At 55.2% G+C, this 220377-nt stretch carries 236 protein-coding genes, 2 tRNA genes and 2 pseudogenes (2 of these 240 only partly in view); 111 read left to right on the top strand and 129 right to left on the bottom strand.

From position 1 onward, the window contains the following. A protein-coding gene (gene murA / locus AC6EI9_RS06715) for a UDP-N-acetylglucosamine 1-carboxyvinyltransferase (RefSeq protein WP_498469713.1) crosses the window boundary here: on the bottom strand, window positions 1–606 show its start. 693 nt of this gene lie to the left of the window's left edge; only the first 606 of its 1299 coding nucleotides appear in the window; its start codon is at window positions 604–606; its stop codon lies beyond the left edge, outside the window. 144 nt (window positions 607–750) lie between these two features. On the opposite strand from murA, the gene AC6EI9_RS06710 reads away from it, so the two are divergent. The 5 genes from AC6EI9_RS06710 (at window position 751) to trpC (ending at window position 4754) form a co-directional block, all read left to right on the top strand. Then, window positions 751–834: transfer RNA gene (locus tag AC6EI9_RS06710), tRNA-Leu, on the top strand. A 443-nt stretch (window positions 835–1277) separates the two neighbouring features. Beyond that, on the top strand, window positions 1278–1526 hold the full coding sequence (locus tag AC6EI9_RS06705) for a DUF8653 family protein (protein ID WP_413403647.1): 249 nt from the start codon (window positions 1278–1280) through the stop codon (window positions 1524–1526). Between the two features lies 1 nt (window position 1527). After that, a complete protein-coding gene (locus tag AC6EI9_RS06700; RefSeq protein WP_498469712.1) occupies window positions 1528–2403 on the top strand; it encodes a TrmH family RNA methyltransferase in 876 nt (291 codons plus the stop codon). Beyond that, the gene (gene lpdA / locus AC6EI9_RS06695) at window positions 2400–3848 is read left to right on the top strand and encodes a dihydrolipoyl dehydrogenase (RefSeq protein ID WP_498469711.1); all 1449 of its coding nucleotides are present in this window, start codon (window positions 2400–2402) and stop codon (window positions 3846–3848) included. Before AC6EI9_RS06700 ends, lpdA begins: the two co-directional genes overlap by 4 nt. Before the next feature lie 21 nt (window positions 3849–3869). After that, a complete protein-coding gene (trpC, locus tag AC6EI9_RS06690; protein WP_498469710.1) occupies window positions 3870–4754 on the top strand; it encodes an indole-3-glycerol phosphate synthase TrpC in 885 nt (294 codons plus the stop codon). A 1-nt stretch (window position 4755) separates the two neighbouring features. Here trpC and sodX read toward each other — a convergent pair whose 3' ends face one another. The 4 genes from sodX to AC6EI9_RS06670 are packed head-to-tail and all read right to left on the bottom strand — an operon-like array spanning window position 4756 to window position 6644. Continuing rightward, window positions 4756–5133 carry a nickel-type superoxide dismutase maturation protease gene (gene sodX / locus AC6EI9_RS06685; RefSeq protein WP_498469709.1) on the bottom strand — a complete coding sequence of 126 codons (378 nt, stop codon included), beginning with the start codon at window positions 5131–5133 and terminating at the stop codon, window positions 4756–4758. A gap of 26 nt (window positions 5134–5159) precedes the next feature. Beyond that, complete coding sequence (sodN, locus tag AC6EI9_RS06680; RefSeq protein WP_498469708.1) at window positions 5160–5633, bottom strand: superoxide dismutase, Ni; 474 nt, start codon at window positions 5631–5633, stop codon at window positions 5160–5162. Window positions 5634–5676: 43 nt separating this feature from the next. After that, window positions 5677–6279 (bottom strand): FKBP-type peptidyl-prolyl cis-trans isomerase, encoded by a 603-nt coding sequence (locus tag AC6EI9_RS06675; protein ID WP_498469954.1) that lies wholly within the window; start codon window positions 6277–6279, stop codon window positions 5677–5679. A 35-nt stretch (window positions 6280–6314) separates the two neighbouring features. Then, on the bottom strand, window positions 6315–6644 hold the full coding sequence (locus tag AC6EI9_RS06670; RefSeq protein ID WP_498469707.1) for a phasin family protein: 330 nt from the start codon (window positions 6642–6644) through the stop codon (window positions 6315–6317). Window positions 6645–6698: 54 nt separating this feature from the next. On the opposite strand from AC6EI9_RS06670, the gene AC6EI9_RS06665 reads away from it, so the two are divergent. Next, window positions 6699–8213 (top strand): apolipoprotein N-acyltransferase, encoded by a 1515-nt coding sequence (locus AC6EI9_RS06665; RefSeq protein ID WP_498469953.1) that lies wholly within the window; start codon window positions 6699–6701, stop codon window positions 8211–8213. Here the strand turns inward: AC6EI9_RS06665 and mnmA are convergent. After that, window positions 8137–9306, bottom strand: a complete 1170-nt coding sequence (gene mnmA, locus AC6EI9_RS06660; protein WP_498469706.1) for a tRNA 2-thiouridine(34) synthase MnmA — start codon at window positions 9304–9306, stop codon at window positions 8137–8139. The genes AC6EI9_RS06665 and mnmA overlap by 77 nt on opposite strands. 40 nt (window positions 9307–9346) lie before the next feature. On the opposite strand from mnmA, the gene AC6EI9_RS06655 reads away from it, so the two are divergent. From AC6EI9_RS06655 to AC6EI9_RS06645, 3 genes are all read left to right on the top strand, one after another. Then, a complete protein-coding gene (locus tag AC6EI9_RS06655; RefSeq protein ID WP_498469705.1) occupies window positions 9347–10918 on the top strand; it encodes an NAD(P)H-hydrate dehydratase in 1572 nt (523 codons plus the stop codon). Between the two features lie 153 nt (window positions 10919–11071). Then, a complete protein-coding gene (locus AC6EI9_RS06650; protein ID WP_498469704.1) occupies window positions 11072–12013 on the top strand; it encodes an RpoD/SigA family RNA polymerase sigma factor in 942 nt (313 codons plus the stop codon). A gap of 30 nt (window positions 12014–12043) precedes the next feature. After that, entirely contained in the window at window positions 12044–12958 is a 915-nt protein-coding gene (locus AC6EI9_RS06645) for a histone deacetylase family protein (protein WP_498469703.1), read from the top strand. A gap of 11 nt (window positions 12959–12969) precedes the next feature. Here AC6EI9_RS06645 and pdhA read toward each other — a convergent pair whose 3' ends face one another. Continuing rightward, window positions 12970–14073, bottom strand: a complete 1104-nt coding sequence (gene pdhA / locus AC6EI9_RS06640) for a pyruvate dehydrogenase (acetyl-transferring) E1 component subunit alpha (protein ID WP_498469702.1) — start codon at window positions 14071–14073, stop codon at window positions 12970–12972. A 46-nt stretch (window positions 14074–14119) separates the two neighbouring features. Between pdhA and AC6EI9_RS06635 the strand changes: the two genes are divergently transcribed. The 6 genes from AC6EI9_RS06635 (at window position 14120) to AC6EI9_RS06610 (ending at window position 21726) form a co-directional block, all read left to right on the top strand. Next, a complete protein-coding gene (locus AC6EI9_RS06635) occupies window positions 14120–16264 on the top strand; it encodes an IMS domain-containing protein (protein ID WP_498469701.1) in 2145 nt (714 codons plus the stop codon). Between the two features lie 87 nt (window positions 16265–16351). Continuing rightward, window positions 16352–17812: a signal recognition particle protein gene (gene ffh, locus AC6EI9_RS06630; protein ID WP_498469700.1), complete on the top strand. Its 1461-nt coding sequence runs from the start codon at window positions 16352–16354 to the stop codon at window positions 17810–17812. A gap of 76 nt (window positions 17813–17888) precedes the next feature. Then, window positions 17889–18296, top strand: a complete 408-nt coding sequence (rpsP, locus tag AC6EI9_RS06625; protein ID WP_498469699.1) for a 30S ribosomal protein S16 — start codon at window positions 17889–17891, stop codon at window positions 18294–18296. Between the two features lie 8 nt (window positions 18297–18304). Further along, the gene (locus AC6EI9_RS06620; protein WP_498469698.1) at window positions 18305–19336 is read left to right on the top strand and encodes a PhoH family protein; all 1032 of its coding nucleotides are present in this window, start codon (window positions 18305–18307) and stop codon (window positions 19334–19336) included. Window positions 19337–19388: 52 nt separating this feature from the next. Next, window positions 19389–20159, top strand: a complete 771-nt coding sequence (locus tag AC6EI9_RS06615) for a Bax inhibitor-1/YccA family protein (protein ID WP_498469697.1) — start codon at window positions 19389–19391, stop codon at window positions 20157–20159. A 160-nt stretch (window positions 20160–20319) separates the two neighbouring features. Then, window positions 20320–21726 (top strand): sugar porter family MFS transporter, encoded by a 1407-nt coding sequence (locus AC6EI9_RS06610; RefSeq protein WP_498469696.1) that lies wholly within the window; start codon window positions 20320–20322, stop codon window positions 21724–21726. A 234-nt stretch (window positions 21727–21960) separates the two neighbouring features. Here AC6EI9_RS06610 and AC6EI9_RS06605 read toward each other — a convergent pair whose 3' ends face one another. Further along, the gene (locus AC6EI9_RS06605; protein WP_498469695.1) at window positions 21961–22479 is read right to left on the bottom strand and encodes a sll1618 family protein; all 519 of its coding nucleotides are present in this window, start codon (window positions 22477–22479) and stop codon (window positions 21961–21963) included. A 65-nt stretch (window positions 22480–22544) separates the two neighbouring features. Between AC6EI9_RS06605 and era the strand changes: the two genes are divergently transcribed. After that, window positions 22545–23489, top strand: a complete 945-nt coding sequence (gene era, locus AC6EI9_RS06600; RefSeq protein ID WP_498469694.1) for a GTPase Era — start codon at window positions 22545–22547, stop codon at window positions 23487–23489. Window positions 23490–23561: 72 nt separating this feature from the next. Here the strand turns inward: era and AC6EI9_RS06595 are convergent, their stop codons facing one another. Continuing rightward, complete coding sequence (locus tag AC6EI9_RS06595) at window positions 23562–24035, bottom strand: Csp1 family four helix bundle copper storage protein (protein WP_498469952.1); 474 nt, start codon at window positions 24033–24035, stop codon at window positions 23562–23564. 136 nt (window positions 24036–24171) lie between these two features. Further along, complete coding sequence (locus tag AC6EI9_RS06590; RefSeq protein ID WP_498469693.1) at window positions 24172–24726, bottom strand: hypothetical protein; 555 nt, start codon at window positions 24724–24726, stop codon at window positions 24172–24174. A 326-nt stretch (window positions 24727–25052) separates the two neighbouring features. On the opposite strand from AC6EI9_RS06590, the gene AC6EI9_RS06585 reads away from it, so the two are divergent. From AC6EI9_RS06585 to larB, 5 genes are read left to right on the top strand one after another with little or no spacing between them, the layout of a single operon-like run. Beyond that, window positions 25053–25550: a phycobiliprotein lyase gene (locus AC6EI9_RS06585; RefSeq protein ID WP_498469692.1), complete on the top strand. Its 498-nt coding sequence runs from the start codon at window positions 25053–25055 to the stop codon at window positions 25548–25550. A 3-nt stretch (window positions 25551–25553) separates the two neighbouring features. Then, window positions 25554–26282, top strand: a complete 729-nt coding sequence (trmD, locus tag AC6EI9_RS06580; protein WP_498469691.1) for a tRNA (guanosine(37)-N1)-methyltransferase TrmD — start codon at window positions 25554–25556, stop codon at window positions 26280–26282. Window positions 26283–26294: 12 nt separating this feature from the next. Continuing rightward, on the top strand, window positions 26295–26780 hold the full coding sequence (gene ispF / locus AC6EI9_RS06575; protein WP_498469690.1) for a 2-C-methyl-D-erythritol 2,4-cyclodiphosphate synthase: 486 nt from the start codon (window positions 26295–26297) through the stop codon (window positions 26778–26780). After that, a complete protein-coding gene (locus tag AC6EI9_RS06570) occupies window positions 26777–27223 on the top strand; it encodes a TIGR03792 family protein (RefSeq protein WP_498469689.1) in 447 nt (148 codons plus the stop codon). The genes ispF and AC6EI9_RS06570 overlap by 4 nt, the downstream gene beginning before the upstream one ends. Then, window positions 27220–27879: a nickel pincer cofactor biosynthesis protein LarB gene (gene larB / locus AC6EI9_RS06565; protein ID WP_498469688.1), complete on the top strand. Its 660-nt coding sequence runs from the start codon at window positions 27220–27222 to the stop codon at window positions 27877–27879. The genes AC6EI9_RS06570 and larB overlap by 4 nt, the downstream gene beginning before the upstream one ends. On the opposite strand, the gene AC6EI9_RS06560 is transcribed toward larB, so the two are convergent. From AC6EI9_RS06560 to AC6EI9_RS06545, 4 genes are all read right to left on the bottom strand, one after another. Next, entirely contained in the window at window positions 27860–28030 is a 171-nt protein-coding gene (locus AC6EI9_RS06560) for a hypothetical protein (RefSeq protein ID WP_498469687.1), read from the bottom strand. The genes larB and AC6EI9_RS06560 overlap by 20 nt on opposite strands. Before the next feature lie 105 nt (window positions 28031–28135). After that, window positions 28136–29110 carry a DUF1517 domain-containing protein gene (locus tag AC6EI9_RS06555; protein WP_498469686.1) on the bottom strand — a complete coding sequence of 325 codons (975 nt, stop codon included), beginning with the start codon at window positions 29108–29110 and terminating at the stop codon, window positions 28136–28138. Window positions 29111–29135: 25 nt separating this feature from the next. Beyond that, window positions 29136–29342: a sulfur carrier protein ThiS gene (thiS, locus tag AC6EI9_RS06550; protein ID WP_498469685.1), complete on the bottom strand. Its 207-nt coding sequence runs from the start codon at window positions 29340–29342 to the stop codon at window positions 29136–29138. A 44-nt stretch (window positions 29343–29386) separates the two neighbouring features. After that, window positions 29387–30448: a thiamine phosphate synthase gene (locus AC6EI9_RS06545; protein WP_498469684.1), complete on the bottom strand. Its 1062-nt coding sequence runs from the start codon at window positions 30446–30448 to the stop codon at window positions 29387–29389. 20 nt (window positions 30449–30468) lie between these two features. On the opposite strand from AC6EI9_RS06545, the gene AC6EI9_RS06540 reads away from it, so the two are divergent. Beyond that, the gene (locus tag AC6EI9_RS06540) at window positions 30469–30603 is read left to right on the top strand and encodes a hypothetical protein (RefSeq protein ID WP_255355638.1); all 135 of its coding nucleotides are present in this window, start codon (window positions 30469–30471) and stop codon (window positions 30601–30603) included. Here the strand turns inward: AC6EI9_RS06540 and AC6EI9_RS06535 are convergent. Beyond that, window positions 30585–31511, bottom strand: a complete 927-nt coding sequence (locus tag AC6EI9_RS06535; protein ID WP_498469951.1) for a bifunctional riboflavin kinase/FAD synthetase — start codon at window positions 31509–31511, stop codon at window positions 30585–30587. The two genes, AC6EI9_RS06540 and AC6EI9_RS06535, sit on opposite strands and share 19 nt — an antisense overlap. A 59-nt stretch (window positions 31512–31570) precedes the next feature. On the opposite strand from AC6EI9_RS06535, the gene AC6EI9_RS06530 reads away from it, so the two are divergent. After that, window positions 31571–32131, top strand: a complete 561-nt coding sequence (locus tag AC6EI9_RS06530) for a DUF3611 family protein (protein ID WP_498469683.1) — start codon at window positions 31571–31573, stop codon at window positions 32129–32131. Here AC6EI9_RS06530 and surE read toward each other — a convergent pair. Next, window positions 32116–32925 (bottom strand): 5'/3'-nucleotidase SurE, encoded by an 810-nt coding sequence (gene surE, locus AC6EI9_RS06525; protein WP_498469682.1) that lies wholly within the window; start codon window positions 32923–32925, stop codon window positions 32116–32118. The genes AC6EI9_RS06530 and surE overlap by 16 nt on opposite strands. A 71-nt stretch (window positions 32926–32996) precedes the next feature. Here surE and pheS point away from each other — a divergent pair, with 71 nt between their 5' ends. Then, the gene (pheS, locus tag AC6EI9_RS06520; RefSeq protein WP_498469681.1) at window positions 32997–34004 is read left to right on the top strand and encodes a phenylalanine--tRNA ligase subunit alpha; all 1008 of its coding nucleotides are present in this window, start codon (window positions 32997–32999) and stop codon (window positions 34002–34004) included. Between the two features lie 52 nt (window positions 34005–34056). Here the strand turns inward: pheS and AC6EI9_RS06515 are convergent, their stop codons facing one another. After that, window positions 34057–36060, bottom strand: a complete 2004-nt coding sequence (locus AC6EI9_RS06515) for a hypothetical protein (RefSeq protein ID WP_498469680.1) — start codon at window positions 36058–36060, stop codon at window positions 34057–34059. Window positions 36061–36220: 160 nt separating this feature from the next. On the opposite strand from AC6EI9_RS06515, the gene AC6EI9_RS06510 reads away from it, so the two are divergent. From AC6EI9_RS06510 to AC6EI9_RS06485, 6 genes are all read left to right on the top strand, one after another. After that, window positions 36221–37129, top strand: a complete 909-nt coding sequence (locus tag AC6EI9_RS06510; RefSeq protein WP_498469679.1) for an NAD(+) kinase — start codon at window positions 36221–36223, stop codon at window positions 37127–37129. Next, window positions 37126–37845: a winged helix-turn-helix domain-containing protein gene (locus AC6EI9_RS06505; protein WP_498469678.1), complete on the top strand. Its 720-nt coding sequence runs from the start codon at window positions 37126–37128 to the stop codon at window positions 37843–37845. Before AC6EI9_RS06510 ends, AC6EI9_RS06505 begins: the two co-directional genes overlap by 4 nt. Continuing rightward, window positions 37845–38285: a DUF192 domain-containing protein gene (locus AC6EI9_RS06500; protein WP_498469677.1), complete on the top strand. Its 441-nt coding sequence runs from the start codon at window positions 37845–37847 to the stop codon at window positions 38283–38285. Before AC6EI9_RS06505 ends, AC6EI9_RS06500 begins: the two co-directional genes overlap by 1 nt. A gap of 137 nt (window positions 38286–38422) precedes the next feature. Continuing rightward, the gene (locus tag AC6EI9_RS06495; protein WP_498469676.1) at window positions 38423–39142 is read left to right on the top strand and encodes a rubrerythrin family protein; all 720 of its coding nucleotides are present in this window, start codon (window positions 38423–38425) and stop codon (window positions 39140–39142) included. Between the two features lie 146 nt (window positions 39143–39288). Then, the gene (locus AC6EI9_RS06490) at window positions 39289–39636 is read left to right on the top strand and encodes a hypothetical protein (RefSeq protein WP_498469675.1); all 348 of its coding nucleotides are present in this window, start codon (window positions 39289–39291) and stop codon (window positions 39634–39636) included. An 87-nt stretch (window positions 39637–39723) separates the two neighbouring features. Further along, window positions 39724–39969, top strand: a complete 246-nt coding sequence (locus AC6EI9_RS06485) for a hypothetical protein (protein ID WP_498469674.1) — start codon at window positions 39724–39726, stop codon at window positions 39967–39969. 38 nt (window positions 39970–40007) lie between these two features. Here the strand turns inward: AC6EI9_RS06485 and AC6EI9_RS06480 are convergent, their stop codons facing one another. From AC6EI9_RS06480 to cbiE, 6 genes are all read right to left on the bottom strand, one after another. Next, the gene (locus tag AC6EI9_RS06480; protein WP_498469673.1) at window positions 40008–40271 is read right to left on the bottom strand and encodes a hypothetical protein; all 264 of its coding nucleotides are present in this window, start codon (window positions 40269–40271) and stop codon (window positions 40008–40010) included. A gap of 53 nt (window positions 40272–40324) precedes the next feature. After that, the gene (locus AC6EI9_RS06475) at window positions 40325–40552 is read right to left on the bottom strand and encodes a DUF1651 domain-containing protein (RefSeq protein ID WP_498469672.1); all 228 of its coding nucleotides are present in this window, start codon (window positions 40550–40552) and stop codon (window positions 40325–40327) included. Window positions 40553–40600: 48 nt separating this feature from the next. Then, window positions 40601–40876: a hypothetical protein gene (locus tag AC6EI9_RS06470; protein ID WP_498469671.1), complete on the bottom strand. Its 276-nt coding sequence runs from the start codon at window positions 40874–40876 to the stop codon at window positions 40601–40603. A gap of 243 nt (window positions 40877–41119) precedes the next feature. Then, window positions 41120–41254, bottom strand: a complete 135-nt coding sequence (locus AC6EI9_RS06465) for a hypothetical protein (RefSeq protein ID WP_498469670.1) — start codon at window positions 41252–41254, stop codon at window positions 41120–41122. A 303-nt stretch (window positions 41255–41557) separates the two neighbouring features. Further along, complete coding sequence (locus tag AC6EI9_RS06460) at window positions 41558–41680, bottom strand: hypothetical protein (protein WP_498469669.1); 123 nt, start codon at window positions 41678–41680, stop codon at window positions 41558–41560. 33 nt (window positions 41681–41713) lie between these two features. Further along, window positions 41714–42964, bottom strand: a complete 1251-nt coding sequence (cbiE, locus tag AC6EI9_RS06455; protein ID WP_498469668.1) for a precorrin-6y C5,15-methyltransferase (decarboxylating) subunit CbiE — start codon at window positions 42962–42964, stop codon at window positions 41714–41716. Between the two features lie 164 nt (window positions 42965–43128). Between cbiE and AC6EI9_RS06450 the strand changes: the two genes are divergently transcribed. The 6 genes from AC6EI9_RS06450 (at window position 43129) to AC6EI9_RS06425 (ending at window position 50248) form a co-directional block, all read left to right on the top strand. Continuing rightward, window positions 43129–43455, top strand: a complete 327-nt coding sequence (locus AC6EI9_RS06450; protein ID WP_498469667.1) for a hypothetical protein — start codon at window positions 43129–43131, stop codon at window positions 43453–43455. Between the two features lie 173 nt (window positions 43456–43628). Then, entirely contained in the window at window positions 43629–43850 is a 222-nt protein-coding gene (locus AC6EI9_RS06445; RefSeq protein WP_498469666.1) for a hypothetical protein, read from the top strand. Window positions 43851–44210: 360 nt separating this feature from the next. Then, a complete protein-coding gene (locus AC6EI9_RS06440; RefSeq protein WP_498469665.1) occupies window positions 44211–45104 on the top strand; it encodes a DUF1254 domain-containing protein in 894 nt (297 codons plus the stop codon). Between the two features lie 583 nt (window positions 45105–45687). Next, complete coding sequence (locus AC6EI9_RS06435) at window positions 45688–47253, top strand: DUF1254 domain-containing protein (protein ID WP_498469950.1); 1566 nt, start codon at window positions 45688–45690, stop codon at window positions 47251–47253. Window positions 47254–47294: 41 nt separating this feature from the next. Then, a complete protein-coding gene (locus AC6EI9_RS06430; RefSeq protein ID WP_498469664.1) occupies window positions 47295–48848 on the top strand; it encodes a DUF1254 domain-containing protein in 1554 nt (517 codons plus the stop codon). A gap of 101 nt (window positions 48849–48949) precedes the next feature. After that, window positions 48950–50248: a flavin monoamine oxidase family protein gene (locus tag AC6EI9_RS06425; protein WP_498469663.1), complete on the top strand. Its 1299-nt coding sequence runs from the start codon at window positions 48950–48952 to the stop codon at window positions 50246–50248. Between the two features lie 27 nt (window positions 50249–50275). On the opposite strand, the gene AC6EI9_RS06420 is transcribed toward AC6EI9_RS06425, so the two are convergent. Further along, window positions 50276–51478 (bottom strand): outer membrane protein, encoded by a 1203-nt coding sequence (locus tag AC6EI9_RS06420; RefSeq protein ID WP_498469662.1) that lies wholly within the window; start codon window positions 51476–51478, stop codon window positions 50276–50278. A gap of 93 nt (window positions 51479–51571) precedes the next feature. On the opposite strand from AC6EI9_RS06420, the gene AC6EI9_RS06415 reads away from it, so the two are divergent. Both AC6EI9_RS06415 and AC6EI9_RS06410 read left to right on the top strand, forming a co-directional pair. Beyond that, window positions 51572–52612 (top strand): neuromedin U, encoded by a 1041-nt coding sequence (locus tag AC6EI9_RS06415; protein WP_498469661.1) that lies wholly within the window; start codon window positions 51572–51574, stop codon window positions 52610–52612. A gap of 182 nt (window positions 52613–52794) precedes the next feature. After that, a complete protein-coding gene (locus AC6EI9_RS06410; RefSeq protein ID WP_498469660.1) occupies window positions 52795–53643 on the top strand; it encodes a formylglycine-generating enzyme family protein in 849 nt (282 codons plus the stop codon). On the opposite strand, the gene AC6EI9_RS06405 is transcribed toward AC6EI9_RS06410, so the two are convergent. Further along, window positions 53635–54003 (bottom strand): hypothetical protein, encoded by a 369-nt coding sequence (locus tag AC6EI9_RS06405; protein WP_498469659.1) that lies wholly within the window; start codon window positions 54001–54003, stop codon window positions 53635–53637. The two genes, AC6EI9_RS06410 and AC6EI9_RS06405, sit on opposite strands and share 9 nt — an antisense overlap. 305 nt (window positions 54004–54308) lie before the next feature. On the opposite strand from AC6EI9_RS06405, the gene AC6EI9_RS06400 reads away from it, so the two are divergent. Beyond that, window positions 54309–56732, top strand: a complete 2424-nt coding sequence (locus AC6EI9_RS06400) for an arylsulfatase (RefSeq protein ID WP_498469658.1) — start codon at window positions 54309–54311, stop codon at window positions 56730–56732. Window positions 56733–56808: 76 nt separating this feature from the next. Here AC6EI9_RS06400 and AC6EI9_RS06395 read toward each other — a convergent pair whose 3' ends face one another. Genes AC6EI9_RS06395 through AC6EI9_RS06385 form a run of 3 tightly spaced genes read right to left on the bottom strand, consistent with a single transcriptional unit; the run spans window position 56809 to window position 58725 of the window. After that, window positions 56809–57417 (bottom strand): hypothetical protein, encoded by a 609-nt coding sequence (locus AC6EI9_RS06395; protein ID WP_498469657.1) that lies wholly within the window; start codon window positions 57415–57417, stop codon window positions 56809–56811. Window positions 57418–57426: 9 nt separating this feature from the next. Beyond that, entirely contained in the window at window positions 57427–58299 is an 873-nt protein-coding gene (locus AC6EI9_RS06390; protein WP_498469656.1) for a bile acid:sodium symporter family protein, read from the bottom strand. 45 nt (window positions 58300–58344) lie between these two features. Beyond that, on the bottom strand, window positions 58345–58725 hold the full coding sequence (locus AC6EI9_RS06385) for a YidH family protein (protein ID WP_498469655.1): 381 nt from the start codon (window positions 58723–58725) through the stop codon (window positions 58345–58347). A 4-nt stretch (window positions 58726–58729) separates the two neighbouring features. Here AC6EI9_RS06385 and AC6EI9_RS06380 point away from each other — a divergent pair, with 4 nt between their 5' ends. Next, window positions 58730–58900 (top strand): hypothetical protein, encoded by a 171-nt coding sequence (locus AC6EI9_RS06380; protein WP_498469654.1) that lies wholly within the window; start codon window positions 58730–58732, stop codon window positions 58898–58900. Further along, window positions 58887–59246, top strand: coding sequence for a DUF1622 domain-containing protein (locus AC6EI9_RS06375; protein ID WP_498469653.1), 360 nt, complete (start codon window positions 58887–58889; stop codon window positions 59244–59246). The genes AC6EI9_RS06380 and AC6EI9_RS06375 overlap by 14 nt, the downstream gene beginning before the upstream one ends. Before the next feature lie 42 nt (window positions 59247–59288). On the opposite strand, the gene AC6EI9_RS06370 is transcribed toward AC6EI9_RS06375, so the two are convergent. Then, window positions 59289–61616, bottom strand: coding sequence for a sulfatase family protein (locus tag AC6EI9_RS06370; RefSeq protein ID WP_498469652.1), 2328 nt, complete (start codon window positions 61614–61616; stop codon window positions 59289–59291). An 88-nt stretch (window positions 61617–61704) separates the two neighbouring features. Between AC6EI9_RS06370 and AC6EI9_RS06365 the strand changes: the two genes are divergently transcribed. Further along, complete coding sequence (locus tag AC6EI9_RS06365) at window positions 61705–61776, top strand: hypothetical protein (protein WP_498469949.1); 72 nt, start codon at window positions 61705–61707, stop codon at window positions 61774–61776. Between the two features lie 50 nt (window positions 61777–61826). Here AC6EI9_RS06365 and AC6EI9_RS06360 read toward each other — a convergent pair whose 3' ends face one another. From AC6EI9_RS06360 to AC6EI9_RS06350, 3 genes are all read right to left on the bottom strand, one after another. After that, on the bottom strand, window positions 61827–64067 hold the full coding sequence (locus AC6EI9_RS06360) for a sulfatase family protein (protein ID WP_498469651.1): 2241 nt from the start codon (window positions 64065–64067) through the stop codon (window positions 61827–61829). Window positions 64068–64254: 187 nt separating this feature from the next. Next, window positions 64255–65274: an AraC family transcriptional regulator gene (locus AC6EI9_RS06355; RefSeq protein WP_498469650.1), complete on the bottom strand. Its 1020-nt coding sequence runs from the start codon at window positions 65272–65274 to the stop codon at window positions 64255–64257. A gap of 202 nt (window positions 65275–65476) precedes the next feature. Beyond that, entirely contained in the window at window positions 65477–66538 is a 1062-nt protein-coding gene (locus AC6EI9_RS06350) for an AraC family transcriptional regulator (RefSeq protein WP_498469649.1), read from the bottom strand. Window positions 66539–66668: 130 nt separating this feature from the next. Here AC6EI9_RS06350 and AC6EI9_RS06345 point away from each other — a divergent pair, with 130 nt between their 5' ends. Continuing rightward, on the top strand, window positions 66669–67733 hold the full coding sequence (locus AC6EI9_RS06345) for a sulfotransferase family protein (protein ID WP_498469648.1): 1065 nt from the start codon (window positions 66669–66671) through the stop codon (window positions 67731–67733). 14 nt (window positions 67734–67747) lie between these two features. Here AC6EI9_RS06345 and AC6EI9_RS06340 read toward each other — a convergent pair whose 3' ends face one another. Together AC6EI9_RS06340 and AC6EI9_RS06335 are read right to left on the bottom strand one after the other, a co-directional pair. Continuing rightward, window positions 67748–68818: a hypothetical protein gene (locus AC6EI9_RS06340; RefSeq protein ID WP_498469647.1), complete on the bottom strand. Its 1071-nt coding sequence runs from the start codon at window positions 68816–68818 to the stop codon at window positions 67748–67750. Further along, window positions 68815–69312, bottom strand: coding sequence for a hypothetical protein (locus AC6EI9_RS06335; protein WP_498469646.1), 498 nt, complete (start codon window positions 69310–69312; stop codon window positions 68815–68817). Before AC6EI9_RS06335 ends, AC6EI9_RS06340 begins: the two co-directional genes overlap by 4 nt. Window positions 69313–69435: 123 nt before the next feature. On the opposite strand from AC6EI9_RS06335, the gene AC6EI9_RS06330 reads away from it, so the two are divergent. The 4 genes from AC6EI9_RS06330 (at window position 69436) to AC6EI9_RS06315 (ending at window position 72869) form a co-directional block, all read left to right on the top strand. Then, entirely contained in the window at window positions 69436–69726 is a 291-nt protein-coding gene (locus tag AC6EI9_RS06330) for a hypothetical protein (RefSeq protein ID WP_498469645.1), read from the top strand. Beyond that, the gene (locus AC6EI9_RS06325) at window positions 69713–69985 is read left to right on the top strand and encodes a DUF8678 family protein (protein WP_413328113.1); all 273 of its coding nucleotides are present in this window, start codon (window positions 69713–69715) and stop codon (window positions 69983–69985) included. Before AC6EI9_RS06330 ends, AC6EI9_RS06325 begins: the two co-directional genes overlap by 14 nt. A 217-nt stretch (window positions 69986–70202) precedes the next feature. After that, window positions 70203–70325 carry a hypothetical protein gene (locus AC6EI9_RS06320; RefSeq protein WP_498469644.1) on the top strand — a complete coding sequence of 41 codons (123 nt, stop codon included), beginning with the start codon at window positions 70203–70205 and terminating at the stop codon, window positions 70323–70325. 48 nt (window positions 70326–70373) lie between these two features. Further along, window positions 70374–72869, top strand: a complete 2496-nt coding sequence (locus AC6EI9_RS06315; protein WP_498469643.1) for a GH116 family glycosyl hydrolase — start codon at window positions 70374–70376, stop codon at window positions 72867–72869. A 105-nt stretch (window positions 72870–72974) separates the two neighbouring features. On the opposite strand, the gene AC6EI9_RS06310 is transcribed toward AC6EI9_RS06315, so the two are convergent. The 4 genes from AC6EI9_RS06310 to AC6EI9_RS06295 are packed head-to-tail and all read right to left on the bottom strand — an operon-like array spanning window position 72975 to window position 79163. Further along, window positions 72975–74054 (bottom strand): phytanoyl-CoA dioxygenase family protein, encoded by a 1080-nt coding sequence (locus tag AC6EI9_RS06310; protein ID WP_498469642.1) that lies wholly within the window; start codon window positions 74052–74054, stop codon window positions 72975–72977. 50 nt (window positions 74055–74104) lie between these two features. Beyond that, window positions 74105–75007 (bottom strand): hypothetical protein, encoded by a 903-nt coding sequence (locus AC6EI9_RS06305; RefSeq protein ID WP_498469641.1) that lies wholly within the window; start codon window positions 75005–75007, stop codon window positions 74105–74107. Further along, window positions 75004–75882, bottom strand: coding sequence for a sulfotransferase family 2 domain-containing protein (locus AC6EI9_RS06300; protein ID WP_498469640.1), 879 nt, complete (start codon window positions 75880–75882; stop codon window positions 75004–75006). Before AC6EI9_RS06300 ends, AC6EI9_RS06305 begins: the two co-directional genes overlap by 4 nt. Continuing rightward, window positions 75879–79163, bottom strand: a complete 3285-nt coding sequence (locus AC6EI9_RS06295; RefSeq protein ID WP_498469639.1) for a tetratricopeptide repeat protein — start codon at window positions 79161–79163, stop codon at window positions 75879–75881. The genes AC6EI9_RS06300 and AC6EI9_RS06295 overlap by 4 nt, the downstream gene beginning before the upstream one ends. Before the next feature lie 304 nt (window positions 79164–79467). Here AC6EI9_RS06295 and AC6EI9_RS06290 point away from each other — a divergent pair, with 304 nt between their 5' ends. Together AC6EI9_RS06290 and AC6EI9_RS06285 are read left to right on the top strand one after the other, a co-directional pair. Then, window positions 79468–90741, top strand: a complete 11274-nt coding sequence (locus AC6EI9_RS06290) for a YadA-like family protein (RefSeq protein ID WP_498469948.1) — start codon at window positions 79468–79470, stop codon at window positions 90739–90741. A gap of 53 nt (window positions 90742–90794) precedes the next feature. Beyond that, window positions 90795–91151 carry a hypothetical protein gene (locus AC6EI9_RS06285; RefSeq protein ID WP_498469638.1) on the top strand — a complete coding sequence of 119 codons (357 nt, stop codon included), beginning with the start codon at window positions 90795–90797 and terminating at the stop codon, window positions 91149–91151. Between the two features lie 48 nt (window positions 91152–91199). Here the strand turns inward: AC6EI9_RS06285 and AC6EI9_RS06280 are convergent, their stop codons facing one another. Continuing rightward, window positions 91200–91679 (bottom strand): ureidoglycolate lyase, encoded by a 480-nt coding sequence (locus AC6EI9_RS06280; protein WP_498469637.1) that lies wholly within the window; start codon window positions 91677–91679, stop codon window positions 91200–91202. Window positions 91680–91703: 24 nt separating this feature from the next. Here AC6EI9_RS06280 and AC6EI9_RS06275 point away from each other — a divergent pair, with 24 nt between their 5' ends. Both AC6EI9_RS06275 and ribD read left to right on the top strand, forming a co-directional pair. Then, window positions 91704–92201, top strand: a complete 498-nt coding sequence (locus AC6EI9_RS06275; protein WP_498469947.1) for a DUF3122 domain-containing protein — start codon at window positions 91704–91706, stop codon at window positions 92199–92201. After that, entirely contained in the window at window positions 92201–93331 is a 1131-nt protein-coding gene (ribD, locus tag AC6EI9_RS06270) for a bifunctional diaminohydroxyphosphoribosylaminopyrimidine deaminase/5-amino-6-(5-phosphoribosylamino)uracil reductase RibD (protein WP_498469636.1), read from the top strand. The genes AC6EI9_RS06275 and ribD overlap by 1 nt, the downstream gene beginning before the upstream one ends. Here the strand turns inward: ribD and AC6EI9_RS06265 are convergent. Next, window positions 93306–94028: a potassium channel family protein gene (locus AC6EI9_RS06265; protein WP_498469635.1), complete on the bottom strand. Its 723-nt coding sequence runs from the start codon at window positions 94026–94028 to the stop codon at window positions 93306–93308. The genes ribD and AC6EI9_RS06265 overlap by 26 nt on opposite strands. A gap of 137 nt (window positions 94029–94165) precedes the next feature. On the opposite strand from AC6EI9_RS06265, the gene ftsH reads away from it, so the two are divergent. The 5 genes and pseudogenes from ftsH (at window position 94166) to AC6EI9_RS06240 (ending at window position 100018) form a co-directional block, all read left to right on the top strand. Beyond that, window positions 94166–96043, top strand: coding sequence for an ATP-dependent zinc metalloprotease FtsH (ftsH, locus tag AC6EI9_RS06260; RefSeq protein ID WP_498469634.1), 1878 nt, complete (start codon window positions 94166–94168; stop codon window positions 96041–96043). Between the two features lie 52 nt (window positions 96044–96095). Next, entirely contained in the window at window positions 96096–97052 is a 957-nt protein-coding gene (gene argF / locus AC6EI9_RS06255) for an ornithine carbamoyltransferase (protein ID WP_498469633.1), read from the top strand. Between the two features lie 201 nt (window positions 97053–97253). Next, window positions 97254–98201 (top strand): hypothetical protein, encoded by a 948-nt coding sequence (locus AC6EI9_RS06250; protein WP_498469632.1) that lies wholly within the window; start codon window positions 97254–97256, stop codon window positions 98199–98201. Between the two features lie 345 nt (window positions 98202–98546). Then, window positions 98547–98651, top strand: a pseudogene (locus AC6EI9_RS06245) (ornithine carbamoyltransferase); the annotation flags it as partial. A gap of 254 nt (window positions 98652–98905) precedes the next feature. After that, a complete protein-coding gene (locus AC6EI9_RS06240) occupies window positions 98906–100018 on the top strand; it encodes a DUF1254 domain-containing protein (protein ID WP_498469631.1) in 1113 nt (370 codons plus the stop codon). A 225-nt stretch (window positions 100019–100243) separates the two neighbouring features. Here the strand turns inward: AC6EI9_RS06240 and AC6EI9_RS06235 are convergent, their stop codons facing one another. Further along, window positions 100244–100444, bottom strand: coding sequence for a hypothetical protein (locus AC6EI9_RS06235; protein WP_498469630.1), 201 nt, complete (start codon window positions 100442–100444; stop codon window positions 100244–100246). Window positions 100445–100694: 250 nt separating this feature from the next. On the opposite strand from AC6EI9_RS06235, the gene AC6EI9_RS06230 reads away from it, so the two are divergent. Beyond that, a complete protein-coding gene (locus AC6EI9_RS06230) occupies window positions 100695–100907 on the top strand; it encodes a hypothetical protein (RefSeq protein WP_498469629.1) in 213 nt (70 codons plus the stop codon). Window positions 100908–100934: 27 nt separating this feature from the next. Here the strand turns inward: AC6EI9_RS06230 and AC6EI9_RS06225 are convergent, their stop codons facing one another. Next, entirely contained in the window at window positions 100935–101096 is a 162-nt protein-coding gene (locus tag AC6EI9_RS06225; protein WP_498469628.1) for a hypothetical protein, read from the bottom strand. A gap of 467 nt (window positions 101097–101563) precedes the next feature. Next, window positions 101564–102190 (bottom strand): cyclic nucleotide-binding domain-containing protein, encoded by a 627-nt coding sequence (locus AC6EI9_RS06220; RefSeq protein ID WP_498469627.1) that lies wholly within the window; start codon window positions 102188–102190, stop codon window positions 101564–101566. Between the two features lie 310 nt (window positions 102191–102500). Here AC6EI9_RS06220 and AC6EI9_RS06215 point away from each other — a divergent pair, with 310 nt between their 5' ends. After that, window positions 102501–102731, top strand: coding sequence for a DUF1651 domain-containing protein (locus AC6EI9_RS06215; protein ID WP_498469946.1), 231 nt, complete (start codon window positions 102501–102503; stop codon window positions 102729–102731). A gap of 64 nt (window positions 102732–102795) precedes the next feature. On the opposite strand, the gene AC6EI9_RS06210 is transcribed toward AC6EI9_RS06215, so the two are convergent. Both AC6EI9_RS06210 and AC6EI9_RS06205 read right to left on the bottom strand, forming a co-directional pair. After that, window positions 102796–103059, bottom strand: a complete 264-nt coding sequence (locus AC6EI9_RS06210) for a hypothetical protein (protein ID WP_498469626.1) — start codon at window positions 103057–103059, stop codon at window positions 102796–102798. Window positions 103060–103197: 138 nt separating this feature from the next. Beyond that, entirely contained in the window at window positions 103198–103629 is a 432-nt protein-coding gene (locus AC6EI9_RS06205) for a septal ring lytic transglycosylase RlpA family protein (RefSeq protein ID WP_498469625.1), read from the bottom strand. A 111-nt stretch (window positions 103630–103740) separates the two neighbouring features. Here AC6EI9_RS06205 and AC6EI9_RS06200 point away from each other — a divergent pair, with 111 nt between their 5' ends. The 7 genes from AC6EI9_RS06200 to AC6EI9_RS06170 all read left to right on the top strand — a co-directional run bounded on the left by AC6EI9_RS06200 (window position 103741) and on the right by AC6EI9_RS06170 (window position 106641). After that, window positions 103741–104523 (top strand): alpha/beta hydrolase, encoded by a 783-nt coding sequence (locus AC6EI9_RS06200; RefSeq protein ID WP_498469624.1) that lies wholly within the window; start codon window positions 103741–103743, stop codon window positions 104521–104523. Window positions 104524–104548: 25 nt separating this feature from the next. Further along, complete coding sequence (locus AC6EI9_RS06195; protein ID WP_498469623.1) at window positions 104549–104695, top strand: hypothetical protein; 147 nt, start codon at window positions 104549–104551, stop codon at window positions 104693–104695. Beyond that, complete coding sequence (locus AC6EI9_RS06190) at window positions 104692–104949, top strand: hypothetical protein (RefSeq protein WP_498469622.1); 258 nt, start codon at window positions 104692–104694, stop codon at window positions 104947–104949. Before AC6EI9_RS06195 ends, AC6EI9_RS06190 begins: the two co-directional genes overlap by 4 nt. Beyond that, on the top strand, window positions 104946–105380 hold the full coding sequence (locus AC6EI9_RS06185) for a hypothetical protein (RefSeq protein ID WP_498469621.1): 435 nt from the start codon (window positions 104946–104948) through the stop codon (window positions 105378–105380). The genes AC6EI9_RS06190 and AC6EI9_RS06185 overlap by 4 nt, the downstream gene beginning before the upstream one ends. Before the next feature lie 53 nt (window positions 105381–105433). Continuing rightward, entirely contained in the window at window positions 105434–106057 is a 624-nt protein-coding gene (gene lexA, locus AC6EI9_RS06180) for a transcriptional repressor LexA (protein WP_067094414.1), read from the top strand. An 89-nt stretch (window positions 106058–106146) separates the two neighbouring features. Next, window positions 106147–106219, top strand: a tRNA-Ala gene (locus AC6EI9_RS06175). Between the two features lie 158 nt (window positions 106220–106377). Then, window positions 106378–106641, top strand: a complete 264-nt coding sequence (locus AC6EI9_RS06170; protein WP_498469620.1) for a DUF1651 domain-containing protein — start codon at window positions 106378–106380, stop codon at window positions 106639–106641. 29 nt (window positions 106642–106670) lie between these two features. Here AC6EI9_RS06170 and AC6EI9_RS06165 read toward each other — a convergent pair whose 3' ends face one another. Both AC6EI9_RS06165 and AC6EI9_RS06160 read right to left on the bottom strand, forming a co-directional pair. Next, complete coding sequence (locus tag AC6EI9_RS06165; RefSeq protein WP_498469619.1) at window positions 106671–106877, bottom strand: hypothetical protein; 207 nt, start codon at window positions 106875–106877, stop codon at window positions 106671–106673. A gap of 663 nt (window positions 106878–107540) precedes the next feature. Then, window positions 107541–107897, bottom strand: coding sequence for a hypothetical protein (locus tag AC6EI9_RS06160; RefSeq protein ID WP_498469618.1), 357 nt, complete (start codon window positions 107895–107897; stop codon window positions 107541–107543). A gap of 75 nt (window positions 107898–107972) precedes the next feature. Between AC6EI9_RS06160 and AC6EI9_RS06155 the strand changes: the two genes are divergently transcribed. Next, window positions 107973–108425, top strand: a complete 453-nt coding sequence (locus AC6EI9_RS06155) for a hypothetical protein (RefSeq protein WP_498469617.1) — start codon at window positions 107973–107975, stop codon at window positions 108423–108425. A gap of 12 nt (window positions 108426–108437) precedes the next feature. On the opposite strand, the gene AC6EI9_RS06150 is transcribed toward AC6EI9_RS06155, so the two are convergent. The 7 genes from AC6EI9_RS06150 to AC6EI9_RS06120 form a co-directional block, all read right to left on the bottom strand. Next, a complete protein-coding gene (locus tag AC6EI9_RS06150) occupies window positions 108438–108491 on the bottom strand; it encodes a hypothetical protein (RefSeq protein ID WP_498469945.1) in 54 nt (17 codons plus the stop codon). Between the two features lie 130 nt (window positions 108492–108621). Next, on the bottom strand, window positions 108622–108909 hold the full coding sequence (locus AC6EI9_RS06145; protein WP_498469616.1) for a Nif11-like leader peptide family natural product precursor: 288 nt from the start codon (window positions 108907–108909) through the stop codon (window positions 108622–108624). Between the two features lie 79 nt (window positions 108910–108988). After that, window positions 108989–109258, bottom strand: coding sequence for a Nif11-like leader peptide family natural product precursor (locus AC6EI9_RS06140; protein ID WP_498469615.1), 270 nt, complete (start codon window positions 109256–109258; stop codon window positions 108989–108991). 157 nt (window positions 109259–109415) lie between these two features. Further along, window positions 109416–109673, bottom strand: a complete 258-nt coding sequence (locus tag AC6EI9_RS06135) for a Nif11-like leader peptide family natural product precursor (RefSeq protein ID WP_498469614.1) — start codon at window positions 109671–109673, stop codon at window positions 109416–109418. A 213-nt stretch (window positions 109674–109886) separates the two neighbouring features. Next, entirely contained in the window at window positions 109887–110144 is a 258-nt protein-coding gene (locus AC6EI9_RS06130; protein WP_498469613.1) for a Nif11-like leader peptide family natural product precursor, read from the bottom strand. A 120-nt stretch (window positions 110145–110264) separates the two neighbouring features. After that, window positions 110265–111341, bottom strand: coding sequence for a calcium-binding protein (locus AC6EI9_RS06125; protein ID WP_498469612.1), 1077 nt, complete (start codon window positions 111339–111341; stop codon window positions 110265–110267). Between the two features lie 288 nt (window positions 111342–111629). Further along, window positions 111630–112061, bottom strand: a complete 432-nt coding sequence (locus AC6EI9_RS06120; protein WP_498469611.1) for a hypothetical protein — start codon at window positions 112059–112061, stop codon at window positions 111630–111632. Window positions 112062–112141: 80 nt separating this feature from the next. On the opposite strand from AC6EI9_RS06120, the gene AC6EI9_RS06115 reads away from it, so the two are divergent. Then, window positions 112142–112561, top strand: a complete 420-nt coding sequence (locus tag AC6EI9_RS06115) for a hypothetical protein (RefSeq protein ID WP_498469610.1) — start codon at window positions 112142–112144, stop codon at window positions 112559–112561. Window positions 112562–112695: 134 nt separating this feature from the next. On the opposite strand, the gene AC6EI9_RS06110 is transcribed toward AC6EI9_RS06115, so the two are convergent. Further along, the gene (locus tag AC6EI9_RS06110) at window positions 112696–112932 is read right to left on the bottom strand and encodes a hypothetical protein (protein ID WP_498469609.1); all 237 of its coding nucleotides are present in this window, start codon (window positions 112930–112932) and stop codon (window positions 112696–112698) included. A gap of 68 nt (window positions 112933–113000) precedes the next feature. On the opposite strand from AC6EI9_RS06110, the gene AC6EI9_RS06105 reads away from it, so the two are divergent. Both AC6EI9_RS06105 and AC6EI9_RS06100 read left to right on the top strand, forming a co-directional pair. Then, window positions 113001–113240, top strand: a complete 240-nt coding sequence (locus AC6EI9_RS06105) for a hypothetical protein (protein ID WP_498469608.1) — start codon at window positions 113001–113003, stop codon at window positions 113238–113240. Window positions 113241–113453: 213 nt separating this feature from the next. Beyond that, the gene (locus AC6EI9_RS06100; protein ID WP_498469607.1) at window positions 113454–113654 is read left to right on the top strand and encodes a hypothetical protein; all 201 of its coding nucleotides are present in this window, start codon (window positions 113454–113456) and stop codon (window positions 113652–113654) included. A gap of 29 nt (window positions 113655–113683) precedes the next feature. On the opposite strand, the gene AC6EI9_RS06095 is transcribed toward AC6EI9_RS06100, so the two are convergent. Both AC6EI9_RS06095 and AC6EI9_RS06090 read right to left on the bottom strand, forming a co-directional pair. Then, the gene (locus AC6EI9_RS06095) at window positions 113684–113947 is read right to left on the bottom strand and encodes a DUF1651 domain-containing protein (RefSeq protein ID WP_498469606.1); all 264 of its coding nucleotides are present in this window, start codon (window positions 113945–113947) and stop codon (window positions 113684–113686) included. Window positions 113948–114379: 432 nt separating this feature from the next. After that, on the bottom strand, window positions 114380–114610 hold the full coding sequence (locus AC6EI9_RS06090) for a hypothetical protein (RefSeq protein WP_498469605.1): 231 nt from the start codon (window positions 114608–114610) through the stop codon (window positions 114380–114382). Between the two features lie 262 nt (window positions 114611–114872). Between AC6EI9_RS06090 and AC6EI9_RS06085 the strand changes: the two genes are divergently transcribed. After that, window positions 114873–115160, top strand: coding sequence for a hypothetical protein (locus AC6EI9_RS06085; protein WP_498469604.1), 288 nt, complete (start codon window positions 114873–114875; stop codon window positions 115158–115160). Window positions 115161–115291: 131 nt separating this feature from the next. Here the strand turns inward: AC6EI9_RS06085 and AC6EI9_RS06080 are convergent, their stop codons facing one another. Next, window positions 115292–116236 (bottom strand): PhnD/SsuA/transferrin family substrate-binding protein, encoded by a 945-nt coding sequence (locus AC6EI9_RS06080; protein WP_498469603.1) that lies wholly within the window; start codon window positions 116234–116236, stop codon window positions 115292–115294. A gap of 353 nt (window positions 116237–116589) precedes the next feature. Beyond that, the gene (locus tag AC6EI9_RS06075) at window positions 116590–116940 is read right to left on the bottom strand and encodes a hypothetical protein (RefSeq protein WP_498469602.1); all 351 of its coding nucleotides are present in this window, start codon (window positions 116938–116940) and stop codon (window positions 116590–116592) included. A gap of 335 nt (window positions 116941–117275) precedes the next feature. Here AC6EI9_RS06075 and AC6EI9_RS06070 point away from each other — a divergent pair, with 335 nt between their 5' ends. From AC6EI9_RS06070 to AC6EI9_RS06045, 6 genes are all read left to right on the top strand, one after another. After that, a complete protein-coding gene (locus AC6EI9_RS06070) occupies window positions 117276–117410 on the top strand; it encodes a hypothetical protein (RefSeq protein ID WP_498469601.1) in 135 nt (44 codons plus the stop codon). Between the two features lie 771 nt (window positions 117411–118181). Beyond that, window positions 118182–118385, top strand: coding sequence for a metallothionein (locus tag AC6EI9_RS06065; RefSeq protein ID WP_498469600.1), 204 nt, complete (start codon window positions 118182–118184; stop codon window positions 118383–118385). A 1263-nt stretch (window positions 118386–119648) separates the two neighbouring features. Beyond that, on the top strand, window positions 119649–119870 hold the full coding sequence (locus AC6EI9_RS06060; protein ID WP_498469599.1) for a hypothetical protein: 222 nt from the start codon (window positions 119649–119651) through the stop codon (window positions 119868–119870). Between the two features lie 582 nt (window positions 119871–120452). Further along, complete coding sequence (locus AC6EI9_RS06055) at window positions 120453–120740, top strand: hypothetical protein (protein WP_498469598.1); 288 nt, start codon at window positions 120453–120455, stop codon at window positions 120738–120740. 84 nt (window positions 120741–120824) lie between these two features. Next, window positions 120825–121244, top strand: a complete 420-nt coding sequence (locus AC6EI9_RS06050; protein ID WP_498469597.1) for a hypothetical protein — start codon at window positions 120825–120827, stop codon at window positions 121242–121244. A gap of 184 nt (window positions 121245–121428) precedes the next feature. Then, a complete protein-coding gene (locus AC6EI9_RS06045) occupies window positions 121429–121875 on the top strand; it encodes a hypothetical protein (protein ID WP_498469596.1) in 447 nt (148 codons plus the stop codon). 659 nt (window positions 121876–122534) lie between these two features. Here AC6EI9_RS06045 and AC6EI9_RS06040 read toward each other — a convergent pair. From AC6EI9_RS06040 to AC6EI9_RS06025, 4 genes are all read right to left on the bottom strand, one after another. Beyond that, window positions 122535–122693 (bottom strand): hypothetical protein, encoded by a 159-nt coding sequence (locus AC6EI9_RS06040; protein ID WP_498469595.1) that lies wholly within the window; start codon window positions 122691–122693, stop codon window positions 122535–122537. A 224-nt stretch (window positions 122694–122917) separates the two neighbouring features. Beyond that, entirely contained in the window at window positions 122918–123511 is a 594-nt protein-coding gene (locus AC6EI9_RS06035; RefSeq protein WP_498469594.1) for a hypothetical protein, read from the bottom strand. A gap of 728 nt (window positions 123512–124239) precedes the next feature. After that, on the bottom strand, window positions 124240–124434 hold the full coding sequence (locus AC6EI9_RS06030) for a hypothetical protein (RefSeq protein WP_498469593.1): 195 nt from the start codon (window positions 124432–124434) through the stop codon (window positions 124240–124242). Window positions 124435–124483: 49 nt separating this feature from the next. After that, a complete protein-coding gene (locus AC6EI9_RS06025; RefSeq protein WP_498469592.1) occupies window positions 124484–124756 on the bottom strand; it encodes a DUF1651 domain-containing protein in 273 nt (90 codons plus the stop codon). Between the two features lie 460 nt (window positions 124757–125216). On the opposite strand from AC6EI9_RS06025, the gene AC6EI9_RS06020 reads away from it, so the two are divergent. Further along, the gene (locus tag AC6EI9_RS06020) at window positions 125217–126203 is read left to right on the top strand and encodes a DUF1214 domain-containing protein (protein WP_498469591.1); all 987 of its coding nucleotides are present in this window, start codon (window positions 125217–125219) and stop codon (window positions 126201–126203) included. Between the two features lie 1208 nt (window positions 126204–127411). Next, entirely contained in the window at window positions 127412–128659 is a 1248-nt protein-coding gene (locus AC6EI9_RS06015) for a patatin-like phospholipase family protein (RefSeq protein ID WP_498469590.1), read from the top strand. A 403-nt stretch (window positions 128660–129062) separates the two neighbouring features. On the opposite strand, the gene AC6EI9_RS06010 is transcribed toward AC6EI9_RS06015, so the two are convergent. The 6 genes from AC6EI9_RS06010 to AC6EI9_RS05985 form a co-directional block, all read right to left on the bottom strand. Continuing rightward, on the bottom strand, window positions 129063–129380 hold the full coding sequence (locus AC6EI9_RS06010) for a DUF3303 domain-containing protein (RefSeq protein ID WP_498469589.1): 318 nt from the start codon (window positions 129378–129380) through the stop codon (window positions 129063–129065). Between the two features lie 165 nt (window positions 129381–129545). After that, a complete protein-coding gene (locus tag AC6EI9_RS06005) occupies window positions 129546–130754 on the bottom strand; it encodes a YbfB/YjiJ family MFS transporter (RefSeq protein ID WP_498469588.1) in 1209 nt (402 codons plus the stop codon). Between the two features lie 166 nt (window positions 130755–130920). Beyond that, on the bottom strand, window positions 130921–132180 hold the full coding sequence (locus AC6EI9_RS06000; RefSeq protein ID WP_498469587.1) for a flotillin family protein: 1260 nt from the start codon (window positions 132178–132180) through the stop codon (window positions 130921–130923). Then, window positions 132180–133502, bottom strand: a complete 1323-nt coding sequence (locus AC6EI9_RS05995; RefSeq protein ID WP_498469586.1) for a flotillin family protein — start codon at window positions 133500–133502, stop codon at window positions 132180–132182. The genes AC6EI9_RS06000 and AC6EI9_RS05995 overlap by 1 nt, the downstream gene beginning before the upstream one ends. Window positions 133503–133541: 39 nt before the next feature. Further along, a complete protein-coding gene (locus AC6EI9_RS05990) occupies window positions 133542–134075 on the bottom strand; it encodes an NfeD family protein (protein WP_498469585.1) in 534 nt (177 codons plus the stop codon). Between the two features lie 182 nt (window positions 134076–134257). Further along, window positions 134258–134842, bottom strand: coding sequence for a ferritin (locus AC6EI9_RS05985; RefSeq protein WP_498469584.1), 585 nt, complete (start codon window positions 134840–134842; stop codon window positions 134258–134260). Between the two features lie 693 nt (window positions 134843–135535). On the opposite strand from AC6EI9_RS05985, the gene AC6EI9_RS05980 reads away from it, so the two are divergent. Together AC6EI9_RS05980 and AC6EI9_RS05975 are read left to right on the top strand one after the other, a co-directional pair. Further along, the gene (locus tag AC6EI9_RS05980; protein ID WP_498469583.1) at window positions 135536–135682 is read left to right on the top strand and encodes a hypothetical protein; all 147 of its coding nucleotides are present in this window, start codon (window positions 135536–135538) and stop codon (window positions 135680–135682) included. Window positions 135683–135717: 35 nt separating this feature from the next. After that, on the top strand, window positions 135718–135921 hold the full coding sequence (locus AC6EI9_RS05975) for a hypothetical protein (protein WP_498469582.1): 204 nt from the start codon (window positions 135718–135720) through the stop codon (window positions 135919–135921). A 21-nt stretch (window positions 135922–135942) separates the two neighbouring features. Here the strand turns inward: AC6EI9_RS05975 and AC6EI9_RS05970 are convergent, their stop codons facing one another. Next, the gene (locus AC6EI9_RS05970) at window positions 135943–136215 is read right to left on the bottom strand and encodes a DUF1651 domain-containing protein (RefSeq protein WP_498469944.1); all 273 of its coding nucleotides are present in this window, start codon (window positions 136213–136215) and stop codon (window positions 135943–135945) included. Window positions 136216–136379: 164 nt separating this feature from the next. Between AC6EI9_RS05970 and AC6EI9_RS05965 the strand changes: the two genes are divergently transcribed. Further along, window positions 136380–136598 carry a hypothetical protein gene (locus AC6EI9_RS05965; RefSeq protein ID WP_498469581.1) on the top strand — a complete coding sequence of 73 codons (219 nt, stop codon included), beginning with the start codon at window positions 136380–136382 and terminating at the stop codon, window positions 136596–136598. A gap of 138 nt (window positions 136599–136736) precedes the next feature. Here AC6EI9_RS05965 and AC6EI9_RS05960 read toward each other — a convergent pair whose 3' ends face one another. Together AC6EI9_RS05960 and AC6EI9_RS05955 are read right to left on the bottom strand one after the other, a co-directional pair. Beyond that, a complete protein-coding gene (locus AC6EI9_RS05960) occupies window positions 136737–138077 on the bottom strand; it encodes a mechanosensitive ion channel family protein (protein ID WP_498469580.1) in 1341 nt (446 codons plus the stop codon). Then, the gene (locus AC6EI9_RS05955; RefSeq protein ID WP_498469579.1) at window positions 138074–139378 is read right to left on the bottom strand and encodes a sugar ABC transporter substrate-binding protein; all 1305 of its coding nucleotides are present in this window, start codon (window positions 139376–139378) and stop codon (window positions 138074–138076) included. Before AC6EI9_RS05955 ends, AC6EI9_RS05960 begins: the two co-directional genes overlap by 4 nt. Before the next feature lie 350 nt (window positions 139379–139728). Between AC6EI9_RS05955 and AC6EI9_RS05950 the strand changes: the two genes are divergently transcribed. Together AC6EI9_RS05950 and AC6EI9_RS05945 are read left to right on the top strand one after the other, a co-directional pair. Further along, window positions 139729–140085: a YnfA family protein gene (locus AC6EI9_RS05950; RefSeq protein WP_498469578.1), complete on the top strand. Its 357-nt coding sequence runs from the start codon at window positions 139729–139731 to the stop codon at window positions 140083–140085. A gap of 100 nt (window positions 140086–140185) precedes the next feature. Continuing rightward, a complete protein-coding gene (locus tag AC6EI9_RS05945) occupies window positions 140186–142339 on the top strand; it encodes a heavy metal translocating P-type ATPase (protein ID WP_498469577.1) in 2154 nt (717 codons plus the stop codon). A gap of 297 nt (window positions 142340–142636) precedes the next feature. Here AC6EI9_RS05945 and AC6EI9_RS05940 read toward each other — a convergent pair whose 3' ends face one another. The 15 genes from AC6EI9_RS05940 to AC6EI9_RS05870 all read right to left on the bottom strand — a co-directional run bounded on the left by AC6EI9_RS05940 (window position 142637) and on the right by AC6EI9_RS05870 (window position 153455). Further along, window positions 142637–143089 (bottom strand): cupin domain-containing protein, encoded by a 453-nt coding sequence (locus tag AC6EI9_RS05940; RefSeq protein WP_498469576.1) that lies wholly within the window; start codon window positions 143087–143089, stop codon window positions 142637–142639. Then, window positions 143086–143988, bottom strand: a complete 903-nt coding sequence (locus AC6EI9_RS05935) for a hypothetical protein (protein ID WP_498469575.1) — start codon at window positions 143986–143988, stop codon at window positions 143086–143088. The genes AC6EI9_RS05940 and AC6EI9_RS05935 overlap by 4 nt, the downstream gene beginning before the upstream one ends. 63 nt (window positions 143989–144051) lie before the next feature. Next, on the bottom strand, window positions 144052–144252 hold the full coding sequence (locus AC6EI9_RS05930) for a hypothetical protein (RefSeq protein WP_498469574.1): 201 nt from the start codon (window positions 144250–144252) through the stop codon (window positions 144052–144054). Between the two features lie 397 nt (window positions 144253–144649). Then, the gene (locus AC6EI9_RS05925) at window positions 144650–144817 is read right to left on the bottom strand and encodes a high light inducible protein (protein ID WP_498469573.1); all 168 of its coding nucleotides are present in this window, start codon (window positions 144815–144817) and stop codon (window positions 144650–144652) included. Between the two features lie 118 nt (window positions 144818–144935). Beyond that, on the bottom strand, window positions 144936–145154 hold the full coding sequence (locus AC6EI9_RS05920) for a hypothetical protein (RefSeq protein ID WP_498469572.1): 219 nt from the start codon (window positions 145152–145154) through the stop codon (window positions 144936–144938). Between the two features lie 63 nt (window positions 145155–145217). Beyond that, window positions 145218–145460, bottom strand: a complete 243-nt coding sequence (locus tag AC6EI9_RS05915) for a hypothetical protein (protein WP_498469571.1) — start codon at window positions 145458–145460, stop codon at window positions 145218–145220. Window positions 145461–145840: 380 nt separating this feature from the next. After that, window positions 145841–146128 (bottom strand): hypothetical protein, encoded by a 288-nt coding sequence (locus AC6EI9_RS05910; protein WP_498469570.1) that lies wholly within the window; start codon window positions 146126–146128, stop codon window positions 145841–145843. Window positions 146129–146284: 156 nt separating this feature from the next. Next, a complete protein-coding gene (locus AC6EI9_RS05905) occupies window positions 146285–147559 on the bottom strand; it encodes an MFS transporter (RefSeq protein ID WP_498469569.1) in 1275 nt (424 codons plus the stop codon). Window positions 147560–147597: 38 nt separating this feature from the next. Next, complete coding sequence (locus AC6EI9_RS05900; protein ID WP_498469568.1) at window positions 147598–148260, bottom strand: secondary thiamine-phosphate synthase enzyme YjbQ; 663 nt, start codon at window positions 148258–148260, stop codon at window positions 147598–147600. Between the two features lie 24 nt (window positions 148261–148284). Then, window positions 148285–149028: an MBL fold metallo-hydrolase gene (locus AC6EI9_RS05895; RefSeq protein ID WP_498469567.1), complete on the bottom strand. Its 744-nt coding sequence runs from the start codon at window positions 149026–149028 to the stop codon at window positions 148285–148287. Between the two features lie 63 nt (window positions 149029–149091). Further along, entirely contained in the window at window positions 149092–149964 is an 873-nt protein-coding gene (locus tag AC6EI9_RS05890; protein WP_498469566.1) for an EamA family transporter, read from the bottom strand. Further along, complete coding sequence (locus AC6EI9_RS05885) at window positions 149965–151167, bottom strand: chloride channel protein (RefSeq protein ID WP_498469565.1); 1203 nt, start codon at window positions 151165–151167, stop codon at window positions 149965–149967. After that, a complete protein-coding gene (locus AC6EI9_RS05880) occupies window positions 151164–151415 on the bottom strand; it encodes a 2Fe-2S iron-sulfur cluster-binding protein (protein ID WP_067099100.1) in 252 nt (83 codons plus the stop codon). The genes AC6EI9_RS05885 and AC6EI9_RS05880 overlap by 4 nt, the downstream gene beginning before the upstream one ends. Continuing rightward, complete coding sequence (locus AC6EI9_RS05875; RefSeq protein ID WP_498469943.1) at window positions 151412–152893, bottom strand: cobyric acid synthase; 1482 nt, start codon at window positions 152891–152893, stop codon at window positions 151412–151414. The genes AC6EI9_RS05880 and AC6EI9_RS05875 overlap by 4 nt, the downstream gene beginning before the upstream one ends. A gap of 124 nt (window positions 152894–153017) precedes the next feature. Then, a complete protein-coding gene (locus AC6EI9_RS05870; protein ID WP_498469564.1) occupies window positions 153018–153455 on the bottom strand; it encodes an Npun_F0494 family protein in 438 nt (145 codons plus the stop codon). On the opposite strand from AC6EI9_RS05870, the gene AC6EI9_RS05865 reads away from it, so the two are divergent. From AC6EI9_RS05865 to AC6EI9_RS05850, 4 genes are all read left to right on the top strand, one after another. Next, window positions 153454–154026, top strand: coding sequence for a nucleoside triphosphate pyrophosphatase (locus AC6EI9_RS05865; RefSeq protein ID WP_498469563.1), 573 nt, complete (start codon window positions 153454–153456; stop codon window positions 154024–154026). The genes AC6EI9_RS05870 and AC6EI9_RS05865 overlap by 2 nt on opposite strands. 73 nt (window positions 154027–154099) lie before the next feature. Further along, on the top strand, window positions 154100–154369 hold the full coding sequence (locus AC6EI9_RS05860) for a hypothetical protein (RefSeq protein ID WP_498469562.1): 270 nt from the start codon (window positions 154100–154102) through the stop codon (window positions 154367–154369). Window positions 154370–154671: 302 nt separating this feature from the next. Then, window positions 154672–155088: a DUF8650 domain-containing protein gene (locus AC6EI9_RS05855; RefSeq protein WP_498469942.1), complete on the top strand. Its 417-nt coding sequence runs from the start codon at window positions 154672–154674 to the stop codon at window positions 155086–155088. An 854-nt stretch (window positions 155089–155942) separates the two neighbouring features. Beyond that, the gene (locus AC6EI9_RS05850; protein WP_498469561.1) at window positions 155943–166124 is read left to right on the top strand and encodes a YadA-like family protein; all 10182 of its coding nucleotides are present in this window, start codon (window positions 155943–155945) and stop codon (window positions 166122–166124) included. 248 nt (window positions 166125–166372) lie between these two features. Here AC6EI9_RS05850 and psbC read toward each other — a convergent pair whose 3' ends face one another. Beyond that, window positions 166373–167761, bottom strand: a complete 1389-nt coding sequence (psbC, locus tag AC6EI9_RS05845) for a photosystem II reaction center protein CP43 (RefSeq protein WP_498469560.1) — start codon at window positions 167759–167761, stop codon at window positions 166373–166375. Continuing rightward, window positions 167745–168800: a photosystem II D2 protein (photosystem q(a) protein) gene (psbD, locus tag AC6EI9_RS05840; protein ID WP_006041823.1), complete on the bottom strand. Its 1056-nt coding sequence runs from the start codon at window positions 168798–168800 to the stop codon at window positions 167745–167747. The genes psbC and psbD overlap by 17 nt, the downstream gene beginning before the upstream one ends. Window positions 168801–169021: 221 nt before the next feature. On the opposite strand from psbD, the gene AC6EI9_RS05835 reads away from it, so the two are divergent. Together AC6EI9_RS05835 and AC6EI9_RS05830 are read left to right on the top strand one after the other, a co-directional pair. Continuing rightward, window positions 169022–169558, top strand: a complete 537-nt coding sequence (locus AC6EI9_RS05835; RefSeq protein ID WP_498469559.1) for a photosystem I assembly protein Ycf4 — start codon at window positions 169022–169024, stop codon at window positions 169556–169558. A gap of 6 nt (window positions 169559–169564) precedes the next feature. Continuing rightward, a complete protein-coding gene (locus tag AC6EI9_RS05830; protein ID WP_498469558.1) occupies window positions 169565–170254 on the top strand; it encodes a peptidylprolyl isomerase in 690 nt (229 codons plus the stop codon). 12 nt (window positions 170255–170266) lie between these two features. Here AC6EI9_RS05830 and ilvN read toward each other — a convergent pair whose 3' ends face one another. Beyond that, window positions 170267–170797 carry an acetolactate synthase small subunit gene (gene ilvN, locus AC6EI9_RS05825; protein ID WP_498469557.1) on the bottom strand — a complete coding sequence of 177 codons (531 nt, stop codon included), beginning with the start codon at window positions 170795–170797 and terminating at the stop codon, window positions 170267–170269. Further along, window positions 170794–171774, bottom strand: coding sequence for an alpha/beta fold hydrolase (locus AC6EI9_RS05820; RefSeq protein WP_498469556.1), 981 nt, complete (start codon window positions 171772–171774; stop codon window positions 170794–170796). Before AC6EI9_RS05820 ends, ilvN begins: the two co-directional genes overlap by 4 nt. Here AC6EI9_RS05820 and AC6EI9_RS05815 point away from each other — a divergent pair. The 5 genes from AC6EI9_RS05815 to AC6EI9_RS05795 all read left to right on the top strand — a co-directional run bounded on the left by AC6EI9_RS05815 (window position 171743) and on the right by AC6EI9_RS05795 (window position 175167). Continuing rightward, the gene (locus tag AC6EI9_RS05815) at window positions 171743–172951 is read left to right on the top strand and encodes a N2,N2-dimethylguanosine tRNA methyltransferase (protein WP_498469555.1); all 1209 of its coding nucleotides are present in this window, start codon (window positions 171743–171745) and stop codon (window positions 172949–172951) included. The genes AC6EI9_RS05820 and AC6EI9_RS05815 overlap by 32 nt on opposite strands. 27 nt (window positions 172952–172978) lie before the next feature. Continuing rightward, a complete protein-coding gene (gene petM, locus AC6EI9_RS05810) occupies window positions 172979–173077 on the top strand; it encodes a cytochrome b6-f complex subunit PetM (RefSeq protein ID WP_011933540.1) in 99 nt (32 codons plus the stop codon). Window positions 173078–173132: 55 nt separating this feature from the next. Next, complete coding sequence (locus AC6EI9_RS05805) at window positions 173133–174095, top strand: NAD(P)H-binding protein (RefSeq protein WP_498469554.1); 963 nt, start codon at window positions 173133–173135, stop codon at window positions 174093–174095. A gap of 77 nt (window positions 174096–174172) precedes the next feature. Next, window positions 174173–174388: a DUF8669 family protein gene (locus AC6EI9_RS05800; RefSeq protein ID WP_067097622.1), complete on the top strand. Its 216-nt coding sequence runs from the start codon at window positions 174173–174175 to the stop codon at window positions 174386–174388. Further along, the gene (locus AC6EI9_RS05795; protein WP_498469553.1) at window positions 174388–175167 is read left to right on the top strand and encodes a methyltransferase domain-containing protein; all 780 of its coding nucleotides are present in this window, start codon (window positions 174388–174390) and stop codon (window positions 175165–175167) included. The genes AC6EI9_RS05800 and AC6EI9_RS05795 overlap by 1 nt, the downstream gene beginning before the upstream one ends. Here AC6EI9_RS05795 and AC6EI9_RS05790 read toward each other — a convergent pair. Together AC6EI9_RS05790 and AC6EI9_RS05785 are read right to left on the bottom strand one after the other, a co-directional pair. Next, on the bottom strand, window positions 175142–175777 hold the full coding sequence (locus AC6EI9_RS05790; RefSeq protein WP_498469941.1) for a pseudouridine synthase: 636 nt from the start codon (window positions 175775–175777) through the stop codon (window positions 175142–175144). The two genes, AC6EI9_RS05795 and AC6EI9_RS05790, sit on opposite strands and share 26 nt — an antisense overlap. Beyond that, the gene (locus tag AC6EI9_RS05785) at window positions 175756–176004 is read right to left on the bottom strand and encodes a Nif11-like leader peptide family natural product precursor (protein WP_498469940.1); all 249 of its coding nucleotides are present in this window, start codon (window positions 176002–176004) and stop codon (window positions 175756–175758) included. The genes AC6EI9_RS05790 and AC6EI9_RS05785 overlap by 22 nt, the downstream gene beginning before the upstream one ends. Before the next feature lie 228 nt (window positions 176005–176232). Here AC6EI9_RS05785 and infA point away from each other — a divergent pair, with 228 nt between their 5' ends. Then, on the top strand, window positions 176233–176502 hold the full coding sequence (infA, locus tag AC6EI9_RS05780; RefSeq protein ID WP_006041809.1) for a translation initiation factor IF-1: 270 nt from the start codon (window positions 176233–176235) through the stop codon (window positions 176500–176502). Window positions 176503–176505: 3 nt separating this feature from the next. On the opposite strand, the gene trxB is transcribed toward infA, so the two are convergent. From trxB to AC6EI9_RS05765, 3 genes are all read right to left on the bottom strand, one after another. Further along, a complete protein-coding gene (gene trxB / locus AC6EI9_RS05775; RefSeq protein WP_498469552.1) occupies window positions 176506–177867 on the bottom strand; it encodes a thioredoxin-disulfide reductase in 1362 nt (453 codons plus the stop codon). A 162-nt stretch (window positions 177868–178029) separates the two neighbouring features. Then, entirely contained in the window at window positions 178030–178278 is a 249-nt protein-coding gene (locus tag AC6EI9_RS05770) for a DUF8673 family protein (RefSeq protein WP_498469551.1), read from the bottom strand. A gap of 96 nt (window positions 178279–178374) precedes the next feature. Then, window positions 178375–179730, bottom strand: coding sequence for a DEAD/DEAH box helicase (locus AC6EI9_RS05765; RefSeq protein WP_498469939.1), 1356 nt, complete (start codon window positions 179728–179730; stop codon window positions 178375–178377). On the opposite strand from AC6EI9_RS05765, the gene AC6EI9_RS05760 reads away from it, so the two are divergent. Next, window positions 179674–179832: a hypothetical protein gene (locus tag AC6EI9_RS05760; RefSeq protein ID WP_498469550.1), complete on the top strand. Its 159-nt coding sequence runs from the start codon at window positions 179674–179676 to the stop codon at window positions 179830–179832. The two genes, AC6EI9_RS05765 and AC6EI9_RS05760, sit on opposite strands and share 57 nt — an antisense overlap. 78 nt (window positions 179833–179910) lie before the next feature. Further along, entirely contained in the window at window positions 179911–180087 is a 177-nt protein-coding gene (locus AC6EI9_RS05755; RefSeq protein WP_498469549.1) for a hypothetical protein, read from the top strand. A 29-nt stretch (window positions 180088–180116) separates the two neighbouring features. Here AC6EI9_RS05755 and AC6EI9_RS05750 read toward each other — a convergent pair whose 3' ends face one another. Beyond that, window positions 180117–180695 carry an EF-1 guanine nucleotide exchange domain-containing protein gene (locus tag AC6EI9_RS05750; protein ID WP_498469548.1) on the bottom strand — a complete coding sequence of 193 codons (579 nt, stop codon included), beginning with the start codon at window positions 180693–180695 and terminating at the stop codon, window positions 180117–180119. Window positions 180696–180841: 146 nt separating this feature from the next. Here AC6EI9_RS05750 and AC6EI9_RS05745 point away from each other — a divergent pair, with 146 nt between their 5' ends. The 4 genes from AC6EI9_RS05745 to AC6EI9_RS05730 are packed head-to-tail and all read left to right on the top strand — an operon-like array spanning window position 180842 to window position 184907. Next, entirely contained in the window at window positions 180842–181960 is a 1119-nt protein-coding gene (locus AC6EI9_RS05745) for a Re/Si-specific NAD(P)(+) transhydrogenase subunit alpha (protein ID WP_498469547.1), read from the top strand. After that, on the top strand, window positions 181960–182304 hold the full coding sequence (locus AC6EI9_RS05740) for an NAD(P) transhydrogenase subunit alpha part 2 (protein ID WP_369813443.1): 345 nt from the start codon (window positions 181960–181962) through the stop codon (window positions 182302–182304). The genes AC6EI9_RS05745 and AC6EI9_RS05740 overlap by 1 nt, the downstream gene beginning before the upstream one ends. Continuing rightward, entirely contained in the window at window positions 182304–183725 is a 1422-nt protein-coding gene (locus AC6EI9_RS05735; RefSeq protein ID WP_498469546.1) for an NAD(P)(+) transhydrogenase (Re/Si-specific) subunit beta, read from the top strand. Before AC6EI9_RS05740 ends, AC6EI9_RS05735 begins: the two co-directional genes overlap by 1 nt. Before the next feature lie 24 nt (window positions 183726–183749). Beyond that, on the top strand, window positions 183750–184907 hold the full coding sequence (locus AC6EI9_RS05730) for a YheT family hydrolase (protein WP_498469545.1): 1158 nt from the start codon (window positions 183750–183752) through the stop codon (window positions 184905–184907). Here AC6EI9_RS05730 and AC6EI9_RS05725 read toward each other — a convergent pair. After that, window positions 184885–185226, bottom strand: a complete 342-nt coding sequence (locus AC6EI9_RS05725) for a (2Fe-2S) ferredoxin domain-containing protein (protein ID WP_498469544.1) — start codon at window positions 185224–185226, stop codon at window positions 184885–184887. The genes AC6EI9_RS05730 and AC6EI9_RS05725 overlap by 23 nt on opposite strands. Further along, entirely contained in the window at window positions 185223–186476 is a 1254-nt protein-coding gene (locus tag AC6EI9_RS05720) for a 1-deoxy-D-xylulose-5-phosphate reductoisomerase (protein ID WP_498469938.1), read from the bottom strand. Before AC6EI9_RS05720 ends, AC6EI9_RS05725 begins: the two co-directional genes overlap by 4 nt. 82 nt (window positions 186477–186558) lie before the next feature. On the opposite strand from AC6EI9_RS05720, the gene AC6EI9_RS05715 reads away from it, so the two are divergent. After that, the gene (locus tag AC6EI9_RS05715) at window positions 186559–187905 is read left to right on the top strand and encodes a sodium-dependent transporter (protein ID WP_498469543.1); all 1347 of its coding nucleotides are present in this window, start codon (window positions 186559–186561) and stop codon (window positions 187903–187905) included. Between the two features lie 62 nt (window positions 187906–187967). On the opposite strand, the gene AC6EI9_RS05710 is transcribed toward AC6EI9_RS05715, so the two are convergent. Continuing rightward, the gene (locus tag AC6EI9_RS05710; protein WP_498469937.1) at window positions 187968–188381 is read right to left on the bottom strand and encodes a DUF2721 domain-containing protein; all 414 of its coding nucleotides are present in this window, start codon (window positions 188379–188381) and stop codon (window positions 187968–187970) included. Between the two features lie 83 nt (window positions 188382–188464). On the opposite strand from AC6EI9_RS05710, the gene AC6EI9_RS05705 reads away from it, so the two are divergent. Continuing rightward, complete coding sequence (locus AC6EI9_RS05705) at window positions 188465–188704, top strand: hypothetical protein (protein ID WP_498469936.1); 240 nt, start codon at window positions 188465–188467, stop codon at window positions 188702–188704. Here AC6EI9_RS05705 and cysS read toward each other — a convergent pair whose 3' ends face one another. From cysS to AC6EI9_RS05685, 4 genes are all read right to left on the bottom strand, one after another. Next, window positions 188705–190201, bottom strand: a complete 1497-nt coding sequence (gene cysS, locus AC6EI9_RS05700; protein WP_498469935.1) for a cysteine--tRNA ligase — start codon at window positions 190199–190201, stop codon at window positions 188705–188707. A gap of 214 nt (window positions 190202–190415) precedes the next feature. Next, entirely contained in the window at window positions 190416–190802 is a 387-nt protein-coding gene (locus AC6EI9_RS05695) for a hypothetical protein (RefSeq protein ID WP_498469542.1), read from the bottom strand. Window positions 190803–191174: 372 nt separating this feature from the next. After that, window positions 191175–194189, bottom strand: coding sequence for a DNA polymerase I (gene polA, locus AC6EI9_RS05690; RefSeq protein ID WP_498469541.1), 3015 nt, complete (start codon window positions 194187–194189; stop codon window positions 191175–191177). Between the two features lie 24 nt (window positions 194190–194213). Next, window positions 194214–195389 (bottom strand): efflux RND transporter periplasmic adaptor subunit, encoded by a 1176-nt coding sequence (locus tag AC6EI9_RS05685; protein WP_498469934.1) that lies wholly within the window; start codon window positions 195387–195389, stop codon window positions 194214–194216. A gap of 99 nt (window positions 195390–195488) precedes the next feature. On the opposite strand from AC6EI9_RS05685, the gene ychF reads away from it, so the two are divergent. After that, window positions 195489–196580 (top strand): redox-regulated ATPase YchF, encoded by a 1092-nt coding sequence (gene ychF / locus AC6EI9_RS05680; RefSeq protein ID WP_498469540.1) that lies wholly within the window; start codon window positions 195489–195491, stop codon window positions 196578–196580. Between the two features lie 548 nt (window positions 196581–197128). Here the strand turns inward: ychF and AC6EI9_RS05675 are convergent. The 3 genes from AC6EI9_RS05675 to AC6EI9_RS05665 all read right to left on the bottom strand — a co-directional run bounded on the left by AC6EI9_RS05675 (window position 197129) and on the right by AC6EI9_RS05665 (window position 198798). Then, window positions 197129–197662 carry a hypothetical protein gene (locus tag AC6EI9_RS05675; protein WP_498469539.1) on the bottom strand — a complete coding sequence of 178 codons (534 nt, stop codon included), beginning with the start codon at window positions 197660–197662 and terminating at the stop codon, window positions 197129–197131. Window positions 197663–197785: 123 nt separating this feature from the next. Continuing rightward, window positions 197786–198355: a peroxiredoxin gene (locus AC6EI9_RS05670; RefSeq protein ID WP_498469538.1), complete on the bottom strand. Its 570-nt coding sequence runs from the start codon at window positions 198353–198355 to the stop codon at window positions 197786–197788. Window positions 198356–198480: 125 nt separating this feature from the next. Then, window positions 198481–198798, bottom strand: a complete 318-nt coding sequence (locus AC6EI9_RS05665) for a hypothetical protein (RefSeq protein WP_498469537.1) — start codon at window positions 198796–198798, stop codon at window positions 198481–198483. A gap of 36 nt (window positions 198799–198834) precedes the next feature. Here AC6EI9_RS05665 and AC6EI9_RS05660 point away from each other — a divergent pair, with 36 nt between their 5' ends. Next, on the top strand, window positions 198835–199206 hold the full coding sequence (locus AC6EI9_RS05660) for a SemiSWEET transporter (protein WP_498469536.1): 372 nt from the start codon (window positions 198835–198837) through the stop codon (window positions 199204–199206). Here AC6EI9_RS05660 and AC6EI9_RS05655 read toward each other — a convergent pair. Together AC6EI9_RS05655 and AC6EI9_RS05650 are read right to left on the bottom strand one after the other, a co-directional pair. Continuing rightward, complete coding sequence (locus AC6EI9_RS05655) at window positions 199203–199880, bottom strand: Coq4 family protein (RefSeq protein ID WP_498469535.1); 678 nt, start codon at window positions 199878–199880, stop codon at window positions 199203–199205. The genes AC6EI9_RS05660 and AC6EI9_RS05655 overlap by 4 nt on opposite strands. Further along, on the bottom strand, window positions 199846–201048 hold the full coding sequence (locus tag AC6EI9_RS05650; protein WP_498469933.1) for an MFS transporter: 1203 nt from the start codon (window positions 201046–201048) through the stop codon (window positions 199846–199848). The genes AC6EI9_RS05655 and AC6EI9_RS05650 overlap by 35 nt, the downstream gene beginning before the upstream one ends. A 155-nt stretch (window positions 201049–201203) precedes the next feature. Here AC6EI9_RS05650 and AC6EI9_RS05645 point away from each other — a divergent pair, with 155 nt between their 5' ends. Then, window positions 201204–202754 (top strand): alpha/beta hydrolase, encoded by a 1551-nt coding sequence (locus AC6EI9_RS05645; protein WP_498469534.1) that lies wholly within the window; start codon window positions 201204–201206, stop codon window positions 202752–202754. Between the two features lie 31 nt (window positions 202755–202785). Here the strand turns inward: AC6EI9_RS05645 and AC6EI9_RS05640 are convergent, their stop codons facing one another. The 9 genes from AC6EI9_RS05640 to AC6EI9_RS05600 form a co-directional block, all read right to left on the bottom strand. Beyond that, a complete protein-coding gene (locus AC6EI9_RS05640; RefSeq protein ID WP_498469533.1) occupies window positions 202786–203805 on the bottom strand; it encodes an ABC transporter permease in 1020 nt (339 codons plus the stop codon). After that, window positions 203805–205460, bottom strand: a complete 1656-nt coding sequence (locus tag AC6EI9_RS05635; protein ID WP_498469532.1) for an ABC transporter substrate-binding protein — start codon at window positions 205458–205460, stop codon at window positions 203805–203807. Before AC6EI9_RS05635 ends, AC6EI9_RS05640 begins: the two co-directional genes overlap by 1 nt. Window positions 205461–205476: 16 nt before the next feature. Then, window positions 205477–205719, bottom strand: a complete 243-nt coding sequence (locus AC6EI9_RS05630; protein ID WP_498469932.1) for a DUF8657 domain-containing function — start codon at window positions 205717–205719, stop codon at window positions 205477–205479. A gap of 130 nt (window positions 205720–205849) precedes the next feature. Further along, window positions 205850–207166 (bottom strand): homoserine dehydrogenase, encoded by a 1317-nt coding sequence (locus AC6EI9_RS05625; RefSeq protein ID WP_498469531.1) that lies wholly within the window; start codon window positions 207164–207166, stop codon window positions 205850–205852. A gap of 64 nt (window positions 207167–207230) precedes the next feature. Next, entirely contained in the window at window positions 207231–207677 is a 447-nt protein-coding gene (locus tag AC6EI9_RS05620) for a SufE family protein (protein WP_498469530.1), read from the bottom strand. Between the two features lie 7 nt (window positions 207678–207684). Further along, window positions 207685–208149 (bottom strand): hypothetical protein, encoded by a 465-nt coding sequence (locus AC6EI9_RS05615; protein ID WP_498469529.1) that lies wholly within the window; start codon window positions 208147–208149, stop codon window positions 207685–207687. A 143-nt stretch (window positions 208150–208292) separates the two neighbouring features. Then, window positions 208293–208829, bottom strand: a complete 537-nt coding sequence (locus tag AC6EI9_RS05610) for a 5-formyltetrahydrofolate cyclo-ligase (RefSeq protein WP_498469528.1) — start codon at window positions 208827–208829, stop codon at window positions 208293–208295. Window positions 208830–208891: 62 nt separating this feature from the next. After that, window positions 208892–209665, bottom strand: coding sequence for a class I SAM-dependent methyltransferase (locus AC6EI9_RS05605; RefSeq protein WP_498469527.1), 774 nt, complete (start codon window positions 209663–209665; stop codon window positions 208892–208894). Window positions 209666–209790: 125 nt separating this feature from the next. Further along, the gene (locus AC6EI9_RS05600) at window positions 209791–209976 is read right to left on the bottom strand and encodes a hypothetical protein (protein WP_498469526.1); all 186 of its coding nucleotides are present in this window, start codon (window positions 209974–209976) and stop codon (window positions 209791–209793) included. Between the two features lie 877 nt (window positions 209977–210853). Between AC6EI9_RS05600 and AC6EI9_RS05595 the strand changes: the two genes are divergently transcribed. The 4 genes from AC6EI9_RS05595 (at window position 210854) to AC6EI9_RS05580 (ending at window position 212539) form a co-directional block, all read left to right on the top strand. Continuing rightward, entirely contained in the window at window positions 210854–211000 is a 147-nt protein-coding gene (locus tag AC6EI9_RS05595) for a DUF2973 domain-containing protein (RefSeq protein WP_498469930.1), read from the top strand. 118 nt (window positions 211001–211118) lie between these two features. After that, complete coding sequence (locus AC6EI9_RS05590) at window positions 211119–211259, top strand: hypothetical protein (RefSeq protein ID WP_498469525.1); 141 nt, start codon at window positions 211119–211121, stop codon at window positions 211257–211259. 567 nt (window positions 211260–211826) lie between these two features. Beyond that, window positions 211827–211985 (top strand): hypothetical protein, encoded by a 159-nt coding sequence (locus AC6EI9_RS05585; RefSeq protein ID WP_498469524.1) that lies wholly within the window; start codon window positions 211827–211829, stop codon window positions 211983–211985. A 164-nt stretch (window positions 211986–212149) separates the two neighbouring features. Beyond that, on the top strand, window positions 212150–212539 hold the full coding sequence (locus AC6EI9_RS05580) for a lipopolysaccharide assembly protein LapA domain-containing protein (RefSeq protein ID WP_498469523.1): 390 nt from the start codon (window positions 212150–212152) through the stop codon (window positions 212537–212539). Here the strand turns inward: AC6EI9_RS05580 and AC6EI9_RS05575 are convergent. From AC6EI9_RS05575 to AC6EI9_RS05545, 7 genes are all read right to left on the bottom strand, one after another. Beyond that, window positions 212531–212668, bottom strand: a complete 138-nt coding sequence (locus AC6EI9_RS05575; RefSeq protein WP_498469522.1) for a hypothetical protein — start codon at window positions 212666–212668, stop codon at window positions 212531–212533. The two genes, AC6EI9_RS05580 and AC6EI9_RS05575, sit on opposite strands and share 9 nt — an antisense overlap. A 325-nt stretch (window positions 212669–212993) precedes the next feature. Further along, window positions 212994–213458 carry a crossover junction endodeoxyribonuclease RuvC gene (ruvC, locus tag AC6EI9_RS05570; RefSeq protein ID WP_498469521.1) on the bottom strand — a complete coding sequence of 155 codons (465 nt, stop codon included), beginning with the start codon at window positions 213456–213458 and terminating at the stop codon, window positions 212994–212996. A gap of 19 nt (window positions 213459–213477) precedes the next feature. Then, window positions 213478–214566, bottom strand: a complete 1089-nt coding sequence (bchI, locus tag AC6EI9_RS05565; RefSeq protein ID WP_498469520.1) for a magnesium chelatase ATPase subunit I — start codon at window positions 214564–214566, stop codon at window positions 213478–213480. Next, entirely contained in the window at window positions 214563–215936 is a 1374-nt protein-coding gene (locus AC6EI9_RS05560) for a DUF3370 domain-containing protein (protein WP_498469929.1), read from the bottom strand. Before AC6EI9_RS05560 ends, bchI begins: the two co-directional genes overlap by 4 nt. 38 nt (window positions 215937–215974) lie before the next feature. Further along, window positions 215975–217129 (bottom strand): serine hydrolase, encoded by a 1155-nt coding sequence (locus AC6EI9_RS05555; protein WP_498469519.1) that lies wholly within the window; start codon window positions 217127–217129, stop codon window positions 215975–215977. 24 nt (window positions 217130–217153) lie between these two features. Next, entirely contained in the window at window positions 217154–217888 is a 735-nt protein-coding gene (locus AC6EI9_RS05550; RefSeq protein WP_498469518.1) for an RNA methyltransferase, read from the bottom strand. A gap of 7 nt (window positions 217889–217895) precedes the next feature. Further along, the gene (locus AC6EI9_RS05545) at window positions 217896–218282 is read right to left on the bottom strand and encodes a c-type cytochrome (RefSeq protein ID WP_498469517.1); all 387 of its coding nucleotides are present in this window, start codon (window positions 218280–218282) and stop codon (window positions 217896–217898) included. Window positions 218283–218338: 56 nt separating this feature from the next. Between AC6EI9_RS05545 and petG the strand changes: the two genes are divergently transcribed. Beyond that, window positions 218339–218452, top strand: coding sequence for a cytochrome b6-f complex subunit V (gene petG, locus AC6EI9_RS05540; RefSeq protein WP_006041770.1), 114 nt, complete (start codon window positions 218339–218341; stop codon window positions 218450–218452). Window positions 218453–218507: 55 nt separating this feature from the next. On the opposite strand, the pseudogene rsmD reads toward petG, so the two are convergent. From rsmD to AC6EI9_RS05520, 4 genes and pseudogenes are all read right to left on the bottom strand, one after another. Continuing rightward, window positions 218508–219035: pseudogene (gene rsmD / locus AC6EI9_RS05535) on the bottom strand (16S rRNA (guanine(966)-N(2))-methyltransferase RsmD); the annotation flags it as partial. Then, entirely contained in the window at window positions 219002–219610 is a 609-nt protein-coding gene (hisH, locus tag AC6EI9_RS05530) for an imidazole glycerol phosphate synthase subunit HisH (protein ID WP_498469928.1), read from the bottom strand. The pseudogene rsmD and the gene hisH, both read right to left, overlap by 34 nt. Window positions 219611–219693: 83 nt before the next feature. After that, complete coding sequence (gene trxA / locus AC6EI9_RS05525; RefSeq protein ID WP_066909933.1) at window positions 219694–220017, bottom strand: thioredoxin; 324 nt, start codon at window positions 220015–220017, stop codon at window positions 219694–219696. 216 nt (window positions 220018–220233) lie between these two features. Then, window positions 220234–220377 carry the 3' end of a GuaB3 family IMP dehydrogenase-related protein gene (locus tag AC6EI9_RS05520; protein ID WP_498469516.1) on the bottom strand. The gene runs 1020 nt beyond the window's last position, so only the last 144 of its 1164 coding nucleotides appear in the window; its start codon lies off the right edge, out of view; its stop codon occupies window positions 220234–220236.

Below are 220377 nucleotides of genomic sequence, written 5' to 3'. Positions count from 1 at the left end.
TGCTGCGTTTTCAATCACGCTGGTGCCTTCCGCCAGGCTTGCAGCCATCAGAATCGTTTCAGTAGCGCCGACGCTCGGGCAATCGAGAACAATCGAGGCAGCTTTCAGGCGCTTGCGATCGCCCGGAACCGTGGCCGAGACCACGCCATGTTCAACAGTCACCACCGCGCCAAGCGCTTTCAGTCCGCGGATGTGCTCCACAACAGGTCGAGCACCAATGCGACAGCCACCAGGCAGGGGAACCTTGGCGTGACCCATGCGAGCGAGAATTGAACCAATGGCGAAGAAGCTTGCTCTGAGCCCGTTGACGAGTTCGTAGGGAGGTTCCGCGCTGGTGAGGTCGGAGGCCTGGAGGTGAATGGTTTCACTGCTGCGCCGAACCTTCACCCCCATCGAAACCAGGATGCTCTCCATCCCATCGATGTCGGTCAGAGGCGGCACGTTGCTGAGGGACAACGTCTCATCCGTCAGCAGGGCAGCTGTCATCAGCACCAAGGCGGAATTCTTGGCGCCGCTCACACGCAGCTCACCATGCAGTCTGTTGCCGCCGTGGATCTCAAGATGGGGCTTGAGAATGTCTTGAGACGCGGGCGCCGCGGCTGTCATCCCTGTTATTTCCTGCCGAGTGCTTATCTTGGCGGCTATGCCTGAGACCGTCTAGACGGCCGGCCCCCAAACTGTCTTGGCGTTCGACGCAACAGTCGAGTGCCGATGTCGTATGTTTCACGGGTTGCTTTGCGACACACGCCAGCGGATGTGGCGGAATTGGTAGACGCGCTAGTTTCAGGTACTAGTGGCAGCAATGTCGTGGGAGTTCAAGTCTCCCCATCCGCATCGATCGAAACGAACTCTCGATGAGACTCCAGTCAGGTCTTGAGTTCGTCCTCAATTCTGAAAATATTTTTTGTATCACTGATTGATCATTAAGGTTGTTTTTGATTGATCTCAGTGTGGCTTAGTGGATTGCATGCATGAGGGCTGAATTGGGCGCGTTAAATCATGATTCGCATTGGCTTCGAGCAAGCGAATTCAGCCTCGAAGGGGTTTGATCGCACTGCTTCAAGGAGACTTCTGGAGTTGAGACTCTGCACTTACGGGATCACCTGCAGTTGACCCCTCTTGGCGGAGTGAGCTCAGGTGTTGCCTGAAGTCAGCTAGGCGTTGTGTTGATGCCCCAGATCACTGCATTGACAGCTGCATCGACAGCCGCAATGCGGCCAGAGTTCAACCTTCGCCATCCGAACTATCTTGTTTTGAGAAGGCTTCAACCACCGCCCATGATTGTTCTGAAGATCTCCAACTCATCAGAGGTTGTGGCGTCAAAAGTTGGAAAGTTTCTTGAAGCCCTCACCCCCGACAAGGTCGATCAGGCCGCAGTTGAAGACCAGGTCATCAAGAAGCTGGTGGAGAACCTCTCTGCTGAGGGCATCAAGGGCGAGATTGCCTCGGTGAACGGCGTCGATATCGAGGGCAGCGAACTCAGTCTTCACGATGGTCTGAAGGTGCGGAAGCACACCAGCTTCTGAGGTGAATCAGCATCCAGGATCCGGCGTCGATCTGATCACCAGTCGTCGCAATCCGCTTGTTCGGCGTCTTCGCTCTTTGGCGACGTCCTCAGGGCGTCAGCAGGACGGACACCTTCTGCTTGAAGGCACGCATCAACTGCAAGAGCTGCTGTCTTTGCCGCGTCGGCAGACCATGCCGATCAAAGTGATGGCGACTCCGGCCTGGTTGGACTCTCATGCGGATCTGATCGATCGCTTGGCGCCTGGCATCGATCTGCAGCCGATGGCCGATGAAGCCCTCAGAGCGGCCCTCTCCACGGTCAACCCCGATGGGGTGGCCTGTCTCTGGCCTGTGGACCAGCTGCCGAAGTCTGCTGAAGCTCCATCGTTTGTATTGGCCCTTGATCGTGTGCAGGATCCCGGCAACGTCGGGACTCTGCTGCGCACATCCCTGGCTGCCGATGTGGAGGAGGTCTGGCTCGCTGCAGGCGCTGACCCTCTGGCTCCGAAAGTCGTGCGCTCAGCGGTTGGAGCAGTGCTGCGGCTACCGCTCAGACGGTTGGGTCCCACGGATGCGCTTGGTGTCGAGCAGTTGTCTGACGAGCTCAGCGCAGCCCGTGATCGTGGTCTTCAGGTGGTGGCGGCGCTGGTGCCTGATTCAGGAGCTGGGATGCCGGTGGTTCCCTACTGGCAGCTGGACTGGTGCCGTCCCACCGTGTTGGTGCTCGGCAATGAGGCAGCAGGTCTTCATCCAGCGCTGCAGGCCTGCTGCAGCCATGGAGTCACGCTTCCTCACAGCGGTCAGGTTGAGTCTCTCAATGTCGCCTCAGCAGCTGTTCCTCTCCTTTTGGAACGCCGACGGGCGACAATGACGGCCTCCATGCAGCTGTCCGGGTGAGCGACGCCAGTTTCGACTTCGATGTGATCGTGATCGGTGCCGGTTATGGCGGTTTCGATGCGGCCAAACATGCCGCTGATCACGGTCTGAAGGTGGCGATCATCGAGTCTCGCGACATGGGCGGGACCTGCGTCAATCGCGGCTGTGTTCCGTCGAAAGCGCTGCTGGCAGCCTCCGGCCGGGTGCGAGAGCTGGCCGATGCCAAGCATCTCTCCAGCTTTGGCATCCATGCGGCACCCGTTCGCTTTGAGCGCCAAAAGATCGCTGATCACGCCAATGAACTGGTGGCCACGATCCGCAGCAACCTCACCAAGACGCTGGAGAGAGCTGGTGTCACGATCATCCGTGGTCAGGGACGCCTGGATGCTCCACAGAGAGTGGGAGTTCGTGAAATCAGCGGTGTCGACAGGGTTCTCTCGGCTCGTGATGTGATCCTCGCCACTGGCTCTGATCCCTTTGTTCCGCCTGGTATCGAGACGGATGGACGCAGTGTGTTCACCAGTGATGAGGCCGTGAATCTGGAATGGCTTCCACGCTGGATCGCGATTATCGGCAGTGGATACATCGGCCTGGAGTTCGCCGATGTTTACACCGCGCTCGGATGTGAGGTGACCATGATCGAGGCTCTGGATCGGGTGATGCCCACCTTCGATCCAGACATCGCCAAGCTGGCTGCGCGCAAGCTGATCGACGGTCGTGACATCGATGCCCGTTCTGGCGTGCTGGCCAAGTCGATCAAGCCCGGTTCCCCCGCCCTGATCGAACTGGTTGACATGCAGACCCGTGAACCCGTTGAGACCCTGGAGGTCGATGCGGTGCTGGTGGCCACGGGCCGGGTGCCCAGCAGCAAAGGGCTCAACCTTGAGGCCTTGGGTGTCGAAACCAACCGCGGATTTGTGCCCATCGACGACGGCATGCGAGTTCTGGCTGGCGGTCAGCCCGTTTCCCACCTCTGGGCTGTCGGAGATGTGACCGGCAAGCTGATGCTGGCCCACACCGCTGCTGCTCAGGGCACGGTGGCTGTCGACAACATCCTCGGTCACACCCGTGAGATCGACTACCGCAGTATCCCTGCAGCCACCTTCACGCACCCCGAAATCAGCTCAGTGGGGCTGAGCGAAGCCGATGCCAAGCAGCAGTCTGCTGATCAGGGGTTCGAACTCGGAGTGGTGCGCAGCTATTTCAAGGCCAATTCCAAGGCTCTGGCTGAACTGGAGAGTGATGGCCTGATGAAATTGCTCTTCAACAAGCTCACCGGTGAGGTGCTCGGTGCCCACATCTATGGACTTCATGCCGCTGACCTGATTCAGGAGGTCTCCAATGCGGTGGCCCGTCGTCAGAGTGTTCGTCAGCTGGCCACCGAAGTGCATACTCATCCGACCCTCAGCGAAGTGGTTGAAGTGGCCTACAAGCAGGCTGCCGCCTCTCTCACCGCCGCTGCCTGATCACCTCCCACGATTGCCGCCATGGAGTTTCGTCGCCGTCCACCCAATCCCAAGGTTCAGGTGGCTCATCTTGAATATGCCATCCCGCATGAGGAGAGCGAGCCCCGCAACATTCTCGAAAAGATCGTCTGGGAGAAGGACAAGGAAATTGAAGTCGCGCGTCAGCGCATGCCGCTGGCGCAGCTGAAAGCACGTGTTGCTGAACTACCCAAGGCAAGGGATTTTCTGGCTGCGTTGCGATCGGCACCTGTTCTGCCGGCTGTGATCGCTGAGGTCAAAAAGGCCAGTCCCAGTAAAGGTGTGATCCGAGAGGATTTCGACCCCGTTGCGATTGCGCGTTCCTATGTGGCCGGTGGTGCCAGTTGCCTGTCCGTGTTGACGGACAAGACTTTTTTTCAGGGTGGCTTTGATGTGCTGGTCGCCGTGCGCGAAGCCGTGGATGTGCCACTGCTCTGCAAAGACTTCATCCTCAGCCCGCATCAGCTTTATCAGGCACGTGCCGCCGGTGCTGATGCAGCACTGTTGATTGCCGGCATTCTTTCGGATCAGGATCTGTCTTATCTGCGCAAAGTGGCCGCTGCGATTGGACTCACGGTGCTGGTGGAAGTGCATGATCGCGATGAACTGCAACGGGTTCTGGCCCTCGGTGGCTTTCCTTTGATCGGAGTGAACAACAGGGATCTCACCAGTTTTGAGACCGATCTCGCCACCACTCAGCAGCTGGCCGACACGTTCGCCGCAGACTTGCAGGCTCAGGGCACACTGCTGGTGAGTGAGTCGGGTCTGTTCGCTCGAGCTGATCTCGATCGCGTTCAGGCTGCAGGTGCTGCAGCGGTGTTGGTGGGTGAAGCCTTGATGCGTCAGCAGGATGTTGAGCAGGGTCTCCGCACGTTGATTTCCGGTTGAGTCAGGTCCCGTCGCCGGGCCGACCTGTCGGTGGGATCACAGCAGTCACTTCACCGATCACTCGCTCCAAGGAAACCTTTCCAAACTGGCGGCTGTCTGTGCTTGCTGCTGGGTTGTCGCCTCTGAGCTCCAGCCAACCATCCTTCGACTGCCAGACGCGCTTTGTGATCACCAGATTGATGTCGCTTGGGTGATGGCACACCACAACTGTCCCAGGTGATGGTGATCGGCTGCCCTTGGGGAGCAGCTTCACCAGCAGCCGTTGCTTGGGTTGAAGAGCGGGGAGCATCGAGTCTCCCTCCACCTGGAACAGCCTGCGTCGTCCTAAAAAAAACAGCAGCAGGTCCTTGAGACCTGCTGCTGGAAGTGGAGTGTTCACAGTGGTTCACCCAGACGGTGATGCGCTCAGGATGCGGTCACCCAGGCGTCGTTGCGACCTTTGGACTGCCAGAACATGCCATGGATTTTTTCAACGGCTGCCATCAGCTCCTCTGCCTTGCCCTGATCGATGTTGACCTTGCAGGCGCTGCAAAGTTTGGCTGCTTTCCAGAACGTGTCGTGCAGGTCGGGGAATGTGGCCAGGTGATCGGGCTTGAAGTAATCCGTCCAGAGGATCATCAGCTCTTTCTTGGCCTTGGTTGCTTCCTCTTCCTTGATCGCCACGTAGCGCGAGAAAGTGTTGTTGTAGGTGGCGAGAGCTGCTGCATCGCCAGCTGCAGGGGCTTCGATGGCCTTGATCTTCTTGGTCATTGAGAGAACAGCTTCCGCTGCAACCCGTGCTGAAGCAGGGTCGTAGACCCCACAAGGACCATCGCAGTGGGCTTGTGCTGCTTCAGCAGGTAGTGCGCGAAAGATGGCTGAGAGTGCCGAGCGGAACATGTGGGTTGATGGTCAACTGCCGTCCGCTCAGCCTAACTGGCGCTCATGACTTGATGTCGAGCAGCTCGACATCAAAAATCAGCGTTGCGTTCGGCGGAATGACACCGCCGGCTCCGCGAGTGCCATAACCGAGCTCAGGTGGAATCACCAGCTTGCGCTTGCCGCCGACCTTCATGCCCTGGACACCTTCATCCCAACCTTTGATCACCTGGCCGCGTCCCAGGGGGAACGTGAAGGGCTTGCCGCGGTCATAGCTTGCATCGAACTGCTTTCCGTTTTCCAGCGTTCCGCGGTAGTGCACCACTACGGTCTGACCTGCCACGGCTTCAGGGCCGCTGCCGACCTCAATGTCGGTGATGCGCAGTCCGCTGGCGAGAATCTGAGCTTTTTCGGCGCTCATGGGGCCTCCGAGTGCCGAGGCATCGGCTTGGTTGGAGTCGGGGGCCATGGCGAAAAGGGTGGGATTGGTTTCATCGGGATCCAGTTCCATCGGACTGGATGCGGTGTTCAGACCAGCGGTCTGAACGATGGCAGGTTGCGCTGCCGGAGCTGCGGCGATCACGGTGGATGGAGCCACGATCTGACTCACGAGAGCCACGATCAGGCAGGCCACGCAGACGGCGGAACTAATCAGAATGTCGCGCACGAGAGGACCATTCGTTCTTGTCGATTCTGGCAGGCTCACTCCTGTCGATCGCGTTGGCGCAGTTGTTGCTCGAGTCGGTCGATCCGACCGCGCAGTTCATCCAGTTCCTTTTGGCTGGCGAGACCGAGATCCTGAAGCAAGTTGTCGCGGTTGCGTTCAAGGTTGCGCCCCATCTGCTGCTCCAGCTCGGGTGTTTCACCGCGCAGAGCCCTCAGCACGTCATCCACCAGTGCGGAGGCATGGGTTGCATCGAGGCGTCCACTGCTGACCCATTCCTGGGTCACGTAACGGAGACGGTCAGCCACCAGGGTGGTGGTTCCGAGACCACGGAGCAGCAGCTGCTGAAGAGGGTTGGCGGTCTCCATCGAGAATCGCAGTTCAGTCTGAATTCAGGATGACGGCATCCAATGGTGCTGACCATGGGCAATGACCGATCCCTGCGCTTGCTCAGGGGATTGAGCGGTGGCGTTCTGGCAGGACTCGGCCTGTGTTTTTCAGGCCCGTGGTGGATGGTTCCTGCCCTGGCATTGCTGTGGTCGGTCGTCCGATCTCCTCTGGCAGCGGCGCTCTGGGCCGCTGTGGCGATTGCCATCAGCCATCGCTGGTTGATTGCCCTGCATCCGTTGACATGGCTTGGAGTGCCGGCACCCCTGAGTCTTCCCCTTGCCTTGCTGGTCTGGTTGGCCTGCGTTGTGTCGGCAGCACTGCTTGTGGCGGGATGGAGTCTGCTGGCGCGCTGGCTGCCCGGTCGAGGCGGAGTGCTGCAGGCCTTGGTTCTGTCGCTGGTCTGGGGCCTGAGCGAGACGCTTCTCGCCAGGGGGCCGCTCTTTTGGATCGGAGTTGGCGGCAGCGTTCTTCCCGCTGATCGCTGGCTTGCAGGCCTGGCTGGTTGGTTCGGTGCCGGTGGGCTGGCCGCTGTTCAGCTGCTGCTCGGCTGGTGGTTCTGGCAGTTGTGGTGCGAGGTTCGCGTTGAAGGAGAGCAGCGCTGGCGGATTCTGCGCTGGGGTCTTCTTGGCCTGGTGGTTGCCCATGGTCTTGGAGCCGTGGCCATCACGGGAGTTGCTCCGGGAACAAAGGACGCTGAAGTGTTGCCCATGGCCCTCTGGCAAACAGCGATCCCCACCCGTGAGAAGTTCAGCGTTAATCGACAGACAGAGCTGCCTCGGCGATTGCGTGAGGCCATGGACAGCGCCGAACGAGACGGGTCCCAACTGCTGCTTGCTCCCGAAGGCACGCTGCCTGTGAAGTTTGCGCTTGAACAGGGCGGTGGGATCCCCCTGATCAGTGGTGGCTTCCGTTTCGTGGCGGGCCAGCAGCGCAGCTCGCTCCTGCTGATGCCATCGCCGACAACAGGGCCTTCCAGCAGCGTCGACAAGCATCGGCTGGTGCCGCTGGGGGAATGGACTCCCTCCTTGCCTGGTCTTGCTGGCTTGTCGGCAGTTGGAGGCCTGCAGTCCGGTGAGCCTTCGAGGCTCTGGCGCTGGGGCGGTCCACCCGCGGCGGTGGCCATCTGTTACGAGATCAGCAATGGAACCGCCCTGGCCGAGGCGGTGGCGAATGGCGCGCAATGGATCCTGGCAGCAGCCAATCTCGATCCTTATCCGCTGCTCCTGCAGCGGCAGTTCCTGGCACTGGCACAACTGCGCAGCCTGGAGACCGCCAGGCCACTCGTCTCGGTTGCCAACACAGGCCCCACGGCTCTGATTGCCGATAGTGGACTGGTTGAGGCAGAACTGCCCGCCATGGTCGCGGGGCTGCTGCCGGTTCGGCTGGAACCACTGCAGGGCATGACGCCCTATGCGGTCTGGCGTGAGTGGCCGCTCTGGCTGATTCTCTTGGTCGCGGTCGCTGTTCTGCTTAAGACGAGGTCTGGATCAGGCCCCCTCCCAGCACGGACTCGCCTTCGTAGAACACCGCCGCCTGGCCAGGGGTGATCGAGAACTGAGGCTCGTCGAATCGGAGTCGACAGCGATGGGGACGTTGTCCAGCGATGTCGGCATCTGTGGCTTCGATGCAGGTGAGATCGGCCATCACCGGGCCACTGCGGTAACGAACCTGCACCTCCACTCTGCGGCTGAAGCCTGGAGCCGGCGGTGCGATCGAGACCCAGTTGATCGCACCCACCTCACAGCAAGCGCGGCCTGCCTCGGCCCGGGGTGCCACCACCACACGATTCATCGCCGCATCCAGGCGCACGACATGCAGAGGTTCCTTCCACGCCACACCCAGACCCTTGCGCTGGCCAATCGTGAAGTGCTCGATGCCATCGTGATTGCCCACAATCGTGCCGTCTTGCAGCACAATTTCCCCCTGTCGCGGTGGCAGATAGGCGTCGAGGAACGCACGCATCGAGCCGTGATGATCCGCAAGGCAGAGGTCCTGACTCTCCGGCTTCTCAGCAGTCCGCAGTCCATGGCGGCCCGCTTCCAGCCGGGTGTCGGGTTTGGTGAGTTCGCCCAGTGGGAACACCACACGGGAGAGCACATCCTGATTGAGGTCGTAGAGGAAGTAGCTCTGATCCTTGCGGGTGTCCAGACCCCTTAAAAGTTTCCAGCGTCCTGTGGATTCATCCAGGCGTATGCGCGCGTAATGGCCTGTGGCAACCCGTTCGAGTCCGCGTTCCTGCCTTGCCCAGTCGAGCATCGGGCCGAATTTGACCGACCGGTTGCAGCGCGAACAGGGCAGCGGCGTGATTCCAGCCTGATAGCCCTCGATCAAACCTTCCACGATTTCGCGCGCGAAGTTGTCGCGCGAATCGACGATGTGATGGGGAACGCCCAGTTGCTCGCAGATTCCTGCCGCATCCACCAGTCCTTCGGCGCAACAGGCGCCTTTGCCGCTCATCAGCCAGAGCGTGAGCCCTTCAACCTCCCAGCCTGCCTCCACCATCAAGGCAGCGGTGAGAGAGCTGTCGACTCCCCCGGACAGACCCACCGCCACGCGGTGCTCACCAGGCCAGGTCTGCAGGCGCTCCAGGGCCTGGGCACCGGCTGAGGTGGCGGCAATGCTGGGCGTCGTTGCCGACATGGGTGGGCGGGCATGAACGGGATTCCCTTTCCATAGTGAGGTGCCATGGGCCCCGGCAGTGATCTGGCCACCCGCTGATGCCGACCATCTTTTGGTCTCCGCTGATCAGATGCTCACGCTGGAGCGGGAGTGGTTGGCCAGCGGCCTGCCGGTTGCGGCTCTGATGGAAACGGTGGGCGAGCGCATGGCCGACTGGTTTCTGGCGCGTCGGCAACGACTGGATTCCGGCGTGCTGGTGCTGGTGGGACCAGGCCACAACGGTGGGGATGGGTTGGTGGTGGGTCGCAAGTTGCTGGAGGCAAATGTGGATGTGCGGGTTTGGGCGCCCTTGCCTCTGCGTCAGCCCCTCACTCAGGAGCATTGGCGCCATTTGCTCTGGCTTGGCGCTGCTCCCCTGCAGTCGTCTCCTGATCCTGCTGAACAGGGGCTGTGGATTGAGGCGCTCTTTGGTCTCGGTCAGAAACGTCCATTGCCTGGCGATCTGGCTGATCTGCTCCAGCGCAGACAGTGTGAGTCGCCTGGACGTTTGGTGAGTCTGGATCTTCCCGCTGGCCTGAACTCCGATACCGGCTGCCCCTTGCGAGGTGGCGCCGCGATCGCGGCGGACACTCTCTGCGTGGGATTGATCAAGCGTGGGCTCATTCAGGACGCTGCTTTGGAGCATGTGGGACGCCTGCACCGCATTGATCCGGCTGTGCCTGTGTCACTCACTCAGTCGCATGCATCAGCGGCCAAGCTGCGCCTGCGGGCCGATGACCTTGCTGGACTTCCGCGTCCTCCGGAGTTGCCGGCGACGATGAAATATCAGCGAGGGCGTTTGCTGGTCATTGCTGGCAGTGAGCGTTATCGAGGTGCAGCCCATCTGGCGCTGCGTGGGGCCCTGGCCTCTGGTGCCGGCAGTGTTGAGGCGTGTGTTCCGGAGTGCGTTGCAGAGCATCTCTGGCAGCAGGCTCCTGAGGTGGTTCTGAGGGCAGGGCTCTCGTCGGATCATCAGGGATCGCTGGAGTGGGGAGAGGCCATAGCGCGGCGTGATCTGGCTCGCCTGGATGCTGTGTTGCTCGGGCCTGGTCTGGGCATGGTGCAGGGATGTTGGCAGCAATGGGCGGAGCCCCTGCTGGAGTTCAGCGGCCTGCTGGTGATGGATGCCGATGGTCTCAATCAACTGGCCGCTGCTGATGGCGGTTGGCGCTGGTTGTTGAAACGCTCCGGACCGACCTGGATCACTCCCCACGGCAGTGAATTTGAGCGCCTGTTCCCCGATTGTCTGCAGGACTCTCCTCTGGAGAAAGCCGCAGCAGCGGCGGATTGTTCAGGGGCCGTGGTGTTGTTGAAGGGTGCCCACAGCGTGATTGCTTCTTCTGGCGGCGAGGTAAGGCAGCTGACAGACACTGATCCTCAGGTGGCCCGCACCGGACTGGGTGATCTTCTGGCTGGCCATGCCACTGGCTGGGGGGCCCGCTGTCTGGCAGCCAAGGGAAACCTCACTCTCGAAGACCTTGCCGCATCTGCCTTGTTGCACGCTGTTGCAGCTCAGCAATGCGAACAAGGCAGTGGCGCATTCGCAATTTCAGATCAATTAGCGAGTCTCACGCGTTTCACGTTGCGATCTTGACTTAATTTGCAATTGAGTTTGATATTTCTACATTTTTTACACGATTCACCGGGTTTTGTGTCGTTTTCCACGCACGAATCTGAAGGGTTGCTGAAAACACAGCGCTGATTCTGAAATTCATAGGAAAGTCACTCATCGAAAATAATCTTCCCCATGGTCTCAGCGGCAGCAGGGGTTTCAGAAACCCAAAAGCGACGAAGTAGTGATCCGATCAGTTGGTACCTCGCCACGATCGGCAGGATTCCTCTGCTCACTCCAGCGGAGGAGATTGAGTTGGGAAATCAGGTGCAACAACTGATGCAACTCACAGAGGATGGATCGATTCCATCTGACAGTGAAACGTTTTCAGGCAAGCAGAAGCGAATGATTCGCGTTGGCCTGCGTGCCAAACAGCGCATGATGAAAGCGAATCTGCGCTTGGTTGTCAGTGTTGCCAAGAAATATCAGGGAAAAGGTCTTGAACTCCTCGATCTGATTCAGGAGGGTTCCCTCGGACTGGAGCGAGCTGTTGAGAAGTTTGATCCAACCCGTGGTTATAAGTTTTCGACCTACGCCTTCTGGTGGATTCGCCAGAGCATGACGCGCGCCATTGCCTGTCAATCGCGCACCATCCGCTTACCGGTGCATCTGAGTGAGCGCCTCACCACGATTCGCAAGGTGAGCCTGGATCTTGCTCACAAGCTTGGTGCGATGCCCAGTCGTCTCGAAATCGCCGAGGCGATGGACATGCCTGTGCAAGAGCTGGATTCGCTGCTGAGGCAGGCCCTCACCACCAGCAGCCTGGATGCACCTGTCAACGGAGAGGAAGGTCGCAGCTTCCTTGGCGATCTGATCGCTGACGCATCACTGGGCGAGCCGCTCGACAAGGTGGAGCAGCGGATTCATCACGAACAGCTCGGACGTTGGATGAGCCATCTCAGTGACCAGGAACAGCACGTTCTCACCCTGCGTTTCGGTTTGAACGGCCATGAGCGACACACACTGGCCGAAATCGGACGTCTGCTTGAGGTCTCGCGTGAGCGTGTCCGTCAGGTGGAACTCAAGGCCTTGCGCAAACTGCGTAACTTGACCCGCCGCGTTGCCCCCAGCTTCTGATCGTTCAGTGGTTAGTGGCCCTTTGAATCGTTGAAACCACCACTCGTTTATCACGAGGTTTACAGCGCTCCGCTGCCCAGTAGTCATCGGTTTCCGATGGCGAAGTTTCGTCATCTCGACAGTTGTCTCAGGGAGACAGGGCTGGCCAGTGATGTTCAGATGCATCGCCCACTTCCAGTTTCCCGTCGTTTGCTGGAACTGGTTCATGACCGCGATTATCACGAAGCGTTTGCCCGAGACCGGCTGGATCGTCAGGCACAGCGGCGCATCGGACTCCCTGTCACCACTCCTTTGGTGCAGCGTACGTTTCTTGCCGTTGGCGGTTCGTTGCTGACAGCCCAGCTGGCTTTGAAGCATGGTCTGGCCTGCCACCTCGCGGGTGGAACGCATCATGCCTTTCCTGGTTACGGCAGTGGGTTCTGCATCTTCAATGATCTGGCGATCTGTGCTCGAGCGTTGCTGGAGCAGGAGGGCCTCTCTCAGATCATGGTGGTGGATCTAGACGTGCACCAGGGCGACGCCACTGCGCTGATCTTTCAACACGAGCCAAGGGTTTTCACCTTTTCAGCGCATGCTGCATCCAATTTCCCTGCCCGTAAGCAGACCAGTGATCTCGACCTACCGATCAGCGATGGTGTGGAGGATCAGGAGTACCTCAGCTTGATTGGCGACCATCTGCCCGATCTGCTGGACCGGGTGAATCCGCAGATCGTGCTTTACAACGCCGGTGTTGATCCCCATCGCGACGATCGACTGGGACGACTGGCCTTGACGGATGTCGGCCTGCTGCAAAGGGATCATCTGGTGCTGGATGCCTGTCTGCGACGCAAGATTCCTGTGGCCACAGTGATCGGCGGTGGTTATGACGCCATGACGCCCTTGGTCAAGCGGCACGCACTGGTCTTCAGGGCAGCAGCTGATCAGGCCCGTTTGCATGGGCTTTGATCAGCCTGATCTCAGTCTTCAGCCCAGATGTAACGAGTCAGCTCAGATCCATCAGGCTCGGGTGCGCTGAGGGCGAAGTCGACACAGTCCTGCACGATGGCATCGATCTCCTTTTCGATCGCCCGCAGATCCTCGCTGCTGGTCAGGCCTGAGCCGACAAGGTCGCGTTCAAGCGCTTTGAGTGGATCGCGTTTGGCCCAGAACTGTTTTTCCTCTTCGGCTCGCAGCTCATCAGGGTCAGCCAGTGAATGGCCGCGGAAGCGGTAGGTCAGGCACTCCAACACCGTTGGCCCTTCTCCAGCCCGGGCCCGTTCAACGGCCCTCTGGGCTGCGGCTCGAACGGCCAGAACGTCCATTCCATCGACCTCTTCCCCGGCCATGCCGAAAGCACCGGCCTTACGCCAGATCTCTGGATCGCTGGTGGCACGGTCGTGGGCCATGCCGATGGCCCATTTGTTGTTTTCGACCACAAAGATGATCGGCAGCTTCCAGAGCTGCGCCATGTTCAGGCATTCGAAGAACTGCCCGTTGTTACAGGTGCCATCTCCGAAGAAGGCTGCTGTCACGGAATTGCTGCTGGGGTCACCGAGGGCATCCCGCTTGTAGCGGCTTGTGAATGCCGCACCGAGGGCCACTGGAATGCCTTCGCCGATGAAGGCAAAACCGCCCAGCAGGTGGTGTTCTCTGGAGAACAGGTGCATCGAGCCACCGCGCCCCTTGCTGCAACCGGTTTCCTTCCCGAACAGTTCGCTCATCACCTCACGGGCTGGAACGCCAGCACTCAGGGCATGAACGTGATCGCGATAGGTGCTGCAGAACCAGTCGTGTTGTCGCTTCATGGCACCGATCACACCGGTGCTCACAGCTTCCTGACCGTTGTAGAGGTGCACGAAGCCAAACATCTTGCCGCGGTAGTACATCTCCGCGCACTTGTCTTCAAAGCGACGGCCGAGGGTCATGTCGCGAAACAGAGCCAGGCCGGTTTCCTTGTCAACGGTGGCTCTCTGGGCTGTCACCAGGGTCGAGAGACGTTCCGCATGGGCCCCAAGCAGGGACTGTCCGTCGGCGGAAGAGGCGCTTCGTGACTCTGTGCCGATTGCGATGTCCTGACCCATGGCACCACCTGTTTGACCACCGACTTTAAGGGTCCATGGCGGATCGATGGGCAAAACCCCAGACACTGCCTACAGTCTGCAGCCAATAGCTGCAACGCTGGTGGACCTGCCCATCGACCATTTCCGTCTGCTGGGGGTTAGTCCGACGGCGGAACCTGAGGCCGTGTTACGCACACTTCAGTTGCGCCTGGATCGCTGTCCCGATCAAGGTTTCACCCATGAGTCGCTCAATCAAAGAGCTGAGCTGCTCCGCTTGTCAGCAGACCTGCTCACTGACCCTGAACGGCGCGGCCAGTACGAAGCCATGTTGCTGGAGCTCGGTCAGGATCATCCGGGCGACACGGCAGGTCTGGAACTGTCTTCCCATTTAGAGGTGGCCGGACTGATGCTTCTGTGGGAAGCGCACGCTCCCCATGAGGCATTTCAGTTAGCCCGCCAAGCCTTGCAGCCACCTCAAGCTCCTGCCCTAGGCAGTGGCCGAGAGTCAGATCTGGCCTTGCTGGCGGCTCTGGCAGCACGCGACGCTGCCGATCAGGACCAGGAGCAGCGCCGCTACGAGTCAGCGGCCAACCTGCTGCAGGAGGGGATGCAACTGCTTCAGCGGATGGGCAAGCTTCCCGACCAGAGGCAGGTGCTGGAAACCGATCTCTCCAGGCTTCGTCCATTCCGAATCCTGGATCTGCTCAGTCGTGATCTGGCTGAGCAATCGGCGCGTCATGAAGGATTGACGATGCTGGAAAGCTTTATCAGCGATCGAGGTGGACTTGAAGGCAGTGCCCTTGAGGGGCTGGAGAGGGCTGATCTGCCTGCCGGCATGGATCAGGGAGCCTTTGAATTGTTTTTTCAGCAGATTCGCCGCTTCCTGACCGTGCAGGAACAGGTGGATCTGTATGGACGCCTGCAGGAAGCAGGCTCAGCGGATGCGTCCTTCCTGGTGGTGATGGCCCTTGCTGCGGCCGGCTTTTCCCAGCGCAAGCCTGAACGGGTTCAGGACGCTCGCACCCGTCTGGAGGAACTGGATCTTGATGGCCTTGACACCCAGCCGCTCCTGGGATGTCTCGATCTGCTGCTTGGTGATGTGGATCGGGCCGAGCGGCATTTTGCTAGCAGTCCTGATCCGGCCCTCAAGACCTGGTTGTCAGCGCATCCCGGAGATGCCTTGGCTGCGCTCTGCGACTACTGCCGCACCTGGCTCGGACGCGATGTGCTGCCGGGGTATCGGGATGTGGATGCCGAAGCCATTGATTTGGAGGCCTGGTTTGCTGATCGGGATGTGCAGGCTTACGTCGAGCGGTTGGAGCGTCAGTCGCAGCCCAGGGACTGGTCGTTCCAGGACTTGTCTCCTCTGAAGGTGGATCCGGATGGGACTCTGCCGCTGCCTTTGCTGGATCCCGACGCTCCAGTCGATGCCCCAGAAGACAGCGACGATGCGCCTCGAGGCGGCTTTGCCTGGCCGGCATTGCCTCGCCCAACGCTTCCGTCCATGCCGCAGCTGCAATGGCCTGAGTTGCAATGGCCGGAGCTGCCACAGCCCAGTCGTTCGACCTGGATCGGATCCGGGGTGTTCCTGGCTGTGGTGCTGGTGATCGGGGTTTTCAGCGTGGTTGGTCTTCGCCGTGACGCTGAGCAGCCCCAGTTGGCGGGTGACAGATCAATTGATGCACCTGTGGATCAGCTGGCATCAGAGGCGGAACAGCAGGGCTCTGATGAAGACCCCACTGAGAATGCAATGCCTGCACCCACGGAGGCGTCCGTGCTGGAGCCTGCCTCTTCTGTCGAGTCTGAAGCTGATCCCGTGCTTCGTTCCGAGCGTCCCTCCGATGCCCAGCTGGAGGCCCTGCTTCAGGCCTGGCTGGATCGCAAAGCGTCCGTCTTGCGCGGTGATGGCTCAGCGGATGAACGTCTTCAACCCATTGCCAGATCCAGGCTGATCAACCAGGTGCGCCAGCAGAGATCTGCTGATCAGTCAGCTGGACTGACTCAGCAGGTTGAGGCCTCCATCGACTTCATGAGGGTCATCAGCCGCACTCCCCAGCGCATCGAGCTGCGTGCTGATGTGGACTACAGCGATCAAACGCTGAACGCAGCTGGAACGGTGGTGAACAGCACCGCGCCGAGATCGCTCAAGGTGACCTACATCCTGGGCCGAGATGAGGATGGCTGGCGCCTGCAGGCCTATGCACCGGTCTGATCGAGCGATCAGCGTTGCGGACGAGGAGATTGCCCCGCCAGTCCCTGCCACTTTTACGATCAGGGAACTGAAACCGATGTCCGGCCGATGTTCGATGAGCTCTCAGCCCGCTTTGAAGATGCAGTCAAAGGGCTGAGAGGCCAGGATCAGATCAGTGAAACCAATGTGGAGGGCGCGCTCAAGGATGTGCGCCGCGCTCTGCTTGAGGCGGATGTGAGTCTGCCGGTTGTCAAAGATTTCGTCGCGGAGGTGCGGGACAAGGCCGTGGGTGCCGAGGTGGTGCGCGGGGTCTCTCCCGACCAGAAGTTCATTCAGGTGGTGCACGACCAGCTGGTGGAGGTGATGGGCGGTGACAACGCCCCTCTGGCCAAGGCTGAGCAGGCTCCCACGGTGGTGCTGATGGCCGGCCTGCAGGGGGCTGGTAAGACCACGGCAACAGCGAAGCTTGGACTCCACCTCAAGGATCAGGGCCGACGTGCGCTGATGGTGGGTGCTGATGTGTACCGACCTGCCGCCATTGAGCAGCTGAAGACGCTGGGTGCACAGATCGGTGTCGAGGTGTTCAGTCTCGGTGCTGACGCCAAACCGGAAGACATTGCAGCGGCAGGTCTGGCCAAGGCCAGGCAGGAGGGTTTCGACACGCTTCTGGTCGATACCGCCGGTCGCCTGCAGATCGACACCGACATGATGGAGGAGATGGTTCGGATCCGAACCGCTGTGCAGCCGGATGAGGTGCTGCTGGTGGTGGATTCGATGATCGGTCAGGAAGCGGCCGATCTCACCCGGGCCTTTCACGACCAGGTGGGAATCACCGGAGCCGTTCTCACCAAGCTTGATGGCGATTCCCGTGGTGGTGCCGCTCTGTCGATCCGCAAGGTGAGCGGCCAACCGATCAAGTTCATCGGCACGGGAGAGAAGGTGGAGGCTTTGCAGCCGTTTCACCCCGAGCGGATGGCGAGCCGCATCCTCGGCATGGGCGATGTGCTCACCCTTGTGGAGAAGGCTCAGAAAGAGGTGGAGCTCGCCGATGTCGAGCAGATGCAGAAGAAGCTGCAGGAAGCCACCTTCGACTTCTCGGATTTTGTGAAGCAAATGCGCCTGATCAAGCGCATGGGATCGCTGGGGGGATTGATGAAAATGATCCCGGGCATGAACAAGATCGATGACGGCATGCTCAAGCAGGGGGAGCAGCAGCTCAAGAAGATCGAAGCGATGATCGGCTCGATGACGCAGCAGGAAAGAGAGAACCCCGACCTGCTTGCCAGCGAGCCCTCCCGTCGTCGGCGCATTGCACGTGGCAGTGGCCACCAGCCCCCCGATGTCGACAAGGTGCTGGCTGATTTTCAGAAGATGCGCGGTTTCATGCAGCAGATGTCCCAGGGTCAGATGCCAGGCATGCCTGGAATGGGTGGCATGCCTGGCATGGGCGGAATGCCGGGGATGGGTGGAATGCCGGGAATGCCAGGTGGGATGCCGGCCGGTCGTGGCGGTGGTCCCCCGCGGCGGCAGCGACCTGTCAAGAAGAAAAAGGGCTTCGGAGACCTCTGACCGGCGGCAGGTTAAGTTGGTTGTTTGGCGCTCCTTTCAGCTGCGCCGAACTGTCCCCACCTAAGCCAGCGCCACGATGATCAAGCTCCGCCTGAAGCGGTTCGGTAAGAAGCGGGAAGCAAGCTTCCGCCTCGTGGCCTGCAACAGCACTTCGCGCCGTGATGGTCGTCCTCTTCAGGAGCTGGGGTATTACAACCCCCGCACCAAAGAGACCCGTCTCGATGCTGAAGCACTGCGTGAGCGTCTGAGCCAGGGCGCTCAGCCCACCGATGTTGTGCGCACCCTGCTTGAGAAGGGTGGTCTGATTGAGAAGAAAGTTCGTCCTGCAGAAGTGGTCGGTAAGGCCAAGCAGGCTCTCAAGCGTGAAGCTGATGCCAAGCAGGCGTCCAAGGATGCTGCCGAAGCCAAGGCGGCAGCTGAAGCTGAAGCCAAAGCTGCCGCTGAGGAATCTGCCGGCGATGCTGATGCCAGTGCTGAAGGCTGATTGACAGGATGTCCGAAGCAACCTCACCTGGTCGCTTCGTCTTTGATCTGCCGCACACGGAGGCCGCACTTGCGCTTGCAGGTGGACCTTCTTCTCAAACGCTGCATCAACTTGAGGCTCTAACGGGGACCACTCTGGTTCTGCGTGGTCTGCAACTCGAGATCAATGGCCGGCCCAGTCAGCTTGAGCGCACAACCGCTGTCATTGAGCTGCTGCGCAAGTTCTGGGAGGAGGGTGAATCCATTTCGCCTGTTGATCTTCAGGCGGCGCTTCAGGCGTTAGACACCGGCCGAAACCATGAGCATGAAGCCATGGGCCAGCAGGTACTGGCGCGCAATCAGCGCGGCAGTCTGCTGCGCCCGCGCACCCTGCGTCAGAAGGCGTATGTGGAGTCGATGGAGCGTCACGATCTCACTTTTGCGCTCGGTCCTGCCGGCACAGGCAAAACGTTTCTGGCCACCGTTCTGGCCGTCCGCATGCTCACCGAGCGCAAGGTGGAGCGCCTGGTGCTGACCAGGCCTGCTGTTGAGGCGGGAGAACGACTGGGGTTTTTGCCTGGTGATCTTCAGCAGAAAGTGGATCCCTATCTGCGGCCGCTCTATGACGCCCTGCACATGTTGCTGGGGCAGGAGAAAACAGCAGCACTCCTGGAGAAGGGGGTGATTGAGGTGGCACCACTCGCTTATATGCGGGGCCGAACCCTGGCGGAATCCTTCGTGATCCTTGATGAGGCTCAGAACACCACGCCGGCACAGATGCGCATGGTGCTGACCCGTCTGGGAGAGCGTTCCCGCATGGTGGTCACTGGAGATATCACCCAGGTGGATCTGCCACCAGGCCAGCTCAGCGGTTTGGTGGAAGCGTCGGAGGTACTGGATGGGGTTGAAGGTGTGGCTGTCTGCCGTTTGACATCGGCTGATGTGGTCCGTCATCCATTGGTGCAGCGGGTGGTTGATGCCTATGCACGGCGCGATAAGAGCCATCCCCGTCGCGATGCAAAACCGATGCGGCGTTCGATGGGGAGATCCGCACCGGGCTGAAAGCCACAACCTTGTTGTTGCTGGCAAGATGTAGCAAGTGATCTGGGGCAACATGCCAGCCAGCAGCAACTTTCAAAACGCCATCCGCGAGGCGCAATCCAGCGCTCTGGTAGGCCCCAATGTGGTGAACAAGGCACTCCCTTATGTGGGCGGTGGCATGGTTCTGACCGCTGCTGGGGTGCTTGGAGGAATCTCCACTTATGCCTCGATAGGCGGGCAGGCTTTTCAGACCCTGTCTTTGATTGCGATCATTCCTTGGTTCATTCTTTTCTTCGTTGCTCAGAATGCGGCACAGAAAGCTAATAATTCCACTGCTCTACCTTTACTAGCTACTTTCAGTCTCGTAACAGGTTTCACTCTTACGGGAGTTGTTCTACAAGCTGTTGCAGTTGTTGGCGCAGCTAATCCTGATAATCCACTTGCTGGTGTTTCAGCGGTTGGTAGTGCTGCATTAGCCACTGGTATCACCTTCGTGATTGCCTCAGTGGTCGGCCGTCGCATGAGCGACAGCGTTGGTCAGGCTCTGTCCGGGGTGGTTGGCCTCGGTTTGATCGGTCTCATCATCGCGATGGTGGTTCAGCTCGTCGGCGGTCTTTTCACGGGTGGTGGATTTGGAGGCTCTGGATTTGAGCTGATTATCTCTGGTTTCGGGACTGTTCTTTTTGTAGGCATGTCATTCGTTGACTTTTACACCATGCCTCGCACCTATCGGGATGATCAGTATTTGGCCGGTGCGCTGGGGATGTATCTCACGTATATCAACCTATTCGTTTTTATTTTACGGCTTGTGATTGCACTTCAGGGCGGCGGCCGCCGTGACTGACTGCTTTCACTGAATTCTGGAAGGATGGGATTCTTTGGGGACCAACCCCGGCAGTCGCCGGGGTTTTTTGATGGGCGTGATCAGGTCTCAGGGTGTGACATTGATCGGACAATTGCAGAATCTCTCGCTGAATTGAGATCACTGCTGCTGTCCTTCAGGCATGCAACAACATCGCACTGCAGACGACCAACATCGGGTCTTCACAATCCTGAGTCTTGCGATCACCGCCGCATTGGGTGGTTTTCTGTTCGGCTATGACACCGCGGTGATCAATGGTGCGGTGACCGCCATTGAGGCCACGTTTCAGACATCTCCCTCTTTGCTGGGACTGACGGTGTCTTCGGCCCTGCTGGGGTCTGCAGCTGGAGCCTTGGGGGCCGGATGGCTGGCTGACCGTTTCGGACGTCGACCCAGCATGGTGCTCGCAGCCGTGCTGTTCATCCTCAGTGCCGTCGGTTCGGCTCTGGCGCCACGGCTGGTGGACCTGGTGGTCTGGCGAGTGGTTGGTGGAGTTGCCGTGGGCTTCGCCAGTGTGCTCGCTCCGGCCTACATCGCTGAGGTCTCTCCAGCGGCGATGCGCGGACGCACTGGATCTCTCCAGCAGCTGGCAATTGTGCTCGGCATCTTCATCTCGCTGCTGTTCAACTATCTGATCGTGTTGGTCACAGCAGACCAGGAGCCCACATCGCTTGTGGGCCCGATGGCGGCCTGGCGTTGGATGTTGATGGCGGAGGTGGTTCCGGCTCTGTTGTACGGCTTTTTGGTGTTGAGGATTCCTGAAAGCCCACGCTATTTGGTGCAGATCGGCGATCTGGATCAGGCCAGAGCAGTGATTCGCCGCACGATCGGTGAACCCACCCAAGCGGTGGTTGATCGCATTCAGGCCAGCCAAATCAAGGGTGGCGGCGGCTCGATCACGGATCTGTTCAGCCGTCGATCCGGACTGCTGCCGATTGTGTGGACCGGCGTTCTGTTAGCGGTCTTCCAGCAGTTGGTGGGCATCAATGTGATCTTCTACTACTCCAGTGAGCTTTGGCAGTCGGTTGGCTTCAGCACGACCGACAGCCTCAGCGTCACCGTGATCACCGCTGTGACCAATGTGGTGACAACGTTCCTGGCGATCGCCACGATTGATCGCCTCGGTCGACGGCCGCTGCTGCTGCTGGGGTCGGTGGTGATCACGCTCAGCTTGGGGTTGATGAGCTGGACGTTCTCGGGAGCCCCTCTCGTGGATGGAATGCCTCAGCTCACGGGAGTTCCAGCGCTGGTCGCGCTGATTTCAGCCAATGTATTTGTGTTTGCCTTTGGATTCTCCTGGGGACCTGTGATGTGGGTCCTGCTGGGTGAGATGTTCAACAACCGCATCAGAGCCATTGCACTGGGGTTGTCGGCCACGGTGAACTGGCTGACCAACTTCCTGATCTCCATGACGTTCCCGATGCTGTTGAAGTCTTCGGGTCCAGCGCTCGCCTACGGGCTTTATGCCACAGCTGGAGCCATCTCGTTCTTCTTCGTGCTGTTTCTGGTGAAGGAAACCCGTGGCAAGGAGCTGGAGGAGATGGCCTGAACCGACAGCGTCCAGCCTGCGCGATCTCCAATAAAAAACCCCGGATCAAGTCCGAGGCACCGACATCGGTTGATCCCCATCACCCGGCCGATGGCGTTAACGGTAATCAGGATGCGACGAAAGTTGTCTCAACTTCAGATTGCCCTAATAGTGTTGCAAGCAGATGCTTCATGGTTCGTCACACCAGATCTGGTGCGGGCTGCAGTCCAGCGGGCTGTGTGAGTTGGTCTGGGATCACTCGGCAACGGCTTGTACGGCATCGCCGATGGCCCGCCTTTGATGATCGTCGTACCCCCAGCGTTCCAGAAAGGCCAGATCATCGCCTCGACTGTGGTTTGCGGCTTCCAGCAGAACCTCCAGTCGGTCTTTGACGCGTTGGGAATCCAGCTGGCGCAGCAGTTCGGAGCAGCGTTGATTCACGCGCTCTGACCCGGCGGCTTGCTCGTCATCGTTGTTGTTGCGGTGATGCACGGCCATGGCTGCGCTCATGGCCAGATTGCGGGCCGTGAGATCCACCACGCCGTCGCCCGCTTCGCGCAGCTTGATCAGCAGGGCGTCTGGAAGTCTGTCCATCAGGGCGCTGTCGCCAGCAAGACTCACCACGAAGAAGCCCCTGGCACCGTCACGGCTGGCCACGAGTGCTCCGACCCGGTCGGCCATCACTTCATCGCTGATTTCGTCCTGGTCCCATTGCTTCATCCAGCCGGCGGCGATCTCCATGGCTTCCTGGAAGCTCGGTTCTCGCTGGGTCATGAACAGCAACTGATTGGCATCCCAAGCCTATGGGCAGGGTGCAGCCTTCAGGCGATGCTGAAGGGATGGATGCAGCTTCAACCTCGTTGTCTGACGGCTACCGCTCGGGCTTCGTCGCCCTGATCGGACGCCCCAATGTGGGCAAGTCAACGCTGGTGAATCAGCTGGTGGGCGACAAGGTGGCGATCACCTCTCCGGTGGCCCAGACCACACGCAATCGCCTCAGAGCGATTCTCACCACGCCGGATGCTCAGCTGATCCTTGTCGATACTCCAGGGATTCACAAGCCGCATCACCTGCTGGGGGAGCGTCTGGTTCAGAGCGCGCGCGCTGCGATCGGGGAGGTGGATCAGGTGTTGCTGCTGCTCGAGGGCTGCGAACCGCCCGGCCGTGGTGACGCTTTCATCGTCAACCTTCTGCGTCAGCAGCGCCTGCCGGTGCAGGTGGTGCTCAATAAATGGGACATGGTCCCGGTCGATCGCAAGCCCGAGGCTGATGCGGCCTATCGCGAACTGCTGGGGGAGAGCGAGTGGCCTGTGCACCATTGCTCAGCCTTGAACGGTGCCGGCTGTCCGGAGCTTGTGGGTGCTGTGAGTGCTCTGATGCCCGAAGGACCTCAGCTGTATCCACCCGAGATGGTGAGTGATCAGCCCGAAAAGCTGCTGATGGCTGAGTTGATCCGCGAGCAGGTGCTGATGCATACCCGCGAAGAAGTCCCCCACAGCGTGGCGGTGAGCATCGATCGGGTGGAAGACATGCCGGCGAGGGGAAAAGGGAAAGCTCGCACCGCCGTTTTGGCCACCGTGCTGGTGGAGCGCAAGAGCCAGAAGGGCATCCTGATCGGCAAAGGCGGCGCCATGCTCAAGACCATCGGTCAAGGTGCTCGCCTGCAGATGCAGAACCTGATCGACGGTCCCGTCTATCTGGAGCTGTTTGTGAAGGTGGTGCCGGATTGGCGCAGTAAGCCAGCCCGCCTTAGTGAGCTTGGGTACAGCGGTGATGGGTTCTGATGTTGGCTCATTTAGCGAGAACACCCGCAGAACTTATTCTCTGTGTCAATTCAGTGGGCTGTTATTAATGGGCTAAGTAATTGCTTTGCAGCTTTGAATGCACTCCATGCATGATGAATAGCAGTCTTGGCATTCTGAGTGGTGGTCAACATGTGGCTTGCAAGCGGCGGCACATATGGAGCAACTTTTGATGGAGAGCCTCGCAATTTCTATGGTTAACGATGATTCTTGGGCTGAAAGGCTCAGTAAGGCCTCGCAGACCGGAAGCATTTGCCTTGTTGTCACAGCGCATTCAAGCATTGTTTTCTCTCCCGCCGCTAAAAGAGCCATCATTTTTGTGAGACAGATCTCCGCAGAGGCCACGCAATCTTTAGCGGTTTTGATGCAGTTGGCGTAGGGGTTTTGCGCTGACGCGATGCTGGAAGAAGCTATTGCCGGAGTGCTTATTTGGCTTGAAGCTGTTCCTCTTTTGATTTGTTGAGTGAGTGCGCTTGCTGCAGTCGGTACAACCGCTCCTGCTGCGGTAAGACCGAGTGCACTGACCATTTCTCTACGATTCATTGTTGATAAAATTTCGTGGTTGGTTTGAAGTAAGATCTTGAATATGTTGTCTCAAAGTCGAACAAATGCCTAATCTTGGTCTTTCTTAATCCTTCAATAGCTGGTTGGAGATAGGGCTGGTCTATGGGCGAAGCTCTAGAAGTTGCAATGAGTTTTTGGAGCCAATGTTTTTTGCGAGATGCCCGTAGTCTTGGTAAGAAGAATATTCTGAAATCATGCCCTTGTCGTCGTAAGAAACCTTGAATATGCTCGTTAAATCCAGTGTGTTGTTTGAGGCCGAAGTGCCCCTGAAGTCGCCAGTATTGAGAATATTTTGATCGTAGACAATGAGAACTGATCCGTCTTCAAGGTTGGTCGCCACAACAGGTTCCACTGCATTTCGGCGGAATCCGTTGTTCCACTGCGCAATTCGTTCGATCAACTGAGGTTGATTGAATTGCTGCCCAGATGTTGAGACATAGATCAAATCAGGTGAGGCATAAGTCTCTACTGCCTTGGCCGGATCTTTGAATGCCAACTCACGATAAGCGGAGAAACGCTTTACCCGTTGGTCTTGAAGGGAGAGGCATTGGCCGTTGCTGCTTGAGGAAAAAGCCTTGCGTGGATTGGATGCAACAGCGCTAATTCCTAGGGAGCCAGCAAGAAGCATGAAGGCACGACGTCCAAAGAAACTCATTGACTCAGTTCAGAAAACACTTGAAGCTTCATATTGGCTTGGGCCTCGTAGTCAGAGTCTTCGCGCAATTTTTCTTGACTTTTTAAGGCCTCTGTTCACGGCGTCATCCATGGGGTGAAACTGAAAAATTTGATACTTAGCGAGCATCTTCTGTCCTGGTCCTGTTGTCGATCCAGCGTTGGAGGGAATGAAATATTTCCTCGCTCAGTGCTCTCTGAGTCAATCTCAATCAGCTGTTGATTCGGCATCTTGTTGCACTGACCAATGACGTCAAATCGAAGATCAGATTGTGACGTCTCGATGGGGACGGTTGAGGCGGCTCCCGCGTGAGCGCCCTGCCCTGCGAAGATGGCCGGATGGATGAGACCGCTTTCCCTCCGGCTGATCTGAAGGCGTTCCTCGCACTGTGCGTGGGGTCCTGGATGAGCCTGCGCAGCCGCTTTGACCTCGGTGGCTCAGAGGATGACTGGCATACCAGTGACCGCGGCGAGGTGACTGTGAGCCTCAGTGATCGGGTCGCTGACTCGGTGCTGTCGGTGCAGTCTGCGGATGGAGCCGCCAGTGAACTTCGCTTCACCAGCGATGGTGATCTCGTGGTGATGGCTCAAGGGGAAGAGCGCTGCGGCCACTGGCAACTGCGTGACGATGCCAGCCTCGAACTCGAACTCAAAGATGGCGACTCGGCGGCCACCGTGCTGGAGCGCATCTGGTTCATCAAGCCAAATCTGCGCCTGCGCAGCACCACGGCCATCTCCGCGGACGGGACCCCTCTTCAGGCACGCTTCTGCTCCGAGATCCGGCGCGTGTCATCTCCTCAGGCCTGAGCTGTGGCGCCCTATCGCCTGGATGTGATCAGCCTCGCGCCCCAGGCGTTTGCGCCGCTCGAGGAGCTTGGCGTGATCGGCCGAGCCTTCGCGGCTGGACGGGCCGAGCTGTATCTGCATAATCCTCGCGATCACGCCAGCGATCGCTACCGCAAGGTTGACGATGAGCCCTACGGCGGTGGTGCGGGCATGGTGCTCAAGCCTGAGCCGGTGTTCGCTGCCTTCGAATCGATTCCGCTCAGCCCTCGGTGCAGGGTGCTGTTGATGACGCCACAGGGCCGGCCTTTGGTCCAGGCTGATCTTCAACGCTGGGCTGAGAACCATGACCAGTTGGTGCTGCTATGCGGGCACTACGAAGGCTTTGACGAACGCATTCGCTCACTGGCTGATGAGGAGGTGTCGCTTGGCGATTTCGTGCTCACCGGTGGGGAGCTGCCGGCCATGACGATCATTAATGGCGTGGTGCGTCTGTTACCCGGCACTGTGGGAACAGCCGACTCGTTGGTGGAGGAAAGCCACAGCGACCTCCTGCTGGAACATCCGCATTACACCCGTCCTGCCGACTTTCGGGGGATGACCGTGCCTGAAGTGCTGCGCAGCGGAGACCATGGCGCCATTGCCCGATGGCGCCAGCAGCAACGTGAACAGCGCACCGCTGATCGACGCCCTGATCTGCTGGATCGCTGGAACCGACGCTCCAACGCCGAGAATGACAGCGACGGCACGACCTGACCGCCTGCACCCATGAACCTCCGCATTGGCAATGGCTACGACACGCACCGGTTGGTGGAGGGGCGTCCATTGATCCTGGGTGGTCAGCTCCTGGAGCATCCGGATGGCCTAGGGCTGGATGGTCATAGCGATGCCGATGTACTTGCCCATGCGGTGATGGATGCCTTGCTTGGGGCGCTGTCACTCGGAGATATCGGTAAGTATTTTCCGCCCACCGACCCACGCTGGAAGGGCGCGGACAGCCTGATGCTGCTGGAGCAGGTCGTCGCTTTGGTGAACGATCGCGGTTGGCAGATCGTGAATGTGGATTCCGTGGTGATTGCTGAACGTCCCAAGCTCAAACCGCATATCGATGCCATGCGCGGAGCCCTTGCGATGCGCATGGGTCTGGACCCCGATCAGGTGGGTGTGAAGGCGACCACGAACGAGCGGCTTGGACCCGAGGGTCGGGAAGAGGGGATGTCATGCCATGCCGTCGCGCTGCTGACCAGGCCATGACCCTGCGGCAACTCAGCAGAGATCTCCTTACTGTGGTTGCCTCCTGTCTGGCGGCGCTGCTCCTGCTTTCCGGTCATCCCGATGTCAGCCTGGCCGCCTTTTCAGATCCCGATGGCAGCTACGACGTTGCTGTGATTGAGCATCTGCGCATTCAGGTTCCCAGTCAGGGACGCAAGGCCTGGCTGGAAGCTGAGCGCGGCAGCTGGGAACCCTGGCTGGCTGATCAGGATGGGTTCATTGGTCGTGATCTGCTCTGGGATCCAGAGACCGAAGAAGGCACATTGCTGATTCGCTGGAGCAGTCGTGACGCCTGGAAAGCGATCCCGGAGCATGAAGTGGAAGCCGTTCAGGAGCGTTTTGAGCAGCTTGCCCGCCAAGCCACCGGTCAGAAAGAGGGCAATCCTTTCCCGCTGGTCTATGAAGGCGAGTTGTTGCCGCCGTGACTGCTCAGGAGTCACGCCTCGACCTGGAGCGCCGTCAGCGGCTTGGGATGGTCGAAGCCGTGTGGGGTGAACACAAGAGTGTTGATCAAATCGTGGCGATCCTGCTGGCCATGCAGGCCGCCGATGAGCTCGCTCTGGTGACCAGGGTGGATGCAGACAAAGCGGCTGCGGTTCAGCAACGCTGTTCTGCTGTTCAGGTTCACGGTCAGGCGGCCTGTCTCACCCTCGGTGACCTTCCCGCGATTCGGCAAGCCGCTCAGGTGGCTGTGTTGAGCGGCGGGACCAGTGATCGACGTGTGGCCGAGGAAGCATCTCTGGCTCTGAGCGTTCATGGGGTTGCCACCGTATGTTTCCTGGATGTGGGGGTTGCCGGTCTGCACCGTCTCCTGGATGTGCTGCCAGAGCTCACATCGATGTCGGTGCTGATTGCCTGTGCCGGCATGGAGGGTGCTTTGCCAACGGTGCTGGCCGGTCTGGTTCCTCAGCCCGTCATCGGTGTACCGGTGTCTGTAGGCTATGGGGTCAGCTCCGGAGGCCGGGCTGCACTCGATGGCATGCTCGCCAGCTGCGCTCCGGGTCTCAGCGTGGTGAACATCGACAACGGTTACGGCGCTGCAATGGCAGCCCTGCGCATCCTCAAGGGTGCGGCTGTCTAGGCAGCAACGGTTGCACCGGTTCACTGGGGTCGAGGTCCAGCATCGTCTCCACCCAGAGACGCATCGATCGCGGCAGCCGGTTTTGCTCGTAGCGCTGCAGCGCTTCAATCAACACGGTTGAGTTGACCCAATGAGGTGACCGAGCGCGCATCGTTGCTGAGCGACACGCGAACGTTGGATGAAGCTCACCCTCTCAGCAAGAGGGGACAATTCAGGTTCCGGATTGTTGTCGGTTGAGTGCGGGCAGCAGCTTCGATCAGAGGTGCTGGAGATTCGGATAAGCCGTGACCAGCTCATCAGCGCTGAGAACATCACCAACGCCGTCCGGCTGCCAGATCACTTCAAGAGCCATCAGGTCGCTGGAGGCCGTGGAACCAAGGATGCGCAACGATTCCCTCAACTGTTCACCGTTGTCGGCCTGTTTGAGCTTGACCACGCTGCGACTGGCCACCAAAACGGTGACCACGATGAATTCACTGGTGGCGTCGGCATCACCGCGTGCCGTGAGGTCGCCGCCAGCGGATTGAACACCACCCACATTGGTGGTCAGTTCTTCGCGCAGTTTGCTGCGCTCTGTCATCGACAGTCGGTTGAAGGTCGATTCAGCTGCGTTGAACGGCACGCTGCCTGATTCCACGTTGGCGTAGACCCACAAATCGGGCTGACGCAGCAGTGCCAGGGTGGTGTCCTGCAGCACCCGCTGGAGACCACTTGAATTGCTGGTGTCGGCGCTGCTGGCCAGTTGACGCAGGTCGCTCTGCAGATCCTTGGCGCTGGCCAGCAGACCGATCTGGAGCTGCAGCAGAGACACCGGGCCCATCGCCATCTCACGAGGACGCTCGTAGCCGCCCATTGCCGGACGCCCAGCACCTGCCCCAGCGCCACGGAAAGCATTCACGAGCACTCCGACAAACGCCATCAGCACCATGAAGCCCAGCAGGCCGCCGCCACCGAATCCAAAGAACGGAATGATGAAAGGAAATCCAATGCCACCGCCGTAGCCGCGGTTGTAGCCACCTCGCATCCCACCTCCCATGCCGCCGCCGCGGTAGCCACCGGTGCGAGGCATGGAAGGTGCTCGGAAACTGCCGCCGCCGATTCGCCCGCCTCGTGCTGCGTCACTCGGCAGCGGATGGAAGACCAGCAGCCCGATCATCAGCACCGGCACCATCAGGCCAGAAAGCCAGCGTCGCAGCTGAATCAGGGCGGAACGATTCGGCAATTGGGCCAAAACGGCGTTGGAAACTGAGCGGATCCTAGGAACCCCCGCCAACGATGGTGACGATCTCAAGGCTGTCACCATCGTTGACCTGCTGCTCGGCCCAGCGGTCTGGGGTGAGGATCAGTCCGTTGAATTCCACCACCACCAACTTGGGGTGATGGCCGAGCGCTTCAACCACCTGGTCCAACCGGTTGAGCCCCGTTTTGAGCTGATGTTGTTCGCCGTTCACCGTGAGCTTCATGGGCTGAACCGAAGGAATGAAACGAGAGCGTCAATAACAGGAACTCAGCTGAGCAGTCGCAGCAGTTGGCGACTGGCAGCAGCTGGGTCATCGGCTCCCATGATCGCGCTCACCACAGCCACACGCGCTGCGCCCGCAGCCACAACATCCGACACGTTGGTGCTGTTGATGCCGCCGATGGCGAACCAGGGCACCTTGGCTGAATGCTCGGCTTGTCGCACCCAATCCAGACCTGCTGGAGTCCGATCCGCCTTGGTGGCGGTGGCATAGACCGGCCCCACCCCCAGATAGTCCGCACCGTCCTGCTGTGCTTCCAGAAGTTGTTCGAGCTGATGGGTGCTGCGGCCGATCAGCTTGTCGGGCCCGACCAGCTGCCGTGCCTCTGCATGGGGGAGGTCCTCCTGGCCGAGATGAACCCCATCAGCATTCACGAGCAAGGCCAGATCAATCCGGTCGTTGATGATCAGCAGTGCCTGGTGTGCTTCACACAGTTCGGCAAGCTGTCGTGCTTCCTGCAGTCGCACTGCATCAGCTCCCTGCTTGCGCCGGTACTGCACCAGTGAGACGCCTGCCTGCAGCGCCAGCTTCACCTGTTGCACCATCACACCGCTTGCGTCGTTGTCTCCCGGATCGGTGATCAGGCAGAGGCTTGAGCGTTCCAGGCGCTGCTGTCGTTGGTTGTGCCCGCACGCCTCCAGGATGCGCACCTCATGGTCGTAAAGCGCATAACGAACGTTTGCAGCTGTCTGGGCCAGCTCGGAATCACCGGTGCGTGCGAATTCTTCGATGACCCGAAGGGCTTCTTGCACTCTGCTGGCATTGGCTTTCAACACCTGGGTACTGCCGGTGCGGGTCTGCTGAGCGGGATGACCGAGCCCCGCAGCGGTATCGGTCGCCGTGGAACGGGCTTGTCTATAACAGTCTGCGTGCAGCTGTCCCAGCTGCTGTCGCCAGTCTTTAAGAGGAACCACCAGGTCCTGTCGGTCCAGTCCGAAGCGACACCAGTCCTCGATCACCCGCAGCCCCTCACGGGCTCGGTCGAGGTTGGCATCGATCAGCCTGGCAATACGCGTGTCAGTGCAAGGGGCTACGGGCATCCATTCCATGGCACTGTGGGCAGGATCTCATGTCTGGTGTGGCGATGGAGAACGGTGGATCAGAAAGCACGATGCACGTTTTGGTGTGGGGCATCGGTCTTCTCGGTGGCATCGGCGTTTTCATCGTGTGGGGCCTGACCAACGCCTATCCGGCGGTGTCCTGAAGCCGCGCTCTGGCCTGCTGAGCATCACGATTGATCTGGGCACTGAGTTCCTCCAGTCCTGAGAAGCGCTGTTGGCCGCGCAGGCGTTCCACCGGCTCCACCCTCAGGATTCGGCCCACCAGTTCGCGGCGTGCGTCAAGCAGATGCACCTCCACCGCTGAGGGCGAGTCCGGGTCCACGGTGGGCTGAGGCCCGAGATTCATCACGGCCGGAAGGGCAAGCGTCTCATCGTCGACCCAGGCCCGCGCGGCATACACCCCCAGGCCCGGCAGGAACTTCCTGCCATCCACCTGCAGGTTGGCGGTCGGCCATCCCAGTTGCCTGCCAAGGCCGCGGCCTTGGACCACCTCGCCCTGGAAGCGGTAAGGCCGTTGCAGAAGGTCACTGGCTGTCGTGAGGTCGCCCTCTGAGAGTGCTTCACGGATGCGACTGCTGCTCATGCGGCCCACTGGGTCTTCCAGAATCGGCAGCACGCTCACCTTCACGCCAGCGGCTTCCGCCAAGCTGCGCAGCGTCTCGGCGCCACCTTCGCGACCGCGCCCGAAGCGGAAGTTGGCTCCGATGGCGATGTGACGTGCCTGCAAGGTGCCAATCAGAATCTGATCAACGAATTCGGCCGCACTGAACCGGGCCAGCTGGCGGTCGAAGGGCACCAGCACCAACTGCTGGATGCCGAGTGGTTCGAGCAAATGCAGCTTTTCGTCGGGGAGATCCAGGCGAAGTCTTGGCTCACCATGCAACACCTCGCGCGGGTGTGGCCAGAAGCTCACCACCGTGGGGATGCCTCCGGTCGGCTGCTGGCACACGGCTTCGATCACCCGCCGGTGGCCGGCATGCAGCCCATCAAAGCTGCCCAGCGCCAGAGCGGTGGGCATACGGGCCTCCTCAGGGGAGCAGAGAGGAATCAACGGGCCGTGCACGGTGCAGTGGTTGATGGCAAGTTTGGACGACAGACCTCCTCGCCCGCATGGCTGATCGGCTCGACTTCCAGCTGCTGGCTCTTGGCCTGCGGCGCACTGCCTGGATCCGCTTCTGGATTCAGACCGCTCTCGGCGTGGTGGTGGTGGGGGTGCTGATGTTCAACAACATCGGCGGCAGCCTGTCCCGCAATGCTGATCGGGCCGTTGGACTCAGCCCGGGCCTCTCGCTGACCACGCTCTCGTTTTTCGTGCTGTTGTTCAGCCTCTGGCAGGGATGGTTGGTCGTGCGTCTCGGCCGTGCGCTCGACAGTGGCGCTCGCCCCAGTCGCGGTGAAGCCAGCCGTTTGCTCAAGCGCGGAATCCTTGCCGACCTGCTGGGGTTGGTGTTTGCGTCGATCGGGTATCAGTCACTGGCCGGAGCCCTGTTTGTGCAGGCGTCTTCACAGACGCCTGGTATCGCCATCGGCGGCGCGGGTGCTGCTGAAAACCTGGCGATCACGTCACTGGAAATGCTCTCAGTGCTGAGCAACACCCAGGTGCTGTTTGCCCATCTGATCGGTTTGCTGTTCTCGCTCTGGATGCTGCAGCGGATCTACCGGACCCGTTGACCATCAAGTTCAACCTGGGGCAGCCCACTCAGTGATCCACGCCAGAACAGTTCCGGTTGAATCGGTGTGAGCGAGGGGGAATTGGTTCCGATCTGGGCCACATCCGTTGGCCAGTCGCGGGGACCATCTCCACCTGATTCCAGGTCTTCGACCACTTTCCCCGCCAGCCAGTAGTAGGAACGACCCTGAGGATCGGTTCGAGGACTGAACTGTTCCCGGTAACGACGCACCGACAGCCGTGTCCAGCGCATGGGTCCCATGGCTTCGGGTTTGCAGGGGGGCAGGTTCAGGTTGAGCAGCAGATTGTCAGGCCATCCCTGTCTCAGTGCGGATTCGGCCGTATCCATGGCGATCACGGCGGCCCCCTCGAATTCCCGCCACTTGAAGCAAGCACTGCTCACGGCCATGGCCGGACGGCATTCAAGGGTGCCTTCCATCGCCGCTGCCACGGTGCCGGAGCAGAACACATCGGTGCCGAGATTCGGGCCGTGGTTGATTCCTGAAAGCACCAGGTCTGGTGGAGTGTCCAGCAGTTCACAGATGGCCAGTTTCACGCAATCGGCAGGGGTCCCACTGCAGGCCCAGGCGGTGATGCCCTGGCCGAACAGCTGGTCGGCCCGCTCAGCTCGGATCGGTTGCTGAAGGGTGAGGCCATGGCCTGTTGCCGAGCGCTCCTTGTCGGGGCAGACCACGGCCACCTGATGGCCGCGGGCGGCGGCGGCCAGGGCCAGGGCCTTGATTCCATCGGCGAAGATGCCGTCGTCATTGCTGATCAGAATCCGCAGCGGGGCCATGGGGTTGTGTACCTGTGGGGCGAACCTAGTCGTGATCACTGCTTACAGTCAGCTGTCGTGATGTCAAACCCTTGAGCGCCACCGTGTCCCTGCAGCAGCTCACCGACCAGCTGGAAGCGCTTGAAGCTGAGGCTGCTGAAGCGATCTCTGCGGCGGCTGATGCCGATGCGCTGGAGCAGCTTCGGATCGGATTGCTCGGCAAAAAGGGGCGACTCTCCGGCGTGCTTGGGGCGATGGGCAAGCTGCCTGGTGATGAACGGCCGCTGGTGGGTCAGCGCGCCAACGTGCTCAAAACCCAGGTTCAGACCCTGTTGAGCGACCGCCTGCAGGCGGTGAAGCAGGCGGCGATGCAAGCCCGAATCGCCTCTGAGACCTTGGATGTCACGGCCCCTGCCCAGGGGATTCTCATGGGCCATCGTCATCCCCTCATCACCACCACCGAGGAGATCGTTGATCTCTTCTGCGGTCTTGGTTACCAGGTGGAAGAGGGCCCTGAAGTGGAAACCGATCACCACAATTTCACTGCCTTGAACATCCCACCGGACCATCCGGCTCGGGATATGCAGGACACCTTCTATCTCAAAGACAATCTGCTGCTGCGCACCCACACCTCTCCGGTGCAGATCCGCCATCTCGAGACCCATGCACCACCGGTGAGGATCGTTGCTCCAGGCCGTGTTTACCGCCGCGATGCGGTGGATGCCACCCATTCGCCGGTGTTTCATCAGGTGGAGGTGCTGGCCATCGATGAAGGGCTCGATTTCAGCCATCTGCGCGGCACGGTGATGGCGTTTCTCAAGGCATTTTTCGGGGATCTGCCCGTGCGCTTCCGCGCCAGTTACTTCCCGTTCACCGAGCCGTCAGCCGAAGTGGATGTGCAATGGCGCGGCCGCTGGCTGGAAGTGATGGGCTGCGGCATGGTCGACCCCGCTGTGCTGGAGGGTCTGGGTTTGGATCCCGAGCGTTACAGCGGTTTTGCAGCCGGTTTGGGTGTGGAGCGGTTCTGCATGGTGCGTCACGGAATTGACGACATCCGCCGTCTGTACACCAGTGATCTGCGGTTCCTCGAGCAGTTCTGATTGGGAACCAGCCTCGGTGTTTGGCGCTCTGGACGTTGATTGAAAGCAGTCCTTAGTCGGCTCGACGCACCGGACCCATGAGTGGGCTCTGCACAGGTGCAGCAACCCCGTAAGTGACGACAACACCCTGGCCGCCAGGGAATGTTGAAGTTCTGCCGGTATAGGTTTCGTTGATGACGGTGTCACCTTCGAACCAATTGTTGGCACTCCAGAGATTGCCAGCGTCGTCGACAACCACATCAGTTGTGATCTGAATAACACCACTCTGGTAGTTGTGGATTACATCCCCGGTTGTTTTTCCAGCAGGGCAATTTTCCGGTTTCATTCCGCAGATGTGAATCAGGCTTTGTCCGTAGAGATTGCCCACCCAGACATTATCTTTTCCGTCAATTGAGACTCCCCATGGAATGTAGGCGACGCCTTCCGCGACATTATTTTGCACAACCTTAATGTCAGGTGAAATAACAGCCAAAGAGCCTGTTTGAGTCAGTTTGGGATTGTCGATGTAATACTCTGCACCTGCAGTGAACTCCTGCATGATGGTTTTGGGCTGGGGTGGATTAGCAGGAATTCCTGGTGGAACTTTCCCTCCGGGGCCAGGGGCTCCCTGCGCTGAATTTGTCTGCTGCGCAACCCAAACATGGCCTGTCGAATCCACGGCGATTCCGCGTGTACCGAGATAGACCTCAACGTTGTCGGCTTGATCGGGCTCATTGGCAGGAAAAACAGTGATCTTGTTGTTAAAACTGCTGCTCACCCACACACGGTTGTCATCATCCACGGCGACTCCAAAAGGTCCCTGGAGGCCCGGTATTGAAAGCCTTTTGCCGTTGGTGTAGTCGCCATCGGGGAAGTGAATCATGTGATTGCTTGTGTTATCGGCAATCCACACATCGCCATTCCTGGCAGTAGCGATCCCTTGTAATTCTCCAACAGGTTGGTCAATCGTGGCTGGGCCCAAGGCCTCACCATCTTCAAGCGAGAACACACCAACACGATTGTTGAATGTGCCGACCCAAGCGTATTTTTCGGAAATGCCTGTTCCCCAGCCGGTGCCATTCAGGCCTTGCCCGTTGTAGCCGGTGATCGCTGGAGAAATCGCTGTGCCGTCCGGCCCGAAACGGGTGACCCCGCCTCCAATGCTGTTGATCACTCCCGATTGCGAACCTGGCATCCAGTTGGCTCCACTCCAGGCATTCCCTTTGTGATCGATCATCACTTTTCCGAGCGCTAGAGCTCCGCCGCCTTCAAATCGAAGTGATAGCGAGAAACTTTCAGGTTTGAAAAGAAGATAGGGCTTGGTTGCTGAAGTTCGGAGTTGCGTGTTGGGGTCAATCGGATAGCTCCTCACAAAGAGCTGATAGAGGTCTTTGACATTTCTCCAGGGTTCACGTGCGATTGACGTCATCGCCGCCAATGTGTTGTCCGAACCGGTCAGTTTCAGCAGCTGATCACAACCATTGGTCTGTGCTTTGCTTCCGCACAATGCCAACAGATTTGAAAGCACATTGATTCTAGATGCGGTCTCGGAGTTCAGCAGATTGCTGCCGTTCAAGAGGGTTTCACCGAAGCTTCCTGTGCTTTGGTTCACCAGATTTTTCACCTGTGATGAGCCAATGCTCAACGCCGTGGCACTGCCTTTCAAGCGATCGCCCTGCAGTTGCTGGGCATTGGGCCAGACCGATCCAATCGTTGTCAGCTCATTGACCTTGATGGTGTCGCTTGTCTGGTCATCCAACACGGTGAGCATGGAAAGCCTGTCGGACTCCATTCCATTCACACGTCCTCCTCGTGCAACCAGGTAATGAACCCGGCCCGGTTCTTGCTTGAGAGCAATGCGAAACAAGCCCTTGTTATCGGTCTTGACGGTTCGCAGTCGTTTCGGCTTTTCGCCACCCCGGCTTTCCCACAGGCTCACCGAGGCCTGCTGCAGAGGTTGCCCCATCAACGAGGCCTGGCCCTTGAGACTCGGACCGCCCACGAAGGAACAGGATGCGACACCTAAACCGATCGCAGGCAGCAGCAGTGTCAGCTTGGTGATGTGCTGAGAATCCATGGCTGCTGAGCGACCGGGCTAATGAGTACGCGGAGTATGGGCCTTTCGAAAGGGCTCTTCAAGCGGTGTCAGAGAGTCTTCGCAGATCAATATCCGCAAATCTGAAGGCCGGAGCAGGATCCTTCTCATAAAATGAGCGTGATGTTGCCTGCTGCGATCGGTGCCCCGAGTCGGACTGATCGTCAATGACGGCAAGCCGCTGGCGGTTGACACCGCAAGCACCATTCAGTCACGTCTGGAGCGGGGCGGTCACGATGTGATCCGCGTCAGCAGCTCAGGTGGGATGGTGGGTTTCGCCAATCCTGATCAGCACCTGCGCATGCTCGGGTACAACGCCTGCGTGCCCGAGGGGTTTGATCAAACGATGGTGCTGGCCATCGTGCTGGGCGGCGACGGCACGGTGTTGTCGGCAGCGCGTCAAACCGCTCCTGTAGGAGTGCCGATTCTCACCATCAACACAGGACATCTCGGCTTCCTTGCAGAGGCTTATCTCGACGATCTGGATCGTGCACTGGAGCAGGTGCTCACTCAGCAGTGGACGATCGAGGAGCGGGCCAATCTGGTGGTGAGTGTGATGCGCGGCGACCAGCGCCGCTGGGAAGCGTTGTCACTCAATGAGATGGCGTTGCACCGGGAACCGCTGACAAGCATGTGTCATTTCGAGATCGCCATCGGACGCCATGCTCCGGTGGATATTTCCGCCGACGGAGTGATTCTGTCCACCCCAACGGGTTCCACCGCTTATGCCCTCAGTGCCGGTGGACCGGTGATCACGCCGGACTGTCCGGTGCTGCAGCTCACGCCGATCGCTCCCCATTCCCTCGCTTCCAGGGCGCTGGTGTTCAGTGATGCTGAGCCAGTCACCGTCTTTCCGGCCACACCGGAACGCCTGATGATGGTGGTGGACGGCTGTGCGGGTTGTTATGTGTGGCCGGAGGATCGCGTGTTGATTCGCCGCAGTGATCATCCCGTTCGCTTTGTGCGTCTCAGGGACCATGAGTTTTTCCAGGTACTGCGCAACAAACTGGGCTGGGGGCTGCCCCATGTGGCCAAACCCGACCGGCCATGACTGTTGTGCAAAACTCCATGGCAGGCAGCGATGACGATGCTGTTGTGCTGCTGGTTGGCCGCGAGGCAGCAGCACTGGCGGAACGCCTGAGGGCTTCGGGCTATGCCCCGATCGACTGGAACGGTGGTGATGACAGCAGGCTGGCTGCCGGCTCCAATCCAGCCCCGGTTGCAGCGATCCTGGCCAGCGATCAGGAATCAAGAGTTCTCGAGCTGCGCTCTTGTTTTGGTTCTCTGCCGGTTCTGATCGGAGTGAGCGACGACAGCATTGCCGCCAGGGAGTTGGTGTTGGCCTGTGGTGCGGATGATTTCTGGTTCACTTGCAGTGCACCAAGCGATTTGCTGCAGCGGTTGCGCTTGCATCTCTCGATTCACTCCCGCAGTGCATTGAGACCGCCGCTTCTGCAGCTCGCTGATCTCAGTGTGGATCTCAGTTGCAGGCAGGTGCGTCGTGGCGCTCGCTCGCTGCTCCTCACGGCCAGGGAATATGCGTTGTTGGTGCTGTTGCTCGAGGAGCGGGGCAGGGTTGTGAGCCGAGATCGCATCCTGCGAGATGTCTGGAAGGATGACCAGGGTTCCTCCAGCAACGTGATCGAGGTGTATGTGCGTTATCTGCGCCAGAAACTCGAGGAAGGTGGCGAGCCTCGCCTGATTCATACGATTCGCGGTCGTGGCTACTGCCTCAATGACGGGGCACCGAGCTTGCGGCCGATTTGATGGACCTGCCACCACTGCCTCCTCAGATCCTGCCGATCGAAGCGCGTTGGTGTCTGGACCAGCATCCCGAGCGTTGTATCGCTCTTGAGGTGGCTGATCAGCCTGAAGAGCAGCAGCGGGGCTTGATGCAGCGCCCAGCCCTGCCGCCGCTCCAAGGGATGTGGTTTCCGGTCCGACCCTCTCAGCCGATGCGTTTCTGGATGCGTCACACGCTCGCGCCTTTGGACATGGTGTTTATCCGTGACGGCAGGGTGCTCGATATCGCAGCCAATGTGCCGGTGTGCGCGGCGTTGCCCTGTCCCTCCTACTGGGCTGACGCTGATGGCAATGGCCGAGCTGACTTTGTTGATGGCGTGATTGAAATTCGTGCGGGTGAAACTCTGCGCCTAGAGATTCAACCCGGCGATGCAGTCATGATTGAATCAATCGGGTTTCATTGACGCTGTTAGTGAAGACTTTGACGCTTGAAAAGCAGTGAAACCAATGTTCTTTAAACCGAACCTTAGATGACGGTTATCCTCCCTTTAGGGACGGATAACAGAGCAATAGACCAAAAGAGTTCTCATAAGAGGCGGTGATGAACACACTCAAAATTCAATCCTGTACACAGACCAACCTGGAGGCAGCTTTCGGCGGTGAGAGTATGGCGAACCGTAAGTATCTGTTTTTTGCAGATGTTGCCAAAAAGCTCGGCAATCAGGAACTTGCCCGTTTATTCCGAGAGACTGCTGCACAGGAAACAGAACATGCATTTGCACACTTTCGCCTTTTGCATCCAGAACTGGTGTTTGAGAATCCTGATGACCTGAGTGAAGACTTCAAACAGATGTTACTGGCCCGATGTCTTGATCTGGCGATCGAAGGTGAGGTGTATGAATTCACCACAATGTATCCAGCATTTGCTGCTGAGGCTGATCAAGATGAGGATGATGCTGCAGCTGATGAATTTAAGGAGCAGGGCGAAGAATCGAAAGAGCATGCAACGATGTTTCACTCAGCTGCCAAGAACTTTGGACTTCTGACTGCGATTGAGAAGCATCATGCTGAGCGCTATGGAGTTGCTCTTGCTGCACTGAAGGGGAACGGAGAGCAAGGCGAGTCTGAACGACCAGTCGCCGACCAATGGATTTGTAAAAAATGTTCGATGATTTATGATCCTGTGGCTGGAGATCCTGATTCAGGTATTGCTCCAGGTACACCTTTTGAAGCCATTCCAGATGATTGGAGTTGTCCGATCTGCGGTGTCACAAAAGCAAGTTTTGTTCCTTATCGGACCGCTCAATTGAAGGCTGCTTGAGCAGTGTTGATGTTGAACAATGCTGACGATCCTGCTGATGGCCTTTTGGCTTCAGCAGGGCTTTATGAATAAGCTGTGATTTTGCCATTGAATGATGCTGCTTTGGCTAAGCGCAGCTATGTTGAACTTCTGAGGAATCGTATCAAATGATCTCCTGTTATTTGCAGAAACTTGTTGGTCAAATCAGGTCAAAGCCCAATGAAGAGTGGCTTCGTCTCAAGGATGTGATCGAGTTTGGTGGTGACGCGGAGTTAGAGGTCTGGCTCAAGGAAGTCGCGTCTCTCGCCTCAGATCTTGAAAGCAATTTTGAATCTGCCTCCAAAGGGAAGAAGACAAAGTATTGCCTTAAAAAAGTTCAAGCCCTTGAAGATCGCTATCGAAGACAGGCCGCTGCTTATAAAAAGGCAATCGATGTTGGCCTGATTCGTGACAATAAGTTGCCAAGGCTTTACAGCTCAAATATGACCTGGCTGATCAATCGTTACGCGCGCTAGCGATGGTGTGCATTGTCGATCGACACCTCGGCTGATAGCAATTAAAGGTAGGACTGCTTCATGTGATGTTGGATGTTGTGATAAATCATGCCAGAGAGGCTTGCTGTCCGAGCAAGTATCTGCCAAAGCGACAAAGTTATGACATCTCCTATGTCATCCTTTTTCTACGAAGCAGATGATCGATATTGTCGTGAAGTTGAGCAATGGTGGCAAGAAAGGATTCGATATTTGATCAGTAATGGTCAGGCTTATGACGCTGCAGCTCTCTTTGAGGATTTTGAGCTTGAGCGGAAATTGACCATCGTGAAGCCTGAGAGTGATGAAGTCAGGTGACCTCCCGTTGAATTGTTGATGCTGTTGATTGAGATCGGTTATGGGTCGAGGGATGTCACGCCTTGATGAGCCTCGGTTGGATTCACGTTGGGGCTCTCTTCTGCGCCTCCAAAGCAGAAGTTGACTGATTGGCTCCTCAGTTCTGCAGGGCTCTTGGCCTCGAGCCGGTGTTTGAGCTGCTGGAAGCGATCGCCCACACAGTGATTCCACGTTCTGGCTTGTTGGCTGATTGAGCCCATCTGAAACAGGAACACAGCGCCACCCAAAGCCGCCAGGGTCTTGAAGACGGGCAGTTGGGGCATCGTCCCGGTCACGATCCCAATCTCCTTGCGTTCCACAGGCGTCCATCACTGGTTCACCAGGCTGGCTCAGTGACGGTCCAGCCGTACTCCTTGAGCTGAAACCACAGAGCGACAGCATCCTCGTATCGCATGCTTCGCCGGGTTTTCAGCAGTGCAGCCTGGTCGCCCGGCATGGGTCTGCCGTTGTCAACAACCACTCCTGCATTCAGTGCCCAGGCCTTGGGATCTCTGTGAAACCTTGCATACCAGCATCCCTTGGGGTCCTTCAGCCATCCATCCATCGCTCTGCGCCGTCAGCCGTAAGCATCAAGACTAAGAGTACACGCGTACTATGTCGAGCTCTTGTCTGTCTGGCAGAACGCTTCGATTCTTTCCGCGCCATCGATGTCGTTGTCTGGGACCTCGGCACTGATGCCAAGTCGTTCCCAGTAATCAGAGACGTGCTCCAAGCCCTCGTCGCCATCAGGGCGGGGGTTGGCCAGGTACTCCGCGCAGATGTCTCGCTTCGACTGGCAGCCCATCAGCAGCAGAGAGGCAGTGGCCACTGCTGTGATGGTGGTGAGGCGTTTCATGGTTGTGATGCTGAGATCAGCGCTGCTGACCATCTCTCAATGCAGCGTTTTTAGGGCTTTGCCCCATTGACCGATGATGACAGCGCTCAAGTCAGTGCTCACGCCAAGGCAGTGCTCACACCAAGACAGTGCTCACGCCAAGGCAGTGTTCATGCCATGGCAGTGCTTCCCTGACGGAGAGACGTGCAGGGTCAAGGAATGAATGAAGAGGGCTCAGATCTCAGGTCGAGGACCCTCTGTTTGGATCCAGCGTCGATGTCAGAGCCTGACCTGCGGTTATTCGGGTGTGTAGGAGCGCCCGAGCAGGATCCTGGAGGCCAATCTCACTCGAAAAGAATCAGTCCAGTGACCCTTTTCAGCCATCGAGATGACCTCCTTGATGAAATAGGTGTTGGCCTCTCTCTTTGTCATCTCCAGTGCTCCTGGTCACATTCTTGTTACACGAAGTTCTGCCGAGGAATCAAGGGCTGAATCTCAATGTTGTTCTTGTTGTGCTTTAAGGGGTCTTGCACGGCCACATAGCAATCGTCCAAGGTCGCGAAAAGATCCTTTTCGAAGTTAAACAGAGTTCAGGCGACAAAGAACTTCATCAAGTCATGGCCTCTCTCTCTCTCTCTCTCATGCATTCATGGCAGTCCTAGGGAGCTCGCAAGGGAATCACTGAGGCCTGGGTTGCTTCGTTAATCCTTGGCTGGCACTGCCGTTCAGCGGATTTCATTCAAAGAATCCCTTGGATTGCAAAAACAGCCCGATGGCCAGCAATGGACCGAATCCAGCGATGAGCAGCGTGATTTTCAGCCGCAGGGGTGACACCTGCTTCTCCTTCTGCACCGGCATGGATCGGGATCGGAATGGTCTTGATTCTGCAGGTCAGCCCTGGGCTTTGGTGCCACTGAGAATGAAGACTGGGTTCATCGGTGCCAACCGGGTGCCATCAGCAAGAGGTTGGCCTCGATAAGCCTGTTGCTGACTGATCTGGATCGACCAGCTGGCGTTGTCCAGAAGTGGTCGCAGCTCTGCCAGTGCTTCCACATTGGCCATGGGAATCACCACCGCCCCGCCGGGGTTCATGCGATCGATCACAGCCTCGAGCAGCTGAGCTCGTTGGCGACCACCTCCGCCAAGAAGCACGCGATCAGGTGTTGGCATCTGATCAAGAACCGTCAGGGCATTGGCTTCGATCACCTTTGCTGGCGTCACACCCAAACGCTTGGCATTGGCTTGAATCAGCGTTCCGCCGCCGCTGCGTTGTTCCACGGCAAACAGTTGCAGTTGCGGTCTCAGCCGCAAGGCTTCCAGCCCCACGCTGCCGGTTCCGGCTCCCAGATCCCAGAGAACTCCTTGTTGCGGCAGCCGGAGATCAGCCAGCAGCTGGATTCTCACTTCCCGCTTGGTCATCAGCCCAGGCCGGTCCTGATGTTGCAGAAACATGCCGTCGTCCAGTCCGAACAGGGGCAGGGAGTCTGGAATGGTGTCGCTGGGTGGTTCCGCCAGCAACACAACCAGGTGCAATGGATTGAGATCAGTGGGGATCGGCTCGGCTGAACTCAGGCACTGGACGCGCTCATCAGCATGGCCCAGTGCTTCAAGCAGCCAGAGTGCATAGCTGGTCTGCAGCCCGCTGCTGCTGAGGATGCGTCGAACGTCGTCGACGCCGCCACGGCTGGGATCCGTGAGTACAGCCAGGGCCGACGGGCGTTGCTGCAGCCGTTGGATCAGTGGAGCTGAATCGCGACCATGCAGGCTGATCCATTCCGCGTTCTGCCAGGGTCTGCCAAGCCGTGCAAAAGCCAGTTGCAGGGATGAGGGGCCTGGATGAAAGCGCAGATGCTCTCGCCCCAGGCGTGCGATCAAGACACGGCCAATGCCGAACCAGAGGGGATCGCCACTGGCCAGCACCACAGCCCGTTGGTTGCAGTTGAGAGCGGCCAGGCTCTTGCAGAGGCTGATCGGATCGTCGCTGTTGATGCACCTTGTTGAGCACTGACCCTCCAGCCACTGCTCCAGTGCTTGTTGCATCCTTTGCGGTGCGGCAATCAGATCGGCTTGTCGCACCAAAGCCTGGAGTGCTTCAGGGAGCGAGGCAGGGGCACCGGCGTCGGTACCGATCACATCAATCATGGTGTCATTCTCACGTCAGCACCAGGCGCTGACGCACAGCAGTGGTCTAAGTCCCGGTCCTGGATGCCATCGCGCTGAGATCAGTTCGGTCTGTGTGCTCAGTTGATCTCGCTCTGTTGTCTTGTGGTTGCCAAAACAACCAATCCCATCCTTAAAGCAGCGCATTGCTGCTGGATTTTATGGTTTTGGGGAGAAAATACTCAATCACTTCTCCCGGACACATTTTGGGCTTCCAGACAGCAACAATTGATCGGGGTTGTCTGAAAGATGCCTGCAACATTCTCCCAGATTTTTGTAGCGCAATGGATCTGAGATTAATTCAATTCCTTTCTGAATGCCGCGATGAAGAGCACGAAGCGATTGATCGTTGGTTGTCTCATGCTTTTCAGCCAGTCTCAACGACAATGGCAGGAGTGATCAGTGTTGCAAGGGGTATGACACGGCTGGCTGAGTTTCTGGGGACGACCGAATCAGCGGCACGTCATGCTTGATCTGTGATCATTTGATGAATGAAAGTTGATAACTTGATAGTTGTTTGCTGAGCGACGTCTCGAGTGGTTAATTGTGGCTCGAGTCGCCGCATCAATCATTACTCGCTACCGATTCATTGAACTTTAGGTTGTCGTCCTGAATTCTTATGATGTTCATTTGCGATTGATCTCGAATGGCCGCGAGTCGGGTCGATCGGATATCCAGCGTTCACTGGTGGTTGCCTCACAAAGATATTGGAGTGATGTTGAGACAAGCCCACTCCACTTTTAGTGATGATTTTCAGGGCGAAGAAATTCAAGAAATGATGGAACAATGGGTTGAAAACGTCTGCCGGTTGTCAGAAGGAGATATGCGTGATCTTCTTAGCCTGGTGAAAGAATTCTCTCTGGATTAAAAAGTAAAGGGATCTGTTGTGATTCAGTCTTGACGTTCAATCACAGGGAACAAAACGTTCGATGATTTCCTGAGTCAGGCCTTGCATGGCCGGGTATTCAAGGCATTGCTATTAAGTCTTTAGTTCATACAACGATGGTCTGTGAGCATGTCATTGCACCGTGGAGCCTCTCTTCTTTTTGCCTCTGCGATGGGATGCGCTGCCTTAACGGGTCTCAACGGCAGAGCCGACACTGTCAGGCTGGCATCGAGTGGTCAGAGCTGCCCGCAAGCGGCGATTGAGCAGACCGCCACGGCGGTGACACCAGTTACCAAGGCCAACTATGCCTTTGCGGAAACTGAAGTGATTCTTGCTGACTACGTGCGCAAGATCGCCAAAGGCACCTGTAGTGATGGCGTGGGCGTGTTCTTCCATCAGAAGACGGCCCAGGATCCCAAAGAGCGTTCCATCCTGCGCCCGAATTTCGACACGCTGTATTCCTTCGCGGTACTGGATCTCAACAGTCCGGCCACTGTGGTGTTACCCGACACCGATCGTTATCAGATTCTCGAGGTCGTGGACGATGAGCACTGGATCCCGCTGATCAGTGACAAGCCCGGGAGTTACACCCTCACTCAAGACTCCATGGGGAGCCGTTATGTGTTTGCTTTCGTGAGGACTCAAGTGAACATGCAGGATCCTGAGGATCTCAAGCAGGCAGCTGCCGTGCAGGACCAGATCAAGCTTGAGCAGAGCGAGAAGGGGTCTTTTGTTGTGGGGCACAAGTACGACATGAAGCAAATTCTGGCGTTGCGTGCTGACTACAACGCGCGACGGCAGCCGGAGGGGATCACCTCGGAAATGGCTTTTGGTAAGAGAGGTCAAATCAGCTCTGAGATGCGCAACTTCGGGGTTGCCATTGGCTGGGGTGGTCTTCCTAAGGAAGGCGCTGTTTATCCATTCCCCAAGGTTGTTGACTCGACAGAGCCTCAGACGCTGACTCTCAAAAATGTTCCGATTGATCCGCGGGCCTTTTGGTCAGTCACTGTTTACGATAAAGATGGATTCTCTGTCGGAGAGAGCTATAATATTAACAGCGCTTTTGCCAAGAAAAATGAGCAAGGTGACTATGTAATCCATCTCGGTGGCGATAAAAGCCAGGACAATTATCTCGATATTTATCCAGGCTGGAATGCCGCTATTCGCATCTACTCGCCAACGAAGGCTTACTTTGATGGTTCCTGGACTTCTCCTCAGTTTCAACCGGCTCAATGAGCTGGACGCCCGGGTTTTATGCCCGGGCTTTTGATGATTGGCTTGATTTAAGAGCGTGCTGCAAACTGATCGGTCGCGCAGACTTGCAATGAAAGCTGCCATGCAGATTTCATAGATAATTCCTTTCAAGATGATGCCGCTGACCTCTTCAATAGGATGGTCGGGCCTAAAGTTAGCTCCTCTTAATAGGCCTCTAAGTGTGCAAAAAAAGGCACGAACATTCCACTAGCCCTCTAGCCCCAAGCGCCAGCTGGATAGATCGTCGACGATCCCAGCTTTGCCGCGCAGACGATGGCTGCACGGATGGAAAGAATTCCTGAGCCGTAGTCTTCCAGCTTGTTATTGCATTCATTGAAAACTAGCCAATTCCTCGTCGTGCCGTTTCTCCGATGATGACGATTGTGCTCACGCCATAGGCCAAGGCTTGTGTACATTCCGTGATAAATAGCAGCCTCCTTCTTCGTTGTGATTAGGAGGGTCTCAAAATTGTGATCCTGATCGGGCATATCTTGATTATTTTTGTTTTGTGCGTGTTGTGCTGTGGCTATGACAAGGATCGACATCATCTTTATGTTATTTGGGCATGTCAGGCATTTCTAATCAATTGCGCAGACGCTCTTCTGTCTTGTTGCTTTCAACGTTGGCATTGACTGCTGTTAGTGCAACAGGACGTGTTGTGAAGGCTCAGGTTCCTGAGGGCTATACCACGCCGATCCCTGAAGAAATTTTTACACCGGATCAAGTGACCACGAGCGTGGGCACTTTTCGTTTCTTTGACGGCATGCCCGATGCCGCCACGGTTGAGGCCAGTTTCGACAACCTGAAGTTTATCCGTGCCTATGAAACTTTCCTCACCATGATGCCTGCTGCCAGCATTGAAATGTTGCGGCATGGCCATGCTCAAATCGGTGTGGATGATCACACCAAGGTGAATTTGATGTCACCATTGAATTCAAATCCGCTGTTTCTTACAGGCAATACAGATACCGTCTATGGATCTGCTTTCTTTAATCTTAATGACACTGGTCCATTGGTGATTGAGGTTCCTGCTGGTCTGGGCCCTGGAACAATCAATGATGCATACTTCCGTTTTGTTGCCGATACAGGTGGGCCTGGTCCAGATAAAGGCATGGGTGGCAAGTATTTGATTCTGGGCCCCGACGATGAACAACCGGCGAACACGGATGGTTATTTTGTTTTTCGTTCTCCCACATACTCCAATTGGCTGATTCTAAGGGCTTTTCTGGATGAGGAGGGCAAGCCAGATAAAGCAGTCTCTAATTATGAGAATGGTTTGCGTATGTACCCGCTTTCCGAGAAGAATAATCCTCCTCAGATGACCTTCATTAAAGGAGGAGATAAAGTCTATAACACTGTTCATGCCAACAATTTTGAGTTTTTTGTTGAGCTGAATCGTGTGATCCAGCGAGAGCCGATTGATTTCCTCGACCCTGAAATTCGTGGACTTGCCTCGGCCATTGGCTTGGAAAAAGGAAAGCCATTCAATCCATCACCAGCTGATAAAGCCTTGTTGGAGGAGGCCGTTCAGGTTGGCGTTGCCTATGTGCGTTCTGATATGGCTACGCCACGTGCTGCAGACGCATACCTTTATGAGGGAAGCAAGCAGTGGTTCCTTGCTTTTGCTGGTGGAAGTTATGAATGGCTGAAGGATGGAGGTCAGGGTGGCCGTTATCTTGATGCCCGTAATAATTTCTTCTGGGCTTACACAGTGAATACTCCCGCCATGGTGCTGGAGATGATTGGTGCTGGCTCTCAATACGCAATTGCTGGTACGGATGTTGAAGGGAATTACCTCGATGGTGGTAAGACTTATAAGCTGACAATTGATGCCAATCCTCCGGCTAAAAACTTCTGGTCGATAGTTGCCTATGACCCACAAACTCGTTCTCAGCTTCAGACTAACCAACCTTTTCCGGCAAAGAATAGTCAGCGCGATCAAGACATGATTGCGAATGCTGATGGATCAGTAGACGTCTACTTTGGTCCTGAAGCGCCTAAGGGGAAAGAAGCAAATTGGATTGAAACTGTTCCAGGGAAAGGCTGGTTTATGGCATTTCGTTTGTATGGGCCGTTGAAGCCCTGGTTTGATCAGACTTGGAAACTCAACAATATTGAGCCCATTCGCTGAAGTTTCTTCTTTGACACCATTAGCCCCATTTTTTTATTCTCATGAATCGCTTTTCTTTGCCTTCAGCTGTCCTTGCTGCTTCAGTTGCTTTGGGCTCCTCAGCCACGTTTGCTCAGGCTGGTGATGTTCGACTTAAAAACTACAACACTCCAATTCCGGTCGATGTTTTAACTCCTGACACTGTTCGCACTCGTGTCGGAACGTTTAATTATTTTGATGGTTTTCCTGATGATGAGACCAAGCGTCGCGCCCGTCGACAAGTTGACCTGGGTCGCGGTGTTCAGACATTCTTGAACTTCATGCCAGCAGCTTCGCTTGAGATGCTGTATGTGGGCCACCGTGATGGTCACGGCCTCAAGTCAAACCAAGATATTGGAATCTTCGAAGACTTGATGAGTTCCAAGTCTCTTTGGCTGACTGGTAATACCGATACGGTCTACGCCTCCGCTTTTCTCGACTTGAGCGATGGCCCTCTGGTGGTTGAGGTCCCGCCTGGGACTGGCCCAGGCACCGTGAATGATGCCTTTTTCCGTTTTGTGATTGATATGGGTGGTCCTGGTCCTGACAAGGGAAAGGGTGGCAAATATCTGATTCTTGGCCCAGGACAAACAGCTCCTGCTGATGTCGGAGATTATTATCTTGCTCAAACACCCAGTAAGATCAATTGGTTGATTTTGCGAGGTTTTCTAGATCAACAAGGTAGTACTGAAACAGCAAAGACTGCATTTAAAACGGGATTAAAGGTGTATCCGTATGCTGATCGTGGCAACCCATCAGATAATCAATTCGTAAATCTTACTGGCCTGACGGTGAACACCATTCATGCTAATGATTTCACATTTTATGAGGAGTTGAATGATGTGATTCAGCGTGAGCCATCCGAAGTATTCTCACCCGAATTGCTTGGTATGGCGTCTGCTATTGGCATTCAAAAAGGTAAGCCATTCAATCCTTCGCCCGAGCAGAAAGCTCTGCTTACAGAAGCTGTTGCGATTGGCAATGCCACAGCGCGTTCAATCCTGTTTGCTCCTCAAGACCCCAAGGCATACATCTATCCAGGCAAAGCTGGCTACTGGCAAACCGGATTTCCTGGGGGTAATCACGAATATCTCGTGGATGGTGGCAACGGGGGCCGCGATATGGATGGACGCACCTTGTTCTTCTACCTGGCCACTGTCAACACGCCTGCGATGGTTTTGGAGATGCCAGGAGTGGGTTCGCAGTACACCTTCTCTTCTCGAGACAGTAGCGGTTCTTATCTCGATGGCTCCAACAGCTACTCGATGACCATTCCTGCCAATCCTCCGGCTAATCGTTTCTGGTCATTTGTGGTTTATGACCCTCAAACTCGTTCGATGTTGCAGAGCGATGAGATGCCTTATCCCAGCAAGAACAACACGCGCAACACCGACATGGTCAAAAATGCTGATGGCAGCATCACGCTCTACTTCGGCCCTGAAGCACCTGACGGCTTGGAGGCTAATTGGATCAAAACGGTCCCCGGCAAAGGTTGGTTCGGAATCTTCCGTCTCTACGGCCCGGGGCAGGAGTGGTTTGACCGCACCTGGAAACTGGGTGCCATTGAAAAGGTCTGAGCTTGTCTCTTCTTTGCACCCTGTGCTGATTGATTTCGGGCGGGTTGATTCCGCCCGACCTCATTCAGGCAGACCATTGACTGATTTTTTGGATCGTGAACATGACAACCGTCGATGTGGTGGTGATTGGTGGTGGCTTTGCCGGCGTCACCGCTGCCCGTGATCTGCAGAAGCGTGGATTGAACGTGTTGGTGCTTGAGGCGCGCGATCGTTTGGGTGGTCGCACCTGGAGCGCCGATCGCAATGGATTTCACGTGGAGCTGGGTGGCACCTGGATTCACTGGACCCAACCCTTTGTGTGGGCCGAAAAGGAACGTTACGGCCTCGAAATTCAGGAAACGCCTGGCTGTGTCGCTGAGCGGGTGGCAATCAAGGTGGATGGGCAGGTTCAGGAGTTGCGCGAAGATCAGCTCGGTGAGTTTGTCTCGGGTTTTGAGCAGTTCTTCGCTGAAGCTCAACAAGTGTGGGAACGTCCCTACGACTCCCATTACAACTGGCCTGCGATCAAGCAACGTGATTCCCTGAGTGTGGCCGATCGTCTCGCTGCTCTGGATCTCACGCCATTACAGCGCACCAGTATTGGTGGCTTTCTCGAAATTCTGTCGATGAATCAGCCGGAGAACGCCTCCTACTTGGAGATGATGCGCTGTTGGTCGCTCACGGGGTGGAACTATTCCCTGTTCAACGACTCAGCAGCCCGCTACAAACTCAAGCGTGGCACCGGCGCTCTGGTGCAAGCGATGGCCAGTGATGGTGGCTTCGATGTGATGCTCGACACCAGCGTGACATCCGTGCAGCAAACGGCCAACGGGGTGACGGTGACGACAGCGACTGGTGAGCAGGTGACTGCCAAGCGCGCTGTGGTCACCGTGCCGCTGAATGTGCTTCACAATGTGACGTTCGACCCAGCGCTGAAGCCAGTGAAAGTGGAGGCTTCAAAGCTCAAGCATGTGGGTGGTGGTGCCAAGGTGTTTTTTGAAGTGGAGGGCGATCCAGGTGCGGTGATGACTCTGGCCAGATCAACCGACTCTGCTCTGATTGGCAGCTTCACCTATCAGCGCGGTGATCAACGATCGGTGTTGGCCGGTTTCAGTTTGGAGCCGGATGCACTGGAACGATCAGTTGCTGATTGGCAACCTGTTCTTGAGGAGTTTGTGCCCGGTATTCGGCTGCTGTCCACCTTTGGGCATGACTGGGGCACGGACGTTCTCTCTCAGGGGAGTTGGTGTACGTACCGGCCTGGCACCTTTGTGCGCTTCGCTGATCAACTACCGAAGTCAGACAACAATCTCTTCTTTGCCTCGGGTGACCATGGCGAGGGATGGCGCGGCTTTATTGAAGGCGCCATTTCCAGTGGATCCAAGACAGCAGTGGCTGTGGCAGCGAGCCTCAACCACTGAACGATGCGTTCCCTCTAGTAGCGGAGTTCAGTCAAACAGCCAGCGCAGGCCAAGGTTGACTCCGCTCTGATAGGAGCTGTAACCATTGTTTTCGCTGCCTCCTTCAAAATAAGCAATTCCAAAGTATTTGTAGGAGAGCGAAATTTGAGCCGAGTTTCCAAGTGCATAAGCAATGCCAGCTTGGGCTGTTCCACTTAGATCCTGGCTGCCACTCAAGCCAAACCCGCCTGCATCAAGATAAGCGAAAGCCTGCCAATCTTCGCTGATTGCATAAGTGCCAAACATTCCCACCATTGGCTGAACCCAAGTGTTGCCCCAGCTTGCATTGGAAGATCGTTCAAGTTCTCTGGAATTTGATTTGCTGACTTTGACTCCTTCCACAGTGACATCTGCTTTGCCTTTGATGTTGAAGTCTGTTGATAAATTCGCGTCGATAAATCTTGCACCCACTAGCCCAAGAAAGCTTGAGCTGCCTTTTTTCATGCGTGGTTTTTGAATTGCACCAGCTCGGTAACGCATCGCAAGATCAAAAATCGTTTGGTTGGCGTCAACGTCAACATCTAAATCACCTTGGATACGAATCGTGCGTGTTCGTAGGGGCGAAGTAATACCTAGCCTGTTTTTGAGTGGGTTTTGCGTTTCAAAAAAGGATGATTTCGAGGTGGATGCTGACAGGGTTGCGTAATTGATTGCAGCTAAAACACCCAGTCTGCCGTATTCAACTTGAGCTTTTAAAGTCAATGCCTCATCGATTGACTTGATCACGTCTGACAACGGAAGGTCTACTTCTGTTGTATTGCCTTCAATTGTTGATGTGCTGTTGGTTATGGGTGGTAGGAATGCGTAGAGGTCGAGATAAACGCGCCAGGAATCTTCCTCCTCTTGTTCGTCTTCACTTTCAGAAGCACTGTCGTTGGATTGGCTCAGAACCAAGGGTTCCATCGCATTTGCAGAATCCGAATCGACCGCTCCGCTGATCTCAGTATTCAGGATTTCCGGCTCAGGTTGATTGCCTGAATCACCTGTTCCCACTTGGTTGTGGTCGTTATTTTTGATCAGCGCAGCAACGCCTGGGTTGTCAACTTGAATCTCAGTAGACTCGTGCAAGGGTTGCGCCGTGGCCCCAACGCAAAGGGTGCTCAGTGGTGTGAGGAGTGCGAGGGGCAGGTAGCGAACCACAAGGTCAATGGAGGTTGGGCGAACCGTAGGGGCTCTATTGATGTCCTGCATCTTGATCTGATCCCAATCGTGCAGATTTGTTGAGATCAGTCTTGGCCTAATTGCGTAAAGGTATTAAAGATCGCATGTTTTTAATCCATGCTGATGGGCCCGCTTTTTCGTCAAAGTCTTCGCTTCATCGGCTTATTGAGCTTCGCTGCTCTTCTGTTCCCCTCGGCTGTTGAAGCGCGCGAGCCGTCAGAGTTTTTGGTTGACGAGACCGTTGAATTTGATTTCACGCCCCTCGTCCTCGCTGACCTTGCACAGGCACCATCTGGTTCACAAGAGCCTGGTACTGATAATCAACCGGTCACCGTGACGCCTGGCGAATCAGCCTCTGCAGAGGATGCATCGCTGGCGAAGGCGGCACAGAACCCGATTGCCAGCTTGATCAGCCTGCCGATTCAGTGGAACAGCACTCCGAACAGCCAATGGGCTCCGAATGTTGAGATTCCCACGGGTGATCCAGAACAGCCCACCTACAAAACCAATTTCAAGCACAACCAGACCCAGAACGTTGTCAACGTGCAACCCGTTGTCCCCTTCAAGGTGAGTGAAGGGCTGACGCTGGTGACCCGAACGATTGTTCCGTTCATCTCTCAGCCATGGGCCCGTGGCACCAACATTCAGGGCTTGGGTGACATCAATCCTTCGGTCTTTTTTGTGCCGACCCTGAAGGGTAATTTCACTGTCGGCGTGGGCCCAACGCTGATTATTCCCTCAGCAACTGATACCAGGCTGGGATCGGGGCGCTGGAGCGGTGGTCCAACAGGGGTTTTGGTCTACAGCAAAGGAAAAGTTGTTGCAGGTGGTTTGATCAATAATGTTTGGTCATTCGCCGGTGGTGGCAAAAAAGATGTCAATAAAATGTTGATTCAGCCGTTTTTGAATTACAACCTGCCCAAGGGTTGGTATCTCACAAGCTCGCCAATTATCACCGCCAACTGGATGAATGAAGACAACAAAGGTTGGATGGTCCCGGTCGGGGCTGGCGTCGGGCGTGTTTTCAAGCTAGGAACCCAGCCCATCAATACTTCACTCAGCGCTTATTACAATCTTGTCAAGCCTGAGATTGGTGGTGAAACGCTTGCTGGCGACTGGACATTCCGGCTTCAGGCTCAATTCCTGTTCCCCACAGGCGGCTGAATCAGTCTAAAGAATTGATGGTTCTGGGCAGCAGCATCTTGCTTGAGTCGTTTTGACTGAAGCGAGGTGCTTTTTCTTTGAAGCGGCTCCAAGTCTTCTCACAAATTGTGATCTTTGCGGTTCTCTTTTCTTCGCCTCAATACCCTGACTTCATTGGTTAATTGATTGATTCATTCATTGACATGGCTGACCGACGCGATCAGATGATCAAGATCCCTGCAGGTAACTATGCAATTGGATCAGATTCTTTTTATCCGGAGGAGGCCCCAGTTCGTTCAATTGAGGTCCGCTCATTTTTGATCGATGCCGCTCCGGTGACCAATGCCGAGTTTGCTCGTTTCGTCTCGGAGACCGGCTACGTCACCGTTTCGGAAAAGCCACCCGATCCTGTTCTGTATCCAAATCTTCCACCGGATCAGCAGAACCCAGAGTCGGCGGTGTTCATTCCGCCTCCGCCATCAGTTGATCGCAATCAACCGATGTCGTGGTGGGCCTTGATTGAGGGAGCCGATTGGAGGCATCCCCAGGGGCCAGATTCAGGTATCGACGACTTGATGGATCACCCTGTGGTGCATCTCGCCTACGACGATGTTCTGGCCTATGCCCATTGGGTCGGCAAACGGCTCCCCACCGCTGAAGAGTGGGAGGTGGCTGCCCGAGGTGGTCTAGTGGAGCAGAACTACTCCTGGGGTGAAGAGATGACTCCCGATGGTCAGTGGCTGGCCAATGTTTGGCAGGGCCTGTTCCCCTGGACGAACGAACAAACGGATGGATGGTTCTGGACGTCTCCCGTGGGGACATTCCCCCCCAATGGCTACGGATTGGTCGACATGTGCGGCAATGTGTGGGAGTGGACCTCCACATTGTTCCCCGTTGCCAAGGGTGAACAGGAGAGGCGAATCATCAAAGGAGGCTCATTTCTCTGTGCCGAGAACTATTGCCATCGCTTCAGGCCGGCAGCCTTGATGGGACAGACCACCGACACGGCAACCTGCCATATGGGCTTCCGTTGTGCTGCCGATTCAGCCTGAGTGATGGGCGAACTGATCGCGAATCATCATTCCGCCAAGAACCACGTGAATGAGAGCTCCGGCCCAGACCGTAGCCCCGCCTGATAGCGCCTGAGATCCCAGCGTGATGAGAAGCACTGCGGCGCTGCAGTTGTAAACCAGCAGCCCCCGTTTTGCTGGTAGTGGACAGGGGGATTCCCAGCAGGCCACGCCTAGTCCGAGTAGTGCCAGGCCATACAAACGCGTCAGTTGCTCGCCAGCGTCGCTTGCTGGCGAGCTGAAGAGCTGCTCCATGACTACTCCTGGCAGTAAAAGCAGCGTGACTCCTGTGATCAGTTCAATCGCGCTGGCCAGGCGGTAGAGCGCGGAGCGAAAAGGCAAGGCGTCTTCCTCGGTCAATGGTCTGCAGAAAAGCTAGGCAAGCTTTGGTCTGCTAGCCGTGGATGGCTGATGCTCTGCGGGTTCGTGATTCAGCTTGGTCTGCTGGTCCCAATTGTGCAGATTTGTCCTGCGTCTCAGACGCCAGTCAACAGCTGCAGCTAGCAGAAGGTGATGTCTCTTTCCCCTTGGCTTTGTTGTGAATCACGCCTCTTGAGAGGTTCCTCCAACCGGCAGTGCCTGCTGAGTTGAATGCGAGTCATTTATGGGCCCGCACGTCTGTTCACTTCTTCATTCGCTTTATCAGCATGCTTGATCAAGTCAATGTGTCCAAGCTGATCCGCCATCTCGCTGTGGGTAGTGGATTGCTGTTGCTCGCAAGCCTTTCCACCTCCTGTACGGATCAGAAGCAGGCCTTAGGAGGAAACCTGGATCGGACCAATTTGCCGATTGCCGAGCCAAAGCCTGAAAAGGTCACCAAGGCTCTCCCTTCAGAGGTTCCATTGCCTCCGCAGTGGGAGGTGACGGCACCAAAGGACGCCCCCAATGTGGTGATCATCCTTCTCGATGATGTGGGTTTTGCCGCACCTTCCGCTTTCGGCGGTGCGGTGAATATGCCGACGGCGGAAAAGCTGGCTGACAATGGCCTGCGCTACAACAAATTCCACACCACAGCTCTCTGTGCGCCGACCAGGGCGGCTTTGAAATCGGGACGCAATCACCACAAGGTGAATATGGGATCGATCCCAGAGATCGCAACTGGTTATGCGGGTAATTCCACCGTGGTGCCGGATTATGCCCAGCCGGTTGCCGAGATTCTGAGACTGAATGGCTACAACACCGGTGCTTTCGGCAAGTGGCATGAAACGCCGGGTCGGGAGACCACGGCAGCCGGTCCTCAGACCCGTTGGCCAACGCGGCAGGGATTCGAGAAGTTCTACGGCTTTGTTGGCGCGGAAGACAACATGTGGGATCCAACGATCCACGATGGTGTCACCGTTGTGGATGCACCCAAGAAAGATGGGTATCACTTCACTGAGGACATGACCGATCAGGCGATCGGTTGGATGCGACAGCAGAAATCGATCAAGCCGGATAAACCGTTTTTCATCTATTACTCATCCGCCGGCTCTCACTCCCCTCACCATGTGAGCAAGGAATGGATTGCCAAATACAAAGGCAAGTTCGACGAAGGCTGGGATGTTCTGCGCGAGCGCAATCTTCAGAATCAGATCAAGGCCGGGATTGTTCCTGAAGGCACTCAGATGGCCAAGGCGCCAGACAGTATTCCCAAATGGGACAGCCTCACGCCACAACAGCAGAAAATCTATGCACGTCAGGCCGAGGTTTTTGCTGCCTTTACGGAGTATTCAGATTATGAAGCTGGCCGTTTGATCCAGGCGATCGACGATCTTGGTGAGCTTGATAACACCTTGGTGATCTATATCACTGGTGATAATGGCGCCAGTCCCGAAGGGGATAGGACTGGCCAGTGGAATTGGAACCACTACCTCAATGGTGTTGAAGAAACGCCTGACGAACAGGAGGCCAAGCTTGATGAGTGGGGTGGGCCTACCACCTATCCCATGTATCACATGGGCTGGGCGATTGCCTTTAATTCACCCTTTGCTCTCTCCAAGCAAGTGGCCGGCGATTTCGGTGGAACACGCAATGGCACGGTGATTCATTGGCCGAAACGCATCCAACAAGGTGGTGGTGTGCGGACCCAGTTCTCGCATGTGAATGATGTGGCCCCAACAATCCTTGAGGCGGCCAATCTGCCGATGCCCAACACAATCAATGGCATTGATCAGATCCCCATGCAAGGAACCAGTCTGCTGTATACCTTTGACAATCCAGATGCCAAAGAGAAGCACAATACGCAGTATTTTGAGATTATTGGTAACCGAGGCATCTACCACAACGGGTGGATGGCGAGGACAACAGTGATGTATCCCTGGATGGCGCCGAAACGAATGAATCCGGTTGCAGACGATTCTGGTTGGCAGCTGTTTGACACCACCAAGGATTTCAGCCTCTCGAATGATCTCGCCGATCAGGAACCGGACCGCCTTGTGGCCATGAAGAAGAAGTTCATGGAAGAGGCCATTGATAATCAGGTCTTGCCGCTGGATGATCGTCTTCTCGAGCGTCTTGTTCCTTCTGTTGCCGGTCGGCCGACACTTCTGGGTGATCGGACGTCCATGGATTTGTATCCCTATGCCTGGAATATGGTCGAGGACTCGATCCTCAATGTGAAGAACACCTCCAGCAGTATCACGGCTCAGTTGGATGTGAAGCCAGGCCAGAAAGAGAATGGAGTGATCTTCTCGCAGGGTGGTCGCTTTGGTGGCTGGTCTCTCTATGTAGAGAACAATGTGCCTGCTTACACCTACAACTACATGGGTAAGCTGTACACCTTCACCAGCAATCAGTCATTGCCAGTTGGTCAATCTCAGCTTCGCTTTGAGATTGATTACGACGGTGGTGGTGTCGGCAAAGGAGCCAATGTGCAGATGAAGATCAACGATCAAGTGGTTGCCATTGGTCGCATTGATCAGACCATTGCCTCTCGATTCTCGATTGATGAAGGTGCTGATGTTGGTCTTGACCGCGGCTCCGCGGTCACGGTCAAGACCATTGGTCCTCGGCGTTACAGCGCCTATGGCGGACAGATTGACAAGGTCACCCTTGAGATCTATCCCAAGGAGACCGATGCCAAGAAAAGCTGATTGAATCGACCTTCAGCTTTTGGATGGTGATGTTGCTCTCCTGAGCAGCATCACTTTTTTATGGCCGGTGATTGGCTTAATGCGGATGATTGCGTTGGTAGGTTCTCAAGCGATGACTGATCCAACCAGGCCCAACTAGGCCGAGAATGATGATGGTGAGCGTTGTTGTGAGACGACTGGAGAGAGTTCTTGCTTCTTCCAGTCCGTTGAACACAAAGGCAATGGCAACGAGAACACCGAAGACTCCTGTGAACGTTCCACTGAGGGACTTGAGCAGGTCACCGATCGAGCGGCCCTCAACAGCATCGGGGTCGATGCCGATATGGCGACCGGCCAGAACACCTGTGATCCCCAGAATCACGATCAGAGCCAGTCGCTCCCAGGGGGAGTAGGCGGATGCAGCTTCATCGGCTCGCTGCATCTCATGCACCATTGAGGATGCTGTTCCAAGGAAGCTGCCGGAGCAGAGACCGATGCTGCCCCACCACTGCACTGGTGTTTTCAGGTGATTGCGCAGCCTGCTCAGCAAAATCAAAACGATGCAGCTGACCGTGACGTCTGCAAGCAGCGGCAGATTCAGATTGATGGCGTAGCCAATCCCGGCGCCGAGCAGCAAGGCAGCCATATCGCCTCCCTTGCGTGGGTTCTGTTTCAGCAGCAGCTTCGGAGTTGATGGGGTTTTCATGGATTCGCTCTAAGCGTCTCCTGTGATCTGTTCCTGGCTTGCATTGGTCTGGCGCCATTTCATGAACGGTGCTGTACCCGCCGCTGTCACGACGACGTACCCCACCACGGCCGCCTTGAGGTCAATGGCGTTAGGAGCCATGCCTTGAATGATGAGCAGGGCAAGACCTGGATTACGCATGGAGAGCACCAACGGCAGGGTGCTGCGTTCGTCGTGGTTGTCTCCTGCGACGACATATCCCAGGCCAATGCCGATCCAGGTGAGGATGAACATCAGCAAGGCTCCTCTGAGGTTGCCGATCAACATCGGCGTCACCTTCGGCAACGCCACGATCAGGATCAGGGCCAGCAGCACCAACAGAAGAATGCTCGCGCCTTTCTGAATCACCGGATTCCAGCGTTCAGCCCAATCCGCACACCAGCGCCGCAGCGACACGCCCACAAGCAGCGGAATCAACTGAACAGTGAAGACCTGGAAGGCGACGTCTTGAGAGGCAACGCTCCAGATGGTCTCCCCCGCTTCCAACGGCAACTGAGTGACCCATAAAGGCACACTGATAATTGCAGCACAGGCTGACCAGAACTGCAATCGTGTTGCCAGTTCAGGGTTTTCCGCCAGCTTCTTGCTCTTTAGAGCGATCATCGGCGCGCTGGGACAGATCGCCATCAGCATCACCGCTGTTGTGATGGCAGGAGACAGCCCTTGTCCGAGTGGGGTCCTCAGCAGCAGCAAAGCCGCCAGTGGCAGGACCACGCAGGTTGCCAACACGACGCGCATGATCAGTGCTGGTCTGTGTTTCAGCAAGTCGAACTGCTGGCTGGGCAGATTCAGGCCCAGAGACACCATGATGAAAAACAGGGCCAGAGAAATCAGGATTGACATCAGAACAGGAGAAGATGCGGTGGTGTATTGGAAAAGGCTTGGAGCTCAGATAAATCCAGACAGCAGCAGCAGAAAGGCAATCACACCGATCACCAGCACAGCTGTTGCTGTGGCAATCGAAAGCGATGGCTCATCCCGGTAGAGGTATGGGTCATTGCGCAAGCGCACCAGTTCACGTTTGTGCTGCCGCATGGCAATCAGCAACGTGAAAATGCCAACCCCGATGAATCCCATCGACATCAGCTGCACGCCGACGTCATTGCCGGTATTGGCTGCGCCTCCAGCATCGCGGATGGCACTGATGATTTTGTCGAGACCGAATCCAAAACTGATCAGAGCCAGGGCTGTTCGGATCCAGGCCAGAGTTGTGCGCTCCGCCGCCGCACGATTTCGGGTTTTGGCCAGCTCGGTATTGGTATTGCTCATCCGTATGGAAGGGCTGACCGCTGTCGACAGGCTAGAAATCGCCGTAGATGACGTCATCCTGAACTGCTCCCGATCGTGCTGGATTGTTGGTTTTGTTGTTCAGCAACTAGTGATTGTTGTTTTTGCCATTCACAATCACCCCAAACTGCGAGCAATCATTGATGGAATGGTCTGAACATCTGCTGACGCATTCAGCCGAAGCACTGCGCTTGATTCTTGAGTACCTGTCGGTGCTTTCTGTTGCAGTTGGCTTGATCGCGGTGTTCAGTCGCGGCGGGCCTTTGCGTCTGCGGGCGATTCCACCTCATCTCATGCAGAGAGGTCCGCTGACCGCAGCACGCCTGACCTTCGGTGGATGGGTGGCTCTGGCTCTGGAGTTTCAGCTGGGCGCCGATGTGGTCCAAACCACCATCAGCCGCGAAGCATCGGCATTGATTCAGCTGGGAGCAGTGGCACTGGTGCGCACATTTCTGAACTACTTTTTGAGCCTGGAGCTCAAAGAAAAAGAGCAGACTCCTTAAGAAGCCTGCTCAAGAAATAATCGTTCCCTCCAATGATGTTGGCTAACTGACTGATTTGAGATATTCCACGTTCATGGTGTGGATTGTTCCATTGAACTTGAACGGCGCACGCTCGCGGTACTCCATTGAAACCGGAGACCCCAGTGCCTGACCAACGTCAAGGCAGTCATTAGCCGTCAAAATCAGAGCTGCCGGCCTCGGCACCGTGCCTTCGATCACTTGTGAGCCATTAAGGGATGCCTTGATCGAAATGGCACCCCTTGGATTGTCGTCGGTGTGCTGGGTGATGATTTCCAGTTTGTGGCGACCGGTTGGCAGCGGCTGAGCGGAGCGCAGCTTGGTGCGTTCAATGATGAACAGGTTGTACTCATAGATGAGCATCCCCTCGTCCATATACAAGGTGAGACCACCTGAATTGGCGCCGAGTTTGTAGAGCACACCACTTGCACTCTCTGGAATTTCAATGTCGAGGGTGACCTTGTTGTCCAGGGAGCCGAGTCGTGGTGCGCAGGGCTCTGGAATTCTGGTGATCGTACCTGGGAATTTCCAGGATGTGGCATCGGGTGCAACCTTCAATTCCGGATGGAACACGAGAGTCCAGAGGCCGCCGCCGACTGGCAGGTTCTTGTACTTCGCCGATTCCACCAGGAACTGATTCTTGAGCGCTTGCAGTTTCTCGGGATGCTGATCGGCGAGGTTATGGGCCTGGCTCCAATCCTCCTCGATGTTGTAGAGCTCCCACTCGTCGGTGTCGGGTGACCAGGTGTAGATGTCGGGGGAAAAGCCCTTGACCCATGGCAGGCGAGGACCAACGGCGCCAGCCATCCAGCCTTCGTGATAAATGGATCGTGATCCAAAGATGTCGAAGAACTGGGTCTTCAGTTGTCCGGGCGCATCCGGTGCATTGAGGGCGTAGGCAAAGCTGGTGCCGTGAATCGGATCCTGCGTGACACCATTCACCATCTTGGGTGGAGTGATTCCAACCAGCTCGTAGATGGTGGGCACCAGATCGTTGCAGTGATGGAACTGAGCACGAGGCTTGGGATCCGGCTTGATGCCCTTGGGCCACTTGATGGCCATCGGATTGCGGGTGCCGCCGAAGTAAGACCCCATCAATTTCATGCCTTGATAAGGCGTGCTGCCCGCCCAGGCCCAGCCTGCGTGGTACATGTTGTCGACTAACGGGGAGCCAATAGCATCGAGTCCGCCCAGTTCATCGAGCACCTTGATGTGCTCATCAATCTCCGTCGTAATCCCGTTTTGAGTGAGCATCTCTGAAATCGTGCCTTCCTGGCCTTCCCCTGAGGAGCCGTTGTCTCCCCAGATGTAGACGACCAGGGTGTTCTCCTCGTAGCCGAGTCGTTCAATCTCGGAAAGGATGCGACCAACCTGCTGATCGGTGTGTTCAGCAAAGCCAGCTAGCACTTCCATCAAACGCGACTGGAAGGGTTTCTGGTGTGCAGGAATGGAATCCCACTCCTCCATGAGGGGATGGCGTGGTGTGAGCTGGGCGTTTTCGGGAATCCAGCCTTTGGCTTTGGCATTTTTGAAAGCACGTTCGCGGTAGGCGTCCCAGCCATCGTCGAACTTGCCTTTGTATTTATCCGCCCACTCCTTGTTCACATGGTGAGGACCATGCAGGGCACCGGATGCCCAGTACATGTAGAAGGGCTTTTCCGGACGGAGGGCGTTGTGCGTTTGCAGCCAGGTGATGGCGTCATCGGCGAGGTCTTCACTGATGTGATATCCCTCTTCGGGTGATTTCGGTGGCAAGACCACCGTGGTGTTGCGCACCAGATGGGGTTCGTACTGGGAGGCTTCACCGGCGAGAAAGCCGTAGAAGTACTCAAAGCCGAGTCCGGTTGGCCAGTTCTCGAAGGGACCAGCCGCAGAGGTCTCTGTGGCTGGAGTGTTGTGCCACTTGCCCCATGCAGCGGTGGCGTAGCCGTAGTTGCGCAGCACGTCGGCCTGCAGGGCACAGCTTTCGGGAATCCGGCCTGAATAACCGTCCCAGTCGTTGGCGAATTCACAGATCTGGCCGTTACCCACGAAGGTGTGGTTGCGACCGGTCAGTAGCGATGATCGTGTTGGTGAACACATCGCTGTGGTGTGGAAGCGATTGAAGGCCACACCACCGTCTTTCACTGCCTGAAGATTTGGAGTGTGAACATCACCTCCAAGACAATCCGGCAGCGCCGGACCTGCATCATCAATCAGCACTACAAGAATGTTCGGTGCATCGTCTGGAAGATATTTTGGATCAGGCAGTGGGCTGTACGTCGAATTCTGCATCGTCGTTCCAGCCTTGCTTCCCGATGGTTTGGCGGGGAATGGCAGGATCGAACCATCGACTTGTCGGCTAGTACTCATGGAAGAAACGGGCGCAGTGTTAGTGCTATCCCTCTGTTGGTAGCCGCCTTCTCTGGTCAAGCCAAGTGTTGCTGATCAGCTGGGAGCAGTGGCACTGGTGCGCACATTTCTGAACTACTTTTTGAGCCTGGAGCTCAAAGAAAAAGAGCAGACTCCGTGAAGAAGTCTGCTCGCTGCCATTGTTGATCGATTTAACCAATCGTGGCTGTCTTAGTCGGTGTAGTCCACGTTCATCTGGTGGATGGTGCCGTTGAACTTGAACGGAGCACGCTTGCGGTAGTCCATTGAAACCGCCGAGCCCAGTGACTGGCCCACATCAAGGCAATCGTTGGCGGTGAAGAGCAGCGCAGCCACTCGGGGCACAACGCCGTCGATCACCGGCGAGCCATTGAGGGATGCCTTGATTGAAATGGCACCCCTTGGGTTGTCGTCGGTGTGCTGGGTGATGATTTCCAGTTTGTGGCGACCGGTTGGCAGCGGCTGAGCGGAGCGCAGTTTGGTGCGTTCAATGATGAACAGGTTGTACTCATAGATGAGCACCCCCTGATCCATGTACAGGGTGAGTCCACCTGAATTGGCACCAAATTCGTAGAGCACACCCGTGCCATTTTCTGGAATCTCAAGGTCGAGGACGACCTTGTTGTTGAGGCAGCCAAGCCGTGGAGCGCAGGGCTCTGGAATTCTGGTGATGTTGCCTGGAAGTTCCCACGACTTGGCATCGGGTGCAACCTTCAGTTCCGGGTGGAAGATGACGGTCCAGAGGCCGCCGCCGATCGGCAGATTCTTGTATTTAGCCGATTCCACCAGGAACTGATTCTTCATCGCCTGCAGCTTCTCGGGATGCTGATCGGCGATGTTGTTGGCCTGGCTCCAGTCCTCCTCGAGGTTGTAAAGCTCCCACTCGTCAGTGTTCGGCGACCAGGTGAGGATGTCGGGGTCGACGCCTTTCACCCAGGGCAGGCGCGGTCCCACGGCGCCAGCCATCCAGCCTTCGTGATAAATGGATCGTGATCCAAAGATGTCGAAGAACTGGGTCTTCAGTTCACCAGGTGCATCCGGTGAATTGAAGGCGTAGGCAAAGCTGGTGCCATGAATGGGATCCTGCGTGACACCATTCACCATCTTGGGTGGAGTGATTCCAACCAGCTCGTAGATGGTGGGCACCAGATCGTTGCAGTGATGGAACTGAGCACGAGGCTTGGGATCCGGCTTGATGCCCTTGGGCCACTTGACCATCATGGGGTTACGGGTGCCACCGAAGTAAGACCCCATCAATTTCATGCCTTGATAAGGCGTGCTGCCCGCCCAGGCCCAGCCTGCGTGGTACATGTTGTCGACCAGATCGGAGCCAATGGCATCGAGACCGCCCAGGTCGTCGAGCACCTTGATGTGTTCATCGATCTCCGTGGCCACGGAGTTCTGAGCAAGCAACTCAGAGATGGTGCCATCCTGCCCTTCACCGGAGGATCCGTTGTCTCCCCAGATGTAGACAACCAGGGTGTTCTCCTCATATCCGAGCCGTTCAATCTCGGAAAGAATGCGGCCAACCTGATGATCGGTGTGTTCAGCGAAACCAGCTAGCACTTCCATCAAACGCGATTGGAAGGGTTTCTGGTGATCGGGGATGGAGTCCCAAGCGGCTAAGCGGGGGTGGCGTGGTGTGAGCTGGGCGTTCTCGGGAATCCAGCCTTTGGCTTTGGCATTTTTGAACGCCTTTTCGCGATAGGCATCCCAGCCCTCGTCGAACTTGCCCTTGTACTTATCAGCCCACTCCTTGTTCACATGGTGAGGACCATGCAGGGCACCGGATGCCCAGTACATGTAGAAGGGCGCGTCCGGCCGCAGCGCTTTGTGGGTTTGCAGCCAGCTGATGGCGTCATCGGCAAGATCTTCACTGACGTGGTATTCCTTGCCCTCTTGTTTCGGAGGCAACACGACTGTGGTATTGCGCACCAGATGGGGTTCGTACTGGGAGCATTCGCCGGCGAGGAAGCCGTAGAAGTATTCAAAGCCGAGTCCGGTTGGCCAGTTCTCGAAAGGACCTGCAGCCGTGGTTTCGGTTGACGGTGTGTTGTGCCACTTGCCCCATGCTCCGGTGGCGTAGCCGTAGTTGCGCAGCACGTCGGCCTGCAGGGCACAGCTTTCAGGAATCCGGCCTGAATAACCGTCCCAGTCGTTGGCTAGTTCACAGATCTGGCCGTTGCCCACGAAGGTGTGGTTGCGACCGGTCATCAGCGAAGAGCGTGTCGGCGAACACATCGCTGTGGTGTGGAAGCGATTGAAGCCAACGCCACCGTCTTTGACCGCCTGAAGCGTGGGCGTGTGGATTTCACCGCCGAGGCACTCCGGCATGGCCGGACCGGCATCGTCAATCAGAACTACCAGGATGTTGGGTGCATCCTCTGGAAGATATTTGGGATCGGGCAGGGGGCTGTACGTCGAGTCCTGCATCGTCGTACCAGCTTTGCTACCCGACGGTTTCGCGGGGAAGGGCAGGATCGACCCGTCAACTTGTAGTCGTGTACTCATGAATCTGAGGGTGCGGTATAGGTGCCAAGCCCTCTTTTGGTAGCCGTCTGCTGTTTCTGCGTCCCTTCAACAGGTTTCAGATGTGCACAAACGGGATCTGGTTCAAAAGCTACACATTGGCTGATTTCAGCCAGGTTTCGCTTGGAGTCTCATGGAAAATTTGCTGATAGGCCTTGGCAAAATGTCCACGGCTCTGGAATCGATAGTGCTGCGCGATTTCAGAGATCGTTTTGAAGTTTTTGTCTGCGCGTGCATCTGGAGAGCGCAGAATCCAATTCACTTGCTCAAGTCGCACTCGTTTCATCATCTCCATCGGACCCATGCCATAGGATTCCTTGGTTCCTTGGATCAATGTGCGCCTCGACGCGAAGAGTATTTCGCTGATTTGGTCGAGGTTGCAGTCATGCTCTGAATTTTCGAATCCCCAGGATACAAACTGTCTCACCAGATTTTGTCTGGGTGAAGGTGTGAAAGATAAATATTTTGAGCTTTTGTTGTTGCAAATTGCATCCAAGAATGAGCTATAAAGATGATTTGTTATTTGTCTGCGTTGCTGGGAGGTGGTGGGTGGATGGTCGAGAAAATATTGAAATTTTTGGCGGAACTGAGCGTGTAAAGAAGGATCTATTTGCAGTGCATTGTTCATTTCAAGCTGTTCAATGATGTCGTCTGAGTCGCAATGGCTGAGGAATGCATTGAAGCGACTGGTTGATAGAATCGCTAAATAAATTGTGGTGTTGGCTGACAGCTGAAAATGCGATTCGACTTGGCCTTGGCGAAAGCCATTGAGTGAATATCGTGCGAGAGGTATATTGAACAGCCGACATTCCTCTGCGAGGCCTGTGGCCTCCAGGCAAAAGCTCATGCAGTCGTGCCCGCGCTCTCCATTGAGCAGCAAGTGCTGATTGGTTTGGATCTCAATCAGCACAATATTGCCTAAACTGGCGAGCCTGAACCGCCCTTGCAGTCGTCCTTGGCTGAGTTGAACGGCGTCAAAGGACTTCCCGATCAATTGGAACAGCTGTTTGAGCTCGCTGGCGGAGTGAAAGGGTGAGTCCAAGGCCTGCTCAGCCTGCATGCCGCATGCTTGCTGGGGGCTTGATCCAGTGCTGGCGGCGGTTCTGGTCACGGAAGGGCTATGTGGACAATCAAGATATTCGTTTTTTCCTTCGCTAGCACAAATATTTAAAAAACTCGTGAATCAATTGTGCCAATGCGCCCCTTCATTGATCGTCAAGGAGCGGCTGGGTGCTCTCCGCTGCCGCCATGGCAGTCGCTCTGTCAATGACCCTTTTGGCAACCAACGATTGATTCGAGGTCTGCGGTGCGGATCAGTTTTCCGTTGCGCCGTTCAGTTGATGCTTGGCACCGGCAAGTGTTTTTCTTGGCGTTTCGCCGAAATAGCTTTGGTAGGAGGCCGAAAAATGTCCGCGACTCGTGAAACCAAAGTGATCCGCGATGTCGCCAATTTTGTGAAGTTCCAGTGAGTTGCGTAATTCATTGGATCTGAGCACGTAGTTGACTTGCTCTAGACGAATCATTCGTAGTAGCTCCATCGGACCTCTTTGAAAATTCTCTTTGCAACCTTGAATGAGTGTGCGTCGTGAGCTCAGCAGAATGTTGCTGATTTCATCAAGCTTAAGCGGTTGTGTACTGTTGTCAAAACCCCAATCAATCAAATCGCAAACGAGTTGCTGGCGTGGAGCGATTCTGAATGAGCTGTACTGATCGTATTTTGTTTCTGTAAAAACTTCAAGCATGAGAGAAAAAATATGTCCTGTGTGCAGTGACCTTTGCTCAGAATTGATTAATGGATTATTCAGGTGCCACGTTAGTTGGCGAGATATTTTTGAATAGTGCTCCGGTTGTAGTTGGAGTGAATTGCTGGTGTGAAGAGTCTCAAGTAATTTTGTTTGTCCGCAGCACTCGAGAAACCTGCCAAATTTTTTTGCTGAGGTAATTGCAATCACGCTGATTGAGCCTGCTGTTAGTTGAAAATGACTTTCTTGAAGATCAGGCTTAAACCCGTGAAGGGAAAAGGGTTCGATTGATTCAGAAAAAATCCGATGATCATCATGAACTCCGCTGGTTTCTAGGCTGAAGGCGATGGAGTCTTTGCCGCGTTCGCCGTTCAGCAAGAGCAGCTGATTCGTTTGAATCGAAAAAATGCTGAGATCTTTGAGGTGAACGACAGAAAAGTGGCCTTGAAGTTGCCCTGCCGAGAGCTGTAAAACATTAAAATTTTTCCCAAGTCTGAGTAGTGCAGCAGCTAGCTCGCTGGCACTGTTGAAGTTTGTGCTCCAGCTGACGCTTGCGCGTGTTGAGGAGGGAAGGGTGAAACGGCTGGATGTTGTGCTTAAGGCTTGTGCCATGACTTGCGCCTTCAGCAACATCGACGCAAATTATGCATAGGGAAGCAGCGGCTTTGGGCGACTGCCTTCCGAAAGCGGGAATTGCGCAACACTGCACGTGCGCTCCACTGCCTTCCCGTCAGCTGCTGCCGGTCGTTTCTCGAGGGGAGTCTTGTCTTTTTCCAAGCTTTCTGACGCTCTTGTTGCAGGAGGGTGCATTCGTCCCACCACACTGCTCGCAGGGTTGAGGCATGGCACTGTGTCTGTGAAGCGCTTACCAGTCGCTTTGCTGTTCACAGTCAGCGGTCTGGTTGTTGAGCCTTTTGCCTGGCTGCAATCCCTGTTGTTTCATCGCAGGATTCAGACATGCGGTTGCCCTGATGATCCTGTGGTGGTGATTGGACATTGGCGCAGTGGCACCACCTATCTGCATCAACTGTTGTCGGCTGATCCCTGTGCTGCCACGGCTCGTAACCAGTTCATCATTGCTCCTCAGGCTGCATTGATTCTGAAACCCTTTCTGAATCACGTCTTAAGGCGCGTCATGACACGGCATCGACCTATCGATGCCGTGTCGTGGGGGCCGGAGGATCCTCAGGAAGATGAGGTGGGTTTAGCTCGCCTCACCATGGACAGTCACATGGCTGGAATTGCTTTTCCTCAGGATTACCCGAGGCATTTCCGTCGCACTGTGCTGCATGGTTCGACTCAATTTGAACGACACTTTTTGCACTTCACACGGCTTACTTGGCTGTATGAGGGAGCCGGGAAGACTCACCTGGTGATTAAAAATTCTGTGCACACTGCTCGGATTGCATTGCTGCTGAGATTGTTTCCGCGTGCCCGTTTTGTGTATCTCTACCGCCGACCGTTGGATTCGATTCGTTCGTTGGTGCAAGTGAAGCAACGTTTGGCTCATTTGGTCGGATTGCAATTGCCGCCATCCAGCCTCCAGCAAGTTGAGGAAACAGCAGCGGCCCATGACCAATTGCAGGAAGCCTATGAGCGGTCCAAACATCTGATTCCGTCTGGACAATTGATTGAAGTTGCTTACGACGATCTGGTTCAGTCACCTCAGGTCACACTGCAGTGGATCTACCGCTCTCTTCAGATCAGTGGATGGAGCACAGCGCGACCTGCGATTGAGGCGCGCATTGCCAAGGGCAAGATGTACCAAGCTGAGCCAGTGGTCTTGGAGCCGGAAGCTGAGCAACGCCTGCGGGTACTGCTCAGCTGATCCGGCTTTGATGTTTACTGACCGAACGCCACCTGACAGGCGGCATTGAGCAGCTGGGCTTCGTTGCCGTTGTTGGGCGTTCCACCGTTAATGGTTCCTTGCCGGCAATCGGCGTAGAACCTTGCTGTGGAGTCGCCGTCGTCGGCCTCGAACGTCACCGTGTCACCGGTTGCGGTGACGCTGGGGTAATAGAGGGAGTACTCCGAGTCGGGCACAACGATGTAACTCACTTCGTTGCTCTGGGCAGTGTTGACCAGGCTGTTGATCACACCGAAGGTGGCCATGCTTGCCACGCCCCAGGCTGCTGCCCGGCCTGGATACCAACCCCAGTTGTTGTAGTAGGAACCGCCATACCAACCGCTGTTCCAGGGGCGGTTGTTATACCAGTTGTTGCCGCTGTACCAACCGTTGCCGTAGCGATCCCAGTTGTTGATCGCCTTACGTCGATTGTCTGAGCGTGTGTTGAACCGATCTGAGCGGTTGTTCTGGCGCGTGTCGAAGCGGTCGTTGCGATTGTTCTGGCGGTTGGAGCTGTTGTTCCGAACCTGGTTCTGGCGAGTACTCCTTGTGTTCTGCCTGTTGCTTTGGCGATTGGTGCTGTTGGTGCGTGCCTGGCCCTGGCGGTTGCTTCTGGTGCTCTGGCGATTGCCCTGGCGGTTGGCACTGTTGGTGCGTGCCTGGCCCTGACGTGACGAGCGTGAGGTTTGCCTTGTGCCCTGACGATTGCTGCGTGTGCTCGAGCGATTGCTCGAACGGCTGCCCGATCGACTGCCGCTGTAGTTGCTGAAGCCAGTACGGCCGCCACTTCTGGAGCTGCTGCGTGAACTGCTGCGTGAGCCGCGTGAACTGCTTCTGGAGCTGCTGCGTGAACTGCTGCGAGAGCTTCTGGAGCTGCTGCGTGAGCCACCGCGAGAGCCGCCACCACCGCCGCGGCGTTGGGCCAGCTGGATGTCCTCGCTGGAGCTTGGTGTGGCTGCTGATTCAGTACCGATGGCGGCCAGCCCAGCCGCTGGTTGCAGTGCCAGCACCAGGCCAAGGAGGCCGGCGAGACGGCGTCTGGAGGATCGGCGAGTGTTGATTGTCATTGTCTGATGGCCTCCTTCAGTCGATTGCAGCCGTTGTCGAAACACGCCACATCCACGCGGCCATTGGCAGCAAAGACCATTCCCACTTTGGTTCGGCCTTGCATGGCATCACCGCTGCCAACCAACACATCGGCGAGATATTTGGTGTTTTTCACGCAGAAGGCTTCGCTGTTGAAACAGAGCTCCTCTGCTTTGAAATCGATTGTTGCGTTCTTGACCGAGCTCCACGGTTTCGTGTTGCTGGCTCGGCCTTCGATGCGCACATAGGGATCGTCGATCACGCGATAACTCACGTTTTGCGATCCAAAGGTGTGAACGTATTCAGTGGTGTCGTCGACATTGGATGCCACGACTGTGCAGGAGTGGGTTTTGCCTGCGCTTCTGCAGGTGGTTTCCAGGGTGTAAAGCTCCTGGGCCACCGCTGCGGATGCGCTGAGGCTGCCGAGCAAGACCGTCAGGCCCGTCAGCACCCTGCAGCGAAAGAAGCTGTGCATGGGTGTAGGGGGTCGCGGAGGATTGCAATCCTCCATTTCGACACCATGACCATGAATGGATCACCAGGCCGTGGTTCTGCCTGATCGGGATCAGCTCGACTATTCAGAGGTACCTTGGCGCTAATGAATCTTCCCTCTGTTGTGCTCCGCCCCGTCGTTGTTGCGTTGGTGTTGTCGCTGTCGTCTGCCGGGTCTGTTCATGCCCTGGAGGACTGCAGCCTGATCAAGAGGCTGATGAACACACTCGGTGCCTCAATGGCCCGCAATCGGATGTTGATCGCGGCCTCGCAACAGACTGGTGACAACAAAGCCCAGGCCGAACAAGCGAGTGAATTGCTTTCGCGTCAGACCCGCAACTACAGGGATTTGAGGGAAGATTATGAACGCAACCGGTGTGGCCGTGACTGGGAATGATGCACAGGCAGAGCGCCGTCAGCGACTGCATGAGCTGCTGCTTGCCCTGATCGCTCGCCAGGAGGACCTTGAGCTGATGGATGCCGACGGCCCCTCCGGATTCACCAGCTCCGGTGCTGGTGAGGGTCCAGCGGAAGCAGCGCGCTGGTTGGACCGTAACCGGCGTGTGCTGCAGCACTACCAATCACTGGTGCGCACTGCAGTGACGTTGGATGCCCTGTTGGACGCCGAGCAGGTTCTGCCCTCCAGGGAGATTTGAGATCAGAGTCGCAGCAGCGCAGCCGCAGCAATTTGGCTAGTGGTGCATCAATCCTTTCGCTAAGCCGTGCGGTTGACCAACCGCCAATCATCTACAAGTTGCACAGCATCACCAACAGGCCACCCCCACCCGTTTTGGCTTTTCCCTGACCTGGCTGGTTGGTTCACTGCTGAAAGCCCCTTACCAGTGGGATCGTTTCTGGCTGTAAGTCAGTGCGATGGTTCAGATCCTGATTGTCGCGGCAGTGGCCCTGCTCTATCTGGTGGGGGTATTCGCTGGGATCCGCTTTGGTCAGGGCGCATTGACCATCGCCATTCCGGCATGTTTGCCATGGCGATGAGCACAGACCGTTCAGGTCTGGCAGGCTGGGTCGACTCTCTGCCTCTGCATGGCTCGGTTTGGACTGACTGCTCTGCGTTCGCTGCTGCGTCGCAGTCCCCGTCCTGAAGCCTGGAGTGCTCCGCAGGCCAGCTGGAGCAGGCCATTTGGACTGGACTGGGATCAGCCCTACACGGTCCGTTATGCCAGCAATCTCGATGACGGCCCTAATCACGGCATGCCGCTGGGTGGCTTCGGGGCTGGCTGCATCGGCCGGGCTCCGGATGGCAACGTCAACCTCTGGCATCTCGATGGTGGTGAGCATTGGTTCGGCGTGCTTCCCGATTGTCAGTTCGCCCTTTTTGAGAGCAATGGCAGAAGCAGGCGCGCCCATGCCCTGGCGGTGAAGCCGCAGGCGGATGCCTCCAGACCGGAGGCGGCTGACCCACTTCAGGCCTGGGACTGGTACCCCGCCAGCACACGGGAGCGCAGTACGGGCACCTACGCCGCCCGCTATCCGCTCAGTTGGACGCAGTACGACGGCGTTTATGACGCCGATGTGCGTTGTGAGGCGTTCAGCCCGATTCTTCCTGGCGATTACCAGCGCACCAGTTATCCGGTGGCCGTGTTCGTGTGGACCTTGCGCAACCCCACCAAACAACCGCTCGATCTCTCCCTGTTGCTGAGCTGGCGCAACAGCTGCGGTTGGTTCACCAACACCGATGCTTCTGCTGAAGTGCATTTCCGCGATGACGGCAGTCCGGAGCACAACTACGCCCCTGCGATCGGCCGCACCGAGGGTCAACGCAACCGTTATGTCGACGACGGCAAGTTGCGGGGAGTGCTGCTCGAGGGCAATGTCTCCGTTCCGATCGCTGAAGGTGAAGGTCAGTGGTGCATTGCTTCCACTGAGCAACCAGGTGTGAGCATTCAACGCTGCAGCCGCTGGAACCCTGCGGGTGACGGCAGTGAGCTGTGGAACAGCTTCAGCGACGACGGCTCGATCCCCAACAGCAACAATGATCGGCACAGTGGCAGCGATGATCCACTCAGTGCAGCCCTGGCGGTTCGTTGTCAGCTGGCTCCCGGGGAGAGCATCGAGATCCCTGTGGTGATCAGCTGGGATCTACCGGTGACGGCCTTTGCGACCGGCAGCAAAGCCCTGCGCCGTTACACCGATTTCTTTGGCACTGGTGGCAACCAGGCCGCGGCGATTGCCGCCGAAGCACTGCGCGACTGGAAGCAGTGGAGGGATCAGATCGACGCCTGGCAGCAGCCGGTGCTGCAGTGCAGTGAGTTGCCGGAGCCGTTGAGGATGGCGCTGTTCAATGAGCTCTACGACCTCTGTAGTGGTGGCAGCCTCTGGAGTGCGGCATCACCGGAGGATCCCCATGGCCGTTTCGGTGTGCTCGAGTGCCTCGACTACGCCTGGTATGAAAGCTTGGATGTGCGCCTGTATGGCTCCTTTGCCTTGCTGCAGCTGTGGCCGGAGCTGGATAAATCGGTGCTGCGCAGCTTCGCGCGGGCCATCCCTGCGGCGGATTCCACTCAGAGACCGATCGGTTGGTATTTCACCCAGGGCAAGGGCCGGGTGGAAGCTGATCGCAAGGTGAAGGGCGCAACCCCGCATGATCTCGGTGCACCCAACGAGCAGCCCTGGGACGCCACCAACTACACCGCCTATCAAGACTGCAACCTCTGGAAGGATCTCGGCAGTGATTTTGTGCTGCAGGTGTGGCGCACCTACAAGCTGGCCCCCAGCGGCGAAGATCTGAGCTTTCTGGCCGAGTGCTGGCCAGCTGCTGTTGAAGCGCTGCGCTACCTGAAAACCTTTGATGTGAATGACGACGGCCTGCCGGATAACGGCGGAGCGCCGGATCAGACTTTTGACGATTGGCCTTTGAAGGGTGTGAGCGCCTATTGCGGTGCGCTCTGGATCGCTGCCTTGGAGGCGGCTTTGGCGATCGCCCAGACGCTGCAGCTCAAAACCGGATTGGAGACGTCCTCCGAGCAGCATGAGTTTGGCTGCTGGTTGGAGCAATCACGCAGTAATTTCGACAAGCTGCTCTGGAACGGCGAGTTTTACGACATCGATGCCGAAAGTGGTACGCCAGTGGTGATGGCGGATCAGCTCTGCGGTGATTTCTATGCCCGCTTGCTCGGTTTGGAGCCTGTGGTGAGCGAAGCCAACAGCCGCAGCACGCTCAAGGCGGTGAAGGAAGCCTGCTTTGAAAAATTCGAAGCCGGAACCTTGGGTGTGGCCAATGGCCTGCGTCGTGATGGCACGCCGTTGGATCCCAACGGCACTCATCCTCTGGAGGTGTGGACCGGCATCAATTTCGGTATCGCCAGCTATTTCCAGTTGATGGGCGAAGGGCAAACAGCGGAAGCAATCTGTTCAGCGGTGGTGAATCAGGTGTATACGGGAGGGTTGCAGTTCCGTACGCCGGAAGCGATCACGGCAGTGAACACTTTCCGTGCCTGCCACTATCTGCGAGCCATGGCGATCTGGGGGCTCTGGGCAACGCAGACCGATTGGGAGGTGATTCCCGGTGCTCAGCGATAATCTTCGTCATACATAACTTCGAGGGTGAAAATTAAACAAATAATTCATTGACTACAAGGATGTTTGAAAGTTTTGCAAACGGACTTTAAAGCAATTGTCTTCTTATTAGCTTACTCTTCTGCCTTCGTTTTTGCCAAACAAGGCGTAATGCAATGCTGGATCTTTTTTAGCCCACTCCTCTCTGTCTAGACATGATTTATTCAGTTTGTAATAATTTTTGGCGTCGAATCCTGATGGGTAGCGGTAACGTGGCAGGTGTTTCCAGGTGAGATGGCAATAGGGATAGGGTGATGTTGGTTGAGTATGAACATCCTGGTACCAGTACATTGGCACTGAGTCGATTGGGCAGTAATGCGTAACCAGGCTTCGACGCGTTGGCCGGAAATTATTGTTTCTCATCTGCACAATGCTTCCTCCATGAATAAGCTGACTGCTCCAAATTAAAACATCGCCTTTGCAGGGCCGGTAAATGTGAGATCCTAAAACTTCGGAAAGTTGCTGAAGTTCATTCAGTCGATTGCGGTGAGAGGTCTCGTCATGATTATTCCACCATAATGAACGTTCCCCTCCAGAGAAGATATGTTGACACTGGACGTCGTTGCTGGAGTTAAAACGTAATTGCCGTAGGGTGTGGGACGCCGGCACGACAATCAGCTCCCCTGAGTCTGGCTGAATATCCTCCAAGGCAATCCAGCTGGCTATGAGTTTCAGCGGCCTGGACACTCGGACATACATTGGGTCCTGGTGCAGAGCCTGTTGGCTTCCATAAGTGAAAGCCAATTGTTGATATGCTAAAACTTCACTGTTGAGTGCTCTTATTAGTAATTCGCGTAAAGCAGGGGCAAAACACGCTTCTATTGCTGCTTCTTGATTGCGGTAAAGGTCCATTCCCCGATATCGACATTGGCTGCGCTCTACGACTTGTTGTGACAATGGGACGCCATAGATTCTTCCTTTTTCAGGGTCGTCATATTCAACCCAGAGGTCATGTGGATTCTCGAAGGCTGTCGACGGATCAATTAAGGCTGCCAGCTTGTCGCAAACGCTGGATGGGATAGCTCCAGGAAGAACGGTATATCCCTGGCTGAAGAGTTCCTGTAAATGGATGTTGGTACTGCGTTGTACGTTTTCAGGTCGTTCGCATGCCAGCAGGTCAGTTTCGCGGAATCTGGGAAGGCACTGCAATGGGGTTAGCTCCTCAGAGATGGGTGAACGCCACGACTGAGGATTCAGTATCAAGCTACTGCCTCTTCAAATTGTTCTTTAATTCGTTGATTGACCTCAAAATTCATCGCAGCCATCAATCTTTGGCGGATCAATAGTTCCTCTTCCTTGCTTAGCAACCCGTTGGAAAAACGCTTGTCCAGTGATCCAAAGGTTCGGATATGCGCTAGGGGAGTGAGATCCACAGCGGCAAACCTCCAGGACTTCAGATGGGTAGCGCAGAGTGGCAAAGCAAAACGGTCGAATCCATAGCCACTGCGAACACCATTGAGAAACGGCATCGACAGTTCGAGTAAGTCGCTGCGAATAAATGGTGCCATGATTTCCACGATCGGTACCCGATGCAGCGTGGTGCAGGCGCGTTGCCGTAACCATCCGTATTCCTGGCAAAGGCTGCTGCTGAACGTCACCGCAGGCTGGGCAGCGCTGAGGTTGTAGATGCGTGCTGTGGCCAGCAAGGTCTGGATGTCGCTGCTGCGAAGCAACACGTCGTCATCAATGAAACCCATGTAATGGCCAGGAGGAGGAGCAGGTAATTGGCGCCAGGCTTCCTCCATGAGATGTCCTTTGCATTCGGTGGCCACACTGAGCACGTCAAACCCGTGGGGGTTGCTTTCCTTTTCGACTCCTTCCCCAGTCCAATCAAAGAGAACTACCCGGCAGGGGATGGGTTGATCCATGACAACGCAGTGCTTTCCGCGTTGGCATGCGATCACCACGACGTCTTCAGCGGTTGATCCTGGGTTGAGTACAGGTGATCCTGCAGTAATCGGATCGCTGTTGTTGAGTTCTTCTACCGCCGCATGCATTTCCGGCAGAAACTGATCACTGTGACTCCCCAAAACCCAACGTGCCCAGCGCTGACGTTCAGCCTCGGGTCGATCGCGAAGTAGCTCTGGTAAAACGTTCTTCACGCTGCCTGCTGCTCAGATCTCTTCGTGCTCAACACTGTTTGAGCGAGTTCAAGAAATGCCCAGTCGGCCCCATAAAACTGATTAAGCGCTTTGATAGCCTCAGGCGTGAGATGTTCACGCTTCAAACGCCTCCAGTGATTCTCGGCTTCAAGATCTCTGGACACATGTTGAGATGACACATCGATCTCCATTCCGCTGACTGTTTGCCAGTGCTGCATCAGTTCATTGATGTTCTCCATCCCATGCAAGGAGTGATAACAACCGGGGTCTCCCCCCAGATAGGCCACCTGAGGAATCGTGTGATGACTCCAGTCGATGTGGCAAGAGATCCACTGGCGCAGTTGCAGTGCGACAGCATTCATGACGTAAACGGGGTCGGAGTCATCAGCGAAGCTGGCGATTCCATGCTGCAGAAAGAGGTTTCGGTGATACTCCAGGGCCTCTTGATAGGAGGCCTCATTCTCAGTGTTTGTGTGTAATTTCTGCTCGATTTTTGACCGTGTCAGCTCTACGAGGTGGCTTCTGCAGGCTGATACGAATCGGTCAACCGGATCTCGCCAGATGGCGATCAGGCCACGGTGTTGAGCAACGATTTTCAATTCTTCTGGAGTCAGCCAGTAGGTGTGATGGAGTGTTGAACCGTGGGGATCACTGAGCAATTGCTCGTCTCGGCACCCCTGTAATTGCAGCCATACACGTTTGATCGTGCTGCAGCCGTTTTTGGGGATCCAGACGATGGCCGCGTTGTTGCCTAGGGGCAGGAGGGGTGTGAGTGTTCCTCCGTCTTGAAGATGCTGCTGAGCTGAGGCCCACTCAGCACGGTTCATCACCCTTCTTCCGGGCATCAGCCCATTGGATTGGTGAGTCTCACTCATGCCGCCATCGTTTGATCGGTTTCAACGGTGCCGATGTTTGCAGTGATCGCATTCAAGGGAATTGTGCGAATACAGGATGGCTTCTGTCCCACTTCCGGTGGCTTGCGGCAGATCGTTTCCACGGCCATTTGGAAAGCTTGGGCAACACTCTTGTCTTGGAAAAGACGCTCCTTGCGTTCGCCAATCAATGTCCGCATTTGTTGGTAGAAGCTCTCGTCTTCCAGCAGACGGCTGGAGATGGCCACGTAATCATCGACATCCTTGGCAATCAATTGGGGTAACTCGAGAACGTCGAGCATTGACACGGTGTGGCGACCGCGCATGAACGTTGTTGGCAGCGTCACCACCGGGCAGTCGAGCGAGAACGATTGCATTGAGCTGTTGCCACCGTTCCAGTCGATCGTGTCGATGGTGTGATGACTGATGGCAAACAGTCCCATGAAGTCTGCGTAATCCAGTCGGGGCAGGATGCGCAGGTGGTTTTCGATCTCGAGGCCGCGATGTTCAAAGTGTGGGCGAAGGCGCTCGTAAAGCCGTTCGGCGATGCTGCCGTTGCCCATATGGCCCACCAACACGATGAAGGCTTCGGGGTGGCGCCGGGCGATTTCAGCGAAGGTCCAGTCGTTGCGAGGTAAATATTTGAAGGTGCTCTGCAGCGAATTGAGGATCGGCCTGTCCCGGGGTAGATCGAACTTGTCGAAGAGCAACTGCCCATCGTGGATGGCAGCAGGTTTCTCGTAGTTCAGGCCTGTTTTGGGCAGGCGGTAGAGGGTTTCGCTGTAGTGAGCCTCATTGCCCTCAGGCTCCATCCCTTCACCAGAGAGGTAGTAGTGAATCGTTTTGGATCCACTGCTGATCGGGTGACCCCAACCCTGTGCCTGCACTGGGGCCAGTTGCAGTACGGATGTGGCCTTGCTGGCTGGATGCATGCCGATATCGGTGTAGATCAGCAGATCCAGCTGATCGTCGAGGATCTGCTGCAAAATCATCTCTGGATTGTCCGCTCGTAGCGGCAGATGGCGATAGGTGCCGAGAGCTGCAAAGCGTTGGCTGCCACTGTCTTCGCTGTCGGCAATGTTGTAGCTGAAGATCTCGTAACCGGGATTGCCGGCAATACCCTCCAGCCATCCCAGAGCCCAGATCGATCCGTTGTGGTTGATCAAATGCGGAGAGATCACACCAACGCGTAAGGGTGTGGTGTCTGCCGGATCGCGTTGGGGAAGAGGTTGCATGAACGCACCGAGTTTGGGGCGCAGGATGCGATCGAGGATGCCGGCATACAGCTCCTGGAATGGACGATCGTCTTCCATCTGGTAGGCGAGATAGAAGTTGGTGAGCGACCAGGCATGGGCGTAGAGCTGCTCCCAGGCTGGATCCTCTTGGGTGATGCCTTTCAGAAGCTTGTAAAGCTCCTTGGCATCTTTTTTCCAGCGCTTTCGCACTTTGACGACTTCTTGATCCGTGGAATACAACACCGGCAGCACATGCAGCCTTGTCATCAGCTGAACCCGACGGTCGTCACTGCAGCGGTCAGCAACATTGAGGCTTTCGTCGTAACGATTCAGCTCCATCAGGCAGGCAATGCGGCCTTGGATGCCCACCACCGTTTCCATCGGTGAGATGTCGGGGCATTGGCAGAAGCGTTCAAATTCTCCAAGCGCTTGATCATGCTGTTTCTTCTGGATCAGTGCCTGCGCCAGGTTTTGGCGTGAGGGCTTGAACTCAGCGTTGATCGAGAGTGCCTGCCGGTAACTGGAGATCGCGGCATCGATGTCGCCGGTGCTGCCCTGGGTCAGTCCGAGGTTGTTCCAGGCATCCGGATAACTCGGAGCATGCTGGAGGCAAAGACGGAAGGCTTCAATGGCCTCAGGATCACGTTTGTGATCCCGCAGCAGATTGGCGAGGCAGAACGCAGCGGAGAAATAGCTGGGTTGATCGCGCAGCAGCAGGCGCAGTTCGCGTTCGGCCTCTGCTGGATGGCCAGCTTCGACGAGACAGAGAGCCAGGTTGTGTCGACACTCACTGAAGCCAGGATGCATTTCAAGGGCTTCTCGGTAGAGGCGCAGACCTTCATCGGTATTGCCGAGAGCGCGGCAGGAGTTTCCGCCGTTGAAGAGCACATAGGGTGTGAGGAAGCCGTTGCTCTGTGCTTTCTCAAAGCAACGCAGAGCTTTTTCGTGGCTGCCCAGAGATGCATGGCCAATCCCCTCCAGATAAGCCACTTCTCCGGCATGTGGGTGGCCTTGAAGTGAAGCTGTTTGTTCGACGACTTCCTGGGAATGGTTTTGGCTGATCGCCTCGTATAGATGAGCGAGTCCTGCTTCGGGAGTGTTGTGGTCAGGCCAAATTCCCTGCGGATTCGAGATAGGGGGTAGAGGTGGTTGAGCGAGATCTTGTTGAGCTTTGGCGAGTTGCTGTTGCAGCTCAAAAACTTGTTGATGCAATCCAGCAATCTGGTGATGGCGATCGCGCAGTTGCTGCAGGGGATCGACTATGGCGTCTTGATCGACAGCCCCCAGAGGCTTGACCTTGTCGGTTCGCCGGCGAGGCAATGAATACTCAAACGTCTCCAGATCTTCGCCATAGATGGTTTGGAGGAGTGCAAAGCCTTCTTTGCCATAGGCCTCTTCCCAGCGCTTGCCCAGCCGTTGCCGGCAATGGTTGTCATAGCTTTTGAGTTCCTGATTCAGCCGTTGCAGTCGTTCAGCCGAAAGCAAGGATTTTAATTTTTTTGGCAGCTCTTTCACCAACTGATGGCGATCCAAGCGCAGGTTGAAGAGGTTGCTCTGACCAATAAAGCGATGCTGCGGCATCAAGTGGCCATCACTTTGCAGCAGTTCCCAGTGATCACTGAGGTAACTGAGAAAATCCGAGAAGCGGCAGGGCTCTGATTGATCTTTGCGGCGTGCTGCCTGAACCGAGCCGTTCAGGGGCGCATAGGCTGGATCAGCAAGATGCAGTTTGTCGTGCCAGAACGACAGCAAGCGTTCACCTGGATGGCGGGTGACTGCCAAGCGCAAGGCGTGGGGATCGTTGGTCCAGCTCTCCTGGTCTGCCTCGCTTAACTGGCTCAGCGTTTGAAGGCCGTGGTTCTGTGCCTGGTGAATCGCCAGTGCAGGCTTGGTTTCACCGAAGGCTGCACCCTCAAAAGGTTCTCTGCCGTCTGCGATCACAGCCAAACGCTTCAGCAGAGTGGAGGCCACCTTCGGGATGGGCAGCAGCATCCAACGGGCTTCTCCCACCAGCAATGTGCTGGAAGCAGTAAGTGACTGCACTGCCATGGGAGATCAAGAGGAACCTGCCGGGGTGTGAGGTTAAAGGGAATGTCATCAACACATGTTGTTTATGAAGCAACTGTGTTGAGCCTCCAACGGAATCATTCAGAGGCAATTGATACCAATCGTTCAAAGGTCCTGTTTGGACATTTCGGGCCCCAGGATTTTTCAGAGGTTTGGTGATCCCAATCGGGCAGATTCTCTGCGGTCTCTGTTACAGCTCTGTGCGCCTCTGCCTGTAACTCAGCAAATTCTCAGAATTAAGTGTCTTAGCTCAGTGGCTTCTTCCAAGGACAACCTCTTCTTGGGAATGCTGCTGAAAGTTGCCGGTTATCGGCGCAGCACTCCCAAGCGCCGAAGCAGTCGCAGTAAACGTTGGAGCCGTTCCGCTCAGACCCTTTTTGCCAGCTGGGCAGTCCTGGGCCAACTCGGCGCCATCGGCGTGCTCGTGGGCGAAGCGCTTGAGCCCCATCAGGCTCAAGCACAGATCACGGATATTCCAGGAGACTATGGAAGCGGCAGTCTTAGTGCCACCGCCACTGGTCTCGGCGCTTTTGCGATCGGCAGGGGAGCACTTGCGAATCGTTTGTGCTCGATGGCCATTGGCTCTGGTGCCAGCGCTAATGGAGTGAATGCCACCGCAATTGGCGCTGGGGCGACTGCGGATCGCGCTAATCAAATGATGTTGGGCGCCAGCTCAACAGAGGTCACAGCCGCAGGCCTCGCGGGAAGCGGATCCGAAGTCATCATTGCCAACGACGACGGAACTCTGAAGAGGGCCGTGGGAATTGGAGCCAGTGATGGCTCATTAAGCATTGGCAACAATGCAACGGTTAGCGGCAATACCTCACTCAACACGCTCACTGCTTCGGGAGCGACAACGATCAATAATTCATTGACGGTGACAGGTGATCAATCCGTCGGTGGTAATCAGACGATTACGGGCAATTCAACGATTGCCAAAAACCAGGCAGTTGGTGGGACGTTAGGGGTCACAGGCAGCACATCACTCACCGGCGGAGCCACCGTCAGCAGCGGACTAACCGTCACCGGCGGCGCCAGCACTGACAGCCTGAGTGTGAGCGGGGCCTCCGCTCTCAATACGCTCACCGCTTCAGGAGCAACAACGATCAATAATTCATTGACGGTGACAGGTGATCAATCCGTTGGTGGTGATCAGACGATTTCAGGCAATTCAACGATCACCAAAAACCAGGCAGTTGGTGGAACGTTAGGGGTTACAGGAAGCACGACTCTGACGACATTGACGGCGAGCAGTGCAGCGAATCTGCAAAGCACACTCACAGTCGGATCGTTGGCGAACAGCTCACAACAGGGCAATGCACTTGTGGTTGCCAATGCGGATGGAGTTGTTTCCAGACAGGAAATTGGTGGAGGTGTCCTTAATGCGCTCAATTGCACTGGTAATGGAACCAACTCTGTGTGCTATGGCCCCGGTGCTAATGCCACAGGACTGAATGCAACAGCCATCGGGGCAGGAGCAGTCGCGGCAACAAGCAATAGTTCGATCGAACTTGGTGCAACGGCAGTTGGTGCAAATGCATCCGCCTCTGAAATGAACGCAACTGCAATCGGATACGGCTCAACTGTTAGTGCAGGAAATGCCACTGCGATTGGTACTGGAAGTAATGCTGCAGCTAATCGTTCGATTGCTCTTGGCCAAAATGCAACAGCATCAGAACTTAGTGCAATCGCAATAGGTACGAATGCCAAGGCTGCACATGAGAATTCAATTGCTTTAGGAAGAAATGTCGCGACGGATCGTGCTAACCAGGTCAAACTTGGTACTAATACAGTTTTAACGGCACCAAAGTTAAAAACAGCTACTGCAAGTAGCTCCTTGTCGGGAACTCAATATGGTCTGGCAGTGCTTGACAGTACCGGCACATTCTCAAGAGCTGCAGTATCAAACAGTTATTTCAAAGCGATTAACTGCGTTGCCAAGGCAGATTCAGCGGTTTGCTTGGGTGAACAGGCATTGGCGAATGCGTCAAACACTGCAGCGTTCGGTGCCAGCAGTAGCGCATTATTGGATGGTTCATCAGCACTGGGTTTTGGATCAAATGCTGCAAAAATAAATTCAACAGCTGTTGGATTTGATGCCTTTTCCAATGGATCTAGTGCCGTTTCCATTGGTGCATCCTCCAGAGCTCTAGGTAGCTCAAGCACTGCTGTGGGCCAAAGCGCTCAGGCTTCAGGCACAAGTTCTACTGCAGTTGGAGTGAACGCGTATGCTCGAAATACTTCAGCAATGGCTCTTGGCCAGAGTGCAAATGCGCGCGGTTTGAAGTCAATTGCTATCGGCTTTGATTCAAACGCATACAACACAAGTTCAATAGCAATCGGTACTCAATCCAGTGCTACAAATATCAATGCCCTCGCGATCGGCTCAGGGAGCAAGGCAAACTATGAAAACTCCACAGCGATCGGCGTAGATGCGCAAGCAACGCAGGCAGAAACATCAGGCATTCGCACTTCAGTAACAATCGGAGCCAATCAAAGTCAAGGAGGAACAGATTACTTCCTGCCTGGCTTTGAGGATCTGCCGACGTCTGGTACTAGATCACTGAGTATTGATACAGATGGCCAGCTTCATGTAGGGGATCCAGCTTCAATCCCTCCAACAACCATTAGCTATCAGGGAACAAATTGTACTGTTTCCGAAAACTCTTCTATTTGTTTAGGTAATCAAGCTGAAGCTAGAGATACCAACTCTGCCGCCTACGGGCAAAATGCAAAAGCAATTCAACAGGGAACCGTTGCAGTAGGCGGTTATAGCAATGCAACCAGACAATATGCGATTGCGATTGGCTCAGAATCCAATGCAAGCAATGACACAGCTCTCGCAGTTGGGCGTAGCGCCAATGCGAGTGGTGAATTCACGATCAGCATCGGGGCGAACAGTATTGCATTGGCGAACGGTGCTCAGGCTTTAGGTACACAAGCAAACGCCAGCGGTAATAATTCCATCGCTTACGGTCAGCATGCAGGCGCTAAAGGTATTCAAGCTATTTCCATCGGCAATGAATCGAAAGCGAATGGTCTTATCTCCGTTGCTATAGGTTCTTTTGCATTTAGTAATGGTGATAAAGCAATCGCGATTGGTCAAAGTTCTAGAGGGCAAGGGGCATCTTCTGTCGCAATTGGCCGGCTGGCTTTGTCGTCTGATCAATCTACGATTGCGGTTGGTAATGATGCGAATGCAACCTCGAATCGTGCCGTTGCCGTTGGTGCAAGCGCTAACGCCACAAGCGAAAGAGCGATCGCTGTTGGTGCGTCTGCCAATGCATCGGCAAGCGCTTCCATTGCTGTTGGCGCTAACGCATCGGCGACCAGCACCAATGCCTCCTCTTTAGGTCGAGATTCCAGTGCAGTGTCTATAGGCTCCACAGCCTTAGGCAGTGCTTCTGGAGCTTCTGGTGAAAATGCATCGGCACTGGGCTTTAAATCCACAGCTCAAGGCAGAAACTCCACTGCGCTCGGATCGATATCCAAAGCGCAAAAGATTGGATCTACAGCTCTAGGTTTTAGTAGCACTGCGTCAGAAGCCAATTCCACCTCGGCAGGCTCGAGCTCCAAAGCATTGGGGATAAATAGTGCTGCCTTTGGATTTAGTTCAAACTCTTCAGGCGCTAATTCTCTTTCCTTGGGGGCTTCTTCTTCTGCCAAGGGTGCAAGTTCACAGGCTGTTGGTGATTCATCTGTTGCTAATGGTAGTGGAAGTATTGCATTGGGTTCTCAAGCGTCTTCTGGCGCAAGTCGTGTGGTTGAAATTCCTTACGATTGTGATGACCCTCCATGTTCCCGCGAAGAGTCTCGATCGACAACTAATACAATTGCCATTGGCTATAAAGCTGTAGCCGGTAGTTTTGATACAGAAGAGCAGCAAGCCGTTGGGAATGCTTCGATTGCCATAGGTACAGAATCTCGAGCATTGGCTGATGGCTCCATTGCACTTGGTTTAAGTTCCAATGCAAGTGAGATTGGCACTACAGCAATTGGTGCTTTTGCAATTGCAAAAGGTGTTAATGCAACTGCAGTTGGTCGAGAATCTAATGCCTCTGCGGCAAATTCTACGGCTTTAGGTCGTCTCTCAAATGCTCAAGGCAATTACTCTGTAGCCTTGGGCTCTCAGTCCAAGGCTGTTGCTAGAAATTCAACTGCGTTAGGTGCTGTTGCTAATGCGACGGGTTCTTTCTCGACTTCAATTGGTACTCGCTCAAAATCTCAGGGTTATGCCTCAACTGCAGTCGGTGCTCAATCCAAATCTGTTGGTACTAATTCAACGGCAATAGGTCGCCTTTCTAATGCTAGTGCTGATTCAGCCATTGCAATTGGTGTGGGTGCAATAGCGTCTAATAATGGTTCGAAAGCATTTGGTTATGAAGCAAATGCTTCTGGATTCTCCTCCATGGCATTCGGGGATAAGTCCCTTGCGAATGCAAAGGGTGCCATTGCAATTGGTACCTTGTCTAAAGCGACAGGAATTAATTCAACAGCCATTGGCACAAGTGCTTCAGGAACCGGGCAGAATTCAACAGTTACTGGTGATAGTGCAACTGCTAGCGGTAGCGAAAGTTCAGCCTATGGATTCAGATCTACTGCATCTGGAGCCTCTTCAACCAGTATTGGATCCTCATCCAAAGCAACTAAATCAGGGTCAATAGCAGTCGGTTACTTAGCGACTGCTGATGCTGATCGATCTATCGCTATTGGATCAGGGAGCACAGCGAATGGACCATGCTCGATGGCTCTGGGTTGGAATGCCAATGCCACGGCTATTAATGCTGTTTCAATTGGACACACGTCCAATGCTTTAGGTGTTAATTCCACGGCCGTTGGCACCTCAGCTCAAGCGATTGCTAATTACTCCAGTTCCTATGGAACATTGGCCAATGCCAGTGGCTTGGCCTCGATGGCCTTTGGTGCAGGAGCGAATGCTAGTGAGACTGGTGCCATCGCACATGGCGTGAATTCAATAGCTTCTGGAGCTAATTCGTCAACCTTCGGTACAGCATCCACCGCGACTAAAGAGGATGCCATCGCTTTTGGATATTCAGCAACAGCTTCAGGAATGGATGCGATATCTATTGGTAAATCCTCAGTCGCAAGTGAAACCAATTCAACAGCGATTGGTACGGAAGCCAAGGCGACAAAGGTCAATTCCAGTGCTTTTGGTGATGCCGCTAACGCGTCCGGCAATCAAGCCACTGCTTTGGGAGCCGGGGCTTTGGCTACCCAGCAAAACGCCACTGCTGTTGGAGAGAAAGCCAATGCTTCTGGCACTCAATCAACAGCCGTTGGCAGGCAATCTTTAGCCAGCAAGCACGATGCCACAGCTCTTGGCACAGTCAGCAAAGCGATGGGTGAGCGAGCTACTGCAATAGGTGTTTTAACCAAAGCCAATAGGAAGTGTTCAACAGCTGTGGGTGCCTTAGCCGTTGCTGATGGAATCCTTTCCCAAGCTTTTGGTGCCAATGCAACCGCTTCTGGTGAGAATTCATCTGCCGTCGGTAGCTATGCCACTTCAACCAATAGCAGATCTACAGCAATTGGCACTGGCTCAGCCACCACGCGTGATGATCAGTTAATGCTTGGTAAAGCAGCAACGGAGGTTACTGTTGCCAACCTCAGTGGTACAGGAACTTCTCTCATTGTTGCTAATGGCGATGGAACACTCTCTAGATTCACGGTAAGTGATAACGGCCTTGAATCTCTGAATTGCGAGGGCAATGGTGCCAATGCTGTTTGCTATGGCCCTGGCGCTAATGCCACTGGTAAAAATACAACAGCGATTGGTGCCTATGCCAATGCAGCGGCTTCTAGCAACACAACTGAATTTGCTGCAACGGCTCTTGGAGCGAATTCAAAAGCAGCTGAGAAATATTCCACCGCCCTTGGAGCCAATGCCAAGGCACAAGACAACAGAACAACAGCTGTTGGTGCTGGAGCATCAGCCAGCAACAATGCATCTTCGGCATTTGGATTTAACGCCACTGCATCGGGCTACCGAAGCCAAACATTCGGTGCGTACACAGAAGCCACTCAAAATGCAACCACTGCCTTGGGCTACTCGGCCAAGGCTTTGGCCAACCGCTCAATTGCACTCGGCAGTTTTGCAAACGCATCTGAAAATGCTGCCATAGCCATCGGTGTTTCCGCCAATGCCTCGGCCCTGCAATCACTAGCGATTGGGTCCAATGCCTCTGCGTCATGCCAGAAAGCAACTGCAATCGGTCGGGGAGCAGAAGCCAGTGGTTTTAGTGCAACGGCCATTGGCGTCGACAGTATTGCCAACAAGGGAAATGCTCAAGCAATAGGTCATAACGCCATTGCTTCTGGTATCAACGCGACTGCCATTGGTACAAGCGCCGAAGCCAGCGGCAAGTATTCAAGTTCTTTCGGAACAGAAGCCAATGCCACAGCAGAAGATGCTATTGCCGTTGGTTTCCTGGCTAGTGCCTCAGGCGACGATTCGATTGCCATCGGCACATCAGCTGTGGCCAATAAAGCCAATACAACCGCCATTGGCACTGAGGCAAAGGCTAGTGGTGAAAATTCAACAGCTTCAGGTGATAGCGCAACAGCTAGCGGAACAAATAGTTCAGCATTTGGATTTATAGCAACTGCATCAGGAGGAGATTCAACCAGTATCGGTAAATCTTCCAGTGCGACACAACAAGGTTCCACAGCAATCGGTCATTTAGCGCAGGCGACTGGTTTTCGCTCAACAGCTTTAGGCACAGGAAGTAAAGCCAACGCAGAATGTGCATTGGCTGTTGGCTGGAAAGCCAATGCGACTGCAATTAACGCTATTGCCATTGGACATACAGCGAACGCTGAAGGCATCAATTCCACGGCGGTTGGAACTTCGGCCCAAGCTTCTGCCAACTACTCAAGTTCCTATGGAACTTTGGCCAATGCCAGTGGCCGTGCTTCGATGGCATTTGGCGCTGGAGCCAATGCCAACAAAACTGGTGCAATTGCCCATGGCGTTAATTCCACAGCATCTGGGGCTAATTCATCCACCTTTGGTACTGAAGCTCAAGCCACCGCAGAAGATTCTATTGCGATTGGCCACACAGCCATCGCCAACAAAATCAACGCCACTGCCATTGGCTCTGGCGCTTTAGCTACAGGAGCCAACGCCACTGCGTTAGGTGATAAGGCAAATGCCAACGGTGATCAATCCACAGCTGTTGGTCGTGGAGCCAAGGCCAATGCAGGTTCAGCAGTAGCCGTTGGCCATGCAGCAATCGCAAGCGGCACGCGTGCTTCCGCTTTTGGCCAAGGAGCTAATGCTTCGAAGGCCGATTCCATCGCAATTGGCTATTCATCCGTTGGTAGTGGGACACTTTCGACAGCCATCGGCTCCTATGCGAATGCAACCGCAAATGATTCCGTAGCCATTGGCTATTTGTCCAAGGCAACAGCAGAAGATTCTCTCGCTATTGGCAAGTTATCCATTGCCAATGAAAAGAATGCCATTGCCGTTGGCACGGAAGCTATTGCGACGAAGGTCAATGCAACAGCCTTTGGTGATGCCACCCAAGCAACCGGATTTCAATCCACTGCTTTAGGAGCCGGGGCTTTGGCTACCCAACAAAACGCCACTGCTGTTGGCGAGAGAGCCAATGCGTCTGGCACTCAATCAACGGCGATTGGCCGAGCGTCAATCGCTAGTAAAAGCCGTACAACAGCACTCGGCGCCAGCAGCAAGGCAACAAACGCTCAAGCCACTGCAATCGGAGTCCAAGCCAATGCGAGTGCCGACCGCTCAATCGCATTAGGTTCTTACTCCAACTCCAGCGGTGCGGCATCGCAAGCCATTGGCTCTAATGCCACGGCTTCTGGGGAGAATTCATCAGCTATCGGTAGCTTCGCCACTGCCAGTAACGACAGCTCCACAGCCATTGGCTCGGGTTCTTCTACCACCCGAGACAATCAATTGGTATTAGGCAAGGCAGCAACGGAAGTCACTGCAGCCAATTTGGCTAACAGTTCGCAAGCAAGAAATGCAATCGTCGTAGCCAACTCAGATGGCACCCTTAGCCGCTATGAAGTCGGTGGCAGTGCTTTCAACTCTCTTAATTGCGAAGGCAACGGTGCTGATGCTGTTTGCTATGGCCCTGGAGCGAATGCCACCGGAAAATACACAACAGCAATTGGTGCTCAGGCGAATGCATCTGCTGCATTAAATACAACTGATTCCGGCGCTACCGCAATTGGCTTCTTGGCTACGGCAACGGCCACTAATTCTGTTGCGATTGGACGTCGCTCCTTGGCGAATCAAATCAATACAACGGCTGTTGGCACGTATGCCAATGCCACTGCAAATTACGCGAGTGCTTTTGGCTACGAAGCCACTGCAAACTCCAATTTTGCAACGTCTCTGGGTTTTAAAAGTGAGGCGTCAGGTCTGTCTGCCGTTGCCATTGGCCGATTCGCCAAGGCGAACAGCTCCAATTCCATCGCTCTCGGTAATCAATCCCAGTCGATAAAGGATGGTGCTATAGCGATTGGTTTCCAGTCCAATGCAACAGCTCTTTTTGCTCAAAGTATTGGCTTCAGAGCAGAAGCGACAGCGAATCATTCAATTGCTCAGGGTGTCCTTGCCACCGCCTCTGGTAATAATTCCATGGCGATGGGTCGAAGTGCGACTGCCTCTGGAACAGATGCCATCGCCATGGGCCTTGAAACAACCGCATCTGGAGAATCATCAACGGCGATTGGTCGTGGCGCCAAAGCCACGGCTAATTACGGAACGTCGTTTGGTGCACTGGCGAATGCCACCGCTCTGCAATCAACAGCTGTCGGCTTCCTCTCCAATGCATCAAAACTGGAAAGTTCGGCATTCGGTTCGCGAGCAAAAGCAAGCGGTGATCAATCAACCGCTGTTGGTGTGAACACCATCGCTTCAGGCGCTCAGAGCTCCGCCTTCGGTAAGGGGGTAACTGCGTCAGGGAAGGAATCCACAGCTGTTGGCTATGAAGCAGTGGCATCAGCGGAAGACAGCTCCGCTTTTGGTAAGGGTTCAACGGCCTCAGGGAAGGAGTCCACAGCTGTTGGCTATGAAGCAGTGGCATCAGCCGAAGACAGCTCCGCGTTTGGTAAAGCAGCAAATGCTTCAGGCTTGCAGTCAACGGCTGTTGGTTATGAGGTGATTGCCTCTGGTGCCAATAGTTCTGCTTTTGGTAAGGGTGCTAACGCCAGTGGAGATATGTCACTTGCCTTGGGCGTGAACCCAGTTAGCTCCGGAACGTCGTCGATTGCTGTGGGTGACGCCAGCAGTGCCACGAAAACCAATTCCGCGGCAGTCGGTGCTGGCAGCCAAGCCACCCATGCCAATGCAACCGCCATCGGTACTGGTTCATCCACGACCGCTGAACGTCGCGTTACATTCGGCGATGGTTCAACGACTTACCAGACGCCTGGACTCACGTCTTTGGCGGGCTCGGATTATTCCCTTGTTGTGAGCAATCAGACCGGTGTGTTGGGTGCACTCAGTCTGGGAATGCTCCCTAACGACACAACTTTCTGTGTTGGGAGTGGTCAGGAAGCAACGTGTTACGGCGAAAACGCGAAATCACAAGGAGCGGGCACCACGGCAGTGGGTGCAAACAGCGTCGCTGATAGTGGAGCTGGAGCCAGTGAAGTCGTTGCCGCCACAGCCTTCGGTGCACGCACCAAAGCAACTGGTGAAGGATCAACGGCGCTCGGCACGCTGGCGAATGCCAGTGGCGTTGGATCAATTTCTACAGGTATGAATTCTTCTGCCCAAGGTCGTGGTTCTATCGCTTACGGCTTTGGAGCAAATGCGACAGCTGAAAACACCATGGCCATGGGTGGCTTCGCCAGCGCCAACGGCGATAACTCTGTAGCAATCGGCGCTGGTGCCATCGCCAATGGTCGCCGGGCCATGGCCTTTGGCGCCGGAGCCCAGGCTCTTGGCTTCAATACAGATCCCATCGCCTTCGGCACCAGCGCTCTGTCTGATGGCACAGCCACATCCTCCTACGGTGGAGAGTCTGATGCAGTCGGCACCAATGCCACTGCTCTTGGTGCTTATTCCAATGCCAATGGTGTCAATGCCATCGCGATTGGTACAGCGCGCGCCACAGGTACCAATGTGATTGCCTTCGGTGCCGGTGCATTGGCTACTGGCACTGATTCCACGGCAGGTGGTGCTGGTGCATCAGCGACTGGTTCCAATGCTGCAGCGTATGGAGCCGGGTCAACTGCAACCAGTGAATCATCTGCTTTTGGTGCTGCAGCCAGTGCTGACGGGCAAGGTGCGAGTGCCATCGGCCGAAGTGCGTCTGCCTCTGGTAATGGCGCCTTGGCATCCGGTTTCAAAGCCAAGGCATCAGGAACGAACGCGTTGGCGATCGGTACTGATGCCACTGCCACTTCGGAAGCTATGGCCGTTGGTCGTTCAGCCAGTGCTAGCGGAGATGGTGCAATGGCATCGGGTAAGAATTCATCGGCAACCGGTCGTGGCGCTTTGGCATCTGGTTTCACCGCCAGGGCGAATGGAAACAATGCCATTTCGATTGGCACCTCACGAGCGACAGGAACCAATGTTCTGGCGATTGGTGCGGGTGCAACGGCGAGCTACGACGGCTCCTCCGCTGTTGGCGCAGGTGCTGTGACGACTCGCAACAACCAGATTGTGTTGGGGACCACCAACACCGAAGTCACCGCTCCCAATCTCGCCGGCGACGGCACTGAAATGATCGCGGCGAATCAAGACGGCACGCTGAAGCGCACGTCGGTGTCATTCGAGCAATTGGATGATGCTGTGAATCAGAGGATTCCCAAGCTGGAGTCTGCAGCACGTGGTCTTGGTCAGGCCGTGCAATCGAGCGGGGCGATCGCGTCGGCGATGTCGGCGATTCCTGAAGTGACCCTGCAGGAAGATGAACCGGCGCGTTGCGGCGTAGGCACCGGTGCGTTTGGTTCCCAGTACGCCATCTCTGCGGGTTGCGCAGTGAGAGTGGGAGATCGACTGCACCTCAACGGTGCACTGTCTTACACCCCATCCGTCGATTACGAGTACGGCGCAACTCCCTCCGTCGCCGGTCGTTTGGGTTTCTCCTTCCCCCTGGGTAAGAAAAAAGAGTCAACCAAGGTGAGCTCTTCAGAGATCTCGGAATACCGCACTGAGATGAATGCCAGCTTCGTGAAGCTCAAGGATGATCTCCAGTCTCGTGATCAGCAGATTGATGCCTTGAAAGCCAAGCTTGAGGCTCTGCTGGATCAGCAAAACAGCAGTGAAGACATGAATGCTCCGGGGTCCGAATCAACCCGTGAGCTGGTCGCCTTATTGCGGCTGCGGATAGAACAGCTCGAGGATGAGAAGCGCCAGTCTCTTGCTGAAGACCAGCGTCAAAATCTGGTGATTGAGAAGCTTACGGAGCGCGATTCTCAGAGTCAGGAGCAAATCGAGGCTTTAGAGCAGAAGCTTGATGAGAGCGACAAGCGGTTCGGCAAGCTGAAGCGTCAATTTGATGCGATTATGGAGAAGCTTGGAATCAACAACAACGGTAAGGCAAGTCTCTAGATGTCTAAGAATAGAATCTTTGACATTCTGTACTTGAGCAGTTTCTTCTTATAATGCTTTCAATTCTGGCGTGTCTCATGCGATTCAAACCTCTTGCTGTTTGTCTTGTGGCAACTGCCTTGTGGCCCCAGGTTGCAGCAGCGCAGACCTCTCAGCGGCAGCCTTCAAATGCCCAGTTGATACGTCAATTTAATGATGGCTTTTTGAAAGGGTGTCTTGCTGGTAAGACAGAAAATGTTTCCAATCAGCGTGGCTACTGCAATTGCATGGTGAGCAGTTACAACAGCCGTTACGACGGAAAAACGTTGTCGGCAATTTCTCAGATCGCCAATGCATCCGGTCAGGGCGGTCCTGCACTGGTGAACTTGATGATGCAACCAGAGGCAAAAAAATGTGTGGCTCGTTTTTAATTAACAGCGTTTACGAGCTTGTCTGGATGGCGTCATTCTCTGTTGATCTCAAGACAGACGCACGTTGACTGAGCGACTGAGCGGCAGCGTTTCGTGATCGCGCTGGTTGGTGTCAGCCAGTTCAAGGTTGAAAAATGATGCCGACGCTGCCTCAAACAGCGGCCCTGCGTGCCAGGTGCCCAGGTGCAATTTGATGCCTTCTCCAGGGTTCAGCTTCAACAGCCACGCTGCTGAAGCATCGAGTACAGGACCTTGGGTGTTGGGCGCTGCCAACAGCATCCAGAAGGGCAGCCCTTCGGCAGAGCTCAGGCACTGGGTCGCCTGAAGATGCCGAGTCATCGCTGTGATCGGTTGCGGGCGCCGGTGAAGGCGCATCACGTAGTAACGCAGCTGGCCTGGGCCGAATCTCAGCTCGGCATCCTGGTCTCCAGGTGGTGTCATGTCGTCGACTTCTCGCAGACCAGTGCCGCAGGAGTCGAGACGCGGATCCAGCAAGGACGCCGCTTTGAGTGATTCATGACTAATCATGGTCACAGCTTCCACGCTTTGTTCATGCTCGCGCTGCGTCGTCTGTTCTGCACATTGCTGGCTGCCGTGATGCTGTTGCTGCTCACCCCTGCAGCGGCCAGCGCCCAGGTGCAGGAGCATCAGGATGAAAACGGTGCTCCGATGCTGCGCAGCCTGGAAAGCCTGCGGGATCTCGATTATCAAAGTTGGCAAGCCGTGGCCTATCGGGTTGGCAAGCCCGGCAATCCTGTGGTTCTGCGCATCGTTGGCTACCCCGGCAAGATGCGTCTTGAGCACCCCACGTCGCTGATGGTGAAAGCCGGGGTGAAGGAATGGCAGCTCGACGACATCACTCTCGATAACCCTGTTTTGGCTACCGACGGCCGCGAGGCAGCCGTGGAATTTGCCCTCGATCCCTTGCTGAATGACCTCACCAACAAACGCCCGTTGCGTTTATTTCTGCCAGGTGTTTTCAATGAGATGCCAGTGCCTCCTTATGTTGTGGCCGAATGGCGTGATGTGCAGACCGAGCCCTTGAGCTGATGACGGGTCTGGCTCAACCGGAGCAGCGCTGGATTCCCTGGATGCGCCGGGCTCTGCAGCTGGCGGCTCTGGCGGAAGGACGCACCAGCCCCAACCCGCTGGTGGGAGCAGTTGTGCTGGATTCAGACGGTCGCTTGGTGGGTGAGGGTTTCCATGCGCGCGCTGGTCAGCCCCATGCCGAACCTGGGGCCCTCAAGCAGGCTGGCGAAGCCGCCCGAGGTGGCACGATCGTGGTCACGCTCGAGCCCTGCTGTCATCAGGGCAGAACTCCTCCTTGCACCGAGGCAATTCTTGCCGCTGGCATCCAGAGGGTTGTGGTGGCGCTCACTGACCCTGATCCGCGCGTAGCCGGTGGTGGCTTGCAACGCCTGCGTGATGCCGGTTTGGAGGTGATCAGCGGAATTCTGGAGTCAGAAGCCGCCCATCAGAACCGGGCCTTTGTGCATCGGGTGCGCACGAGTCGTCCCTGGGGGGTGCTCAAGTGGGCGATGAGCCTGGATGGGCGCACGGCGCTGCCAAATGGAGCCAGTCATTGGATCAGTGGTCCGCCGGCGCGGGCCTGGGTTTATCAACTCAGGGCGCAATGCGATGCGGTGATCGTGGGTGGCGGCACCGTGCGTGCCGACGATCCGCTGCTCACCAGCCGAGGTCGCCGCTCGCCCGAACCGTTGCGAGTTGTGCTCAGCCGCAGCCTTGATCTGCCTGCAGCCGCACAGCTTTGGCAGCCGGATGTCGCGTCCACTTTGGTGGTCCACGCATTCTCCGAAGCGGTGGAGCCCCAGGCCAGCCGATTGGCTGCTTTGCAAGCTCAGGGGGTGGAGCTGCAGAGGCTTGATCGCTGTGAGCCTGAATTGTTGCTGCCTGAACTGGCGCGCCGTGGTTGCAACCGGGTGCTGTGGGAATGCGGCCCGGGTCTGGCCTCAGCGGCGTTGCAACAGGGTTGTGTGCAAGAGATTGCCGCGGTGATTGCCCCCAAGCTGCTGGGCGGAGAGCTGGCGCGAACGCCTCTGGGCGATCTGGGCTTCACGGCGATGGATCAGGTGCTGAGTTTGAACTGTGAGCCAGGTCTGAGCCTGGGTCACGACCTGCTGCTGAAGGCGCAACTCAGTTCTTGCGCAGCTCCGAACTGAACCGGCCGATCAGGATTCCCATCACCACCGCCAGATACAGCTGGCCCACCACTCCTGTGGTGACCGCCAGCATGCGGGCTAGGGGGTGAACCGGAGTGATGTCGCCGAATCCCAGTGTCGTGAGACAGATGAACGCGAAATAGTTGATCTGCGCAAACGCTGGAGTGAAATGCAGCACGGAGGAGTTGCCCATCACCTCGACCCCTGGAAGGGCGACCGGCTCGAAGCTGCCGGGCTGAATCGTTTCGACACCACTCATCACCAAACCAGAGGTCAGCCCGAGCAACAGGTAACCAGCGGCTGCTCCCATGAGCACTTGTGTGTTCACGCGTTGTTCGCTGGCCAGTCGTTTCACCAGGCGCACCACGCTCCAGCCCACCAGCAAGCTCCAGCTCACCACCAGCGGGATGGCACTGAGGCGCCAGTGAACAGGCGTCAATAACCACCAAAGCTGAGTGAGCAGCGCAATGATTCCCAGCGCCTGATACATCCGGTCGTGCAGTCTCAGCACGTGTTTGCGCAACATCACCAGCTGGGTGAGCAGCAGCGCAATCAAGGCATAACCCAGGTTGCCTAGCCAGGTGATGCGAGGGAAGGCGAAGCTCGCCATCACCAGTAGGCAGAGCAGCAGTAACAACTGATAAATCGCTTCCTTTCTGATCGTGCGTCCTGGATCCGATTGCATCGTGTTCACCATGCTCAGCTCGAGAATGGCGAGGTTTGCCAGTGCTGGCGAGCATCAGCGCAATGATGCGTCGTTCGGTTCTCCGCCATCGCGCTGCGACCAGGCTTGGGATCTCGGCTTTAGCCTGACGGCAGCACAGGACGTGATTCATGCCGATCCGCGAGGACGACAACCGCCCCAACCGCCGCTTTGGAATCCTCAACCTGGTGCTAATCGGATTCGGTGTATTGCTGCTGCTCAGCAGCTTCATTCCCAATCAGGGCATGCAGCAGGTTCCGCGCGTGCCTTATTCACTGTTTATTGATCAGGTGAATGACGGCGCTGTGAAGCGCGCTTATATCACCCAGGATCAGATTCGTTACGAGCTCTCTGAAGCCGAAGAGGGAGCGCCTTCGGTGCTGGCCACCACGCCGATCTTTGACATGGATCTGCCTCAGCGCCTGGAGACCAAGGGCGTTGAGTTTGCCGCTGCACCGCCGAAGAAACCCAATATTTTCACCACGATTCTCAGCTGGGTGGTTCCACCGCTGATTTTCATCCTGGTTCTGCAGTTCTTTGCACGCCGCTCCATGGGTGGAGGTGGTGCCCAGGGAGCCTTGAACTTCACCAAGAGCAAGGCCAAGGTCTACGTGCCCGATGAGCAGTCGCGTGTCACGTTCGCTGATGTGGCCGGTGTTGATGAGGCCAAGGACGAATTGGCCGAGATCGTTGATTTCCTCAAGTCGTCCGATCGCTACACCGAGATCGGTGCGCGCATCCCCAAAGGTGTGTTGTTGGTGGGCCCTCCAGGAACCGGCAAAACGCTGCTCTCCAAAGCTGTGGCTGGGGAAGCCGGTGTGCCGTTCTTCATCATCAGCGGCTCGGAATTCGTCGAGCTGTTCGTTGGCGCTGGTGCCGCCCGCGTCCGCGATCTGTTCGAGCAGGCCAAGAAGAACGCTCCTTGCATCATCTTCATCGACGAACTGGATGCCATCGGCAAGAGCCGTTCCGGCTCGATGGGTGTTGTGGGCGGCAACGATGAGCGGGAGCAAACCCTCAACCAGCTGCTCACCGAGATGGATGGCTTTGCCTCCAAGGACAAGCCGGTGATTGTGTTGGCAGCCACCAACCAACCGGAAGTGCTGGACGCCGCTCTGCTGCGTCCGGGTCGCTTCGACCGCCAGGTTCTGGTCGATCGCCCTGATCTCTCGGGCCGCAAGACGATTCTGGAGATCTATGCCAAGAAAGTGAAGCTGGCCGACGAGGTCGACCTTGACCGCATTGCTCAGGCCACCAGTGGTTTTGCCGGGGCAGACCTCGCCAACCTCGTGAACGAGGCCGCACTCTTGGCTGCCCGTGCCATGCGCACCAAGGTGGAGCAGCAGGATCTCGGCGAAGCGATCGAGCGAGTTGTTGCAGGCCTTGAGAAGAAGAGCCGTGTCCTTCAGGACGATGAAAAGAAGGTGGTGGCTTATCACGAAGTGGGCCACGCCATCGTGGGTCACCTGATGCCTGGTGGCAGCAAGGTTGCCAAGATTTCGATCGTGCCTCGCGGTATGAGTGCGCTCGGCTACACGCTGCAGCTCCCCACAGAAGAGCGCTTCCTCAATTCCAGGGAAGAACTGCAGGGCCAGATCGCCACATTGTTGGGTGGTCGATCAGCCGAGGAAGTGGTGTTCGGCAAAGTCACCACCGGCGCGTCCAACGACCTGCAGCGAGCCACCGATATCGCCGAGCAGATGGTGGGCACCTACGGCATGAGTGAGACTCTTGGACCCCTGGCTTACGACAAGCAGGGAGGAGGTCGCTTCCTTGGTGGCGGCAACAATCCTCGCCGTACCGTGAGCGATGCCACAGCTCAGGCCATCGATAAGGAAGTGCGAGCTCTGGTCGACACTGCCCATGACCAGGCCCTCACGATCCTGCGTCAGAACATGGCTCTGCTCGAGACCATTTCTCAGAAGATTCTTGAGAAGGAAGTGATTGAAGGCGACGAGCTCAAAGAGATGCTCGACGCCAGCGTCATGCCTGAGGCAATTGCCGCCTGAGGCTTGACGAATTCACGGTTTGTCCCCGATAACGTTCCTTTGAAGTCAGTCCATGACGTCCGCCACCACCAGCGTTGCTGCCGTCCTCTCAGCACTGAGCGGCCAAGACTTCCTGTCGTCGGCGGACACCACAGCTGAGCAAACAGCGGCACTGCTTGAGCTTGCAAGCCAGCTCAAGCGTGGTGATCGCAGGATTGATCTTGGCAACCGCGTGCTGGGCCTGATCTTCACCAAAGCCTCCACTCGCACCCGCGTCAGCTTCCAGGTGGCGATGGCAAGACTTGGCGGTCAGACCGTCGACCTCAATCCGCAGGTCACTCAGTTGGGACGCGGTGAGCCCTTGGAGGACACCGCAAGGGTGTTGAGTCGCTTCTGCGATGTGCTCGCGGTGCGCACCTTCGCTCAGCAGGAGCTTGTGGATTACGCGTACTGGGCGTCGATTCCAGTGATCAATGCTCTCACCGACCTAGAGCATCCCTGCCAGGCCCTGGCCGACTTTCTCACCATGCAAGAAGCTTTTGGTGAGCTCAAAGGTCAGACGCTGACCTATGTGGGCGATGGCAACAACGTGGCTCACTCCCTAATGCTCTGTGGCGCTCTGTTGGGCGTGAACGTGCGCATCGCCTGTCCTGATGGATTCGAGCCCTTACCTGGCGTGCTTGATCAGGCCCGCTCCCTTGCTGTTGGTGGTGCTGAGATCAGCGTTACCCGTGATCCCGCTGCTGCGGTTGCCGGTGCGCAGGCGCTCTACACCGATGTCTGGGCTTCCATGGGCCAGGAACAGGAGCAACTCGAACGCCAACAGGCCTTCCAGGGGTTCTGTGTTGATGAAGAACTTCTGGCCAAAGCCGACTCGCGCGCCATCGTGTTGCACTGCTTGCCTGCCCATCGCGGTGAAGAGATCAGTGCTGAGGTGATGGAGGGTTCCGCCAGCCGGATCTTCGATCAGGCAGAAAACCGTTTGCACGCCCAACAGGCTTTGCTGGCTGCCTTGCTGGGCGGTCTCTGAGTGTTCCGCGGTGGCATCAACGTGCTGCCTGAGATTGCTTCCTTCATGTGACCCTGGTTGGACTGTCATGTCTGGCTCAGTCAGCAAGGTTGCGTGTTGAGTGAGGCTGTTGATTCTTAGGCCTGTACAACCGCATCAGCTGTGTTTGGCACGTCGATCGATTTTCTTTGGCGGACCCTGTGAGCAAAATCACAGCTGCGTTTGATCCAGATCATCGAGTTGATCGTTGATTGCGGAGATGGTGTGTTCACGGGGGACGACCTCCACAAATTCACACATCTCTTTGCTTCAATCATGGCTTCTACAACACAAAATGTCTCGGTTGTAATCAATGGAGGCGGCAGCCGTTTTGCAGGTTCTGTCTCGGATAAAATCCGTGATTACTCCAACTTTGCTGATACTGTCGATCTCGCAAACAATAGCCCGAGCAATTACCAAACAAGAATGCTTGGTGGTAATGACATTGTTACTCTCAGTGACATCAATACTGGCGGCTTTAGCAACAGAGTCAACGGTAATCTTGGCGATGATGAAATTCGTTCAAAAGCAGGATCGACAACCCGAGACTTTGTTCTTGGTGGTAGTGAGAATGACGTTATTGATCTTTCCGCTTCTACAAGTGGAGCTGACTGGCAAAATGGAAACAACGGCAATGATTTCATTGTTGGCGCTTTAAGTACAACGATGAGTATTTTGCGCGGCGGCGCTGATGATGACATCATCACGATTGGTGGTGGTGCCAAGCACATTGCTGTTGGTGATCTTGGTCAAGACAGGATTGTTCTAGGTGGAACTGGCCGAGTGGTTTGCCGAACTGACAATGGTGCTGCGGTTCAAAATATTGGCGAAGCTGATATGATCTTCAACTTTAAAGCTGGCGACAAAGTATTTATACCGGGGATTGACAGCCTTCCTGATCTTGCTATTCAGCAAACTGCTAGTGGCACATACCTCAAGGCTGATTCATTCACAAACGGCACAACAGGAACGCGTTACATTTGCCAGTTTGTTGGAGCTTCGGCGGCACAGGTTACTGGTTATATTGCCTCTGGTCAGGTCATTATTGGAGATACTGCCGATAATGCGTTGTCGGCCCTCACACCAGAAAATTATCTGAATAGTCCTGATCTTGGAGGAATCTTCGCTTAGAGCATTGTTCTCAACCAAAACATTCTAAAAAACCTGGCTTTGCCAGGTTTTTTTTTGTTCTTCATGAGCGCAAATGCAAGTGCTCACCCTCTATCTCGGAATAGACAATTTACGAAGCTATTCAGAGATTGTCTTTTTGGGCTCACAAACACGATGGAGTGGTGGTGCTCGATTTTGTTTGTGTTTGTGGTCAGGACATTCAATTCACATCGATCTGGATTGGAATCGAACTCTACAGATTGATAATCCCAATCATGTTCATGTTGACGGTTCATGGTCGCTGTCTGAGCTTCAGTTCGATTGGTTTTGGCTGAGATGACCAAAGAATCAGGATTGTTCTGTTTTGCCATCGTGTTGCACTGCTTGCCTGCCCATCGCGGTGAAGAGATCAGTGCTGAGGTGATGGAGGGTTCCGCCAGCCGGATCTTCGATCAGGCGGAAAACCGTTAGCACGCCCAACAGGCTTTGCTGGCTGCCTTGCTGGGCGGTCTCTGATCAGATCATCAACGAGTGTTCTCGTTCAGTAGCAAGCAGTGCTCTGTTGCTGAGGTGTGGTCCAAAGGGCGCTGGAGCCGTTCTTGGTTTTCGATCTGGCTCACATCAAGCCATTGCTCCTGAAAGGGCAAACGGAATGCCCCTATTGAGCTCTTCACCTGACAAGCCACTGAGACCTGATTAGGACGTCATCAGGAATCAAGGGTTTTATGGATCAAAATTTTGATGGCTTTCCCAAGCGTTGTGCAGGGATTGTGTCAGCTCTGAGTGTTGGCTTAGTTTCTGTTGCTTCGGGTCCTTCGGCCAAGTCGCACTCCATGGCAGCGGCGAAGTCTTGCCCTGAGCCTGCTGTTGTTGTTCAGAGTGATGCTGTTGCTCCTGTGACGAAAGCCACCTTCGCAGCTGCTGAAACACAGACAGTGTTCGCCAAGTACATCGCCAACATCGCCAAACAAACCTGCAGTGGCGGCATGGGTGTGCTTTGGAATGACAGTCGAGCGGCCGACCCCAAGGACCGAACCGTCATTCGCATTAACTTCGACACCCTCTATTCGTTTTTGATTCTGGATCTCAATAATCCAGCCACTATTACACTTCCGCAAACGGGTGGTCGCTATCAAAGTGCCATGGTTGTGGATGATCAGGGTTACACCTCCGTCTATAAGAACCCTGGTGATTATGAATTGACAAAAGACAACGTTGGTAGCCGATATGCCTTGGTTGCATTTCGCACTGGTGTCAATATGGCTGACCCAGAAGATATGGAAAAAGCTCGGCAGTTGCAGAGTGGGTTGAAAGTTTCTCAGGCCTCTCCTGGTGAATTTGTTCAGCTGAATCGCTGGAATCAAGAGGAAATGCTTGCACTACGCGCTGCTTATAATCAACAGCGCAATCAGCAGGGTGTGAAGTCTGAGGATTTGTTTGGTAAAAAAGGAACGATTTCTCCAGAACAGAATAATATGGGGGTTGCGGTTGGCATTGGTGGTCTCCCAAAAGAAGGAGCAGTTTATCTCTTCTATACGCCGTCTTCGGTTAAAGCACAAACTCTCACTCTTAAGGATGTGCCCAATGGAAGTAATGCGTTTTGGTCTTTAACTGTTTACGATAAGGATGGCTTTCCAGTGGGGAATAATTATAATATCAACAGTGCCTTTGCAAAATCGAATGATCAAGGCGAGGTCGTGCTGAATTTTGGTGGTGATTCCAGTCAGGATAATTATCTGGAAATTTATCCTGGATGGAATGCAACTCTGCGGATTTATAATCCCAAGCCAGCTTATTTTGACGGTTCATGGTTAAGGCCTGAACTTCAACTCAAGTGAGTTTTGGCTGAGATGGTGGAAGAGTCAGGGATGTTCTGTTGTTAATGCAGAAGATTATTGGAAAGTGAAGACGTTGTTTGGGTGATTTGGTTTGAGGCAATATTGACGACAGAGATCAAAGACGAATAAAAAAGAGGCTGGATGGCTCCAGCCTCTAAAGAAACTCGCTTAAATGTGGTTCGCTGAAATGATGATCAGGAAGATCAGCTCCTAGGCCTGAATTATTCAGCTGAAGAAGCTGAGAAGTCCGGAGAAGTCGATTCCTTTGGTCGATTCGTTGAATCCCCAGACCTGCTGGATGATTCCTTTGCCGGTCGCGGCTTCAACGGCGAGACCGATCATCAGGCCAAGCATGGCAGCGCGGCCGTTGAGCTTTTCGCTGAAAACCTTTTGTGGGTCAGGGGTGTTGGAGGATGAAGAAGTCATTGCGGAACGTCGATTGAACATATGTTAACGAAAGTAACGAAGCGTTGACGACCGCTGCATGTGTTTACTCGGGCAACATTTGATGCCTCCTCTCGCTGATGGAGAAGATCGGTCCCGGAGCCTGAGACATGTTCTGCCCCCAGCGTCCATCAATGAACAATTTCAAGACGACTGCTGCATGGGATGGAATCAATCCCGTTGACATCGTTGCGTGATGGAAAGCACAAACAGCAGCTGACATGCCCGCTGAATGTGGTTATCAAGCCAGTGTTGCGAAACAATTTTGACTGTGATCTGCACGGCTTCAGCCCAGTCAATCGGCACGGAAATCACGGATGGCAAGCGTCAGCCCTACCGAGCACCGGCCTGTTCTTTGCGGGCCCTTGACTACGACGAGTCGCAAATGAAAGAAAGCGACAACATCAGGCGTGAACAGCAGTCGGAGCTGATCTACGACTGTTGACCAAGCCCGTTGATGATTCGCAGTTGCTCAGAGCAGCCACCAACCCAGCAGCAAACCGATGATCAGGCCTTTGAGCCAGATCAGAGCTGCCATCTGATAGTTGCTCAGGCCAAGCTTTTTCTGAATCCAGTTAAATGCTTGTTCGTCTGCGAAGAAGACGGCACGGATCGGGCGGACAATCCATTCCATAGACAGATTCGCTTTCCTTCCATCCTTATTGCTGTGATCGATGTGCGGCAAGTGATGGTCGTACGCCGTGACTCCCCAGCAGATTTTGAAGCCTAAGTGGATCGCCGATCCGGATGGTGCAGTTTCCCCGTCGTGGCTGGTTCACCTCTTGGTGGCGACGGCAAAGTCAGGATGAAGCGTCCTGGTGGTGGGTCTGTGAAGGTCAGGATCAACGGAAAGGTGAAAGTCAAACGTCCCTATGGCAGCTCTTAGAAAGTGATTGGATGACGGTTGAGTGGTGGCTCATGATCACAACTCTCGAAGAGCGGCTCTGAATCCCTCGTTTGGGGGATGACCCGACATGGCATCAGGCTGAAGCTGGTACCAGTCAGAATGATTTATCTCATGTGCTGCAATAATCCCAGCGCTGACCATCACAAGAACGATCAGCCTTCCAAGCAAAAGTCCTGAACCCACGTACTGCGGCGTTAGGCCTTGTCGACGAGGCTTTCTGAACGGTGTCCGATCGTCTCAGGTTGTGTTGGTTGAATCTTTTCTGCCAGTTGCTTCAGCTGATCTGAGCTGTTTGAGAAGAATTGACCATCTTCCTTGTCCAACTCTTCGCAGCAACGCTGGAGAGTGGAATGGTCGCCCTGATTCAGTGCGTCAAGCGATTCAAGGATGAGGGCGAGATGACGGCTGGTTTCTCGGCAACGATGACTGCTAAGAGCCAAGAGTTCAACGATCAACTCGCTGTCGTAGACCGCCGCTTGCAGCAGATCATCTGCGCTGACTTCCAGAAGCTCAGCAGGGCCGCGGCTCACCGTGACGGTGGCGCTGTGTGTTTGGTCGCCCATCAAGGCCATCTCCCCTGCCATTTCGCCAGGCCCCACTGTTGCTATCAGCCTTGGTTGTCCTCCGGCTTCCGTTCGCTGAACGCTCAGTTCTCCGGCCTGCACCACCAAGACACGTTCAGCGAGAGCGCCCTGCTGCATGACCACGTCCCCAACGGATGGGCGAAGCGTCCGGTGATTGATGGCAGACAGATGGGTGCTCACCAGCATTGGTAAACGAACGCGCACCTTGCGGAGCGGTTTGGCTTTGCGCTCATCCACCGACTGTCAGCCGTTGAAGGCATGTTGACCTGCCCAGAAGAAAGAAGCAGCACACCCTCGCGGAGCGTCACGAAGTCGTGGAATGGTCCTGATCGGGCAGGTTTTGTATTCGATCTGCGGGTTGCCCTGTTGTCGGCTGCTGAAGCAAGAGCACTAGGTCTGGTGTTTTGGAGGCTTATTCATACCTTCTCTCCAGATATGGTGGCGACAAGTGGCTTTAAGCCGGCCATTAAGAACCATTCTCGTAGTTACAAACTCAAGCACCTGCGCCGAACACTCGTTAGACATCGATCCGCTGAACAATCAACTGATGACGGACGGTTGGCTCAAGGATCCACAAAAGTTCTGGGCTGTGAGGTTTCACAGGGAGCCGCAAAGTGGCCATCAAGATGTTCGTGTTCTCGTCGATCACGGCAGGAAGTTGTCTCAGGATCAGCCTGCGCTGCTGAAGTCTCGTCGAAACATGCGCTATGAAGATGCGATCTCCTTGTATAAAGAGCTGCAGCACATTGGCTGGACTCATTGTGAGGCTGTCTGGTAATCGCTGTTGTTGAGAGGGTCACGTCAGGACTTTCGCGCCGTCTTTAGCGATGCCTGCTCTGATCTCAGTCCAGAATAAGTTTCTGGAGTGATGCGTAATCAAGAAATTCTGATGATCTTTTAAAGAACTTGGTGATTTTCCAGTTGAGAATGCTAGCTGCAATATTGAATTCTTTCTTGTATTTATGGCATTTGCATCTGATGATCAAGTGGCCCATCTGAGTGGCATTGTTGATTGTTGTGAAATCAATTGCTTCGATGTCGCCTATTTTTTCTTTTTTCTGAATTTTGCTGAACCTTAGCAAGTAGTCGAGTCCGGAATTTGCCATCATCAATTATCAATTGTTTGAATCCTAATCTCGGTTTTGCCTTGTTGCGCAGGGCTCTCTGATTTGATGCCTCACGAGGCCGTTAGTCCTATCAATGTCTGGCGACTTCCGGATGCTTGCTGAAGCCCTGTTCAGCCTCTAATCAAGCACTTCGACCTCCACGGCTGTCTTGCCGTCCTCGTCTACGTCGAGTGCAGTTGCTGAGCCGTGGGCAAGATCAATCACTGTGCCTTGCTTGAATGGTTTGCGGTCATTAATGACAACTGTCACGCTTTTGTTGTTGTCGAGGCGTGTGACTTTGACTTTGGTTCCCATCGGCAGACTGCTGTGAGCCGCAGTCATTGTTCCTTGTTTGAGAATCTCACCACTAGCGGTCTTCTTGCCGTAGTGCCCAGGTCCGTACCAGGAGGCCTGCCCCTGTACGGCCTGGGATGTTGGCTTGTTCTCTGTTTGCGCACTCTCTGAAGGGACGGCTTGGTCGCTGCCGGCTTTGTCCTTCCCAGCTTCTTTCCCGCATCCAAGCGCGCTGAAGATCAGCAGGATTGAGGCGAGCTTGATCAGTCGTTGCATCAAACGCATCTGCAGCTGATAACCCTCTGTTGGACATAGCAAGCCCGGCCGTCTCTGTCATCGCTGCTTTGGCCCTTGCCGTGATGTTGTTGATTTCGCTGATGCAGCCTGATGGGTTCGTCAGAATCCTGGCAATGCACCGGTGCCGCTGAGTTGATCGCAGCTTCTCCTGAACCTTTCTCGATGCCGGGTGGGCCAACCACTGTTGTTCTGTTGCATGGCTACACCGGCTCGCCGGCTGAGCTCTCTCTGTTGGCTGAGGCGCTGCATGCCCAGGGGTTTGCTGTGGAAGCGCCTCTGCTTGTCGGCCATGGAACCTGCCTTGAAGATCTGATGCCTGTGCAGCCTCACCAGTGGTTGGAGCAGATCGATGGCGTCGTTGACCGACTTCTGGGTCAGGGTCAACGCGTTGTCATTGCTGGCTTGTCCCTGGGTTCAATCCTCGCGATTCAGGCGGCAATGCGGCGACCGGATATTGAAGCTGTGATTGCTTATTCCCCGCCGATCGTGAGTGGTGACCCTCGAGCGCTGATTGCCCCGCTGTTGTCTCTGCTTTTGCCTTCGGTGCCGCGACCTGCCGATGATTCCGTTGATCCGGCAACAGCTGAGCGTCTTTGGAAGTACCCGCGCTGGCCCAGTCGCTGCAGCGTGCGCGTGTTGGATCTCATTGCCTCCACCCGCAGGCAGCTGGGGAATCTGCATCAGCCCTTGCTGGTGATGGCCAGCACGCTCGACAAAGTGATCACGCGTCAAGGTGTGGAGTTACTTCAGCAGCGCACCGGTTCTCAGCGGGTGGAGTTGCACTGGTTGGAGGGCAGTGGTCACGTGATCACTGCAGATGCTGAGTGGAAAACAGTGGCTGATCAAACCCTGATTTTTTTGAAAGACCTTTAGGGTCAACGCACTCCAAATTCCACCAATGGACCAGCAGGAACGAGACAACTGGCAAAAGGTTCTCGAATCCCTCGAAGCCGCAGGCGATACCGAAAGTGCCTTCTACGTTCGTGCCCGAGCCATCTGTAGTGGTGATCCTGATCCGATGCTGACTTGGGAGGCTGCATCTTGAGCATCGATCCCCTCCAGCAAGGTCTAGAGCAGTCGTTTGAAACGGAACGATGGAATCGGCTCATTCGTGATTGCGACGACATCGAAACCCTCAGGCAAACGGCTCTGTCTTTGCTGCAACAAGTCACGCAAATGAAGGTCGCCAGTTCCTGGATGGCGTCGAGAGCTTCGGAATCTGAAAATGCCAAGTTGGAAATCCTGGCGAAACTGATCCAAGAACGATCCGAGCGCCCTGAGGAGCAGAAAGAACAGTGAGCAAACCGGTTCGATTGAGCGCTCTCGCCCTGGCCCTCACGCTCGGAAGTGCAGCTGCGAAAGCTGAAGACTGGTCACCGTCACCAGAACCGCCGTTCTGGTCGCAAACCCGACAGACACTCCAGGAGTCGGGTCAGTTATCTCAGCGAACCTGGTTGTTTATGGAGGCGATGGATTCACCCAGCCTGAAAGCAGGCGAGTATCTCAGTAACCCCGAGCGGACGCCGCCCGGTGTTGAATTCGATGCTGCGGTTCTGATGCAGCGACGGGGCCAGGATGTCTGGACGGTGCGCGAATTGCGAATGCGAGCACTCTGCAATCAGCAAAGGCTGCAGCGCAGCAGTGCTCAGGGCCAATGGCTTGATTACGTCGGGCGGGAAGACACTTCGGCGAAGGTTGATTGGATTTGCGCGTTGCCAGCGCCTGACTAAGCCCTTGCCATCTTGGCTGATGACCGGTACACATGTATTGACGAACAAATGAATTGCCGGTGTCTGCTGGATCCCCCGAGCCGCTAACGACTGCTCAGCAAGAGCTCTACGACTGGCTTGCCGACTACATCGGTTGCAACCATCACAGCCCGTCGATTCGTCAGATGATGCAGGCCATGGGTCTGCGTTCACCGGCTCCCGTACAGAGTCGTTTGCGCCATCTTCAGCAAAAAGGCTGGATTACCTGGCAGGAGGGTCAGGCACGCACCCTTCAGCTGCTGGGAGGGATCGCTTCGGGTATCCCCGTGCTTGGTGCTGTTGCGGCAGGTGGTCTGGTTGAGACCTTTGATGACGTTCAAGATCGATTGGATCTCGCTCCTGTTCTTGAAACCCGTGGTTTGTTTGCGCTCACGGTGAATGGAGATTCCATGGTGGATGCCCATATCGCCGACGGTGATGTGGTTCTGATGGAACCGGTCGTTGATGCCGCGCGTCTGCGCCAAGGCACGATTGTGAGTGCTTTGGTTCCGGGCAGTGGAACCACGCTGAAGCATTTTCATTGCGATGGGCTCACGGTTCGGCTGGAAGCAGCGAACCCCGCCTATGAGCCGATTGAGTTGCCGGCTGATCAGGTGCAGGTCCAGGGCAAACTCGCCGCCGTCTGGCGACAGATGTAGGCACAGTTGTAATGGGGGGTTCGCAGCGGCCGTTGCCGTTGTAAGCTTCGTCACGACAAAGACAGGTTCAACACTTCGTCTGCGTTTTTGGGGCCATAGCTCAGCTGGTAGAGCACCTGCATGGCATGCAGGGGGTCAGGAGTTCGAGTCTCCTTGGCTCCACTGGATTCTCACCAAGTGGACAAACCTCGTTGGTGCAAAACTTGGCGTAAGACAGTGACAGCAGTCATCGTTTTGCACCAAATCACCAATCAACGCCGCCTCTGATCAGCTTCTGGCAGTGCTGACGGTTCCACCGTTTGGTTCGCCAACCTGGCGTCATGCCGAACAAAGACCGCCCGCTAGTTGATCGCCACGCACCAAAGAAGGGCATTGGCTGGCTGGTGAACGCTCAGCAGGGAAAGGTCTGCAGTTTCACGAATGACTCGCCCACGGCACACGCTCAATGGGTCGTCGTCGAGACCCGACCGCTTCGTGGGGGTGGTCAACCAGTCATCAGACGCATGCTTCGCCACAACGCAATCGAAGCCTGGGAAACGATGCAGCAGTCAGGCGGCTGGAAACGGTGCCCGCCTAAGTGGTGACCCCGTTCGATCGGGGTGGTGAATCCGCATCAGGCAGTCCACTGCTGGCGGTGCCATTGGTTGGGCGCATGGCTGGATTGAAACCCTGGACGGCGGGTGCGATAGGCCACTTCCTCGGTTTGAGCGGCCTCCTGAGGTTGAGGTGCCTGCTCGATCAACAGAGCTTTGGCATTCGTGACAGCGCCAATGCCCAGCGTGAGGAAAAGGGTGTAGGTGAAGAGTGACTTGATCGACATGGCTGGCTGGACTGGATGGCTGGGGGAAGCGCCCCCTCGACTCCTTCAAGGTCACAGCCCTACTGGTGAAGCCCACTGCACAGCTCTGGTGCAGAACCCACGAAGTTCTGGTGAGACTGTGGTGAATGGCTCAGAACCACCTGCATGACTGGGCTTAGCCGACTCGGAAGCCGGTGATGCCAAGGGTCAAGGACAGCAAAAACCCCGCTCGTGCGTGGGCGTGATTGGTGTGAGTTGTTTTGTCGGTCGCTGGGTTGGCCTCTATCAGGCAAGGCTGGTCAATGGATATTGATGTTGACGTACCGATAAACACAAAAAAGGAAACAATTTATGCACGCCCTGACGATGCTGATATGCGCTGGATATTTTTGCTTGCAGCATCATTGCAATATCAATGTGTGAGGCAATGTCGAATGTCCTATTAGGAGTCTGGTGCCTCACACTAGATATACGATCTAGCGCACAATTGCTGAGAACCCAGTCCACCACAAGAAACAAATAAATATAATTAGTGGTTCAGACTATTATTGACAAAGTGCCAAGCAATCGAGAGCCTATGTGTATGTGTAACTGCTGCAATTCTGCGCCGCTGTGTGTGTAGAAGGACCCACCGGGGGGAGCAGAGCGCCGCCAGCTACTACGAATAGGCTTGACTAATTTTTGTCATTTTTTGAGGGTGCAAGCCTGCATAAGTTTTGCGTAATCCATTGAACCTGGTATCACCTGTTTCCAACGAGAAGGCATTCCATCTTCTACACGAAGAGTTCTCAGTTTGAACTGCGGACAATTCGCCTCACTTATTTCTCTCTCATAGCTTGTCTTAAAGGTGACATATGGGTAATTCCTTGAAATCACGTTGAGATAAATGCACCCTTTAATTCCTGCGCCATAATCTTCGCAAGCTGTTCTGCACCCAGCTTCATCGCATTCCGGTGGATCAGGATTAGTGAATTGAGCTTGAGCAGGCATAACGCCCAGCAAAGAAGAAGTCGAAAGAAGTGTTGCGAGAAGAAGTTTCATTATTTCCTCAGCCATAGTTGATAGGAACAGGGTAGCCAGGTATTGTGCTAGTGACAGAAAGAGAAGCAACCACTAATGAAGGAATTATCAATCCTCCTAGGTGCTCTGCTCCTCTCGGCATCACCTGTTGTTGCTGATGACTTTGTGTATCTGAAGTGTGAGTCCAAAGGGTTTAATGAAGCCAAAAACTTTGAAACAAATAAAACAGACCGGAGAGTAATTAAAAGTCATTTTCAGTACTGGAAGGTTGATGTTGCTAATAGTCGATTAATTGAGGCTGGAGGTGATGTATGGGATACAGCAAAGATCGTTAATGGTGTGGCTATTGAAGAGTGGGAAAAGCCTAGGAACAAGGAGGGAATTAGCCTCTCTTCTAAGTTCTCTATCCAGATAGATCCTCCAGGTCCGTTAATTCTCCGTTCTATTTCTCGCGGTGATTTTGGTTCATATTCGATGAATGGAACTGGGATGTGCAAAGGAAGTGATGAATCAGAATTTGAGAAAGCTAGGAAAGAAGCAAAGAGCTGATGTAGATAACCTTCAGACCGAAGGCAAGATGTGGGTCACCAGATCTGCGTTGACCCAGCGGATCACGCCTGAATCCACATCGGCGATCCCGTCACTGCGTATAGACTTGAGACATTTCTGTCATTTTTCAACGGGTTAAACGTTGACAACGGACAAATGATTAGTGCCAGGTATGGCGACGAAGCGTCACTTATTTTCACCATTTCGCATGCGTGCCAGGGTTGTGCGTCTGTGCAAATAGACCACAGTCGCCACCCACCAGCCAGTTTCGAGTGTCTCCTCTTCCACCTGCCACGCCTTCCAACTCCTCATCTGAAAGCTCTGTGACTTGAGCGTTCTTTAAGTCATCAGAAGAAATACCAAAACCTGCTTCTTTCGCAATGGAAACGACAGCATCAGGATTAGCCGCTGCTTTTAATCTTTCCTGAAGGTTAGTGTCGCCTTTCACCTTCTCTAGGAACGCTTTAAGTTGCTCTTCAGACATGGGTTGCAGGGGCCTTGATGAGTAGGCTCAGAATCCATCATAAAAATTAGTTGAAGGATGATGCCACACAGTCAGCAGGTCAGCAGTGACACTGTGAGACAGTGATTCGTGGATTCGTCACACAGCTCCTAATATTATCAGCAGTGCAGAAACCCCCAGCCACGCCTTCCAATTCCTTTTCAGAAAGCTCTGATTGAGCCATAGTTAAGTCATCAGCAGAAACACTAAAACCTGCTTCTTTTGCAATCGCAGCAACAGCATCTGCATCTGCAGCTCCATTGAGTTTCTCCTGCAGGCTGGTGTCGACTTGGACCTTCTCTAGGAATGCCTTGAGCTGTTCTTCTGACATAGGTGTCAAGTCTGTTAATTATTTATAGCAATGGTCTGCTGAAGTGTCTTTGGCTAATAATTACTGCGCTCAATCGTGCCAGGTATTGGAGGCTGATTGATGGTCTTTTTGGGGTGATTGAAGAAATAAAAACCCCCTTAGGGCTTTGATGAGTAAACTAACATTGATGGGCACGCCTATTGAGTAAACTAATAACGATCGACACGGGCTCAATACACCCACCAGCCACCCCCTCCAATTCTTCGTCTGAAAGTTCGTATTGATCCTTAGTCAGGTCATCAGCAGAAATACTAAACCCTGCCTCTTTCGCAATCGAAACTACTACATCAGGATTGGCTGCTGCTTTTAGCTTCTCTTGCAAACTGTCGTCTCCCTGGACCTTCTCAATAAAGGCTTTCAACTGCTCTTCGGACATGGTGATCGGGAGTCTTTAACGGTTATAGCAATAATGCCTTGAAGTGTCTTTCGCTAACAATTAGAGTGCCCAATCGTGCCAGGTATTACGGCTGATTGATGGTCTTTATGGGGTGATTGAAGAAATAAAAAGCCCCTTGGGGCTTTGAGTGTGTAGGTGCTGCTAGCCAGTCGTATGCTTGTATCGTCTGCATCAACATCTCAGTGCAGTGAATTAGCACATCTCCGCTGGATCGCAAGAATCGCAAGTCCTCGCATCCCAAGTCCCCAGCCAGCCCCCAGCTGCACCCTCCAATTCCTTATCTGAAAGCTCTGATTGAGCGTTCTTGAAGTCATCAGCAGAGATGCTGAACCCAGCCTCTTTCGCAATCGCAAGAACTGCATCAGTATCAGCAGCTGCTTTGAGCTTCTCCTGAAGGCTGGTGTCTGCTTTGACCTTCTCCAGGAAGGCTTTGAGTTGCTCTTCTGACATGGCTATCGGGAGTCTTTAACGGTTATAGCAGAATGTCTTGGAGTGTCTTTTGCTGATAATTGCTGCGCTCAATCGTGCCAGGTATTGACCGCCAACTGAATATTCGCTTTTACGCCTTATTTACATAATAAGATCGTCAACTGACAGGCTGTCTACACCAAGAAGTTGGATCTCAAAAACAGGAGTGGGAGCAGTATCGGGTTCGTAATAATTGCCTATTTGCAAAATCCCATCATCAAAACGAATTTCGTTTCTGGTTCCTGTGAAGTCAGATGAACCAATGAATACAAAGTCTTCGGCTATTGCAGACAAATCTATTTTGTCACCTTCTGATGAGCTGAAATCTGTGATTACATCACGCTTGCCTTCACCTACTCCTGATTCCTTGAAATCGCGGCAAACAAATCTGTCCGCGCCTTCACCTCCTGTCAAAACATCAGAGCCAAGACCTCCATGCAATTCGTCATTTCCGCTAAAACCTCTTAGAAAATCATCACCCTTACCACCATCAACCAGATCATCGCCCCTTCCGCCATTAAGAACATCATCTCCAGAACCTCCTGATAGATAATCATCTCCTAGCCCTCCTGAAAGGTCATCATCACCTTTGCCAGCGTTTAGAACATCATTTCCGGTTCCACTTTTTAGGTAATCATCTCCTTTACCGCCTTCTAGATAATCATCGCCTTTGTCACCAAAAAGCCTGTCATCCCCTTCTTTTCCGGCAATAAAGTCATTACCCTTGCCACCGTTGTAAGTCTCATCTGCATCGCGTCCATACAACACATCATCGTCTCGGAGAGGCACTGTTCCTGATACAAGCAGGTCGTAGGTTGTTGACAGCTTATAGCCTATTGGTACGGAAAATTCGACAACAGCTGCGTATTTTCCAGGAGGAAGGAATTGAACAATTGATTCATCCTTCAATCCATAATTGGTTCCCGACCTTAAATAAATAAGCCCTTTGCCGGTTTCTTTGTAGATGAATAGATACCAATCACTTTGGAGGTTGTACAAGTTAAACCTTGCCCTTACCCCATCAGCATTATCTACTGTAAATGGATACATAATTGGATCTTCAAGCCAATCCTTTTCTCTTAAAGTACGTTTATAGCCTGGGGACAACACTCCTAAATCCGTTACGTCATACGTCAATTCAGGCGCAATATTCTTCGCGTTGAGGATAGGGGCGCCCATGAATAAAGCCCAGTTATTTAATAACTTAGCAATATCACTAAAAATGTCAACAAAGAGTCTTATTCTTTCAAGTGCGTGCCCGCTTTATTTGCATGCCAAAACTGTTTTAAGGTCCAATCAATACTGAATGTGTTTACTAATGAGCGATCTTTCTTGATTGATTTAATCCATATGTTGATGAATAGGCACAGCTGAATATCGCCCCCAATACCCAGCTATGGACTCCCTACCCCAGTGGAGAGACCCATAAAGGGGGTGCGCACCCACTGAACATCAACTGACTATCCATCATTGATTCTGTTTACCTTCCAGCGCTTGCAGGCGTTTGTTGATCTCAAAGATTGCAAGTGAATTGTTGCCCTCAGACTTTTGCGCTTGATTCACCAGATGAATCACTTCATCCCTACTCTCTGCAATTGCCGCAAGCGCTTGATTCTTGATCTCTTGAATCTGAGCTAATGATTCATCACATGCCTGAGTAATCACATGCTCTTTGCTTTGAATGGCAGCAGCAGCCTGCAATGAATTCGACGCCACACGGTCCAGATGACCTTGAAACTGTTCTTTTAACTGCTCCTGTTGCAACTTCTCAGCAGCTGCCTTTTCAGCCTTCTTTGCCTCAACCTCAGCAGCTCTCTGCTGATCCATCCTGGCAGCTAACAACTGCTGATCTGCTGCATCCTGTTCCCTCTTCCGTCGATCTGACGGGTGCGTGACCAACCTCACAGCCCTGGTTGAGATGGGTCATCAAGTCAGACGCTGAACCCGGAGATGTTGTGTCCATCGAGAGTTCTCAAGCGATGAACACTTTCTTCAAAGGGCTAGGCGGTGTTTGTCTCGGCACTCTTACTGGTGCTGGTCTGGGTGCGGTGGCGTTTCTCACAGCCGAAGCGATCTTGCCGAGACAAGCCGACGCGGCGCCTGCGCACACTGTTGCCAAAACACCCAAGCATGAGCCGAAGCTCAGTGCCAGACAGACCATCCTTGAGGCGAACCGACACCTGATCGCCAATGGCTGGCGTCCCGCGCCAGAAAAAACGCCAACGCCGGAGGAGCGGCGCTTGTCCTCTGTAGCTCTCGAAAGCCTTTCGTCCTGTTCCGGCACGGGCGTTGGCTTTTGCCGCTTTGATTACCGCCGAGATCTGCAGCGGTTATCGGTGGTGACGGTGCCCAGTGAGCCAGGACGCCCGTCCGTTGGTCGAGTTGATCGTTGGTGGTGATCAAGGATTCAACGGCTGCAACAGCCAGCCAGCGGGGTCAACCCGTTTGCCTCACCAGATGAACCGGTGACGGTGGCGGTTGGTGATCTGTTGTTACTGCTCCGCTCCGCATTGCGGGGTGTGCACTGATGCGCTCAGTTGCGATTCCCGTTTTCGTCAAAACTCACGCCTGCGGAAGCGAGAGCAATAAAGCCAATGGCAAGTCCCATTTTCAGCTTTCCCTGGGATCTAAGGATCAGTACAGCAGAGCTGGTTTCGTTGTCTCTGGAGCCCATTTCAGCGCTTTTAGCGCTCCATTCATGAATCCCCGCTGCGCCAAGGAACACTGCTGCAACTACAGACAGAAAGCGAGTAGCGGCGCCGATCTTCATCTCGATTGAGTCACTGACACACAGCTAGCCATGACCAACCTTCTTGATCACATCCCCCATGAGAAGGCGTGGGCACCTTCCCAGGAAAGGTGAACCAGCTGATGGCTGCCAAGCGAAGACCACGCCAGACCAAGGCACCTGCAGAAGCTGAGACAGAGATTCTGGAAAAGGGTCGATGGAGTCAACTCCGATCTAATGACCGACTGCACACGCCTGCTGAAAACAACGCTGCACGGCAACGATGCAGGCAGCTCCTCACCGGTGGAGTGGACGAGGTGGATTGGTTGGAGCTGGTGAAACCCCAGTGACTGCTTTGATTTTCGACCCTTCCGAAGATTCTGTGATCGGGTTTGTGAGGGTCCGTTGGCGCTGAGAGCCATCGCAGCTCCAGACCGATCACCAGAGTTTCACCAGAACTTCGCGGTTTCTGCACCAGAGCAGTGCAGGGGGGTTCACCAGCAGGGCTGTGATCTTGAAGGAGTCGAGGGGGCGCTTCCCCCAGCCATCCAGTCGAGCCAGCCATGTCTATCAAGTCACTCTTCATCTACACCCTTTCCCTGACGCTCGGACTTGGCGCAGTCGCTCATGCTCAATCCCAGTTGGTCGAGCAGCGACTTCACGAGGCCGCTCAAACCGAGGAAGTGGCCTATCGCACCCGCCGTCCTGGGTTTCAATCCAGCTATGCGCCCAACCAATGGCACCGCCAGCAGTGGACTGCCTGATGCGGATTCACCACCCGGTTCAAACGGGGTCACCACTCAGGCGGGCACCGTTTCCAGCCGCCTGACTTCTGCATGGTTTCCCAGGCTTCGATCGCGTTGTGGCGAAGCATTCGCCTGATGACTGGCTGACCACCACCGCGCAGCGGTCTGGTCTCGACGATCACCCACTTGGCATGAGCCGTGGGCGAGTCATTCGTGAAGCTGCAGACCTTTCCCTGCTGAGTGTTTTCCAGCCAGCCGACACCCTGTTTCGGTGGGTGCCGTTCAACCTGTGGGCGGTCTTTGTTCGGCATGGCGCCACGCTGGCAAATCAATCAGCTGATCGCTCACAGCGCTGCTTCGTGGGACTGCTCATTTAGTGCAAAACGATGCTTTGGTGCAAAAAGCTGGCTGCCTCTACAGTTTTGCGCCAAAGTTTGCACCAAATCAGTTTTCTGGATCCACCTAAACTCAGCGCTGGACTGCTTGCTTAACGATTATTGATCCTGCATGGCATGCAGGGGGTCAGGAGTTCGAGTCTCCTGGGCTCCACTGAATGAACTAAGTTGCTTACGTGGCTTCTTTCTTGTGGGCGATTTTCTGTGCTGTCTGGTTATGAACAGCTACAGCTGGAAAGCATTATTTCAGCGACGGCTTTCCAAAAAGTCGATTAGGACATGAACACTTATTCCAGCTTCAGGTTGGCGAAGAGATTATTCGGAAAATAAAATTAATCGCAATTGATCTTATTGATACAAAATTTTTATTTTGCCTGTCGAATGTTCAAACTCCAGGGGCAGGCCAGTCGCCCCATCAATAAAGTCAATAAACTCACGCTGCGCTTTAAAAGCTACACGCACAAGCTTGAGAAATTTGTCATTTTCGATTGAACTTGCTATGAATAGAGAAAGACCCACAATTAATGAGAGACTCATTTCAGCCATTTTACCTATTAGTCGGATGCGCAGCTTCAGCATTATCCATTCTGATTGGAGCCATACCCTCCGAAGCGGTCGATTGGGCCAAGTGTGATGCCATGGGCAAAAGGTATGCCGAGCTGAAATCCTCAAGAGATGCAGCCATGGAATCTGTTCCTGGATGGGTTGATGAAACGCAGGACCCACGTGGCTATGCGAAGTGGAGGAAGGCCGTTATTTCTGTTGGTGAGCCATACGATGCAACAATGCTATCTGTCAGAAATGACGCAATTGCTGAGGGATGCATTCAACAATAAGCTCTATGAAAGCACTTTTACTACTGAGTATCTTATTGCTATCGGCTGGGACTTCTAAAGCCGAAGGAATGGATGCTAAAAATGCTTATTACATGGGTACCGTGTTCGGTGCAGGAATGGCATTATGTGCAACGGTGAAAATGGGCGAACTCAACAAGGACATTGCAAAAGAGACATTAGGTTATTTTGTCAAACGACTTTCAAGCGATCCTGGAAGCAGTGATGTTGCTGATAGCATTCAAAAAACATATCAAGCAGTGAAGCAAGAACCTGAATGTAAGGGAGTATATTAGTCAACAATATTGACTACCTGTTATCACCAATTGAAGGCTGATTGATCGCTTCGACTTTGATCCCCAATAAGCGCCTGGCAATGGACAAGGAACTTCGCTGGCGTCGAGTTTTGGATACAACAGACGCCGCATCAAGACGCTTCACAGCTGGGTAACCCTCCTGAGCTGGAGAGCAGAGCTTCAATCCGTTGATTAGTGACTTCCGGGAATTGTGAGGTCGGCAACTCAAAACCTGGAAACATATAAGAGTCAAGGACTGCACGGCCATCATCAGTCGTGCGATCAAGCTCCAAAAAGGCTTGCTGGACTTTCAGTAAATGCTCTTGTCGCTCCGTATCCATAGGACTGACCGCTGCAATCAGATAATCATTCCGCCCTGGGTTTCCAGTCCATACAACCGCAAGTTCGTCCCGTAACGGCTCTGGAATGAACTGGTCGTCTTTGTCGTTATGGCTGGGAACGAAAACGAAATCGACAAGGCCATTTGCGACTTGAGCAGGCAAATGACGCTGCACTGGTTCATGCAAACACTGATCGATGTCAGCGGGATCAAGCCCAATTTCCTGCATGGCCAATAACGGCTGAAGAAATGCCGAACCCGAAAAGCGGCTTCCGAACCCCACGCGGCGTCCCTTGACCGAAGCCAAGCTGGACTCCTCATTTGGATCCAACTCCTCAACCCAGCGGCGATGCCCCAGCATCACCAATCGATATGAGGGTTTCTGAACCACAAGAGGCACCGCATGGGGTAGAGCCTTGAGCAAGCGGTATCCACCGTAAATTCCAACCAGAATTAGGTCAGCTTCCCCGCGCTCGACCAGTGCATAACTATGGGCGTAGTTGATAGCTGGTACATAGCCGATCGTTAGCCCTGTTGCGTCTTTGAGAAAACTGGTCAGATGATCCATTCGACGCGTCATCTGGGCCTGAGATTCCCATGGTGCTTCAGTGATGCGGAGATCGACTGCATCTTGGGCAGAACTGGATGCAAAAGGCTCACTCTGCTGATCGCAGGAGCTGAACAACAACAACGCTCCGACAAGTAATGGCCATTGCAACGGGCGAGTCCAAAGCATCACTCCTCGTACCTTCGCTTCAAGCTCAAACTAAGCATCAATATCAGTCATGGCTGCCCCCTTGCAGATCAAGTGCAAGGAATACCGTGCGCATGAGGCGTCATGACCCAAGCAGGGTTGTACATGCGGCTGCTTGCACCGACCGCCGTCGTTCGCGTCAAGAACTACTGCCCCGTCTGCAAGAACAAGAACTCACCACCTGGGCTGACACCGTTTCCATCCAGCCGTTTCCAGCCACCAGTTTTCAGGATCGTTTTTCATGCCAAAATCGCTTTGTGATCCTCCTTAGCAACTTGCCAAGTATCAGTCCATAGCTGTTATCAGGACTAGCCAAAGACAAGGAAGTTCGTCCATCACCAAACACCAGGGCAACGAGATTTCATTGCCATAGATAACCCGCTAAAAAACAGATTTGACCCATTGGGCCCCATTGGCGCCACGCCTGCTTCATATCGCAGCTTTTGGATATTCTTGACCCAATCATCATTGAAAGCTGATATTGATTCACTGTTGGCTTTTTCACCACGATCACAATGAAACTGTAGAAGTTCTGGGTATCCCTGCAAAAAGTCATCTCTGACTTTTTGCCACCCATTAATTTCGCCTCCCACAACGCTTTGTGGCATTGCCATCAAGATCACTCCACAAACCAAAAGAGATGACTTCCAATGGTCGTGTTTGCAGTGTTCGGTCGCGGCTTTCATTTGGACGATGCCGATCGCTGAATAATCTCATCGTGCGCAGAGATTTCAGGACTGCCCATAACTCTCGCACTTTCCACCACTCTCTCGGGCCAAGCGCAACATGCGCCTGCCCAACATCGCTGGAGGTCTGGTCTCGATAACAACCCACTGGGCATGCACCATTGGATTGGAGCGGGTGCAGCTTGTTGATGCTTATGTTGCAATCCGCTGACTTGAGCATTTTTGCTACCTGGCCAGGCGCCCGGGGGTGTTTATGTTGCGCGGGTTCTCAGATTCAAAGGCCCCCTTTCGACAGCATTAAGCCCCGCGCTTGCAGCAGCCGGAAACGCCAATCGATGACTGATCTCACACTCAGCATTTCCGCTGCATTGCGTGATGCACAGCTGCAGCGTCTGGAAGCAGCTCTAGCCAGAAAGGTTGCGGCCAAGACCAACACCATCAACGACAAGGGCAAGCCTGCACGCGACTGATCGTTAACTGTCGCTCTACCCCCTGATCAGAAAGCCACATTGGGTTCATCCAGCTTTGGCTGGAGACCTCAATCGTTTTGCTATGGAGGCACTGCTTTCAATCATGCTTGGCGTGTCACTTGCCTGGGTGATGGCCGGGGGCATCGTCTTGATGAGTGAGCGAAGCAGGCGCTCTTGGCGGTCGCATGAAGACTGATTTGCACCTGTTTTAATGCGAGGCAGCGCTACCAGACTGCTTTTCAGCCCTCAGCAGGACGATTCATTTTGTAGATACTGAGGACTAGGCAGGCGCAAGAAAAGCTGACGAACAGAACAAGAAGGTTCTCGCTTGTCATGACGAAGCAGTAAGTACAAATACTCTCTCGGAAAAATCTTGAGGCTGCAAGACGGTGCATCATTCACAACCTGGGATGGCATCTCTTTCACCCTCCTGCATGGCATGCAGGGGAGCAGGAGTTCAGGTCTCCTTGGCTCCATTGGAATAACACCAAGTGGATCATTCCCGCTTGTCCAACTGTGTAAGAGCTCGTTCAGGTGAAATCCGCTTTGTATTCACTCACTCATCCACAGCATCAACGCCGTCTTGGTTCAGTTGTTCTCCGCGGTGTCGACTCACCTGCTTGGTTCGTCAACGTGGCGTCATTCCGGACAAGGTCCGCCGACTGCTTGACCGATAGGCACTGAAGAGCGGTGTTTTTTGTTCGGTAACCCACCAGCGAAATGGTGCCGTGGAGGTCATAGACCGAATGAGTTGCTGCCGAGAGTTTTGCGATGACTGAAGCTTTGCTTTTGTGCGACTGCTCGCTTTGCAAGCACAGCGTTGAAGAAACGCGATCCATCAGGATTGGCGGCCAGCATTTCTGTTCTGAGACTTGTGCCAAGGGACATCCGCGTATGGAGCCATGTCATGGCGATCAGGATGGTTGTCACTGCGGGACTGGAGAGTTGGCACTGCTTTTGGCGGCTACTCCTTAGTTCAGCCTTAGCCGATGATGAAGACGCCACACTGTGAGCGCATTCGATGAACGTTGTGCGCAACTTAGGCTGCAGTTGATGAATCATCCTGGCGCTCTTCACTCGCTGCACTGCCCTCTCGATTCCCGTGCATCCATCCAGAAGTCAGGCGAATGGAAGCGATGACCGCCGAAGAGGTGAGATTCACTCACAGACTCCAACGCAGACGAAGGTTCCTGGATCACTGAAGGCAAGAATCATCAAAACAGCCACGATGCTTCCAGCAATCAGTACGACAGGCCAGATTTCCTCTTCAGGACGCATTCCAAGAAAGAACCAAAGTTGATTGATAATGAATCTACTTTTGCTGGAGCAGTGATGAATCACATCCCCCAGGCGAGTGAATCTCCCCTGCAGTTGCTAGCCAGTGGTACCGACCCGAACGGGGGAGTCAGGCGCCTGGTAGACCACCTGATCGGGTGATGTGGGAATAGTCCAGTTCAGCAATGATGAATAGATCGGAGGGATGACCTCCTCTATTCACACCAAACAAATGAAACTCCTCTCTTCCATCGTTGCTGCTGCTGTTGTTGGTTCCTCAATGTTGATGGCGCCACCTGCTGCGGACGCAAAGGATCACCACCACCATCACCATCGACATCATGAGCTAAGAAGAATTCATCGTGACTTTCGCCATGATGTTCGCGAATTTGATCATTACCAGAGAGCCTATAATCGTGATTGGCGACATGCTCGGAGGGTCTATAACCGCGAGGTGTATGGCTACCCGCGAGTGATTCCTGCTTACCGGTACAACTATCGTCATCCTGGATTCGGAATTCAAATTAGGTTCTGATTGAATCTTCCGTCGGGAAGCCTGAAGCCATGAAAGCGAGGCTGAAAGCCATACAAGACCCGAAAGGGAAAAGCAGGGGGCGTTGAGTAGTCGCTATCGATCTCCCGACGAACCAACTTCACACCAATCAAGCCCCGCCTCTAGCGGGGTTCTTGCTGCCCTGGAGCGATGGCGTCGCAAGGTCCTTTATCAGCTTCGCCCCTGCTGGCACTGTGTTCTGAGCCATTCACCAGAAGCTCACCAGAACTTCTAGGGGTTTGCACATAACTATGCAGCTTGGATCACCAGAAGAGCTGTGATCTTGAAGGAGTCGAGGGGCCAGCAACCCCAAACATTCACTCCTTCAAACAATGACGACTCCTAACAACACATACAAAGTAACCACAGCTGTTCTTTGTGCTGGTCTGATCGGTGCAACAACTTGTGCCTTGGCACCAGCGGCTGAAGCCCGCAGCTACGAACAGCAAAGACGGCAGGAGCTGAGGCAGCTACGCCGAGACATTCGTCGCGACACCCGTGAATACAGGCGTGCTCGGCGGCAATATCGCCGTGAGGTCGACCGTTATCCACGCGTGATTCCTGCTTATGGACTCAGGTATGGCAACGTCTATCGAGCACCCGCAGGATTTGGTATCCAGTTGCGCTTCTGAAGCAATGTGGAAACTTGTACAGACGCAAGCTGTGAAGGTCTCCCTCCAAATCATTCACCACCTCGAAGCCCCGCGAAGTGCGGGGCATTGAGGTGTGAGGGGTCAGACCATCAGCGGCAACCGCAGGCGAGACCATCTGCGCAACGTTCACAGCAGAAGGCTTTGCCGTGTCGCATTACAGCTTTCGCAGCCTCGACGCTGCACTGACAGCCGCTGTTGCATTGACACTTGATGAGATCGGTATTCATGGTGATGACCGGAATGGAACAGTTCCTGTCTATTGCTGATGAACGTGACTCAACAGAGGGAGGACCGACCCTCGAGGTACGGTTTAACGTGCACTTATGCGTAGCCGAAACAGTCACAAGCATCCCCAGCAGGAGCCCCTCAAAACAAGTCGTGAGGAGTGTCTCCGGCCGGTTGCAAAGCACCAGCGGGAGCTGACCAGAACGCCCTGGCGAAACGCTGAAGGCTGGTGGAAGCTCACCACATCAGGTCGGCTCTGGTGGGCACCTCCGGGCGCTCGCCGCTGGCGCTGGACACCATGGTTCGTCGCGGACGGTCAGCTCTGGCACTCAGGCAATGCACCCAGCCCTGAAGACACGGATTCACTGCTGGAGCGACTGGCTGAAGGGCGCCGGAAGCAGCTGGATGATCGCCTTGAAAGACGTGCTGCTGATGCTCGCCGCCGCCGGGCACTCAGGCCAGCCCGTCCAGCGAGGCAGTGCTGCTGCTGTGGCTGCACGTTCACGCCGAAACGTGCAGATGCCAGGTGTTGTTCCGGTCGATGCAGAGCGAAGCTCAGCCGGAATCAGACCTCAGAGGATTGCTGCGGTACTGAGTGCGGCTGAGGCTCCCCCGAGCGGGTGAGCGGAAGATTTCTGTTTCACCCCTCTGAGTGATGTGGGTTTAGTTCAGTTCAGCGATAGTGGATACACTGCATGAGCGACCAAGATGCCTTTATTTAATAGAATGAAGCGCTTCCGTTTAATGGCTTTCTTGGTAATATTTATTGGGGCAAATGTAAGTGGAGAAAGGTTGTCTGCTGGGCCGATGTGGGCATATAAAATGGCGTCACATGAATGCCAACTTCTTGAAAGCGGCACTCCGAGGCCTTTGTCGACACAGCTTACCTATGAAAAGTTCCCGGAATATGGAAAGTATATTGATGAATATGGAGTCGATGAGTGGGTTGGTGAAATGATTGAGCAATGCCCGCAATTTTCATCAATCAGTCAAGATGGCAATACAGGCGGCTCTGTCAATCAAGAACCTGATAGCGACTGTTCGCTCGATGGTTCTCAAATTTACGACATCAGTAGAGGGCGAAAAGTTGTTGTCTCAGGTACGAATTGTGTGATGTCATTCAACTGATTTAATTTATATCAACCCAAAAGGCCATGTAAATCTTAAGGGAAAAGCAGGGAGCATTGTTGTGTCTTTGCCTTCTATCTCCCGGCAGCCGCAGTGATGTTCATCGGCAGTCTTTGCAGTGTTATCGCAAGCGCCAGCGTGACCCTGAATAAAGTGGCATGATGCGCGGACTAAAGCCACTCTCATGCTTCGCTGCTTATCTCAAGGTGTTCTTGTTACAGCTGTTTCCGTAGCCCTGCTTCCTCTAAAGGCGCAAATAAGTTCAGTTGAGCAGAATACTGTTCATATTGAGTGCCGTGGTAAGAAGACGCAGGGTTCAGGCGTGGCAACTGGTTTTTCGATCAATCATCCAGTTCTTGTCCGCTACAAATTGGATCAATCAGCCTCCTCTCTGATTGAGATTGACATTGATCCCAGTGAATTATCTGCAGGCAAATATCCTATTCCGATTACAATGTATGGGAAAACTTTAATGGCGAAATTTAAAAATCAAAATTTGCAAAAAGATTATGAGGTTCAGATTCGTGGAGATGATCGTTTGTTCTCGATCACTGTTTTCCCTTCCAGTGGGTTCGATCCTGATGCTTGGTACGGCCAATGTTCGAAGATTCAGTCGTCCATCATGGATTGATCAGGTTGAGGCCATTGCTTCTGTAAGACCAGCCGTTGGCGTAGATGTGCTGCCCACCGGGCGCGCCATGTGTACCCGTTTCTGGCGAGCTGTGCCAATCACATTCGCGACACATCGGGGTCTCCCCTCGATGTCATGACTTTGTTCAGGCTGTGTTCGATAAAACATCCACGGGGTGGGTCCGAATACAGATCGATGTCTTGTGCGGTCAAGGGGTTTGGACCTTCAGAAGCGTTCGAGGAGGAGAGCTCAGTCGGTGGTGTTTGGCCAGGATGTTGACCGAGCCATGATCCAGTTGGTGTTCAGATGGTGACTGTCTATCTGAACTGGACAGTGCGGATGAAATCTCTGTCAGAGTCATTCACCAATGACGGTTCAAGACCATCGAAAGCCTTGTCGTTTTATCCATCAGCAGTGTTTTTCTGATGCTGATGGCGATCAGTTCCAAGCTCTACAGCCCAGCTGAAAGCTGAGAATTGACTGCGTGCGCAGGCGGGGTTCACCTGCGATTGAGACTGAGGCAGCTCTGAGATGTCCACAAGATGTTGGTTGATCTCATCAGCATTTTCAGGATCAGGGCAGAGGTCTGCACGATCAGCAGGGATGACCCAGCTTTCCGCTGAGCATCACCTGTTCAATTGAAAAGGCAGTGTTGTGGGTCAAATCGAGTTAGGCATTAACTCTGAAACGTTGGGCATTGGGTCTGGCTTGCCATCAGCAATGGCTCGAGCACGCAGATAAAACCAGCTGCTGGTGTCTCCATTTGCTTCCATCTTCTCAGCGATGGCTTTCCAGTTGTTGATTTCGGCTTGATCCATGAAAGTGTTTCATTCAAGCCAATGCTGGGAAGCGCTCAAGGTTTCCGTGAGCTCTCCAGGTCGTAATGACCGGCATTTCAACCAGCGCTGAGGGGAACGGCCAGGCTGTATCAAGTCTGATTGAGCGGGAGGCTGTCTGCTGGGCTCAGGCAAAATCGCGGTTTCGAATTTCATTGATTCTCTGCATTGGTGCGCATCAATGAGCGCATGTTCGCCGTCGATGATCAGTCGAACGCTGCGGGGTCGCTGATCAGCGTCTGGTCGATCTGCAGCACTGAACGTCCGTCCGCACTCACAAGAATCCTTGTCATCAGGGCTGGAGACCCTGTGGATTGTTCCCAACCAGGAGCACCTCCAGGAATCTTGAATTCAAATCCTTCGGGTCCAGCGTGGATCAGGCAGGGATTATTCGATGCACTTTCATACATGCAGATACCTGGGCGATAAATTCTCAGGCCACCATTTCTCTTCGTTGCAGCACCTCGGGCAAGATTGATTGCTCTTCGTGCTGCGAATGGATCGTTGCGAATATATCGATTCACGACTTCTTGATCGGGAGACGTTTCGGCGTATGGGCTTGGTCCAGTGCTGATTCCAGGATCAGTGAATGGTTGTTCAGCCTCTTCTGCAAGGCCTTCATCGGGCGACGTGATCGTGGGTTCTGTCGGCGTGATGCTTTCACAACTCACTTCAGGTGTGCTGAGGTCGACCAAGCTCGCCGCGACAGGGCGACGAGTCTCCCTGTCGAAGCATTGATAGTTCATGGCCTCGCTCCATGCGGTCTGTGCTGTCGTGATCAGCAATGCGGTCGATCCCAAGCAAAGGCTCAGCCGCTGCATTGAAATCCAGGAAGTTGTGGTGTTCAAAAGTCGTGAGTTTGAGAGGTTCTGGTCCAAGGCAATGCTGACTGGCGTGACACCCTCGTAGGCCTTCGTCCAGAGGCCATGTTGTCAGCTCAATCGTTGTTGAGCAGCGCAATGGCCGATGGCAGCAACTGATTGATCTCAGAAAAGGTCAGGGTCAATCTCAGTTTCATGATTCAGTCTGAGAACCATCCGTAGCATTGCCGCGATACAGGCTCTGTCATCTCTTCCAATTAGCGTCTTTCCAGTCGCTCACCATTGCGGTCAGCTCATCCTGTGCACTGTTGATGAATTCACCGGTCCTCTTCATGGTCACATCTGTGCTGCTTGGTCTTCAGCCTCAAGTCTTGGCGCAGTCCTCGAAGTCGACACTGTTTGCCGCGGGTCTTGCTGCTGCACTGAGTTGATTCACGTCCTTCCGCCGGGTCATGAGCTGATCCATCAGGAGCGGGCCTCTACACCACAGGCCATGCTTCAGGCCTTCAGTCAGCTTCTCTTTCGGGTCGGCTGCCATCGGCCTTCTTCCAGTCACATCACTTCCGCGTGTCCATTGATCCACTCTTCGGAGGTGAGGGTGAGGGGCGCCATCGATTAGGGCTGTTGTCGACCAGAACCAACGTCGATCAGGACCACTGTCGACCAGAACCAACGTCGATCTGAAAATCCAGGCGAGTGAGGGATGCTCACATCTCCATTGAGGTGTCTTTCACGCAAGGCACCGGGGCTCGTTCCGAACCTTCGGTGACGCCCTCCCAGTAGGACGCTGGCTTGACCACCACCAAAGCCAACACGCCGGCCACACTCAGAACCAGCATCAGGCCAATGGCGCGTAAGAGGTGATGTGTGATGTCGTCTGGGTGACGCTCAGTTTTGGCCATGGGAATGCATCGGTTGAGCTAATTCTGGCCACTACTCTGAGCAACCCAGTCAGCGGACAGGTGCGTGGCACCTGCGCCAACCCACCATTTGCATGTTTTTCCAGGCCTCCACGGCGTTGTGCCGGAGCATGCGCCTCTGGCTCTGCGGAACCGGTGGATGTGGCCTCACCCAGCGATACGTGCTCAAGATCACCCACTGGCCATGAGCAGTCGGGTTGTCGTTGCTGAATCTCACGAGCAGCTGTGCATCACCATTCACCAGCCAGCCCTCTCCTCCGGGCTTCGGTGGGGATTCATGAGTGGCGCGATAGCGATTCGGCATCGATGCAGTCTGGCGCTCATCCGGTTTGATCCGTGTGCGAGGAAGGCCTCAGGTGAGACCACCTCTGCGCTTGATCAGCTGTCCGTTGTCAATCTCTCGTCTTGACCGAAACGAAACATGTTGTCTCCTAGGGGATTCTCTGAGTTGGACCTGATTGCTCGATCCCTGCTCGACCATGCCTGGAAGTGGATCAATCATCCGTTCTCAGGTCTGTGGTCCGAATCGTTTTCCAGGCGTCGATGACGTCATGTCTGTACTCAAGGACTGCAAAGACCAATCCGCACGATTGGGATCAGCTTGAGCTGCCCGATTTCATTGATTTGTTTACGTTGTGAGAAATCTCTAATTTGTTGTGGTCCGATTTCTTCCGCTCGCAATCCTCACACCACTGAGTGCACTTTGCGTTGGATCGATAGCTCAAACTAATCATGTTTCACCTGATGCCGTCAACGGGTTTGCTGTGACAGCGGTCGATCTGCATGATAAAAATATTTCCAGCATCGATGGACAAAATGTTGCTGATGCATCTTCCCCAATCATTGTGACTGAAGATAATTTCTCTCAGGCTTATTCAAACCTTCGGTTTGACAACATTATTAAAAATACTGGAGGTGTGAATCAATTTCTGGAAATGCCAGTGGCCCCAAGCGATCCCTCTAAGCAATTTGTCGTTCGCATGAATAGAGACACTTATTACTCAACGGCAATCTTCGACATGACTGGCGGTATATATATAACTATTCCTGAAACTGATAAATATATTTCCGTGCAAGTTGTAGATGAAAATCATGAAACCCAGCCGATGATCTACGGTCCTGGCAGGCATAAGCTCACTGCAAAGACAAAGCATGCATTTATTGTCGTCAGGACATTGGATGACCAGGCACGCCGAAATCTCAAGACTGAAACAAACAGCTCAGACTCGTTTGTTGTCAAAGAATGGGATGATGCGTCGTTCAGCAAAGTCGCAGCTGCAGGCAATGCAATTTTTGCTGCTGGTTACGACCAGTCAAAGGCTTATGGAAACCAGGAAAGCGGACAAACTCCTTATTGGAATTTCGTGGGTGCTGCTGGCGGTTGGGGAGGCGCAATGGTTCAGGACAATATCTATCAAACAAGTAAATATATGAGTTCTACAGGTTGCTACGAAATGAAATTTGTAGACCCAGAAGCCAGAGATTTTTGGTCCGTCACGGTTTACAATGGAGATGGTTATATCTTTAATGATGTTGCAAATCTCTCAAGCGAGATGAATCCTCAAAAAAATTCTGACGGCACTTACACCGTGCGATACGGTTGTGATGGTCAGCCTAATAATATTCCAATTCGCGAAGGGAATAAAACTGGTAAATTCAATGTCGTAATGAGGCATTACGGGCCAAGTAAAATGGTCAGTAATAACGAAAATGGATATAATCCAACTACCAATATTGTTAAGGTAAAATAGAATTTGTCTCTCAGCCCAGTCCCGATTATTTTCGGGTGGGAATCATGCTCAATTGAAGTGGCCAATGAATTTGATTTGATTAAACACTTTTCACTGATCAATCAGCAAAAATCGCTACTCATCTGTAGAGCAGCGGTTTTTGCTGTCTCGGAATTGGGAAATTGCAGGACTGACGTCACCAGCGAACGCAAGTATCTCCTAATGCTTTGTGATAACTCGCAGTTCAGAGACTGATCCGACTGATTGAATACCTGCCAATCGTTCAGCACTATTTGTTCAAATCATCGAGGATCATCTTGCTTGTTGCGGGATGATATATCACTGCTTCAAAGATTAAACATTTTCTTACAGTCTCGTAAAGTGATAACGCATTGAACATTCTTTGAATGTGTATTGAATACCCGATATGTTTTGCCTGTGGACATGCACTTTGTTCGCGCGCTGACAAAAGCTTTGAATTCTGTTTTGTATTGGATTTCGGGGACCCAAACTTCCCTCTCAGAGGATGTGTCGTTCAGACGCTCGATGGTATACATGAATCTTCGGCAGATGATGTCATCTTTGCCACCAACGAAGCCAATCGGTGAAATCCACAGCTTCTTGTTGGGATCATCGCTCCAACGTCCCATCGACTCAGTTCAAGCTCTGTGGGAGAAGTCATCAACGGATGGTTGCTCTTGGGCTGCCCTATGGATGCTGCCTGCCATTCTTAGAAAACACGCTTTGTGCGATCTCTGTCCTGTTATCACGTCAGTCCGGCTGAAGTGATCAATTGATCATGCTTCCATCCGCTGATCTAACGCTGATGGTCAAGTTCCTCCCTATTCCTTACAGTGTCAAGGCAAGGACTGTTGGATGGATCAGGTCGTCTCCAGCGCTTTTTCAGCTTCCGCTCAAGATCGTCGAGGCTTCAGAAGCTGATTTTTTGAAGACTGCCTCTAATCGGCACTGACCACAGTCTCAGTGATTGCCGGATGACCCATGTCATTGCTGCTTGCTAGTGCTGACGAGCCACCAACAGATTCTTGGTCATCGAGCGAAGCTGTTGTGCATCCTTCAACTTGTCACTCTTACTCACTCTCAACCTTGAGATGAGACGAGACGAGATGAAACGGTTGAAAAATAATTTCCTACGAAAACTGATGTATAGCTTGTCTTGTGAGACGACTGAATAGAGTTGGTAGAATTAGATTGCTCAACGGAATCTGATGAAAAACAGACATTCTTTTCAGTTCTGGTTGTGGATCTCAGCCTCCTTTGGTCTTGGAGCTGCCTCAATCCTCGTTCTTATCGCCTTGACGTACTTAGGTGCAGTCAACTTTAATTCCGAGAATCGGCTGGCAAAGCGCACCAACATTCCGCAGGCCGAACTGATTGAGCGTCGGAAGCAAGAGATCATTGAGCTACATAAACGAAAGCGAAGATTGACAGAGAATTTGGTTGATCGAATGTACACCAGGTATTTAGACAACCCCAATTCAACGATGGACTTTTTGGTGATATCTGGCGGCGGTGAAAATGGAGCCTTTGGATCGGGATTTCTTGTTGGTTGGTCAAAAGTTACCGATAAAGCAGGATCAATGCCTGTATTCGATGGAGTGACAGGAGTCAGTGCTGGATCTTTAATTGCGCCATTTGCATATATAGGAACTCAACAAAGCCTCGATAGTATTAATCAATTTTTTCGTAACACGACAGCAGATTTTGTTCGTTTAAGAAAGCCAATCTATTTATTGCCCAGTAACATGAGTTTGTTGAAAGTCCCTGGCCTTGAAAGGGCAATCGGTCAAGGTTTTGATCAGTCAACCGCACAACAAATTGTTGATAAAACTAGTCCTGGACGGCTTCTGTTGATTCAGTCAACAAATCTGGATTTGGCATTTCCAGCTGTTTTTGATTTTGTCGCTGCAGCCAAGAAGTCTCTGGCTAATAAGAACACAAAACCAATGACTAACGTTGTTCTCGCTTCAGCTGCCATCCCTGGGATGTTCCCTCCTCGCGAGATGAATGGTTATCTCTATGTTGATGGAGGTGTTGAAGGTAATTTTTACTATGGATGGCATCCTTCAAATCCTGCAGATACATTTGGCGCAGTTTGGAAAAGAAAGCATCCTGATATTCCAATTCCCAAAACTCGTTATTGGGTTATTATTAATGGCAATGTCAGAGAATCGCCAATAACGAGTGATACTGGATGGGCAAGTATTGCTGCGAGAAGTCTGGAGGTTTCAGTCGGTTCAGGACAAGTCGTATCACTTAGGCAGCTTTACGCGATGGCAGAGTTAAATGAACTCCGTGGCCTTGGTCAAGTCGAAGTGCGGTGGATCGCGGTCAAGGAGCCTCTCAATGACGGTATTTTCCCCAATATATTTGATAATAATGTGATGCGGCGGTTGTCAGATCTGGGTGAACGCCTTGGACGCGACTCGAATTCTTGGAATACAGTCTCACCCTGATCCTCTGAAGCTGATCCAGCTGATTGTTGCATTGCCTTGAGTGCTGTCAGCTGAGAATGCACGCAATGCAAGTGGTTCCGTGAGGCTTTAATCGAACTCGGTGATGATGTCGATTAATTAGTTTTGAATCCGTCAACGATGAGACTTTTCAAGTAGTCCTGAATGCCCACAATCAAAAAGGCCGGATTTCTCCGGCCTTCACCCCTCTGCTAAAGAGAATTACTCTCGCCTACTTCTTGGTCGCATCGGGCAGACGGGTTGAGGCTGAGGCATCGGACAGGTTGGTTCTTGTTGTTGACTCATCAGAGGCATCGATAGAAGTTGACCCGACCCCTTTGAAACGTAACTAGCAGAACTTTCAATAGGTAGAAACTCTGCTTAGCCCCTTGTTGGCAGTCTTGGCTTATGCAGCGTTGGCAGACGCTTGGATTCCGGGCCACATTGCCGCAAACTCTGCGTCAGAAACCACCGGTGTGACCTCAAATTTGATGCCGAAGCCCTTGATCCAAGGCGCCAGATGAGCCCAGACTTTGCCGATGTCACTCGCCACCGCAATTGCCATTCCTCTGCCAGCGATGGGATCACATACGCGGTATCTCAGTTCAAAGCCCTCAAATTTGTCGCCTGGACCTCCTGCATTGATGTATTCAGAAAAAGAGGGGCATGCTTCCCATGAGCCTGCAACTGTTGGGAAGTTCCAGACAATCAGATAGTGCTGCACGAGTTTGATATGAAGATCATTCTTCGTAGCAGAAACCTGGGCTTGTCAGAGTTACGCTTGATTCAATCTTCAGTCAAACTCAGCAGGCTCTTGAAACCGCGTTCCGCTGCAAAGCGACGGTTGATACTGGATTGCAGTGGCTCGCTCAGAAATCAATTGATCTGTTTACTTCGAGGATATCGAATATTGGATCGATTCAAGAACAAACTGTACGGCTACTGCTGTAACACCTAGGATCAGAATAAGGTCAAGATTTTGTCTTGCGAGCTGCGCTGTGGCAGATGAGAAGATGATGAAGCCTAAGGCTCCTATTGATGTGGCAACAGACCATGCTCGCCGTTGTGCATCTTCGTCGCAAAGTTGTCCTAGCCTGTCAAGCGTAAGTGTTCCAGTCATCATATCCCAGACTCCAATGAGGAAAATAGATGCCGATAACATCAGGATATTTTCCGAAACCCCAAAAAGAATCACTCCTAAGAGTCCAACGCTTGAGATTACAGGCAGGAATAACCTGGTTGTTAGTTTTGAAGGCGCTAGTGTCGGAATTAATCCGCCGATGATCAAGCCGATTCCGAACAGGCTGTCGACGCTGCTTGAGACCATGGGGGTTAGTCCAACTTTTTTGATTGCAACCAGCGGCTCGTAAAGAATTGCCGGCACCTGACCAACCTGCATCAGTGCAAATCCCAGAACAATAACGGGAATGAGGACACCGAATTGTTGGCGACTTGTATGGAGACGATGATCTTGTTCTGGCCCTAAATCAGACTTCTTATCGGTTGCTTGCATGCGTTTATTTCTCGACACTAACTTAAGTGTCGGCAGGCTGAGCACGACAGTCAGTATTGCAAGAATGTTCCAGGCTGAGGGTGCAGACGTTGGAGAGAATAAACCGATTGCAACCGCTCCAAGTAATGATCCAACTCCTCCTCCGCACATGATCAGTCCGGTTGCTTTTCTCCTCCATTGGACTGGGATCCGTTCCAGCGCGAGTGTCGGTAGGCCAGAGACAAGATGCGCAGCTCCCCATCCACAAAGCCACCTAAGGATTGATTGACTGGTGAAATGAATCAATCGTCCTTCCAGAACAATGGAAGCAATGATTACAACGATTGCGATGCGTATGGATCTGATCGACGCCTCACGACTTTTCGTGTATGCCTGTTGAATACAGCCGGCCAGGTAGCCGAACATATTGATGGCAGCGAGCTTGCCAATGTCTTCAACGGCGATCCATTCTGCATCTGCCATCAGGCTGCCGATGATCCCAAAATCAAATCGCACCAGGCCAAGCGCGATGGCAATACCGAAACATCCACCAAGGAGATCAAGCCACCAATGATCCCAATTGAGTTTCTTGAGCTTCTGATTCATGCTGTATCGATAAGATTTTCATGATCAAACTTGCAATGACCAGCAGTCACTACTTTTTGCTATCGCACTGATCAGTCTTCTGTTCAGGTTGTTCAGTCCAAAGCCTCGTGGCTGACTGGTTTCGTTTGACCTTCACCTCATTGGACGTTGGTGATTTTTTGCGTGATCAGTTGGACGTTGGGTTTGATCCAGATGCTGAAGGCTGATCCATGGATGGCTTCTCGATGGCATTGGGCAGGCGTAGGCCGGTGCTGTCCTGAAGCTGGCGCAGCAGGGTGGCGATCGAGAGGTTCATCTGTCCATCGCGTTCTCCAATCAGGGAAACCTCCTCCACTTCGATGGGCTGTACCGTGTCGCTCAGCATGGTGAGCAGTGGCTCCAGCTTCTGCAGCAGAAACAGACGTTTGGCATCGGAGCCCGATCGTTTCAGTGATGTCACGAGTTCCTGCAGGCCTTCGGCTTGCGATCGTCCCTGTTCAACGATGGAAGCCGCTGCTCCTTTGGCATCCGCCATCATCGTTTCGCATTCGGATTCCGCGGGCGCAATCACATCGGCTTCGAGCTGCTGCATTACCTGCTTGATCCGTTCTTCCTGAACCGGTAATTCAGCTTCGGCTCGAGCCAGTTCCGCACCAACCTGCGCATCCACTTCGGCGATCAGAGCATCCCGGCGAGTTAAAGCATCTTTAATCCGTTTCTGTGCATTGGCTGTGGCGACGGCGAGCTCTTTGTCGAGTCGACGCAGTGAGGTGATGCGTGCATTTTCAGCTTGCTTGACGGCCGATTGAGACGTGGCCTCCGCTTCTGCAATTCGGGAGTCTCGCTTCAGTTCCACCAATTGTTTGCGGCCAATTGAATCCAGGTAGCGCACATCATCTGAGATGTTCTGGATCTGAAGAGTGTCGAGCACGAGTCCCAGCTTCTGGAGATCGTCCTCGGCCTCCTCCAGCAAGGTTCTGGCAAAGGTGATCTTGTCTTCGTTGAGTTGCTCTGGTGTCAGGCTCGCCATCACACCCCGCAGATTCCCCTCCAGGGTTTCTTTGGCAATGTGGCGAATGTCATCCTGACTTTTGCCGATCAGACGTTCGATCGCGTTATGGATGCCAGGTTCATCACCGGAAATTTTGATGTTGGCCACTCCGGCGACATTCAGTGGAATTCCTCCTTTGGAGTAGGCGTTCTCCACGCGTAACTCGATGATCATGTTGCTGAGGTCGAGTCGCATCACCTCTTCCAGAACAGGGATGCGTAGAGCACTGCCGCCTCGCACGGTGCGATAACCCACCTTGCGCCCATCTCCGGTTGTTTTGCTTAAGCCGGCAAAGATCAGCACCTCGCTGGGCTGACAGATGTAGTAAAGCTGACGCAGAAGCACAACAAAGGCCCACAGGCCAGCGGCTCCAGTCAGACCAACTGCAAAAAACATCACTTCACTCCCGTTGAGGACAAGGTGCCGAGCAGATCAACGCCAAGAATGTCCTTGACTTGCTCGAAGAATTGACGAACCACTTTGTGGTTCAAGGCCACGAGGCTGGCCAGGCTCGATGCGTCATTGCCATCGAGTGCCGTGATGCGTTTGAGCTGGAGCTGCGCGGGCAGCCGGGTTGCTTGCTCAAGCACCATCTCGATCTGTTGCAACAGGAAGACAAGTTCAGCTGTGCTGCCGGCGTCTTCCCAGACCTGAGTGAGCATGTCATTGACAAGAGCGCTTGCTTTGACATCCTCTGCAGTGGCTGCCGCCTGACCACGAGCCCGTAGCTCCTGGGCTTTTTGTTGAGCCTTGGATGGAAGAACCGCTTCAGCTTTCAGGCGTAAACGCTCCAGCTCAGCACGAACCTTCTGCAATTGCTGCTCGGCACGAGCTCTGGCTTCCTGTTCGGCGGCTTCAGTCCGCTCCTCCTCTGAGCGGGCCTGTTTTTCCATCTGGGCCACTTTGGTTCGAACGTCGTTGTCTTTTTCAAGGACCACGGTGTCGGCTTCAGTTCGCACCACCTCAGCCACTTCCTCCATCTCGGCTTCAATGCGTTCGGCCTGACCAATGGCCTCTGCTTCAGCGATTTCAGCGTCTCGCACGATCTGGGCCACGCGCCTTCGGCTGATCGAATTGAGATAGTCGACGTCGTCGTAGACACTCTGGATTTTCAGGGTGTCGAGCTGCAGTCCCAGCCTGCGCAGATCTTCACCCACATCATCTGCAATTTGTTCAGCAAAACGCAGACGGTCTTCATTGACCTGCTCCGGGGTGAGCTGCGCCAACACACTGCGAAGGTTGCCCTCCAGATTCTCTTTGGCGACCTGCACGATCTCCTTGTTATCCCGACCGAGGAAACGTTCGATCGCGTTGTTACGGACCTCTGGATCAGTGCTGACTTTCACATTGGCGATCGCCTGAATATTGAGCGGAGTCCCGCCCTTTGAGTAGGCGTTGTTCACCTCAACCAGTACGGGCAGCAAGGTCACGTCCATGCGCCTGGCTGTTTCAAGAATCGGTTTCACAAAGGTGCAACCGCCATTGGCAACAACCCGGTAGCCCTTGACGCCCTGATTGCCCTGATTGGATTTGGAGCCGGTCACCACCAGCATTTCGTTGGGTCTGCAGATGCGAATCATCCAGCGACTGATCAGGGTGAGTGCAACGATCACCACAAAAACGCTGGAACCGATCGTCACCACTGCCGCTGCAGGAGAACTGCTGGGTTGTCGTTGGGCAAGAACCGGCGCCGGTTCGGTTGCCAGGCTGTGGTGCATACAGGGGATGGCGATTGACCTTCCCTAGCCACGCCTGATTCAGCTGACCATGTTCAGAGCATCGACAATCAATGTGGTGCCCTCACATCGCAGAATCACCACGTTCTGGCCCCGGTCCAAATGACCGCAGGCACTGCGTGCTGCCCGTCGCACCAGGCTGCCGCGCACCGATGTCTCCACAAAGCCCCGTTGACTTTCACTGAGCGGCAAGGTCACTTTGGCTTCCAGTCCGATCAGATCCCCTGTGAGCACGACCGTGTTGGCATCACGTCTGGCCAGGAAGCGCAACGCAAGCGAAGCACACCATCCCAGGCTGACTCCCAGCATCAGTGCGATGGGCAGATTGAAGCGGGAGGACGCTGTCCCTTCAAAAAGTTGCAGCAGCAAACCGCAGAGACCAAACCCGGCCAGCGAAAAAGACCAGAACGATGTGCTGAACAGAACAGCCGGGTTGCCACCTTCAGCAATCCCTGTGGCAACTTCACCATCAAGGATGCTGTCTGATTCACCAGCGATCGACAGTGTGATTAAAACTCCGCCTGCGATCAGGCAGGCGAGATAGGTCCAGGTCATCGCTATCGACTGGAAGAAGTCTCATCATGAGCGTGTGCACTGCTTGACAACAGCAAGTTGCTGCTCATTTCAGGATTTTTTTTGTTGACCACTCTGGTCAGCGCAGATGAAAAAAGCCCCGCAGTGAGCGGGGCTTTCGGGATGGTGGATGGGATTGGCAGGTAGGACTTTGAGCTGATGGATCAGCCTTCGAGCTTGGCGGGTTCGGCCTCGCCTTCCCTGAGTTCAGCGTCGATGATCATCACGGCAGCCGGGTTGTTGGCAGCGAACTTGACGCGGCCGAGCAGATAAGCGGCTTCGTGCTCAGACAGGCGCTGATCATCGACGATGGGATCAAGGAACACAGTGGTGCGCCGATCAATGTCCTGTTCAGCGGTGCCGTAGAGCTGCAGCACCGATGCGGTGACATCAGCTTCCATGCGGAAGACATTGGCGATCACCTGTTCCACATCAGGCCACTGCTGGCGAGGTGGTTCAACGGTGTCGAGAACAGGCCTCTGACCTCTGGAGATCAGATAGTCAGCGAACTTGGCGGCATGCTGCTCTTCCTGTTTGGCCTCATCGCGGAGATGCTCGGCAAAGCCGACCAGTTCACGTTCAGCGAACCAGACAGCAGCAGCGAAATAGGCAGCAGCGGACTGCCGCTCGAGGTTGAGGTGAGCCTGCATGAGATCGAGCATTTCGCTGGACATGGGCTCGGCCATGGCGCGGCCTGCAGGACCGACGGGAATGACGATGGTGGCTTGTGCGGTGGCTGAATTTGTCATGTCGAACCTCTTGGAGGGATGAATCAGTTCTACATCACAAAAGGGCGAAAGATACGGGTAAAAACCGAACATTAAGGGATCAAAATATGCAGTTGAGAATCACATTCAGTAGTCAAAGATATGCAGTTGAGAATCACAATCAGGAGAGTAAATCTGCTGATGAGAATCAGTTTCGTTTGTGTGGAGTGATGGGCTGAGCTTTGTTGTTGTTGCAGGGGCCTCTGGTGGCGCCTGCTCAGGGCTGCTGACGTGAAGCGTTCAAATATGTTGGTGGGTGTTGCTGTCGGTCGGTCTTGGCCCGCCTCTTTCAGTCCTGTGGCCAGAACCGTCTGAGTCTCAGAGAGGCCAGGTTTGGGTAATGCATCAAGACGCTTATGCAGTTCCACTCCTTGAATCATTTCCGCTCGATGCAGGTTCAGTTGCTACTTGTTTCATTGCAATGGCAACAATCCTGGTATCTTTTGGGCGCGAGGAATTACTCGAATGAGTAGCGAATTAATGTAATGTCTGCTGATATTGATCTGGGCCGACTTGAGTGATAAGGAACACATGATTCAAATGATTCAAGCGAGTATCGCAAATCGTGGCAAGTCCTTTCTTGCAACGGTTGTTCTTGTTTTGTTTGTTTTGGGTGTGATCCAGATGCTCACTAGCGCCTGACCTGCAACGTTCTTCTCTGATTTTTCAGCCTGTGTGGCTTTGACCAATCGGGCGATCGACCTGCTCCTGGAGTTGTTCTCAATCCAGGAGGGTGTCATCACTTTCATTCTGATGATTGTGTTCGATGCATGTCAGCGTGTTGAGCTATCGACTCAAGGCATGCTTTTAGAGCAGATCTGATTCAGAGTTGGCGCGATTATCAAATCCAACAAACCGTGCACGAAGTGTTGCTGATTGCTCAGCTCATTGCCTCTGATGATTCAACTTTTCAGGCTTGGGTGGACAGCCGCACGCCAGAGAAGCTCTGTGAGATCTACAGAGATGGCATGATTCCTGCCAACATGTTGCCGGGCGGGCGTGCTGAAACACCCTGCAGCTTGGGTAATGCTGATGACCCTATGGATTACATTCCGCGCTGATCCATCGCTCGTATGATCCCGTCAGCGCACTGGCGGAGCGCATCGACGCCATCCCACTTTCACCATATGTTTCCAGGCCTCACTGGCGTTTTGGTTGGTGAGTTTTCGTCTTGACTGGGGAACCGGCGGTTGTGGGCGCACCCAAATGTACGTTCTCAATTCCACCCACTGCCCATGGTTTGTTGATGAATCGGGCTTGAATTGCACAACCAACTGTTGGTCGCCATTCACAAGCCAGCCTTCTCCCTGAGGCTTGTCACATGCTTCAAACGGGTTTGGATATCGGTTCAGCATGGACACGATTCTGACTTCGTTTGTTTCTCAGCTGTCTTTGAATGTCATCAACTCAGCACGTTTGGGATCAAGTGTCGACAAAGTCGATCCAAGCTTGTGCTCATGGTTGATCGATCGAATCCGCAGCGATTTCGAGCTATGAAGGGTGGTATGCCGAATCAGAGATGGAAACCCTCCTGATGATTGCCCTTTTGATGGTTGCCGTCGATGGACCTGTGACTCCCTCTGAACTCAGCCAAGACATCCAGAATGCCCCCTTGCCCGATGACTCCAGTCCGAGTGCATCTGCTTGGACTGGCGGTCCAGGGGGCGACATGTGGACTGGTGGTGGGAATCAGGCTGCCGATGAGCTGTTGGATCAGCGTCAGCCTGCGCTGAGGTGACCGATGCCTTGGAAATCAAAGCGTCAATGAAGCTCTGTTTGCTGCTTTCAGCACGAGTCGTACGATCGAATCAAATAACGAAAATCTGTTTTTGATTCGATTTGTTGATTGAAAGGATATTGTTGATTCGCAGTACGTTTATGACAATGAGTCTTGCTCAGAATCGTTGTATCTAATATCAATCGAGTCTGGGACATGAAGGGTGCGCTGGGGAAATGGTATTTCGATCGAGTTTTCTTTCAATGTCTTCCAAATCATCAGATTGACATCGCTTGTAACCCGAATACCTCCCTTCACATCCTGAATGAAGAACTTTACATAAAAATCTAGGCTTGAATCGCCATAGGCAACAAATACGGTTGACGGTGCTGGATTGGCAAGAACTTCCGGGTGTGATGTCACAACGCCTGTAATCAACTTGATGACTTGATTTGGGTCACTTCCATAGCTCACACCAAAATAGGATTTTCTGGCAATAATGTTGTGGTTTTTAGTATACGTTGTGATTTGATTGGTGAAAAATAGATTGTTTGGAATGATTCTCTCGCAATGGTCACTCTGGTTTGTCACAGTCACTGCCCTTAAGCCGCAATCTGTGACTTCGGCGATTTGAAACGCTTCACCTGAGCTATCGAGAAGGTTGAGATTAATCACATCACCTGGCTTGGTTGAACCTTCCATGAGTAACCAGATGCCACTAACGAAGTTACTAATAATCTCCTTGAGCCCAAGACCAATACCTACAGAGAGTCCCCCGGTAATTAGGCCAAATACTGTTGGATTAATGCCAATTGTTCCAATGATGACAAAAATGCCGAAGCCTACAAGGCCATAACGAATTAAAATGAAAATAGCTTTTGAAATCTCCCTGTTTTCTGTTTTGTGAGACCCGAAAAACCATTCAAGTATTTGCGTCATGAATGACGACAAGTTAACCCATAAATACAGGCCAATTGTTATTGATAAGGCGTCGCCAATATTAAAAGGTGCTTCAAATAATTGAATAATAGGCGTAGTAAGGAATGATGATGGATCTCCAAATGTTTGAATTGCGATAAAGAGAAGGTATCCTATAAAAGCTGGCATGAACAGCCTTCTCTTGTATTGATTCAATTTTTCGGCTTTATCTTTGCTGACCGAATGGGTGAGCGATTGAAATAGAACATTGAGTACGATGTAGGCTAGTAATATTGCCAATGCGTGTTGAATGAGTCCGTTAGGCCGTTGTATAACTTCCATTGTTGTATAGATTAGCGTTAACGCAATGAGTGCTATTGATGCTGCAGTAGCTCTCGGCTTGATCGGAGCCCTTAAACGTTTGAAATTGATTCTGATCTTTGATGAAATAATTAACCCAACGGACAAACTGATGATGATAATTAATAACTGTATGCTTACTGCCGGTCGACTCCCAGCATGCCAAAGCTCGTTATAGAACTGAGTAATGGGTTCCAAATTGATTTGAGTTGTTGTGGTCATTTCTTACCCTCAAACAGTTCAATGATTTCATTGCTTGCTTTCACTGGGTCGATTAATCCTGCGGTTGCATCTTGATAGAGCTGCTGGACTGAGTTGTAATTCAAGATCATTGTTTCTAGTTCTTCGCCAGTCAATTCAGAGGAGTTAGCAAAAGCCTTTTCTGATGTATCTCGAACGGGAAGAAGCTCTTGGTTGAAGTCACTATTTTTGTTCACTGGCAAAAGTGAGTTCCAATTGATTGCGATTTGTTGTTGCTGATCAACGCTGATTGCATAATTGCTGAATCGCAAGGCAAGTTTTGTTTGGTTTTTGCTTGCGAATGGATTCAATACAAAAGATGCCCCAGTTAGTCTTGGTTCGGATTTTTTACCATTAATGCTTGGCAGTTCACTGATTCCGAGATTTTCAGTTCCAAGCTCATCTCTTATGAATGGTAGGTCAATTGATTCGCAATTGATGATACTAATCTTACCTTCTGCGAAATATCTTGTCATCAATGACGAGTTTTTAAACAGGGCTATATTAGGCTCTTCATCACTTTTTCTGAGTGTCTTGATCCAATCACTCAGACCATCTTTGAGGTCCTCAGCGGAGCTCTTGTTGGTGCCAAATAATTTTGCATTGAATCCTGGTAGTCCCCATATTGTTTCAAGGAAATTCCCTCCTATGGCTATTGAAATGCCTGATCTGGAAAGTTTAAGTAGCTCGTTAAAAGTTTTGGGTGCGCTTTTTACGTTTTGCTTATTCACGCAAAGTAATTGAACATTAATGATGAACGGTATTGCATAAAGCGTGCCATTAGCTCTCGTGGCCTGTAACAGTTTTGGCCGTATTTCTTTAATCCTTATGCTGTTTGGTGGTATCGCTGCGATTTCATTCTTTTTGCTGAGAGTCGGGATCATGAAATTATGAGCCAATAACAAGTCGGGGCCTAAGCCCTCTTTAACCTTTTCCGAATATCTTTTGTAAATGTTTGAGTCTGAATATTTTCTCCAGATCACATCGACCATGTTGTATCTTTCTTCAAAACGTTGAATCAGATCCTTCACGGTCTGATCAATTTTTTTCTGGACCAGTGGGTTCATCCCCTCATAGTTTGGAGTCCAGATCAAGATTGAGCCTGCCGGAGGCTTTTGATTGTTTTTTCTCCTAGAGACCAATTCAAGCCATCGTCCTCGTCTCACCTCGCTTCCATAGGCGGAAAGGTTGGGAGTTGTTGCTGATTTATCTTGAATGCAACCCTGCAGAAGCAGGCCAGAGGCCAGCAGCGTTGTTGTGGCTAGAACTGAGTTTCGAAGCACGGCACTACAGATCTCCACTTGAATTTTGATGGTTTATGGAGCGACAGCTTTGAATCACTTAATTATTTTCGGTTGTGATGCTGCAGACCACAGCGCAATCAAGTTCTCTTCTCGCGTTCACCATTGAGGTTTGATTTCAGTTGATTTGTAAGTCTGTAATTTGCTCATTGATTTGATTGATTTGGCCATGGATGACTACTTTCATAATTTACCTTCAATGTGTCATTTGGTGCTGACAGTTTGAAGGCCGATGGCTACATAGAATCTAGATAGCTAGTGGACCAGTGACAAGTGAAGAATTCGATGGTCCAGCTAATTCACCTGTAAGAGATGCAGTCAGCTCTCCAGTCTTGAAGTCATCATTCGTGTGGACTCCCCAGACGGTTGCGCTATCGATCCTTCTATTCATTGCAGCTGGTCTGCTTGAAGTCGGAGGAGGATGGCTTGTTTGGCAAACCGTCAGAGAGAATAAAAATTGGACATTTGCGGCTGCAGGAGTTGTGGCACTGATTGGCTATGGGTTTGTACCTTGTTTGCAGCCAACTTCTGATTTCGGCAGAGTTTATGCTATTTATGGTGGCTTTTTTATTGTTTTGGCCTTTGCTTGGGCTAGACAATTTGATGGATACTTGCCTGATATGGGCGACCTGATAGGGGCTGGTATTGCGCTCTCTGGAGTCCTCGTTATTATGCTGTGGCCTCGTTGATTGTGTTCATACTAGTTCTATTAATAATGCATTAATTGTAGTCTTAACCTTGGTTTTTGCATTATTTAAATGTTCTCTGAAAGTAGTTTTTATGACTGATATGAATTCTGTCTCTTCGGGTGATGTAGATCCTGGTTCAGAAATAATTTTGTCTATCCCTGGAATGGATTGCACCAGCGAACAACTTGAAATCGAGGCTGCACTTGATGGGATTGAAGGTATCAGCAACAAACTCTTCAACCTTTCCAAGCGCACTTTAGTTCTGTCGGGTAAGCCTCAAGCTCTGACATCTGCACGCGTTCTGATTCAGAAAATAGGTTATGGGGTTGAGGTCATACCTGATGTTGATATGGCTAGGAGTGTTCGGAAGATTTCTTGGATACGTTTGTTATTCTCGCTCATTTTTGCTGTTACTGCTGAAATCCTAGAACTTTTATCTTCTGGTACGACGATTGAACGAGCTCTGGTGGTTGTGAGCTCCTTGTGCGCCATCCTTTTGGCTGGTTTGCCTGTATACCTTCAGGGCATTTCAGCTTTGCGGCGGATCAAACTGAATATGAATGCTTTGATGTCAGTTGCAGTAACTGGTGCATGTCTTATTGGTTATTGGCCTGAGGCGGCAATGGTCATGTCCTTATTCTCAATTGCAGAGGAGTTGGAATCTCAGGCCTCCAATAGAGCAAGAAATGCTATCTCCAGGCTTGGCGAACTGGCTCCTGATTTTGCGCATGTGCAAATGAGTGATCGCACCTGGAAGAGTGTTCCTGTGAAGAACATCAGGGCTGGCAATCTTGTCAGAGTCGATGCTGGTGACCGGATTCCACTTGATGGTGTTCTAAGCGCTGGTCAAAGTTCAGTTGATCAGTCGTCCGTCACCGGTGAAAGCTTGCCTGTAGAAAAGCTTGTTGGTGATCAAGTATTTGCTGGAACTCTCAACACAACAGGCTCTTTTATATTCCGTGTTACATCGGTTGAATCTCAAAGTACCATTGCTCGAATTATTCGTGCGGTGGAGGAAGCGCAGGCATCTCGCGCTCCGATGCAACGTTTTGTTGATCGATTTGCTGCCAAATATACACCTGCTGTTTTTTATTTGGCCATTGCTGTTGCTGTTCTATCTCCTGTTTTCTTTGACGTCACTGTTTTCAATGCCATCTATAGAGCATTAGTATTGCTCGTGATTGCATGTCCATGTGCGCTTGTGATCGCAACTCCTGTCACGCTTGTCAGTGGTTTAACGGCTGCAGCGAGAAGAGGAATTGTCATCAAGGGTGGTCTTTTTCTTGAACAGATCCCCAGACTTAAGACTCTTGCGTTCGACAAGACTGGAACCTTAACGATTGGACGTCCTGCATTGGTTGAGTTTCATTCATTGATTGGGGATGTTCAACTAGAGCACCTCAAGCAGTGTTGTGTCTCCCTGGCTATGCAATCCAAGCACCCAGTATCGCGTGCGATCACTGCAGGTCTCCATGTTGACCACCTACAGGCGGAAGAATTTGAGGCTCTGATTGGTAAGGGTTTGACAGCTCTAATCAACAATCAACGTTTTTACCTTGGCAATCGACGTTGGCTTAAAGAGATCGTTCCTATCGGTCCAGATATTGAATCGTTGATTATGAGTCATGAGAGTTCAGGTTGTAGTGTGTCTCTACTTGCCGACGCCGGGCATGTTCTGGCTTTGTTGGCTGTTGCTGATCAGCCTCGTCCCACATCTGCACGAGCAATTAATCTTCTCCATCGAATGAAGATTAGAACAGTTATGCTTAGTGGTGACAATAAAGTTAGTGCCAATTTAATTGCAGGTCAGATTGGCATTGATCAAGTTCTGAGCGATCTTCTTCCTGAACAGAAATTACTCGCTTTAAAAGATTTGCAGGCTGAATCTCCAACGGGTATGGTCGGAGACGGTATTAACGACGCGCCCGCTTTGGCCGGAGCACAGGTTGGTTTTGCCATGGGTGCAGCCGGTAGCGATGCGGCGATGGAGGCTGCTGATGTTGTGATCATGGATGACGATCCAATACGGCTTGCTGATGTGATTCAAATCTCTCGTAACACGTTGCATGTTCTTTGGCAGAATATTGCATTGATTGTGCTTATAAAGGGCTCATTCCTCTTGTTGGCATTGTTTGGCTATGCAACCATGTGGCAGGCTGTTTTCGCTGATACGGGCACTAGCTTGATTGTTGTGTTTAATAGTTTGCGTCTTATTGGTACTTCGTCTTCGGTCATCCCTCCGTCTTGTTCATGACAGTCCATTGATTCCGGCCATTGTTTACGGATCTTCCTGATGGCGTCGTGACCCCATCTGTGCACGCCATAAATCAACCATTTCTCTTGCACGTGCATGTGCGGAGAGATCAGTGCTGCTAACACCATCACGGTATTTTTGGTCGAGAAGCTGGTCTAGCCAGTCCAGAGCAGCTTCGTCGAGATGCCATTCCGTGGGGTACTGACTCATCACTGTTGATATCCTCAGTGCTTTGATGAATGTTGTCTTTGCCCATTCTGCCGATTCCACTCTGTCTTTAACAGGTGTTCGAACTGTTCAGTTGCTTGGACTCCAAGGTGGTGGTTCCGACACCTGAATCAACAGCAGCTCAGCCGGGGTTTCTCCGATTGCCCATGATCGGTGTCCTTGGTGATTGCGTGTTCCTTGATCACCTCCGAAACTGATCTCTCCTGGTCCCATTTCAACAATGACCCCATCCATTGTTTCGACGCCCCACTGTCCGTGTAATGGAATGATCCATTGAGGTTTCGGGTTTTCGTGCCACTCCTTCAGTTCTCCTGGCATCAAAATGAGTGTGACCAAGGTTGCATGGCCGCTGTAGTGAATCGCACTCCAAATCGGTGTGGCTCCTTTCGCGAACACAGATTGTTGATGCTGTTTAAATGAATGCTTGGATTGACAACTTGCTCCCTGTTCGTTGACCCAAACACGCCAGTATGTAAAATCAAAATTTTTCACTGAGTCGTTGTTGTTGTTGTTGTGAGTCATTTTCCTATGGCTGTCAAATTATTGTTTTTGACATCATTCTCGCTACATTCCGCGAGTGATAAGAGTGACATCAGGGTAAAGGCAATGGAAGCTGATAAGCAAAGTATGATCGAATCTCTTTCGCTGTAAAAATTAAATATCCAAATTTTTGTAATTGCGAAGCCGTGTAGTGCAGATAAGCAGTATAAGAGGGACCCAACGAGAAAGCTCATACATCCCCACCAGGCTAAATGATGTCGTTCAACAAAAAGAAGTCTTCCATGACCGATTTCAGCGTAATGAGCAATTCCGGAAATTAACAATAATATTGAACCAGCCAGGTAGGCGTCTCGACCTAGAAGTAGCTTTACTTCTGTCAACAGATTGAGATTGAGCCAAGTGCTGGTGCTGTCCACATTGAAACAAATTGTCCCGGCTTTTGCTGTTACGACTCCAATGAGTCCAAGGCTGAAGTTAACAAGGATATGATTTTGATAGCGCAGCCATGCTCTGATGGTTTGCCACAGTTGTGTTAAACCGCCGAGTAAAAACATGATTGATCCAGCCATGAACAATGCCTTGAATGGCAATTGTTGTTGCAGCTCCCCAATTGAACCAATTACAAAAAGAATTGAAGCTAGCAGAAATTCCACGCTGCTTTGGACTTCGAGCCTATTCCAATATTTTGGCATCATGAGTGCTGCGATCATTTGGTTGTATGAAAGATCGATATAGGGCTTGCCTTTGATAGGTCCTAGATCTTTTCTTAGTCTACGGCTGGTATAAAATATTTTTTGTAGGCTATTGTCGCTGGTTTGCGGATTGTGTTTAATCCTGATTGTTTTAAAATAGGAGTTTAATTTGGTCAACGATTTCTTTTCGTACTGCCTATTTGGGCTGGCTTGATTTGCTTTGGCCATCGATCGCGTTCGCAAGATCAGGGAATTGGGCTAGTGGCAACGCATTGATCGTCAGCGCGGGGTCTACCGATCCAGGTATTCCTGAATCAAGTTTTTGACAGCTTCTTCTGACTGCCTTTTTTTGAAGTCGTCAAGTGATTCGATATTCATGATCTGCAAATCAAAAAGAAGTTCGATGACGGCTCCGCCATTGCATTCTTCGCTGGAATATTCCTCAGATGAATGGAGTATTTTTGCAAGATGTTTGCTTAGTTCGCTTTCCATTGTTCTGTTTTTTCATCATTCTATCTCTTCGCCATATGTTGTCAGTCCGTTGATCACACTTCAAGTTCCATCTTGATGCTCGAGGTGAGCATGTTTTCGAAAGCAGCGCCTTGATGACGTGACCTGTTCGAGGTCTCTAAGATTTGAGCCGATAGTTCATGTCCTTACAGCTCTTTCAACGGCTTTTGGGCAACTGATTTTGATTCCAGTCCACAGGTTCAGTCGATGCATCGCGTCGCTTGAACTCTTGTTGTTTCTGTTGAGCCGAAGTGCTGTTCAGGGTTGCCGCAAACGTCGTGGATTTCCGGTGGGGATCCCGAACATTCGCCCCAGCAAAGCTCTTCAGCCCGTGCCTGGTTTCAGCGGGAAGCTTGATCTGGCCTGTCGTCGTCGACGCTCACCAGATTTGCGGAAGCAGTGACTGTCCAGCTGAGACTTCGATCGCGATGGCAACGACAAAGCCGATCATGGCCAGTCGACCATTCCAGGTTTCGCCATCAACCCAGGTTTGCATTCCAAAGGTCTCTTCCATTGCTGTCTTGCTATCGGTTTGCTGATCCGCCATGGTGTTTACGTAACTTCATCTATTTTTGCAACGTTGCCTGCCGCTCGGTACTGCAAATAGCACAAGCGCGTGATTGCTTTGTTCGTTGTTGCGTTGCTGATCGGCCTACGGGCTGCAATTACTGGCTATGCAGCTGACCTAACAGCCTTGCCGCCAGCCCCCTGGATATTCGTCGCTGCACGAGCAGATCGCAGATCCAGTCGAAGAGTGGCACCGAGTCCGTGCTTGCCAGTCGTTGCTCCAGTGCTTTCAGCTCAGTCACGCTCCTGCACCCTCTTAAGGCATCGATCAGAGTGTCTTCCTTGGGTTGTTGGACCAGCACCTGTGTTGAGTTCAAGCCATGCAACGGCAGCTGTCCTTGTCATGGCATCACTGGGGTGCGGTTGTCACGTTTTGTCCGTCAGCGCTCACCCTGTGATCCAGCGTCTGGATCGTTGAGCAGGCCGAGCGCCTGCATCACTTGCAGGCGTATGCCGCCGAGTCGAGTCCAGGCACGTAGTGCGTCCTCTTTGGATTTGTAGGGGCGCCAGTCATCTTCCTCGATCCGCCTTTGAAGGTGTTGCGCCACTCTCTGAGCGACTCTGGCATCGCTCGCCGCTTTCAGATTCAAGGTCTGACCGTCGAGGGAGCGTTCAGAGGTCATGGTCCAAGCCAACTCCAGCCATTCTGTTGAACCTGATTTGGTTTTGAGGCAGGCATGGCAGCACTGGCTTCATTTAACCTCTGCCAGGATTCCGTTGTCGCCCCATGGAAGCATTGGATCCCCTGATGCTGAGCCTCTTCGCTCTTGGAGTCGCTTCCACGACAACCGTCTTTGTCGTGTCATTTCGCCAGGTCGACCGAAGCGAGAAAGAGCGTGCTCAGGTCAATCGGATGCGCGGGCGCCTGAATAGGCTTTTGCAGCAACGTTCCTGATCTGTTGGTGTGCTGCTTTTGCTTGTGACCGGGGGTTTTTTAGCGCTTCTCCTGCTGACGCAATATCTTGTTCGCAGCTCGATGGATGATGAGCAGAACAGCTGATCTTCAGCGTCTGGTGATGCCTCTGCCGTTGCCAATTAGGCCTGCATCAATCAACAGGCCGATCAGAACAATCAGCAATCCACTGAATGATTGCACTCCTCCGAACGACATCGTTGCCCAGCACACGCCAAGTGTCGTGGTCGGCAGAAACACAAGGCCTAGAACCGGCAGGATCGGATTGGGGATTGCCAGAGCTGTGAAGGGCCCAAGCACAACCTCAGGACTGAACAGCCACAACAAAACCAAGATGAGGCGGGGTGCGATTAGTCCAAGCGCCGCAAGAAGACACATCAGCTCGCACCCACCACGTTGAAGCGTCCTGCGCTGGTGACCGGGAGCATCAACGACGTCACCACAACACTCCTTGCCATCAGCAGGACAGGCCAGATTTCCCCTTCCGGATGCATGGCAGCAGATTGGCTTCTGCCTTCTTGTAGCAAGCTGTTTTCAAACTGTCTCAGGCGACAGCGGACGAAATGCGGTTTCGCGTGTGAAGGCGCATGCCGTGATCAGGGTGCACAGTCCGCTGAAGGCGACCCATGCCCCTGGCAACACTGGATTAGCGGTCTGTGCCATCAACCAGGTTGCAACCAAGGGGGTGGTTCCGCCGAAATAACCTTCCGCGATGTTGAATGCCACGGCCAGGCCGGTGCAGCGAACAGCGGCAGGCATGAGTTCAACGTTTGCGGGGTTTTTTCCGCCTGCAAGCAGAGCGACAGCCAACGTGAGACCGAGTTCTCCCCAAATCACTTGCTGAGGATCACCGCTGTGCATCAGGTTGAACAACGGCCATGCACCGAAGCAAAGCAGTGATGATCCACTGATCAGCATCGGTTTGCGACCGATACGGTCGGAAAGCCAGGCTGAAATCGGATACAGCATCAGCAGCACGGCCAGGACGCCGGTGTTCAGGCTCAGGGATGTTGCGGTACTGAGGTGATCGACGTCTTCCATGTAGCTCACTGCGTAGACGAACACGGCGTAATAGCCGACGCTGCTCGCGATGTTCAGCGCCATGACACGCAGGACCTGCAGGCGATAGCGACCAAAGGTTTCGCGAATCGGCGACTTCGCATGCGGTTCGATGATCTCGGCACCAATGCCTCTGCGGATCACAACGCCGCTGGTGGCCACAAGTGCTCCCAGCAGAAATGGCAGTCGCCATCCCCAGCTCCCCAGCTGCTCTGGGTTGAGCGCGTGGGCTAGCAGATCTCCGAATCCAGAGCCGATCAACATGCCCAGCACCGATCCCCAGAGCCCCCAGATCGCATAAAAACCACGCTGGCGGTCCGGGGCGTTTTCGCTGAGAAAAATCACTGAGCTGGTGTATTCGCCTCCCACTGACAAGCCTTGAATAATGCGCAGCAGGACTACCGCAATCGGGGCGGCGATGCCGATCTGCTGATACGTGGGGAGTAGACCCATGAGGACGGTGGGTACGGCCATCACCATCACGGACAGTTGCAACGCTCGTTTCCGTCCGGCCAGATCACCGATGCGACCGAACACCATCCCTCCAAGCGGTCGCACCACAAATCCGGCGGCAAAGGCCCCGAAGGCTCCGATCATCGAGGAGGCTGGGTCACTGGAGGGGAAAAACTCCCTGCCGATGGTGGTTGCGAAGTAGCCGTAGAGGGCGAAGTCGTACCACTCCATGACGTTGCCAATCAGGCCCGCCAAGAGCACTCGACTGGTGCTCTTGGCTCGGGGTTGCGTGCTCATCGTGTCGTGATCATTGCGGCGGTGTCATTACAGCGGTGTCATTGCTGTTGTTCGGAGATCTCATGCAACCGGTCAATCAGCAGATCCACGTCTGTCTCAATTCCACCGTCCTGAGCCCATGCCCCCGGGATGTGGCGCGCTTGAACGACATCGTTCAGTCGTTGGCCGTTTCGGCGAGCCAGCAGGTTTGCCGTGGTGTTTCTGGCTGATGCCGAGAGCTGATCGCGATCGCTGGATGGGTCTGCCATGTGTCCGATCAGATGACAGGCAAGTCGTCGGTGATGCGGGGATGAACGATGCTCCCAGAGATAAACCGCCTGCCATGTGCCCAGGAGCAGTCGGCCGTTGTCAACACTCAAACTCATGGTCTGGGTGGTGAGTGCTGTGCGGATATGGGCTGGCATGTCGTCATCACCTTCGTCGTCGTGCAGGTAACGTCGACGCCGGCCGTCTGGTCCGCCAGGTCCAGCTCCGTCCTGAGGCACCACGGCATTCATCCAGGCCTCCAGATCTTTCAGGACCCTTGGATCGGCGTTTTCATTGATGGTGAGGCTGCAGCTGGTGTGCAGGCAGGTGAGATGCATCACCCCGGTCATCAGACCGGCTTGGTGCACGCACTGATTCAGTTGCCGGTTCAGGGGGGTGAAACCCGGTCCGTGCGTGTTGACCTCCAGTTGCGTCAGCAGCTGATCCAACGCCATGCCATCGGCCCTGCTGCTCTTTCTTTAGCGCGACCCTGATGGCAATGGGATCTCTCTCCCCACGGTGGGTGTAATCAGTGTGCAGTCTTCGGGAAGATCGCCGCAATCTGTCGAGGCGTCAGCGGCGTTCAGCAGACTGCTGATCATCCCGCTGAATTTCACATCGCCGCCCGTGGTGCTGGCCAGCACGGTCTTGGGCTGGAAACGGCTGATCAGATCCGGCATCACGCGAGCGCCTGTGATGAAAGCTCCCAGCATCGGCAAGCCAAGATCCACCACCGGGGTGATCAGGGTGTCGACGCTGCGCTGATCAATCGCAGGATCCAAGACACCATGCGGTTCGAGATAGAGGGAACCCTCGGGCCAGTCGAGCAGGTAGCCGTTCTCCACTGCCGGGACTGCAGCTCCTGCAGTGGCCTGGATCTTCAGGCCAGCGATTGTGGTGGTGTCGCCTGGGCGAAGCTCGGTGATGGTCTCAAACCCCAGTCGCTGCACCACACGCGCGGCAGCTGCCGATGCCACCACGGGAATCTGTTTTGACAGGGTCTGCAGCGTTTCCGGATGGGCATGATCTGGAAGTCCCTGCGTGAGCAGAAGCAAATCAAGCTGATCCGGAATGGGCATCAGTTCTGGCATCTCACCTTTCAGCAACCAGGCACCCGGTGGAAACACCAATGGACCACTGAGCCATGGGTCCAACAGCACCCTGAGTCCAGACATGGTCAGCAGCCAGCCATTGGCTCCGAGATAGGTGGCTGTGTCTGTCATTGCCGATCAATCTCTCCGCAGCGACGCTAGTCAATGCGCTGGTTCAGCTGAGCGCTTCCCCGCTCAACTCAGCACTGCCAGACCAACGCCTGTTACAGCCAGTGTTGAGGCCAACAGCACGGACGGTTTCAGCTGATCCCCCTCGGCACGGGCCACCAGCAGGGCCATCACCGGTGCCGTGCTCAGCACTGTGATGCCGATGCCCAGAGGCAACCTCTGCAGCACAACCTGTTGCAGCAGGATTCCCAGAACGGTTCCCAGCACTGTTGCAGCCAGCACCCGCGGCCAACGCGCAGTGCGCGGTCGTGGTTGCGGAAATCTGGCTGCCAACCGCAGCCAGGGCAGCAGCAGCAGCAGGCCACCCAGCAGACGGCAGGCAGCACTCTGCAGAGGTGTCAGCTCACTGTTAATCAGAACAATGCGCGAGACGGCGGCGCCTGCCACTCCACAGACCACAGCCAGCAAGCCCAGCACCAAGCCCTGCGCCTGACCACTGCGGCTTCGGTCAAGCAGTCGCGTGGCGTCAGGAGGTTGCTGCACGGCAACCAACGCCACGGAGATCGTGACCAGCAGTGCACCAGTCCAGCCCTGAACAGAGAGCTGTTCTCCCATGGCGAACCAGCCTGCAGCTGCGGCTGCGACGGGGGCGAGTGACTCCAATGTGAGTGTTCTGCGTGTCCCGAGGCGTCGCAGGGCGGCCAGATAAAAGCTGTCTCCCATTGAAATTCCCAGTCCACCACTGATCAGCAGCAGCATCAGGCTCTTCACCTCTCCGTTCCAGGGGAGTGTGACCAGCACCGGCAGCAATGCTGCGCAGGCGATCAGATTCTTCAGCCCGTTGAGTTGAACCGCGCTGAGAGAGGTGGAGAGACTTCGCCACAGACTGCTCGCCAGGGTCCATGCCAGTGCTGCAACCAATCCGGCCAGGATTCCCACTTAGCGCCTCCGCTGCAGGATCAGACCCACCAGCAGGCCGATCACCAGCGCTCCGGCTCCATGGCCCTGCAACAGAGTGAGGCCGAGCATGAGTCCGAGCAGCGGTGAATTGAGCAGCACCGCAAGGCACCCCCCGACCACACCAGCACTCCAGGTGTCGATGGTGCCAATCCAGGGAATCCATTCGTGCAGTCCCATCCCCAGTGCGCTGCTGGCGAGGATCACCGGAAAAAACTGACCGCCTCTCCAACCGGTCTCAAGACACAGTCCGACCATCAGTAATTTGGCCAGGGCTGACAGCACCAAGATGCTTGTCTCCAGCCTCCATTCCTGCAGCACGAGGGGTTTCAACTGGTTCTCCCCCGAGAAGCCAGCCAGTGGTAGTCCCCAGAGGCAGAGCCCAATCAGCAGACCTGTACCGATCGGGATCCACCAGAAGCGCTCGAGTAGCCGCAACTGTTGGAGCCAGTACCGCCAGCGCTTGATGAACTGCCCGGTGAGCCAACCCGCCAGGCCGGCGAGGATTGCCGCCAGCAATGCACTGATGCGTTGCGAGGGATCAGAGGGCCAGGCATAGGACACGCCTTGCATGCCTCCGCCCAGGTCGCTCAAGCCATGAAAGGCCACAAAACCGGCCAATCCTCCAAGGGTTCCGGGCAGCCAGCGCCAAATCAGCTGCCACTGACGTCCGGCCAGGGCCGCGCCGCCCACCAGGGGTGAGCGGAACAACCCCAGAGATCCCGCCATTGCGGCAGCCACCAGGTCATGATCCGCGCCTTTCCAGACGGCGTGGCTGACAATGGCGACGAGCCGGGTCATCAACGCCTCCGGGCCGAGAGTTCCCCCGCCGGCCAGGGCCAGCATGCCTCCGATCACGTGCCTGAGGCCGTGATGTGTGTTCAATCCATACGGCTGCCGTAGTTCAGCGAGCGTCTCCGACATTTCCGGTAGTCCACTGCCCGAACGTCGCCGTTGCAGCAGGCTGAGAGCGATGCCGATTGTTCCCGACCAGGTCAGACACCACAGCAAGGAGCGATCGCCGGGCAAACCTCGCGCGACTGATGCACCCCAGATCCAGGTCTGAAGCATGAGCGTGATACTCACCACCAGAGCGGCCAGCGCTCCCCCCGCGGCTCCAGCCAGCAGGGCGCGTGCAGTGCCAACCAGCAGGCTGCGTGGTGGGGTTGGTGGCGGATTGATCACCAGTAGGGGTCGGTGGCCAACTCCACCTTGAGTTGGCCCGATGCTGACGCAGGCACGCTGCTGATGCAGGCCCTCACTGTGGTGCCATCAACATCGATCTCGCAGGCGCCGCAACTGCCTCCCATGCAGCCAGTGGGAACATGCACGCCGGCCTGCCGCGCTGCCGCCAACCAGTCTTCGCCCTTATAGCTGACGCTGCGCTGACCGTCCGGCCAAACGATTTCCACCCTTTTGTGCCCAGAGGTCACGTGGATGTGTCCAGCAGTGGTTCCAGATTCACATGTTGTTCGAAGGCATCAGCCAAGCGGTCGAGCAGCGCGTCTCTCTGACGACTGTGGTGCGGTTGCTGCTCACTGAGATCCGCCAGTCCGCGCCTGCGTCGAAGCCGGTTCAGCCAGCGTCGTCGCCAGGGCCCGTTCTCGAAGATGCCATGCAGATAGGTTCCTGCGGTGGTCGCCCGGATCCAGCCCAGACCTTGATCTGCGCTCAAGGCGTCGCAGGCTTCGATGGCTTCGCTGGTTCCCCGATGCAGTTCGAAACCCTCCACCTTCAGCTGCGGTTGCTGATCAGGCCAAAGCACAAGAGCTTGCCGCTGATGCAGTGCCTTATCGCCGCCGAACACGGTTCGCAGAGGGAGCAGGCCAAGGCCGGCGACGTTGCTGCCGGATTGTCCTGGTGGCCCTTCGCCCTCCAGTCCATCCGGATCGTGTAATTCCACCCCCAGCATCTGCATGCCGCCACAGATCCCGAAGAGCTCACCGCCGTTTTTGGCATAACGGATCAGTTCAGCGTCCAGTCCGCTGCTGCGCAGGGAAGCAAGATCGCGAAGGGTCTGCTTACTTCCCGGGATCACGACGGCATCTGGAGACCCAAGTGCTTCGCCCGGTGCGACCCAGCGCAGCTCAACGGTTGGCTCCGCCTCGAGGGGGTCGAGATCAGAAAAGTTGCTGAGTGAGGGCAGTTTCACCACGGCAATTTCCAGCTCAGCGCTGCGCTTGCGCCCTCTCCTCTCCAGCAGGTCGAGGGAGTCTTCAGGCGGGAAGAGCTCGTTAAGCCATGGCATCACTCCAAGAACCGGGATGCCTGTATTGGTGTCGAGCCAGCGTCGACCTTCATCGAACAGTTCTCTTCTGCCTCGGAACCGATTGATCAGCAGCCCACGGATTAGTCGCCGTTCATCAGGTTTCATCAACTGGAGAGTGCCGACGATCTGGGCGAACACGCCTCCGCGTTCAATATCGGCAACCAGCAGGCAATTGGCTTGCAAGTACTTGGCAAGACGCAGGTTGGTGAGATCGCGTGCCTGCAGGTTGACCTCGACCGGGCTGCCAGCGCCTTCAAGCACAAGCCTTCCGCCTGGATGATTGGCCTGCAGTTCCTCGAGACCCTGGCGGATGGCGGCCCAGCCGGAGTCGAACCAGTCCCGGTAGTAGTGCTCTGCCCTGCAGGTGCCGGCGGAGCTCCCAAGGTGAATCACCTCGCTGGTCGAATCGCCCTGCGGTTTGAGCAGCACCGGGTTCATGGCATGCATCGGCTCCAGCCCGGCGGCCCAGGCCTGCAGTGCCTGTGAGTAGGCCATTTCGCCGCCGTTCTGATCAACCCAGGCGTTGTTGCTCATGTTCTGCCCTTTGAAGGGCAGCGGTGTTTCACCACGCCGTTTCAGCACTCTGCAGAGTGCTGCTGTCATCAGCGACTTTCCTGCCCCACTACTGGTGCCTAGCACCATCAATGGGGTGGGGCGGGAGCTTCTGGTCACAGCGTTGTGCCGAGAGTCGCACGCTGCGCCATTGCAGTGATTTGTGCTCGACTTCGCATGAATTCTGGTGGCGTGTCAGTCATCCTTGGCTCACTCACCAGCGGGGGCGGTGTCGCCGACACCAGTGCACCAGACGGCTGCCAATGCCTGCTGAAGGAATCGCTTCAGGCCAGGGGATCAGCACCTCCCTGCCAAGAGGGGTCAGACGCACCCGTTCTGTGAGGCCCTGGCCGTCAACCTCCCGCCGCAGAACCCCCAGTTGAATCAGCCAGATGAGCAGATCCTCTGTCTCGCTGGCATTCAATCGTCGCCTGGTCTGTGAAGGCCAGTCTGGTCTTGCCACCAGTTCGCTGCTGCTCAGGGCGGCTTCTTCCACGTTGCGGTAAAAGCTGCGTTGGAACGGCAGGCAGCACACGGCCTGGCGTGCTCGCCTCATTGCATGCCGTGTGAGTTCGCTGGGGTTCTGAAGAGTCACGCGTGACGTGCTGTCGATGCCATTCTCGTTCTCAGCGCCGCTAACTGAGATACCCATGTTGCTGCTGGCTTCAGCGTCCCCGGCAAGACGTCGTCTTCTCGAGCAGGCGGCCATTCCCCATCGCGTCGAGATCAGCGGTGTCGATGAAGAGGCCATTCAAGATTCCGATCCGATCGCACTGGTCAGGCGTCTGGCTCAGGCCAAGGCGCTGGCCGTCCGCAGCAAGCTCCAAGACGATGACATCACAGCCGTGCTCGGATGTGATTCGTTGTTTGTCTTTGCTGGAGAGGTGTATGGAAAGCCAGCCGATCCCGCGCAGGCTGTGCAACGTTGGCAACGCATGTGTGGCGCCTGGGGTGATCTGCACACGGGCCACTGCCTGATATCAGGTCTTGGTGCGACATCGCAAGAGTCGCTGATTGAGTGTGTGACCACCAGGGTGATGTTTGCTGATCTCAGCGATCAGGAGATCGCAGCGTATGTCGCCAGTGGTGAACCGCTTCGCTGTGCAGGGGGCTTTGCACTGGAGGGCCTTGGAGGCTCCTTTGTGGAGCGTCTCGATGGCTGTTATTCGAATGTGATCGGCCTCAGTTTGCCGCTGTTGCGGCGTTGGTTACCGCAGGTTTGATACATGGCAAGAGGGAGCGTTGCCATTTTTCGCTGGCCGTAGCTAAGTCAAAGACAGCTGTTCGTTTGTGGTTATGACTCGTTTGATTGGTCTTGTCATTCCTGTTGTCTCGTTGGCCTTGATTCCGCCGGCATCAGCGCTTGAGCCTCTGCAACGTTCCCTGGCCAATTCACCTGTGTTGGCATCAACGGCGCAACCACTGGATCTTTCATCAGAGCAGACCCACTTCAGCGAGTCTTCCAAGCGTTTTGGAGACACTGATGCTTCATTGGCTATGCCGGTTGCGCCAGGAGAGAAGGGCCGGCCTCCTGCTGGTCACTCCTTGCTTGACCTCAACTTCTGATCTTTTCAAGAAGGATTAGGTTGAATTGATATGAGTTGCTGAGCATTAATGATTTTGGGAACCAGTCGTCATCTGTTCGCCTGATATGGTTAGTGCCCTTCAGAAGAATGACTCTATACGTTCAATCTCTTGGGCTCGCGGTTTGCCAGGGTTGGTTGATGAGGTCCATGGCCTAGTCATTAATCCTGAAATATTCAACAAGTGATCGAACTGCATTTATTGGCACTTTTGTGGGGATTTGATGTCAATTCAGGCTGGTCCTTTGCCTTTTTTTTAAAGTTGGCTTTCTTGGCAAGTTGGCAATGCTGAAACATAAGATTTCTTCGCTCCCCTTAGTTGTTTTATCAATCCCTTTGCTGTGGTCTTCCACAGCTCCGCTTGGGTTTGCCCAGCCACAAGGGAATGTTAAAGCCATGTCTCAGCAAGAGTTGCAGTCTTCGCTGTTTCAGGCTGCGCTGACAGTTTGCTTTCTTCGAGGCAATAGTATCGACTTTAAGTTAGCTCTCAGCGCAGCAACGATTCCTGTTGTCCAGGTTTTAAAAAATCGTTATGACGGTAGGATTGAAGGTTTTGAGAGTACGTTTAGTGATAACGCGTGGATTAAGTATTTCGGCGTCAAAATCAGTGAAATTTCACTTTCCTATTGTTCTAAAGTGATTCCTCCGAATGTGTCTGAGGAATTGTCTGATTTCAAGAATTTCAAGAATCTCAAGAAGTGATCTTAAGGGCTATTGATTAAGACTCGAAAGATTGCAATGAGTTAATCGAAGACAAATTTTTAGTTGTGTTCAAAAGATGCTTTTTGCTCATGTCCTCTTGGTTGATTCGTTTGGACATCGTCGAAGTTTGAACCCGGTGGTGGAGGTTTGAAGCCTGTGCTTGCGGATCGGTAAGGTGGTCAGCCTGGTCCTATTGCTGAGGCAAAGACTGTAGGAATCTTCTCTGCGGCGTTATGGATTTTCTCGGCATCGCAAGATTGTCTCAGCCAGATCGAATAGATGAAGAGTGTCGCTTTAGGTCTTAAAGCTCAATCACAGATGTCCGATCAGCGGCAAACTTTGCGTTATGGATGGCATCTGGAGCATATTCACCTTGGCAATGAATTCAGTGTTTTGAAATGGACATCTAGAGAAATCTGTCCGTTGCCTGTAGTCAATTAGGTTGGGATTCGTCTCAACGTAAGTTTGATAGTTGGCCGACGATTCTTGAGCCCCTTGGTTATAAAGTATTTCATCTTCATAGCCCTAGCTCTCTTAGTGGATTGGCTTTTTAAGCAAGTTTGATGAAACATCTGATCGACTTGATTTGAAAAATCCAGGGCCAGGCCGCCGGTTCCTCCCTGAGACACAGCCAGGTTCTGTAGGCATTCCGATCAATACTCAAGTAGCAGGAATGATCATTTTTTCTGCATGGCTAGAACATTACGTCGAAAGCAATCATTCAAAAGATTTGATGATCGTTGTTGCCTTTAATCTTGGAGACTCTTTGAGTCTTACCTGAGATTGGTTGTAAAGCCTGACAATTCATGTCGGATTCTCAGAAATCTCTAAGGTTTTTTGAAATGTAGACATCCGTGAAAGCCCGATCTCTAAAACTGGGTTTAACCGTCCTACAGGGTGGTTTATGGGTTTTTGGGCAGGTTGCTCTTCACGCCGAAAGTTTCAGCGCGCCCAACGGCGCAACCTCATCGGGAGTTGATTCTGTTGCTATCGGTGAATCTGCCGCTGCCGCTGGGAATTCAGCGACTGCAGTGGGTCTCTCGAGCAATGCCTCTCAGGACAGTTCGGTCTCCATCGGTAATGGAAGCAATGCAACAGCTGCTTCGGCGACAGCGATCGGTAAGGCAGCAACAGCATCGAATGCCAATGCATTAGCGATTGGTACAAGCTCTGCTTCAGATCAAGCGAATGCAACGGCGGTAGGAACCAATGCCAATGCTTCCGGCATTAATGCGACGGCGATTGGCACAAGCGCCAATGCCAATCAAGCCAATGCGGCAGCACTGGGAACAACAGCTGTTGCCGGTGGAGCGAATGCAACGGCGGTAGGAACCAATGCCAATGCTTCCGGCATTAATGCGACGGCGATTGGCACAAGCGCCAATGCCAATCAAGCCAATGCGGCAGCACTGGGAACAACAGCTGTTGCCGGTGGAGCGAATGCAACGGCGGTAGGAACCAATGCCAATGCTTCCGGCATTAATGCGACGGCGATTGGCACGAGCGCCAATGCCAATCAAGCCAATGCGGCAGCACTGGGAACAACAGCTGTTGCCGGTGGAGCGAATGCAACGGCGGTAGGAACCAATGCCAATGCTTCCGGCATTAATGCGACGGCGATTGGCACGAGCGCCAATGCCAATCAAGCCAATGCGGCAGCACTGGGAACAACAGCTGTTGCCGGTGGAGCGAATGCAACGGCGGTAGGAACCAATGCCAATGCTTCCGGCATTAATGCGACGGCGATTGGCACGAGCGCCAATGCCAATCAAGCCAATGCGGCAGCACTGGGAACAACAGCTGTTGCCGGTGGAGCGAATGCAACGGCGGTAGGAACCAATGCCAATGCTTCCGGCATTAATGCGACGGCGATTGGCACGAGCGCCAATGCCAATCAAGCCAATGCGGCAGCACTGGGAACAACAGCTGTTGCCGGTGGAGCGAATGCAACGGCGATTGGCGCCAGTTCTGCAGCCAGCAAAGCCAACTCCACGGCCGTGGGTGCTGGTTCGCAAGCAACGGCTGCGAATAGCGCTGCTTTTGGTAGCGATTCGACTGCAAGTAGTAATAACTCTGTTGCCATTGGCACGAATGCAACTGCGGCGGATTTGAACGCTGCAGCGATCGGTGTCGACTCCTCCGCTAATGGCACCAATTCAACGGCTCTCGGTGTTGGAACCAAGGCTTCTGGATCTAACGCATTTGCGGGTGGCGCCAATGCCAGTGCATCAGGTACCAATTCCATGGCACTGGGCGCTGCTTCGATTTCCAATCAAACCAACTCAGTCGCACTTGGCACATCAGCTGTAAGTTCAGCGGTTGGTGCGACTTCACTGGGTTCAGGCTCAAAAGCCTCGGGCGCTAATGGCGTTTCCCTTGGGCCTGGATCCAATTCAGCAGCCAGCAATGCTCTGAGTGTTGGCTCAAGCTCTTGTGCGATAGCCAGTAATTCAACGGCATTGGGAGTTGGTGCACAGGCGACGGGAGTGAATAGCACTGCGTTGGGAGCTGGCTCATCAGCAACACTCCCCAATCAATTCACTCTTGGAACAAGCGATAGCGCCTATTACATGCCTGGGCTTGGCACTAACGGTTCAGTTTCAGCGCCAACAGCGACAACTTCTAATTCCAATGTGTCTGGTTATGTTTGGTCTTACAAAGTAGCTGGAAGTAACACGAAGTCATACATGGCTGTTCCAGATGCAAACTCAAGCAGTCCATCTGCTGCGGCAAGTTATATTAAATCAAATGAATATAATCTCACTGGAGATACGATCACGATAGGTATTTTAAGCAATACATTAATTAGTTACACTCAGCAAACTAACTATAGTAACTATACTGATCTTAGTAGCCAAAACTGGACAGCGGCTCCTTCAGACTTTTACGCCTCTTCTTCTGTTGTTGCTCCAAATGGAAAATTATATAGTTCCCCGAACACTACTAGCTCTACTTCTAATGCTGTTTGGTATTTGCAGGGTGATTATGCGGTCAGCGTTCAGAATAAGACGACCATAGCAGCTGCAAATTGCAATCAAGTTTCATGGAATGCTCCAAATTTCACCTCTAATTCTTGCACCCCAATTCCCAATAGTACTTGGAGTCATGAGGGCACCGGAAATGCGCATAGCGCAAATACTTCGAACCAATCATGGTACTACTCGAATGGTGTTAACGCTCCTAATGCGTCATCTTCGAGTTCAAGTTATATGGACTCAAATGGCTCGTTGTCTTCCTCGTCTTCTGTTTCCACCTCTTCTGTTTACCCTTCGTTTGTTTCTTCGTTAGGTGCTGCAAGTCAGTTTTTGGCTGGTGCTGGTCAAGCTCAATCTGTAGGCAGTGCCGCAGCTGGCTATCTATCTAATGGTCTGGCTGGAACTTGCATTACGAGTAAAGGCGCCAATACCTCTGGTGGTGATGAAGCCCTCTCTATTACCGGTGGAGATATTACGGTCATTGGTGATGCGTTCTTGCTTTCGATTGAAAGTGCTGATGTTGAGGAATTTTCTGGCGAAATAACTGCACTTCTCGTTGATGGCACTGTTGATTGTGGAGGGATTTGTGGAGGTGGAGGAACCGCAGATGGTAATGCAAACCTTTTTGCTGCTGGAGAAATTGAATTTACTGGTATCAACGCGGAAGATGTCAATTTACATATCGATAATGACCTTGACTATTGGGATCAAAGCCTTAATGAGAAAGAATCTCTTGATATTTATAATTGCGGACCTTCCGACCAGGGCTATGGAGTTGGCGATTTAGGTGCGACTCAATCTGCATATAACGCCGACACCGCAATTGGTAAGTCTGCTAAGGCCGATGGCGCAGCTAATTCATCTGGTGCTACCGCGATCGGATATGAATCTTATGCCACGGAAGCCTATACCACTGCAATTGGAGCCTCTGCTTATGTTAATGAATCGAGTTCAACAGCCGTCGGTTTTGGCGCGAATGTCACTGCAATAAATTCAGTTGCCGTTGGAGCGAATTCAACCGTTTCGGCTGACGCTAACGGTGCCACTGCTATTGGGTATGGATCTTATTCTAAGTCTAATGATTCAACAGCCGTAGGAAGGAATGCTGTTGCACATGGGGATAAGGGTGCTACTGCCTTGGGCAGTTTTGCAGGTGCTACAGGAACTAATTCATTGGCTCTTGGTTTCACTGCTATTTCCTCGAGCACCGGCTCGATTGCAACTGGCGCGGGATCTTCGTCTACTGGAGAAAACGCAATAGCAACTGGCGTTGGCGCTAATGCTTCTGTCACTAATTCAATCGCTATAGGTACAGGTTCTAAGGCCAATAATGCTAATGCCGTTGCGATTGGTGCAGGGTCTAAAGCAACAGGTGTGAATGCGGTGGCTTCAGGGGCTGGTGCAGAAGCATCGGGAAATAATTCTCTTGCATTCGGTGCTGGATCAGCTGCAACCCAAACCAATTCCGTTGCGATTGGTGCGGGATCTAGAGCAACAGGTGTGAATGCAGTGGCTTTAGGTGCTGGTTCAGAAGCATCTGGCGCGGATGCGCTTGCTTTCGGTTCAGCTGCTGTTGCTAACCAGAACAGAGCGACTGCTATCGGAGCTGGCTCAAAAGCGACAGGTAATGATGCAGTGGCTCTCGGCAGTAATGCTGAAGCTGCAGCAAATAATGCGATGGCATTGGGAACCAATGCCGCTGCCAGTGAAGTTAATTCTTTAGCCATCGGTAGTGGATCTAATTCTGCTGGTGTCAATGCCACCGCCCTCGGTGTTCGTTCCAGTGCTTCGGATACGAATTCCTTAGCTGTCGGTACTGGCTCCATCTCCTCCGCTGCAAATTCCACTGCGATCGGTGTGGATGCCAATGCCTCCGCAATCAATGCTCTTGCTTTAGGTAGTGGATCTAATTCTGCTGGTGTCAATGCCACCGCCCTCGGTGTTCGTTCCAGTGCTTCGGATACGAATTCCTTGGCTGTCGGTACTGGCTCCATCTCCTCCGCCGCAAATTCCACTGCGATCGGCGTGGATGCCAATGCCTCGGCAATCAATGCTCTTGCCTTAGGTAGTGGATCGGTTTCCTCCGGTACTAATTCCATCTCGGTAGGATCCTCAGCTAAATCCGCTGTTGTCAACTCCACCGCTGTGGGTAGTGGATCGAATGCCAATGGAGTGGATTCCATTGCGCTCGGTGCTGGCGCAGCCACCAATGACTCTGGATCAGTGGCCATTGGTGCAGGATCCTGTGCGTTCGCAACCAATTCAACGGCGATCGGTTTCAATTCCAGTTCCAATGGCACCAATGCCATTGCAATTGGAGCTGGGACCTCTGCCACATGTGCCAACTCCTTTGTGTTGGGTGCAGGTGCCATTGCCAACGGCGTAGGTGCTGGAGCGATTGGTTATTTGGCCAACACACAAGGTGTGGATGCCATGGCAGTGGGCGTTAAGGCTTGTGCTGTCGAAAATAATTCCATGGCGATAGGAACATCCGCCTGCTCAACGGGTGTTGATTCGATTGCTCTTGGTTTTAGTGCTTGTGCAAGCAACACCAATGCTTCAGCAATTGGTACCAATGCAACAGCCAATGGCACTAATTCCATGGCCTTTGGTGCTAATTCACGTGCTTCTGGCACGAATTCCACCGCGATTGGTGCTCAATCCTTTGCAGACCAGACCAACTCTTTTGTGATTGGCCCCAACACCGTTGCTTGTGGTGTCAATGCAGGTGCTATCGGTGCGAGTGCAAATGCCAATGGTGAATCTTCACTTGCGATTGGTGTTCAATCTTTCGCGAAGGAAGAAAGTTCTCTGGCATTAGGGACCAATGCCCAGTCCATTGGTACAAACTCAACAGCGATTGCTGTTAACGCCTCGGCCAGTGGTGCCAACTCAATGGCGTTGGGCAAGACTGCCAGCGCCACCGGTGTGAACTCGACAGCGATTGCTGTTGCTGCGCTGGCCAATGGTTTGGACAGCGTCGCTCTGGGTGTTCAGTCCAATGCCCAAGGCGAAAAATCAATGGCCTTGGGCACCAACACCTTGGCGAGTGGTGTGAATGCCACGGCTATTTCATCGAATGCCACAGCTGCTGGTAATAACTCTGTAGCCCTTGGCGTTTTCGCGAATGCTCGTTCTGAGAGTGCTTTGGCTTTTGGCACCAATTCTCTGGCTAATCAGACGAATGCATTGGCCATCGCTTCTAATTCAACTGCTGATGGACCCAATTCCATTGCCATTGGTGTGTTTTCAAGTGCTTTGAAGGCCAATGCTCAGGCATTTGGAGTTAAGGCCTATGCCGATGGCACCAATGCTGTTGCCATTGCATCGAACTCGAATGCCACTGGAGCGAATGCCATGGCCTTGGGTGTTGACTCAACTGCTTCAGGGTCTAATTCCACTGCAGTGGGTGTTGAGTCGAATGCCTCAGGCACGAATTCCACGGCTTTAGGTGTGGTTTCAGTTGCCTCTAAAACCAATACTGTTGCGATCGGCACCAATGCAACGTCATCAGGTGTTGGCGCGTTGTCGTTTGGTGCGAACGCGCAGGCAACGTCTACCGACACCATGGCTTTTGGTGTCAATGCCTCAGCAAACGAAGTGAATGCTACGGCGATTGGTCGTAGCGCTAAAGCAACCGGTGAAAATTCAATCGCGGTTGGATTGTTTGCCGAGGCTTCCGGCAACGTCGCTGTTGCAATTGGTATGAACTCAACAGCATTGGCCGAGAAGTCGATGGCGTTTGGAGCCTCTGCCAATGCTTCTCAGAACAATTCTCTGGCCATTGGCACCAATGCTTCGGCGATCGCGAACAACACCATGGCACTTGGTACGGATTCCGTCGCCAGTACCAATGCTGCTTTTGCCGCTGGTTTGCGTTCTCAAGCAACGGGTTTGGACTCCATGGCTTTGGGTCTTGAATCTGCGGCTGCGGGAGCCAATTCAACTGCGTTTGGTGTTAATTCCAATGCCAGTACTACCAATGCCTTTGCAGCTGGTTCCTTCGCCTCTGCACTTGGGATCAATAGCATCGCCTATGGCACCAGTTCTTTCGCCAATGCAGAAAATGCCATGGCAACTGGTACTCAAGCGAATGCCACCGGCATCGATTCCATCGCAGCGGGTGTTCTTGCTGAAGCAACTGAGCTCGGTGCGTTGGCCTACGGCGCTCGTTCCATGGCCACCGGTGTTAACTCCACCGCGATGGGCGCATCGTCTCGCGCACTTGGCGAAAATGCTTTGTCTCTGGGTGAAAAATCAGAAGCAACGCAGGATGATGCTTTTGCAGCAGGTGCCAAAGCGAAAGCAACAGCCAATGGATCAATGGCGCTTGGCGAGCAATCCACGGCGTCTGAAAACAATGCAACAGCGCTTGGTACTCAGTCCGTTGCATCTGGTGTGAATGCCATTGCCATTGGAACATCCACACTCGCCAATTCAAAGGATTCGTTTGCAGGTGGTTTTGATGCATCAGCACTTGCCCTGAATTCGATGGCACTGGGAAGTGGTGCCATCGCGATTGGAATTGATTCGTATGCTGCAGGACGACTATCCAATGCCTCCGGCCTTCGAGCATTGGCTTTGGGGACAAATGCTTCTGCCTCGAAAGAGGGAGCCTATGCAGCTGGATCTTTCGCCAATGCATCTGGCATTTCATCAATGGCACTGGGTTCTAATGCTGCCGCTAGTAACCTGTCTGCCTATTCAGCAGGTTCTGCAGCCTTCGCTTCTGGTTCCAATTCGATGGCTCTTGGCACTGAAGCTCTTGCAAGTGCCGATAGTTCTTATGCAGCTGGTCACTATGCAAACGCCAGCGGAACGAATTCGACAGCACTGGGCAGAAACGCTGTGGCTTCCGCTGCTGATGCTTATGCAGTCGGTGTTTCTGCCACTGCTTCTGCAATCAATGCACTGGCTTTTGGACCATTAGCCAATGCGAGCGGGGTCAACAGTTTGGCTCTGGGAAGCGATGCCAAAGCAAAGGCGACCAACGCTTTTGCAGGAGGTGTCGACAGTATTGCTCAGGGCATCAATTCAATGGCGCTTGGAACGAAAGCCTATGCGTTTGAAGATGGATCGATTGCTTTCGGAGTTGCGAGTCAATCCTTAGGCAAAAACACCTCCGCTTTCGGCACCAATGCAGTTGCGAATGGTAATGATGCCATTGCGTTTGGTCATAACGCTAATGCTAATGCGGCTGAAACGATTGCCTTTGGTGCTAATTCGAATGCACAGGCCGATTCCGCAATTGCTATCGGTTTCAATAGTTTCGCGAATCAGAACAGTGCGACTGCTGTTGGTCGCTTTGCCAGTGCAACGGCCAATCAAACCATTGCTCTCGGCTATTACGCCAATGCTGATGCCAATCAAGGCATCGCTATTGGTGATCGGGCTTTAGCGAATGACACCTTCACCATTGCTATAGGCTCGAATTCTGAGGCCACTGGTTCCCGAAGTCTGGCTATTGGATATAAAGCCTTCGCCTCTGGTGAGAATGCAGCAGCGATGATGGTCTGCTCTCAGGCGATTGGCCGCAACTCGATGGCCTTCGGTCAATTCTCATGCGCGAACAGCGATAACAGCTTTGCGATGGGTGTTGATGCTCGTGCAACTGCTGTTGATGCTTATGCAATTGGCGTCAATGCCAATGCCACACATACCAATGGTTTCGCGTTTGGCACCTATTCCAATGCACAGCAGGTCAACGCTTTTGCAGTTGGCCCTAACGCCTTTGCGAGTGGGATTAATTCCTTTGCGATCGGTCCCAATGCACGTGCAACGGGCAATGATGCATTCGCAATCGGTGTTGGTGCTGTAGCTGAGGGTGATGGCGCATTTGCTATTGGTGATGCTGCTTATGATGCACCAAGTGCCAATGATTCACTCGAAACTGGTGATGGAGCCACTGTTTTTGCCTCCAACGCTTCTGCATTTGGTACCTGCTCCTTGGCTATGCAGGCCAATGCATATGCCTTTGGTAGCCATTCCAACGCTCTCGCTCCTAATTCTTATGCCGTTGGTACGCGGAGCCAAACTGGTGGTACTCGCTCGATAGCAATTGGCGAAAATTCTCGTACTTACGGGACTACAAATTTCACCCAATCTATTAACTCAGTCGCTGTTGGAGTTGAGTCTCTGACCAATGGTGCGAATTCATCCGCATTTGGAACATCAGCCAACGCCAACGGACCGAATGCTCGAGCTTTTGGAACTGGCGCCAGGGCCAATGGTTATAACGTCACTGCCTCAGGAACAGGTGCAAGATCTTTAGGCGTCAATTCATTTGCAAAAGGTGTTAACGCTGTTGCGAATGGAACCAATGTGCGCGCGGAGGGAACATCTGCTGTTGCCTGTGGAGTGAACACTTCGGCATCGGGAACTGGCGCTAATGCATCAGGCGTTAATGCAGTTGCAAAAGGTGTTGGTGCTGTTGCCAGTGGTACCAATGTGCGTGCGGAGGGAACATCATCTTTCGCTAGTGGTTTCAATACCTCCGCATCAGGAACCGGCTCCAGCGCTTCAGGTGTGAATGCATTCGCTGCTGGTGTTGGAGCTACAGCCAGCGGGACCAATGTGCGCGCTGAGGGTACATCGTCTTCGGCCACTGGTGTGAATACTTCCGCATCAGGAACGGGTGCCACTGCTTCAGGGGCTAATTCCTTTGCCGTTGGTGTTGGAGCCATAGCGAGTGGCACCAATGTGCGAGCGGAGGGAACATCGTCTTCTGCCAGTGGCGTTAATACTTCAGCATCAGGACCGGGAGCCAAAGCTTTAGGGGTTAATTCGTTCGCACAAGGTGTCTCTGCCCTAGCGAATGGAACCAATACTCAGGCTTCTGGAGCCAATGCCAGGGCTATCGGTTTTAACGCAATGGCCCAGGGCGTTAATGCAGTTGCCGAAGGACGCAATGTGATCGCGATTGGTACTGGGGCTCGAGCTCTGGGTTACAACACAAATGTTGTTGCCATAGGAACCAATGCTTTTGCCAACGGCACCAGTGTTGTTGCTATTGGTGAGCTTTCCCGAGCTCAAAGTTCTTATGCCACTGCACTTGGTTTCAACTCGAGTGCGATAGCTTCGAATTCAATTGCGCTTGGACCTTCTTCCAATGCAGCGGCAGAACGCTCTGCTGCCATAGGAAGTGGGGCTTATGCACGTCACTATGCTGCGACAGCATTAGGTGATGATGCTGTTACAACGAAAGACCATCAGATTTCTTTAGGAACGAAAAAGTCTCCATATTATTTGCCTGGTTTGGCGAATCCTCGTTCGGGCTTTGTTAACGACAAATATCAAGAAATAGGTGAAAAGCGTTTTGTCACTTCAGATGTCAAAGGCAATCTGGGAACTTCAACGTTCAGTGTCGACGAGCTTCTGGACACGGTGAGTGCTGTTGGTGCCTTAAGTGCGTCATTGGGTGCTATCCCTCAGACCACACTCCTTCCCGAGGAAAATCTCCGCTGCGGAATCGGCACAGGTGTCTACGGCAATCAGTTTGCTGGTGCATTTGGTTGCGCAGTGAAAATGCAAGAACGTTTCTTCCTCAACGCTGGTTTGGCATCGACGCCAACTAATACGCTTGGCGGTCCATTGATGGGGAGGATTGGATTTTCTTTTGGCTTTGGTGGCAGACCTCCCAAGGCCCAGACGGATCAGTTGTCGAGCATTCCAGGTATGAATGGCATGACAGTCTCGGCCAAAGAAGTCCTTGGTGCTGGTGTCGATATTCCAGTGTTGGATCGTTCTTCTGATCAGGTTGAGCCACCTGTTGTTGCTGCCCTTCGAACCCAAGAGTCGTCTGAAATTGAGGTGCTTCGCGATCGGCTTGTAGAACTTGAAGCGGAGATCAAGCGTTTAACTTCAACAGAAGTCGGAGATGCTGATCGACGCATTGCAACCCTTGAAACCCTTCTTGAAGAGAAGAAAGAAAGCGAGCGTCGTCTTTTGTTGATGCTCTCCGAGATGAAGTCGCGCCTTGATGATCAACGCATCATGATTGATCGGCTTATCAAACGTATGGATTCTGAAGTTGGTCAGCAATCATCGTCACTTGTTCGTTGATTGGTTTGATCTGATGATCTGATTGATCGCGATTGGATGGATTCTCGGCAGTAGCTGATTGGCTTGCCTCTATTGATTGTTATGGCTGATTCCAAGCTTGGAATTCTTTAGCCGCTGTTTTCAGCCGCTATTTTCTCAGCTGTTCATGGAAGCGTTGTTCCTACTGCTTCCATTAAAAAAGCCCCACTGTGAAGTGGGGCTGGATGACGATCGAAAGATGTGATCTCGATTGGGTCTGATCGTGGTGATCAGTCGAGGTCTGGCATAGCCAATGAAGGCTCTGCCGAACGGTCGATACCCTTCTCGAAACCTGCAGCAGCAGCACGCGCGCGTCCTGCATGCCAGAGGTGACCCACCAGGAAGAAGAAGGCGAGAACGAACTGAGTCGCTGCAAGCCACTGGCGGATGTTCACGAAGTTCACCGAGTTGGGTTCGGTGATAATGCCGCCAACGGAATTCAGGGATGCGTTGGGGGCGTGAGTCATGTACTCGGCAGCACGACGAACCTGCCAGGGCTGGATGTCGTTCTGAAGCTTGTCGAGACTCAGGCCGTTAGGTCCACGCAGGGGTTCAAGCCAGGGACCGCGGAAATCCCAGAAACGCATCGTTTCACCACCGAAGATGATTTCGCCGGTGGGTGAACGCATCAGGTACTTACCGAGGCCTGTTGGGCCCATGGCGGAGCCGATGTTGGCGCCGAGACGCTGGTCTCTCACCAGGAAGGTGAAACTCTGAGCCTGTGAAGATTCGGCGTTGGTGGGGCCGTAGAACTCAGAGGGATAAGCGGTGTTGTTGAACCAGATGTAGGCCGAGGCGATGAAGCTCATGAAGCTCAGAGCACCAAGGCTGTAGCTCAGATATGCCTCACCATTCCAGATGAAGGCGCGACGCACCCAGCCGAAAGGCTTGGTGGTGACATGCCAGATACCACCTGAAATCAACGTGAGACCCAGCCAGATGTGGCCACCGATGATGTCCTCCATGGAGTTCACACCGATGATCCAGCCTTCCCCACCGAAGGGAGCGCGGAACAGGTAGCCGAAAATCACACCCGGATCGAGAGTCGGGTTGGTGATCAGACGGACATCGCCGCCGCCCGGAGCCCAGGTGTCATAGACGCCGCCAAAGAACATGGCCTTGAAGACCAGGAGCAAACAGCCGACGCCGAGAAGGATCAGGTGGTAACCAATGATGTTGGTCATCTGATTCTTGTCGCGCCAGTCCTGGGAGAAGAACGTGGAGTAGTTCTCCAGGATTTCAGGTCCGCGAAGAGCGTGATACAGACCGCCGAGACCAAGCACAGCGGAACTGATCAGGTGCAGAACACCGACGACAAAGAAAGGGAACAGGTCGGTGACTTCGCCACCGGGACCCACGCCGTAACCGAGTGTGGCGACGTGGGGGAACAGGATCAGACCCTGTTCGTACATGGGCTTGTCGAAGGTGAAATGGCTCACCTCGAACAGCATCATGGCGCCGGCCCAGAACACCATCAGACCTGCGTGGGCCACGTGGGCACCCAGCAGACGGCCTGAAAGGTTGATCAGACGGGCATTGCCGGCCCACCAGGCATAGCCGGTGGAGTCGAGGTCTTTACCGCCAGTGGCGATAAGACCGGAATTAAAGGGCGTTTCCACGGGGCAGAACCTCTTCAGGGAAGACGAAGTTTTCGTGCGGCTGGTCAGCCGGTGCCATCCAGGCACGCAGACCTTCATTCAGAAGGATGTTTTTGGTGTAGAAGGTCTCGAATTCGGGATCTTCTGCAGCGCGGATTTCCTGTGACACGAAGTCATAGGCGCGCAGGTTGAGGGCCAGGCCGATGATGCCGATGGAGCTGGTCCACAGACCCATCACAGGCACGAACAGCATGAAGAAGTGCAGCCAGCGCTTGTTGGAGAAGGCGATACCGAAGATCTGACTCCAGAAGCGGTTGGCGGTGACCATCGAATAGGTCTCTTCTTCCTGGGTGGGCTCGAACGCCTTGAAGGTGTTGGCCTGCTCACCATCCTCAAACAAGGTGTTTTCCACCGTTGCACCGTGAATGGCGCAAAGCAGTGCACCGCCGAGAATGCCGGCGACGCCCATCATGTGGAAGGGGTTGAGGGTCCAGTTGTGGAAACCCTGCAGGAAGAGGAGGAAGCGGAAGATCGCTGCCACACCGAAGGAGGGCGCGAAGAACCAGCTGCTCTGGCCGAGGGGGTACATCAGGAAGACACTGACGAACACCGCAATCGGACCGGAGAAGGCGATGGCGTTGTAAGGACGGATGCCGACCAGACGGGCAATCTCGAACTGACGCAACATGAAGCCGATCAGTGCGAAAGCACCGTGCAGTGCAACGAAGGCCCAGAGGCCGCCGAGCTGACACCAGCGAACGAAGTCACCCTGGGCTTCAGGGCCCCAGAGCAACAGAAGGCTGTGACCCATCGCATCAGCGGGGGTGGACACAGCAGCGGTCAGGAAGTTGCAACCTTCCAGGTACGACGAGGCGATGCCGTGGGTGTACCAGGAGGTGACAAAGGTGGTGCCTGTGAGCCAGCCACCGATGGCCAGATAGGCCGTTGGGAAGAGAAGAATGCCGGACCAGCCGACAAAAACGAAGCGGTCGCGCTTGAGCCAGTCATCGAGGACGTCAAACCATCCCCGCTGTGGCGCGCGTCCTACAGCGATCGTCATGAGTGAGAACGGGTGCGGATAGCCGCAGGCTGTGGGATACCCGGCGACCTTAACAATTTCAGAGAGGGTTGCGGGGGCGAATCCCTGCACCTGAAACCCCTTGTATCGGAACATTTCTTCGGGGTTTCTTTCGCTTTGGTTTCAGCCTTTGTGGCAGAGCTGCCGAACGTCGGCATCGATGCCGCTTCAGCGGTCACAATGGGCGCTGCTTCCGGGCTGTGATGGCCGCTGATCTGCTTGAACAACCTGTCGTCGGTTCACGGCGGCTGTCCAATGTCTTGGTTGCCGCCATGGTCACCACTGGTGGTGTCGGCTTTCTGTTCGCCTCGCTCTCCAGTTATTTAGGGCGTGATCTGCTTCCTCTCGGTCACCCTGCAGGACTCGTGTTCGTTCCCCAGGGCCTGGTGATGGGGCTGTACAGCATCGCTGCAGCCCTTCTGGCCACTTATTTATGGACGGTGATCGCCATTGACGTGGGTGCCGGCATGAATCGTTTCGATAAATCCTCAGGAGTCGTGACCATTTCCCGCCGAGGTTTTCGCAAGCCCATCAGTGTTGAGATACCGATCAAAGACATCAAGGCTGTCAAGGTCGAGGTCCGAGACGGCTTCAACACTCGACGCCGTGTGTCGTTGCGCGTTCAGGGTCGACGCGACATGCCCCTCACCCGAGTGGGCGAGCCACTTCCTCTGGCTCAACTCGAGCAGGACGGCGCTGAACTTGCACGCTTCTTGAATGTGAATTTGGAAGGGCTCTGAATGATCATGATTCGTCAATCTCTCAAGACGCTGCTGGCACTTGCCTTGTGTCTGCCTCTGCTGGTGAGCTGTGCGTCCAGCACAACGGCCTCAATACCGGTTGGTTGCGAGCAAGCCAGCAGTCCTTGTCTTCAGGGCAAGGCCAGCGTTGAGCTCACCACCAGCAAGGGCTCGATCACCCTGGAGCTCGATGGCGATGCCGCTCCTGCGACGGCTGGAAATTTCCTGGATCTGGTGCAAAGGGGTGCCTACAACGGCACCGTTTTTCATCGGGTGGTGCGTGACCCTGTTCCATTTGTGGTGCAGGGCGGCGATCCGTCCTCCAGTGATCCCGCGACTCCAAAGTCCCAGTACGGAACTGGCAGCTTCGTGGATCCAACCACTGGCCAGGCCCGCTTTGTGCCTCTTGAACTGTCCTTTGACGGCGAAGACCAGCCCCGCTACGGCCGCGTCGTTAGTAACCCCACTGAGCTTCTGCAGCTCAAACTCAGTCATCAACGCGGCGCCCTGGCAATGGCTCGCTCCCAGGCCCCGGATTCAGCCAGTGCCCAGTTCTACATCGCACTCAAACCCCTTCCAGAGCTGGATGGTCGCTACGCGGTGTTCGGTCGTGTGACCGAAGGTCTTGATGTCGTGGATGCCATCCGTCAGAACGACATCATCGAGAAAGCCTCGGTGTTGACCCCAGGTCTCTGATCAACGAGAAGTTCAGGCGGGCACGCGCCCGCCACTGCTTGAAGCCTTGAGCATTTCAGTGTTCACTCCAGACGCTCTTTCCAGTGCGACCCTGCCGGTTCGGGCGATTTCTTCGATGCCGTAGGGAGCCATCAGTCGTTCCAGAGCCACCAGCTTTCCTGGGTCACCGACAACCTCGAGGGTCAGTGCATCGTCTGCGACGTCGACCACCTTGGCTCTGAAAACTTGAACCAATTCAAGGATTGCGCTGCGCTGGGCCGCCGGCGCGGAGACTTTCATCAACATCAACTCCCGTTCGACGGCAGGCCGCTGGGAGAGGTCGAGAACCTGCAGCACGTTGACAAGCTTGTCGAGCTGCTTGGTCATCTGTTGAAGAGTCTGCTCGTCACCCTCGACCACCATGGTCAGTCGTGAGCGGCCAACAGCCTCAGCAGGACCAACCGCAAGGCTGTCGATGTTGAAGCCGCGGCGAGCGAACAGGCCGGCGATACGGCTGAGGGCGCCGGATTCGTCCTCCACCAGAACCGACAGAGTGTGCTTCATGCCTGGTGACCGATCCCTGGTGCGCTTGTGCCTCCCAAATTACGGTCCAGCCAGTGCAGCAACTCCAGGTGAAAGCGCTCTGGAGTTTCGTCGTGGGGGCAATGGCCGGCGTTTTCGATCACCTTGAGCTCCACCCATGGGTGCTGGGATCTGACCAATTCGCCGATCATCAGCGGCACGAATCGGTCCTGGCGTCCCCAAAGCAACAGCACCGGAGGAGCGTTGCCCATGGCCTTCAGCCTTTGCAGCAGCACGGGGGCGGTGGCGTCTCGGGGGCGGAGAGCCATGCCCACACTCATGGCACGAAGGCTTCTGGCAGCTGTCACCCTGAGGGCAGGTTGGGCGATCAGGGCCTGCAACTCCCGGTCGGCTCGAATTGATCGCTGATAAGCACCCTGAAGCCCGGCCCGCAGCAGAGGAGTTCGCGCGATCAGCGGCACGATCAGTTCCAGCGGCAACAGGCGGCAGATCGCTGTCACCGTGATGCGGCGCAACCGCACCAGCCATCGGGACGGCTGTTGTTGCAGGGGGCGCAGCAGGGTGGGGTCCGGTAGAGGCGCTGCGACGGCCGCTTTCACCAGTTCGGGTCGCAGCGCAGCGGTGGTCAGAACCGTGAGGCCCCCGAGAGAGTTGCCCACAAGCACCGCCGGTTGCTGAACCACCTCTTCGAGAAATGCGGCCAGTTGCCTCGACCACAATCTGTTGTCGAGTGAGAAGTGCCGATTGAGTCCGGGCTGGTCGGAGCGTCCGAAGCCGATCAGGTCGAGACTGAACACCCGATAGCCAGCTGTGGCAAGGGCTCCGGCGTTATGTCTCCAGTGGCTGCTGCTGGCGCCAAAGCCGTGAATCAGCACGATGGGCGGAGCCGAGGGGTGCCCGAGAACCCGCCAGTGACAGCTGAGGTCCTTCCATCGCCATGTGCTGGCTTCTCCCCAGTCGGCACCGGTGGAGGCAGGCTGGAGAGCGGTTGCGTGCACGCACCTGGAAGCGCCGGATTCTCACTATCGCGAAGGAGCTGTCTGTCTGCAGACGGGATCCGGTTTTTTCCGCAGGGATTCGCGACCCTCAAGGGATCTTTCGGTTCTGTTGGCGGCTCAGCAGGCGTCAGGGGCGCAACGGCCACTGCGCTGGCTTGACCTGATGGCCGGTTGTGGAATCCGTGGTCTCCGCTGGGGTCTCGAAGCTTGTCCCGAATCCAGACCCGATCTGGAGCTTTGGTTGAACGATGCCGATCCAGATCGCAGCTCATTGCTGGCATCGAACCTTCAGCTTCTGCAGGGTGTTCGTGGTGTGTCGTTAACGAACTCCAGCTGGGCTGCGGAGCGTTTGCTGCGCCAGGCCTACCTCGATCAGACCTTCTTCGATCTGATTGATCTGGATGCCTTCGGTTGTCCAAATCCCCTGCTTCAGTCGGCCTTGGCCGTGCTGCGCTTTAACGGGTTGCTTGTTCTCGCCAGCACGGATGGACGTTCGCCAACCGGCCATGACCGCCGTGCGGCGCTGCGTCATTTCGGGGCAGCAGCGCGAGCCCATCCCGCCAGCTGGGAGCTGGCTCTGCGACTTCAGCTGGCAGTGCTGGCCAGAGAAGCCTGGCAATCAGGCCGGGGGCTTGAACCCATTGCCAGTTTCAGTGAAGGACGCACATTCCGGCTTGTGGTGCGGTTGCGCCAGCGCCTGGCCGCTGATGAGGAGTTGCAGCTGGGTCTGCTGGCACGATGCGAGCGCTGTGGGGATCAAGCGGTGCAATCGCTGTTGAAGCTCTCGGGCTGGAGATCCTGTCGCTGCACGGATGGCAAGGGCAGATGGTCGGTGACAGGACCGCTCTGGATTGGGCCTCTGCAGATGCCTGCAGTTCTGGATCAGTTGCTCAACCTTGCCGGCTCGCAGCCAGAGACCCTGTCAACTGCTGGGCGGCGTCTGCTGCTACGCCTGCAGAGGGACTGCGGATTGCCGGTTTGCTGCTGGTCCACCGCTGAGCTTGCCAGTCGGCTCTCTCTTGCCGGACCACCTCCGCTGGAGGAGCTGGTTCAGTCGCTGCTGAGCTCAGGTCACAAGGCATGCCCCAGCGCCGTGATGACCGGCCAGTTGCGCACCGATGCGCCGATGGCTGAGTTATTACAACAATGCGTTGAACACATGACTGGAGATCGTTAAATAGGTGCTGATTCAGAGCGCTGTTCGATGGCTTCGGAGATTTTCGGAATTGCAGCTGTGTTTTGGGTGCTCATTCCCGTGGGTCTGGCGGGTGGGGCCCTGCTGCTGAAGCTTCAGAAGGACTGATCTCCGCAGTGCGCGGGAACGCCAACTAAGCTCCTCGCTGGACTTTGAAAGCCCTATGCAGGTTCTTGTGGTCGGTGGAACAGGAACCTTGGGCAGGCAGATCGCCCGCAGGGCTCTCGATCAAGGTCATGACGTTCGCTGCATGGTGCGAATCCCACGGAAAGCACCTTTCCTGCAGGAGTGGGGTTGTGAGCTCACTCGAGGTGATCTGCTCAATCCAGCCAGCCTTGATTACGCCCTCGACGGAGTGGATGCCGTGATCGATGCGGCCACCAGCCGCCCCGACGACCCCAAGAGCATCTATCAAACAGACTGGGACGGAAAACTCAATCTGCTCAGAGCCTGTGAGCGCGCAGGAGTCAACCGTTTCGTGTTCCTCTCGCTTCTTGATGCGGAACAGCATCGTGATGTGCCGTTGATGGACATCAAGTACTGCACTGAGAAACTTCTGAGGGAATCAGAATTTGATTACACCATTCTTCAGGGAGTGGCGTTCATGCAGGGCGTGATCAGTCAGTTCGCCATTCCTGTCCTGGAGAGTCAGACCGTTTGGGTGAGCGGCAGTCCCACCTCCATCGCCTATATGAACACCCAGGACATGGCACGTTTCGCCGTGGCTGCACTCGACCATGAGGAGACGGTGCGCAAGACATTTCCTGTGGTCGGGCCCAAGGCCTGGAACAGCGGTGAGGTTGTTCAGCTCTGCGAACGCGCTGCTGATAAGTCTGCGCGAGTGTTTCGAGTCCCCTCCTTCATCATGCGATTCACCGAAGGGATGTGTTCCTTCTTTGAGCCTGCCGTGAACGTGGCCGAGCGTTTGGCATTTGCTGAGGTGTCGGGAGGTGGTGTTTCGATGGATGCACCGATGGAAGAGACCTACCAGAGCTTCGGCATTGATCCCGGCGAGATCACTCACCTTGAGGACTATGTCAAGGAGTACTACGACTCCATCCTCAAGCGACTCAGGGCGATGGAAGCCGATCTCGACAAGGACGCCAAGAAGAAACTGCCGTTCTGATTGAAGCCGAACTTCGCCCAACTAGTTGATGCGTACTAGTCAGTTCGATACATTGATCCCATCTGCCTTCCCTGAAGATGTCTGCCGCTCAAGTCAAGAATCTGCAGCGACGTCTCGACAACCTTGCCCGTGAAGCCGAGACGGAGCTCGATCGCGCCTGTGGCCATGATCTCTGGCGCAATGTTGGCTTCGATGCCTTCGACAGCCTTGAGGACAGCGACCGCCGAGCGAGCGCGAATTACTACTACGGTCAGTGGTCGACTGTGCGCGAATTGCTGGAGGCCCTCGGCTGATGAGCGAAGGATGTTGTGGACCGGCTCTGGATCAGACCCAGGCCGTTGAAGAACGCTATGGAGCTGCAGCACTGGAGCAGGAAGCCTGCCTGTGTACGCCAGTCGCCTTTGATGCGTCCTTGCTCCAAGTCATCCCCGAGGAGGTGGTGGAGCGTGATTACGGCTGCGGCGACCCGACGCGTTGGGTTCGTTCCGGTGACACCGTGCTGGATCTGGGCAGTGGCAGCGGCAAAAATGCCTTTATCTGTGCCCAGGTCGTGGGTGGCCGTGGCGCTGTGATTGGCGTGGATCGCAATGCCGACATGCTGGAACTTGCCCGAGCTGCCGCGCCTGTGGTGGCCGAGAGAATCGGTTACAGCAACGTTCGTTTTCTGGAGGGGGCGATCGAAGCCCTGGATGCGCCAACCCCGACGGGTGAGCTGCTGATTCCCTCAGCCAGTGTGGATGTGGTACTCAGCAATTGTGTGCTCAATCTGGTGAATCCTTCAGCACGTTCGGCTCTGCTCGCCAACATCCGCAGAGTGCTGCGTCCCTCAGGCCGCGTCGCCATCAGCGACATTGTCTGTGATCGCCCTGTTCCACAGCACCTTCAACAAGATCCAGATCTCTGGAGCGGTTGCATCAGTGGTGCCTGGGAGGAGGACGCCTTCCTCGCTGATTTCCGTGCACTCGGCTTTGAGAAGGTGAGCTACGCCGACCGCTCCGAGCAGCCCTGGCGTGTTGTGGAAGGCATCGAATTCCGTGCTGTCACGCTCACCGGCGTCTTGGCTGCCGTTTGAGCAGGGCTCCAAGGCGTTGATCCTCGTCGGACGTGACCTCGCGCCATTGACCTGACGCGAGGCCGCTGAGGTTGAGCGGTGGTCCTCCATCCATCAGATCAATGCTGTGGCGGATCAGTCGCAACGTTGGCAGCCCAACGGACGCCGTCATGCGACGCACCTGGCGGTTGCGCCCTTCCCTCAGGCTGAGTTGCAACCAGGTGGTGGGAATGCTTCGCCTGGTGCGGATGGGAGGGTTGCGTTCCCTGAGTGTCTGCTGGTGTTCAGCAGCAAGACGTTGAGCTCTTGCAGGCCTGGTGAGCTGCTGTTTGACCATCACCCCATCGCAAAGGGCATCCAGCTGCTGTTGGCCGGGGTTGCCCTCCACCTGCACCCAGTAAGTGCGCCAATGGCCGAAACGTGGATCTGTCAGTCGCTGTTGCAGACGACCATCGGCGGTGAGCAGGAGCAACCCTTCGCTGTCAGCGTCCAGACGACCTGCCGCATAGACATCAGGGACATTCACCCAGTCGGCAAGGCAGCCCCATCGGCTGCCGGCTTCCGGTGTGAACTGGCTCAGGACTCCGTATGGCTTGTGAAGCAGAAGTGTCAGGAGTGTTCGCCGAAGCAGATCAACAGCGCTTCGCCCCAGCTGGAGACATCGTTGAGATGATCATCGTGCAGGTGCTTCATTTTTTCGGCCTGCATTTTCATCATGGTGGCCTGGGTGAACACGTGACCTTTTTCCTTTGCCAGGTTCACCACATGCATGGGAGTCGCTGCCTGACGCACCTGATCGCGGACCTGGGAATCAGACTGCGTCAGGTTTACGAAAGAGGCGAGAGCGGACTCGGACACGGCGTTTTGGCGTTTCCAGAAGGTTAGGTGGATTTCTGGCGGGCACGCCACAGGTTCACAGCACCGATGGAAATCATCAGCAGCCCCAGATCCATGGAGAGGGGAGGGAGAATCATCGGCTTGTTTCAGGATCAGCCGACCTTAGGGAGAGGTCACCTGTCTTGGGGCTGCTCAGACAGCAGGCGGCCTCCTAAAATGCGGAAACGATTTGCAGGTCAATGCCGGCGCATGATTGAAACCTCGGGTGTGATCGAGAAGGAACAGGGCAACGGGTTTTACCTGGTGACCCTGGAGCAGCCCGCAGGTCATCAATGCCTTTGCCGCGCCGCTGGCAAGCTCACCAAGTTCAGAATCAAATTGCTGGCCGGAGACAAAGTGCTGGTGGAGATCAGCCCTTATGACCTGACCCGTGGCCGGATCACCTATAGGGAGCGCAACGCCGGTGCACCCGGAGGACGTCCCGGTGGTAACCGTCCGGGTGGGCCTCGTCGCCGTTGAGACTCAGGCTTTGCTGAGCACCGAGCGGATTGAGTCCATGAACTCACTGCGCTGCTTCACACCACGCCACTGCTGCTTCAGTTGCTTGTCGAAAAACAGCTGAACGGTCGGAGTGCCGTTCACTCCGGCCTGCTGTGCGATCTCCTGGTCAGCTTCGATATCGATTTCAATTCCCTGGGCTTCCCCGTGCAGCTCATCAAGCACTCGCTTCAGCTGGGGTTTGAGCACATGGCAGGGTCCGCAGCTCGGCGATGTATAGACGACCAGCAGTGGCCGAGTGCTGTCGTGATAAAGCTTTCGCAAGGCATAGCTGCCTTTCTGCCAGAGGGCGTTGGAGTCGTAGGTGGCCTCAGTGGTTTCAGCTGTGGTCTTTGGTGTTTCTGCTTTGGCTGGTTCGGCCTGTTCCCTGCTGACCAGTGTTGCCAGATTGTGATGAGAGAGCCAGCGTTCGGCGGCGAGGGCGGCCTGACAGCCACTGCCAGCGGCTGTGACACCCTGACGCCACTCTCCATCAGCGACATCACCTGCTGCGAACACGCCCTCCATGGAGGTTTCCGGCCGACCCGGTTGGGTGACCAGGTAACCGATGGGATCGCAGTCGAGCTGGTCGCGAACCAGTTCTGTGTTGGGCGTGTGTCCGATGGCATAAAACATGCCCCGAACAGCCAGCTCCTCGTCGAGTCCGCTGTCACGTCGATGCAGGTTGAGGCTGCTTAGCCAGTCATCACCTTGAACGTCGCTCACCTGAGTGTTCCAGTGCACGCTGATCTGGGGGTTGGCCTTAACGCGGTCGCTCATTGCTGCACTGGCGCGCAGACGGTCTGAACGCACCAGCAGATGGACATGGCTGCCGTATTTGGTGAGATAGACGGCTTCCTCACAAGCTGAATCGCCCCCGCCGACCACGGCTAATTCCTCGTTGCGGAACTGAGGTGTGGCGCCATCGCAGATGGCACAGGCGCTGATGCCCTTGCTCCAGAAGCGCTGCTCATTCGGCAGTCCGAGGCGATTGGCGCTGGCCCCTGTGGCGATGATCACGGATTGCGATTCAACGATCTGACCTTCAACTTCGATCCGGTAAGGACGCTGGCTGAGATCAATGCGGTCGGCGTCAGCTTCAAGCAGCCTTGTTCCCCAGCGCGTGGCCTGGGCTTTCATCAAGTCCATCAGGTCTGGACCGAGAACACCGTCAGGGAAGCCGGGGAAATTTTCAACATGGGTGGTGGTCATCAGCTGGCCACCAGGGATTCCCCCCCTCTGAAACCCTGTGATCAAAAGAGGATTGAGATTGGCGCGGGCGGCATAGATGGCAGCGGTGTAGCCGGCTGGGCCGGACCCCACAATCACCAAATTCTCAACCGCCATGCTTATCCGGAATGACTATGAGATGACTTTAATGTCCGCAACGTCTCGCCAGCGGGAACACCGAAAGCGATCAAATCATCAGTTTGAGTGAAATTTGTTCAACTCAGATGTACAAATTGGACCGAAATGCCTCAAGGTTTCGATACAAATTTCAGCCTTTCTTTAGATTTCAACAGCTCCGTCTGTTGCTCCGTCAAGTTCCAGGTGATGGTGTTTCCCTTGTGTTCGCTGAACACTCAAGACTGAGTCCTCAAGGAGTTCAGGGTGCTCCCCTAAGCAGGTAATCCATTCTCTGAATTCCTGCGTGAGTGCATAGCTGTCTTCATAGCGCTCAGCACTGTCCAGAACGGCAATCCGGGTTGTTGCCCAGCAGGTGGCAACGTTGACTCGACGTTCAATTGCTGCGTCCATGTCTGTCTCCCAGATGGCGACCAGGCTGATGGTTGATGGGTCCAAATTGGGCCGAATTTCGCAGAATGTCGCATTTTTTCTTGGGAAAGAATGTTTTCAGCGCTGCAAAAAACTGGGTAACTGTGGGGTTCGCATCCTGATCACAGCGCCCGCGCCGTCCTCAATCGCTTCCATCGGCAGCGATGGACCTCGCCAGTCACATCCCAGGTTGCTGTCGTTGTCCTCGGCGCTTTGCGGAGCTGCAATGCGGTAGGGCTCAGACAGAGACCAGCTGCGGGCGTATTGCATCAGCAATGGATCCGCAGGAGCGAACACATAGGAAGGTTCACGCGGAACCGCTTCCAGTGAGGCTCTTTCACCGCACATGCGCACGGCTCTGGTGATTCCCTGAACGAAACGACTGCGCGTCACCACGGTGGTCAGATAGGCGACCACCCTCAGCCGAGAGGCATCGAATCCTTCCGCGCACATGTCAATGCTCACCAGCCAGTCGGCGTCACCGCTCTGAAAGCCATTGAGGCGTTCAGGTGCTCCTGGGTCCTGGGAATGCACCAGATCGACCTGATCACCTTCCTCCTCCAGCAGCAAGGTGATGCTGCGGGCATGCTCGATATCGCGGGCGATCACCAGTCCGCCTGCGCGCGGGTGACGTTGGCGAACACTTTCGAGCTTGGTTCGGGCTCTCAGCAGCAGCAGCTGGGCAATGCTGCTGCTGTCGGAAAGACGAATGGCGCGGCGCAGATTCCTGGCTCTCCAGCTCTCTCTCTGCTCAGCTGACAGTGGCGAAACCTCTCGGTCCGGCAGTCCTTCCTGAGCGTGTTCCACCCAGCCGTCTTGAAAACGAAATTCGAGAGGACGAACATCACCGGCTTCGATCAGTTCTCGGGGTTCGACGGAAAGATCGGGATGGATCTGTTCCACCAGCTGACCGGCTTCCTCCACCCGCACCCTTCGGGCGGCGCAGAACGCCAGGTTGTCGGCACGAAACGGTGTTCCCGTTAAACCCAGACGCAAGCGGGCATGGCTGCTGAGCTCCAGAAATGTTCGTCCCCAAACCGGGCCGTCTGGTTCATCGGGGTCCACTCCCAGATGATGCGCTTCGTCGGCGATGGCCAGCAGCAGTTGCTGGTTCCAGCGGCTGAGTTCGGCTTTCAGGGCCTCCTGCTGGCGTCCGGCACCCTGGTAGCTGAGCAGCCATCCGTCCGCGGCTTCTGAGGCGCTGTCAGGCCCGTTCCAGAGATCAAGCTGCAGTCCCAGCTGGGCTGCAGCACCCTGCCACTGGCTGAGGATCGAGGTGCGATGGCAGAAGATCACAGCGCGTTGAAGCCTGCCCTCCGACTGCATCACCTGAAAAGACAGCAAGGCGCCAAGAGTTTTGCCAGCGCCTGGACCGGCATGAATCAGAACATCTCGGGCCGCAGTCGTCCCTGGGTCCAGCCGCCTGCGCAGCAGTTGGATGAGCTGCTGCTGCCATTGCCTGGGCCGAATCGGCCGGGATGGAAGCCCGGCACCAAGAGCGAAGGACGGAGTGTTGATGGCGGCGTTGAAAGATAGGTCTTTCTAACCATTCCAATCGGTTGCGCCACCCTTAACTTCCGACCATCAGCCCCTGGGGTTCGGCCCCCTGCCGCCATGGCCAGAAGCCTCCTCCGTTACTCATCCAGTCCAGAGTCTCGCCGCTGTCTAGAGCGTTGCTGGCCATTGGAATGCGACCTTGACCCGCTGATTCTTCGCGCGCGGCTTCTCCACGGCAAGGGCCGTCGTCCGCAGGCGTTAGCGGTGGAGGAGGAGCTTCAGCCGATGTTCTGAAGCTCCTTGCTCAAAGACTGCTCAAGATCTCAGAGCGATTCGGTGTGATTGCAGAGCAATCGTTCCACTTCCATGAAGCCTTCGGAAGCGGCCTTCTGAGCACGATCAACCTGCCCGCCTGCCGGTTCCAGGATTCTTGCTGTCAGTCGCTTCATCAGTTCAGCTCTGTTCTCTTCAAGAAGCGTCAGGATTTCCTTCTCGATCAAATGCCGTACGGCTTCCGCGCGCAGGTGGTCGTCAGAGGCTTCATCGAATGTTCCTTGGACGAGCTCCTGGATGAAGAGGCGATGCACCTCACTGCTGCGCAGAAAGCTCTCGGTGGCGTTGATGATTCCATCCACCAGGGTGCGATCCGGCTCGGAATCCAGCTCCCTGAGTTTGAACTCCCAGTCGAGATGACGTCGCTGCCAGCCCGCTGCATGCAGGCTTGGCATCACGGTCTGGGAGAACGTGTCCACCGACATTTCATAAATCCGTTCCGCCAGGCGCTCGCACCATTCGCGGCCGTGTTCAGCCAGAAGGTGTTCCATCGTGATGCGGTCCACGGCATGACCGCCGTGGTGGCTGTGGCAAACGCCATCAGGGCATTCGATTGCGGTGAGTCCCATGCTGTTGCAGACAGGACCCTCTCCCTAGCTACAGGCTTCAGGGTCAAACTCCCTTCTTCAGAAAAGATGCAGGCCTCCTCAACCCGTGACCTCGTAATCTCGACTGGGTCGGCGGCATCACGATCTTGCCCATACTGTTGATCCCGGTGGAGACCGCAGCGGGCGAAACCCGCGTTGCGGCCTCTCCGGAAACCGTCAAGAAATTCACTGCACTCGGTTGCAGAGTCGTTCTCGAGAAGGGGGCTGGACAATCTTCCGGCTATCTGGATCAGGCGTATGCCGAGGCCGGAGCGGAGCTTGTGCCCTGCGGAGACAGCACGGCCTGGTCTCAGGCCGATGTGTTGCTCTGTGTTCAGTCACCCGCGACGAAGACCTTCAATCAGCTCCGTCGCGGGGCTCTGGTGGTGGGTCTACTCGCTCCCTATGCGAATGCGGAGCTGGCTGCGGATCTGCAACAAGCAGGTCTGTCGGCCATGGCCCTTGAGCTGCTTCCTCGCATCAGCCGTGCTCAGTCCGCTGATGCATTGTCGTCTCAGGCCAATATCGCCGGCTACAAGTCGGTGCTGCTGGCCTCCGCGGCCCTGGACCGTTATTTCCCGATGCTGATGACGGCGGCCGGCACTGTTCAGCCGGCTCGCGTTGTGATTCTGGGCGCCGGAGTGGCTGGCCTGCAAGCGGTTGCCACAGCACGCCGGCTCGGTGCCGTTGTCTATGTCAGCGACATTCGCCCTGCGGTGAAGGAACAGGTGGAATCGCTTGGTGCCCGTTTCATCGATCCTCCTGAGATGGAGGACAAGCCTGCGGAGTCCGGTGGCTATGCCAAGCAGGCCTCTGATGCTTTCCTGGCAGCGCAACGCCAGCAGCTTTCAGACCAGTTGGCCGAGGCTGATGTGGCCATCTGCACGGCTCAGGTTCCAGGTCGTCGTGCTCCACGGCTGATCAGTGAGGACATGCTGGATCGCATGCGCCCGGGAGCTGTGGTTGTGGATCTGGCGGTTGCCCAGGGAGGTAACTGTGCCGACACCGTTGCCTCGAAGACCGTGGATCGCAACGGCGTGAAGCTGATCGGTGCCAACGATCTGCCCTGCACGGTTCCCAATCACGCCAGTGCGATGTACGCCCGCAATCTGCTGGCCTTGCTTCAACCGACGCTGAAGGATGGTCAGCTCACTCTCGACAGCGAAGACGAGCTGATTGCCGGATGCCTGATCAGTCAGGACGGCACCATCCGCCGCGGAGACGTTCTCACCCCTGGAGCCAATTGATGGATTCCCTTTTTCTCATGGGTGCGGCCACGGCCTCCCAAACACCACCTCTGGTGAATGCCCTCTGGGTGCTGCTGTTGGGAAGCCTGCTCGGCTTCGAGCTGATCGGCAAGGTTCCCCCCACGCTGCACACGCCATTGATGAGTGGTGCCAATGCCATCTCCGGCATCACGATGCTGGCCGCACTCACCGCGATCATCAAAGCCGATGGAAGCACTCCTCTGCTGGTTCTCGGCTCGGTCTCGCTTGGCTTCGCTCTCTTCAACGTGATCGGCGGCTTCCTGGTCACCGACCGCATGCTCGCCATGTTCAGCCGCAAGCCCGCACGCAAGGAGAACAGCTGATGGAGTTCCTGAACTACGCCATCGACCTTGTCGCTGTTCTGCTGCTGGCACTCGGCATCAAAGGTCTTTCCAAAGTGCGCTCCGCGCGCAGTGCCAATCAGCTTGCCGCTGTGGCCATGGCACTCGCTGTGATTGGTCTCTTGATCAGTTACGTGGGCACACCAAGCTTCGATGGGCAGGCCTGGGCTTGGATCATCGTCGGCACACTTGTCGGTGGAGTGCTGGGTGCAATCACGGCCCAGCGGGTTCCCATGACCTCCATGCCCGAAACCGTGGCGCTGTTCAACGGCTGTGGCGGCATGTCATCGCTGTTGGTGGCCCTGGCAGCGGCACTGTTCCCCGGAACGCTTGATGACGGCACGCTCGTGGCGGTTGTGTCGATTGTGATCTCCGTCTTCGTTGGCTCGATCACCTTCACAGGTTCGATCGTGGCAATGGCCAAGCTTCAGGGCTGGCTTTCAACGCCCCCCTGGATGCAGAGCAAGCTCCGCCATCTGGTCAACATCGCTCTGGCTGTTGTCTGTCTGGTGGCTGCGATCAAGTTGATCGCTTCCGCTGGCAGCAGTCAGGCCGCGTTGTGGTTGCTCGTGATCGCCTCCGGCCTGCTGGGCATCGGCGTCACCCTGCCGATCGGCGGCGCAGACATGCCTGTGGTGATCTCTCTGCTCAACAGCTATTCCGGTGTGGCCGCGGCTGCAGCTGGTTTTGTGGTCGGCAGCCAGCTTCTGATCGTCGCCGGTGCCATGGTCGGCGCCGCGGGTCTGATCCTGACTCAGGTGATGTGCAACGGCATGAATCGCTCACTGGTCTCGGTGCTGTTCGGTGGAGCTCTGGGAGCTGGCTCCTCCTCCGGCGGCGGCGGTGGTGAATACACCAACATCACCAGCTGCAGCGTTGAGGAGTGTGCGCTCACCCTCGAAGCGGCTGAGCGGGTGGTGATTGTGCCTGGTTACGGCCTCGCTGTAGCCCAGGCTCAGCACACGCTCAGGGAGGTCACCCGTTCCCTGGAAGCTGCCGGTATTCAGGTTGATTACGCCATTCATCCTGTGGCTGGGCGCATGCCGGGTCACATGAATGTGCTGCTCGCGGAAGCCGATGTGCCCTATGAGCAGCTCAAGGAAATGGACATCATCAACCCTGATTTCCCTGCCACGGATGTGGTTCTGGTGCTGGGGGCGAATGATGTCGTCAACCCTCAGGCCAAGAACGACCCTGAATCACCCCTCTATGGCATGCCCGTGCTTGATGTTCAGCAGGCACGCACGGTCTTTGTTGTGAAACGCGGCATGAGCGCTGGTTATTCAGGAATCAAGAACGACCTCTTTGAGCTTGCCAATACGTCCATGGTGTTCGGTGATGCCAAGAAAGTTCTGGGTGATCTGCTCGGTGAGCTGAAGGAGCTCGGTGTTGGTAAGAAGTGATCAGATCGGTCTGAACGGCCTTTGATGGGTTCCCATTCCCGCCTTCAGCACAACCCCCAGTTGCTTGGGCAACTGGGGGTTGTCACTTATCAACAACGCTGGCCTTGGATCGGCGGAGACCTGCAAACTCTCCGCGACACGATTCGGACGGTTCCTTTGCCCGAGGACCAGGGAGAGCCGATTCGGATTGCTGTGCCTGCGCTGGCCAGTGGTGCAGCCGCAGCCGGCGAGTTGCTGGCTTTTCTGGATCGTCCCCTGCCAACGCCTGCGGGTGATCCCGTATCCCCAAGAGCGCTTGTTCTGGCCCTTCATGGTCTCGGGGGTTCCAGCCGTCGGGAAGGCCTGCGGCGTCTGGTTCTCACCCTGCAGAGGCGGGGGTTTGCGGTGCTGAGGCTCAATCTGCGGGGAGCGGACCCCGGCAGAGATCTGGCCGGTGGCACCTACGCCGCCGCCTGCAACAGCGATCTGCTGCCAGTGATCGTCCGTGCCCGTGAGCTTTGTCGGCAGCTGGCCCCATCCAGTTCCGTTTTGCCCCTCTTCGGTGCTGGGGTTTCTCTTGGTGGCACGATGCTTTTGAACGGTTGTCTCTCCAGCCTTCAGGACAGGGCCATGGCCGGACTTCCCCCCGATCAGCTGGTGCTCGATGGATTGTTTTGCGCCAGCAGCCCCCTGGATCTGGCCGCCTGCAGCGCCTCGATTGAACGACCGCGCAACCGGGTGTATCAGCGCTGGCTGCTGCAACGCCTCGTACGGCAAACACTGGCCGACCCCTTCGGCGTGAGCCGGCAGGAGGATGAATCGCTGACCCAAACTCCTCCGCGCTCGATCCGCGCTTTTGATGCAGCGGTCACCGCTCCCCGCTGGGGGTTCGATTCTGTCGATGCCTATTACGCAAAGGCATCTCCGCTGCCATTTCTGCTCAATGATCGGCGCTCATTGCCGCCCACCCTGCTGCTTCAGTCTCTCGATGATCCCTGGGTGCCAGCGTCTGGAGCCGAGCGTTTGCTCTCAGCCCTCACGTCGCAGCCGGCTGCACAGCCTGACCCTGTGTCGGTTCTTCTCACGGCGAGAGGCGGCCACAACGGCTTCCATGCTCCCGGCGACAGCCTGGAGAGCGGATGCTGGTCTGATCGAGTGGCTTCTGCCTGGTTGAGCCAACTCAGCGCTGATCGGTCACGCTGAAAGGGCTGCGGCGGATCACCCAGTCTTCGCAGGGACGTCCACCGATCACATGCTCCTCGAGGATGCGTCGAATCCGTTCCGGCGTGACTCCTCCGTACCAGATGCCATCCGGCCAGATCAGCAACACCGGGCCCTGATCGCAGACGCGCAGACAGTCAGCTTTGCTGCGCAGGACCACCCCGCCTGGCCGGCCCGGTCGCTCCAGTGCCAGCTCTCTCACTCCAAGCTTCAGAGCCTCCCAGCTGGCTGCTCCAAGGGCAGGGTCACAGCATTTCGCTTTCGTAGCCGTTGCACAGAGCAGCAGGTGGTGACTGATCACGCCGCAATGGCAGTGAGCGGTAGTCGCCGTGTGCCCCGCTCAACCTGTTCGCGCACGGCGGTGCGGGCCCACTGATCGACGGACAGCACGTCATCCAGTTGCGGCTGGTCAATCCGGTCGGATTTGTGGCGTTCGCAGGCTGTTTCGATCAGATCGGGAATGTCGAGGAAATGAATCCGCTCTTCCAGGAACTGGGCCACTGCTTCCTCATTGGCGGCATTGAGCACAGCCGGCATGGTTCCACCGGCCCTGCCGGCGGCGTATGCCAGTTCCATGCAGGGGTATTTGGCGGGATCGGGTTTGTTGAAGGTGAGTTGCCCCACTTCGGTGAGATTCAGGCGACGCCAGGGTGTCTCCAGGCGCGAGGGCCAACTCATGCAGTAAAGGATCGGCAGCTTCATGTCTGGCCACCCCAGCTGCGCCAGGACGGAGGAGTCAGCCAGCTCGATCATCGAGTGAATGATGCTCTGCGGGTGAATGACGATTTCGATGTGGTCGTAGTCGAGGCCAAACAGATAGTGGGCTTCGATCACCTCCAGCCCTTTGTTCATCAGCGACGCTGAGTCCACGGTGATCTTTCGACCCATGCTCCAGTTGGGATGGGAGGTGGCATCGGCCACGGTGGCTTTCTCCAGATCGGCGGTTGCCCAATCACGGAACGCACCACCTGAAGCCGTGAGCTGGATCCGGCGCAGGCCCGGAGTGGGAACACCCGTGGAGAGGCGTGCATTGTCAGCCCAGGGGGTGCCCTGCAGGCACTGGAAGATGGCGGAGTGCTCGGAATCAGCGGGCAGAAGGCGGCTGCCGCTTTTCTTGAGCTCTGGCAGCACCACCGGACCCGCTGCGATCAGAGTTTCCTTGTTGGCCAGCGCCAGATCCTTTCCGGCCTGGATGGCCGCCAGGGTTGGCAGCAGCCCTGCACAGCCAACAATGCCGGTGACAACGAGGTCTGCCGTGTCCCAGGAGGCTGCAACATTCAGGCCGCCGGGACCGCCCACCAGCTCCGGTTGCCGTTGAGGCTTTTGATCTGCAGGAAGAGAGGCCAGCCGCTCCTCCAGTTCCTTGAGCAGAGATTCATCAGCAAGGGCTACCACCTCGGGGCTGTGTCGCTGGATCTGCTCCACGAGCAGGGGCAGGTTGCGACCAGCTGTCAGAGCCACCACCCGGAACTGTTCCGGGAACTCCTGAACGATTTCGAGAGTTTGAGTGCCGATTGAGCCGGTGGAGCCCAGCACGCTGATGGCTTTCACGCGGATCCTGGCGGTTGCAGCCATCCTCCCACTCCAATTCCAGTCCCTGGCAAACTTCGGCCAACGCACAGTCTTCACGGTCATGGCGGCAGCGCAGAAGGAGCACTGGGGATCGGGGCTGGGATTTGTCCTTGCGGCAGCCGGCAGTGCAGTGGGACTGGGCAATCTCTGGGGGTTCGCCTACAGGGCCTCCCAGGGAGGCGGAGGCAGTTTTGTTCTCCTTTACGTGCTGATCGTTGCGGTCATCTGCCTGCCGGTGCTGGTGGCTGAGATGGTGCTGGGCCGCAACACCGGTCGCAGCCCCCTGCTGGCTCCGGCCCAGGCGGCGGGCCACGACTGGAAACCGATGGGTTGGCTGTTTGTGGTCGCCGCCTGCGGAATCCTGGCTTTCTATGCCGTGCTGATGGGCTGGACCGCTCAGACCCTGATCCATGCCCTCAATGTGGGTCTTCCTCAAACCATGGAGGATGCTCAGCTGTTTTTCGACGGCATCAGTGGAGGTAACAGTGCGTTGGCAGGGCAGGCCATCAGCCTGCTGTTGACCGCTCTGGTGGTGTCGGCAGGAGTGCAGGCCGGAATTGAACGGCTGTCGCGCTGGGCGTTGCCGCTTCTCTTCCTGTTGTTGGTGGCCCTGGCGGTCTGGGCCAGCACTCTGCCAGGAGCCATCGAGGGTTACAGGACCTTCCTGCTGCGCTGGGACGGCAGGGAACTGATGAACATCACCACCATCCGGAATGCCTTCAGCCAGGCCTTCTTTTCGATCGGCACCGGCATCGGTTCGATCATGGCCTATTCGGCTTATCTCAACCGCAAGGCTCCCGTTCCTCAAGAAGCCGTCTCCGTGGTGGGGCTTGACACCGCGGTGGGTCTGCTGGCGGGCATGCTCACCTTCCCCGTGGTGATCAGCTTCGGTCTTGGGGATGCCGTGAGTGAGTCCACGATCGGCACGATCTTTCTGGCGCTGCCAACAGGACTGGCCTCCATCGGGACGACCGGACGCATTGTGGCTGTGGCCTTTTTCTTCCTGGCCTATCTCGCTGCGATTACGTCGTCGGTGTCCCTGCTGGAGGTCCCTGTGGCATCACTGATGGATCGCTGGAACTGGAGTCGGACCAAGGCCACCTGGATCAGCGCGGCGGTGATTTTTGTCATCGGCCTCCCCGCTGCGACGAATCTGCAGGTGCTCGGGGCCATGGATGCGCTGTTCGGCGGCGTGCTGCTGATTGCTGGCGGATTGCTGATTGCCGTGCTGATGGGATGGGTTGTGCCCCAGACCTTTCTTGCTGACCTCAAGGACAGCGAGGTCACGCAACCATCCACCAGTGGTCTGATCCTGTTCTTTCTGCGTTGGGTCTCACCGGTGGTGATCGCAGTCGGCCTGCTGATCAGCGTGGTGGATCTGATCCGTAACTGGACTGGACAGGGCTGAATTTCAGCCAATGCTCAGAACAGCCAATGCTCAGAACAGCCAATGCTCAGAACAGCCAGGACTCAGAACAGCCGATTGATATGGGCGGAGGCCATCCGCACCTCTTGCAGAAAACAGACCGACGCCAGCATCACCAGCAGCATTGCTGTGATGAACATCGGCACCACAACAAGTGTGAGGTTGATGCGGCTGATCACGCTGAAGAACATCACAGCCACCACGGCCGAGATCAGCAGGGTTGCAGCCGTGAGCAGCTCGATCGCGCGGATCGTGAGCTGCATGCGCCTGCGATACGTCCACTGCTCTCGTTCATCGATCGTTTCGCCTGCATCAAGGGCCGTTTTGGTTTTGCGCGCTCGATCAACAATCCTGGCGAGGCGGCCGGAGATCACATTCATCAATGCACCGATGCCTGCCAGCAGAAACACAGGAGCGACTGAAAGCTGAATGGCTTTGGACAGGCTCTCGGGTTGCATCGGCATCACGCCAGTCCTGGGCGAACCTTAGAGCTCATGCAACAGAAATCCGGTAGACAGGTGCCTTGATGCACCCCAACACGATGCTCTGGCTCAAGCGCTGGAATTTCATTGAGAGGGCCAGGCTTGAACGGGAGCTCTGGGATGCCTTCGAGGCCAAGCAGGACCCTGAAGCCAAGCTGGATCAACTCCAGAGCTGGATCGATGCCGCCGATCCCTCAGACCCCACCCTTGCTGAACAGCGCTTCAGGCTGGAGGTCTGGACAACCACCTTGGCGCGTATCCGCAAGATCGAGGCGATGATGACGTCGAAAGAGCGTTGATCAACAGCGACGCCATTCGGTAGCGCCGCCGGGTTTGTCGATCAGTTCGATCCCCTGACTGGAAAGTTCTGCTCGGATTCGGTCGGCTTCAGCAAAATTCTTGGCCTGCTTGGCGGCCTTGCGTGCAGAGATTGCGGCGTCGATTGCGCTGGTCTCTTCCGATGCAGCGTTGGAGTCTTCCATGGGTTGCTGAGGCTCATGGCGGAGTCCAAGCACCGCGGCTAGCTCGCGCAGCAACAGCCAGCGTTGACGCAGGGCTTTCAGCGCATCCTGGTCTTCAACCTGTTCTCCCCGCTCCAGACGGTTGGCCAGCGACCTCAGTGGTTTGGCCAGTTCAAACAGAACGGCAAGGCCTCCAGAGCTGTTCAGGTCCTGATCCATGGCCTCGGTAAAGCGCTCACGAGCAGCACCTAAGACTTCATCCACGGCCAAGTTCTGTGCCTGCATGGCTCCGGAAGGCAACGCTTCTGCTCCGCTCCAGCCCAGCTGTTCCGAATATTGACTGCCAAGGCCGAGAGCAGCATTCAGCCCTTTCCATCCGGTGCTTGCCGCCTCCAGAGCGTCTGCTGTGAAATCGAGTGGCTTGCGATAGTGCGCCTGGAGTACAAAAAGCCTCAGGGTCATCGCTGAGATTCCGCTGTCGAGCAGCGCGCGGATTGTTGTGAAGTTGCCGAGCGACTTCGACATTTTTGTACCGCCCACATTCACCATGCCGTTGTGCATCCAGACGCGGGCTAATTGAGCTTCGTTAGCGGTTTCTGATTGCGCGATCTCATTTTCATGGTGCGGAAAGACAAGATCTCCGCCACCGAGATGGATATCAATTGTTGTGCCGAATTCTTCGCGAACCATGGCGGAACATTCGATGTGCCAACCGGGTCGTCCTCGTCCCCAGGGTGATTCCCAGCCTGGTTCTCCCTCATTGGTTTTTTTCCAAAGCGCGAAGTCAAACGGGTGTCGCTTGCGTTCCTCTTCTCCTTCCTTGGTGCGGCCACTGGCTCCCTGTTGCTGCTCATTAGGGTCCCGACCACTCAACTGGCCATAGTTCCTTGCTTTGGAAATATCAAAATAAACATCGCCATCAGAGCTATAGGCGGCTCCCTTGGTTTCAAGTTCGCCAATTAACGTTTGAATGCCTGGGATGCAACATGTTGCACGTGGCATTTTGTCTGCAGGCAGAATATGGAGGCGAGCCATGTCGATTTCAAAGGCTTTGATGTTCTTCTCACTGACCTCCTCCATTGTTGATCCTTCGGAGTTAGCCTTGTTTAATATTTTGTCGTCAATATCTGTGTAGTTTTGAACAAAGGTGACGTCGTAATTGCGCCAGATGAGATAACGTCGCAACACGTCCCAGTTGATGTAACTGCGTGCATGCCCGAGGTGGCAGAGATCGTAAACCGTGACTCCACAGCAGTAGATCGTTGCCTTGCCGGCCTCCAGCGGTTCAAAGTCTTCGGTGCGATTGCTGAGGCTGTTTGTGAGGCGCAGTGGCAAAGGTCTGATCAGGCTCTTCAAGGAGGTTACGGCCCGTTCAGTCCTGGACCGCCCTTGATTCGCCTGGTTGCTGCCGAGTTGTTACCGATTTGTTGTCTTCGCTGGCTCTGATCGCTTCCGCTGGATCTTGATCGACAGCAGCTTGCCCATTGCTGTTGACGGCAGATTGATGGGCTGCATGGCATTTGGTGCAGGTTGTGATTGCTTTGACTGCTTATGTTGGCTTGAAACCGTTCCAGGATTGTCGATCAACGATTTTCAGCAGTCTTTCAAGAACTGAGCGTTTGAGGTCACTTTCTTCAGGCTCGCTGATTTGCACCAAGTATTCGTGCTGGCTCCCATTGCCTCGCTGTCTTGAGCAGATTACGGTCACGTCGTCGTAGCCAATGGGGAAGTCATTGTTGAGTGGAACTTTGAGGATCCATTCCGCAACAAATAAAAGAAAGTCGCATATCACTGGATTGATGTATTCCTCTTCTTCTCCCAGATCTCCGCACGCGATCATCTGTTCTTTGCTTTGCGGTGTGTAGGTGACGAATGAAAAACAAGATGGAGCACCGGTGGGCTGTAGGTGTAACCCATAAAAAGCTCTGCGGGTCATTGCATTCTCATGGCTCTTGAGTGGTGCTCATCGCGTGCTCGATGAAGAGTGTTGGTGAATGACTCCTAATTGCTGGTTCATTGCTTGTTCTCAGAGGAGCCGGTTGAGTCTTGATTTTTTATTGTTTTTTCAAGACTATTTCGATCGCAAAATAGATTCCACTCAAGCGCTTGTGCCAATCGTACGGCTGTCTCTAGAATGGCTTTGTTGGATCCTGGGATCAGGTGGATGATGCATCCAGACTGGATGGGCGTTATTGCTCTGTTAACAATCATCGTCTCAGTCACTGTGATTGGCTATCGCGAAGGGCATTCGATCCTGAAGCGACGCGTTTGATCGTGTCCCGCCTCTTGCAGGCTGATCCCATCACTGTCATTTCGCGTCCATCCAGTTGGCACCGAGGCCGGTTTCAGCCACCAGAGGCACGCTCAGTGTCACAGCATTTTCCATGGTGTTGACGACAAGCTGTTGAATCGGCTCCAGAGCATCTGGATCCACTTCAAGCACCAGTTCGTCGTGCACCTGCAGCAGCAGTCGTGCCGGGAGTGCCTGCTGTTCGATGGCAGCCTGCAACTGGATCATGGCCCGTTTGATGATGTCGGCGCTGGATCCCTGAATCGGCGCGTTGGCCGCAGCGCGCAACTGCTGAGCCTCCATTCCGCCTCGACGAGCCACATCCAGATCGATTTCCATCGGTTCCTTGCCCAGCAGACGGCCCAGTCCGTTGCGATCAAAGTGGAAAGGGCGTCGCCTGCCCATGATCGTTTCCACGTAACCGCGACTGAGGGCGAGCCGTTCCTGCAGTTCCAGAAAGGCGAAGACTTTGGGATACCGCTCGCGGTAACGCTGCAGGAAATCCTTGGCCTCTGCCTGGTTGACACCGGTTTCCCGTGCGAAGCGTTGGGCCCCCATTCCGTAGATCACTCCGAAGTTGATCGTCTTGCCCAGGCGTCGTTCGTCGCTGTTGACCTCCTCCTTGTCGAGCAGCAGCCGTGCTGTCAGGGCATGCACGTCGTCTCCTTCCCGGTAGGCCTGTTGAAGGACGTCCTCACCGGAGAGGTGGGTGAGGATCCGCAACTCAATCTGGGAATAATCGGCGCTGAGCAGCGTCCAGTTCTCCTGGGGCAGGAAGGCCTTGCGGATGCGTCGGCTGTAGTCCGTGCGGACGGGAATGTTCTGCAGGTTGGGATTACTGCTGCTCAACCGGCCGGTGGCCGTGACCGCTTGATTGAAATCGGTGTGAACTCTTCCCGTTTCTGCTTCCACCAGCTGCGGCAGGGCATCCACGTAGGTGCTCTTGAGCTTGCTGAGCACCCTGTGTTCAAGAACCAGCGGCACAACAGGGTGATCGCCTTCAAGTTTCTCCAGCACGGTGGCATCGGTGCTGTAGCCGGTTTTGGTTCGGCGGGACTTCTTGCGGTCGAGGCCGAGGGTGTTGAACAACAGTTCTCCGAGTTGTTTGGGAGAGGCGAGGTTGAAGTCTGTTTCTGCAGCCTCTTTGGCCTCCTTATCCAGGCGCTGCAGAGTGTCACCCATCTCCCTGGAAAGTTCTCTGAGGTAAGGGAGGTCAATGCGGATACCGGTGGCTTCCATCACGGCCAGAACCGGTTCCAGCGGCAGTTCCACGTTGTCCAGCAGGTTGGGGAGGCTTTCTCCTGTTGCCTGCAGTTGTTGGCGTAGATCGATGGCCAGGCGACGTGTGAGATGGACGTCCATGCCGCAGTACAGAGCAGCCTGATCGAGTGCAACTTCGGCAAAGCAGCTCGCCTTGCCGTCCTTGGGCTTGCCCACCAGATCACTGAACAGGGTCGGCCTGATTCCGTACATCCGGTCGGCCATCGCATCCAGGCCGTGCTTGGCCGCCGCATCTCTCAGATAATCAGCCAGGAGGGTGTCCATGGCCACGCCCGCAAGCGGCAAGCCGTGGCGCAGCAGGATCAAACGGTCATATTTCGCGTTCTGCAGGGCCTTGGGATGTTCAGGGCTTGCAAGCCATGGAGCCATCTGTTCCAGCACCGTCTCGAGAGGAAGCTGCACCAGTGGGCGCTCAGGTTCCAGCGTTGCTTCCGTTTCCGCACGATGGCCAACGGGGATGTAGGCGAGATCGGCATCACCTGGCCCCCAACACACGCCGATACCCACCAGCTGCGCCTTGAACGGGTTGAGATCGGTGGTCTCCGTGTCAAGGGCAACCGGAGCCGTGGCATCGGTGCAGGACTGCAACCGTTGCATCAGATCTTGGAGTGCTGCGTCGCTGCAGATCAGCTGTGGGTTCAGATCCGGTTGGGATGGGCCAGAGGCGTTCTGGTTGAAAGCATCAGAGGCCTCCTGATCGGCTGCTGAAGCATCCTTGGATCCGTCTGCTTGAACGCCGTCCTTGGAAGGCTTGGTCTCAAGCAGGTGGGCGTTCGCCGCCAGACCTCCGGGGGAGAAGGTGGCGACGAAACCTGGAACCTGTCGCACAAGGCTGTTGAGTTCCAGATCCTTGAGCTGTGCCTCCAGTCCATCGCCGTCCACAGGACCCAGCTCCAGAACGGGCTCCTCCGGCAGGGGGATGTCCACCAGGATTTCCGCCAGTTGTCTTGAGAGGTAGGCGTTGTCCCGGTCGGAGCTGAGTTTGCCCTTCAGTGCACCTTTGACAGCCCCTCTGCTGGCCTTGGGGCCTTCCGCCTCGACTTCAGCAAGAACCTTGTAGACGCCATCGAGGTCAAGATTCTCTTTAAGCAGATTGATGGCGGTTTTCGGGCCAACTCCTTTCACTCCAGGAATGTTGTCCGAGCTGTCTCCGGTAAGAGCCTTCAGGTCCACCACCTTGTTGGGCATCACCCCGAGCTTGCCCTCAACACCTGCTTCATCAATCAGGATGGGTCCGCTGCTCTTCGCATAAGGTCCGCCACCCATATACATCACTGCAATGTCGCGCTGGTCGTCCACCAGCTGAAACAGGTCGCGGTCGCCGCTGAGAATTCTCACCCTCCATCCCGAAGAGGCAGCTCGGTTGGCCAGGGTCCCGAGCACGTCATCCGCTTCGAAGCCAGGTGCCAGACAAAGGGGCAGCTGTAGCTGGTTGCGCAGGATCAACTGCAGTTGGTCAAGGTCCTGAAAGAACACATCCGGCGCTACATCCCGGTGCGCCTTGTAATTGGGATCAGCCTTGTGGCGAAAGGTGGGCTCGGCGGTGTCAAAGGCGATTGCCACACCCTGAGGTTTCAGCCCCTTGCAGTTATCCAGAAGAGCCTTCAGAAATCCATAGGTCACGCTGGTTGGGCGTCCGTCCTTCGTGGCCAACCCGCCTTCGCCGCCTTTGCTGAAGGCATAAAAACTGCGGAAGGCCAGGGAATGGCCATCCACCAGCAGCAGCAGCGGTTTCTCCTTGGTTTGTGGCATGGATGAAGGCAGGTTCTGGCTCGGTCAGTCGCGCTGTTTCGCCCAGGGCGGCAGGTCAATGAACACCCGTGTCCCGGGCTTCACACCGGAGAGAATGGCACTCTTGTCGCCGCTGCTGGCACCGAGCTGCACAGGCTGGAATGTGGGCTCATCGTTGTTGCCAACCAGCAGAACGCCTGATTGACCTTGCTCGGTCACGATTGCCACTGTTGGCACCAGCGTGCTGGCGGCGGTGCGTCCGGTCTGGAAGTTCACATCTGCAGTCATGCCGATCCGCAGGGTTGGTGGAGGATCGATCAGTGTGAGCTCCACCTCGAATGAGATCACGTTGTCGGTTTTAAGTGCACGCGGTGCGATGTCCCGCACCTTTGCCGGAAAAAGCTGATCAGGGAAGGAGTCCACGCGAACGGTGGCGTCCTGGCCAATACGAATGCGACCGATATCGCTCTCAGGAACCTTGGCGGCCGCTTCCAGGCCTTCAGACAGCTCCACCAATGAGGAGCTTGTGGCGCCGGCATTGGTTGAAGCTGCTGTGGTTGGAGTCACAAAGGATCCAGGTTCGGCGAAGCGTTCCGTGATGAGCCCGCTGAAAGGAGCCCGGATCAGCAGGTCATTGCCTTCAACGTTGCGTTGTTCAATGCGCTCGCGAGCGGCGGTCAGAGCTTCCTTGCTGCTCAGGAAGGCGGCTCGGAAGCCATCCAGATCCGATGCGCTGATGGCTCCGACATCCACCAGCTGCCGGTTGCGTAAGTATTCGGCCCGCTTGGCTTCATAGTCCGCCTCGGCCTGCCGTTCGAGTGCGGAAAATTCATCCACTCGGTCTTCGAGATCACCGGCATCCATACGGGCCAGGACCTGACCTTTGGTGACGACATCGCCTTCATCGACGAAAAGCGCTTCCACCAACCCACTCTTGTTTGGGCTCACGTTCACCCGTCGGATCGCTTCCAGCTCGCCACTGGCCGTGATCACTCCAGGCAGAGATCCCCGTTCTGCAGCAACGGTGTACTCACTCAACTGACGAGAACGATCAGACCCTGGACCTTGGCTCCAGATCACACCGCCTGCTGTTAAGAGAACAGCGGCTGCACCAGCACCGATCAAGCGACGCCGCCTGCGTTTCAGACCACTAAGACGGCTCAACGCACGCAGGGCTTCGGGTGTGGCCCCAGTTGGGGACTGGCTTTTCTGGCTGCCCATGGCCCCTTCAACATCTTTCGTAACCATTCTCGCCCGTGACCGGACCAATCGTGTTCCGAACGATGGCTGCCAAGGCGCGCCTGCCGATAGATTTCCGCCATGCTTAAAGCCGGAATCGTTGGATTGCCCAATGTGGGTAAATCCACTCTCTTTAATGCCCTTGTAGCCAATGCCCAGGCCCAGGCAGCCAACTTCCCCTTCTGCACCATCGAACCGAATGTCGGCACCGTGTCCGTTCCGGATGCGCGCTTGGAGCAGCTGACTGATCTGAGCAAAAGCGCCGACACCATTCCCACTCGAATGGAGTTTGTCGATATTGCCGGCCTGGTGAAAGGAGCGAGTCAGGGTGAAGGACTCGGCAACAAGTTCCTGGCCAATATTCGTGAAGTGGACGCCATTGTTCACGTGGTGCGTTGCTTCGAGGATGACGACGTCATCCATGTGTCCGGTTCAGTGGGCCCTGTTCGTGATGCCGAAGTGATCAACCTGGAACTCGGACTTTCAGATTTGGCCCAGATTGAAAAACGTCGCGAGCGCCTGAAGAAACAGTTGCGAACAAGCAAGGAAGCGCAGGCAGAGGATGCGGCGCTCGAACGAATTCAGGCTGTGCTCGAGGAAGGAGGTGCTGCGCGCAGCGTTGAGCTCAGCGATGAAGAAGCGCTGATGATCAAACCACTGGGACTCCTAACGGCCAAGCCCATCATTTACGCCACCAATGTGAGCGAAGACGACCTTGCTGCAGGAAATGGTTTCTGCGAGGAGGTGGTGGCTCTGTCGGCGAAGGAGGGTGCTGAAACCGTGCGTATCTCTGCGCAGGTGGAAGCGGAACTGGTTGAGCTTGGCGAAGAAGAACGAAAGGACTATCTCGATGGACTTGGAGTCAGTGAAGGTGGACTGAAAAGCCTGATTCGTGCCACTTATCGTTTATTGGGATTGCGCACTTATTTCACGACTGGTGAAAAGGAGACACGTGCCTGGACGTTCAGGGCTGGGATGACTGCGCCTCAGGCGGCAGGCGTGATCCATACCGATTTCGAGCGAGGATTCATTCGTGCTCAGACCATCGGTTGCGAGAAATTGCTGGAGGCAGGATCGCTTGCAGAAGCACGCAACAAAGGTTGGCTTCGCAGTGAAGGTAAAGAGTATGAAGTCAAAGAAGGCGACGTGATGGAGTTCTTGTTCAACGTCTGATATTTCAGGATCAGCGAGTTTTTTGCGTTGTAAAAGTAGCCTTTTGTCTACGCTGCCGGCAGGTTGGACAAACCTATTCAGTTTTTGCTGTCAATCGCCACAAAGGATCTGGCACTCAATGGAAGGACTCTGATCACTATGATGAGTTTGATGAATTCTGCTCGGCATTGATGAGTTGTTCTGGCTCAATGAGTCCAGTTATGAACATCAAAAAGCCTCTGCGATTGCAGAGGCTTTGTCGGAATGACCTTTCGGCATTCCAGGATTAATCAATTGCCTTGATCAAACGATTCTTGAAATAGAGAGTAACTCTGCCTGAGATGGGTTTTCTGCTTCTTCTGTAGCACATTCATAAATGCAGACAACAATTGCGACAGAGATCACAATTCGCCAAAGTGCAAGCCAATCGAAAGACTGATTTTCGGTCATTTGAGATGTTCAGACAATTATTTTTAGCGACTATCTCGTCGAAGTCAATGCATAATTTTCATGAACTAAGATTGCATTGATGCTGACAGCAGGTAGGGGCATCTCGATAGATCTCCTTGCTATCCATCAACGATTCTTCCGCCAACACACTGGCTAGAAATTGACCAGAGCCCTCCAGCGGCCTTCAGTAAATCACTGTTGTCTTGGAAAATTCGCCCCTTTTGAGCTGCTGTCCAATTCCAAAGTGCAGGCCCTAGTCCAGCAAACAGAACTCGGTTGCTGTCCTGCGGTCGCGGTAATTGTCGATAGGGGTTCCAGAGTTCCGTGTCCTTGAAGAACACTGAAATGCCCTTGGAGCTTTGGTTCTCTCGCTGAAAAGACCACCAGGGGTCCTTGCCTCGCTTTGGTTTCCCCGATTGAAAAACACCGAGTCTTTTGTCGTTTTGAATCAACTCACCTTTGAGCGATCCTGTTGTTCGTTCAGTGAGTTGGATCTTCACCGCAGAACTCTCTTCGCTGGTCAACTCACAGACCAGAGGTAAGGGAATGGCTGTTGCCGGTGCAGCAGCCCAGAGAAGGAAGGGGATCAAGAACTTGCTGCCGATGTGGCCTTTCTTCATGTCTTGTCTCGACCCCCCTTTGGTCTCCACCATTCATGGACTTGAAGGTGGCTGTTCATCATGAGTGGCTGTTCATCATGAGCGGCTGATCATCAGTGTTTGATCAACAGACCTTTGTTTGAACGTCATTCAGGATGAGAGTGATGCGAGCTTCCGTTAGCCGATGAACGCATGTGGCTTGGCAATTCCTGATGATGTACCCCCTTTCAGAAATGCGATCATCGTGTCGGCATCAGAGGATTGGAAAGGGTCTGTAGGACAGTTGTCTGCGAAATCAGGCTCTACAAACATTTTTTCTATGACCATATCGTTCACGAGCATTGAATAACGCCAGGAACGCATTCCAAAGCCAAGATTTGACTTCTCGACCAGCATTCCCATCTTTCTGGTGAACTCGCCATTGCCATCAGGAAGCATGAAAATGTTTTTGGTTCCAAGGTGCTTGTTCCATTGGAACATCACAAATGCATCGTTCACTGAAAGGCAGATGATCTGATCAACGCCGTGGCTTTTGAATTCGTCAAAGAGTTCGTCGTAGCGGGGAAGATGGTTGGATGAGCATGTTGGCGTGAACGCTCCGGGAAGTGCAAAAAGGACAACTTTTTTGCCGCCAAAAATGTCTTTGCTGCTCAGCTCCTGCCACCGGAATGGATTGTCTCCTGCGATGGATTCGTCTCTGACCCGTGTTTGAAATGTGGCGTCAGGAACGTGGGTTGGGTTTGACATGTTTGGGCGCAGTCGGTGTGGCAACTTCCCTCACGGTTTAACCATTCCCGTTTGCCCTGGGATGAGTATTAATTCTTAGGTCGTTAAGGCTGATGGGGTTGCCGTCTGCAGTGTTGTGAGCAGGTTTAGATGGCGTCGATCGCCTCCATGGCGGGAATGAACTGTGGACTGTTCTGATCAAAGTCATTGCAGCTTTTGTTCATCGCTTCACTGGTCAGAGCGACAACGCGAATGGCCTGGGGTGACTGGAGCCATTCCGCTTGTTGCTCCAATCCTTTGTTTTTGATCCAGCTGTTCAGGATGTTCTGGGCTCTGTCGCGGCTGTAGCCGGCGTGCATGATTTTGCATTCTGCAAAAGCAGCCATGGCTGCCATGGCATGTCGCGTTTCTGTTTCACCGGCCTGAACTGGTGGCTGCAGCGCTCCCAGAAGAGCGCTGAGCATCAAGGCTGAGCGCCAGCCGAGTTGCCATCTGCGTGAATGGCTCTGCAGGAACCCAACGCTGGCGTTGACACCGATTGCCATGGCTGCAGCAAGACTGGCGGCAGTTTATGGAGTGCTTCCGCTCCAGTGATGCTCACGATGGATGTGGATGCAATCGGATATGTGGCCGCGGCGCTGACCACCTTGAGCTTCTTTCCGCAGGCCATCAAGACATTGCGTACCGATGACACGCGCTCCATCTCCCTTTCGATGTACAGCCTGTTCACCAGCGGTGTCGCCATCTGGGCGGCGTTTGGTCTGCTCAGTGGGAATGGGCCGGTGATCCTTGCCAATGGATTCACCTTGATCCCAGCATCGTTTGTGCTGCAGAAGAAGATTCGCCACCGCCTGAACGCTGGTGAGCGTTAGTACTCAGCCCCAAACTGTTCACCGACAGCGGGTTTGACTCCCAGCTCTTCGCGCCACTGATGGAGTGGTTTCTCCCAGCCTTCCTCCCAGCGCTGCAGCACAAGAGGCGTCGCTTCCAGGCCAATGCGGCTGCCCACGGCGATCGCTCGGCTGATCTTTTCAAACTCATCCGGCTGGAAGCGAAATGCACGGAACCCCGCCAGCGTGTTCAACAACACATAGGCAGGAAAACCGATCTGGGTTGCCGTGACCGACAGCACTCCCGATTCACCGGCGGTTTCGGTGTTGAATCCACCGATCACGTGATGCAGGTCGTGGGTTGAGGCGATTCGCTGCGTCAGCCAGAGCGCTTCAGTGCTGGTGTCTCTTGGTCGGAAAAAATCTGCGTCGTAGTTCAGTCGGCGGATCATTCCCGCGTAAGCATGACCCAGCGTTCCCTGCGGCAGCTTCTCCAGAGCAGGAATATCAGGCTGGAAGGGTGGATAGCGCTGTTCCACCATCTCTCTGCCACCGGGCAGGGCCTTGAAGCGTTGGAGACACACGGCCATCGCTTCGCTGTCGATGAAGTTGTCGACCAGGTCGCCGACGCTGTCGAGCCCTCCATTGGTCTTGGCCAGTTCCCGCAGAACTGAAAGGTTTTTAACGGAGCGAAGCAATTCGCGGGCTCGGGACATCCTCGTCGTTCTCCAGTGGGGTTCCATCCAGACCCGCTGTATAGCGAGGTCGCACGGTTTTGAGCAGCGGCGTCACAGCCAGGCAGATCACAGCCATCAGCAACCAGAGCTGCACACCATGACCCTGCTGGTCAAGCAAGGTTCCGGCCAGCAGGGGTGCACCGGTGGCACTGATGGCAAAACACTGGGAGAACAGCGCCATGGACAGGCCCCTGTGTTTCAGAGGGGTTTCTTCGACCATGGCTTCGGCGGCACTTGGAAGGAACGCCGCTTCTCCGAAGGCCAAGGGCAACATGGCCAGTGAGATCAGGATCATTCCTCCGCTCCAGAATGCCGAGCTCGCCAGAAGCAGGCAGCCGATCACGAAGCCAACCAGTCCCATCCCCAACCCGAAGCGCAGACTGCGCTTGGCCACCCAGTTGCCCACAGGCCACTGCAGAACAACCAGTAGAGCCAGCTGCAGCGCGATCAGTGCACCGCTGCCGGCTTCGCTCACTGCCGGCCGCGAAAGGCCTCCACGCACCAGATCAAGAGGCAGGGCGCTCTGCCTCAGTGCAATCATTCCTGTGGCAACGATGCTGATGGCCAGCACAGGCAGCAGAGGAGTCAACCAGCGCCATCCATCGGCCGCAGGTGGCTTGGCAGTGGATTGTTCTTGATCGACGTCGTCGAGATGCAACAAGGCCGCTCGCCCGTCGGGCAGAGGTCGCCAGCTCAGCACCAGCAACATCACCACAACGGCCGCGGCTTCCACCAGATAGACCGCACGGATCAGACCGAGAGCTGTGACGACCGCGCCGATCAGTGCGCCCGAGGCAACACCCAGTGCATCAGCGCTGCGAGCCAGTGCATAACCTCTGCTGGACTTGAAGCCCGCACAGCTGAGCGGCACCGCAAGCTCAATCGCCGGGAAATAAAGCCCTGCGGCTAGACCGATCAGCAGTTGTCCTGTGAGATACCCACCAAAACCCTGCGCTTGCAGCAGGATGAAATCAGCAATGAAGGCCAGCACCGCCGCAGCCCGCACCGGCCAGGAGCAGCACAGACCACGATCGAGCAAGACACCGCTCAGCAGACGGGCAGCGGTTCCGATCAGGGCGGCTGCTGCCAGGCCCTGACCAACCTGAGTCGCCGTGAAGCTGGCCTGGTGGAACACGATCGGCGTCATGTAGATGACTCCACCCGCACCCAGCGAAGCCAGGAGCCTGATTGAAGCCAATTCCTGCAAAGGTGCGGGAAACTGGTTCCACCAATGGAGTGGCCTAGGCCTTGCGAAGACGCTCAACAGGACAACGGTTTGCCGTAGGACTGGTTTGCAGTCTGATGCTCGGTGCCCTGTCACCGCGACCTGCTCGTACAGCCTCCGAGTTGGTCGTTCGTCTGGATGGGATGGATCTGCCCTTGTCGATCAGCGATCTGGGGGGATGGCTGCGCGGTGAAGAACGCGGCTCTTCGGAGCTGAGTGTGTGGCTGAACTTGCTCGAGGAGGAAAGCCGTCAGGGAGTGATTGATCTGCTCAAGGCTCCGCTGATCAATGACCGCAGCATGGCTCGCCAGATTCTCAACAGCTGGGCAGGCCGGCGACTACTTGATCAGGTCAGTGATCTGGTGCTGGTTGACGATGATGCAACTGGCCAAACCGTTCAGGTGACGCTTGAGTCGCTCCTCGACAATCGCGCACAGGTCACGACTCTCGATCTGCTTGAGGCACTGCCAGCGAAGCGTGTCCGCCTCGATCTCGATGCCCTGCTCCCGGTCGCCAGCAGCTGGCGGCGTCAGCTGCAACGGCAGCAGGCTCTGGTCAAAACCCTCAATCAACTTCCGGTTTCGTCTCTGACTCAGAGGGTGGATCCTGCTGATCAGGCTGAGAGCGCCTCCAATCGCGCGCTTCAGCGATTGACTTTGCCGGTGGAGCATCGGGATCAGCCGCTGCAGATTCAGCTGTGGCGCCCGCTGAGTGCAGACGGTCGCGAGCGCAGTCATTGGCTCGTGCTGATGCCAGGTCTGGGGGGTAGCCCGGATCATTTCCGCTGGCTGGGACGGGCCCTCAGTCGGCAGGGATGGCCGGTTCTTGTGCTTGAGCATCCAGGCAGTGATGCACTTGCCGTGCAGGCCCTTCTGGAAGGGCGCCGTCCGCCGCCGGGTGCTGAGGTGTTGCCCGATCGCCTGAGAGATCTGGATGCGGTGCTGGCTGCACGCCAGAGAGGGGTTTTCAAGCTTTCTGGCACCCGACTGGTGCTGGGTGGACATTCCCTGGGTGCACTCACGGCTCTACTCGCCGCAGGCGCCGGGCCTGAGATGGGCCTTGGGCGACGTTGCGGCCAGGATCTTGATGACCTTCCGATCAGCAACCTGTCGCGACTGCTCCAGTGTCAGATCGAGGAGGTCTCTCTTCCCGCCGTGCGCCCTCCCAGGCAGCTGGCCGCTGTGGTGGGTCTGAACAGTTTCGGCAGCCTGCTCTGGCCTCGGAGGCTTCCTCTGCCGGGGGATGTTGCTGTATTTCTGAGCGGCGGAACTCTTGATCTGATCACTCCTCCGCTGAGTGAGCAGTTGGGCCTGCTCAGGTCATTGCCCGCCAACCCTGCTTCCCGAGCTGTTTTGGTTGAAGGGGCAAGCCATTTCTCCCCAGTGCGTGTGGAGGGGCAGAGCGGTGGTGGACAGGGCGAGGATGTTTTCCAACTCGGTGAAGAGCTTGTTGGGGTTCAGCCTCTGCGGGTTCAGGCTCAGCTGGAGAGAGAAATCGTGCGCTTTCTTCTTGATCTGGAGCTTGGTCGTGTGTCAGGAGCCGTGCAGGGTGGTGTTGAACATCTGCAGGTGGGCGATCTCCATGTGCATCGTCTGAATCAGACCGGTGCAGCGCGTTTCCTGGATTGAAGCTCCCTGGAGATGCTCTCAACGGTGCAGTTCAGTACCGGACCCTTGGATCCAGAAGGGCGACGAGAAGATCCACAACCACACTGACGAGCACCACCAAAGCGGCGATCACCACCACAATGCCCTGCACCACTGGGTAGTCGCGCTGGTTGATGCTTTCCTGCAGGCGCAGTGCAATGCCCGGCCAGGAAAAGGTCACCTCAATCAGCAGTGCACCGCCAATCAGCGAGGCGACGGTGATTCCGGCAATCGTCAGCACTGGCAGAAGTGCATTGGGCAGTGCATGCCGAAGAACCACCTGGGTTTCGCTCAGTCCCCTGCTTCGGGCCGCCTCCACATAATCAGAGCGAAGGCTGCGATTCAGATTCAGGCGCAGGGCATTGGTGAAGACGCCGCTCAACAGCAATCCGAGTGTGCATGCCGGCAGAACCAAGTGGCGCAGAGCACCCTGAAGTGCTGCCCAGTTACCACTGATCACACTGTCGGCAATCAGAAAGCCGCTGCCGTCCGGCGTAACCATGCCTGGGGGAAAACGACCTCCAACAGGCAGCCAGCCCAGGGTGACGGCAAACAGAAGCTGAGCCAGCATGGCGACCCAGAACGGCGGTAAGGCGTACGTGCCGATGCCGTAGAAGCGTCCTGCCAGATCAATCTTTCCCTCGGATCGGGCAATCGCTGTGAAACCAACCGTCAGTCCGGTCACCGCTGCCACCAGCAGGGCGGTCACGCTCAGCTCCAGGCTGGCCGGAAGCGCCTCTCGGATGATTTGACTGACCGGTTCCTGATTGATCAGCGCCTGGCCTAGGTCGCCATGCAGCAGCCCGCCGAGGAAATCCAGGTATTGCTGCGCCAGTGATTGATCCAATCCCAAACGCGCTCTGAGTGCGGCTTTGGCTGCTTCCGGTGCGCGGCTCCCGAGCACCGCATCCACCGGGTCGCCTGGGGCCACTCGCAGCAACAGAAACACCAGGGTCGCGATCAGCCACAGCATCACTGGAGCTAGGGCCAGTCTTGTCCCCGTGTAGCGAAGCAGCTCTCGACTTCGTCCCATCAGCGCTGCTCCTGCAATCGGGCCAGCACCACCTGACCATTGCCATCGAACTCCGGAGTGGCCAGAGCGGTACTGCTCCAGGCCCTGGGCGTCACGAGCCAGACCGGAATGTAGGCGGCGCCTTCAGCGGCCATCTGCTCCACGCTCTCCAGATCACGCTGTCGTGCATCACCGCGGCTGCGGTCCGACTGCTGCAGGGTTGTCTCCAGGCCTGGCGCTGTCCAGAAACTTCCGCTGATGGCGGCTTCCCCTCTCTTGCAAGTGGACCCCTGCGATTCCTTGCAGCTGAGCAGGGGTGCCAGGTAAGCCTCTGGGTCGGGATAGGCGCCTCGCCAATCGAGCATCACGGCCTGGAAAGCCCCTTCGCCCAGCTGTCGATACACGGTCGTTGATTCCACGCCGTCGAGTTTGAGCGAAAGACAATCGGCCAGGTCGCGTTGAATTTGGGCTTGCCAGGTGAGTGCCATCAGACGGTCTGCGGGCACATTCGATCGGTAGGTAAAGGGCAGATTGAAGACCTTCCCGTTGCAGTACCCCGCCTGAATGAACAGGTTCCTGGCCCTGGCGGCATCGTGCCTTGGCCAGGGCTCGAGATCTCCTCCCGGGAGTCCTGGTGGAACCAGCGAAAAAAGCGGCGGCCGCAATCCGTGGCTGACTCTCTTGTTGATCAGGTCTCGATCGAGGCTCAGTGCCAAGGCCTGACGCAGGACTGGACTCTCAAGTGGTGGTGTGTTGCTCAGCAGCGTGATGTAACCGATCACAAGGGCCGGACCCTGCCCTTCTCGCAAACGCCCCTCAGCGGCCATGCGATTCAGAGCCAGGCGCTGATCTTCGTCGATGGAGTCAGAGAGAAGAACATCCACTTCGCCGCTGCGCATTGCACCGAACAGGGCGGTGGAGTTGCTGAGATAGATCAGATCAAGCCCTGCGTTGCTGGGCGAGGGTCCCCAGTACTGCTTGAAGGGCTCTAATCGTTGCTGAACAGCTCGGAAGCTGGTCAGCTTGTAAGCGCCCGTTCCGATGAAGCGGTCGTTGAGAAATCGATCCTGATGATCCTGATAAGCGCGGGGGGATACAGGGGTCAGGTTGGTGGCTGTGAGGAGATTCTCAAGCGAGCTTGAGGGGCGGCTCAAGCGCAGTCGTAATTGGTAGGTCTCGGGGGCTTCAACTGCGGTGATGCGATCACCGACCACGTAACTGAGAGTGCCGATCTCCAGAAAACGGCGCAGGCTGAAGGCCATCGCTTCCGCATCAAAGCGAGTGCCGTCATGGAAGAGCACGTCTTCACGCAACGAGATCGTCACGGTGCGGCCGTCATCACTGATCTCCGGCAGCTCTGACGCCAGAGCCGGGATCAGTTCCCCTTCGGCTGTTCTTTTGTAGAGGGTGTCGCCGAGAGCGCTGAGCAGTTGCAGAGCTCCGAAAGTGCTGGCCTGAGCCGGGTCCAGAGAGGTGATGCGGCCTGCGCTGGCCACTGTGATCCGATCACTGCGTCTGCCTGGCTGACAGGCGCTCTGGCTGATGCAGAGAGCCAGGGCTGTGCCGAGTGACAAGGCTGTGCTGAGTGGCTGCAGCTGTTTGCAGCATCGTTTCAATGAGGCCAGGCGTGACTGTCTGGGTTGATTGATCACGCCACTGAAGTCAGACGAAGCCATTCAAAGGCCCCGCCTCTTAATCGGAACCAGAGGGCGATGTGATCTGGTCGAGAGCGACCTCAAAGACCGGCGAACCCTGGGGCTTCAGGGGCCACTGGCGGACCCAGCAGCGGTCGTGATCGCCATCGATGCCGATGACCTGAAACAGACCGGCATCACTGCGCAATGTGATGCAGTCCCCCTGATGGAGCCTCATGACGGATCGGGATTCCGACTGATTGCAGCGTTGCCCCTGAAGAACAGAGAGATCGTTCGGCATGAACGTTTTCAGCATGAATCCGCGAATGCGAACCGAAGCTGTGATGGTTCTTACAACTCTGCCTCATCCGGGGGTGCGATTGCCAGGGGCTGCGAAGACCTGCTGATCTGCGAATGGCATCCAGATGGATTCAGAAGCAGCCGAAATGGGCCGCCAGAGAGCGCACTCCAGGCAGAGAAGCAATGGACTGAAGGGCGTTCTGCATCGCTCCATTACCGACTTCGTGAGTGATCACAACGATTTCAGCGCCCTGATCGCAGGCGTCGAATTGCACGATGGATTGGATCGAAACGCCCTGTTCTCCAAAGCAGTTGCCAATCCTGCCGATCACGCCGGGGGCGTCTTCCGTGTTGAAACGCACGTAGTTGCGCTGCCGGATCCGGCTGGTGTCCACCAGATGGCAGGAACGCCAGCTGCTGGCGGCGAGCAGGGGGTCAAGGCCACCATCACTGCTGTTGAGCTGTCGGATGCCGGCAATATTGAGAATGTCGGCAACCACTGCGGAGGCCGTTGGCCCAGACCCGGCACCGGGGCCGTAGAACATCACCCGGCCAATTGGGTCGCCTTCAACAAGGATGGCGTTGTTGACGCCACTCACGCCGGCAAGTGGGTGATCCTTGGGCACCAGCGTGGGCTGGACACGAACGCCCAGAGGCAGGGATCCCATGGGATCCCCATCGCTTTCCAGACGTTCTGCAACAGCAAGTAGCTTCACGCCGTATCCCAGTTGCGTGGCGTAGTCGACGTCCCGCCCCTGCAGATTGCTGATGCCTGTTGTCGGAACGGCGCTGCGTTCGATCGGGCCGCCAAAGGCCAGGCCGGCCAGGATCGCGATCTTGTCTGCGGCGTCATGTCCGTCAACATCTGCGGCCGGATCAGCTTCCGCATAGCCCAGTTCCTGGGCTTCCTTCAGAACAGCTTGATAATCAGCCCCTTCATCGGCCATCCGACTGAGGATGTAGTTGGTGGTGCCGTTGATGATGCCGCTCACCCGCTCGATGCGATTGCTCCCGAGCGACTGCTTGAGCGGTTCGATGATCGGAATGCCACCGCCCACGGCCGCTTCGATTAAGACGTAGACACCAGCGGCCGCGGCTGCGGCTGCGATTTCCTCACCGTGTCGTGCGATCACGGCCTTGTTGGCTGTGACCACTGATTTTCCGGCCGAGATGGCTCGCATGATCAGGGTGCGTGCCGGCTCAATGCCGCCGATCACCTCCACAACCACGTGCACGTTCGGGTCGTCCACGACCTCATTGGGATCAGTGGTCAGGCGATCGGTGGAAATCTCGACGGGGCGGCTGCGCTGCAGGTCACGCACCGCCACCCGAACCAGCTCAAGGTCGGCGATCAGAGGATGGCGACCTTCCGGACTGTTCAGGATGCTTGCCACGCCTGCACCGACGGTGCCGAGGCCAAGCAGGCCGATGCCGATCCTTGTCGCCATGGAGCGGGTCCATTAGTTGCGCTGAGGGGTCGACTTTAGGCAGCGGTCGGTCCGCTGCTTCTGTTCACACCGATTCGTTCAGTGCACTGGCCTGCTGTTGCATCATCCGCAGGATGTTGAGGAAGCCGTTGGCGCGGGATGGTGTGAGGCTGGCGTGAAGGCCTGTCGCTGCGATGAAACCGGGATCAACCGCGATGACCTGTGCGGGGGTGAGGTCGCCAAGCCCTTTGATCAGCAGGGCCAGCAGCCCCTTCGTGATCAGGGCATCGGAATCTCCCTGCCAGTTCAGGCGCCCATCCACCAGTTCCGATGCAATGAAGACCTGGGACACGCACCCCTTGACTTTGCGCTCTTCGGTTTGCAGCTCGGGCGGCATCGAAGGCAGCTTTTTGGCGAGCCAGAGAACGTATTCGTAGCGCTTGCGCGGATCTGATGTGCTGCTCAGTCGTTCGGCGAGTTGATCGAGAGCCTGGCTGCCGTAGCGAGTGGTGGAGCTGCCTGATTCAGCCATGGCTGGGTCAGCGTTGTCGGAGCCTGCGCACCCTAACCATCAGTCCCACCATGCCGACCAGGGCTGGAGCCACGGCCCAGTCCAGACCTCTTGTGTGGCCAGGTTTGATCACGACCTCGTCCAGATTGACCTGTCCCTGTTGAAGAGGAAGGGTGAGGTAGTCACGGTGGCCTGGTCCTCCATCCACCTGCAGGTCCACGAGGCCATCCCCCAGTTCTGGAAGGGTCATGCGCAGCCTGCCTCCGGCATCGATGCGCCCGAGTTCCTCACCGGGTGTTCCGTCGGCCTTCAGGATCCTCACCACTGCTCCATCCACGGGTTCTCCGGTGGAGAAGCTGCTGGTGAGTTCGAGTTGTCCGTCGAGATAGCGGAGGCTGCTCTCCACTCCATGAGCTTCAGCCTGCATGGGCTGAGTGAGAGCCAGCCCCAGTGCTGTGGTGGCCATCAGTGCAAAACGGGATGGAATGGCCATGGAGCGCCTGTGATTGAGGTACCCATCGTGCGGGAGATTGCGTCACTCAACCAGTCCTGACTGAGGCGGATCTGACTCTGTTCAGATGTGCTTGTGGGGCTCGCTCAGCCAGTGATTGAAGCCCCAGTCAGGCTTGCTTGGATTCAAGGCGATGTCTGTTGTAAACCGTTTTCACTCAACCAGCCCTGGAACGGCAGATCCCAGGGGTCCGATGGCAGTGGCTGAACACTCACGCAGGCGCTGGGGAGCACAACGATTGCAGGGACTCCGTTCCAGCTGTCCAGGCAGCGAAGCCGGTCGTAGTAACCACCGCCGTAGCCCAGTCGGATGCCCATCCGATCCACAGCCAGGGCGGGCACCAGCAGCAGAGAAATCTGTTCAGCACTCAGGGCCGGTTGATCCATGGGAGCCGGGATCCCGCAGCCGTCCTGCGTTAGCGGGGCAGCTGTCCAGGCTCGATAGGTCATGTTGCCTTGTCCGTCAGCAACAGGAAGCGCTGTGCTCAGGCCGAGTTCGTTGACAAGGTCAAGACGAAGAGGCGTCAGGTCCACTTCTCCAGGCAATGGCCAATAGAGCCCGACTGACTGGTGCAAGTCACCCTCACTGTGGCGCCGCCTGAGTTCCTGTCTGGCCTGATCTCTGATCCTGGCCTGCAAGGTGGGTTCCGCTTCGAGCGCCATGAGCCTTCGTGTTCTGAAGACCTTTCGAAGATTGGCTTTACTTGCCTCATCAAAGGCCTGCATCAGGGCAAGACCCCCCAGCGACCCATCAGCGGCAGATGCAGTGTCAGTTGGTCTGAATTCCGGGGCCAGATCTGGTTCAGCTCAGAGGACAGATTGTTGAGCAGGGATCGTGCCTGGTCGTTGCCATCAACCTGCTGGCTTGCCTGTCTGAGTGCTGACCAGGTGCTGATGAAGCCAAGAAGGTCACTCTGGGTCCAGTGCTCGGTGATCGTCAGTCCCTGAGGCAGCGATTGATCGCAGACCGGGAACTCCAGATCGGCATAGCAGCTGTCGACATGGATGCGTTCAGGTGGCCATAACGGCTTGAGTCGCTCGTGATAGAGCCTGTTCAGCCAGGTTTGTAACTCCTTCGGTGCGCCCTGGATGGGTTCATAGCCCAGCCAGACCAATAACCCACCCGGTCTCAGAACACGACGGACTTCTCGGTTGAAGCGCTCCACATCCAGCCAGTGAATGGCTGCAGCAATCAGCACGGCATCCACGCTGTCGCTGCTCAGATGAGACTGTTCCGCCGCTCCCTGTCGGTAGTGAATGCGGGGATGTTGTTCCGCTGCCGCAATCTGCTCGGGAGAGAGGTCTGTCGCTTCAACTCGGTCGAACCAGCGGCTTAGCCCGATGGAGGCCTGACCACTCCCGCAGGCTGCATCCCAACAACAATTCAGGGCGCTGGCCTGGCCTGCCATCCAGGCGAAGAAGGCATCCGGGTAGCGGGGCCTGCAGCGCGCGTAGTCAATCGCTACAGAGTCAAACCAGCCTTTGTCCGTCACTGGCATCAGCAACTGAACGGTATGGATGAGGCTGCAAGAGGGATCCAAAACTGGTTGCTCATCTTCAGCAGCGTTGCAAGATCGGGTGGTTGCGAATCTTTTCGCAGTAGAGCTGCATCAAGCCTTGATGTTCAGTTGTCCTGAAAGGTGCATTCCAGCAGCGCAGCCGTGAGCAACGTTTTCATCTCCTGCAGGTTGTTCTGCTCGACAGGGTCCCCGCCCGACCATCGATCGAGCTGATGACTCACTGCACCAAGAAGCAGGCGCAGCCCTGCGGCATTGAGGGTGAGATCGATTGTGCTTTCGGTCCGGTCCATCACAGCCCCACCAAGCGTTGCAACCCTCGTAATTCTGCACCCTCTCCACAATCTGTTCTCCCACGACGGGCAGAGATCTCAAACCCACGGCCACTGTGTTGTCGCCGTGCTCAAATGTTGTGTTCAAACGTTTTATTCAAACCTTTCGCCTGTCAGTCGTTCTGAACTGTTGAGTCAGCTGTTGAACAGCAGTCAAGTCTGTCGTCAGTGAAGCAGACAAAACTCGACACATTGTATGCAGAAAAGATAAGTGCTGCTCTGCTCTTTCTTTTGTGGATAACATTGAAATCATCAGAATCAGGCTGGTTTGCCAACAGTTCAAGGCCGATGAGCTCTGATGTTGTGAGCAGTATTCAAGCTTCATCGGTTGTCTGATTTCATTTGTGAGTGAATTGATATGAGAGATCAGGACCAGCTGCTCCGGCAGAAAGGTTTGCTGTGAACAGATTGAGGGCAATGCTTCTCGCAGCCTGGAGCATCTCAAGAGTCTGCGGCTTCCAGGGCACCTTTGACTGACTGCCTGATTGGCAGTCAGTCAGTCAGTCGAGCGATCCACGTTTCTCTTGGAAGCGAAACGGGCACTTGCCCTGCTCCATCTGCCGAGATCGGGTTGACAGCGGTGAAGGCCATCCAGCTGAGGCGTCAACACTGGATCCCAGCCATCGGCATGGATCAGACTGTGTGCTGTTTCCCGAGCTGAATCAAAAGTCGGCTGACCGTGTCATTTGCATGACGGCCCTGAAAACATTGCTGCCAAGGCTGGAGGCCTGGTTTCACTAGTGTTGCGGCACGCATCAGTCAGTCAGTGTTTCCAGCTATTAACGCGCTTGCCTACACAGCATTTCTTGCCTTCGTGGTTGTTCAGGCTGTGCGATTGATGCGTCTATCTCTCAAACCACAAGACAGAACAGGGCTCAAAACCACTCACCCAGAACTCTTCGATCAGAACGGCAGTGTGACCAAGGAGAAACTGCTTGTCGTGCGTTTTGACCGACCCAAGCCTGTGCTCCCATCAGAGCTGTAGTGGCTGGGGCCCTTCAGAATTCCGATCCCGTTTTCGATCCCGATGACGACTGTTCTCTCTCCTTCTCTCCGATTCTGATGATCTGACCCGGCCGCCTGGGCTTCGGCATAATGATTCCATGATCAAGATCATCTGGCTGCTTGCAACGGTCTATTTCATGAGCCGACTGGTGAAAAAGCTCATGGCTTCCATGAAAGAGATCAAGCGAGAAGAGGATTTCAATGCAGGTGATGCGGTTGTGGATGTTGAAGCTGAGTGAAGGATCGGGGGCTCGCTTGTTTGTGACATCCACTCACTGCCAGGTGATGGTGCATCGATAACGGGTGTTGAAGCCAGCCGTTCCAATGTCTTCGCAGGATGTGTCGGTGACGGTCGCTCCCTGAGGGACTTTTGACATCAGTCGGTTGATCGTGATGTCTTTATCGACACCTTCCGCAGTGGAAGATTGAATATTCGCCAAGGCATTCGTTCCTAGAAGTATTGAACTAGCGAAAAAAATTATGAACGGTTTCATGCCTGTTTCGGCTGACTGATCGAAACCTAGCAAGCAGCCCGATGGATCAATATCAGACTTGTTTTTTCATGAATGAACGTCGCTTTGTCTCTGGGTGATCAGCATCTTGCTGTTGTCCTTTGCTCAAGGTCTCTGATGTTCATGGACGCTCCTTCTCAGGCTTCGCAGCCATGGTCTCTGATGTTGGATCGAATAGAACACCACGATTTTTTTGTTTTTTCTTAGGGCGCAGCGTCCACGGCGAGGGGGTTGCACTCGCCAGATTCCCCTCAGCAAAAGGTCGTGGTTGCTGTGCCGTCTTCTGAGATTCCCTTGACCATCGAACAGCAGTTTCGCGTTGAACGTGCCTGTCGCAAGATTGACGAGTGCAATGACGTGGAGGCTCTCAAGCAACTCTCGAAAGCGCTGATTGTCACAGCGGCCAGGGAGAGAGCTTTCTCACGGGTCGTGATGGAACGGCTCAAGGAATGACCACGCCCAGTCGATGAAAGTGAAGCGTTTCAAGATGGTGGCCTGAGGCTTCCTCGTTTCGTTAACGACTTTGTCGCTGCCTAACGAACTTCATCCTTTCAACTGTCTTTGGCTCTCAGCTCACAACTGGTTACGTAGTTTTTGGTCCTCAAGCCACTTGGACCATGCGTCAGATCAATTTCACCCTGATCTTCGTCTTCGGTCTGAGCATGGTGTTCTTCACGCTGGAAAACACGGCTGCAACAACCGTGCATGTGCTGCCGGGTCTGAAGTACACAACACCTCTTGCAGCATTGCTGCTGTTGGCTGCGGGGATTGGCGCGACGTCCGCCTGGCTGTTTGCTGCATGGAGTGGAATGCTGAACAGCGTGGATCGCTTCAAGCAATCCAGTGATTTCGATGCCCAGCAAGTGCGCATCCAGGAGTTGGAAACCGATCTGAACCGGTACAGGGCAACCGTTGAAACGCAGCTGGGCTTGCTCCCTTCAGCAAGTTCTGATGAAGGAGAAGCAATGGAGGAGTCTCCAGCGGTGCAGGTGTCCAGCTCAGACTGAGCGCTGCTCCATCGTCCAGAAAGCCGGGGGCAGTCCCAAGGCCAGTGACAGTCGCAGGCAGGCCATGGTTCGGATCTTGGTCCACTGCGCACATTTTGTCGTTGATGTGAGGCTTGATTGGAGCGACATCGATCGCCTGTCGATGGGTTCGGCTGAGACGCTGAGGGTCAAAGAATTCGACACCGCTGAGCTTCTGGACTCTTTGAGCCCATCCTGAGTGAATGATTTGAAGCTCATCGATGGACATGAATTGCTCTTGTCTGGTTCTCCACAATTTGGCAAGGTTATCAACAATTACTTGTGGAAAAGTGCCAATAATTCAGTCTTCTCTCACCAGGTCTTCATAGAGTTTTAGTTGATTATCAGACCGTTGTCGTTAACGGTCTTCCGTTGAAGACGTGATCAGCAATCCTCCGCTTCACAGTGGCTTGTTGAGTTCGTATCGAGGTCTTCTCTATCGCTGAAACCATCCCGTCAATGCAACGGCCAGTGCATCTGCAGCGTCGTCGGGTCTGGGGGGAGACTCAAGGTTGAGCTCGCGCATCACGGCCTCAAGAACTTCATCCTTGTCAGCATGGCCATGGCCAGTGAGAGCCTGCTTGATTTGCATCGGAGGAAACTCAACGATCGGCAGTCCGAATCTGCTGAGGGTCATGATCACCACACCACGCGCTTGAACAACGGCGATGGTGTTGCTGGATCGGTAGAAGAAAAACTTTTCCACGGAGGCCAATTCCGGGCGCCAGGCCCTGATCAGCTGACGTAAATCTCGGGCAATCTCCACCATCCGCGCGCCTTCTGAATGACCAGGATCGGTGCGGATGATGCCGCAATCGAGCATGGTCTGCTGACCGCCAGAGGTGTCAATCACCCCGTAACCAACGCGGGCGAGACCGGGGTCGATACCGAGAATGCGCACGCCTAACGGTGGAAGAGCATCAGGCGGCGAGGGCCAGTTCGAATTCGGCTCTGTCGCTGCTCTCGCTGCGCTCGAACACTTTGCAGAACACTTTCACCACACGATCACCGGAATCGATCTGCTCCAGGGGGTCTTTGCGCAGTCTGTGGCGCAGACAGCACGACGCCACGCGAGCGACATCCTCTTCCGTGACTTCAGTTCGGCCTTCGAAGGCCGCCAGGGCTCGTGCAGCCCTGTTGGTGACGATGTCACCCCGGAGGCCGTCGACATCCAACTCGCCACACACAGCGGAAATCCTCAATCTCAGGTCATCGTCGATATCAACATGGTCCAGCCTCTGCTGGGCTTCCACGACCCGTTCCTGCAGTGCCTTTTGTCCTGCTTCAACTGAGGAGCTGAATGCATCAGGGTCCGTGTCAAAGGCTGTGCGCTGGTCCACCACCTGAACACGAAGCTCAGGGTCTCTGACTGTCCGCACCTCAACACTCATTCCAAAGCGGTCGAGGAGCTGGGGGCGCAGTTCGCCTTCCTCAGGGTTGCCGGAACCGATCAGCACGAAACGGGCTGGGTGGCGCACAGACACGCCTTCCCGTTCAACCGTGTTCCAGCCTGACGCCGCGGAATCAAGCAAGACATCGACCAGATGATCATCCAGAAGATTGACTTCATCGACGTAAAGCAAGCCTCTGTTTGCCTTCGCCAGCAAGCCTGGTTCGAAGGCCCTCACACCTTCGCTGAGGGCTTTTTCGATGTCGATGGTGCCGCACAGACGGTCTTCGGTTGCGCCTAGCGGCAGATCAACCATGGGCACCTGACGGTCTTCTGTCGCCAGGGCTTCCCCATGCTCGAGGCGCTGACGCACATCGCTGCTTTGGAGATCAGGATCGGTTGGTGAGCTGTTGTAGGGGTCTCCGGCGACAACTTCGATGCCCGGCAGCAGGTCCGCCAGTGCCCGGATCGTGGTCGACTTACCTGTGCCCCTGTCACCCATGATCATCACTCCGCCAATGCGGGGATCGATCACGTTCAGCAGCAGAGCAAGTTTCATTTCCTCCTGACCGATCACGGCCGTGAAGGGAAAAACTCTGCGCTTGCGCGGTGAACTCACGGACGATCGACTGGTGCTTCTGTGGATTGTTTCACAGGTCGGAGAGACAACACCTGGGGAGGGGTGGCATCCGCTGGGTAAATCAGGCGGACGCGCACCGAACGTTGTTGCCCTGGATCAAGGGTGATCTGCCCAAGTTGGGGGCCCTCTTGACCCCGTCGCAGCACCAGGTGAAACCGTCGACGCCCGCTGGGACGCCCTGCTTGTCCATCCAGCCCGCTCACCTCGATTGGTCCACGGAACATCACCGGACCGCTGTTACTGCGGCTGAACGCCAGTTGGCCGTTGCCGCTGTTGTTCTTGTCAGGGGATTCCAGACTGATCGCCACTGTTCGCTGCTGTGATCCCTGATTGCGGAGAGGAAGCGTCAGGTCGTACTCAACGCCGTAGTTGCCGTGCGCTGCCCAGGCGGTGCCTGGATCAAAGGCTTTCAGCTCTGCTGTCTGGATGTGTTCTGTCTTCAGGTCACCGCGTTCCAGGCTGCTAATCGGCCAGGAGATGGGAGCTTCCTCGACGTTCAGGTGGCTGGATTCTGGATCGGTCAGGGTCGCCCTCCAGGTGCTGCCGATCTGAACACCGCTGACCCGTGAATAAACAATCCTGCCGCGGGCGCCGCGCGGGGTTGGCTGGTGTTCCTTGGGACTCTGCCGCCCTTCACTCAGCAGCTTCCTCCACCGGTCTTGTCCAGGAACCTTTTCACCGTTTCCATAGGCGGCGATGGTTGCAATATGGACCGGACCTGAGCTTTGAAGTCGCAGCTGCAGGTTGCGACCGTTGAGAAGGGGGTCCAGTCCCGAGACTGGGATTGGCAGCACGACCAGGGGGCTGACCGATCCAGGCGCAATCTGCCATTGCCGCTGGAGTTCATCCGCGACGTCTCCGCGCAGCAGGTCGCCGGCCACCTTGCTGCCAGGACCGGAGGCAATCGCTGTCCCTGATTCAGCCATCAGGGCGGGCAGCGGCAGAAATGGTGATGCGGTTTGGCCCTTCAGGGTTGCCTGCGAAAGGGAGGTGCTGCCATCGAGAAGTTGCAGAGTCACCGGAACGTCTCCAGCTGGTTCGGCGACAACAGCAAGCCAGAGAGTGGAATCCAGCTGATCGGTCTGGCCGGCGTAGACGTGATGGCTGAATAGATCGAAGCGACCGTTCAGCGCCACATTTAGGCCCGGCGCCTGAGGAAAGGTCGAGACAAGGATGCCTTCCCCGGTGATCAGTTCAGGGTTGTTGTCATTCACCATCAGCACGTCATCCAGCTGGCCTGGGAGTGCACGGACCTGGCTGTGGCGAGTCAGGGTTTGGTCAGCCGGTTTCTGCTGGTCCGCGGCAAGCGGTGGTGGTGCAAGCAACGTTGTCATGGACGCTGTGGCCATGGTCAGAACGGCCAGCGCCTGCAGGCGGATGAGACGTGTCATGGTTCGATGCTGGCGGCACTTCCCGTGGAACGGGCAACTGCGGGTTTGGGTTTGAGAACCGGCGCCATCGCGGCTGCCAGCTTGCGGATCAGCTCGGTCGAGCGGGGATCGTTGAAGGGCCCCTTCACCAGGAAGGCGGCAACGGCTCTGCTGCCATCAGGCAACTCAATCAAGCCGGCGTCGGCGTAGGCGATTCCGATGTCCCCGGTTTTATTGAGCACTCTGTATCCCTTCACCATCAGGCTGTCGTCAGGCTCTCCCTGGCGACCGCCAAGGCCACGCAGCAGTCCCCGCGGCAGAAGGGTATTGGTGATCGATGTGCCCATCACCTCACGGAACAGATCACGGCTGCGGATCGAGAGCGCTTCCCCGGTGTCAACGAGTGCGATCGATCGCGCCAGGTCTCTGGCACTGGTGCTGTTGGTGCCCTTGAGATCGGGCAGCCAATCATTCACCCTTGTGGCGCTCAGGCCCAGAGCATTGAACCGGGCATTCAGGGTCTCCTGACCTCCCAGGCGTTCGATCAGGAGGTTGGTGGCGGTGTTGTCGCTCACCCGGATCATCTCAGTGGCAACTTCATGGGTCGGGAACCGGGTGCCAAGCGGTTTCGATGCCATCCATCCAGCCCCCCCGCCCACCACGGTTTTGCTGAGTTGCAGAGGTTCGTTCCAACTCAAGCGACCCGCATCAAGCTCCTCAAGGGTGACGAGCAGGATCGGGGTTTTGATGGAGCTGGCAGCCGGCAGCGCGGTGTCAGGCTCCAGTTGCGCGTAGCGCCCGTCGTCCAGCACGAGCATGAAGGCGCTCACCTTCAGGTCGGGCTGTTCTGCTGCCAGTGTCTGCCAGCGCTCACTCAGAGGCTTGAGTTCATTGCGGGTCTCGAAACGGCCCAGGGATTCGGTGCGATTCAGGGACGTGGTTGCGCTGCTGTCGGCACCTGCTCCAGGCTTGGCATTGCTCTCTGGGGTCTGCTGGGATAACGGCAGCCACGCAGGCAGTGCAAGATCTCCGGTCTCAACGGCTGGGCCTGCCAATTTCAGCAACGACCCCGTAATCACGCCAAGGCCCACCCCCATCAGAACAAGTCGCAGCACAAGCCGCAGAGGACGTCCCCAGCCAGGGTTTTGGCGTCTGGATCGACTGGAGCCCAAGGAACTGCGCGAGAAAGCCAGAGATTACGGGCGGTGGCAACGAATCGCCCAACGAAGTTGTCGGACCATGCCACGCAGCATCGCCAATTCCTCCGGACGCACCACGGATCGTTGCAGCAGCCCTTTGACCTTGGCCATGCGTGCCCTGGCAGTGTGTTCCAGAAGGAAACCCGCCTCCAAAAGCAGATCTTCCGCATCGTTGAGGCAGTCGATCAGCTGGGTTGGTGCGGCTGTTTCCGCGTCCTGAAGCGCTGCTTTCAGCGGCTCTGAGGATCCTCGGCGAACTCGCTCAAGCTCATGCAGCATCACGGCAACCGCATGGGACAAATTCAGCGACGGATAGGCTTCCGCGGAGTGAAGCCTTACAACGCGTTGACTGAGCAGCAGCTCTTCGTTGCTGAGTCCGCGGTCCTCTCTGCCGAAGACCAGTGCGACTTGCGCAGCTGATTCAAGACCCTGTTGCACCCAGGGCATGACCTGTTCGGGAGCCTGAACAGGAATCTCTCCATGCTCGATCCGTCCGCAGCTGGCCACGACGCGCTGACAATCCGCCAAGGCTTCAGGAAGAGTTGGGAAGCGGCGTGCACGGTTCAGTACCTGTCCACCATGCACAGCCATGCGTTGTGCATCCGGGTCAGCGGGATCACAACGTGGAGCGACAAGCCTTAATTCCTCGACCCCGAAATTCGCGCACAGACGAGCCACGCTTCCAATGTTGAGCGGACCGGCCGGCTCCACCAACACCACGGCAAGGCTCACGACGGCATCAGTTCAGGGTGTGCAGGTAGCTCAGCAGGTCGGCCATTCCTTCCGGTTCAATCTCAAAGCGCGGCATTGGTGGGGTTTCTCCGCTCACGATCTGGTGGATGAGCGAGCGGTCCGGCCGTCGTTCGCTCACGGCCTGAAGGGTTGGACCCACCAGTCCCTGACCTGCAACGCCATGACAGCCAGCGCAGTTGATACGGAACAGCTGCGCACCATGTTGCACATCGCCATTCAGCGCCAGGGTCGCCTTGCTGTAGGGATCCAGGCGGGTGCTGAGATAAAACCATGCCGCTAGGGCCATGGCTGTGATCACAGCCATGGCGATCAACGCCGTCACCCAACCACGGCGTCGTTCCGACGTTGCAGCAGTTGATGACGGTGTCGTCACAGTTGCGTCATGTGCATGGAACAATTGTGGTCAATCCTTCCACTCGGCGCGACGCCATGATCGAACCTCTGCTTTGCGGCATCGTTCTTGGTCTGATTCCGGTCACACTTCTCGGGTTGTTTGTCGCAGCTTGGAATCAGTATCGCCGCGGCAGTGCTCTTGGCGGCTGAGAATCAGCAGGCTGCTGGTTCCGTAATGACGTCTGTTGACTTCTCTCCAGCCTGAGGGAATCTCGAAGACTTCTTTTGTGGCGTACTCACAGACCACAAGGCCCCGTGGTCTGACCCAATCTCCGCACTCGAGCATGTCGAGGACTGGTTGATAGAGCCCTGAGTCATAGGGCGGATCGAAATAAACGATTGAGAATCTGCGTTCGCTGTCAGGGCGGCCTTCCTTGAGCCAGCTCAGCAGATTTCTCTTGATCACGTGCACCGTTGCATCACAGGCATCGATGGAGGCCACCAGTTCGAGATTCTCCCGACAGATCGCTGCAGTGCGCGCATCCTTTTCCACCGCAACCACGTGGGATGCCCCGTGCATCAGCGCCTCACAGCCCATCACTCCACTGCCGCTGCAGAGGTCTAGCCAGTGGCAGCCTCTGATCTCGGCACTCAACATGTTCATCACTGCTTCACGCACGCGTGAGGTGGTCGGCCGAGTTCCCTGACCTTGAGGGCTACGCAGTCGACGCCCACCAATCAAGCGCAGCTGCCCACCTTTCACTGGGGCAGCTGCGCGCCGGACTTCAGCCATCCGATCCATTGCTTCAGCAACTGAGAACCGGCTTTCGCCGATTTCTCAGGGTGAAACTGGCAGGCTCCAGTGCGGTGTTTCCAGACCATCGCCGTGGCTTCCCCCTGCCCGAAGGTCACGGTGGCCGCCAGATCAGACGTCTGGCTGGGGACCGCTGCATAGGAGTGCACGAAATAGACCCAGGGTTGTGCGTTGCTTTCTGGAAGCAGTGGGCAGGACTGTTGAGGTTTGAGCTGGCCCCAGCCCATGTGGGGAATTCTTTCGCCCTGTTGATCCGGGAGGCGTTGAACGCCGCCCTTGAAGAGTCCCAAACCTTCGGCGTTGCCCTCATCGCTGCGTTCGAACAGCAGCTGCAGGCCAAGGCAAATCCCGAGTAAGGGACGTTTGCTGTTGTGCCAGCTGCGCAGAGGCTGCACGAGCCCGGAGGAATGAAGCTTGTCCATTGCCGGATCAAAAGCTCCGACTCCCGGCAGAATCAGCGCATCACAAGACTCAAGGTCCTGTGGTTGTCGTACCTGGGCCAAAGATTGGCCCAATCGATCGAAACTGGTCTGAACGGAATGGAGATTTCCCATCCCGTAGTCGATCAAGCCGATCTTCTGGAACGGCTTGGATGAGCCCTCTGGGGAATGGTCAGCTGACAGGGTCAGTGGAGGCCTCAGAGGTACTTGGCAATCGTGCCAGAGAGAGTTGCCTTGGGAACGGCTCCAACCACGGTGTCGACTTTCTGACCGCCCTTGAACACCATCAGAGTCGGAATGCTGCGAATGCCGAACTGGCTGGCCACGTTGGGATTTTCATCGGTGTTGAGCTTGAACACCTTGATCTTGCCTTCGAACTCCTTGGCGATTTCATCAACAATGGGCGCCACCATGCGACAGGGGCCACACCAGGGGGCCCAGAAATCGACCAGCACGGGGACGTCGCTCTGAAGGACGTCCTGCTCGAAGGAGGCGTCGGTGACAGCGGCAGCGCTGGACATTCAGGATCGGTCGAATTGGGCGAAATTTAGCAACCGTTTCTGAGGTTGCTGCTCAATCAACCAGCTGTTCGCCTGAACTGTGATGGATGACCGAAAGACAGAAAGCCCGAACGCGTCGGGCCAGGGGGTGTGAGGAGTGTGTGAGCCGAGGCTCGCACGTGGTGATTTTACCCACGCCTCAGTGGCGTTTCTCCTGTCTCAGTGCGAGAAAAGCGCTTATTTGCCCATGCCGAGGTGCTGGGCTTTCTGGTACACCTTGCCCTCGGTGAGCAGCGATGGTGCCACCACCACTTCGACTTGCTGCATCTCTTTGATCGTGCGGGCTCCAAGGGTTCCCATGGATGTTTTCAGGCAGCCCAG

This window comes from Synechococcus sp. MIT2312 (genome assembly GCF_059772315.1).
This window is presented reverse-complemented; position numbering and strand designations above follow the sequence as displayed.

What these genes read in the sequence shown, in the direction of transcription:
- AC6EI9_RS06705 (WP_413403647.1), top strand. Translation starts at nt 1,278, where the DNA reads ATGATTGTTCTGAAGATCTCCAACTCATCAGAGGTTGTGGCGTCAAAA.
- trpC (WP_498469710.1), top strand. Translation starts at nt 3,870, where the DNA reads ATGGAGTTTCGTCGCCGTCCACCCAATCCCAAGGTTCAGGTGGCTCAT.
- sodN (WP_498469708.1), bottom strand. Translation starts at nt 5,633, where the DNA reads ATGTTCCGCTCGGCACTCTCAGCCATCTTTCGCGCACTACCTGCTGAA.
- AC6EI9_RS06670 (WP_498469707.1), bottom strand. Translation starts at nt 6,644, where the DNA reads ATGGAGACCGCCAACCCTCTTCAGCAGCTGCTGCTCCGTGGTCTCGGA.
- AC6EI9_RS06665 (WP_498469953.1), top strand. Translation starts at nt 6,699, where the DNA reads ATGGGCAATGACCGATCCCTGCGCTTGCTCAGGGGATTGAGCGGTGGC.
- mnmA (WP_498469706.1), bottom strand. Translation starts at nt 9,306, where the DNA reads ATGTCGGCAACGACGCCCAGCATTGCCGCCACCTCAGCCGGTGCCCAG.
- AC6EI9_RS06650 (WP_498469704.1), top strand. Translation starts at nt 11,072, where the DNA reads ATGGTCTCAGCGGCAGCAGGGGTTTCAGAAACCCAAAAGCGACGAAGT.
- pdhA (WP_498469702.1), bottom strand. Translation starts at nt 14,073, where the DNA reads ATGGGTCAGGACATCGCAATCGGCACAGAGTCACGAAGCGCCTCTTCC.
- AC6EI9_RS06635 (WP_498469701.1), top strand. Translation starts at nt 14,120, where the DNA reads ATGGGCAAAACCCCAGACACTGCCTACAGTCTGCAGCCAATAGCTGCA.
- ffh (WP_498469700.1), top strand. Translation starts at nt 16,352, where the DNA reads ATGTTCGATGAGCTCTCAGCCCGCTTTGAAGATGCAGTCAAAGGGCTG.
- rpsP (WP_498469699.1), top strand. Translation starts at nt 17,889, where the DNA reads ATGATCAAGCTCCGCCTGAAGCGGTTCGGTAAGAAGCGGGAAGCAAGC.
- AC6EI9_RS06620 (WP_498469698.1), top strand. Translation starts at nt 18,305, where the DNA reads ATGTCCGAAGCAACCTCACCTGGTCGCTTCGTCTTTGATCTGCCGCAC.
- AC6EI9_RS06615 (WP_498469697.1), top strand. Translation starts at nt 19,389, where the DNA reads ATGCCAGCCAGCAGCAACTTTCAAAACGCCATCCGCGAGGCGCAATCC.
- AC6EI9_RS06610 (WP_498469696.1), top strand. Translation starts at nt 20,320, where the DNA reads ATGCAACAACATCGCACTGCAGACGACCAACATCGGGTCTTCACAATC.
- AC6EI9_RS06605 (WP_498469695.1), bottom strand. Translation starts at nt 22,479, where the DNA reads ATGACCCAGCGAGAACCGAGCTTCCAGGAAGCCATGGAGATCGCCGCC.
- era (WP_498469694.1), top strand. Translation starts at nt 22,545, where the DNA reads ATGGATGCAGCTTCAACCTCGTTGTCTGACGGCTACCGCTCGGGCTTC.
- AC6EI9_RS06595 (WP_498469952.1), bottom strand. Translation starts at nt 24,035, where the DNA reads ATGGTCAGTGCACTCGGTCTTACCGCAGCAGGAGCGGTTGTACCGACT.
- AC6EI9_RS06590 (WP_498469693.1), bottom strand. Translation starts at nt 24,726, where the DNA reads ATGAGTTTCTTTGGACGTCGTGCCTTCATGCTTCTTGCTGGCTCCCTA.
- ispF (WP_498469690.1), top strand. Translation starts at nt 26,295, where the DNA reads ATGAACCTCCGCATTGGCAATGGCTACGACACGCACCGGTTGGTGGAG.
- AC6EI9_RS06570 (WP_498469689.1), top strand. Translation starts at nt 26,777, where the DNA reads ATGACCCTGCGGCAACTCAGCAGAGATCTCCTTACTGTGGTTGCCTCC.
- AC6EI9_RS06560 (WP_498469687.1), bottom strand. Translation starts at nt 28,030, where the DNA reads ATGCGCGCTCGGTCACCTCATTGGGTCAACTCAACCGTGTTGATTGAA.
- thiS (WP_498469685.1), bottom strand. Translation starts at nt 29,342, where the DNA reads ATGAAGCTCACGGTGAACGGCGAACAACATCAGCTCAAAACGGGGCTC.
- AC6EI9_RS06545 (WP_498469684.1), bottom strand. Translation starts at nt 30,448, where the DNA reads ATGGAATGGATGCCCGTAGCCCCTTGCACTGACACGCGTATTGCCAGG.
- AC6EI9_RS06540 (WP_255355638.1), top strand. Translation starts at nt 30,469, where the DNA reads ATGTCTGGTGTGGCGATGGAGAACGGTGGATCAGAAAGCACGATGCAC.
- AC6EI9_RS06530 (WP_498469683.1), top strand. Translation starts at nt 31,571, where the DNA reads ATGGCTGATCGGCTCGACTTCCAGCTGCTGGCTCTTGGCCTGCGGCGC.
- surE (WP_498469682.1), bottom strand. Translation starts at nt 32,925, where the DNA reads ATGGCCCCGCTGCGGATTCTGATCAGCAATGACGACGGCATCTTCGCC.
- AC6EI9_RS06515 (WP_498469680.1), bottom strand. Translation starts at nt 36,060, where the DNA reads ATGGATTCTCAGCACATCACCAAGCTGACACTGCTGCTGCCTGCGATC.
- AC6EI9_RS06505 (WP_498469678.1), top strand. Translation starts at nt 37,126, where the DNA reads ATGACTGTTGTGCAAAACTCCATGGCAGGCAGCGATGACGATGCTGTT.
- AC6EI9_RS06500 (WP_498469677.1), top strand. Translation starts at nt 37,845, where the DNA reads ATGGACCTGCCACCACTGCCTCCTCAGATCCTGCCGATCGAAGCGCGT.
- AC6EI9_RS06495 (WP_498469676.1), top strand. Translation starts at nt 38,423, where the DNA reads ATGAACACACTCAAAATTCAATCCTGTACACAGACCAACCTGGAGGCA.
- AC6EI9_RS06490 (WP_498469675.1), top strand. Translation starts at nt 39,289, where the DNA reads ATGATCTCCTGTTATTTGCAGAAACTTGTTGGTCAAATCAGGTCAAAG.
- AC6EI9_RS06485 (WP_498469674.1), top strand. Translation starts at nt 39,724, where the DNA reads ATGCCAGAGAGGCTTGCTGTCCGAGCAAGTATCTGCCAAAGCGACAAA.
- AC6EI9_RS06480 (WP_498469673.1), bottom strand. Translation starts at nt 40,271, where the DNA reads ATGCCCCAACTGCCCGTCTTCAAGACCCTGGCGGCTTTGGGTGGCGCT.
- AC6EI9_RS06475 (WP_498469672.1), bottom strand. Translation starts at nt 40,552, where the DNA reads ATGGATGGATGGCTGAAGGACCCCAAGGGATGCTGGTATGCAAGGTTT.
- AC6EI9_RS06470 (WP_498469671.1), bottom strand. Translation starts at nt 40,876, where the DNA reads ATGGTCAGCAGCGCTGATCTCAGCATCACAACCATGAAACGCCTCACC.
- AC6EI9_RS06465 (WP_498469670.1), bottom strand. Translation starts at nt 41,254, where the DNA reads ATGACAAAGAGAGAGGCCAACACCTATTTCATCAAGGAGGTCATCTCG.
- AC6EI9_RS06460 (WP_498469669.1), bottom strand. Translation starts at nt 41,680, where the DNA reads ATGCCGGTGCAGAAGGAGAAGCAGGTGTCACCCCTGCGGCTGAAAATC.
- cbiE (WP_498469668.1), bottom strand. Translation starts at nt 42,964, where the DNA reads ATGATTGATGTGATCGGTACCGACGCCGGTGCCCCTGCCTCGCTCCCT.
- AC6EI9_RS06445 (WP_498469666.1), top strand. Translation starts at nt 43,629, where the DNA reads ATGGCCGCGAGTCGGGTCGATCGGATATCCAGCGTTCACTGGTGGTTG.
- AC6EI9_RS06435 (WP_498469950.1), top strand. Translation starts at nt 45,688, where the DNA reads ATGTCAGGCATTTCTAATCAATTGCGCAGACGCTCTTCTGTCTTGTTG.
- AC6EI9_RS06430 (WP_498469664.1), top strand. Translation starts at nt 47,295, where the DNA reads ATGAATCGCTTTTCTTTGCCTTCAGCTGTCCTTGCTGCTTCAGTTGCT.
- AC6EI9_RS06425 (WP_498469663.1), top strand. Translation starts at nt 48,950, where the DNA reads ATGACAACCGTCGATGTGGTGGTGATTGGTGGTGGCTTTGCCGGCGTC.
- AC6EI9_RS06420 (WP_498469662.1), bottom strand. Translation starts at nt 51,478, where the DNA reads ATGCAGGACATCAATAGAGCCCCTACGGTTCGCCCAACCTCCATTGAC.
- AC6EI9_RS06415 (WP_498469661.1), top strand. Translation starts at nt 51,572, where the DNA reads ATGGGCCCGCTTTTTCGTCAAAGTCTTCGCTTCATCGGCTTATTGAGC.
- AC6EI9_RS06410 (WP_498469660.1), top strand. Translation starts at nt 52,795, where the DNA reads ATGGCTGACCGACGCGATCAGATGATCAAGATCCCTGCAGGTAACTAT.
- AC6EI9_RS06400 (WP_498469658.1), top strand. Translation starts at nt 54,309, where the DNA reads ATGCTTGATCAAGTCAATGTGTCCAAGCTGATCCGCCATCTCGCTGTG.
- AC6EI9_RS06395 (WP_498469657.1), bottom strand. Translation starts at nt 57,417, where the DNA reads ATGAAAACCCCATCAACTCCGAAGCTGCTGCTGAAACAGAACCCACGC.
- AC6EI9_RS06390 (WP_498469656.1), bottom strand. Translation starts at nt 58,299, where the DNA reads ATGTCAATCCTGATTTCTCTGGCCCTGTTTTTCATCATGGTGTCTCTG.
- AC6EI9_RS06385 (WP_498469655.1), bottom strand. Translation starts at nt 58,725, where the DNA reads ATGAGCAATACCAATACCGAGCTGGCCAAAACCCGAAATCGTGCGGCG.
- AC6EI9_RS06380 (WP_498469654.1), top strand. Translation starts at nt 58,730, where the DNA reads ATGGAAGGGCTGACCGCTGTCGACAGGCTAGAAATCGCCGTAGATGAC.
- AC6EI9_RS06375 (WP_498469653.1), top strand. Translation starts at nt 58,887, where the DNA reads ATGGAATGGTCTGAACATCTGCTGACGCATTCAGCCGAAGCACTGCGC.
- AC6EI9_RS06370 (WP_498469652.1), bottom strand. Translation starts at nt 61,616, where the DNA reads ATGAGTACTAGCCGACAAGTCGATGGTTCGATCCTGCCATTCCCCGCC.
- AC6EI9_RS06360 (WP_498469651.1), bottom strand. Translation starts at nt 64,067, where the DNA reads ATGCAGGACTCGACGTACAGCCCCCTGCCCGATCCCAAATATCTTCCA.
- AC6EI9_RS06350 (WP_498469649.1), bottom strand. Translation starts at nt 66,538, where the DNA reads ATGTTGCTGAAGGCGCAAGTCATGGCACAAGCCTTAAGCACAACATCC.
- AC6EI9_RS06340 (WP_498469647.1), bottom strand. Translation starts at nt 68,818, where the DNA reads ATGACAATCAACACTCGCCGATCCTCCAGACGCCGTCTCGCCGGCCTC.
- AC6EI9_RS06335 (WP_498469646.1), bottom strand. Translation starts at nt 69,312, where the DNA reads ATGCACAGCTTCTTTCGCTGCAGGGTGCTGACGGGCCTGACGGTCTTG.
- AC6EI9_RS06330 (WP_498469645.1), top strand. Translation starts at nt 69,436, where the DNA reads ATGAATCTTCCCTCTGTTGTGCTCCGCCCCGTCGTTGTTGCGTTGGTG.
- AC6EI9_RS06320 (WP_498469644.1), top strand. Translation starts at nt 70,203, where the DNA reads ATGGTTCAGATCCTGATTGTCGCGGCAGTGGCCCTGCTCTATCTGGTG.
- AC6EI9_RS06315 (WP_498469643.1), top strand. Translation starts at nt 70,374, where the DNA reads ATGGCTCGGTTTGGACTGACTGCTCTGCGTTCGCTGCTGCGTCGCAGT.
- AC6EI9_RS06300 (WP_498469640.1), bottom strand. Translation starts at nt 75,882, where the DNA reads ATGAGTGAGACTCACCAATCCAATGGGCTGATGCCCGGAAGAAGGGTG.
- AC6EI9_RS06295 (WP_498469639.1), bottom strand. Translation starts at nt 79,163, where the DNA reads ATGGCAGTGCAGTCACTTACTGCTTCCAGCACATTGCTGGTGGGAGAA.
- AC6EI9_RS06290 (WP_498469948.1), top strand. Translation starts at nt 79,468, where the DNA reads ATGCTGCTGAAAGTTGCCGGTTATCGGCGCAGCACTCCCAAGCGCCGA.
- AC6EI9_RS06285 (WP_498469638.1), top strand. Translation starts at nt 90,795, where the DNA reads ATGCTTTCAATTCTGGCGTGTCTCATGCGATTCAAACCTCTTGCTGTT.
- AC6EI9_RS06280 (WP_498469637.1), bottom strand. Translation starts at nt 91,679, where the DNA reads ATGATTAGTCATGAATCACTCAAAGCGGCGTCCTTGCTGGATCCGCGT.
- AC6EI9_RS06275 (WP_498469947.1), top strand. Translation starts at nt 91,704, where the DNA reads ATGCTCGCGCTGCGTCGTCTGTTCTGCACATTGCTGGCTGCCGTGATG.
- ribD (WP_498469636.1), top strand. Translation starts at nt 92,201, where the DNA reads ATGACGGGTCTGGCTCAACCGGAGCAGCGCTGGATTCCCTGGATGCGC.
- AC6EI9_RS06265 (WP_498469635.1), bottom strand. Translation starts at nt 94,028, where the DNA reads ATGGTGAACACGATGCAATCGGATCCAGGACGCACGATCAGAAAGGAA.
- ftsH (WP_498469634.1), top strand. Translation starts at nt 94,166, where the DNA reads ATGCCGATCCGCGAGGACGACAACCGCCCCAACCGCCGCTTTGGAATC.
- argF (WP_498469633.1), top strand. Translation starts at nt 96,096, where the DNA reads ATGACGTCCGCCACCACCAGCGTTGCTGCCGTCCTCTCAGCACTGAGC.
- AC6EI9_RS06240 (WP_498469631.1), top strand. Translation starts at nt 98,906, where the DNA reads ATGGATCAAAATTTTGATGGCTTTCCCAAGCGTTGTGCAGGGATTGTG.
- AC6EI9_RS06235 (WP_498469630.1), bottom strand. Translation starts at nt 100,444, where the DNA reads ATGACTTCTTCATCCTCCAACACCCCTGACCCACAAAAGGTTTTCAGC.
- AC6EI9_RS06230 (WP_498469629.1), top strand. Translation starts at nt 100,695, where the DNA reads ATGTGGTTATCAAGCCAGTGTTGCGAAACAATTTTGACTGTGATCTGC.
- AC6EI9_RS06225 (WP_498469628.1), bottom strand. Translation starts at nt 101,096, where the DNA reads ATGGAATGGATTGTCCGCCCGATCCGTGCCGTCTTCTTCGCAGACGAA.
- AC6EI9_RS06215 (WP_498469946.1), top strand. Translation starts at nt 102,501, where the DNA reads ATGACGGACGGTTGGCTCAAGGATCCACAAAAGTTCTGGGCTGTGAGG.
- AC6EI9_RS06210 (WP_498469626.1), bottom strand. Translation starts at nt 103,059, where the DNA reads ATGGCAAATTCCGGACTCGACTACTTGCTAAGGTTCAGCAAAATTCAG.
- AC6EI9_RS06205 (WP_498469625.1), bottom strand. Translation starts at nt 103,629, where the DNA reads ATGCAACGACTGATCAAGCTCGCCTCAATCCTGCTGATCTTCAGCGCG.
- AC6EI9_RS06200 (WP_498469624.1), top strand. Translation starts at nt 103,741, where the DNA reads ATGGGTTCGTCAGAATCCTGGCAATGCACCGGTGCCGCTGAGTTGATC.
- AC6EI9_RS06195 (WP_498469623.1), top strand. Translation starts at nt 104,549, where the DNA reads ATGGACCAGCAGGAACGAGACAACTGGCAAAAGGTTCTCGAATCCCTC.
- AC6EI9_RS06170 (WP_498469620.1), top strand. Translation starts at nt 106,378, where the DNA reads ATGCCGAACAAAGACCGCCCGCTAGTTGATCGCCACGCACCAAAGAAG.
- AC6EI9_RS06165 (WP_498469619.1), bottom strand. Translation starts at nt 106,877, where the DNA reads ATGTCGATCAAGTCACTCTTCACCTACACCCTTTTCCTCACGCTGGGC.
- AC6EI9_RS06160 (WP_498469618.1), bottom strand. Translation starts at nt 107,897, where the DNA reads ATGAAACTTCTTCTCGCAACACTTCTTTCGACTTCTTCTTTGCTGGGC.
- AC6EI9_RS06155 (WP_498469617.1), top strand. Translation starts at nt 107,973, where the DNA reads ATGAAGGAATTATCAATCCTCCTAGGTGCTCTGCTCCTCTCGGCATCA.
- AC6EI9_RS06145 (WP_498469616.1), bottom strand. Translation starts at nt 108,909, where the DNA reads ATGTCTGAAGAGCAACTTAAAGCGTTCCTAGAGAAGGTGAAAGGCGAC.
- AC6EI9_RS06140 (WP_498469615.1), bottom strand. Translation starts at nt 109,258, where the DNA reads ATGTCAGAAGAACAGCTCAAGGCATTCCTAGAGAAGGTCCAAGTCGAC.
- AC6EI9_RS06135 (WP_498469614.1), bottom strand. Translation starts at nt 109,673, where the DNA reads ATGTCCGAAGAGCAGTTGAAAGCCTTTATTGAGAAGGTCCAGGGAGAC.
- AC6EI9_RS06130 (WP_498469613.1), bottom strand. Translation starts at nt 110,144, where the DNA reads ATGTCAGAAGAGCAACTCAAAGCCTTCCTGGAGAAGGTCAAAGCAGAC.
- AC6EI9_RS06125 (WP_498469612.1), bottom strand. Translation starts at nt 111,341, where the DNA reads ATGGGCGCCCCTATCCTCAACGCGAAGAATATTGCGCCTGAATTGACG.
- AC6EI9_RS06115 (WP_498469610.1), top strand. Translation starts at nt 112,142, where the DNA reads ATGAACACTTTCTTCAAAGGGCTAGGCGGTGTTTGTCTCGGCACTCTT.
- AC6EI9_RS06110 (WP_498469609.1), bottom strand. Translation starts at nt 112,932, where the DNA reads ATGAAGATCGGCGCCGCTACTCGCTTTCTGTCTGTAGTTGCAGCAGTG.
- AC6EI9_RS06100 (WP_498469607.1), top strand. Translation starts at nt 113,454, where the DNA reads ATGTCTATCAAGTCACTCTTCATCTACACCCTTTCCCTGACGCTCGGA.
- AC6EI9_RS06095 (WP_498469606.1), bottom strand. Translation starts at nt 113,947, where the DNA reads ATGCCGAACAAAGACCGCCCACAGGTTGAACGGCACCCACCGAAACAG.
- AC6EI9_RS06090 (WP_498469605.1), bottom strand. Translation starts at nt 114,610, where the DNA reads ATGCTGAAGCTGCGCATCCGACTAATAGGTAAAATGGCTGAAATGAGT.
- AC6EI9_RS06085 (WP_498469604.1), top strand. Translation starts at nt 114,873, where the DNA reads ATGAAAGCACTTTTACTACTGAGTATCTTATTGCTATCGGCTGGGACT.
- AC6EI9_RS06080 (WP_498469603.1), bottom strand. Translation starts at nt 116,236, where the DNA reads ATGCTTTGGACTCGCCCGTTGCAATGGCCATTACTTGTCGGAGCGTTG.
- AC6EI9_RS06075 (WP_498469602.1), bottom strand. Translation starts at nt 116,940, where the DNA reads ATGAAAGCCGCGACCGAACACTGCAAACACGACCATTGGAAGTCATCT.
- AC6EI9_RS06070 (WP_498469601.1), top strand. Translation starts at nt 117,276, where the DNA reads ATGACTGATCTCACACTCAGCATTTCCGCTGCATTGCGTGATGCACAG.
- AC6EI9_RS06065 (WP_498469600.1), top strand. Translation starts at nt 118,182, where the DNA reads ATGACTGAAGCTTTGCTTTTGTGCGACTGCTCGCTTTGCAAGCACAGC.
- AC6EI9_RS06055 (WP_498469598.1), top strand. Translation starts at nt 120,453, where the DNA reads ATGCACCCAGCCCTGAAGACACGGATTCACTGCTGGAGCGACTGGCTG.
- AC6EI9_RS06050 (WP_498469597.1), top strand. Translation starts at nt 120,825, where the DNA reads ATGCCTTTATTTAATAGAATGAAGCGCTTCCGTTTAATGGCTTTCTTG.
- AC6EI9_RS06045 (WP_498469596.1), top strand. Translation starts at nt 121,429, where the DNA reads ATGCTTCGCTGCTTATCTCAAGGTGTTCTTGTTACAGCTGTTTCCGTA.
- AC6EI9_RS06040 (WP_498469595.1), bottom strand. Translation starts at nt 122,693, where the DNA reads ATGGATCAAGCCGAAATCAACAACTGGAAAGCCATCGCTGAGAAGATG.
- AC6EI9_RS06030 (WP_498469593.1), bottom strand. Translation starts at nt 124,434, where the DNA reads ATGGCCAAAACTGAGCGTCACCCAGACGACATCACACATCACCTCTTA.
- AC6EI9_RS06025 (WP_498469592.1), bottom strand. Translation starts at nt 124,756, where the DNA reads ATGCCGAATCGCTATCGCGCCACTCATGAATCCCCACCGAAGCCCGGA.
- AC6EI9_RS06015 (WP_498469590.1), top strand. Translation starts at nt 127,412, where the DNA reads ATGAAAAACAGACATTCTTTTCAGTTCTGGTTGTGGATCTCAGCCTCC.
- AC6EI9_RS06005 (WP_498469588.1), bottom strand. Translation starts at nt 130,754, where the DNA reads ATGAATCAGAAGCTCAAGAAACTCAATTGGGATCATTGGTGGCTTGAT.
- AC6EI9_RS06000 (WP_498469587.1), bottom strand. Translation starts at nt 132,180, where the DNA reads ATGTTTTTTGCAGTTGGTCTGACTGGAGCCGCTGGCCTGTGGGCCTTT.
- AC6EI9_RS05995 (WP_498469586.1), bottom strand. Translation starts at nt 133,502, where the DNA reads ATGCACCACAGCCTGGCAACCGAACCGGCGCCGGTTCTTGCCCAACGA.
- AC6EI9_RS05990 (WP_498469585.1), bottom strand. Translation starts at nt 134,075, where the DNA reads ATGACCTGGACCTATCTCGCCTGCCTGATCGCAGGCGGAGTTTTAATC.
- AC6EI9_RS05985 (WP_498469584.1), bottom strand. Translation starts at nt 134,842, where the DNA reads ATGACAAATTCAGCCACCGCACAAGCCACCATCGTCATTCCCGTCGGT.
- AC6EI9_RS05970 (WP_498469944.1), bottom strand. Translation starts at nt 136,215, where the DNA reads ATGCTGAACCGATATCCAAACCCGTTTGAAGCATGTGACAAGCCTCAG.
- AC6EI9_RS05965 (WP_498469581.1), top strand. Translation starts at nt 136,380, where the DNA reads ATGGAAACCCTCCTGATGATTGCCCTTTTGATGGTTGCCGTCGATGGA.
- AC6EI9_RS05960 (WP_498469580.1), bottom strand. Translation starts at nt 138,077, where the DNA reads ATGACCACAACAACTCAAATCAATTTGGAACCCATTACTCAGTTCTAT.
- AC6EI9_RS05945 (WP_498469577.1), top strand. Translation starts at nt 140,186, where the DNA reads ATGAATTCTGTCTCTTCGGGTGATGTAGATCCTGGTTCAGAAATAATT.
- AC6EI9_RS05940 (WP_498469576.1), bottom strand. Translation starts at nt 143,089, where the DNA reads ATGACTCACAACAACAACAACAACGACTCAGTGAAAAATTTTGATTTT.
- AC6EI9_RS05935 (WP_498469575.1), bottom strand. Translation starts at nt 143,988, where the DNA reads ATGGCCAAAGCAAATCAAGCCAGCCCAAATAGGCAGTACGAAAAGAAA.
- AC6EI9_RS05930 (WP_498469574.1), bottom strand. Translation starts at nt 144,252, where the DNA reads ATGGAAAGCGAACTAAGCAAACATCTTGCAAAAATACTCCATTCATCT.
- AC6EI9_RS05925 (WP_498469573.1), bottom strand. Translation starts at nt 144,817, where the DNA reads ATGGCGGATCAGCAAACCGATAGCAAGACAGCAATGGAAGAGACCTTT.
- AC6EI9_RS05915 (WP_498469571.1), bottom strand. Translation starts at nt 145,460, where the DNA reads ATGACCTCTGAACGCTCCCTCGACGGTCAGACCTTGAATCTGAAAGCG.
- AC6EI9_RS05910 (WP_498469570.1), bottom strand. Translation starts at nt 146,128, where the DNA reads ATGTGTCTTCTTGCGGCGCTTGGACTAATCGCACCCCGCCTCATCTTG.
- AC6EI9_RS05905 (WP_498469569.1), bottom strand. Translation starts at nt 147,559, where the DNA reads ATGAGCACGCAACCCCGAGCCAAGAGCACCAGTCGAGTGCTCTTGGCG.
- AC6EI9_RS05900 (WP_498469568.1), bottom strand. Translation starts at nt 148,260, where the DNA reads ATGGCGTTGGATCAGCTGCTGACGCAACTGGAGGTCAACACGCACGGA.
- AC6EI9_RS05895 (WP_498469567.1), bottom strand. Translation starts at nt 149,028, where the DNA reads ATGACAGACACAGCCACCTATCTCGGAGCCAATGGCTGGCTGCTGACC.
- AC6EI9_RS05875 (WP_498469943.1), bottom strand. Translation starts at nt 152,893, where the DNA reads ATGGTGCTAGGCACCAGTAGTGGGGCAGGAAAGTCGCTGATGACAGCA.
- AC6EI9_RS05865 (WP_498469563.1), top strand. Translation starts at nt 153,454, where the DNA reads ATGTTGCTGCTGGCTTCAGCGTCCCCGGCAAGACGTCGTCTTCTCGAG.
- AC6EI9_RS05870 (WP_498469564.1), bottom strand. Translation starts at nt 153,455, where the DNA reads ATGGGTATCTCAGTTAGCGGCGCTGAGAACGAGAATGGCATCGACAGC.
- AC6EI9_RS05860 (WP_498469562.1), top strand. Translation starts at nt 154,100, where the DNA reads ATGACTCGTTTGATTGGTCTTGTCATTCCTGTTGTCTCGTTGGCCTTG.
- AC6EI9_RS05855 (WP_498469942.1), top strand. Translation starts at nt 154,672, where the DNA reads ATGCTGAAACATAAGATTTCTTCGCTCCCCTTAGTTGTTTTATCAATC.
- psbD (WP_006041823.1), bottom strand. Translation starts at nt 168,800, where the DNA reads ATGACGATCGCTGTAGGACGCGCGCCACAGCGGGGATGGTTTGACGTC.
- AC6EI9_RS05835 (WP_498469559.1), top strand. Translation starts at nt 169,022, where the DNA reads ATGGCCGCTGATCTGCTTGAACAACCTGTCGTCGGTTCACGGCGGCTG.
- AC6EI9_RS05830 (WP_498469558.1), top strand. Translation starts at nt 169,565, where the DNA reads ATGATTCGTCAATCTCTCAAGACGCTGCTGGCACTTGCCTTGTGTCTG.
- ilvN (WP_498469557.1), bottom strand. Translation starts at nt 170,797, where the DNA reads ATGAAGCACACTCTGTCGGTTCTGGTGGAGGACGAATCCGGCGCCCTC.
- petM (WP_011933540.1), top strand. Translation starts at nt 172,979, where the DNA reads ATGGCTTCGGAGATTTTCGGAATTGCAGCTGTGTTTTGGGTGCTCATT.
- AC6EI9_RS05805 (WP_498469554.1), top strand. Translation starts at nt 173,133, where the DNA reads ATGCAGGTTCTTGTGGTCGGTGGAACAGGAACCTTGGGCAGGCAGATC.
- AC6EI9_RS05800 (WP_067097622.1), top strand. Translation starts at nt 174,173, where the DNA reads ATGTCTGCCGCTCAAGTCAAGAATCTGCAGCGACGTCTCGACAACCTT.
- AC6EI9_RS05795 (WP_498469553.1), top strand. Translation starts at nt 174,388, where the DNA reads ATGAGCGAAGGATGTTGTGGACCGGCTCTGGATCAGACCCAGGCCGTT.
- infA (WP_006041809.1), top strand. Translation starts at nt 176,233, where the DNA reads ATGATTGAAACCTCGGGTGTGATCGAGAAGGAACAGGGCAACGGGTTT.
- trxB (WP_498469552.1), bottom strand. Translation starts at nt 177,867, where the DNA reads ATGGCGGTTGAGAATTTGGTGATTGTGGGGTCCGGCCCAGCCGGCTAC.
- AC6EI9_RS05770 (WP_498469551.1), bottom strand. Translation starts at nt 178,278, where the DNA reads ATGGACGCAGCAATTGAACGTCGAGTCAACGTTGCCACCTGCTGGGCA.
- AC6EI9_RS05760 (WP_498469550.1), top strand. Translation starts at nt 179,674, where the DNA reads ATGAATCAGAACATCTCGGGCCGCAGTCGTCCCTGGGTCCAGCCGCCT.
- AC6EI9_RS05755 (WP_498469549.1), top strand. Translation starts at nt 179,911, where the DNA reads ATGGCCAGAAGCCTCCTCCGTTACTCATCCAGTCCAGAGTCTCGCCGC.
- AC6EI9_RS05750 (WP_498469548.1), bottom strand. Translation starts at nt 180,695, where the DNA reads ATGGGACTCACCGCAATCGAATGCCCTGATGGCGTTTGCCACAGCCAC.
- AC6EI9_RS05740 (WP_369813443.1), top strand. Translation starts at nt 181,960, where the DNA reads ATGGATTCCCTTTTTCTCATGGGTGCGGCCACGGCCTCCCAAACACCA.
- AC6EI9_RS05735 (WP_498469546.1), top strand. Translation starts at nt 182,304, where the DNA reads ATGGAGTTCCTGAACTACGCCATCGACCTTGTCGCTGTTCTGCTGCTG.
- AC6EI9_RS05730 (WP_498469545.1), top strand. Translation starts at nt 183,750, where the DNA reads ATGGGTTCCCATTCCCGCCTTCAGCACAACCCCCAGTTGCTTGGGCAA.
- AC6EI9_RS05715 (WP_498469543.1), top strand. Translation starts at nt 186,559, where the DNA reads ATGGCGGCAGCGCAGAAGGAGCACTGGGGATCGGGGCTGGGATTTGTC.
- AC6EI9_RS05710 (WP_498469937.1), bottom strand. Translation starts at nt 188,381, where the DNA reads ATGCAACCCGAGAGCCTGTCCAAAGCCATTCAGCTTTCAGTCGCTCCT.
- AC6EI9_RS05705 (WP_498469936.1), top strand. Translation starts at nt 188,465, where the DNA reads ATGCTCTGGCTCAAGCGCTGGAATTTCATTGAGAGGGCCAGGCTTGAA.
- AC6EI9_RS05695 (WP_498469542.1), bottom strand. Translation starts at nt 190,802, where the DNA reads ATGACCCGCAGAGCTTTTTATGGGTTACACCTACAGCCCACCGGTGCT.
- polA (WP_498469541.1), bottom strand. Translation starts at nt 194,189, where the DNA reads ATGCCACAAACCAAGGAGAAACCGCTGCTGCTGCTGGTGGATGGCCAT.
- AC6EI9_RS05685 (WP_498469934.1), bottom strand. Translation starts at nt 195,389, where the DNA reads ATGGGCAGCCAGAAAAGCCAGTCCCCAACTGGGGCCACACCCGAAGCC.
- ychF (WP_498469540.1), top strand. Translation starts at nt 195,489, where the DNA reads ATGCTTAAAGCCGGAATCGTTGGATTGCCCAATGTGGGTAAATCCACT.
- AC6EI9_RS05675 (WP_498469539.1), bottom strand. Translation starts at nt 197,662, where the DNA reads ATGGTGGAGACCAAAGGGGGGTCGAGACAAGACATGAAGAAAGGCCAC.
- AC6EI9_RS05670 (WP_498469538.1), bottom strand. Translation starts at nt 198,355, where the DNA reads ATGTCAAACCCAACCCACGTTCCTGACGCCACATTTCAAACACGGGTC.
- AC6EI9_RS05665 (WP_498469537.1), bottom strand. Translation starts at nt 198,798, where the DNA reads ATGCTCAGCGCTCTTCTGGGAGCGCTGCAGCCACCAGTTCAGGCCGGT.
- AC6EI9_RS05660 (WP_498469536.1), top strand. Translation starts at nt 198,835, where the DNA reads ATGGCTCTGCAGGAACCCAACGCTGGCGTTGACACCGATTGCCATGGC.
- AC6EI9_RS05655 (WP_498469535.1), bottom strand. Translation starts at nt 199,880, where the DNA reads ATGTCCCGAGCCCGCGAATTGCTTCGCTCCGTTAAAAACCTTTCAGTT.
- AC6EI9_RS05650 (WP_498469933.1), bottom strand. Translation starts at nt 201,048, where the DNA reads ATGACGCCGATCGTGTTCCACCAGGCCAGCTTCACGGCGACTCAGGTT.
- AC6EI9_RS05645 (WP_498469534.1), top strand. Translation starts at nt 201,204, where the DNA reads ATGCTCGGTGCCCTGTCACCGCGACCTGCTCGTACAGCCTCCGAGTTG.
- AC6EI9_RS05640 (WP_498469533.1), bottom strand. Translation starts at nt 203,805, where the DNA reads ATGGGACGAAGTCGAGAGCTGCTTCGCTACACGGGGACAAGACTGGCC.
- AC6EI9_RS05635 (WP_498469532.1), bottom strand. Translation starts at nt 205,460, where the DNA reads ATGGCTTCGTCTGACTTCAGTGGCGTGATCAATCAACCCAGACAGTCA.
- AC6EI9_RS05630 (WP_498469932.1), bottom strand. Translation starts at nt 205,719, where the DNA reads ATGCCGAACGATCTCTCTGTTCTTCAGGGGCAACGCTGCAATCAGTCG.
- AC6EI9_RS05625 (WP_498469531.1), bottom strand. Translation starts at nt 207,166, where the DNA reads ATGGCGACAAGGATCGGCATCGGCCTGCTTGGCCTCGGCACCGTCGGT.
- AC6EI9_RS05620 (WP_498469530.1), bottom strand. Translation starts at nt 207,677, where the DNA reads ATGGCTGAATCAGGCAGCTCCACCACTCGCTACGGCAGCCAGGCTCTC.
- AC6EI9_RS05615 (WP_498469529.1), bottom strand. Translation starts at nt 208,149, where the DNA reads ATGGCCATTCCATCCCGTTTTGCACTGATGGCCACCACAGCACTGGGG.
- AC6EI9_RS05610 (WP_498469528.1), bottom strand. Translation starts at nt 208,829, where the DNA reads ATGGCGCTCGAAGCGGAACCCACCTTGCAGGCCAGGATCAGAGATCAG.
- AC6EI9_RS05605 (WP_498469527.1), bottom strand. Translation starts at nt 209,665, where the DNA reads ATGCCAGTGACGGACAAAGGCTGGTTTGACTCTGTAGCGATTGACTAC.
- AC6EI9_RS05600 (WP_498469526.1), bottom strand. Translation starts at nt 209,976, where the DNA reads ATGGACCGGACCGAAAGCACAATCGATCTCACCCTCAATGCCGCAGGG.
- AC6EI9_RS05595 (WP_498469930.1), top strand. Translation starts at nt 210,854, where the DNA reads ATGCGTCTATCTCTCAAACCACAAGACAGAACAGGGCTCAAAACCACT.
- AC6EI9_RS05590 (WP_498469525.1), top strand. Translation starts at nt 211,119, where the DNA reads ATGATCAAGATCATCTGGCTGCTTGCAACGGTCTATTTCATGAGCCGA.
- AC6EI9_RS05580 (WP_498469523.1), top strand. Translation starts at nt 212,150, where the DNA reads ATGCGTCAGATCAATTTCACCCTGATCTTCGTCTTCGGTCTGAGCATG.
- AC6EI9_RS05575 (WP_498469522.1), bottom strand. Translation starts at nt 212,668, where the DNA reads ATGTCGCTCCAATCAAGCCTCACATCAACGACAAAATGTGCGCAGTGG.
- AC6EI9_RS05560 (WP_498469929.1), bottom strand. Translation starts at nt 215,936, where the DNA reads ATGGCCACAGCGTCCATGACAACGTTGCTTGCACCACCACCGCTTGCC.
- petG (WP_006041770.1), top strand. Translation starts at nt 218,339, where the DNA reads ATGATCGAACCTCTGCTTTGCGGCATCGTTCTTGGTCTGATTCCGGTC.
- hisH (WP_498469928.1), bottom strand. Translation starts at nt 219,610, where the DNA reads ATGGGAAATCTCCATTCCGTTCAGACCAGTTTCGATCGATTGGGCCAA.
- trxA (WP_066909933.1), bottom strand. Translation starts at nt 220,017, where the DNA reads ATGTCCAGCGCTGCCGCTGTCACCGACGCCTCCTTCGAGCAGGACGTC.